At 34.4% G+C, this 218,920-nt stretch carries 174 protein-coding genes, 3 tRNA genes, 1 other RNA gene and 3 pseudogenes; 76 read left to right on the forward strand and 105 right to left on the reverse strand.

The window, feature by feature from the left end; all coding sequences use genetic code 11:
* On the forward strand, positions 1–652 hold a 652-nt coding region (locus tag ACNQGH_RS07780; RefSeq protein WP_417955417.1), incomplete at its 5' end, for an OmpA family protein.
* A 105-nt stretch (positions 653–757) separates the two neighbouring features.
* Here the strand turns inward: ACNQGH_RS07780 and ACNQGH_RS07785 are convergent.
* From ACNQGH_RS07785 to ACNQGH_RS07825, 9 genes are all read right to left on the reverse strand, one after another.
* The gene (locus tag ACNQGH_RS07785; RefSeq protein ID WP_417955418.1) at positions 758–1,264 is read right to left on the reverse strand and encodes a CAP domain-containing protein; all 507 of its coding nucleotides are present in this window, start codon (positions 1,262–1,264) and stop codon (positions 758–760) included.
* Between the two features lie 628 nt (positions 1,265–1,892).
* Positions 1,893–2,396, reverse strand: a complete 504-nt coding sequence (locus tag ACNQGH_RS07790) for a CAP domain-containing protein (RefSeq protein WP_417955419.1) — start codon at positions 2,394–2,396, stop codon at positions 1,893–1,895.
* A 166-nt stretch (positions 2,397–2,562) separates the two neighbouring features.
* Positions 2,563–3,207, reverse strand: coding sequence for a pyridoxamine 5'-phosphate oxidase (pdxH, locus tag ACNQGH_RS07795; RefSeq protein WP_417955420.1), 645 nt, complete (start codon positions 3,205–3,207; stop codon positions 2,563–2,565).
* A 96-nt stretch (positions 3,208–3,303) separates the two neighbouring features.
* Positions 3,304–4,209, reverse strand: a complete 906-nt coding sequence (locus tag ACNQGH_RS07800; protein ID WP_417955421.1) for a ribonuclease Z — start codon at positions 4,207–4,209, stop codon at positions 3,304–3,306.
* Between the two features lie 70 nt (positions 4,210–4,279).
* Positions 4,280–4,612, reverse strand: a complete 333-nt coding sequence (locus tag ACNQGH_RS07805; RefSeq protein WP_417955422.1) for a ribonuclease Z — start codon at positions 4,610–4,612, stop codon at positions 4,280–4,282.
* 75 nt (positions 4,613–4,687) lie between these two features.
* Positions 4,688–5,614, reverse strand: a complete 927-nt coding sequence (locus ACNQGH_RS07810; protein ID WP_417955423.1) for an aspartate carbamoyltransferase catalytic subunit — start codon at positions 5,612–5,614, stop codon at positions 4,688–4,690.
* Between the two features lie 51 nt (positions 5,615–5,665).
* Positions 5,666–6,205 (reverse strand): bifunctional pyr operon transcriptional regulator/uracil phosphoribosyltransferase PyrR, encoded by a 540-nt coding sequence (gene pyrR, locus ACNQGH_RS07815; protein ID WP_282716456.1) that lies wholly within the window; start codon positions 6,203–6,205, stop codon positions 5,666–5,668.
* Between the two features lie 85 nt (positions 6,206–6,290).
* Positions 6,291–7,475, reverse strand: a complete 1,185-nt coding sequence (locus tag ACNQGH_RS07820; RefSeq protein WP_417955424.1) for a DUF418 domain-containing protein — start codon at positions 7,473–7,475, stop codon at positions 6,291–6,293.
* A 526-nt stretch (positions 7,476–8,001) separates the two neighbouring features.
* Positions 8,002–9,618, reverse strand: coding sequence for an ABC-F family ATP-binding cassette domain-containing protein (locus tag ACNQGH_RS07825; RefSeq protein WP_417955425.1), 1,617 nt, complete (start codon positions 9,616–9,618; stop codon positions 8,002–8,004).
* A 344-nt stretch (positions 9,619–9,962) separates the two neighbouring features.
* Here ACNQGH_RS07825 and ACNQGH_RS07830 point away from each other — a divergent pair, with 344 nt between their 5' ends.
* Both ACNQGH_RS07830 and ACNQGH_RS07835 read left to right on the forward strand, forming a co-directional pair.
* Positions 9,963–10,049: a hypothetical protein gene (locus tag ACNQGH_RS07830; protein ID WP_417955581.1), complete on the forward strand. Its 87-nt coding sequence runs from the start codon at positions 9,963–9,965 to the stop codon at positions 10,047–10,049.
* A gap of 241 nt (positions 10,050–10,290) precedes the next feature.
* Entirely contained in the window at positions 10,291–11,727 is a 1,437-nt protein-coding gene (locus tag ACNQGH_RS07835; protein ID WP_417955426.1) for an MFS transporter, read from the forward strand.
* Between the two features lie 121 nt (positions 11,728–11,848).
* On the opposite strand, the gene fsa is transcribed toward ACNQGH_RS07835, so the two are convergent.
* The 3 genes from fsa to ffs form a co-directional block, all read right to left on the reverse strand.
* Positions 11,849–12,505, reverse strand: a complete 657-nt coding sequence (gene fsa, locus ACNQGH_RS07840) for a fructose-6-phosphate aldolase (protein ID WP_035672771.1) — start codon at positions 12,503–12,505, stop codon at positions 11,849–11,851.
* Between the two features lie 378 nt (positions 12,506–12,883).
* Positions 12,884–13,687, reverse strand: a complete 804-nt coding sequence (locus tag ACNQGH_RS07845) for an SDR family oxidoreductase (protein WP_417955427.1) — start codon at positions 13,685–13,687, stop codon at positions 12,884–12,886.
* Between the two features lie 117 nt (positions 13,688–13,804).
* An RNA gene (ffs, locus tag ACNQGH_RS07850) (signal recognition particle sRNA small type) lies at positions 13,805–13,902 on the reverse strand.
* Positions 13,903–13,990: 88 nt separating this feature from the next.
* Between ffs and ACNQGH_RS07855 the strand changes: the two genes are divergently transcribed.
* Together ACNQGH_RS07855 and hutI are read left to right on the forward strand one after the other, a co-directional pair.
* The gene (locus ACNQGH_RS07855; protein ID WP_417955428.1) at positions 13,991–15,040 is read left to right on the forward strand and encodes a glutaminyl-peptide cyclotransferase; all 1,050 of its coding nucleotides are present in this window, start codon (positions 13,991–13,993) and stop codon (positions 15,038–15,040) included.
* 8 nt (positions 15,041–15,048) lie between these two features.
* Positions 15,049–16,287: an imidazolonepropionase gene (hutI, locus tag ACNQGH_RS07860; RefSeq protein WP_417955429.1), complete on the forward strand. Its 1,239-nt coding sequence runs from the start codon at positions 15,049–15,051 to the stop codon at positions 16,285–16,287.
* A 48-nt stretch (positions 16,288–16,335) separates the two neighbouring features.
* Here hutI and ACNQGH_RS07865 read toward each other — a convergent pair whose 3' ends face one another.
* Positions 16,336–17,220 (reverse strand): hypothetical protein, encoded by an 885-nt coding sequence (locus tag ACNQGH_RS07865; protein ID WP_417955430.1) that lies wholly within the window; start codon positions 17,218–17,220, stop codon positions 16,336–16,338.
* 104 nt (positions 17,221–17,324) lie between these two features.
* On the opposite strand from ACNQGH_RS07865, the gene ACNQGH_RS07870 reads away from it, so the two are divergent.
* The 4 genes from ACNQGH_RS07870 (at position 17,325) to ACNQGH_RS07885 (ending at position 20,755) form a co-directional block, all read left to right on the forward strand.
* Positions 17,325–18,356 (forward strand): formimidoylglutamase, encoded by a 1,032-nt coding sequence (locus ACNQGH_RS07870; protein ID WP_417955431.1) that lies wholly within the window; start codon positions 17,325–17,327, stop codon positions 18,354–18,356.
* A 138-nt stretch (positions 18,357–18,494) separates the two neighbouring features.
* Positions 18,495–19,748, forward strand: coding sequence for a DEAD/DEAH box helicase (locus ACNQGH_RS07875; protein ID WP_417955432.1), 1,254 nt, complete (start codon positions 18,495–18,497; stop codon positions 19,746–19,748).
* A gap of 179 nt (positions 19,749–19,927) precedes the next feature.
* The gene (locus ACNQGH_RS07880) at positions 19,928–20,404 is read left to right on the forward strand and encodes an Hsp20/alpha crystallin family protein (protein ID WP_314897792.1); all 477 of its coding nucleotides are present in this window, start codon (positions 19,928–19,930) and stop codon (positions 20,402–20,404) included.
* Between the two features lie 156 nt (positions 20,405–20,560).
* Entirely contained in the window at positions 20,561–20,755 is a 195-nt protein-coding gene (locus tag ACNQGH_RS07885; protein ID WP_417955433.1) for a hypothetical protein, read from the forward strand.
* A 118-nt stretch (positions 20,756–20,873) separates the two neighbouring features.
* Here the strand turns inward: ACNQGH_RS07885 and ACNQGH_RS07890 are convergent, their stop codons facing one another.
* The 3 genes from ACNQGH_RS07890 to aroC form a co-directional block, all read right to left on the reverse strand.
* Complete coding sequence (locus ACNQGH_RS07890; protein WP_417955434.1) at positions 20,874–23,090, reverse strand: response regulator; 2,217 nt, start codon at positions 23,088–23,090, stop codon at positions 20,874–20,876.
* 233 nt (positions 23,091–23,323) lie between these two features.
* Positions 23,324–24,604, reverse strand: a complete 1,281-nt coding sequence (locus ACNQGH_RS07895) for a dicarboxylate/amino acid:cation symporter (protein ID WP_417955435.1) — start codon at positions 24,602–24,604, stop codon at positions 23,324–23,326.
* Between the two features lie 68 nt (positions 24,605–24,672).
* Positions 24,673–25,737: a chorismate synthase gene (aroC, locus tag ACNQGH_RS07900; RefSeq protein WP_417955436.1), complete on the reverse strand. Its 1,065-nt coding sequence runs from the start codon at positions 25,735–25,737 to the stop codon at positions 24,673–24,675.
* A gap of 582 nt (positions 25,738–26,319) precedes the next feature.
* Here aroC and ACNQGH_RS07905 point away from each other — a divergent pair.
* The gene (locus ACNQGH_RS07905) at positions 26,320–26,823 is read left to right on the forward strand and encodes a hypothetical protein (RefSeq protein WP_417955437.1); all 504 of its coding nucleotides are present in this window, start codon (positions 26,320–26,322) and stop codon (positions 26,821–26,823) included.
* A 51-nt stretch (positions 26,824–26,874) separates the two neighbouring features.
* Here ACNQGH_RS07905 and ACNQGH_RS07910 read toward each other — a convergent pair whose 3' ends face one another.
* From ACNQGH_RS07910 to ACNQGH_RS07975, 14 genes and pseudogenes are all read right to left on the reverse strand, one after another.
* Positions 26,875–27,303 carry a protease complex subunit PrcB family protein gene (locus ACNQGH_RS07910; protein WP_417955438.1) on the reverse strand — a complete coding sequence of 143 codons (429 nt, stop codon included), beginning with the start codon at positions 27,301–27,303 and terminating at the stop codon, positions 26,875–26,877.
* A 38-nt stretch (positions 27,304–27,341) separates the two neighbouring features.
* Positions 27,342–28,475 (reverse strand): N-acetyl-alpha-D-glucosaminyl L-malate synthase BshA, encoded by a 1,134-nt coding sequence (bshA, locus tag ACNQGH_RS07915; protein WP_417955439.1) that lies wholly within the window; start codon positions 28,473–28,475, stop codon positions 27,342–27,344.
* A 76-nt stretch (positions 28,476–28,551) separates the two neighbouring features.
* Complete coding sequence (locus tag ACNQGH_RS07920; RefSeq protein ID WP_417955440.1) at positions 28,552–30,576, reverse strand: heavy metal translocating P-type ATPase; 2,025 nt, start codon at positions 30,574–30,576, stop codon at positions 28,552–28,554.
* Positions 30,560–31,759 (reverse strand): MFS transporter, encoded by a 1,200-nt coding sequence (locus ACNQGH_RS07925; protein ID WP_417955441.1) that lies wholly within the window; start codon positions 31,757–31,759, stop codon positions 30,560–30,562. The genes ACNQGH_RS07920 and ACNQGH_RS07925 overlap by 17 nt, the downstream gene beginning before the upstream one ends.
* A 40-nt stretch (positions 31,760–31,799) precedes the next feature.
* On the reverse strand, positions 31,800–32,420 hold the full coding sequence (locus ACNQGH_RS07930) for a phosphatase PAP2 family protein (RefSeq protein ID WP_417955442.1): 621 nt from the start codon (positions 32,418–32,420) through the stop codon (positions 31,800–31,802).
* A gap of 163 nt (positions 32,421–32,583) precedes the next feature.
* Positions 32,584–35,577, reverse strand: coding sequence for a glycoside hydrolase family 3 N-terminal domain-containing protein (locus ACNQGH_RS07935; RefSeq protein WP_417955443.1), 2,994 nt, complete (start codon positions 35,575–35,577; stop codon positions 32,584–32,586).
* A 13-nt stretch (positions 35,578–35,590) separates the two neighbouring features.
* The gene (locus tag ACNQGH_RS07940; RefSeq protein ID WP_417955444.1) at positions 35,591–36,073 is read right to left on the reverse strand and encodes an ABC transporter ATPase; all 483 of its coding nucleotides are present in this window, start codon (positions 36,071–36,073) and stop codon (positions 35,591–35,593) included.
* Positions 36,074–36,107: 34 nt separating this feature from the next.
* Complete coding sequence (locus ACNQGH_RS07945; RefSeq protein WP_417955445.1) at positions 36,108–36,881, reverse strand: phosphatase PAP2 family protein; 774 nt, start codon at positions 36,879–36,881, stop codon at positions 36,108–36,110.
* Positions 36,882–36,914: 33 nt separating this feature from the next.
* Positions 36,915–37,706, reverse strand: a complete 792-nt coding sequence (locus ACNQGH_RS07950; RefSeq protein WP_417955446.1) for a (Fe-S)-binding protein — start codon at positions 37,704–37,706, stop codon at positions 36,915–36,917.
* 46 nt (positions 37,707–37,752) lie between these two features.
* Positions 37,753–38,013 (reverse strand): annotated as a pseudogene (locus tag ACNQGH_RS21885) (phosphoheptose isomerase); the annotation flags it as partial.
* A 26-nt stretch (positions 38,014–38,039) separates the two neighbouring features.
* Complete coding sequence (locus ACNQGH_RS07960; RefSeq protein WP_417955448.1) at positions 38,040–39,371, reverse strand: 4Fe-4S dicluster domain-containing protein; 1,332 nt, start codon at positions 39,369–39,371, stop codon at positions 38,040–38,042.
* Positions 39,372–39,375: 4 nt separating this feature from the next.
* A complete protein-coding gene (locus ACNQGH_RS07965; RefSeq protein WP_417955449.1) occupies positions 39,376–40,341 on the reverse strand; it encodes an MlaD family protein in 966 nt (321 codons plus the stop codon).
* A gap of 49 nt (positions 40,342–40,390) precedes the next feature.
* Entirely contained in the window at positions 40,391–41,503 is a 1,113-nt protein-coding gene (locus ACNQGH_RS07970; protein WP_417955450.1) for an N-acetylmuramoyl-L-alanine amidase family protein, read from the reverse strand.
* Between the two features lie 50 nt (positions 41,504–41,553).
* On the reverse strand, positions 41,554–42,720 hold the full coding sequence (locus ACNQGH_RS07975) for an N-acetylmuramoyl-L-alanine amidase family protein (protein WP_417955451.1): 1,167 nt from the start codon (positions 42,718–42,720) through the stop codon (positions 41,554–41,556).
* Positions 42,721–42,803: 83 nt separating this feature from the next.
* On the opposite strand from ACNQGH_RS07975, the gene ACNQGH_RS07980 reads away from it, so the two are divergent.
* Positions 42,804–45,551, forward strand: coding sequence for a putative LPS assembly protein LptD (locus ACNQGH_RS07980; protein WP_417955452.1), 2,748 nt, complete (start codon positions 42,804–42,806; stop codon positions 45,549–45,551).
* A 131-nt stretch (positions 45,552–45,682) separates the two neighbouring features.
* Positions 45,683–46,063 carry a RidA family protein gene (locus ACNQGH_RS07985; protein WP_417955453.1) on the forward strand — a complete coding sequence of 127 codons (381 nt, stop codon included), beginning with the start codon at positions 45,683–45,685 and terminating at the stop codon, positions 46,061–46,063.
* Here the strand turns inward: ACNQGH_RS07985 and ACNQGH_RS07990 are convergent.
* The 5 genes from ACNQGH_RS07990 to ACNQGH_RS08010 all read right to left on the reverse strand — a co-directional run bounded on the left by ACNQGH_RS07990 (position 46,044) and on the right by ACNQGH_RS08010 (position 54,272).
* Positions 46,044–46,418 carry a methylglyoxal synthase gene (locus tag ACNQGH_RS07990; RefSeq protein WP_417955454.1) on the reverse strand — a complete coding sequence of 125 codons (375 nt, stop codon included), beginning with the start codon at positions 46,416–46,418 and terminating at the stop codon, positions 46,044–46,046. The two genes, ACNQGH_RS07985 and ACNQGH_RS07990, sit on opposite strands and share 20 nt — an antisense overlap.
* Before the next feature lie 4 nt (positions 46,419–46,422).
* Positions 46,423–47,274, reverse strand: a complete 852-nt coding sequence (locus tag ACNQGH_RS07995) for an N-acetylglucosamine kinase (RefSeq protein WP_417955455.1) — start codon at positions 47,272–47,274, stop codon at positions 46,423–46,425.
* Positions 47,275–47,412: 138 nt separating this feature from the next.
* On the reverse strand, positions 47,413–48,417 hold the full coding sequence (gene gap, locus ACNQGH_RS08000; RefSeq protein ID WP_417955456.1) for a type I glyceraldehyde-3-phosphate dehydrogenase: 1,005 nt from the start codon (positions 48,415–48,417) through the stop codon (positions 47,413–47,415).
* 75 nt (positions 48,418–48,492) lie between these two features.
* Positions 48,493–49,479 (reverse strand): 6-phosphofructokinase, encoded by a 987-nt coding sequence (pfkA, locus tag ACNQGH_RS08005; protein ID WP_417955457.1) that lies wholly within the window; start codon positions 49,477–49,479, stop codon positions 48,493–48,495.
* 386 nt (positions 49,480–49,865) lie between these two features.
* Complete coding sequence (locus tag ACNQGH_RS08010; protein ID WP_417955582.1) at positions 49,866–54,272, reverse strand: translocation/assembly module TamB domain-containing protein; 4,407 nt, start codon at positions 54,270–54,272, stop codon at positions 49,866–49,868.
* Positions 54,273–54,503: 231 nt separating this feature from the next.
* Between ACNQGH_RS08010 and tsaD the strand changes: the two genes are divergently transcribed.
* From tsaD to ACNQGH_RS08055, 9 genes are all read left to right on the forward strand, one after another.
* Positions 54,504–55,526, forward strand: a complete 1,023-nt coding sequence (gene tsaD, locus ACNQGH_RS08015; RefSeq protein ID WP_417955458.1) for a tRNA (adenosine(37)-N6)-threonylcarbamoyltransferase complex transferase subunit TsaD — start codon at positions 54,504–54,506, stop codon at positions 55,524–55,526.
* Positions 55,527–55,529: 3 nt separating this feature from the next.
* On the forward strand, positions 55,530–56,237 hold the full coding sequence (locus ACNQGH_RS08020; protein WP_417955459.1) for a 16S rRNA (uracil(1498)-N(3))-methyltransferase: 708 nt from the start codon (positions 55,530–55,532) through the stop codon (positions 56,235–56,237).
* 26 nt (positions 56,238–56,263) lie between these two features.
* A complete protein-coding gene (locus ACNQGH_RS08025; protein WP_417955460.1) occupies positions 56,264–56,902 on the forward strand; it encodes a DUF4159 domain-containing protein in 639 nt (212 codons plus the stop codon).
* An 8-nt stretch (positions 56,903–56,910) separates the two neighbouring features.
* Entirely contained in the window at positions 56,911–57,411 is a 501-nt protein-coding gene (locus ACNQGH_RS08030; RefSeq protein ID WP_417955461.1) for a TrmH family RNA methyltransferase, read from the forward strand.
* Between the two features lie 154 nt (positions 57,412–57,565).
* Positions 57,566–58,510 carry a zinc metalloprotease gene (locus tag ACNQGH_RS08035; RefSeq protein WP_417955462.1) on the forward strand — a complete coding sequence of 315 codons (945 nt, stop codon included), beginning with the start codon at positions 57,566–57,568 and terminating at the stop codon, positions 58,508–58,510.
* Between the two features lie 214 nt (positions 58,511–58,724).
* Positions 58,725–59,675: a zinc metalloprotease gene (locus ACNQGH_RS08040; RefSeq protein WP_417955463.1), complete on the forward strand. Its 951-nt coding sequence runs from the start codon at positions 58,725–58,727 to the stop codon at positions 59,673–59,675.
* A 75-nt stretch (positions 59,676–59,750) separates the two neighbouring features.
* On the forward strand, positions 59,751–60,842 hold the full coding sequence (locus ACNQGH_RS08045; RefSeq protein ID WP_417955464.1) for an AI-2E family transporter: 1,092 nt from the start codon (positions 59,751–59,753) through the stop codon (positions 60,840–60,842).
* An 11-nt stretch (positions 60,843–60,853) separates the two neighbouring features.
* Complete coding sequence (locus ACNQGH_RS08050) at positions 60,854–62,026, forward strand: class I SAM-dependent methyltransferase (protein WP_417955465.1); 1,173 nt, start codon at positions 60,854–60,856, stop codon at positions 62,024–62,026.
* 2 nt (positions 62,027–62,028) lie between these two features.
* A complete protein-coding gene (locus ACNQGH_RS08055) occupies positions 62,029–62,595 on the forward strand; it encodes a hypothetical protein (protein ID WP_417955466.1) in 567 nt (188 codons plus the stop codon).
* 1 nt (position 62,596) lies between these two features.
* Here ACNQGH_RS08055 and ACNQGH_RS08060 read toward each other — a convergent pair whose 3' ends face one another.
* From ACNQGH_RS08060 to ACNQGH_RS08160, 21 genes are all read right to left on the reverse strand, one after another.
* The gene (locus ACNQGH_RS08060) at positions 62,597–63,256 is read right to left on the reverse strand and encodes a M15 family metallopeptidase (protein WP_417955467.1); all 660 of its coding nucleotides are present in this window, start codon (positions 63,254–63,256) and stop codon (positions 62,597–62,599) included.
* A 229-nt stretch (positions 63,257–63,485) separates the two neighbouring features.
* Positions 63,486–64,628, reverse strand: coding sequence for an acyltransferase family protein (locus tag ACNQGH_RS08065; protein WP_417955468.1), 1,143 nt, complete (start codon positions 64,626–64,628; stop codon positions 63,486–63,488).
* Between the two features lie 191 nt (positions 64,629–64,819).
* A complete protein-coding gene (locus tag ACNQGH_RS08070) occupies positions 64,820–66,262 on the reverse strand; it encodes a glycoside hydrolase family 28 protein (protein ID WP_417955469.1) in 1,443 nt (480 codons plus the stop codon).
* A gap of 345 nt (positions 66,263–66,607) precedes the next feature.
* Positions 66,608–68,245 (reverse strand): sodium:solute symporter family transporter, encoded by a 1,638-nt coding sequence (locus ACNQGH_RS08075; RefSeq protein ID WP_417955470.1) that lies wholly within the window; start codon positions 68,243–68,245, stop codon positions 66,608–66,610.
* 497 nt (positions 68,246–68,742) lie between these two features.
* On the reverse strand, positions 68,743–69,615 hold the full coding sequence (locus ACNQGH_RS08080; protein WP_417955471.1) for an inositol oxygenase family protein: 873 nt from the start codon (positions 69,613–69,615) through the stop codon (positions 68,743–68,745).
* Positions 69,616–69,816: 201 nt separating this feature from the next.
* Positions 69,817–73,857: a hybrid sensor histidine kinase/response regulator transcription factor gene (locus tag ACNQGH_RS08085; RefSeq protein ID WP_417955472.1), complete on the reverse strand. Its 4,041-nt coding sequence runs from the start codon at positions 73,855–73,857 to the stop codon at positions 69,817–69,819.
* A 59-nt stretch (positions 73,858–73,916) separates the two neighbouring features.
* Positions 73,917–75,752 carry a metallophosphoesterase family protein gene (locus tag ACNQGH_RS08090; protein WP_417955473.1) on the reverse strand — a complete coding sequence of 612 codons (1,836 nt, stop codon included), beginning with the start codon at positions 75,750–75,752 and terminating at the stop codon, positions 73,917–73,919.
* 15 nt (positions 75,753–75,767) lie between these two features.
* On the reverse strand, positions 75,768–76,838 hold the full coding sequence (locus ACNQGH_RS08095; protein WP_417955474.1) for a phosphatidylinositol-specific phospholipase C1-like protein: 1,071 nt from the start codon (positions 76,836–76,838) through the stop codon (positions 75,768–75,770).
* A gap of 88 nt (positions 76,839–76,926) precedes the next feature.
* Positions 76,927–78,513, reverse strand: a complete 1,587-nt coding sequence (locus ACNQGH_RS08100; protein ID WP_417955475.1) for a glycoside hydrolase family 28 protein — start codon at positions 78,511–78,513, stop codon at positions 76,927–76,929.
* Positions 78,514–78,541: 28 nt separating this feature from the next.
* Positions 78,542–79,210: a DUF4861 family protein gene (locus ACNQGH_RS08105; protein WP_417955476.1), complete on the reverse strand. Its 669-nt coding sequence runs from the start codon at positions 79,208–79,210 to the stop codon at positions 78,542–78,544.
* Positions 79,211–79,474: 264 nt separating this feature from the next.
* Entirely contained in the window at positions 79,475–81,268 is a 1,794-nt protein-coding gene (locus ACNQGH_RS08110; RefSeq protein WP_417955477.1) for a hypothetical protein, read from the reverse strand.
* Positions 81,269–81,296: 28 nt separating this feature from the next.
* On the reverse strand, positions 81,297–81,863 hold the full coding sequence (locus ACNQGH_RS08115) for a hypothetical protein (RefSeq protein ID WP_417955478.1): 567 nt from the start codon (positions 81,861–81,863) through the stop codon (positions 81,297–81,299).
* Between the two features lie 7 nt (positions 81,864–81,870).
* Positions 81,871–84,147, reverse strand: coding sequence for a GH92 family glycosyl hydrolase (locus tag ACNQGH_RS08120; protein ID WP_417955479.1), 2,277 nt, complete (start codon positions 84,145–84,147; stop codon positions 81,871–81,873).
* Between the two features lie 73 nt (positions 84,148–84,220).
* Positions 84,221–86,533 (reverse strand): GH92 family glycosyl hydrolase, encoded by a 2,313-nt coding sequence (locus ACNQGH_RS08125; RefSeq protein WP_417955480.1) that lies wholly within the window; start codon positions 86,531–86,533, stop codon positions 84,221–84,223.
* Between the two features lie 310 nt (positions 86,534–86,843).
* On the reverse strand, positions 86,844–88,457 hold the full coding sequence (locus ACNQGH_RS08130) for a RagB/SusD family nutrient uptake outer membrane protein (RefSeq protein WP_417955481.1): 1,614 nt from the start codon (positions 88,455–88,457) through the stop codon (positions 86,844–86,846).
* A gap of 18 nt (positions 88,458–88,475) precedes the next feature.
* Positions 88,476–91,484 carry a SusC/RagA family TonB-linked outer membrane protein gene (locus tag ACNQGH_RS08135; RefSeq protein ID WP_417955482.1) on the reverse strand — a complete coding sequence of 1,003 codons (3,009 nt, stop codon included), beginning with the start codon at positions 91,482–91,484 and terminating at the stop codon, positions 88,476–88,478.
* A 155-nt stretch (positions 91,485–91,639) separates the two neighbouring features.
* Positions 91,640–93,568, reverse strand: a complete 1,929-nt coding sequence (gene nagB, locus ACNQGH_RS08140) for a glucosamine-6-phosphate deaminase (RefSeq protein WP_417955483.1) — start codon at positions 93,566–93,568, stop codon at positions 91,640–91,642.
* A gap of 112 nt (positions 93,569–93,680) precedes the next feature.
* Positions 93,681–95,861, reverse strand: coding sequence for an alpha-N-acetylglucosaminidase (locus ACNQGH_RS08145; RefSeq protein ID WP_417955484.1), 2,181 nt, complete (start codon positions 95,859–95,861; stop codon positions 93,681–93,683).
* Positions 95,862–96,482: 621 nt separating this feature from the next.
* A complete protein-coding gene (locus ACNQGH_RS08150; protein ID WP_417955485.1) occupies positions 96,483–97,310 on the reverse strand; it encodes a HipA domain-containing protein in 828 nt (275 codons plus the stop codon).
* 122 nt (positions 97,311–97,432) lie between these two features.
* Positions 97,433–97,732, reverse strand: coding sequence for a HipA N-terminal domain-containing protein (locus ACNQGH_RS08155; RefSeq protein WP_417955583.1), 300 nt, complete (start codon positions 97,730–97,732; stop codon positions 97,433–97,435).
* A gap of 29 nt (positions 97,733–97,761) precedes the next feature.
* Positions 97,762–97,989, reverse strand: coding sequence for a helix-turn-helix domain-containing protein (locus ACNQGH_RS08160; protein ID WP_417955486.1), 228 nt, complete (start codon positions 97,987–97,989; stop codon positions 97,762–97,764).
* Between the two features lie 774 nt (positions 97,990–98,763).
* Here ACNQGH_RS08160 and ACNQGH_RS08165 point away from each other — a divergent pair.
* Positions 98,764–99,372 (forward strand): SatD family protein, encoded by a 609-nt coding sequence (locus ACNQGH_RS08165; protein WP_417955487.1) that lies wholly within the window; start codon positions 98,764–98,766, stop codon positions 99,370–99,372.
* Complete coding sequence (locus ACNQGH_RS08170) at positions 99,360–99,662, forward strand: DUF3307 domain-containing protein (RefSeq protein WP_417955488.1); 303 nt, start codon at positions 99,360–99,362, stop codon at positions 99,660–99,662. The genes ACNQGH_RS08165 and ACNQGH_RS08170 overlap by 13 nt, the downstream gene beginning before the upstream one ends.
* A gap of 917 nt (positions 99,663–100,579) precedes the next feature.
* Here ACNQGH_RS08170 and ACNQGH_RS08175 read toward each other — a convergent pair.
* The gene (locus tag ACNQGH_RS08175; RefSeq protein WP_417955489.1) at positions 100,580–102,139 is read right to left on the reverse strand and encodes a Fic family protein; all 1,560 of its coding nucleotides are present in this window, start codon (positions 102,137–102,139) and stop codon (positions 100,580–100,582) included.
* Between the two features lie 814 nt (positions 102,140–102,953).
* Between ACNQGH_RS08175 and ACNQGH_RS08180 the strand changes: the two genes are divergently transcribed.
* A complete protein-coding gene (locus ACNQGH_RS08180; RefSeq protein WP_417955490.1) occupies positions 102,954–103,445 on the forward strand; it encodes a hypothetical protein in 492 nt (163 codons plus the stop codon).
* Here ACNQGH_RS08180 and ACNQGH_RS08185 read toward each other — a convergent pair.
* The 3 genes from ACNQGH_RS08185 to ACNQGH_RS08195 form a co-directional block, all read right to left on the reverse strand.
* Positions 103,408–104,328 (reverse strand): transposase, encoded by a 921-nt coding sequence (locus tag ACNQGH_RS08185; protein ID WP_417955491.1) that lies wholly within the window; start codon positions 104,326–104,328, stop codon positions 103,408–103,410. The genes ACNQGH_RS08180 and ACNQGH_RS08185 overlap by 38 nt on opposite strands.
* A 271-nt stretch (positions 104,329–104,599) precedes the next feature.
* Positions 104,600–104,884: a hypothetical protein gene (locus tag ACNQGH_RS08190; protein WP_417955492.1), complete on the reverse strand. Its 285-nt coding sequence runs from the start codon at positions 104,882–104,884 to the stop codon at positions 104,600–104,602.
* Positions 104,885–104,967: 83 nt separating this feature from the next.
* Complete coding sequence (locus ACNQGH_RS08195; protein WP_417955493.1) at positions 104,968–105,729, reverse strand: reverse transcriptase domain-containing protein; 762 nt, start codon at positions 105,727–105,729, stop codon at positions 104,968–104,970.
* Between the two features lie 845 nt (positions 105,730–106,574).
* Here ACNQGH_RS08195 and ACNQGH_RS08200 point away from each other — a divergent pair.
* Positions 106,575–106,724, forward strand: coding sequence for a hypothetical protein (locus ACNQGH_RS08200; RefSeq protein ID WP_417955584.1), 150 nt, complete (start codon positions 106,575–106,577; stop codon positions 106,722–106,724).
* Positions 106,725–106,949: 225 nt separating this feature from the next.
* Here the strand turns inward: ACNQGH_RS08200 and ACNQGH_RS08205 are convergent, their stop codons facing one another.
* Together ACNQGH_RS08205 and ACNQGH_RS08210 are read right to left on the reverse strand one after the other, a co-directional pair.
* Positions 106,950–109,268, reverse strand: a complete 2,319-nt coding sequence (locus ACNQGH_RS08205; RefSeq protein WP_417955494.1) for a TonB-dependent receptor — start codon at positions 109,266–109,268, stop codon at positions 106,950–106,952.
* A gap of 199 nt (positions 109,269–109,467) precedes the next feature.
* Positions 109,468–109,587, reverse strand: a pseudogene (locus ACNQGH_RS08210) (hypothetical protein); the annotation flags it as partial.
* A 513-nt stretch (positions 109,588–110,100) separates the two neighbouring features.
* Here ACNQGH_RS08210 and ACNQGH_RS08215 point away from each other — a divergent pair.
* The 4 genes and pseudogenes from ACNQGH_RS08215 to ACNQGH_RS08230 all read left to right on the forward strand — a co-directional run bounded on the left by ACNQGH_RS08215 (position 110,101) and on the right by ACNQGH_RS08230 (position 111,393).
* Entirely contained in the window at positions 110,101–110,253 is a 153-nt protein-coding gene (locus tag ACNQGH_RS08215; protein WP_417955495.1) for a hypothetical protein, read from the forward strand.
* Positions 110,254–110,268: 15 nt separating this feature from the next.
* Positions 110,269–110,475: pseudogene (locus tag ACNQGH_RS08220) on the forward strand (recombinase family protein); the annotation flags it as partial.
* Between the two features lie 45 nt (positions 110,476–110,520).
* Positions 110,521–110,958 carry a recombinase zinc ribbon domain-containing protein gene (locus ACNQGH_RS08225; RefSeq protein ID WP_417955585.1) on the forward strand — a complete coding sequence of 146 codons (438 nt, stop codon included), beginning with the start codon at positions 110,521–110,523 and terminating at the stop codon, positions 110,956–110,958.
* 69 nt (positions 110,959–111,027) lie between these two features.
* Entirely contained in the window at positions 111,028–111,393 is a 366-nt protein-coding gene (locus ACNQGH_RS08230; RefSeq protein ID WP_417955496.1) for a hypothetical protein, read from the forward strand.
* Between the two features lie 405 nt (positions 111,394–111,798).
* On the opposite strand, the gene ACNQGH_RS08235 is transcribed toward ACNQGH_RS08230, so the two are convergent.
* The 3 genes from ACNQGH_RS08235 to ACNQGH_RS08245 form a co-directional block, all read right to left on the reverse strand.
* Positions 111,799–112,323, reverse strand: a complete 525-nt coding sequence (locus ACNQGH_RS08235; protein ID WP_417955586.1) for a cysteine hydrolase family protein — start codon at positions 112,321–112,323, stop codon at positions 111,799–111,801.
* A gap of 261 nt (positions 112,324–112,584) precedes the next feature.
* Positions 112,585–112,863 (reverse strand): hypothetical protein, encoded by a 279-nt coding sequence (locus ACNQGH_RS08240; protein WP_417955497.1) that lies wholly within the window; start codon positions 112,861–112,863, stop codon positions 112,585–112,587.
* Positions 112,817–113,734 (reverse strand): alpha/beta hydrolase family protein, encoded by a 918-nt coding sequence (locus ACNQGH_RS08245; protein WP_417955498.1) that lies wholly within the window; start codon positions 113,732–113,734, stop codon positions 112,817–112,819. Before ACNQGH_RS08245 ends, ACNQGH_RS08240 begins: the two co-directional genes overlap by 47 nt.
* 203 nt (positions 113,735–113,937) lie before the next feature.
* Between ACNQGH_RS08245 and ACNQGH_RS08250 the strand changes: the two genes are divergently transcribed.
* The gene (locus ACNQGH_RS08250) at positions 113,938–114,810 is read left to right on the forward strand and encodes a helix-turn-helix domain-containing protein (protein WP_417955499.1); all 873 of its coding nucleotides are present in this window, start codon (positions 113,938–113,940) and stop codon (positions 114,808–114,810) included.
* A 146-nt stretch (positions 114,811–114,956) separates the two neighbouring features.
* Here ACNQGH_RS08250 and ACNQGH_RS08255 read toward each other — a convergent pair whose 3' ends face one another.
* Positions 114,957–115,292 carry a winged helix-turn-helix transcriptional regulator gene (locus tag ACNQGH_RS08255; protein WP_417955500.1) on the reverse strand — a complete coding sequence of 112 codons (336 nt, stop codon included), beginning with the start codon at positions 115,290–115,292 and terminating at the stop codon, positions 114,957–114,959.
* 143 nt (positions 115,293–115,435) lie between these two features.
* Between ACNQGH_RS08255 and ACNQGH_RS08260 the strand changes: the two genes are divergently transcribed.
* From ACNQGH_RS08260 to ACNQGH_RS08290, 7 genes are all read left to right on the forward strand, one after another.
* The gene (locus ACNQGH_RS08260) at positions 115,436–116,191 is read left to right on the forward strand and encodes an NADPH-dependent F420 reductase (protein WP_417955501.1); all 756 of its coding nucleotides are present in this window, start codon (positions 115,436–115,438) and stop codon (positions 116,189–116,191) included.
* Between the two features lie 86 nt (positions 116,192–116,277).
* The gene (locus ACNQGH_RS08265; RefSeq protein WP_417955502.1) at positions 116,278–116,991 is read left to right on the forward strand and encodes a TetR/AcrR family transcriptional regulator; all 714 of its coding nucleotides are present in this window, start codon (positions 116,278–116,280) and stop codon (positions 116,989–116,991) included.
* A 53-nt stretch (positions 116,992–117,044) separates the two neighbouring features.
* Complete coding sequence (locus ACNQGH_RS08270; protein ID WP_417955503.1) at positions 117,045–118,379, forward strand: TolC family protein; 1,335 nt, start codon at positions 117,045–117,047, stop codon at positions 118,377–118,379.
* A 17-nt stretch (positions 118,380–118,396) separates the two neighbouring features.
* On the forward strand, positions 118,397–119,440 hold the full coding sequence (locus ACNQGH_RS08275; RefSeq protein ID WP_417955504.1) for an efflux RND transporter periplasmic adaptor subunit: 1,044 nt from the start codon (positions 118,397–118,399) through the stop codon (positions 119,438–119,440).
* Positions 119,441–119,448: 8 nt separating this feature from the next.
* The gene (locus ACNQGH_RS08280) at positions 119,449–122,508 is read left to right on the forward strand and encodes an efflux RND transporter permease subunit (protein ID WP_417955505.1); all 3,060 of its coding nucleotides are present in this window, start codon (positions 119,449–119,451) and stop codon (positions 122,506–122,508) included.
* A gap of 19 nt (positions 122,509–122,527) precedes the next feature.
* Positions 122,528–123,331, forward strand: coding sequence for an SDR family NAD(P)-dependent oxidoreductase (locus tag ACNQGH_RS08285; RefSeq protein WP_417955506.1), 804 nt, complete (start codon positions 122,528–122,530; stop codon positions 123,329–123,331).
* Between the two features lies 1 nt (position 123,332).
* Entirely contained in the window at positions 123,333–123,776 is a 444-nt protein-coding gene (locus ACNQGH_RS08290) for a PaaI family thioesterase (RefSeq protein WP_417955507.1), read from the forward strand.
* A gap of 855 nt (positions 123,777–124,631) precedes the next feature.
* On the opposite strand, the gene ACNQGH_RS08295 is transcribed toward ACNQGH_RS08290, so the two are convergent.
* Positions 124,632–125,057: a Fic family protein gene (locus ACNQGH_RS08295; protein WP_417955508.1), complete on the reverse strand. Its 426-nt coding sequence runs from the start codon at positions 125,055–125,057 to the stop codon at positions 124,632–124,634.
* Positions 125,058–125,111: 54 nt separating this feature from the next.
* Complete coding sequence (locus ACNQGH_RS08300; protein ID WP_417955509.1) at positions 125,112–125,426, reverse strand: 4Fe-4S dicluster domain-containing protein; 315 nt, start codon at positions 125,424–125,426, stop codon at positions 125,112–125,114.
* Positions 125,427–125,539: 113 nt separating this feature from the next.
* Here ACNQGH_RS08300 and ACNQGH_RS08305 point away from each other — a divergent pair, with 113 nt between their 5' ends.
* Complete coding sequence (locus tag ACNQGH_RS08305) at positions 125,540–126,769, forward strand: ATP-binding protein (RefSeq protein WP_417955510.1); 1,230 nt, start codon at positions 125,540–125,542, stop codon at positions 126,767–126,769.
* Between the two features lie 43 nt (positions 126,770–126,812).
* Here the strand turns inward: ACNQGH_RS08305 and ACNQGH_RS08310 are convergent, their stop codons facing one another.
* The 3 genes from ACNQGH_RS08310 to ACNQGH_RS08320 form a co-directional block, all read right to left on the reverse strand.
* A complete protein-coding gene (locus tag ACNQGH_RS08310; RefSeq protein ID WP_417955587.1) occupies positions 126,813–127,058 on the reverse strand; it encodes a Fic family protein in 246 nt (81 codons plus the stop codon).
* Positions 127,059–127,706: 648 nt separating this feature from the next.
* Entirely contained in the window at positions 127,707–127,868 is a 162-nt protein-coding gene (locus ACNQGH_RS08315) for a hypothetical protein (protein WP_417955511.1), read from the reverse strand.
* Positions 127,869–127,895: 27 nt separating this feature from the next.
* On the reverse strand, positions 127,896–130,289 hold the full coding sequence (locus tag ACNQGH_RS08320; protein WP_417955512.1) for a TonB-dependent receptor: 2,394 nt from the start codon (positions 130,287–130,289) through the stop codon (positions 127,896–127,898).
* Positions 130,290–130,585: 296 nt separating this feature from the next.
* Between ACNQGH_RS08320 and ACNQGH_RS08325 the strand changes: the two genes are divergently transcribed.
* The 4 genes from ACNQGH_RS08325 to ACNQGH_RS08340 all read left to right on the forward strand — a co-directional run bounded on the left by ACNQGH_RS08325 (position 130,586) and on the right by ACNQGH_RS08340 (position 133,398).
* Positions 130,586–131,197 carry a phosphatase PAP2 family protein gene (locus ACNQGH_RS08325; protein WP_417955513.1) on the forward strand — a complete coding sequence of 204 codons (612 nt, stop codon included), beginning with the start codon at positions 130,586–130,588 and terminating at the stop codon, positions 131,195–131,197.
* Between the two features lie 171 nt (positions 131,198–131,368).
* Positions 131,369–132,091, forward strand: a complete 723-nt coding sequence (locus tag ACNQGH_RS08330) for an ABC transporter ATP-binding protein (RefSeq protein ID WP_417955514.1) — start codon at positions 131,369–131,371, stop codon at positions 132,089–132,091.
* A 1-nt stretch (position 132,092) separates the two neighbouring features.
* Positions 132,093–132,863: a hypothetical protein gene (locus tag ACNQGH_RS08335; protein ID WP_417955515.1), complete on the forward strand. Its 771-nt coding sequence runs from the start codon at positions 132,093–132,095 to the stop codon at positions 132,861–132,863.
* Between the two features lies 1 nt (position 132,864).
* Positions 132,865–133,398, forward strand: coding sequence for a COG1361 family protein (locus tag ACNQGH_RS08340; protein ID WP_417955516.1), 534 nt, complete (start codon positions 132,865–132,867; stop codon positions 133,396–133,398).
* Between the two features lie 537 nt (positions 133,399–133,935).
* On the opposite strand, the gene ACNQGH_RS08345 is transcribed toward ACNQGH_RS08340, so the two are convergent.
* Positions 133,936–134,463, reverse strand: coding sequence for a Fic family protein (locus ACNQGH_RS08345; RefSeq protein WP_417955517.1), 528 nt, complete (start codon positions 134,461–134,463; stop codon positions 133,936–133,938).
* A complete protein-coding gene (locus tag ACNQGH_RS08350; RefSeq protein ID WP_417955518.1) occupies positions 134,439–135,434 on the reverse strand; it encodes an AlbA family DNA-binding domain-containing protein in 996 nt (331 codons plus the stop codon). Before ACNQGH_RS08350 ends, ACNQGH_RS08345 begins: the two co-directional genes overlap by 25 nt.
* A gap of 432 nt (positions 135,435–135,866) precedes the next feature.
* Between ACNQGH_RS08350 and ACNQGH_RS08355 the strand changes: the two genes are divergently transcribed.
* From ACNQGH_RS08355 to ACNQGH_RS08400, 10 genes are all read left to right on the forward strand, one after another.
* A complete protein-coding gene (locus tag ACNQGH_RS08355) occupies positions 135,867–136,766 on the forward strand; it encodes an alpha/beta hydrolase family protein (protein ID WP_417955519.1) in 900 nt (299 codons plus the stop codon).
* 174 nt (positions 136,767–136,940) lie between these two features.
* Complete coding sequence (locus ACNQGH_RS08360) at positions 136,941–138,356, forward strand: MBL fold metallo-hydrolase (protein WP_417955520.1); 1,416 nt, start codon at positions 136,941–136,943, stop codon at positions 138,354–138,356.
* A gap of 61 nt (positions 138,357–138,417) precedes the next feature.
* Positions 138,418–138,690 carry a rhodanese-like domain-containing protein gene (locus ACNQGH_RS08365; protein ID WP_417955521.1) on the forward strand — a complete coding sequence of 91 codons (273 nt, stop codon included), beginning with the start codon at positions 138,418–138,420 and terminating at the stop codon, positions 138,688–138,690.
* Between the two features lie 273 nt (positions 138,691–138,963).
* Positions 138,964–139,269: a DUF202 domain-containing protein gene (locus ACNQGH_RS08370; protein WP_417955522.1), complete on the forward strand. Its 306-nt coding sequence runs from the start codon at positions 138,964–138,966 to the stop codon at positions 139,267–139,269.
* Between the two features lie 108 nt (positions 139,270–139,377).
* Complete coding sequence (locus ACNQGH_RS08375) at positions 139,378–140,592, forward strand: MFS transporter (protein WP_417955523.1); 1,215 nt, start codon at positions 139,378–139,380, stop codon at positions 140,590–140,592.
* Positions 140,593–140,645: 53 nt separating this feature from the next.
* A complete protein-coding gene (locus ACNQGH_RS08380) occupies positions 140,646–141,215 on the forward strand; it encodes a TlpA family protein disulfide reductase (protein WP_417955524.1) in 570 nt (189 codons plus the stop codon).
* Positions 141,216–141,316: 101 nt separating this feature from the next.
* Positions 141,317–141,880: a YeeE/YedE family protein gene (locus ACNQGH_RS08385; RefSeq protein ID WP_417955588.1), complete on the forward strand. Its 564-nt coding sequence runs from the start codon at positions 141,317–141,319 to the stop codon at positions 141,878–141,880.
* Between the two features lie 11 nt (positions 141,881–141,891).
* On the forward strand, positions 141,892–142,389 hold the full coding sequence (locus ACNQGH_RS08390) for a DUF6691 family protein (protein ID WP_417955525.1): 498 nt from the start codon (positions 141,892–141,894) through the stop codon (positions 142,387–142,389).
* Positions 142,390–143,023: 634 nt separating this feature from the next.
* Positions 143,024–143,689, forward strand: a complete 666-nt coding sequence (locus tag ACNQGH_RS08395; protein ID WP_417955526.1) for a recombinase family protein — start codon at positions 143,024–143,026, stop codon at positions 143,687–143,689.
* Positions 143,690–144,040: 351 nt separating this feature from the next.
* Entirely contained in the window at positions 144,041–144,229 is a 189-nt protein-coding gene (locus tag ACNQGH_RS08400; RefSeq protein ID WP_417955527.1) for a hypothetical protein, read from the forward strand.
* Between the two features lie 698 nt (positions 144,230–144,927).
* On the opposite strand, the gene ACNQGH_RS08405 is transcribed toward ACNQGH_RS08400, so the two are convergent.
* From ACNQGH_RS08405 to ACNQGH_RS08480, 16 genes are all read right to left on the reverse strand, one after another.
* The gene (locus ACNQGH_RS08405) at positions 144,928–145,845 is read right to left on the reverse strand and encodes a carbohydrate kinase family protein (protein ID WP_417955528.1); all 918 of its coding nucleotides are present in this window, start codon (positions 145,843–145,845) and stop codon (positions 144,928–144,930) included.
* A 78-nt stretch (positions 145,846–145,923) separates the two neighbouring features.
* Positions 145,924–147,033 carry a DUF4960 domain-containing protein gene (locus ACNQGH_RS08410; protein ID WP_417955529.1) on the reverse strand — a complete coding sequence of 370 codons (1,110 nt, stop codon included), beginning with the start codon at positions 147,031–147,033 and terminating at the stop codon, positions 145,924–145,926.
* Positions 147,034–147,098: 65 nt separating this feature from the next.
* Positions 147,099–148,937, reverse strand: a complete 1,839-nt coding sequence (locus ACNQGH_RS08415) for a hypothetical protein (protein ID WP_417955530.1) — start codon at positions 148,935–148,937, stop codon at positions 147,099–147,101.
* A gap of 28 nt (positions 148,938–148,965) precedes the next feature.
* Positions 148,966–150,672: a RagB/SusD family nutrient uptake outer membrane protein gene (locus tag ACNQGH_RS08420; protein ID WP_417955531.1), complete on the reverse strand. Its 1,707-nt coding sequence runs from the start codon at positions 150,670–150,672 to the stop codon at positions 148,966–148,968.
* A 10-nt stretch (positions 150,673–150,682) separates the two neighbouring features.
* A complete protein-coding gene (locus ACNQGH_RS08425) occupies positions 150,683–153,760 on the reverse strand; it encodes a SusC/RagA family TonB-linked outer membrane protein (protein WP_417955532.1) in 3,078 nt (1,025 codons plus the stop codon).
* A gap of 59 nt (positions 153,761–153,819) precedes the next feature.
* Positions 153,820–155,427 (reverse strand): glycoside hydrolase family 32 protein, encoded by a 1,608-nt coding sequence (locus ACNQGH_RS08430; protein ID WP_417955533.1) that lies wholly within the window; start codon positions 155,425–155,427, stop codon positions 153,820–153,822.
* A 5-nt stretch (positions 155,428–155,432) separates the two neighbouring features.
* Positions 155,433–156,752, reverse strand: a complete 1,320-nt coding sequence (locus ACNQGH_RS08435) for a sugar porter family MFS transporter (protein ID WP_417955534.1) — start codon at positions 156,750–156,752, stop codon at positions 155,433–155,435.
* 999 nt (positions 156,753–157,751) lie between these two features.
* Positions 157,752–160,289 (reverse strand): GH32 C-terminal domain-containing protein, encoded by a 2,538-nt coding sequence (locus ACNQGH_RS08440; RefSeq protein ID WP_417955535.1) that lies wholly within the window; start codon positions 160,287–160,289, stop codon positions 157,752–157,754.
* Between the two features lie 197 nt (positions 160,290–160,486).
* Positions 160,487–163,207: a substrate-binding domain-containing protein gene (locus ACNQGH_RS08445; RefSeq protein ID WP_417955536.1), complete on the reverse strand. Its 2,721-nt coding sequence runs from the start codon at positions 163,205–163,207 to the stop codon at positions 160,487–160,489.
* 1,252 nt (positions 163,208–164,459) lie between these two features.
* Positions 164,460–166,073, reverse strand: a complete 1,614-nt coding sequence (locus ACNQGH_RS08450; protein ID WP_417955537.1) for a glycoside hydrolase family 31 protein — start codon at positions 166,071–166,073, stop codon at positions 164,460–164,462.
* A gap of 119 nt (positions 166,074–166,192) precedes the next feature.
* Complete coding sequence (locus ACNQGH_RS08455; RefSeq protein ID WP_417955538.1) at positions 166,193–166,417, reverse strand: RagB/SusD family nutrient uptake outer membrane protein; 225 nt, start codon at positions 166,415–166,417, stop codon at positions 166,193–166,195.
* A 31-nt stretch (positions 166,418–166,448) separates the two neighbouring features.
* The gene (locus tag ACNQGH_RS08460; RefSeq protein ID WP_417955539.1) at positions 166,449–168,296 is read right to left on the reverse strand and encodes a RagB/SusD family nutrient uptake outer membrane protein; all 1,848 of its coding nucleotides are present in this window, start codon (positions 168,294–168,296) and stop codon (positions 166,449–166,451) included.
* An 18-nt stretch (positions 168,297–168,314) separates the two neighbouring features.
* A complete protein-coding gene (locus ACNQGH_RS08465) occupies positions 168,315–171,503 on the reverse strand; it encodes a SusC/RagA family TonB-linked outer membrane protein (protein ID WP_417955540.1) in 3,189 nt (1,062 codons plus the stop codon).
* A gap of 98 nt (positions 171,504–171,601) precedes the next feature.
* Positions 171,602–172,855, reverse strand: coding sequence for a glycoside hydrolase family 27 protein (locus ACNQGH_RS08470; RefSeq protein ID WP_417955541.1), 1,254 nt, complete (start codon positions 172,853–172,855; stop codon positions 171,602–171,604).
* Positions 172,856–173,247: 392 nt separating this feature from the next.
* Positions 173,248–175,311 carry a glycoside hydrolase family 97 protein gene (locus ACNQGH_RS08475; RefSeq protein WP_417955542.1) on the reverse strand — a complete coding sequence of 688 codons (2,064 nt, stop codon included), beginning with the start codon at positions 175,309–175,311 and terminating at the stop codon, positions 173,248–173,250.
* A 153-nt stretch (positions 175,312–175,464) separates the two neighbouring features.
* Complete coding sequence (locus ACNQGH_RS08480) at positions 175,465–177,660, reverse strand: alpha-galactosidase (RefSeq protein WP_417955543.1); 2,196 nt, start codon at positions 177,658–177,660, stop codon at positions 175,465–175,467.
* Between the two features lie 241 nt (positions 177,661–177,901).
* Here ACNQGH_RS08480 and ACNQGH_RS08485 point away from each other — a divergent pair, with 241 nt between their 5' ends.
* Positions 177,902–179,518: a DUF6377 domain-containing protein gene (locus ACNQGH_RS08485; RefSeq protein WP_417955544.1), complete on the forward strand. Its 1,617-nt coding sequence runs from the start codon at positions 177,902–177,904 to the stop codon at positions 179,516–179,518.
* Positions 179,519–180,090: 572 nt separating this feature from the next.
* Here ACNQGH_RS08485 and ACNQGH_RS08490 read toward each other — a convergent pair.
* The 3 genes from ACNQGH_RS08490 to ACNQGH_RS08500 all read right to left on the reverse strand — a co-directional run bounded on the left by ACNQGH_RS08490 (position 180,091) and on the right by ACNQGH_RS08500 (position 180,364).
* Positions 180,091–180,164, reverse strand: a tRNA-Arg gene (locus tag ACNQGH_RS08490).
* A 23-nt stretch (positions 180,165–180,187) separates the two neighbouring features.
* Positions 180,188–180,262 (reverse strand) — tRNA-Pro (locus ACNQGH_RS08495).
* 18 nt (positions 180,263–180,280) lie between these two features.
* A tRNA-Ser gene (locus ACNQGH_RS08500) sits at positions 180,281–180,364 on the reverse strand.
* 229 nt (positions 180,365–180,593) lie between these two features.
* On the opposite strand from ACNQGH_RS08500, the gene ACNQGH_RS08505 reads away from it, so the two are divergent.
* On the forward strand, positions 180,594–181,772 hold the full coding sequence (locus tag ACNQGH_RS08505; RefSeq protein WP_417955545.1) for an acetyl-CoA C-acyltransferase: 1,179 nt from the start codon (positions 180,594–180,596) through the stop codon (positions 181,770–181,772).
* 71 nt (positions 181,773–181,843) lie between these two features.
* Complete coding sequence (locus ACNQGH_RS08510) at positions 181,844–182,605, forward strand: C40 family peptidase (RefSeq protein ID WP_417955546.1); 762 nt, start codon at positions 181,844–181,846, stop codon at positions 182,603–182,605.
* Between the two features lie 45 nt (positions 182,606–182,650).
* On the opposite strand, the gene ACNQGH_RS08515 is transcribed toward ACNQGH_RS08510, so the two are convergent.
* The 3 genes from ACNQGH_RS08515 to gyrA all read right to left on the reverse strand — a co-directional run bounded on the left by ACNQGH_RS08515 (position 182,651) and on the right by gyrA (position 187,989).
* Positions 182,651–183,715, reverse strand: a complete 1,065-nt coding sequence (locus ACNQGH_RS08515; protein ID WP_417955547.1) for a tetratricopeptide repeat protein — start codon at positions 183,713–183,715, stop codon at positions 182,651–182,653.
* A gap of 337 nt (positions 183,716–184,052) precedes the next feature.
* Positions 184,053–185,321, reverse strand: a complete 1,269-nt coding sequence (locus ACNQGH_RS08520; RefSeq protein ID WP_417955548.1) for a tetratricopeptide repeat protein — start codon at positions 185,319–185,321, stop codon at positions 184,053–184,055.
* 46 nt (positions 185,322–185,367) lie between these two features.
* Positions 185,368–187,989: a DNA gyrase subunit A gene (gene gyrA / locus ACNQGH_RS08525; RefSeq protein ID WP_417955549.1), complete on the reverse strand. Its 2,622-nt coding sequence runs from the start codon at positions 187,987–187,989 to the stop codon at positions 185,368–185,370.
* Positions 187,990–188,245: 256 nt separating this feature from the next.
* Between gyrA and ACNQGH_RS08530 the strand changes: the two genes are divergently transcribed.
* From ACNQGH_RS08530 to ACNQGH_RS08565, 8 genes are all read left to right on the forward strand, one after another.
* Positions 188,246–190,792: an ATP-dependent Clp protease ATP-binding subunit gene (locus tag ACNQGH_RS08530; protein WP_417955550.1), complete on the forward strand. Its 2,547-nt coding sequence runs from the start codon at positions 188,246–188,248 to the stop codon at positions 190,790–190,792.
* A gap of 137 nt (positions 190,793–190,929) precedes the next feature.
* On the forward strand, positions 190,930–192,300 hold the full coding sequence (gene rimK, locus ACNQGH_RS08535) for a 30S ribosomal protein S6--L-glutamate ligase (protein WP_417955551.1): 1,371 nt from the start codon (positions 190,930–190,932) through the stop codon (positions 192,298–192,300).
* Between the two features lie 102 nt (positions 192,301–192,402).
* A complete protein-coding gene (locus tag ACNQGH_RS08540) occupies positions 192,403–192,918 on the forward strand; it encodes a DUF421 domain-containing protein (RefSeq protein ID WP_417955552.1) in 516 nt (171 codons plus the stop codon).
* A gap of 76 nt (positions 192,919–192,994) precedes the next feature.
* Positions 192,995–193,585 (forward strand): Crp/Fnr family transcriptional regulator, encoded by a 591-nt coding sequence (locus ACNQGH_RS08545; RefSeq protein WP_417955553.1) that lies wholly within the window; start codon positions 192,995–192,997, stop codon positions 193,583–193,585.
* Between the two features lie 92 nt (positions 193,586–193,677).
* Positions 193,678–194,556 (forward strand): pirin family protein, encoded by an 879-nt coding sequence (locus tag ACNQGH_RS08550; protein WP_417955554.1) that lies wholly within the window; start codon positions 193,678–193,680, stop codon positions 194,554–194,556.
* Positions 194,557–194,588: 32 nt separating this feature from the next.
* Entirely contained in the window at positions 194,589–195,470 is an 882-nt protein-coding gene (locus ACNQGH_RS08555) for a pirin family protein (RefSeq protein WP_417955555.1), read from the forward strand.
* A gap of 5 nt (positions 195,471–195,475) precedes the next feature.
* The gene (locus ACNQGH_RS08560) at positions 195,476–195,868 is read left to right on the forward strand and encodes an OsmC family protein (RefSeq protein ID WP_417955556.1); all 393 of its coding nucleotides are present in this window, start codon (positions 195,476–195,478) and stop codon (positions 195,866–195,868) included.
* Positions 195,869–195,873: 5 nt separating this feature from the next.
* Entirely contained in the window at positions 195,874–196,245 is a 372-nt protein-coding gene (locus ACNQGH_RS08565) for a GNAT family N-acetyltransferase (RefSeq protein WP_417955557.1), read from the forward strand.
* Here the strand turns inward: ACNQGH_RS08565 and ACNQGH_RS08570 are convergent.
* From ACNQGH_RS08570 to hutH, 3 genes are read right to left on the reverse strand one after another with little or no spacing between them, the layout of a single operon-like run.
* Complete coding sequence (locus ACNQGH_RS08570) at positions 196,240–197,523, reverse strand: inorganic phosphate transporter (protein WP_417955558.1); 1,284 nt, start codon at positions 197,521–197,523, stop codon at positions 196,240–196,242. The two genes, ACNQGH_RS08565 and ACNQGH_RS08570, sit on opposite strands and share 6 nt — an antisense overlap.
* 28 nt (positions 197,524–197,551) lie before the next feature.
* The gene (locus ACNQGH_RS08575) at positions 197,552–198,196 is read right to left on the reverse strand and encodes a DUF47 domain-containing protein (RefSeq protein ID WP_417955559.1); all 645 of its coding nucleotides are present in this window, start codon (positions 198,194–198,196) and stop codon (positions 197,552–197,554) included.
* 48 nt (positions 198,197–198,244) lie between these two features.
* Positions 198,245–199,759 (reverse strand): histidine ammonia-lyase, encoded by a 1,515-nt coding sequence (hutH, locus tag ACNQGH_RS08580; RefSeq protein ID WP_417955560.1) that lies wholly within the window; start codon positions 199,757–199,759, stop codon positions 198,245–198,247.
* 652 nt (positions 199,760–200,411) lie between these two features.
* On the opposite strand from hutH, the gene thrA reads away from it, so the two are divergent.
* From thrA to thrC, 3 genes are all read left to right on the forward strand, one after another.
* Positions 200,412–202,859 carry a bifunctional aspartate kinase/homoserine dehydrogenase I gene (thrA, locus tag ACNQGH_RS08585; protein WP_417955561.1) on the forward strand — a complete coding sequence of 816 codons (2,448 nt, stop codon included), beginning with the start codon at positions 200,412–200,414 and terminating at the stop codon, positions 202,857–202,859.
* Between the two features lie 49 nt (positions 202,860–202,908).
* A complete protein-coding gene (locus ACNQGH_RS08590) occupies positions 202,909–203,832 on the forward strand; it encodes a homoserine kinase (protein ID WP_417955562.1) in 924 nt (307 codons plus the stop codon).
* A 69-nt stretch (positions 203,833–203,901) separates the two neighbouring features.
* A complete protein-coding gene (gene thrC, locus ACNQGH_RS08595; RefSeq protein ID WP_417955563.1) occupies positions 203,902–205,191 on the forward strand; it encodes a threonine synthase in 1,290 nt (429 codons plus the stop codon).
* Positions 205,192–205,391: 200 nt separating this feature from the next.
* Here thrC and ACNQGH_RS08600 read toward each other — a convergent pair whose 3' ends face one another.
* Positions 205,392–205,805: a DUF1348 family protein gene (locus ACNQGH_RS08600; RefSeq protein WP_417955564.1), complete on the reverse strand. Its 414-nt coding sequence runs from the start codon at positions 205,803–205,805 to the stop codon at positions 205,392–205,394.
* Between the two features lie 372 nt (positions 205,806–206,177).
* On the opposite strand from ACNQGH_RS08600, the gene cdd reads away from it, so the two are divergent.
* Positions 206,178–207,137 (forward strand): cytidine deaminase, encoded by a 960-nt coding sequence (gene cdd, locus ACNQGH_RS08605; RefSeq protein ID WP_417955565.1) that lies wholly within the window; start codon positions 206,178–206,180, stop codon positions 207,135–207,137.
* A 294-nt stretch (positions 207,138–207,431) separates the two neighbouring features.
* On the opposite strand, the gene ACNQGH_RS08610 is transcribed toward cdd, so the two are convergent.
* Positions 207,432–207,971 carry a lipid-binding SYLF domain-containing protein gene (locus ACNQGH_RS08610; protein WP_417955566.1) on the reverse strand — a complete coding sequence of 180 codons (540 nt, stop codon included), beginning with the start codon at positions 207,969–207,971 and terminating at the stop codon, positions 207,432–207,434.
* Between the two features lie 273 nt (positions 207,972–208,244).
* Here ACNQGH_RS08610 and ACNQGH_RS08615 point away from each other — a divergent pair, with 273 nt between their 5' ends.
* Both ACNQGH_RS08615 and ACNQGH_RS08620 read left to right on the forward strand, forming a co-directional pair.
* Positions 208,245–208,754, forward strand: coding sequence for a GNAT family N-acetyltransferase (locus ACNQGH_RS08615; protein ID WP_417955567.1), 510 nt, complete (start codon positions 208,245–208,247; stop codon positions 208,752–208,754).
* Positions 208,755–208,857: 103 nt separating this feature from the next.
* Entirely contained in the window at positions 208,858–210,048 is a 1,191-nt protein-coding gene (locus ACNQGH_RS08620) for a BaiN/RdsA family NAD(P)/FAD-dependent oxidoreductase (protein ID WP_417955568.1), read from the forward strand.
* Between the two features lie 86 nt (positions 210,049–210,134).
* Here the strand turns inward: ACNQGH_RS08620 and ACNQGH_RS08625 are convergent, their stop codons facing one another.
* The 5 genes from ACNQGH_RS08625 to nadC form a co-directional block, all read right to left on the reverse strand.
* Complete coding sequence (locus ACNQGH_RS08625; RefSeq protein ID WP_417955569.1) at positions 210,135–210,518, reverse strand: DUF3037 domain-containing protein; 384 nt, start codon at positions 210,516–210,518, stop codon at positions 210,135–210,137.
* Entirely contained in the window at positions 210,496–211,290 is a 795-nt protein-coding gene (locus ACNQGH_RS08630) for a HipA family kinase (protein ID WP_417955570.1), read from the reverse strand. Before ACNQGH_RS08630 ends, ACNQGH_RS08625 begins: the two co-directional genes overlap by 23 nt.
* 177 nt (positions 211,291–211,467) lie before the next feature.
* Positions 211,468–212,334 (reverse strand): NAD(P)H-hydrate dehydratase, encoded by an 867-nt coding sequence (locus tag ACNQGH_RS08635; protein WP_417955571.1) that lies wholly within the window; start codon positions 212,332–212,334, stop codon positions 211,468–211,470.
* 164 nt (positions 212,335–212,498) lie between these two features.
* On the reverse strand, positions 212,499–213,410 hold the full coding sequence (locus tag ACNQGH_RS08640) for a YihY/virulence factor BrkB family protein (RefSeq protein WP_417955572.1): 912 nt from the start codon (positions 213,408–213,410) through the stop codon (positions 212,499–212,501).
* On the reverse strand, positions 213,407–214,264 hold the full coding sequence (gene nadC / locus ACNQGH_RS08645; RefSeq protein ID WP_417955573.1) for a carboxylating nicotinate-nucleotide diphosphorylase: 858 nt from the start codon (positions 214,262–214,264) through the stop codon (positions 213,407–213,409). The genes ACNQGH_RS08640 and nadC overlap by 4 nt, the downstream gene beginning before the upstream one ends.
* Before the next feature lie 268 nt (positions 214,265–214,532).
* On the opposite strand from nadC, the gene ACNQGH_RS08650 reads away from it, so the two are divergent.
* The 7 genes from ACNQGH_RS08650 (at position 214,533) to ACNQGH_RS08680 (ending at position 218,672) form a co-directional block, all read left to right on the forward strand.
* Positions 214,533–215,021 (forward strand): hypothetical protein, encoded by a 489-nt coding sequence (locus ACNQGH_RS08650; RefSeq protein ID WP_417955574.1) that lies wholly within the window; start codon positions 214,533–214,535, stop codon positions 215,019–215,021.
* 62 nt (positions 215,022–215,083) lie between these two features.
* The gene (locus ACNQGH_RS08655; protein ID WP_417955575.1) at positions 215,084–215,551 is read left to right on the forward strand and encodes an SRPBCC family protein; all 468 of its coding nucleotides are present in this window, start codon (positions 215,084–215,086) and stop codon (positions 215,549–215,551) included.
* Between the two features lie 278 nt (positions 215,552–215,829).
* Positions 215,830–216,321: a VOC family protein gene (locus ACNQGH_RS08660; RefSeq protein ID WP_417955576.1), complete on the forward strand. Its 492-nt coding sequence runs from the start codon at positions 215,830–215,832 to the stop codon at positions 216,319–216,321.
* 59 nt (positions 216,322–216,380) lie between these two features.
* On the forward strand, positions 216,381–216,824 hold the full coding sequence (locus ACNQGH_RS08665; RefSeq protein ID WP_417955577.1) for a VOC family protein: 444 nt from the start codon (positions 216,381–216,383) through the stop codon (positions 216,822–216,824).
* Between the two features lie 38 nt (positions 216,825–216,862).
* On the forward strand, positions 216,863–217,258 hold the full coding sequence (locus ACNQGH_RS08670) for an SRPBCC family protein (RefSeq protein ID WP_417955578.1): 396 nt from the start codon (positions 216,863–216,865) through the stop codon (positions 217,256–217,258).
* Positions 217,259–217,367: 109 nt separating this feature from the next.
* The gene (gene rlmH, locus ACNQGH_RS08675; RefSeq protein ID WP_417955579.1) at positions 217,368–217,841 is read left to right on the forward strand and encodes a 23S rRNA (pseudouridine(1915)-N(3))-methyltransferase RlmH; all 474 of its coding nucleotides are present in this window, start codon (positions 217,368–217,370) and stop codon (positions 217,839–217,841) included.
* Positions 217,842–218,195: 354 nt separating this feature from the next.
* On the forward strand, positions 218,196–218,672 hold the full coding sequence (locus ACNQGH_RS08680) for a CHRD domain-containing protein (RefSeq protein ID WP_417955580.1): 477 nt from the start codon (positions 218,196–218,198) through the stop codon (positions 218,670–218,672).
* Positions 218,673–218,920: the final 248 nt, after the last annotated feature.

The raw sequence follows: 218,920 nt of genomic DNA on the forward strand, positions 1-218,920 counted from the left end.
TGAACAGGAATTATATGGTGAAATAACAGACATAACTACCAAAGAATTACTTCCAAATACCAAAATCACTTTATACGACAGCCAATTTAATTTGATTAGCACTACCAATTCTGATGACAAAGGCAATTATACTTTTACTGTGGAATGTGGAAAAACCTATAATGTAAGAGCTGAAAAACCAGAATACACCACCAAAGAACAAAAAATCACTATTGCGGCAGAAAAAGGAAAAACGTATTTACCAATAGCATTGGAAAAATCAAAATGCAAAGTTACCGTTGGTGACGATTTGGGTAAATGTTTCGGTATAAAAATGATTTATTTCGACTTTGATAAATCCAATATCAGAGTAGAAGCTGCTATAGATTTGGAAAAAATATTAGATGTCTTAAGCCAATATCCCGATATGAAACTTGATATTCGCTCCCATACAGATAGTCGTGGAACTTTCAAATACAATGAAGCGTTATCAGACAGAAGAGCTAAAGCTACTATAAACTGGCTAATCAAAAACGGAGTTGATTCCAATAGATTAGTTGGTAAAGGTTATGGCGAAACTCAACTGGTAAACAGATGTGCTGACAATGTAAATTGTACAGAGGAAGAGCATCAATTCAACAGACGCAGTGAATTTATAATTACTGCTCTCTAATATACGTTCGAGATTGCAAATCCTGAATTAATCATTAATTACAAACAAGTTAATATAAATAAAGGCTGCCTGAGGCAGCCTTTATTTATAGATTTCAAAACTTACTTATATTTTTGCAAAAATATTGGTATAATATTTTTTACCTGAAGCCGGATCCGCTCTGATTGCAATACCAAAATGGGTAAAATCACCTTCAATATTTTTCTTATGCTCAGGACTGGCCAACCAGGCATTTAAAACAGATTGAGAAGAAGTATAATTATAAGCAATATTCTCACTTACTGATTTGGCACCGAGGACATTCATAATACTTTCGGAACGAACTATAAAATCATAATGATCAACCACATTATTGATGATCATGTAATTATCATGCTCTTCTGACTTCAGAGAGATATAATTAATTTTCGCCAAAGAGTTTAACCCAATACTAACTCTGTAGGTGTTTATCAAATTCATAGTTTCGATTTCAGAACTGTTATAAGTATAATCGACTATCTTTTGCGATAAAGCTGCATTTGATTTCGGTAATTCAGAATTATCAGAAGAACAAGAAGACATTGCATAAAAAGTAAAAACAAGAAATAAAGCGCGAAATGAGACTGCTGTCATGTAGTAATGAAGAGATTAAATTAACAAGTTGTAAACTTAAACAATTAAAATTATTTCAATCGCTATAGTTGATCGTTTGTAAATGTATATATAACACTTCAAAAACCAAACTATTTCAAAAAAATTAACAATATTTTAAAAAAAACGCTGTTTTTATTGCATTTTTCAAAAAAAATGTCCATTTATGATTAAATTTCTTCCCAAAAAAAACAGCTATACCTTTATTATACCTCTTCGAAATTTAAAATTTATTGGAAAGAATTTATTCTAAGTCATCTGACAGCTATAAAATAGAAAAAGACAGCCTTTTGAGGAGCAGGCAATCTTTGAATTCCAAAAAACAACAAAATGGTACCTTCTATTTTTGCAAAGATTATTGGCATACCATTTTTTTTAGGTCAACAGATTCTTTAAGATTGTAATGCTAAAATGAGTAAAACTAGCTTCATAATTTTCTTACGTCAGAAATGGTAAACTGACTATCTAAGTATTTAAAACAACTTGTGAGTTCCTGTAATTTGTAACTACTTTAATCCAAGAACCCTAGGTCATCAATCTACTAAATAGAAAAAGGCCATCTTTTGGGGAGAAGACAGCCTTTTAATACCAAAAACAAACAAAAATTAACTTATATTTTCGCGAAGATATTTGTGTAATATTTTTTACCAGTCTCTGGATTCTCTCTTATTGAAATTCCAAAATGAGTAAAATCACCTTCAATATTTTCTTTGTGTCCAGGACTAGCTAACCAAGCATTTAAAGCAGCTTGAGGCGTACTATAATTATAAGCAATATTTTCGCTTACCGTTTTGGCACCTAAAACTTTGATTATATTTTCAGAACGAGCAACAAAATCATTATGATTAACTACATTATTAGTAATCATATATTTGTCATGCTCCTCTGACTTATAAGAAATATGATTGATTTTTTGTAAAGGATTTAACCCTACACTTACTCTGTAAGTATTTATCAAATTCATAGTTTCTAATTCGGAAGCATTATAAGTATAATCAACTACTTGTTGTGATGCGGCACTTGTTGTTGTTGCTTCAGAAGCATCAGACGAGCAAGAATTCATTGTTAATATAACGGTCACCAGCAATAATGTATGAAGTAATTTTGATTTCATAATAGTAGTAGTTTAAGCTTAAAGTAGATTGTGGGGCAAACTTCTTTAATGTATTTACAAATATGTGCTTTAATTATATTTTAAAACTACACATTTTACCGTTAAACTACCAAATAAAATCGACGAACTACATCATAAATATTTATACATATATATATTTCCTACATTATGGAGACAATCGATCAATCTTCCAAGAGCAGTCCTCCTGACTGGTATACCTAATTCTATCATGCAGTCTGTTAGGCCTTCCTTGCCAAAATTCAACTTCTAAAGGAGTAACCAAAAATCCTCCCCAATGCTTCGGTCTCGGAATCACCATACTATCAAAATCTTTTTCCAATTGTTTTAGATTTTCCTCTAAATATTCTCGAGACGGCACTACTTCACTTTGGTTTGATACTATCGCTCCCAATTTACTTCCATCAGGTCTGGACTCAAAATAATTATCTGAAATGGCTTCAGTAGTTTTCTCGGCAATACCTTTAATAATAACCTGACGTTCCATGGTATGCCAAAAGAACGAAAGACATATTTTAGGGTTCTTGGCAATGGCCCTACCCTTTTCAGAATTATAATTGGTATAAAAAACAAATCCTTCCTCATTGAATTTTTTTAATAAAACAACTCTGGACTTTGGAAAGCCATCCAAACCAATTGTCGCGACAGTCATGGCATTAACTTCTTCGTTAGTACCAAAATCCTCTGTTTCATGAAACCATCTTTTAAATAGGTTTATTGGATCTTCTGGAATATTGGATTCCAGTAACTCACTCTTTTCGTAGGATTTTCTGTAATTGCTTAAATCACTCATTTTTCTTTATTTTAAGATGACTCGATTTTTGGGTTGTTCAATTTAGAATAATCCGAAAATACAGTATCAATTTTATATGCAATAAATTGTCTTTGTTTAAAAGTCAAAACTTTTTCCATCATCAGCTAAAAGCACTTCCGAAAAAATTGTTTCGGCTTCTTCCTGAAATAGCTCGATGCTTTGATATCGAGTAGAATAATGCCCTAAAATTAATTGCTTTACATTAGATTTCAAAGCAATCAGTGCTGCTTCTTTTGCAGTGGAATGCAGTGTTTTTTTTGCCAGGTTTTCTTCTGATTCCAAAAAAGTGGATTCATGGTATAATACATCAGCATTTTCAATAAGTGGAAGGATGGATTCAGTATAAGCAGTATCGGAACAAAAAGCATATTTTTTTGCAGGAACAGGATCGAATGTTAATTTGTCGTTTTCAATAACCCTTCCGTCTTCCAGAGTGATATCTTTCCCATTTTTTATTTTCTGATAGTAACAAGAATCGATCTCATAATTTTGAACGGCATCAAAATTAAGTTTCCGCTCCCCGATTTTTTCTTGGAACAAAAAACCATTGGTATAAATGCGATGTTTTAATGGAATGGTTTTCACCAAAACCTTTTCATCTTCAAAGATTACTTCACTTTCAACAGATTCCAATTCATGAAAAAACAAACCATAATTAGTCCATGAATTAGACAAACGTAATTGCAACCTGATAATTTCCTGAATCCCTTTTGGTCCATAAATATGTAAATCCGTTGTTCTGTTTAGTAAGGTAAAAGTGGAAACTAAGCCTACTAGTCCAAAAAAGTGATCTCCATGCAAATGCGAAATGAAAATATGATTTATTTTGGAAAATCGAATTTTGTTTTTACGCAATTGTACTTGGGTCCCTTCTCCACAATCAATTAAAAAAAGTCTGTTTTTAATTTCTAAAATCTGTGACGTGGGATTGGTAAAAGTTCGAGGTGTTGCTGCATAGCAACCAAGTATTGTTAATTTCAAGTTGAAGGTTTTATTACAAGTTGAATATTAAATATTCAACAACTTTTGATTGCAATTTATTGTATAAATATTAAAAACCCAATTCTCTTTCAATCTCTTCCATTTCTATAATATCATGTGCTTCTAGCAACGAAGGAACAACAGTTAATTTGGCAGGAACTGCATTATAATCAAAATCAGAAGTAACTATAACAAATGATTTTTTACCTTTTTTATGTTGTTTGGATAACGGTAAAAACAACTTTATACTGTCTGTCGGTAAATTTTTATAAAGTAAAAGGTCTATAATCAGGTTATGATTTTCAAACGTTTTGTATTGGTGTGTTACTTTCATTAAAAAAGAAGTAAAATCACCTTGTGTGTCTTTAATTGTAATCGTGTGGCCTTTTTGATCTACTTTCATTTTTTTTGAGTTTCAGAGACTGCATCAGAGCAGACTGGTTACCAAGTAGCTAAGGTACTAAGTTTTTCTTTTAAATTACTGAATTTTTGAAGCCAAAAGATAAATTACTGCCATTCTAATTGCCACACCATTTTCTACCTGATTCAAAATTACGGATTGACTTGAATCGGCAACTTCACTGGTAATTTCGACACCGCGATTGATTGGTCCTGGATGCATGATTATGATTTCTTTATTCAATGAATCTAATAGTGGTTTATCAACTCCATATTGCTGTGCATATTCTCTCGTAGATGGAAAATAATTCACATCCATTCTCTCGTTTTGCACCCGTAGCATATTGGCTACATCACACCATTCCAGTGCCTTTCTCAAATTAGGCTCGACAGTTACTCCCAGTGATTCAATATGTCTTGGAATAAGTGTTTTGGGTCCACAAACTTTGACCTCTGCGCCCTGCATTTGCAAAGCATATATGTTAGACAACGCTACTCTGGAATGCAACACATCACCTACAATGACTACTTTTTTTCCTGCCACTTCGCCTAATTTCTCTCTAATTGAATAACTGTCTAATAAAGCTTGTGTAGGATGCTCATGCGCTCCGTCACCGGCATTTACGATACTCGCTTTTACGTTTTTGGATAGAAAATAAGCCGCGCCAGGATTGGCATGTCTCATCACCACCATATCTACTTTCATCGAAAGTATATTATTTACAGTATCTATGAGTGTCTCTCCTTTTTTGACTGAAGATTGTGCTGCCGAAAAACTAATCACATCAGCAGATAAGCGTTTTTGTGCTAATTCAAAGGAGAGTTTTGTTCGGGTACTGTTTTCAAAGAAAATATTGGCAATCGTAATATCTCGTAGGGAAGGCACTTTCTTAATTGGTCGATTGATGACTTCTTTAAAATGATCGGCAGTTTCAAAAATCAGGTCAATATCACTCTTGTTGATGTATTTTATTCCTAATAAATGATTTACGCTTAATTCTTTCATTTCTTTTTACGATTATTAGTTTTTTTTATAGTTAGATTTCAATGGAATTACCTAACTTGTAATTAAATACACCCCATCTTCACCATCATTTTCTTTCCAACTCACTTTCACTTTTTCGTTATTAATAGCATCGACCTGTCTTCCTCTATAATCCGGTTGAATCGGTAAATTGCGACTGAAACGCCTGTCGATTAAAACCAGTAATTCAATTTCTGAAGGTCTTCCAAAAGATTGAATGGCAGTCAAAGCAGATCGAATGCTTCTTCCGGTAAATAAAACATCATCTATAAAAATGACTTTTTTATTTTCAACAATAAAATTAATCTTGGTTTTATTTGCTTCTAATGGTTTATCAGTTCTGCGAAAATCATCTCTAAAAAATGTAATATCCAGATAACCCAATTGAATTTCAGGAGTTTGATATTCTTTTTCTAATATTTCTTTCAAACGTTCTGCTAAAAAAACGCCTCTTGGTTGGATCCCTACCAAAATAGTGTCTGAAAAATCCAAGTGTTTTTCAATTAACTGACAGGCCAAACGATGCAGTATGATAGTAACTTCTTTTGCAGTAAGTAATACTTTTTGACTCATGTTAAAGTGTGTTGTTTGGTTTTGCAAATATACGAATTCCGATTTATGATTTTATAATTATAACGCGAGAAAATAGTTTCACTTATTATTTACCCCATGAAATCCAGGTTGCTTTGTGCCAGATATATTCTAAAGGTCCTTGGTTATGGGTTTTAAGCCACCAGGTACAGAAAGATAATTGGATAACAAATAATGCAATTCCTATCAATAAACAGTACGTTGCTCCCGTATATTCAAAAAGACCTAAACCATATCTGTAGTAAATAAAGGAACCAATCATGGATTGCATGATATAATTCGTCAAACTCATTTTCCCAAAAGGAATCAGTTTAGAAAGCACTTTCTTAATAGAATCCTTTTGATACAGTAAAACAAAAGTAGCAACAAGCACACCCATAAATGCAAAATTGGACCAGGATGCAAAGATTACCGTAAGGGTATTAGCTAACGTTACTCTGCTTATCAAATCTACCGTATGGGTCTTTAAAAAAAATAATGGAATAAAGAAAATAAGTGCAAAACGCAATACCTTGCTCCAAAACCGGATGTTTTCATCAGTTGTTGTAAAAAGCTGCTTTCTGCCTAATAACATTCCAAACATAAATAAAGCCGGAGCCTGGAAAAACCTTCCATTTTCCCATGACCATAATAAAGAAGCAATTTTTCCCAAGGTTAAGTTTCCAATTACATAATCAACAAAAGAGCCATTTTTCATATAGTATCCTATACTTTCATAATAGGCATTAGACAAATTAGGTGAAGCTATATAATCTGGATCTAAAATATAATAAATGCATTTTGCCCATTCTAATGGTTGCAACATCAGCACGAAAGCCGTAATAAAAACAGCCTTATTACTCCAATTTGCTACCGGAATAAGTAAAAGTCCTAAAAAGGCATATAAGGTAAGAATATCACCTTGATAAAATGCCGTATTAATTATTCCGAAAACCAGCAGTAACATCATCCTCCAAAAAAATCGCAATCTGAAATCATTTCCTTTTTTAGCTTGATTGTCATTTTGAATGTAAAAACTAAACCCAAAAAGAAGCGCAAAAATGGCATAGGATTTGCCTCCAAAAAGAAAAAACAAAGAATTCCAAACCATTTTATCCAAAGTCACAAGCCAACTTGGAAAATTTTCCGGTAAATAATAATATTCAAAATGCTCTACATTGTGAAGCAACATAATAGACATAATTGCAAAGCCACGCAGCGCATCAACTACTTCGATTCGAGGAGCTTTTAAATTGAAAGTAATGTTAGTCATCTTTTAAATTTGGATTTATATGGGAATAGTAAAATTCAAAAATATATTTTTTTTAATAAAATTTAGTTTAAAAAACTGATTAATAATTGTAAACAAACATTTTGTTATTTTTCTTTAATAATTCTAAAATATTACAAGGAACTTCAGAAATTATATAACAAATCATTATTTAGGATTTTGTACCTTTATTGTAATATAAAACTTTAAAAATTAGAAAATCATGCAAAAAAAAATAACACGGTTATTGGTCCTTTTAACAGTACTGATTTCATTTACAAGCTGTTCAGTAATAGAAGGTATATTTAAAGCCGGAATGGGTGTCGGTATTTTTATTGTGATTGTCATAGTTGCCATAGTCATTTTTATTATAAGTAAAATATCCGGTAAAAAGTAAGCTAAAAATTACTTTACTTTGATTCAGTATTTTTCAATTGATTAAATACTAAAAACGAGACATTTCCATAAAAAAAGGGCTATCCGAAAAATTATTTTTCGGATAGCCCTTTTTTTACTGTTTTATTTTTTTTTACGAATACATTTTCGTTCTCAATTCCTGTACTTTTTCATCATCAAGGTAATCATCGAACGTCATGTAACGGTCGATTGCTCCATTTGGTGTCAATTCAATAACCCGATTAGCAACCGTTTGTGAAAACTCATGATCATGAGTAGTAAAAATCACTGATCCCTTGAAGTTTTTCAAGGAATTATTGAAGGCTGTGATGGACTCTAAGTCCAAGTGATTTGTTGGTTCATCTAGCATTAAGACATTCGCTCTTTCCATCATCATTCGAGACAACATACAACGCACTTTTTCTCCTCCAGATAATACTCTACAGGTTTTCAACGCTTCCTCACCTGAGAAAATCATTTTTCCAAGAAAACTACGGATATTTACTTCATCACGTTCTTCTTCGGTTTTTACCCATTGACGCAACCAATCCACAAGTGAATAATCACTTTCAAAAAAAGAATGGTTTTCTACTGGTAAATACGCTTGGTTTGTGGTAACTCCCCAATCGTAAGTTCCTGAATCCGCTTTTTGATTTCCATTCAAAATTTCGTAGAAAGCAGTTGTAGCACGAGAATCTTTTGAGAAAAGAACGATTTTATCGCCTTTGGCCATATTCAAATCTACGCCTTTAAACAAAACTTCCCCATCGATTGAAGCACTCAGATTCTGTACATTCAGAATTTGATCTCCAGCTTCACGTTCCTGGTCAAAAATAATCGCAGGATACCTGCGGCTTGATGGTTTTATCTCAGAAATATTAAGTTTACTAATCATTTTTTTACGAGAGGTGGCTTGTTTCGATTTGGCCACATTCGCACTAAAACGACGAATAAATTCTTCTAGTTCCTGTTTCTTTTCTTCCGCTTTCTTATTTTGTTGTGCGCGTTGTTTTGCCGCTAATTGGCTTGATTCATACCAAAAAGTGTAATTACCTGAATAATGATTTATTTTACTGAAATCAATATCTGAAATATGTGTACAAACTGAATCTAAAAAGTGTCTGTCGTGAGACACTACAATTACTGTATTTTCATAGTTTGCTAAGAAATTCTCCAACCAAGCTATAGTTTCAAAATCCAAATCATTGGTTGGCTCATCCATAATAAGTAAATCCGGATTTCCAAAAAGTGCTTGCGCTAAAAGGACGCGAACTTTTATTTTACCCTCAAGATCCCCCATCAGAGTATAATGATGTTCTTCAGTAATACCAAGATTCGACAACATCGATGCGGCATCAGAATCAGCATTCCAACCATTCATTTCTTCGAATTGCACCTGCAACTCTCCTATTCTGTCTGCATTTTTATCACTGTAATCTAAATACAAAGCATCCATTTCTTTTTTGATGGCATACAATGTTTTATTGCCCATCATAACGGTCTCAAGAACGGTACTCTCATCAAACATATTATGGTTTTGGTTTAAAACCGACATGCGTTTTCCTGGTTCCAAATGAATATGTCCTGATGTAGGATCCATTTCACCAGCAATTATTTTAAGAAAAGTAGATTTCCCAGCACCGTTGGCTCCAATAACTCCGTATATATTACCGTGTGTGAAGGTAGTATTTACTTCGTCGAACAAAATTCGTTTGCCAAATTGAACTGATAAATTATTAACTGTTAACATGAATATTTTTTTATAAAATTTTTGCAAAAATACGAAAAAAATACTGATTTCCTTAATTCAAAAAAAACACATTTTCATGAGTTGTATTTTGTACCATATTAAAAAAATTATCAAAAAAAATTCCGACGAAATAGTATCAGGATTATGATATTAATTCTATAACAACATCGCACCCCGTATTTTTATCAAAGTAGATAAAAAGTGCAAAAATAACAATCGATGAAATCCTATTTATCGAAGGAATGAAAGAATACAGTAAGGTGGTGACCACATGAAAAAACTATATCACGCACTAATCATTAACTTCTTTATCTGAAGAATTACCTTTAGACCGATTTGTAAGAATTCATAAATCCCATACCAGTGCAAAAGACAAGATAAAATCTATAGAGAGGAATCGAATCCAACTACTTTCTTTACTTTGTCCGTAGGAAGAAATTACAACAAAGATCTAAAAAGTAAAATTTTAGAATAAAAATCCATTTCAATATTTTATTTGAAAAAGCCAAAATTTCAAAAAAAAAGCACCTTTTTTTAACAAACAGTGATTATTCTATAATTTTAGTAATATTTATTCTAAATTATTTTTTTTTAATTTACTTAACAAATATATTTACCAGCTTACTGCAAAAAAATAAATAATTAAACTAAAAAACCAATCCATTTACAATTATGAGTTCAGAAAATTTACAAACCAAATGGGGACAATTCATTCCCTTAGCTATTGTCTTCTTCTTTTGGGGATTTGTGGCCGCAAGTAATGATATTTTAATTCCCGTTTTCAAAAAAGCATTTGATTTATCACAAGGAGAAAGCCAGTTGGTTTCTTTAGCGTTCTATATTGCTTATACAGTTGGTTCTCTTATTTATATGGGAATTTCCTATTTGATGAAAGAAGATCTTGTTAATAAAATAGGGTATAAAAATGGTTTAGCCCTAGGACTAGCTATTTCTGCCTTAGGTACATTATTATTTTATCCTGCCGCAAATACAGGTTCATTTCCATTAATGCTGTCTGGTTTATTTATTGTTGCTCTAGGATTTTCCCTGCAACAAACTGTAGCCAATCCATTAGCAATTGCGTTAGGACCAATAGCTACAGGTTCCCAGCGTTTGACTATGGCTGGTGGAATTAACAATCTTGGAACTACCATTGGCCCATTAATTGTGAGTTTTGCCATTTTTGGCTCCAATACAGGTGGCAGTACTGATATGAGTATCGAAAGTGTAAAAATTCCTTACTTGGTATTAGGATTGGCCTTTTTACTTGTAGCCATATTATTGAAATTCTCATCCCTTCCAGAAAGACCAAAAACTATTTTAGAAGTTCCGGATGAAACAAGTTCTACTAAAACTTCTGCTTTGCAATATCCACAGTTAGTTTTAGGAATGATTGCCATTTTTGTATATGTAGGTGTTGAAGTTTCTACTGCCAGTAATTTACCCGCTTACATGGAAAAGAATCTGGGATTTTTGACACAGGATATTGCTCCTTATATTTCATTATATTGGGCGAGTTTAATGATTGGTCGTTGGACTGGAGCTGTTGAAGCTTTCACTAATGATATTAGTCTGCAAAAAATATTACGCTTTTTAGCTCCTTATTTGGCTTTTGGTGTATTCTTAGTAGTAAATGCTGTTGCTAAGCACGATTTAACTCCTTTTTATATTTATGGATTAGTTATCCTGGTGTTGATTGCTGCGGATATTGCAAGCAAAGGAAATCCAGCCAGAATGTTACTTATTTTTTCTGCCTTAGGAATCATTGCACTTTTAATAGGAATGACTACAAACGGAATGGTAAGTGTATATGCTTTCACAAGTGTTGGATTATTCTGTAGTACACTTTGGCCTTGTATCTTTACTTTAGCGGTTAGTGGATTAGGAAAAAATACAAGTCAGGGAAGTAGTTTTTTAATTATGATGATTATGGGTGGTGGAGTGATCAGCTGGCTACAGGGATTTGTTTCAGAGAGTATCGGTATCCACAGCAGTTATATCGTTGGTGTTGTATGCTTTGCTTATTTAGCATTTTATGCTTGGAAAGTAAGTGGAATACTTAAATCACAAGGCATCAGTTTTGACAAAAAATTATCAGGCGGACACTAATTTTAATATATAATACCAACCAAAAAACAAACCAAATAAAAAATCCCATTTTCAAAATGAAAATGGGATTTTTTTATTTTAAGCAATGTCAAAACTGTTGCTTTTGAAACCAAAAACTATTTTATTTATTGCCTTTCTCGAAATCAGCAACAAACTGTGCCAATCCAATATCAGTTAATGGGTGTTTCAATAAACCATAAATGGCAGATAATGGTCCGGTCATAACATCAGCACCAATTTTTGCACAATTTACAATGTGCATCGTGTGACGTACCGAAGCTGCAAGAATTTGAGTTTCGTAACCATAGTTATCATAAATCAATCTAATTTCTTCAATCAAAGCCAAACCGTCTGTAGAAACATCATCCAGACGACCAATAAACGGAGAAACATAAGTAGCTCCTGCTTTTGCAGCCAATAAAGCCTGACCAGCAGAGAATACTAAAGTAACATTCGTTTTAATACCTTTATCCGAAAAATATTTAGCAGCCATAACTCCTTCTTTAGTCATCGGTAATTTCACAACGATTTGATCGTGTAAATCAGCCAATTCCTCACCTTCTTTGATCATTCCGTCATAATCCAGCGCATTAACTTCAGCGCTTACATCACCGTCAACCAGATTACAAATATCAACGTAATGTTTCAAAATGCTATTTTTCCCTGTGATTCCTTCTTTTGCCATCAATGATGGATTGGTAGTAACTCCATCTAAAACGCCTAATGCTTGTGCTTCTTTAATCTGAGCTAAATTAGCTGTGTCAATAAAAAATTTCATATATATTTAATTAAATTGTGTGTTTTAAAATTTGGACGTGCCCCTTTGAAAAAGAGAGTCGCGCTTTTGCTATAAACTTTTCCTTAAAAAAGGAACAGGATTTTCACTACAATCCCCCACGCAAGCGCAAAATCAATAAATTCGGTGCAAAATTACAACTTATAATGGTTCATTAGTATTTTTGTTTTTTGAATTATTCGAAATTTTCAATTCATACCGAATTTCTTCTAAAACAATTATTAAATTTTGCTTATAATCGGCAGCATCGTTACTTCTGTTACTCCACGATTTAACCGCTCTGCGAATAAGATACCAAAAAGAGATACCAATCAAAATTGCAATTACACCCGAAATAATTTCAGTGAATTTTCACATAGTTTATAATTTATAATGATTCATAAGCATTTTTTCATACACTTTATCAGGCAAAATTCGCTTCAGAACAATCGAGAATTTTTGCATAAAAACCCCCACTTTATAATGGATTTTAGGTTGGGGAGTTTGAATGATTTTATAAACTGCTTCCGCCATTTCATTTGGATTACTTCCGCTGTCAACATGCTCATCCATTGTTTTTAATGTATTGCCATAAGGTATTTCGTAAGCCGAACCTTTTATAACCGGAGCATGAAAACGTCCCGAAGCAATATTAGTGGCAAAATCACCTGGGGCTACATTGGTAATATGAACTCCAAAGGACTTCACTTCCATACGTAACGCTTCCGTAATGATTTCAAGAGCTCCTTTTGAAGCTGAATAAACACTGCGGTAGGGCAAACCCATATAAGCAGCTATTGAAGTAATATTGACAATCAATCCCGATTGTTGTGTACGCATTTGTGGCAAAACAGCTTTCATCACTTCAATTGGTCCGAAGAAATTAGTCTCAAAATTATTCTTAATCTCATGCATTGGTATTTCTTCCAACGGCCCTGTGATTCCAACACCGGCATTGTTAATAACAACATCCAGTCTTCCGGATAGGGCAATCACTTTGGCTACAGCCGTGTGAATCGAATCCGTATCGCGAACATCCAAAGCAACCAAAGGAAAAACAGAATTTAAAATTCGTTCCGGATTTCTACTGGTTCCATATACAACGAAACCTTTTTGATGCAAAAACTCTCCGATAGATTTCCCTATTCCTGAGGAACCTCCGGTAATCAGAACTACTTTATTCATTTTTTCAGTTTAAAATTAAAGTTGGAACATCCGTAAAATAGTAATAGACCTACTTTTGGATAGCCCAAAAATAAAAAAATCCTCCCGAAGGAAGACTACTTTTGTATAAAATTTAAAAAATGGCAAGCGACCTACATCGCATCGCTCAACCACGTACCCTTGCTATGTTCCCATCCTGGGGGAGTCTGCAGGAGCAGATCGTGTAGGACTTGCCGCTGCAAATATACAAACTTTTTATATTTTTGCAAGTGCTTTGTAGCTATAAAAATAACGTTGTATATTGGCGCATCAAAAAATCTAACTATGAGAAATTATAACTTCCTATCTTTCATTTTATTAGGAATCACCTTAGCAAGTTGCAACCCCACAAAAAAAGGAGAAAATACTTTATTTACCTTCGATATTTCTAAATTTAAGGAAAAATATCAGCCGCAAGAAGCTATAGCATTAGGTATTTCTAACCCAAATTCAAAAACTATTGACAGTATTATCTATTATGTAAATGAAAAAAAAATAGCTTCAAAAAAAGGACTTGACAAGGTAACGTTTGAATTGAAAGACCAAAAATTAGGCTACCAAAACCTAAAAGCGATAGTATATTATGAGGGTGAAAACTCAGAAGCTACAGCAAGAGTAGAATTGGTTTCGAATGTAAAACCAAAATTATTGAAATACAAAATTGTAAATAAGTATCCGCACGATACCGCTTCTTTTACAGAAGGTTTAGAGTTTTATAAAGACACCTTATATGAAAGTACAGGAACAAAAGGCAATTCATACTTTAGAAAATACGATTATAAAACAGGAAAAGTTTACAAACAAATTAATCTTGATGCAAAATATTTTGGAGAGGGAATTACCTTTCTAAATGGAAAACTGTATCAATTGACTTGGGAAGAAAAAACAGGTTTTATCTATGATGCTACTACGTTAAAACTGGAAAAAACCTTTACTTATGATAAAGATATCGAAGGTTGGGGAATGACAAATGACGGTACTTACATTTACCAGACCGATAAAACGGAAAAAATCTGGAAAATGGACCCAAACACTCAAAAAATGATAGATTACATCAATGTGTATTCTGGAGATTCTAAAATCAAAGCCATCAATGAATTAGAGTGGATCAATGGCAAAATATACGCCAATGTTTGGCAAAAAGATGCTATTGCGGTTGTAAATCCTGTTAGTGGTGCAGTAGAAGGAATTTTAAACTTATCGGGTTTGAAAAAATATGTCAAAAACGCCGATGCAGATGTTTTAAACGGAATTGCTTACAACCCAAAAACCAAAACCATTTTTGTTACCGGAAAAAAGTGGGATACCCTATTTGAAATCACTATTTCAGAATAATTTTCCAGATGACAACACTAATTATCAATATAAAGGAATTACTTCAGGTAAGGGAGACAACTATCGCTAAGGTTTCCGGTGCCGAGATGGCTGTTCTTCCGACCATTAAAAATGCTTTTTTAGTAATTAAAGACAACTTAATTGCTGATTTTGGCCCTATGGATAATTTGCCTGAACTACCTGCTGACACAATTATTGATGGAACCGGAAAGATGGTTTTACCGTGCTGGTGTGATAGTCATACCCATATCGTTTATGCCGGCAATCGGGAGCAGGAATTCGTTGACAGAATAAAGGGGTTGACTTATGAAGAAATTGCCAATCGTGGCGGTGGAATCTTAAATTCGGCAAAAAAACTCAACGCATCCACTGAAGACGAAATCTACGATCAGTCAAAGGCCAGACTGGAAGAAATCATGCGTTTGGGAACAGGGGCTGTAGAAATCAAATCAGGATATGGGCTGACATTCGATGGAGAGCTCAAAATGCTTCGTGTTATACAACGTTTAGCACAAAACTATCCCATAACCATAAAAGCAACTTTTCTGGGCGCCCACGCCTTCCCTTTAGATTACGCAGCAAACCATCAGGGCTATATTGATTTAATCATCAGCAAAATGCTTCCGGAAATTGGCAAAAATAAACTAGCCGACTTCATAGATGTGTTTTGCGAAACCGGTTATTTCACTGTTGCAGAAACAGAACAAATCATGGAAGCCGGAATCCGTTTTGGTTTAAAACCAAAAATTCATGTCAATCAGTTCAACTCCATTGGGGGAATTCAGGCCGGAATAAAATATAATGCGCTTTCTGTAGATCATCTTGAAGTAATGACACCAGCAGACATTATCGCTTTGAAAAATACGCAAACGATGCCAGTTGCTTTACCTTCGTGTTCTTATTTCCTGAGTATTCCTTATACACCTGCACGAGAAATTATCGCTGCCGGACTTCCGTTGGCATTAGCAACGGATTATAATCCGGGGTCTACTCCATCCGGAAATATGAATTTCGTTGTTGCTACAGCTTGTATCAAAATGAAAATGACTCCCGAAGAAGCCATAAATGCTGCCACCATAAACGGTGCCTATGCTATGGGAATTTCAGGAACCCATGGAAGTATAACCATTGGTAAAAAAGCAAACCTTATCATTACAAAACCCATTCCCTCCTACTATCAATTGCCTTATGCATTTGGCAGTACTCTTATCGATGCTGTATTAATAGAAGGTAACCTTTTTGCATAAAAAAAGAGGAACAATGCTCCTCTTTTTTTATTTTGTAATTTCTAACGCTTATTTCAAAACAAAGCTGGTTTTAGAAACTAAAACATCTCTATCAAAAATATTGATAAAATACGTTCCTTTAGCAAAATCTTTTCCTTTTAAATCTTCAGAAACAGTAATAGTTTTGTTTTCATATTTTACATTAGTTGCAAAACTATAGGTTAAAGTATTCTCTCCAAAAGTCTCTGTTTTTTTATCTCCCAAAACATTATTTTTACTATCAATTACTTGAACATAATATGTTTTATCTCCTGATTTAGCAATTTGATTTTCAGCAATTGTAAAACTAACTCTAAGAACATCAGCTCTGCTCGCTTTATCTGTTTCTATCTGTTTACCAGAACTTCTTAATTTAAAAGCAGATCCCCTTGTGTTTAAAACCGTTAATTTTGAACCAATTTCAACTGTTTTTGCCAATTCTTCATTTTGGCCGGTTAATGCTTCAACATTCTTTTTAGTTTCTCCTAATACCACAACCGTACTATCACGTTGTGTAGTTAAAGTTGTATTTTGTTTTTTCAAACCCTCATTCTCAGCCATTAAAACCTTCATATTCCCTTGCAAAGAAAGGAACTGTGTTTTGTACTTAGACATAGAAGCTACATCGCCTTTAGATTTACTAAGATCAGACATTAAGTTTACCACTTTGTCTCTTTCTTGAATTAACTCATCAGACATTGACGTGTTTTCTGCAATCGCAGCATCATAAGTAGATTTTAGTTCCTGTAAATCTTTCATAACGGATTCTTTTTCGGTCAATGTAGTTTTTAATTCTGTTTTAACTACATCAACGTCAGAAGTCATTTTAAAAATATACACTAAACTTCCCACTAATAAAACTGCTAAAACCGCTATAACCGCTTTAAGACTTGAACTGCTTTTTTGATTTTCCATAATTTGATTTTAATTTTTATTTTATACAAATTTAACAATATATAACTAGTTAATAACGTAAGTTAACACAATTATATTATTTTTGAAAAAAAATATTTTTTTTAATGGAAAAAATTATCCCGTTTACCATCAATGATCTTGCAAAAATTACGAACCACAGAAGTGGTGAAATAAAATTTGGAGAGAAAATGATAACAGTTCCAAAAGAAGCTGACCCTATCGCATTTCTAAAAACTTGCGACGCTAAATACGTATTGTTAGGAATACCGGAAGACATAGGCATCAGAGCTAATTTCGGCAGACCTGGCGCAGCATCAGCTTGGGATAGCGCTATAAAAAGCATTGCTAACATTCAGCACAATCGTTTTTGTAAAGGAAACCAACTGGTTGTCTTGGGACAATTGAACGTAACTGAAGAAATGAAAGAAGTGGAGCATTTGGATTTTAATGATATTGACGATCGTTCCAAATTGAGTCAGCTTGTAGAAAAAATTGATAAGGATGTTTCTCACATCATTTTTAATATTATAAAATTAGGAAAAACTCCAATAGTTATCGGCGGAGGACATAATAATGCCTATGGAAACATAAAAGGTGCTGCCCTTGCAAAAGGGAAACCTGTCAATGCGATAAATTTTGATGCACATTCTGATTTTAGGATTTTAGAAGGCCGTCACAGCGGTAATGGTTTTTCCTATGCTTTTGAAGAAGGTTTTCTAAAAAAATATTTTATTTTTGGTTTGCACGAAAATTATACTTCGAAAAGTGTGCTGGACATTATCAAAAAAATTGAAGATCGTGTGCGTTACAATACCTATGACAGTCTAAACATCCGAAAAGAAAAAGATTTCAATCAGGAAATGACGCAAGCCTTAGAATTTATAAACGACGATTTTTTCGGAATCGAGATCGATCTTGATGCAATTCCAAATATTGCATGTAGTGCCATGACATTAAGTGGTTTTTCAGTAGAACAGCTTCGTCAATTTATTTCTTTTTTTGCAAAAAATAAAAACGCAACCTATTTGCATATTTGTGAAGGTGCCCCCGATTTAGGAGAAGACAAAAACAATCATTTAATCGGTAAACTCATAGGCTATCTTATAACCGATTTTATTAAATCCAATATTCAATAGTCCTTTTTATTGCTGAATTTCTTCTTAACAACTTCAGAAATTATTTCGAGAATACCGTAAAACAGCCATCAAAAATATTAATACTATCTTTGCCCCACTATCTCTGTACTTAATACAAAGATATTTAATACCAAAAATATGTTATTCGAAGATTTATCGCTTTCAAAAAGTATACAAAAAGCCGTATTTGAACAAGGCTATACCAGTCCAACTCCTATACAGGAACAATCTATTCCGCTAGTATTAGCAGGTAGGGATTTAATAGGCTGCGCACAAACAGGAACAGGAAAAACAGCCGCATTTGCAATTCCAATCATACACCAATTACACCGGATTGTAGGTTCCTCCAAAAAAGCCAAACAAATTCGTGCTTTAGTGATCACTCCAACCCGCGAATTAGCCGTTCAAATTGGACAAAGCTTTGATACCTATGGTAAATATACCAACTTGACTCAACTGACCATTTTTGGTGGAGTTTCGCAAAATCCTCAAGTGGACACCCTGAGAAATGGTGTGGATATTTTGATAGCAACTCCGGGACGATTACTTGATTTACACAAACAAGGTTTTATCGATTTAGATCACCTGCATACCTTGGTTCTTGATGAAGCGGATCAAATGCTTGATATGGGATTTGTAAATGATGTAAAGAAAATTGTAAAGCTTACGCCAAAGAACAGACAGACCTTATTTTTCTCTGCTACAATGCCAATTGCTATTAGAGAATTAGCAGAAATGTTTCTTACAGATCCGGCGACAGTAACTGTTTCACCGGTATCATCTACGGCCGAAAATGTGGAACAACGCGTTTATTTTGTCGAAAAAACAGAAAAAAGAAATCTGCTATACCATTTGATTAAAAATGAAAATCTATCCGATGTTTTGGTTTTTTCCAGAACGAAACACGGTGCAGATAATGTTGTAAAAGCATTGCGCAAAAATAACATTGCTGCAGAAGCCATACATGGAGACAAATCTCAAAATGCAAGGCAACGTGTTTTGGATGCTTTCAAAAATAAAGAAGTTGGCGTTTTAGTAGCTACTGATATTGCAGCAAGGGGAATTGATATTGACCAATTACCATTTGTTATCAATTTTGATTTACCAAACATTCCTGAAACGTACGTTCATAGAATAGGAAGAACCGGTCGTGCCGGAAATGGGGGAATTGCCATTTCTTTTTGTAGCAAGGACGAGCACGCGTATTGGAAAGACATCCAAAAACTAATAAAAGTGGATGTACAAAAAGTAAATGACCATCCTTACCCTTGGCATTCAGGAAGTCCGGAAACAGCTCCGGCGGCTGCACAAAAAAACTCAAATCGAAGCGGTGCAGCACATAAATCAAGAAAATCGGAAGTTTCAAAACAAAATAAGAAACGCTGGTATTAATACCTTTTTCCAGAACTAAATTATACGATGTAAGAAATGCCTTTTTAACTTTGGTTAAAAAGGCATTTCGACGTTAATAGACTTACCTTCAACGTTTTGTGTGTTAAATGTATTTTTTATGGTAAATAATTTCATTAAATTTGATTTAACTTATTTAAAACATTTAAAATTAAACACCTATGGAAAATTTAGTTAAAAGAAACAGTGCTTTCCCTTCGATTAATACTGGCCTATTTCCGTCAGTGAACACATTTTTTGATGATTTTGTATCCAGAGATCTTTTTGATTGGGCAGATAAAAATTTTACGGCTATTGGCAGTAATTTACCTTCTGTAAACTTGAAAGAAACAGAAGATAAATTAGAAGTGGATTTAGCTGCTCCTGGTTTAAAAAAAGAAGATTTTAAAGTTGAAATTGATAATAACATGCTTATGATTTCTTCAGAAAAAGAAGAAGAGAAAGAAGAAACAAGAAAAAAAGATAATTACATTCGAAAAGAATTTAGTTATCAATCTTTTTTCAGATCTTTCAATCTACCCGAATATATAGATGAAAGCAAAATAGAAGCAAGTTACAAAGATGGAATTCTCCATATTGTTATTGCTAAAAAAGAAGGTGCCAAGAAAAAAGAACATAAAACTATTGCAATCAAATAAAATTTATTTTTAATATATCCTTAATATTAAACAATAGATTAAAATCGTTAGGCCATTGTAAGCATTGGTTTAACGATTTTAATTTTGACTCATTAGTATTTCTACCAAACCAACTTTATCAGTAGGCAATTAAAAATAACATCAAAAAGTGATATTATGAAGACGTCGAAACATTTTTTTAAAAAAAATCAATTTTTTACAGATTACGGAAACGTACAAAATAAAGCGTACGAATTGACTCATCCAAAACTTGAAATAAAAATCACTCTTGATGCTGCGGGAAATAAAAAAACACCACATCCGTTATTGTTGCAAATGTATTCGAAAGAAAACGAAGTACTTTTTATTTAGAACCATGTTATGATAAAAAAAATGGAGCTATAGCTATTTTAGACTCCATTTTTTTATGTTTATAAGTGAATCAACGTTAAAATAAAATTTTGACAGTACCAACTTTCAAATCAAAAAACTAAAAAACTGCTGCGTCACTTCTTTTATTTTTTGTTATCAAAACATTGATGATTTTAAACAACTTAGCCGAATCAAAAGGTTTTACAATAATATCATCTATTCCAGCTGAAATAGCTTCTTCAGTAATTTCTTCCTTATCAAATGCCGTTAATGCAATAATAGGCGTTTCAATACCTTTAAAGCGAATTCTTCTTGAAGTTTCAAAGCCATTAATCAAAGGCATATTGATATCCATTAAAATAATATCAAAATGCTCCTCTTCTAATATTTTAATAGCCTGGTAGCCATCATCGATCACAGTACAAGTATAATTATTCTTTTTGAGGATTTTTTCCGTGACAATTTGGTTGATTCTGTTGTCTTCGACCACTAAAACCTTCAATTGTTTATTTGAGGATAAATCAACAGGAATACTATTGATTATTTCATTGGTTTTCTCCGGATCAAATTCAAATGCAATTGTAAATGTAAATACAGTTCCAACGCCAATGACACTTTCAAGTGCAATATCACTTCCAAAAAGACCTAATAAACGCTTCACGATTGATAAGCCTAAGCCCGTGCCTTGGTAGTCTACTTCTTTTCTTCCAACCTGAACAAATTTTTCAAAAATCTTGTCCTGATCTTCAATGGCAATTCCTACGCCATTGTCCTTTATTTTAAATTCAATAAAATGGGACTTATTTGTTACTTTCACTAAATTCACATCAATAAATACCTCTCCATTTTTGGTAAATTTCAGTGCGTTACTCACTAAATTAATCACTATTTGAGAAAGCCTTAATTTATCTCCAATTAAATATTCTGGAATTGCCGGGTCGATATTAACAATAATAAAATTATTATTATTCTTCGCAATGAATGACAATGCGTTTTTAATCATGTTGATCTCGTCTGAAATATTGAAAGTCAGATTTTCAAGAACGATTCTATTTTCTTCAATTTTATTAATTTGAAGCACATCATTCACTAATGACAATAAATATCTGGCTGAAAACTTGAGAGAACTTAAATGTGGGCTGTTTGCTAACTCTTTATGTTCGTCCAGCAACATATTGGTAATTCCGACCACCCCATATAAAGGAGTTCTTAATTCATGGGTAATAGTAGAAACAAATTGTGATTTAAGTATGGATGCTTCTTCAGCTTTTTCTTTGGCAATAAACAATTTGTCATTCGCAAGAGACAATTCTTTATTTGTTTTTTTCTTAAAGTTATTGTTTTTAAACAGCGTATAAACCAGTATTAATAAAAAACACAATACAACAATAAACAACAGGACAATGATTCTGGATTTCTTCAAACTCTGATATTGTAAATCTTTCTCAATTTCAATTTTATCAATCTCTCTTTTATATTCATCCAATTCAAGATTGATACCGGCCATATTAGCCTTTTTAAGTGTCTCTTTATTATTGAGTTCTTCCGTAATTTTATTATAAATTGCCAGATTTTCGTATGCCTTTTTGTATTCGCCGTTATTTAATAAGTACTTAGAATATTCATGGTGAGTAAATGACAAATCGGATTTCTCCTTTCCTTCATTTCCTAATCGTATAGCATTTAAAAATGATGCGGTCGCTTTTTTATGATCCTCTTTAAAACCGTAGTACATTCCATTGAGCATATTTAAGGCTACAATCGTTGTCTCATCTCCATACTTTTTATGGTATTTATTAATGAATTTTAAATACGGAAAACCTTCATCAAAAAGACCAATATCAAAATAAGCCCATGTGATATTCAGTTTTGTTAAAACAATCTCTGTTGAATCGGAAATTTTTTTACTGTACTCTAATGAATTTTTATAATAATTAATTCCCTTTTTATATTGCTTTTTTTCAAAACTATATATATTACCTAAATTATTATTTATCCACGCTTTTATAGTATCATTACTCGTTTTACCGGCATAGGACAATGCTTTTTTATAAAAAAAGATGGCTTTACTATATTCTGATAATTTTTCATAATTTGCTCCAATTGTATTATACGAAATTGCAACGAGGTTATCATCCTTAGAATTGATAGCTTGATGTAAAGCGAGTCTTGACGTTATTAATGATTTTTCAAAATTAGAATTACGCAAGTATTGAGAAGCTTGTTTTGTTAATTTTGTAATTTCTTTTTTTGTGGGAGTGAGCGATAAAGAATAACAATTAATGTTAAAAATATTTAATACTAAAAGTAATAAAAAGATTCTGATCTGATACATATGTCGCTATTCTTAAACCAAATATACAATATATTAATAAGAAAAGTGCTGTCTTTATTAATATTATACTAAAACTTAAATTTTGATTAAAATTTAAGTTTTATGAAAATAAAACGGCAAAAAAAAAGTAAAAAGTTTATGGTCTATTTAAACCAGAGCAACTAATTTCAAATGAAAAAACCTATCTGAAAAAAATCAAATAGGTTTTTGTTTTTATAAAAAACAAAATTCAGTTATTCTGCTGGTACAATCTCATTTTCGTCTTCAACTTCCCATTGTCCTACAACCGATGTGGCTAATGCATTTCCTAAAACATTGGTTGCACTACGAAACATATCGCAAAAATGATCTATTGGTAAAATTAAAGCAATCCCTTCAATAGGAATTTTAAACATTCCACAAGTTGCCGCAACTACTACTAAACTTGCTCTTGGCACACCTGCAATTCCCTTACTGGTAAGCATCAATACCAAAAGCATTGTCATTTGTGTTCCTAAATCTAAATGGACGCCATAAGCCTGTGCAATAAAAATACTGGCAAATGTCATGTACATCATACTTCCGTCTAAATTAAAGGAATAGCCTAATGGCAACATAAAAGAAACAATCCTGTCTTTTACTCCAAAACGTTCCAATTCCTCCGTAAGTTTAGGAAAAACAGCTTCGCTGCTTGTTGTACCAAAGGCAATGATTAAAGGACCTACAATTCTTTTAAGCAAAATGGTCATTCTGCCTTTAAGGAAAATATACCCTATCAGTATTAATACCATCCATATTGACGAAATGCCAATTAAGAAAGAACCAAAGAATTTGAAATAGGTTACCGCTAATTCCTGAAAATCCCTTACTGCAAACACGCCGGCAATAGCACCAAAAACGCCTATTGGAGCAAACTTCATTACGTAGTTTACCATTTTCAAAACAATATGGGATGTTTTGTCTAATGCATTTATAACCGGTTTTACATAATCTCCTAAAGATGCTGCTGCCAAACCGAAGAAAATGGAAAAAATAACGATTTGCAAAATCTCATTAGTTGCCATTGCCTCAAAAATACTTTTTGGGACGATATGCTCTATAAAGTTTTCGAATGAGATGTTTTGAGTTTTTGCGGTCACTTCTGAAACTGAAGCTAAATCAACATTTGATAAATTAAGTCCAACTCCTGGTTCAAGTAAGTTTACAAAAAACATACCCAACAGCAGAGAGATGAAAGATGCTGAAAAAAACCAACCTAATGCTTTTCCTCCAATTCTTCCTACCGCTTTAATATCTCCTAATTTAGCAATCCCAACTACAAGAGTCGTAAATACCAGAGGCGATATGATCATTTGAACCAATCGAATAAAAACCGTAGCCAGCATTTTAATTTTGCTGCTAAAAGATTGCGCCGCTTCTGCAGCAATTGAATTATGAATAATTATTCCTAAAACAGCTCCTAAAAGCATGGCGATAAGAATTTGGCCGGTTAAGCCCTTAAAAAATGATGGTTTCTTGGTTGTGACTGTATTCATTAAAATTAGCAAATGATTTCAAAGTTATGGCTCAGGATTTAGCTCGTCAAAATACTGAGTAGGCAATTCTATTTTAAATAGGTTTTATTAATCAGATAAAAATCAGCCAGAACTATTGCTGCCATAGCTTCTACAATAGGAACTGCACGAGGAACAACACAAGGATCATGACGCCCTTTACCTGTCATTTCAGTGATATTACCTTTATTATCCAGTGATTCTTGTTTTTGCATAATAGTAGCCACAGGCTTGAAAGCCACACGGAAATAAATATCCATTCCGTTGCTTATTCCTCCTTGAATTCCTCCCGAAAGATTGGTTTTGGTTGTCCCATCAGGATTATATAAATCGTTGTGTTCGCTTCCTTTCATTTTGGCACCACAAAAACCGCTTCCAAATTCAAATCCTTTTACCGCATTTATGGAAAGCATTGCTTTACCCAATTCAGCATGGAGTTTGTCAAAAACAGGCTCTCCTAAACCAATAGGCACATTTTGAATCACGCAGGTTACAGTTCCTCCTACGGTGTCCCCCTGTTTGCGAATATCACGGATGTATTCCTCCATGATTATAGCTGATGCTTCATCAGGACAACGAACAGGATTGCTTTCCGTTTTTGAAAAATCCAGTTCCTGGTATGGTTTTTCCAAAAATATGGGACCAACAGAAGAAACGTAAGCATTAATTTTGATTTCGGGCAACATTTGTTTGGCAACTGCTCCCGCTACTACCCTACTTGCTGTTTCACGGGCAGAACTACGTCCGCCACCGCGATAGTCACGTACTCCGTATTTTTTATCGTATACATAATCAGCATGACTTGGTCTGTAATTATCTTTTATATGAGAGTAATCATCTGATTTTTGATTGGTATTTGGAATTATAAAACCGATAGGTGTTCCAGTGGTTTTGCCTTCAAAAATTCCAGATAGAAATTGCACATCATCCGGTTCTTTTCTTTGTGTAACAATAGCCGATTGACCTGGTTTTCTTCTTGACATTTCAAGTTGAATCGCTTCTAGATCTAATGCTATTCCAGAAGGACAACCATCGATTATTCCGCCTAAAGCTTCACCGTGTGATTCACCAAAAGTTGTTATTCTAAATAGGGTTCCGTAGCTATTTCCTGCCATTATATTAAGTTTTGAACAAAAGTACTATTTTAGTTTAAAGTTTAAAAGTTTAAAGTTTAAAGTTTTAAAAAACAATGCGCATTTATTAATTTCAAATTAACATTTCATCCTACTTCTTAACCTCAAATTTCAAGTTATTTAATAATAATTACATTAATTTGTTGCAGTTCAAATCGCAATACATAAAAAAGAAAAGTCCCGAATTGGTCGTTTATTGGATCTGCATCTTGGATTTATGCGCATTATAAGATTAGGAAGTGAAGAGTTGAATCAGCAAAAAAAAACAGGAGTATGTTATTTGTGGCCCTATTCGAGAGACTAAAAGCATTTGAAAGTAAAACAAAAATGGTTCTACTGCATTTGAATTCAAGAGATTGTGTCTAAAATTTAACAGCATTGAAATACAATGAAATGGATGAAAGTTATTTCTTCCCTATGTTTTGAAAACAAAACATTTTAATTTATTTTTCGTTATTACTATCTTAAAAATTCTAAGAAGTGTGAATTATATAACATTTCGACAAAATTTTATAAACATCATATTCAACTTAATTATACTTTTGTATTAACAAATACTTACTTATGAAAAAAATTATTTTATCGGCAATAATGTTAATGGGATTAGCATTTACAGCACAAGCACAAGACATTTCTAAAAACGCATTGGGATTACGTTTAGGTGACAATGATGGTTTTGGTGGAGAAATTTCTTATCAAAGAGGTTTATCTGCAAACAACAGACTTGAATTGGACTTAGGTATTAGAAACAGAGGTAACTACAACAATGATGGCGATTTAAATGCAGTAAAATTAGCCGCTTTATACCAATGGGTATGGAACATTGATGGAGGTTTCAACTGGTATGCTGGTGTTGGTGGTGGTTTAGGTAGCTACGATTACAAATACAAAGATGGAACTACAAACAATGGAACTTTTGCATTTGCAGCTGGTGATATTGGGTTGGAGTACAACTTCGACATTCCATTGTTGATTTCATTAGATTTCAGACCTGAGTTTGGTGGTAATGGTTATTACAACAACAATTATGGTTCTGATATTGCATTGGGTCTTAGATACCAATTCTAATATTTAGCAACTAAATATATTTAAAAATGCCACTGTAGTGGCATTTTTTTTTTATTTAATAATGATTTCTTTTTTAGAATTTATCTTGACAACACAAAAGGGATTTGTAAAAGCCTGAGTTACTATACTTCCAGGTTCAGGGAGTGTTTCCTTTACAGTTATAATTATGTTTTTATCTGTTTCAACTGCAGTATCAATTCCTATTTTGTATCCTCCAGATGTTTTTTCTCCCATATTCAAAACAATAAAATTAGAATTCTGAACATCATTCGGACTGATTTTATTTTTTAGATTCTCATCATTCTGTAACATTTTAATCTCGTTTGGTTCCGAAAGAATTTCAAAAAAACGAATACTTGCTCCTCCATCACTTTGTTGGGTCAAGACTTCAAATAAAGGCTTTTTATCCGAACTTTTTATCGAAGAAGCTCCACAGGAAACTAATAATAGGGCCACAAATAAGACAGGTATTTTTTTCATTTTTTTGTTGATTTAAATATCAAATTAAGAATTTATTCCTACTTATATTTATTTATTGCCTTCTGATACAATTTTTCATATAAAGGCAAGATATTTTTAATATCAAACTTTGTAGCAATTGAAAGTGCATTCTCTTTAAACTTATTTAGAGTACGATCATCTTTCAGGATTTTCAAGGCATTCTCAGCCATTTCATCTGTATTCCCCACATCACTCAAATAACCTGAAAACGCATCAAAATTCACTTCCGACAGGCCTCCTGAATTACTGGAAATCACCGGAACACCCCAAGCCATTGCTTCAAGAGCGGCAAGGCCAAAACTTTCGGTTTCGGACGGAAGCAAGAATAAATCCGTATAACTCAATATCTTATCGATTTCATTACTATTCCCAAAAAATATCACTTTGTCTATGATACCTAATTCCTGACATAAATATTCTGCTTTTTCTTTTTCCGGACCATCGCCCACCATCATCAATTTAGCTGGGATTTCTTTTTGAATATTATAAAATATTTTAATGACATCCGGAATTCGTTTTACTTTTCTAAAATTACTGATATGTGTTATTATACGTTCATTCTCTTTTGCCATTACGGAGCGATGACAGGCAATACTGGGATCATTTACATTTTTATCCAGTTCAATAAAATTAGGTATTACCTCAATTTCATTTTTTATATTAAATAATTTGAGCGTATCATCTTTCAAACTTTGGGAAACCGAAGTAACATAATCAGATTTATTGATACTGAAAGTTACCGCAGGTTTATAAAACGGATGATTTCCAACTAAAGTAATATCAGTTCCGTGAAGCGTAGTCACCATGGGAATGCGAATTCCTTCATCTTTCAGCATTTGTTTGGCCATATAGCCTGCATAAGCATGAGGTATTGCATAATGTACATGCAATAATTCAATTTTATAGAGCTTCACCATATCGACCAATTTGCTTGACAAAGCCAATTCATAAGGTTGATAATGAAACAACGGATACTCCGGAACATTAACTTCGTGGTAATGCACATTTGCATTTAAAAGTGCCAGACGCACGGGCTGACTGTAGGTTATAAAATGTATTTCGTGACCACGTCGTGCCAATTCAAGACCTAATTCTGTAGCGACAACACCACTACCTCCAAAGGTAGGATAACAAACTATTGCAATTTTCATGTATGTAATTTAATGAAACGAAATTAATAAAAATAGGAATGGGTTTTATGGAAATTTAAGTTAAATACGATCAGACTTAAAATTCAATTCGTTGAATTCTTACCGCATTTAAAATGGCCAATAAAGCCACTCCAACATCAGCAAAAACGGCCTCCCACATCGTGGCCAATCCTCCGGCCCCCATTATTAAAACGATAAGTTTTACAGAAAAAGCGAGGCCAATATTTTGCCAAACAATTTGCTTTGTCTTTTTTCCAATACATATGGCTGTAAAAATCTTAGTGGACTGGTCATTTTGAATAACGACATCTGCCGTTTCAATGGCAGCGTCACTTCCTAAACCACCCATTGCGATTCCCACATCCGCCAAAGCAATTACTGGCGCATCATTTACGCCATCCCCAACAAATGCTATTTTTAAATGCTGCTCCTTTAGTTCGGAGATTTTTTGAACTTTGTTCTCTGGTAACAACTCTCCAAAAGCCTGGTCAATATTAAGCTCTTTGGCGACAAGCGAAACTATTGCCTGGTTATCCCCGGAAAGCATGCTCGTTTTGATATTTAATTGGTGTAAGTGCTGAATTGCTTCTTTTGCATCGTCTTTAATTTCATCTGCAATAATAAAATAGCCTACATATTTTTGATTAAGGGCAACCACTATAATTGTAAATGGGATGGTGTCAATTTCAGCAGTATAACCGATGTTGAATTTTTTCATTAATTTAGTACTTCCTACTAAAATTTCCATCCCGTCTACCACTCCTTGTATTCCATGACCTGCAATTTCTTTTACCTCGGTAACCGTGGTGTCTTTCACAATGTCCTTTGCATATTCAATTATAGCGGAACCAACAGGATGTGTCGATTTTGTTTCAATTGCGGCAGTATATTTTACCAAATCAGCTTCCGAAATTCCAACGGCTACAACTTTTTGAACTTTAAAAACACCTTTAGTTAACGTTCCGGTTTTATCCATAACCACCACTTGAATAGTTGCCAAAATATCCAAAAAAGTAGCCCCCTTAATTAAAATTCCGTTTTTACTGGCAGCACCAATTCCACCGAAGTACCCCAATGGAATAGAAATTACTAAAGCACAAGGACAAGAAATTACTAAGAAAATTAAAGCTCTGTACAACCAATCTTTGAATACATAGTTCTCCACAAATAATAGGGGAAGCAAACAGATTCCGATTGCCAGAAAAACAACTATCGGAGTATAAATTTTAGCAAATTTTCTAATAAATAATTCCGTTGTAGCTTTTTTAGCTGTTGCCTCCTGAACCATTTCTAAAATTCTGGATAACTTACTATCGGTAAAAACAGCTGTAACTTCGACTTGTGCGACAGCATTGAGGTTGATCATTCCGGCAAGAACCATTTCATCTTTTGATTTGGTGTCAGGTTTGCTTTCCCCTGTTAATGCTGCCGTATTAAAAGTAGCATGATCAGAAAGTAGTTTTCCATCCAAAGCTAATTTTTCACCCTGCTTCAACTGAATGATTTCACCGATCGCAATATCGGAAGCTTTTTTAGAAATAGTTTCGGATCCTTCAATAACGTTTGCCGAATCCGGTCTTTGATCTAATAATGATTTGATGCTTGATTTAGCTCTTTTTACGGCTAACATTTGGAATAATTCACCGATAGAGTAAAATAACATTACTGCAACGCCCTCAGCATATTGGCCAATCCCAAAAGCACCAAGTGTAGCAATGCCCATTAGAAAAAATTCTGAAAAAACAGCACCTTTGCGTATGCTTTCAAAAGCTTCTTTTAATACCGGCAAACCTACCGGAATATAAGCAATACAAAACCAGGCAATCCTTACCCACCCTATAAACCAGGATTGAGGAAAATAATTATCAAATGTAATTGCTGTCACCAGTAATAGTAAACTTATTATCGCGGGCAAAAACATTTTAAAAATGCTATCGTTTCCTTTGTAATGATCGTGGTCATGGTCCTCGTCAGAATGATTTTCTCGCTCGCCATCGGAAGAACAACATCCGGCAGCTTCGTTTGTCTTATTAGCTGTTTTTTCTTCTGAAGTGCAACACGATTCCTTGTTGTCACTTTCCTGTTTATGTTGGTGTGTCATTTTTAATGATTTTATCTTTTATAAAAAAAGAGAAGTAAATAATAACCAAAAGCGTTACTGTAGCTGCAGTAAAAAAGGTGGCATCGGCTCCAAATTGATACCATATTAATCCTGCCAAAGAACTAGCCATTAGAGCACCTATACTTTGAAATCCTGAATAGGTACCTATTGCTGTGGCTGTATCTTTTTTATCTGAAATAGTGCTGATCCATGCTTTTGAAATACCTTCCGTTGCAGCCGCATAAACGCCATAAATAAAAAAGAGCAGCGCAATGGCATAAATACCGTTACTGAAGGCCATTCCGAAATAAACTATAGCAAATAAAGATAATCCAAATATAAACATCTTCCTTAAACCTATTTTGTCTGCTAAAATACCTATTGGAAATGCAGAAAGCGCAAAGACTAAATTGTAAAAAATATAAACGCCAATTACGTTTGTATCATCAAGTCCGGCCTGTTTAGCTTTTAATAACAAAAAAACATCAGAACTATTAAATAATGCAAATGCCAATAATCCCAGTACTACTTTTCGATATTGTGCCGGGCTTGTCTTCCAATAATCAAGAAATGAAAAAAAAGATGTGGTTTTTTTTTCGATTGAATGGGTTTTAATTTTGTCTTTAACTAAGAATGAAGCCAATACGGCAAGCAAACCAGGAATAAAAGCGATATAAAAAAGCATTTTGTATTCCTGAGGATAAAAATAAAGATAACTTAAAGCTATAACTGGTCCTAAAACGGCACCTAAAGTATCCATCGATCTATGAAATCCAAAAATTTCCCCTTTGGAATCAGCGGTAGCTTCGTCCGATAAAATAGCATCCCGCGCTCCGGTACGGATTCCCTTTCCCAAACGATCAAGTGCCCTGGCAAAAAATATCCAAAACGGAAAAACAAATACTGCCATCATTGGCTTTGAAACAGCACTTAAACTATAGCCCAGTTGTACAAAGGGAACTCGCTTTCTGGAATTATCGGACAGCTTTCCAAAATATCCTTTACTTAGCCCAGCTAATGCTTCCGCAAATCCTTCTAAAATGCCAATTAATACAATTGAAAAACCAATAGTTTTAAGGTAAATAGGCATTATAGGATACAGCATTTCACTTGCTGTGTCAGTAAAGAGACTAACTAATGACAATACCCAGACTGTTTTTGTTATGTGATTCAGTATTTTCATTTTGTATCGCTTTTAAATAATAATTGCATGCAAATGGTAATTACCTTTTCTTTTTAGACCTTTTCCTGTTAAGCCATTTAGTAGCCTTATGCGTCATATATGCAGAACCACTTCCAATAATTGCTCCAGCCAAAACGTCAGTGGGATAATGGACGCCTAAATGCATTCGTGAATACCCTACAGTGCTTGCCCAAACAAAAGAGGGCACAACAACATACCATTTAGGATAGGCCATACTTAATGATGTTGCTGTTGCAAAAGCTAACGAAGTATGCCCCGAAGGAAATGAGTACCCTGGTGCGGAAGTCTCTTTTTCTATATCGGAATACGTATCAAATGGCCGCTCTCTTTTTACGCTATGTTTTAAAGCGGTCGTAATAAATGCTGAAACCAGAAATGTTTCTCCAATAAAAATTGCCTGTTTTTTGATTGTACTGTCTTTCTTTATCAATCCCATGGAATAAATAATAACAGGAGCTGCAACACTAAACGGAACGGCAGTATTAGTAACGAACTTAAAAGAAGGATCTAAATTTTCATTTCTATTAACATTAATATCCCTTAAAATATTTATATCTATATTTTGGGCATTTAAAAATGTTGTCAAAAAAAGAAATACCGTTAAATAGCTTATTTTAAATACTTTCCTTTTATTTTTCATAGTATTGATTTTCCAATCAAATATACTATAATACGCGGAGTAATTATTAACTAAATGTTCCAAAATAAAATTCTTAAAAGCCATTCTTCAATAGCGTAGGCCAGTAGGAAATTGTTTGATAATTTCCTACTGGCCTACAGACTATTGACGGTTTTTAATTGCGCTATTTTACAATCGCATCATAAATTATTTCTTGAATATCTTCCCGAATATTTTCTTTGGATAATTTGTTTTCAGTAGCCAGTGGAAAAGTTCTATTGGATAAAAACACATAAACGATTTGCGTTTCAGGGTCGGCCCAAGCCATGGTTCCGGTAAAACCCGTATGTCCAAAACTGGTCATTGAAGCGCAGCCACACGTAGGTCCTGCCGTACCTAATTGCGGTTTATCAAAACCAACACCTCTCCTATTCCCTGCGGCACAAAAATAACAGGTATTGAAATCATTGAATGTTTTTTCAGAAAAATACTGATGATTCCCATAATTTCCTTTTTGCAAATAAAGTTCCATCATTTTGGCAACATCCATTGCATTGGAGAAAATACCCGCATGACCTGAAACACCCCCTTCTAAAGCGGCCGACAAATCATTTACATAGCCCTGCAAAATCTGATGACGGAAATAAGTATCCGTTTCCGTCGGCGGAATTCTGTTTTTATCAAACTTATTCAATGGATTAAAAGTCGAATTATTCATCCCCAGCGATTGATAGAAATTCTCCTGAATTAAATCATCTAATTTTTTACCGGTAGTATTTTCTAAATAATCTTTAAGAATCATAAAAGTAAGATCACTGTATTTGTATTCTTTTTTTAATGATAATTTACTTTTAATAATCATTTTCATTATCGTGTCATGAAAATCATTTCTTATAAAAAGACTGTCTCCTAATTTTTTAGAGAACTGCTCTTCAGCAACTTTTCTGAAATATCTTTCAGAAGGAAATTTTGATTTATCCATAGTAGCCTTATAAAAAGGAATCCCCGCTACAAGACCGGCATAGTGTGATAATAATTCCTTAAAATGAATATCCTGTTTATCTGAATTTTTAAACATTGGTAACATCGAACCCAAAGTGGATTCCATATTAATTTTTTGCTGATCGTATTGCAACATTACATTCGGTAAAGTGGCGAGAATTTTGGTTAATGATGCCACATCATACAGATCAGAATCCAACACTTTTAAAGTAGGATCATACGTATGATATCCAAATGACTTTTGATAAATGACTTTTCCCTTTCTCGCTACAAGAACCTGAATTCCAGGAGTCATTTTTGCGTTAATCGCTTTATTTGCAAGAATATCAATTTTTGATAAAATGGTAGAATTCATTCCTACATTTTCTGGAGTAGTAAATCCCAATCGGTTTAATTTTTCAGTTGTTAAGCCATCATTAACTTTGAAATTTGTATTTATGGATACAGGCAATTTCCCTTTAGCTTCAATAGCTCCAAAAATTAATTCCGCAGAGACTATCTGTGCAATATCACTATTTTGATACGAAACCACCAATCCTTTAATACCATCAAAATTAGTAACCGGTAATAAGGAATAGGGTTTAGCAAAAACATCCAGAATAACATTATTATTGTGCGCTAGATAATTGATTTTAAACAATTCATCAGCATTTAAATCTCCGTTTTTAAAAGCGACATCCGACTTGTGATATCCTAGTATTACCGTTGTGAACGGTTTCAATTTCACTTGTAAACTATCCAGATTAGTGTCGGCAACTACAGTTACATCCGCATATTTTTTTAGAGTGGAAATAAAAGAAGTATTGTTATCATCTCCTATTTTTACATAGGCTATTTTTTGTTTCTCTAAATTTTTAATCGGTAAAACTGCAGCTGTATTTTTCAAAACAGTAATTGCATTTTCATACAACTCGTATTGTAAGGCTTCATTTTCAGCTGAATTTAAATCCGTAAACAAAGTAGTCGTTTCAATAGGTTTATAAGAATTCAATCCCGCCTTGTACTTGAATTTTAATATTTTCTTTACAGAAAAAGCCAATCTTTCTTCACTTATTAAATTGGCAGAATAAGCAATTGTAAATTTTTCAATTGCTAACGGAACATCTTCAGGAAATAATAATATATCATTTCCAGCCATAAAAGCTTCAAAATTTATTTCGCTGGGCATATTAGTGTTACTAACGGCTTTCATATTCAAAGCATCAGTAAAAATAAGTCCTTTGAATCCCAATTCTTTTTGAAGAATATTCGTTACCACGTTATAGGAAATTGACGAGGGATAATTAAGTCTTGGTTCTAAACTGGGGACATTTAAATGTGCCACCATAACAGAAGCAAGCCCTTCATGAAACATTTTTTTGTACGGATAAAACGCTACTTGTTCTAAGTTTTCTTTGGAAGCATTAATTGTGGGTAATCCTTTATGGGAATCCGTTTCAGTATCTCCATGACCAGGGAAATGCTTGCCGGTGGAAAACACTCCTTGACTTTGAACCCCTTCCATTAATGCGATTGCTCTTTCAGTAACCTTGTATTTATCCTCTCCAAAAGAACGAAAACCAATAATTGGATTTTTGGGATTGGTATTAATATCAAGTACTGGCGCAAAGTTAAATTGCAAACCCAATCGTTTACTTTGAGCTCCCATTTGCACTCCGACTTTCTCTATCAATTTCATGTCTTGAATGGCTCCAAGAGTCATATTCCACGGGTATCGAGAGGTTGAATCAAGTCGCATGCTCAAACCCCATTCTGCATCATTACCAATAAATAATGGAATTTTTGACTTGGCCTGAAAACGATTACTAAGATTTGCCTGACGAACCGGACCACCTTGAAAGAAGATCAGTCCTCCAATTTTGTTTTCCAGTATGAGTTTATCAATTGCGTTGAAGTGTACACTATCTTTATTGGAATAAGCGGCAACCATAAATAACTGCCCTATTCTTTCCTGTAGATTCATTGCATTATAAATACTATCGACCCATTTATTACCTTCAGGTGATATTTCAAAAAGCGTCGGAATACCTGGACTTTTACTGTCAAGCTTTTCTATTTCGGTCGGGACCTTGGTTAGAATTACTTTAGGCTTATTAATTTTTGTTCCAACACAACCAGCGGCAACAAAAAGAAATAGGACATAAAATAAAACAATTCTGCTGCCTATTTTTTTCATTGAACTATTTTGTTTAAAAAAAGCGACTATGCCAGCTGTCCATGGCTGGAACTTCCCAGGATTCATTATATTCTTCTATATTATTTACCAAATTATTGAAAACGATTGTATTTTCAGTAACGGCTTTATCTTTTACCATTTTCTTAAAATCAATCAGAGGCTTGTGCGCAATGTGTTCCCCTAATTTAAAAGTGACATTCATTTTATCCAATAAATCGACATTGTATTTTTGTTCTAAACTTTGGATAAATTCTACAGAAGAATCGATAGAGCAACCCGTTGCAGCTTGAACCTCTTGATTTACGGCAATAATAATAAATCGATTGTATTTTAATTGATAGGATGATTCTAAACTGGTACCGTGTGCTGCCCAATTTTCTAGAAAGGACTGCAAGGCAGTTTCTATTTCAGAAAACTCCTCATCCGAAAATTTTCTGTTCGATTGATAAATCCAGATCTTAGATTCTTCTGGTAAATTTTCAAATGGAATATACATGTTATTATTTTTATAATTAATGCTATTATTATGATTAAAATGCAGAAACAAAACCAAACCCTACATGCTTTCCATCATAATACGGAACAAATGTTGATTTTTTACTGGCATTTTTTTTAGACGCCAATAATTTATTTACTGTAGGATATAGCCAATAGGCTGCTTTTGTACTTAGTATCCCTAGTCCTGCTCCGGCAACAACATCAGTTAGCCAGTGACGATTATTATACATTCTAAATACTCCAGTTCCTGCAGCGATGACATATCCTGAAATACCATACCAAATAGAAACATCTTTATATTCCTGATATACTAATTCCGCTCCCATAAAGGCTGTTGCAGTATGCCCCGAAGGAAAAGAATTAAAACCGGAACCATCAGGTCGTTCCACTTTGGCAATTCGTTTTAAACTATTCACCGTTAATCCCATAATTAAATAGGACGTTGCAAGAATGATCGTTTTATCTCTGCTATTATTTTTTCCTTTGATCCCAAAAGCGTCCAAAGCATACACAGAAGCGGCAGGAATATATTGCGAGAAATCATCAATCGAAAACTTCCTGTCTATATTTTCTTTTACCTCTTCTCTAATTTCAAAATTAACTTCTTCCAATTGGTCACTCCGAATTCCAATTATTCCATAGCTAATTAAAACCGTCGGAATAATCAATTGTTTTACGTTAAATTTAATTTGCTTCTTAGTTTCAATCTGTAAACTATCTATTGAATAGGTTTTATCCAAGGCCTGAGCCAATGAACCAAAACCCGTAAACATTATTATGAAAAATAGAACATTTTTGTAAATCATAATAAGGGCTATAAAAGTTAAAAGAATAGTATCCTACAAATCGTGCGCATTTGCAATAAGTTCGGCAATGTCCATCACTTTTACATCGCCTTCTCTTTCTTTATTTTTAATACCGTCAGTCATCATAGTATTACAAAAAGGACAACCCGCGGCAATAATTTCCGGCTGTGTTTCCAATGCTTCTTCCGTTCTCTCAATGTTGATTTCCTTGTTTCCAGGTTCAGCATCTTTAAACATTTGAGCACCACCGGCACCACAGCATAATCCATTGGCTTTAGAACGCTTCATTTCCAATAATTCGGCATCTAATTTAAGAATCAGATCTCTTGGCGCTTCGTATACATTATTCGCTCTTCCTAAGTAGCAGGGGTCGTGAAAAGTAATTCGTTTTCCTTTAAATTGTCCACCTTCAATGGTTAATCTTCCCTCATCTAATAAAGACTTCAAAAACTCAGTATGATGAACCACTTCGTACTTCCCTCCTAATTCAGGATACTCATTTTTCAGTGTATTAAAACAATGTGGACAAGCAGTAACAATTTTCTTTGCTTCATAAGCATTGAGAACTTCGATATTCATCATCGCCTGCATTTGAAACAAAAACTCATTCCCTGCTCTTTTGGCAGGATCACCATTGCAACTTTCTTCCGTGCCAAGAACTGCAAAAGAGACATTGGCACGATTTAAAATTCGTACAAATGCCTTTGTTATTTTTTTTGCTCTATCATCAAAACTTCCTGCACAACCTACCCAAAACAAAACTTCTGGTTGTTTACCTTGAGCTAGCATTTCGGCCATCGTTGGCACTATCAAACTTTCTGACATATATTTTTGTTTAAAGTTTAAAGTTCAGAGTTTCAAAATCTGAAATCTAATATCTATAATCTACCAAAAACCTGAATAGTAACTCTTTATCTACTAAATCAGTAAACTTCCCTCTGTAACGGCTAGCTTTTTCCAAGTGATTGTCAATCCAATGGTACTTTCCACCTCTAGGCTTTCCCATTACCATTCCATGTTGTTTGAATCCAATCTATTCAACCCTTCTTCAGGAACGTCTCTGTGTACCTCTGTGTGCCCCTGTTCTTGAAGAAAAAAAGAAAATAAAGGATCTTTCATCATAGAAGTTATTTTTATTTTAAAGGCCCAATAGCATCTTTACTCGTTTTTCCAATTTAATCGGTCTTGTTGGTTGTATTGCCAAGGTGCTCCATTATTTTCTATATTGCTCATCATTGCATTTATGGGCGTTGGTGCCGCACTTTGCTCCATGACCAAATAACGTCTCATATCAATAATAATAGATAGCGGACTTATACTTACCGGACATTCCTCTACACATGCATTACATGAAGTACATGCCCAAAGTTCTTCAGGTGTAATATAATCGTTCAATAATGATTTATTATCCGGAACAAAAACACCTTTATTAGCATCTATATTTCTTCCTACCTCTTCCAGTCTGTCTCTTGTATCCATCATTATTTTACGAGGAGACAATTTTTTTCCTGTTATATTGGCAGGACACGAAGACGTACAACGACCACATTCTGTGCATGTATATGCGTTCAATAATTGTACCCAATTTAAATCTTGAACATCACTAGCCCCAAACTTAGCTGGCAATTCGTTGTCTGCCACTGGCGCTGCCGCGAATGGATCAGCGTTTGGATCCATCATCATTTTCACTTCTTTCGTAACCGATTCTAAATTATCAAATTGACCTTGTGGCTTTAAATTTGCAAAATAGGTATTTGGGAAAGCCAACAATATATGTAAGTGCTTAGAAAAATACAGATAGTTCATAAAAATCAAAATACCGGTAATATGCAACCACCAAAATATTTCTGTGAGCAGCATCACTAACTCATTTGACATTCCATTAAACAATGGTGCAATAAATTGGCTCACAGGAAATGAACCTGCTTTGATAAAATGAGAAAAGCCGCCCGGTATATTTTGCAAGTGCAAATCAGAAGCATTCATTAATAAAAACAATACCATCAAAACAACTTCAAAATAAAGAATATAATTAGCATCCTTTTTCGGAGTACCTTCCAAATCAGTACTTGAAAATCGTTTCAGTTTGATTATATTTCTTCTTATCCAAAAAGCAAAAACAGCAACTAAAACTAAAAGAGCCAATATTTCAAATGAACCAATCAATATATTATAAGCAGTTCCCAAAAAAGCAAAAACTCTATGAGTACCAAAGAGGCCGTCAATAATTATTTCTAATAACTCTATATTGATGATTATAAATCCTACATAGACAACGATATGAAGCGCTCCTGCAACAGGTCTTTTTACCATTTTAGATTGTCCAAGAGCAATCATCGCCATATTTTCCCAACGCACTTTTGCATTGTCTTTACGGTTTATCGCTGCACCAAGATTTATATTCCGAATGATTTTTTTTATATTGATATAAAAATAACCAAAACCGATAGCTAATAAAAGGGCAAATAATATATTGTCTAAATAGCTCATAGTGCTAGTTTTTTTCTTTTAGTATCGTATCATTTTTTGGTGCAACATAGGGCTTATTTTTCTTTCCAAATAATGAAACATTAACATATCTTGTAGGAGCCAGTCTTATGTCCTGCAATAATAATTCCAATTCTTTTGTACTTGCTTTAATATTTTCGTAGAAAGCCTCATCGTGCAATAATTTACCCACAGAACCTTTTCCCGATTCTAAAGTACTCATAATACCGTCAACTCTTGCTAACGTTTTATTTAGATTTTTTACAGTTTTACCTAAATCCGCTTTGTTCAGTGAATCCGATATTTTAGAAAAATCCCCGGAAATTTTATTAAAATTCTTTACCGCTCCTTCTATTTGAACTTTATTATTATCTAATAAAGTATTAACACTTACGGTAGCTTTGTGAAATTGTTCTATAGTTTTACTTAACTCAGCTAAACTAATTTTCAAATTTTCCTGCCCGTCTCCATCCAAAACATTGTTAATTCCTGATATTAATTTATCGGTATTATCCATTATCTTTTCAAATTTTTCCTGAAGGGGGGCCAATTGATCACCAACTTTATCGGTAAGTCCTAATTTGGTATCTCCCACTAATTTTTGACCATCAACAGCCAGCGTTTTATCCTTAAAATTTGGATTGATTGCAATTTGTTTTCCACCAATAAATCCAGGCTCATAAATAGACGCAGTACTGGATCTTGAAATAGGAAAGTCCGTTTTTAGTTGCAGTTCCACCAGTAAATTTCCGGTGTTTTCATTTATTGTAATACTGCTTACCTTACCTATCACCAAACCGTTTAAAGTAACCGGAGCCGATGCAGCTAAACCTTCAACACTTTTATATTCAACATAAAATGTTTTATAATTTGTAAAAAGATCTCTTCCTTTCAAAAAACTATAGCCCCAAATGAATAATAAAATAGATGCAATGACTAGTATGGCAGTTTTAATTTCTCTCGATATTTTCAAAATGTAATTTTTTTGCAAAATTAATATAAAATATTTTAACTTGTACTTATTATTTTAATGCTTCTTGAATACTGATTTTTTCTCCGTTTTTAAATGCAATTAAATACGCTGAGGCATATCCTTTTGATTTTGCAACTTCTAAATTCTGTTTTGCAATTTTATAATCTGACGTTGACCCATATAAATACGTGTACAAAGTTCCGTTAGCTGTTGTTACTGAAACATTATTCAAACCTTTAAAATTAACCTGTTTTAATTTAATATTCTTATTTCCAGCTGCAATTTGAACTTTAAAAACAACTCCTGAGCTTTCCTTTTTTGAGGTGTCTTCTATCCGATTTTTAACTTTTTTCCCTGACAGATACGCTTCATTTTTCTGATTGGTATTAATTCCAAAATATTCTTTTTTGTACGTGATAATAGCATCGGCAATTGCTTCTGCCATATTATCTTGACCCCTTTCTGAATTCAGGTAAAGTCCTTCTTCATTATTGGATAAAAAACCCAATTCAATCAACACACTTGGCATATAAGCTGCATCTAGAACCCATAGGGGTGTTTGCTTGATGCCTCTTGACTTTCGATTCACTTTATTTCTAAAATTATTTTCAATTTTTGATGCCAAATTGATACTTCTGTTCAAATATTCCTCTTGTAAAATTTTTAATCCAATTAGCGTTTCAGGATTTTTGGGATCAAAACCTTTATAGGTTTGTTTATAATCTTTTTCCAATAATATTACAGAATTTTCATTTTTAGCTATTTCCAAATTAGTATTACTGCGTGACAACCCCATTACAAAGGTTTCAGATCCATAAGGATCTTGATTTTTAACAGAATTACAGTGTATGGAAACAAATAAATTAGCATGACTATTATTTGCTATTTTAGGTCTGTCGATCAATTCTATAAAAACATCCTTTTTTCTGGTATAAATAACGTGTATATCTTTATCTTTTTGGAGGTATTTTTCTAACTTTAAGGTAGTTTTAAGTGCAATTTCTTTTTCAACAAAACCATGATAAGAATTCCCCGGGTCTTTACCGCCGTGACCCGCATCTAAAATAATTATAAATTTAGGGTTGGACTGACAAAAAATAGTTGAAGACAAAAAGAGAAGTGTAGTGACTAGTGCATTTTTAATTTTTATTCTTATTTCCAAAATGTAAGTATTTTGACAAATTTAATATAAAATATTTTAACATCTTACGATTATTTAAGCGCTTCTTCAATACTAATTTTTTCTCCATTTTTAAAAGCAATTAAAAATGCAGAATCATATCCTTTATCTTTTGCATCCTGCAATTGTTTTTTTGCTTCTTCATAATTAGAGGTTTCTCCATACATGTATTTGTAGACCCTATTATCATAGTCTACCGATATATTTTTCAATCCTTTAAAATTTCTAGGTGCCAATTCCACTTTTCTTACACTGGCAGAAAGTTGTACCTTGAATAAAGCAGCTGCACTATCCATACTTTTCATTGGTCTTTTAAATTCGCCAGAATTGAAATTTGCTTTTGATTTTACAGCTGAAGCAGTATCTTTTATTGGTTTATCAATAATTTTCTGAGACGGCCTAACATCTATAACTTCCGTTTCCTCATTTCCGTAATAATCTCTTTTATAACTTACAATTGCGTCAGCGATGGCTCTGGCAATTTCATTTTGACCTTCTTCAGAGTCTAACAGATTTCCTTCAGCATAATTAGAAATAAATCCCATTTCAATCAGCACTCTGGGCATATATGCTTTATGAAGAACCATATAAGGCGCCTGTTTAACTCCTCCTCCTCTTATTTTTTTACCCAGTAATTCAAATGCGTCTTCCACTTTACTTGCCAGCGAAATACTATTATCTAAATATTCTTCCTGCATCAGGGTCATACCTATCATTGTTTCAGGAGAGTTAGGATCAAACCCTTCATATTTTTGTTTGTAATCTTTCTCTAAAGTAATAACGGAGTTCTCTTTTTTAGCAGCTTCTAAGTTTGAAGCCACTTTTGTCATACCCATTACATATGTTTCCGTTCCATATCCTTCCGTATTCCTGTTAGCATTACAATGTATAGACACAAAAATATTGGCATCGGCACGGTTTGCAATATTAGCCCTTTCCACTAAATCGATAAAAACATCCGTTTTTCTCGTATAAATTACGTCCATTTTAGGCATCGCTTCCAAAATCCTCCCCACCTTTAGTACAACGGCCAGGGCTATATTTTTCTCTACATGTCCATTATAAACAGCCCCAAAATCATGAGCGCCATGACCGGCATCTAAGGTTACTTTAAATATATTGGATTGACTATAGCTGTCAAAAGAGACTATAGCCAGAAGGAGTATAAATGTTATTTTTATTTTATATGAAATACGCATAAATTCAAAAGTTAATTTTAATTAAAACACAACGGTTATAAATTCTTAATTTGATTATTTTTGCCAAAAAATAATATGTAAGTTTGACATGTCAAAAAACAGGCCATAATTTTACAAAAATAGCATTTAAACCTTTGCATACAAACTTATTTAATATCGTTTTATTATCAATTTTCCTAACAATAGGAACTGGTAAATTATATTCCCAAGAGATACCAAAAAAATCTTCCGTACAACCTGCTAAAAAACCAATAGACAACTCCAAAACCGTTGCTAAAAATACTGGAAACGCGACCGAAATTATAAAAAAAGAGACCGATTCGATAAAAAAAGACAGTATCAAACCAAAAAAAGCATTTCTGGACGGAAAAGTAAAATACAAAGCTGAAAAGTATGCAAAAATAGATCAGAAGAAAAAACTCATCACTTTATATGATAAAGCAGAGCTTTACTATCAAGACATAGAACTGACATCAGGCATTATCGTCATGGATTATGAAAAGAACGAAGTCTACGCTGGCCGAATAAAAGATTCTACAGGAGCCTATACACAATACCCTAATTTCAAACAAGGCGCAAATGTGGTGGAACCTGACTCCATTCGTTTTAATTTTAAAACAAAAAAAGCGTTGATCTGGAATTCCAGATCGGATCAGGGGGAATTTAAAATAAAAGCAGCTGTTACCAAAAAAGAAAATGATTCTGTCTATTTTCTAAAAAAAGCAAAATTCACAACTTCAAAAGACGTTGATAATCCAGAATATTATTTTCAAACCAATAAAGTTAAATTTATTCCTGGTAAAAAAGTGGTGACTGGTTTAACCTATATGGTTGTTGCTAATGTCCCAACTCCAATAGCGTTGCCTTTCGCTTTTTTTCCCATGAGCAAAGAAACCAGCATTTCCGGATTGATTTTACCCAGTTATAATGACTCTAATACACGAGGTTTTTCGTTACAAAACGGAGGTTATTATTTTGCTCTTAGTGACAATTATGATCTGACTGTTTTAGGAGATTATTATACAAATGGCAGTTACGGTCTGCGTTTTGAATCAAGTTACGCTAAACGGTATAAATATCGCGGTAATTTAAACGTACGATTTGAAAATTTAATTAGCAGCGAAAGAGGTTACCCTGACTATTCGAAACAGAAAATATACAACATACAATGGTCTCACTCCAAAGATTCTAAATCGACCCCAAACTCCAGTTTTTCTGCTTCGGTCAACCTTGGAAGCAGTAAATATTTCAGGCAATCCATAAATCAGGCTAATGTAGGTTCTAGTCTTAATAATACATTAAGTTCGTCGATTTCTTATAGCAAAACATTCAATTCCGTACCACAAGTCAGAATGTCATTGACGGCGACCCATTCTCAAAATACTCAAACTGAAGAAATCAATATGACTTTACCAACACTGCAGGTAAGTGTGGATCGCATCTATCCTTTTGTGGGAAAAGACGGTGTCAAAAAAGGTTTCTTTAAAAATATCAATCTGCAATATAATTTAAACGGCAGAAACAGCATTGTTACCAATGACTCTTTATTTTTTAAACCTCAAATGTTCAGAGATGCAAAAAATGGTATTGAACACACTATTCCATTGAGTACCAATTTTAAATTATTCAAATATTTCAGCGCTTCCTCCTCTTTCAATTACAAAGAAGTTTGGTATACCAAAACGATAAAAAGAAGCTATGATGATGAGCAAAGTAAAGTAGTTGACAATACTGTAAATGGATTTGATGCTTACAGAACCTATTCCTTTTCGTCAAGTTTGGGAACGACAATTTATGGTACATTTAATTTTGGAGCAGATAAAAAAATAAAATCGATTCGCCACGTCATGCGCCCTTCTCTTTCGTATGGCTATACACCTAGTTTTGAGAAATATTATGACACCTATGCCTCAGATGCAACCGGAGCGATGATAAAACAATATTCTCGATTTGAATCTGGGATTTTTGGAGCGCCAGGTATATCAAACTCAAATACTTTAGGTTTTGATTTAAGCAATACTTTTGAGGCTAAAGTTACAGATAAAGACACCACTAAAGTGGAACCAAAAAAGATAATGCTGCTCAACAATTTAAACCTTTCAACGAGTTATAATCTAAATGCTGATGGAGTTACTTCCCTTGCTTTTTCACCAGTGAGAGTAAGCGGAGGAACACAACTTTTTGCCAATAAAATGAATGTCAATTTTGGAGCTACCTTAGATCCTTATGCTATCGATAATTCAGGCACCCGAATTAATGTTTTTAATATTAATAATGGAGGAAGTCTCTTTAGGATGACAAGTGCCAATATGACTTTAAATTATGCTATTTCAAGTAAAGAAAAAGATAAAACTAAGAAAGACAAAAACGTTCAAAGTCAAAGAAATGGAGGTCGGGAAGATGATTTATTCGGAACAAATACTGATTTAGCCGATAACCGAAAAAGTCAATTCGATGACACCGAAGAAGATGGTGAAGATAAAATCACTGAATTTTTTAATTCAAAACTACCTTGGGACATGACCTTTGCGTATTCACTGACTTACGGCAACAACAACAGAGAAAAGAAAATCATCGGCAATTCGATCATGATTTCGGCTAATGCAGATATAACTCCTAAATGGAAAGCAGGCGTATCAACCGGTTTTGATTTTGTACAAAAAGGAGTAACATTCACCCAGCTTCGTTTTGAAAGAGATTTATTAAGCTGGAGAATGGATTTCAATTGGACACCTTTTGGAACAAATGCCAATTGGAGTTTCTTCATAGGGATAAAATCAGGCGTATTGAGCGATATAAAATGGGATAAGCGAAGTCGTACCAGCCGATAAGTACCTGGCTACTCTTGCTGAATAAACTAAATACTCAAAACTCATTCTGTGTAATAGATAGTAGCCATTTTAAGAAAATAATTATACTTTTATATTGCCAGTTCAAATACTAAATCAACACTTCCATTTTTATGAAAAAGATAATTTTTACCGAAAATGCTCCTGCGCCAATTGGCCCCTATAATCAAGCTGTTCTTACAGGAAATACGCTTTATACATCTGGTCAAATTGCAATAAATCCAGCTACAGGAGAATTGACTATAGCTACTATTGAAGGCGAAACCCAACAAGTGATGCAAAATATGAAAGCAGTTTTAGAAGCTGCCGGCATGACCTTCGAAAACGTGGTAAAGACCACAATATTCATAATGGACATGAATCATTTCGGAAAAATAAATACCGTTTATGGTTCTTATTTTAACGAAAAAACCGCTCCAGCTCGTGAAACGGTTCAAGTGGCTTGTTTGCCAAAAAATGTAAATGTAGAAATTTCTATGATTGCAATGCTATAGCATTTAGTAGTAATTGTGCCGTTGCTTCATTAGTAGCCAATGGCACATTATGAACATCACAGACACGAATTAACATATTGATATCAGCCTCATGAGGGTGACTTGACAAAGGATCTTTAAAAAAGAAAACCATTTGCGTTTTACCTTCTGCAACCCTGGCTGCAATTTGAGCATCACCTCCCAAAGGACCTGACAGCATTTTTGTCACTTTGAAACCCGAATTTTCAGCTTTACCTCCAGTTGTTCCAGTTGCAATCAACTTTATTTTTTCTTCTTGTAAAAGAACTTTGTTTTTTTCTAAAAACTGAACTAAATCAGCTTTTTTACCATCATGTGCAATAATTGCAATTTCCATAAAATTATTTATTAGCTATATGATACGCAATAAGTCCGTCAATTGGTCTTCTTAGTACATTACCCAGTTTCAATTCATATTTATCAAAAGTCTCTTGCAGCTCCTCTTTCAGGTAAAAGGCAATTGAACCTACGAAGTGAACCGGTACTTCTTTACAATTATCATATTGTTTAATATAATTTTTTACAAACGATTTCATTCCTTTGTAAATTATTTTTTTACAAAATTCAGTTTCTTTATGCTGAATTAAGAACTTGGCAAATGTTGCTAAATAAGCATTGGGATTCGGCTCTTTATATAATTTGCTTTTAACTGAGTCTGGATCCAAATCGTACTCTTTTTCAAATTCTACTGCCAATTCTTTTGGCATTTTATTGAAATAATATTTTCTGATCAATTCTTTTCCAAAAACATTACCGCTACAATCATCCATAACGATATAACCCAATGATTGCACTTTTTGATGCAATTCTTTTCCATCAAAATAGCTACAGTTAGATCCGGTTCCTAAAATACTGACAATAGCTTTTTCACCTTTAGGCGTTGTCGCATAAACTGCAGCATAAGTATCCTCTTCAACTACAATAATTGCATTCGGAAAATAGTTTTGAAAAATTTGTGAAAGGGAAACTTTCATTCTTTCGGTTCCACAACCCGCTCCATAGAAAAACAAATGGGTGGCCTCTTTTTTATTTTGTAAAATATCAAAACGATCATTTAGACGTTCAATAATTTCATCTCCATCAAGAATTTCTGGATTTAACCCTAAGGTTTGTGTTGTGAATAATACTTTTCCGGCATCATCTATTGCAATCCAATCGGCTTTAGTAGAACCACTATCAACTAATAATCTCATTTTTTTTTTGGTTTTTTTGGTTTTGTGTATGTTATACTTATTTAAAATGTGTGCAGTATAAAATTTACATTTAAAAAAAGTGAACAAAAAATAAAATCCCGTTAAATATAATATAACGGGATTTGTAAATATAAAGAATTATTTTAAACCTGCAATGTGTACAGACAAATCAATTAATTTGCTAGAATATCCGTATTCATTATCATACCAAGATATAATTTTGAAAAAAGTCGAATTCAAACCAATTCCTGCATTAGCATCAATGATTGATGTTCTTGAATCAGAAACGAAATCCTGAGAAACAACTAAATCTTCAGTATATCCTAAAATACCTTTCATTGTAGTTTCAGAAGCATTTTTCAATACAGCCATAATTTCATCGTAAGTAGTTTCTTTTTCAACTTTTACAGTTAAATCAACTACAGAAACATCAGTTGTAGGAACACGCATTGACATACCTGTTAATTTTCCGTTCAATGAAGGAATAACTTTCCCTACTGCTTTAGCAGCACCTGTAGAAGATGGGATGATGTTACATGAAGCAGCACGTCCACCTCTCCAGTCTTTTCTAGAAGGACCATCAGTAGTCATTTGAGTTGAAGTTGTTGCGTGAACAGTAGTCATTAAAGCTTCAACAATTCCAAAGTTATCATTAATAACTTTAGCTAATGGGGCCAAACAGTTAGTAGTACAAGATGCATTAGATACAACTGTATCAGTTGCTAAAGCTTTATCATGGTTTACTCCCATTACAAACATTGGTGCGTCAGCAGAAGGTGCAGATATAATAACTTTTTTAGCACCACCTGTAATGTGTGCTTGCGCAGTTTCAATAGTAGTGAAGAAACCGGTACATTCAGCAACTACATCAACATCTACTTCATTCCATTTTAAGTCTGCAGGATTTTTTTCCGCTGTAATACGGATATTTTTTCCGTTCACATAAAGTTTTCCTTCTTTTACTTCAACAGTTCCATTGAAACGACCATGAACTGAATCATATTTTAATAAATAAGCTAAGTGATCTACTTCTAATAAATCGTTGATAGCTACAACTTCTACATTATCTCTGTTGAAAGATTCTCTGAAAACAATTCTTCCAATTCTTCCAAAACCGTTTATTCCTAATTTTACTTTTGACATTTTACTCTAATTTTTGTTTGTATTTATTTTAACTTATATCAAGTCTAATTTTCTCACACTAAACTTTAATCACTTCTATGTTGACATTATATCTGAAACTCTTAATAACTCTCTGTCAATTTCAGTTTTGCCTTTTATCGCTTGTTCCAGCGGTGTCAAGGCAACTTTTTCACTTTGCAGACCAACCATATAACATGATTTACCTTCCAATAGTGATTCAACCGCTTTAACTCCTAATCTACTGGCCAAAACCCTATCGAAACATGATGGTGAACCACCGCGCTGCATATGACCCAGAACAGAAACTCTCACATCATATTCCGGTAAATTAGCTTCAACATAATCTTTTAGTTCGAATACGTTTTTGCCAATTTTGTCACCTTCTGCAATCACTACTATACTGGAAGATTTTCCTGAAGCTTTACTTTTTTGTAATGATTCTAATAATCTTTCCAATCCTAAATCTTCTTCCGGGATCAGAATTTCTTCAGCTCCAGCTCCAATTCCCGCATTCAATGCAATATGACCCGCATCCCTTCCCATTACCTCTACAAAGAATAAACGGTTATGAGAACTTGCTGTATCCCTAATTTTATCGATTACATCCACTACTGTATTTAATGCAGTGTCGTATCCTAAAGTATGGCTTGTTCCAAAAATATCATTATCAATAGTTCCTGGAATCCCCATAACCGGAAAGTCAAACTCATTATTAAATATGAGGCCTCCGGTAAAAGTTCCGTCTCCTCCTATTACAACTAAAGCATCAATTCCTGCTTTTACAAGATGTTCATGGGCTTTTTTCCTGCCTTCAGGGGTTCTGAATTCTGTAGAACGAGCTGATTTTAAAATCGTCCCGCCTTTGTTTACAATGTTGTTTACACTACGAGGTCCCATTTCTTTGAAGTCACCTTCAATCATTCCCTGGTATCCTCTGTATATTCCTATGCATTCTATATTATGATAAGCGCATGTTCGAACAACTGATCGTATTGCTGCATTCATTCCTGGTGAATCTCCACCTGAGGTTAGAACACCAACCTTTTTTATTGTTTTTGGCATTATTTAAGTATTAAAGTGTAAAATTAGCAAACATTCAGCACTTTTAAAGCTGCATTTTTTATAAATTAGTAAAGTACCCCAAATTCAAACGTTTTCGTTAATAAGTTTTTAAAAAACCAAAATAAAACCTATTTTATTTAACAAAATTAAAAAAAAATCAATTATAATTTGATAATTAACAATTAATAAGATTTTTATCCTTCCTTTTAGGATTAGTACTAATTAGATACAAATTATAACTATTGGATCGTACTGTTACTTTTCGTTACGGTACGATCCGAACTCATTCCAGAAAATCACAAAACAATTATTCAGGCACTTCTAAAAGCAGTACGTATCTGATTATGCTTTACTATTCTAATTAAGGCATTGTGATGACAAATGTATTAATCTTCATTCGGAATTATAGCTTCCTGATTCGTTTTTTGTTTTTCTGTAGCCGGCTTTTTGGGTTTTGAAAAATTAATATAATCCGGTGATAAATTAGAATCCTGATCTTCACTGTTTATTATAACTTCCCTCTCCAGATGGTGTTTCTTAAATATTTTATTTACCAGTTCTTTAAAAGTATCAAAATCTACTTCATAAGAAACCCCTAAACCTTGTGTATATCCTACCCCCTGACCGATGTAATTAATATCATTTTCTTTATTAAAGAGACGTAAATTCATAGTGCCATCCTCATTAACTCTATAAAGAACCTCTAAATCGCCCACAATTGCGGACTCATTTATTCCTCCAAAAGGAACTCCTACTTTACCATTAATCGTAATCCTTTCATTGATTTTTGATGAAATAGTCGCAACAAATCTTCCGTCAGTTTCTCTTCCAATTCTTTTATCGGCAGAGACAAAATTGATTCCCACTTTAAATTTTTCATTATCCGTTTGAATTATCCCTCCTAATAAACTGGTTGCCGTTTCAAATAAACTTCCGGAAAAATCAGATTGGTTTACGCCTTCCGGACTTAAAAACCCACCTGACGATAATAAATACAACGCTTGAGTCTGTCTAACGTCCTTATCATTCAACTTGTATTGAATCTCCGACTTCAAAACATTACTGACCGTTGGAAATTCTATATTAAAATCTGGCTCAGGACTCGTTAAATCACCACGAAGACCTATAATCACTTCAACTGGGACCTTAGTATTAAACGACGAATTTTCTAATAATACCGCAGGATTTGCAGTAGTTTTATAAACCGCTTCAAGATTCAGTTGTGCTTTCATAGGATTACCCTCCCAAGTAATTGAACCTCCTTTTTTGACAGCAAACTTTTTATCGATTAATCCACCATATTTAAAGTTATAGGTTCCTTCATAGGCCTGGAAATCTCCCCACATATTGAATTTACCTAAGGTATTTATCTTAAACAATAAAGATCCAAAACCTTTCCCTTTCATTCCGTGTCCTGTATTTCTATCTAAAATAACTTCCACTTCCGCATTTGGCGTAATATCAAAATCAAACTCTAATTCAAGTCCGTTATAATTTCTGGTATTCTCAAAAATCCCCTTTTCTATATTGTACTTTTCTTTAGCGGTCACAAAATGAATAAATTTATTATCACTTACACTTTCCGCATTATTAATCGGTATTTTTATTGCAGTTCCTTTTTCTGATTTGGCATCCACTTTAATAAATAAAGAATTCGTAGGTCCTTTTATTGTTGCGGTACCGTCTATAAAAGCAGTGCCATAATAAGCGGCGTCATCACTGTCTTTTGTATCTAAAGCTAAAAGTCTTTTCGAATTAATACTTAAATCCAATTTCCAGTCAGTAAAATTTTTATGTTCGATACTTCCATTCAAAGTCCCTTTTGTGCCGTATTTTGTATCCGTTAATGTATTATTTCTGAACAAAAACTTTTCATCAGCCAAATCAACGATGGTTTTATCTTTCAATTCATAATCTACATTCAAATACGGAATGGTTACTCCTGCATTATCGACAAAAAGCCGCCCATTGATTTCAGGCTTTTTCAGATTACCCTGAATGATTGAATTCCCGGATACAGATCCTCTTATATTGGATAAAACGTCACCACCCAATGCGCTCAATGTCCCCAAATTGAATTTTTCGAATTTTAGTTTTAAATCCAAAATTGTTTCCTTGTTGACGATTTCAAAATTTCCGTCCGCGTTGAAGGATTCTACATTTTCATTTTCGATAGTAGAATTTATTGTAAACTTTTTAAAACTTTCATCCCCTTCGATATCGAAATTCAAAACACCCAAATCCGTTTTATTCAAATTCAGATGATCGATTACTATGGAAGCTGTTGGCTGATAAACATTTTTATTTTGTTTATAATTTACTTCTCCATTGATATTTCCATTAAAAATAAATTTTTCGTTATCCGGAGTAATTTTATTAAGATCCACATCTTTAAAAGTCAGTTTTAAATCTTTATAAGAAGTATCTTTTAAATCTCCCATCAGTGAAATTTCCTGATCTTCATGAGACAATATGATGTTATCAATAGTGAAGTTTTTAAATGCCTTATCAAAAACAATTTGATTATCAGGCGTATCTTTTGCATTCAAAAACCACAGATAATCCTTAAATTTAATTTCGGATTTACTAATGCCTACTACATTTTTATTGTCCTTATTTATAGTATGATATAAATTTAAATTATAGTAATCCCCCCCAGTTACCCCTCCTTTAAATTCAGAACGAAAGAATAAGGTATCTTTCATGGTTACATTTATCAAACTAAAATCCCTAATTTTATAATATTTAGTTTTTATACTATCTAATTCAATATATGCGTTATAAAGTGGGTTTTTATTATCGACCGAAATTCTGATATTATCAAAAGTATTATCCGAAGCAATGATTTTAGGCGAATTAAAATTGAGCTTGAATTCCTGATTATCTGAATTAATATTTCCTTTAACAATAGTATTGGAACCAATAGAAATTTCGGGATAAAATATTTCAATAATTTTATTATAAATAGTAAAATCAAATTTAAGAAACTGACCCTTTTTTACCCTTGTTGGTTTGTAATTGGTATAAAGACTTCCTAAAGAATTGGTAATCATGTTTTTTAACTGGCTGAATTCATATTTACCAACCAGCTCACCCTGAACAATGTCAGGAGAATTTACCGTTATTGTTCGTACTCTCTTTTGATCAAAAGTCGAACTTATTGCAAAATCATCAAAATTATAAATTCCCTTTACATTTTGATACGAAGTTTTGTTGATATAGAAATTCCCTTCAAGGTTTTCTATAGTATTTCCCGAAGCCTGAACCACAACATCCCCTTTAAAGACAGAAACAGAGTCTTTTACTAAATGTAATTTATGCAAGTCCGCATTCTCCACATTAATATGAAAATCATATCTGCTGTCTTTTTTACTTAAATCCAATAACCCATCAAATGTCATACTTAAATTGGGGTCATTAACAGAAACCTGACCTTTGTAATTGGGCATTTTAAAAGTACCGTTTACAACAACATTAGTATAGGTATAATTCTGAAAGTCAATTTTAGAAACATCTCCTTTTATGGCCGTGTCCAAATATTTTTCTTTAAAACCTTTTCCATCAACATCAATATTCATACTTACTCTCCCAATGTCTTTCCTTTCGAATAAAGTCCCAATGTCAAAATTTTCCAAAATAACTTTCCCAACATAAGATGCTTTATCAATAACATCTATATTTTTCATTTTTAAATTCGATTGCACTTTACCCAATTCTGTAGTCATAGAAAAACGGGCCTCAATTGTGCTAGTTGTAATTTGAGTACTCCCTACCGCTGAGAATTTTCCTAATTTTTTTAATGTAGTTGGTAATTTTTTCCCAAGAATATCCGGAAGTACAACAATCAGATTATCGTAACTGGAGGAAAGCTTATCAAATTTTGCATACATATAAAACTTTTGCTCCTTATTAGCGAAAAGATTCTTGAAATTTATATTCCCTTTAATCTGTGTGTGTCTAGCATCAACTAATTTTAAGTTTGTAACTTTTAAATCATTAAGAGTTCCTTTGATATGTGCTTCTGTATAGAAATGCTGATTCTTACCTAACTCTTTATAAAAATAACGAATATCATTTGAAGCTAATGAAGCTTTATCAAGGGTTACATCAAAGAACACTTTATCTGTAAATTTAGAAAAGTCTTCAATTTTATAACGCATCGAAACAGTACCTTTTAGTACTGATTCTTTAGTCAATAAATCTAAATTCTCTAATTTTATTTGCTTCTTGGTATAACTGAATTTTGAACTCAAATTCACCACATACAACCCACGATGATCTAAAAATGACATTTTATGAATAGTGGTACTTACATCAGGTCCATACATTAGAAAATCAGAAATATTGGCATTTACCTTAGTGAAATCGATATTTTTTGAGATTTCCAGATTCTCATCAGTTAAAATAAAATGCCCTTTGGTAATATAAGCGTCTTTAGCGGACAACAAAAAATGCTTCTTCGACGGCTTCCCCTTACCAAAAGCAGCAATAAACTTATCCAGATTGGTCTGTTTTTCATTTTTATAGGTTTTCAGATTGAATAACAATCCATCTAAACGCACTTCACCAAAAATCAAATCACCATCCAACAATCGTTTCCCGTCTAAAATATTGGTTTTAATTCTATCCGCATAAATAAGGGTATCCTTATGATGATCGACGATTAATACTTTTTTGAATTTTACCCCCCCAAAAACAGATACTGCAACTCCGTCAATAGCAATATTTGTCCCGAAGTCCTTATTTATACTGCGGACAAAATATTGAGCAATTTTTGTTTGAACATAAGGCATTGAAAGTGCTATACCGAGCAGCAATAAAAGTAGGATTAGTCCAAGTAGGGAACGAAATACTATTTTTTTAAATTTTTTGATACCGATTGATTTTTTTATTTTTTATAAAAATTTATTTTGCTTTTGGAAACAACAGCAGCTTAAATAAAAATTCTTTAATTTTGGCTTTTTATGTAAAAAAACACTTTTTACATAGGATTGTCAAATATAATTCAAAATTTGTGCCTTTTTATGCAAAATCCCGAGGTTTTTATTCTTGCTATCGAAAGTTCTTGTGACGATACGGCAGCAGCTGTTTTACAAAAGGACAAAGTTCTGTCAAACATAGTCGCTAATCAATTGATTCACAATCAATATGGCGGTGTTGTTCCTGAACTTGCCTCTCGTGCGCACCAACAAAATATAGTTCCCGTTATTGATGCAGCACTTCAAAAAGCAAATATACAAAAAGAACAGTTGTCAGCAATTGCTTTTACCCAAGGTCCCGGATTGATGGGTTCCCTTCTGGTAGGAAGTTCATTTGCTAAATCATTGTCATTAGCTTTAAAAATCCCTTTGATTGCCGTAAATCACATGCATGCCCATATTTTAGCGCATTTTATTCATGAAGAAGGGTTTGAAAAGCCTACCTTTCCCTTTCTGGCCCTGACCATAAGTGGTGGGCATACGCAAATTGTCAGAGTGAATGATTTCTTTGATATGACAATTATAGGTGAAACTACCGATGATGCCGTAGGAGAAGCTTTTGATAAAAGCGCAAAAATACTCGGACTTCCTTATCCTGGTGGGCCTTTGATTGATAAATACGCTCAATTAGGCAATCCAAGAGCTTTTGCTTTTACAAAACCAAAAGTTCCTGGTTTAGACTTTAGCTTTTCGGGTTTAAAAACCGCTATTTTATATTTTATTCAAAAGAAAAAACTAGAGTATCCAAATTTTATTGATGAAAACCTAAATGACATTTGTGCTTCCATTCAATATACAATCATTGAAATTCTAATGGATAAATTACAGTTAGCTGTAAAGGAAACAGGAATAAAACAAATAGCAATTGGCGGAGGAGTTTCAGCCAATTCAGGAATAAGAAACGCTTTGGCGGAAGCCGAAAATAAATATGGCTGGAAAACATTTGTTCCCAAATTTGAGTACACCACGGATAATGCTGCAATGATTGGAATTGTAGGTTACCAAAAATTTTTAACTGGAAATTTTGAAACTTCATCTGTAGTTTCTAAAGCAAGAATACAATTCTAAATTATGCAATTATTTTATAATCCAACGATCAACGAGACCACTGAGAACTTTTCTTTTGACAAAGAAGAAAGCAAACATATTATTAAAGTATTACGTAAAAAAGATAGTGATATTTTAAATGTAACCAATGGTTTAGGGTATCTATTTAAAACAGAAATTACATTAGCTTCCGACAATAAATGCACGGTAAAAATCATTTCTTTCGAAAAGTCGGCACCTTCAAAATTTCATCTGCATTTAGCGGTTGCACCCACTAAAATGAATGATCGTTTTGAGTGGTTTTTGGAGAAGGCAACTGAAATTGGCATTCATGAAATCACACCTATTATTTGCGATCGTTCCGAAAGGAAAGTAATTAATAACGAAAGATATGATAAAATTATATTGGCAGCTATGAAGCAGTCTAATGAATTGTTTCTTCCAAAATTGAATGAGGCGATCTCATTCAAAGAGTTTGTTAAACAAAAACAGGAAGGTTTTAATTTTATAGCTCATTGTGAGGACACCAATAAAAAAACGTTGAAATCTGCATTAGAACCAAATAAAAATGTCACCTTATTAATAGGACCTGAAGGTGATTTTACAGAAAAAGAAATCGAATTGGCACTGGATAGCAATTACATTCCCGTGTCTTTGGGAAATACCCGACTACGAACTGAAACTGCAGCAATTGTCGCCTGTCATAGCGTAGTTTTTATTAATGAAGCATAAGAAGTAATGATTCTGAATTTATAGTTATGAAAAAAGCATATTATTTATTACTATTAATTTCTGCCGCCTCCTTTTCGCAGGAAATCGCATTATTAAAGTATAGCGGTGGAGGAGATTGGTATGCTAATCCTACTTCATTACCCAATTTAATCAAATACTGCAATACCAATATCAATACCAAAATAAAACCCCGACCAGGAACTGTAGAGCCAGCAAGTCCGGATTTACTTTCCTATCCATTCGTTCACATGACTGGTCACGGAAATGTTGTTTTTAGTGAGGCTGATGTCATCAACCTTAGAAATTATTTACTTGCCGGAGGTTTTCTTCACATTGATGATAATTATGGTATGGATCAATACATTAGAAAAGAAATAAAGAAAATATTTCCAAATAATGATTTAGTCGAAATTCCTGCCAATCATGCTCTCTTTCAAAAACCATATCTTTTCATTAACGGATTACCAAAAATACACGAGCACGATGGAAAAAGACCACAGGCTTTTGGAATATTCATCGCAAATAAATTAGTTCTTCTTTATACTTTCGAATGTGACTTAGGAGATGGTTGGGAAGATCCTGAAGTACATAACGACCCATCAGATGTTCGCGAAAAAGCACTAAAAATGGGCGCTAATATTATCAGTTATATCTTTAATAATTAATTTGAATCGTGCAGCTAGGACATCAGGACATTTCGTTTGACAGAAAAACATTTCCCATTACATTGGTGTGTGATAATATTTATTTTCAACGGAATATTGGTTCACTCTTTAGAATAAGTGAAGCTTTTGGTGTCGAAAAAATAATCTTCTTAGGAAAAAACATCCCTCTTAATCCGAGAAAAATAAATAAAACTTCCCGAAGTACCCATCTGCATATTCCCTACTCTGTAATTGGTGAAACCAAAGAACTGATTGATTATTTGCTCGCAACTAATTATGAAATTATTGCATTAGAGATTACAAACACGAGCAAACCGCTTCAGGAAATAGTCATTCCCACTTCAAAAAAAATAGCTCTAATAGTAGGCAGTGAAATAAATGGTATTTGTAATGAAATTTTAACCATCTCAAATCAGACTGTACACATCAATATGTTTGGAGAAAACAGCAGCATGAATGTCGTCCAAGCTACAAGTATTGCCTTATACGAGCTTATAAATAAAGAATAAAACCCTTAGATAATCGCTTATACCGCACCAACTATATCGTTATAGTTAATTCTTAAATTTTATTTAAAAAAATTTGTTTTACAGGATTATTTGTTATAAAATTGCATTATTATTAACCCAAATCAATTTTTTATAACAAAAAACCAGTATTATTATGAAAAAAATTCTTTTAACTGCAACAGCATTCTTGATGCTATTCTCTTGTCAAAATGACCAAACAGAATCAACAGCAACAAATGCTACTGCACGCCGCTCATGCGCTTCCCAAGATGTGTTAGCGGAACAATTAAAAGCTGATCCTACTTTGGCTTTAAGAATGAACCAGATTGAAGCTTTTACACAAAAATCAATGCTAACCAACAAATTAGTGAATGGTAAAGTTGTAATTCCGGTAGTTGTCAATGTCTTGTACAAAACTGCAGCAGAAAATATCTCTGACGCTCAGATACAATCGCAAATTGATGTACTGAACAAAGATTACACTGCTACAAATCCTGATTTTAGTAGTACTCCTGCAGAGTTTGCCGGTGTTGCTGCAAATGTTGGCATTACTTTCGAATTGGTGCAAATCAATAGAAAATCAACTACTAAAACTTCATGGGGAACCAGAGATGCAATGAAAAAATCAAAACAAGGAGGAATAGACCCGACTTCACCAACAACAACCTTAAATATGTGGGCTTGTACCATTGGTGGCGGGATCTTAGGATATGCACAATTTCCTGGTGGTTCTTTGGCAACGGACGGGGTTGTAATTGATTCTTTCTATTTTGGTTTATCAAGCGCTTCCAGTTATCCTTACAATTTAGGAAGAACGGCATCTCATGAAGTAGGTCACTGGATGAACCTCAGACACATTTGGGGTGATGCATCTTGTGGGGACGATTTGGTTTCTGACACTCCGGTTCACAAAACTTCCAACTTTGGCGTACCTACCTACCCTTACGTAAGTACTTGCTTACCAGCTCATAACGAAATGACCATGAACTACATGGATTATACTGACGATAGAGGAATGTTTATGTTCACCAATGGTCAAAAAGCGAGAATGTCTGCTTTATTCGTTTCTGGCGGAGCAAGAGCAGGTTTCGGTATATAATTTTTTTTTTTAGATTTTAGAATAAAACTCGCTACTTGTTAGCGGGTTTTTTTTTGAATTATTAAAATATCCAACCTGCACCAAACCACCTTGTCACACATCATAATATTGTACTAAAAAATTAGTCTCAATCATTGATACATGACAAATAATAATCGTAAATTGCTACTCATTTACCTGACAAACAATAATTTATAACGTAAACACTACTATTATGAAAAAAATTATTCTATTCGCAGTGGCATTTACAATGCTTTTCTCCTGTCAAAATGACCAGACTGAATTAACTTCCTCCACACCAAATGCTACTGCACGCCGTTCCTGCGCTTCTCAGGATGTATTAATGGAACAATTAAAAGCTGATCCTACCTTGATTCTAAGAATGAATCAAATTGAAGCTTTTACACAAAAAGCAATGCTGACCAATAAATTAGTGAATGGTAAAATTGTAATTCCGGTAGTCGTAAATGTGTTGTCCAGAACTGCTGCTGAAAATATCTCTGATGCCCAGATACAATCTCAAATTGATGTCTTAAATAAAGATTTTACTGCCACTAATTCTGATTTCAGGGACATTCCGACTGAGTTTGCTGGCGTAGCAGCTAGTGTGGGTATCACTTTTCAATTGGTAAATACGGTTAGAAAAGCTACAACTAAGACATCGTGGGGGACTAAAGATGCTATGAAAAATTCAAAAAGGGGCGGAATAGATGCCACCTCACCAGCTACAACTTTAAATATTTGGGCCTGTACTATTGGAGGTGGTATTTTGGGATATGCCCAATTTCCCGGGGGTTCATTAGCAACTGATGGAGTTGTCATTGATTCTTTCTATTTTGGTTTGTCAAGCCCTGCCAGTGCTCCTTACAATTTAGGAAGGACTGCATCTCATGAAGTAGGTCACTGGATGAACCTCAGGCATATTTGGGGAGACGCCTCTTGTGGAAATGATTTGGTTTCAGACACTCCTGTTCACAAAACCGCAAACTTTGGTGTCCCACCCTATCCTTTTGTAAGCCTATGTTTACCAACTCATAATGAAATGACTATGAACTACATGGATTACACGGATGACAAAGGAATGTATATGTTCACCAATGGTCAAAAAGCCAGAATGGCTGCTTTATTCGTTTCCGGCGGAGCAAGAGCGGGTTTTGGCATATAATTTTTTAGATTTTAGAATTCAAAACTCGCTACTTATTAGCGAGTTTTTTTATCTTTATATCCTAAAAGAATATAAATGACTACATCAAAAATTATAGCTAACGGAATAGTAAGGGCATTTACTATAATTGTTTTGGTAGCTGTAGCACTTTATTTTTTATATCAAATTCAGTCGGTTCTGATCTACCTTGTAGTAGCTTTAATTCTTACCTTAATTGGCAATCCAATTTTAGATTTTTTTAAAAGAAGATTAAAATTCAAACATGTATTTGCTACAATTGCAACAGTATTGATTTTTGTCCTTATTATAGCTGGATTTATAATGATGTTTATTCCTTTGATTTTATCTCAGGGGCAAAATTTATCGCTTTTGAATACTGCCGAAATTGAAAAAAACATTCTTCAATTGATTCATCAGATAGCTGCATTCCTGGAAAGTCATCATATTGATTCCTCCAAATTACTTACGGAAACTAATTATGCTTCAAAATTGAATTTTAATTTTATTCCAAATTTTATAAATGCAATTTTGGGTACCATTAGTAGTTTTGGAATGGGATTGGCTTCGGTACTTTTTATTACTTTTTTCTTTTTAAAAGACCAATTGTTATTTAAAAATGGAGCTAAAAAACTAATTCCTGACAGTCATGAAGATCAAATTTTAAATTCCTTAGATAAAATAAATCACCTGTTGTCTCGCTATTTTATTGGATTACTGCTTCAATTATTTATCGTTTTTATTTTATACCTGATTGTATTACTCCTTTTTGGAGCTCCAAATGCAATTGTCATTGCTTTTTTATGTGCCGTTTTAAATATCATCCCTTACGTTGGTCCATTGATAGCATCACTACTAGCAGCGATTTTAACGATGATGAGTAATTTAGGAAGTGATTTTCAATCAGAAATTTTACCAACTACAATTTATGTTTTAATCGGTTTCTGGATCGTTCAGATCCTTGATAATAATATATCCCAGCCCATTATTTTTTCAAAAAGCGTAAGCTCACATCCGTTAGAAATATTTCTTGTGATACTAATAGCTGGTTTCCTTTTTGGTATACTGGGCATGATTATAGCAGTTCCTTTATATACGATAATAAAAGTAATAGGTAAAGAATTCTTCCCAGAGAACAAAATTATTCAACTCTTAACTAAAGATATTTAACTTTGGATTTAATGATTCTAAATATTGAAATTCAAGAATTTATAGAAAAAAATATTGGCCTTCCAATTTCAAAATTAGCCCTTCAAAAAAATCCATTTCCAAATGTGGATTGGATTGTCGTTTTGAACCAAATTGAAGCCAAAACAAAAGCAAAAGATAAATTGCCTAACTGGTTTTCTGCCAAAAACATCATTTATCCAAGTAAACTATCAATAGAGCAAACTTCATCTGAAAAAACAGCTTCCTATAAAGCTTCAATCGTTTCAGGAGAACGCTTAATTGATCTGACAGGAGGTTTTGGAGTTGATGATTATTATTTTGCAAAGAAAATAACTAGTGTTAGTCATTGCGAAATCAATCCAGAACTATCCTATCTTGTCAAACACAATTTTGAGCAATTAAATGTTCCCAACATCACTTGCTATGCGGGAGACAGTTTGGTTACCTTAAAGACTTTAAATAGCAAATGGGACTGGATCTACATTGACCCTTCCAGAAGAAATGATGCCAAAGGAAAAGTATTCATGCTCAAAGATTGCTTGCCTAATGTTCCTGAAAATTTGAACTTTTATTTTAATAATTCGAATGCTATTATGATAAAAACAGCTCCCCTACTGGATCTTTCGGCTGGGCTATTGGAATTACAAAACGTAAAAACAATCCATATCGTAGCGCTTGAAAATGAAGTAAAAGAATTAGTATGGGAATTGCACCGAGGCTATACTGGAAAAATAAATATAAAAACAATTAATCTTTTAAAGGACAGGAGCGAAACATTCGACTTTATTTTGGATTACCAGACTAAATTACCGGTCTTTGGTTTACCTCAAAAATATTTATACGAGCCCAATAGTGCCATAATGAAATCCGGCGGATTTGATCAAGTAGGCACATTTTACAACCTAAATAAACTCCATAAGCATTCGCATTTATATACCTCTGATCATTTAATTTCTTTTCCGGGAAGAGTTTTTGAAATTCAAAATGCCATTCCTTATAGCAAAACAGAAATGAAAATGTATTTAGAAAATACCAAAGCCAATATTACAACCCGAAATTTTCCCGATACCGTAGAAGGCATTCGAAAAAAATGGAAAATAAAAGAGGGTGGAAATGTCTATTGTTTTTTTACAACTGATCAAAATAATCAGAAAATAGTTTTAATTTGCACCAAAATAAAATAAAAATGAAATCTATAATTACCTGCCTACTATTCGCATTCAGTCTTAATTTATTTGCTCAAAAAACATGTGATTACAGCGTAAACGTAACCGATTCCATCGGAACGTATAAAGCAACGAAAGAATACATGATTTGCGAGAAGAATTTTGCCGGGAATTCCAGTTATATTTTCTATTCTTTAGCATTAACCGATGGGATGCCAACACTAAATGTACAGCTAATTCAAAAAAGCAAAGGATTCATTAAAGCGAACTGTTTTGATAAAAATTCAAAATTATTTTTACAATTAAATAACGGAAAAATAATAACCTTACTGCATATTGATCAAGAGAATTGTGGGACTATGATTCGTGATGAGAAAGGGTATGACAATAGGGTAATATCGGGATCGTTTATGTTCCTCAAAAACAGCTTTGAAGAATTAAAAAGCTCTCCCGTTTCGATGATGAGAATTAAATATTTAACGGATACTGAAGATTATGTCCTTAAAAAAGAATTTAAATCGGAGTTAAACAATGAGACCTATCAACCTGAAACCTATTTTATGAATACGATACATTGTATCGAATAAGTTAATCACAATTCCATTTGGCATTAGAAACATTATCTTTCAGAGCGGATTTTAAATTATAATGCCACCATTCCGAATCAAAAGAATTAAAACCTTTTTGAATCATTATTTTTTTTAGCAATTCCCTATTTTTTTTAATTTCTGCAGATACGTTTAAATAATTGTGACTGGCTTCGATTCCAAAAAAATCAAAGGAAGTTCCCATGTCCAGTTCTTTTCCATTTTTGTCAACTAGCGTAATATCTACTGCTCCTCCTCTATTGTGAATAGAACCTTTAGCAGGATTGGCTACATATTCCGGATTCGGAACAATTTTCCACATCCTTTTTTGAATATCTAAAGGGCGGTAGCAATCAAAAATTTTGATTTTATACCCTTTCTTTATAAATTTTTTATTCGCTTCAACCAGTGCATTAACAGTTTTTAACCGTAAAAAGCATTCGGCACAATCATATACTTTTACTTTTAGGAAATTATCTGCAGTTGCATACTTCATATCATAGACAAAATCCTGACTATAATCTCTTAAATTTACAAATGTGCTATCCCTGCTGACTGGACTATTTTTCTCTTCAATAATTGAAATCGCAGCTTGCGATTTACAGGAAACAATCCAGAAAAAACAACAAAGGAGCAGGAAAGGTTTGAAGAAAAAAGTCATGAATCCTATTTTTTTATAAAAATAAGCTAATTGAAAGAATTACAAAGAAATTAAAATAAAAAAAACTGTTTTTCAGTGGTTTTTCAGGACCAGGCACTGTATTTTTTAAATGGGTATTTCACCTGTGCCTTGCAACTGCATCCGCAAAACTCGATAACGCAAATAGCGTCCACATGATGAAGAAATCCTATCCTCTTCTGCGATATTGTGACAAGGAGGACCTCTTCCTTTATATTTTAATATAAATGCGTTTTTTATTGAGCCACCACCCTAATGACCAACACAATAACATAAATACTAATGCCGTAACCAAAGACCCAAATGCCCCAGGGAAAATATTTTGAAAAACCCTTTTACTTACCCATTCAAAAAGATCTAATCCGGAATTGGTTGGAATAAGGCGTAAGACCATGTAGAACAACTCCGAAAAAAGATAAATAAATAAAGGGTTTTTTCCAAAAACATCAAAAAACCCAATACCAAACTTCACTTTTTGTATTTCAACAGCATAAATTAAAATAGCCATTATTGATAAATCTAACCCAATGGTATAGAGTACAAATGAGCTTGTCCAAAGTTTTTTTGAAATTGGAAAAATCAAATCCCACCAAAGTGCCAGAGAACTTAAAACAAATCCTATTACAAGTAACTTGGCGATGCCTTCATACGTCTTTCCTTTTTGCTGCACAAAGACCCCTGCGATGTACCCGGCAAGTACATTGACAATAGATGGTAACGTACTTAAAATACCTTCAGGATCAAAGGGTATACTGTCTTTTTTGTAAATATGCCCTGTACCTAATAACGATACATCTAACCGAGTTACGGCATTTGTAGCCATTCCCAACGCTCCTCCCGATTCTCCAAACAAATACAGAATTATCCAATAGGTCAATAAAATAATGCCTGATAAGATCAAGGCCGTTTTCCTTGAAAAATAGTAAAAAATAACCGAGGCAAAAAAATAACATAAGGCAATGCGCTGCAATACACCCATAATGCGGGTTTCACTGATGGGTTTTAATTTCCATATGCCATCTGGTCCTTGTTGAAAAAAAGGAAACCAATACATTAAATAACCAATCAGAAAAATAAGAAATGTTCGCCTCAAAATTTTTTTCCACACAAAACCCGGAGGGGCTGACTTTAGTTTCCCCATTGAAAAACTCATGGCATTGCCCATAGCAAAGAGAAACGAAGGGAAAACCAAATCAGCGAGAGTAAACCCAAACCAATCGGTATGAACCAAATAAGAATATAAATTTGCACCGGTACCCGGTGTATTTACAACAATCATTAAACAGATCGTCAGCCCTCTGAAAACATCAAGAGATAAAAAACGATTAGACTTCTGAATCAACATTTCCTCCATAGTGCTATTTCAATTTTATTTTAGATCAACTGTTCATTAACAGGAAAACTTTCCTATTACATTTCTTATATTGTTTTTAAATACCTCTATTCTATTATAAAGGACCAAGAAAAAACGTTACCATTTTACTTTTTTTCTGATATTTCTATCATAAATTATTACAGTCATATTATCTCTATTTTAAAAACACCTTATTGTTTTTTCACAGCTTCATATTTATCCGGAAAAGCTGATTCTCCATCTAAATTACTCACTTTCAAAACAGTTACATTTTTGCTTTCAACAGCATATTTGAAATAATCTTGTTTATTCTTTCCCCAACTCACTGAGCAATTCTGAACTTTTATATTTTCTGCAGTATCAAAATAAAATCCTGATGTACTGCCTTTAACAAAACCATCCACTTTTGATGGGCGACGATCATAAATTCCCCCAGGAAAACTAGAAGTTTTATCGATAGAAACAGTAACTCCTTCAAAAACTATATTTTTAATTTTATCCTTAGTTTCCCCGCTAACATAGACACCATTTTCTCCAGCACATTGAATATTGGAAAAATAAATATTACTTATTGTCCCAACTTTCCCTTCCGTAGCTCCTTTTGGAAATCGCCAGTTTGCATCTTTATGGTTTCCGCTTGCGCGACTAAAAGCCGTCACATAAATAGGTTCTGCTTTTCCCCACCATGTATCAGTGGTTAGACGGCCTTCAATAATTATGTTAGAGAAAATGACATCGCTCACCGTTCCTTCATCCCGATTTTGAATGCCTACCCCACGATTACTATTTTTAATAATGCAATTATTAAACACCACCTGTCTGATAGCATCCATATTTTCGGAACCTATCTTAATGGCACAACTGCTGCTGGTCATAGTGCAATTAGTAACTGTTATGTTTTCGCAAGCGCCAAACTCTTCAAACTCTCTCCTGTTTTTTAGGCAAATGCAATCATCCCCACTTTCGATATAACAATCACTAATCCGAACATTCTTTGAATGATCTAAGTCAATACCATCGCTATTCCGTACTTTTAAACTGTTCAGCAGTGTAATTCCGCTAATTACTACGTCGTTACAGCCGATAAGGTGAACAGTCCAATAAGCCGAATTTCCTATATGAATGTCTCGTATTCTGATATTTTTTCCGCCAATGATGGTCAATACGTGAGGTCTTGGATCCAAACCTGTAAAAGGTTTCAAAACATAGGAATCTGCCAATTCCTCTCCCATAAAAGAAATTCCATTTCCATCTATCTGACCCGTGCCACTAATGCTGAAATTCTCTATATTTTCTCCACCAATCCAGATTGTGCCTTCTCCGGGATTAGCACGAAAAGCACTTTTGACGTATAGCTTTTCGTCCGGACTTGCTAATAGTTTAGCTCCCGCTTCGATATGCAGATCAATTCCCGATTTCACGTTAAATGGCCCTGTCAGAAATGTAAACGGAGCTGGTATCAGTACCTGTCCACCTGTTTTACTGCAGGCATCTATTGCTTTTTGAATTGCAACTGCATCATTCGTTTTACCATCTCCTTTGGCTCCATATTTTTTGATATCATATACTTTTTGCGCTACAGTAGTCAATGAAATACAAAAAAAGATCAGGGCAATTATAGGTTTCTTTATCATTTATTTTTATTTATTAAAAGCTCAAAATAGCCCTGATTAAAAGACTCAAAATCATACTTTTATATTTACTGTTTTTTTTTAAAACTATTATACATCGAACGCGCCACAGCACCAAAATCCGTGACCAAAATAATCTTTTCTTTTATTGGCATGCATTTCCACGTTAAAACTTAGTTGAACAAGAAACAAAATAACATAACTCTTTAAAATTCCCTTTGTTATTATTACTCATAATCATTTTATTCTCGTTTATAAATTTTAAAATTATTTAAGACAGTACCTTAAAAACATACGGTTCTACTTGCATTAAACCATCTCAACTTGATAAGAACTGTTAAAAAAAAATTACCAAAAAACAGTATATAACGCTACTAATATCCCGCTAATAATGAATGATCCAATAACAAACTCCGAGGATACTTTAAACATTGATTTATCCACTTCTATCTTGTGTGTTTCATGTTGATGTTCGGATTCATGATTTAAGAGACTAATTACCATCATTATGAATACTATTGAAAAGAAAGCGATGGTCATTCTGTCTAAAAAAGGATAATCAGGAAAAAAACCATTAGTCCACATAGGCAGGAACTTTAATACAACGGCAATAGGCACTGTTAGCAATGCACCGGCCAGCCCTGCTGTGGCAGTTGTCTTCTTCCAAAACATTCCCAATAAAAAAATAGCAAGAACTCCTGGTGAAAAGAAACCAACATACTCTTGTATGAACTGATAGGCTTGGTCTAATGTTTTTAATGCGGGAGCAACAATAGCGGCAATAAACATAGAAATTATTACGCACCATCTTCCGGTAATGACCAATTTTCTTTCCGTTGCGTCTTTGTTAAAATATTTTTTATAAATGTCCAAAGAAAAAATTGTGGAAATACTATTGGCTTTACCTGCCAAAGAGGCAACAATTGCTGCTGTTAAAGCTGCCAAGGCTATTCCTTTTAATCCGGCTGGCAATAAATTCATCAATGTTGGATAAGCATGATCAGGTTTCAAAACCCCTGAAGCATCGACCATTTCTTGTTGAAACATCCCATTTTGGTGCATTACATACATGGCAATACCCGGTAAAACTGCAATAACAGGAACTAATAATTTTAAAAAAGCAGCAAACAAAATACCTTTGCGGGCCGTTTTCAAATCAGCACCCAAAGCTCTTTGAACAATATACTGATTGCAACCCCAATATGCCAAATTATTGATAAGCATACCACCTATGAGCACAGACATCCCAGGTAGTTCAGCATAATGAGGGTTCGATTTATCAAATATCATATGAAAATGACCGGGCGCTTTGTCTCCCAAAATAGAAAGACCTTTAAGAATGTCTTTTCCAAAACCAAACTGCTCCGACAACAAAGTTAGTGACAAGTAAGTAGTAACCAACCCTCCAAGTATCAATACCATAACTTGAAAAATATCAGTATATCCTATTACCTTCATTCCTCCTAAAGTAACTATAATTGAAAACAAACTCAATCCCATGATACAAAATTCAAAACTAATTGGTGCGATAGATGAAATAGCCAAAGCACCTAAGTAGATAATGGAAGTAAGATTTACAAACACATATATCAATAACCAAATTATGGCCATTATGGTACTCACGGTATCATTATATCTTTTTGCCAAAAATTGTGGCATCGTGAATATCTTATTTTTAAGATATACCGGCACAATAAATATGGCTACCAAAATTAATGTTGCAGCAGCCATCCATTCGTAAGAAGCGATGGCCAATCCAAGTGCAAAACCTGAACCACTCATGCCTATAAAATGCTCCGCAGAAATATTAGATGCTATCAATGATGCTCCAATGGCCCACCATGTAAGTGATCCTTCGGCTAAAAAAAAATCTTTGGAAGTAGTAGAAGCCTTTTTCTTTCTTTTATAAATATATATTCCGTAAGCTGAAACTAATACGAAATAAATAAGAAAAACAATATAATCTGCCGTTTGTAATACATTCATAATTGGGTTGGTTAATTTTTGGTTAGTAGCTTAAAAATTTAATTTTAAATGTTTAGTATTAAGCTCTATTCATTGGCTAAACAAGTTTTTAAAGTTTCAAAAAAACTTAATAACAGTTACTTTTTTCATCATCCAAAACACAACACACCCTCGCAGAGGATCCAAAGAAACTGATCTTCCACTTACAGTAGTATTACTCCTATTGTAATTTAAAAGTATGTTTCAACTATTGATTCCCTTTGTGGTCTGTTATAACCGTCACGTTCAACTAAAATGAAAATGACGGTCACTGACAGTGTAAAAATTTAACCGTTAAAAGCAACAACATGGTAAATTATCTACTCTTGATGTAAATTACAAATAGGCATAATAAGGTATTAGTTTTGATTTTCTTCCTTTATTTTTATTCTCGTTTTCTTACTATAATGCAATGCTGCTTAGAAAAGAATCTAAAATTCATTAGAAGCACATAATCAAAATAAATGGTGACTTTTATTTTAAAACTTCATTTTTTCTGGTAAATACTTAGCTACTAACTCTTTATAATAAGGGAGTAACGCTTTAACGTCCGGTTTATCAGGAGCCTTTGTATATAAATCATAAGGATTAAACTTTTTAACCCATTCAAACATTTCTACATCTTTCCCGTTCATTAAATGCGTATAGGCATTCTCTTTATGCTGTGAGTAAAAGGAATGATATCTAATCATATACAAGGCTGGCTCCGGCAAGTAATCTTTCATTATTTGATACAGATATTCATCATGTCCCCAACTCATTTTTACTGTATCAAGCCCACAATTTTCAGAATAAACCCCAAATTTAGTATTGAATCTCTCATCTGTATAATCTGGATTTTCTTTGAAAAACTCTGGATATACGATCTTATCTGAATACGAACAGCCAACTGGAAAGGTGTCTCCAACAACTGCCCATTGCGGTTCTCCAAACAAACATAAAATTTTCCCAAGATCATGTATAAAACCGGTAAGTACAAACCAATCAGGATGACCATCTGCCCTAATTGCTTCAGAAGTTTGCAGAAGATGCTGCGTTTGATCTAAATCAATATCCGGATCGCTATCATCAACAAGGGTGTTTAAAAAATCAACCGCTTCCCAAATTGACATTTCTTTTTTATTAAACTGCAGAAATTCTTCTTCCTTACTGCATACAAAATCATAGGTTTGATACGTATGATTTATTCTGTAAAACTCTTTAACCGTTTCTACTCTTTCGGAATCGACATAATTTCTAAACTCCTCCTTTTCTTTTTTATTTTCAGACGGATCGGGATATCGTATTAATAAATCATCTTCCCATTCATCCAAATTATGCAATGGATTATCAGTGTCTATTGGCTTTTTCATTAGATTTAAAATTAAAAGTTATAAGACAAAAATAGAATTACCAATAGAAAACAAAATGGACTAATACATCAAAAACATGGATAGATTTAATTTTATGTTATTTTTTAATTTGCCACAGATTAAAAAGATTCACACAGATTAATCAATGCTAAGCATTTTTTTTTACTATTTCTGTGACTAATAAAAGACGGATTAATAAAATTAATTAATCAGCTTACTTGGCGGAAAACCAAACTGCTTTTTGAAACATCTGCTGAAATATAAGGGATCATTAAATCCTACTAAATTAGTAACTTCAGAAACGTTATATTTCTTTGTTTTTAAAAGTTCCGCGGATTTTTTTAAACGTATTGTTCTAATAAATTCATTTGGAGCTAAATCGGTTAGTTCTTTAATTTTTCTATATAATTTTGAAGAGCTTACTCCCATTTTATCGCATAGATAGTCCGTTGACAAATCCAGCTCACTCAGGTTATTATTTATTAAACCAGTAATTTTTGCCATAAACTCTTCATCAATTGGAGAATGGGTAAGTAAGCTTATATTACTTTCTACTTCTCCAGAGAATTTTAATTTCAGTTCTAATCTTGATTTAATAATATTTTCAATGACCGTTTTTAGTAACAAAGGCTCAAATGGTTTAACCAAATAACCATCAGCTCCCATGTCATACCCTTTAACTTTATCTACGTTTTCAGCAAGTGCGGTTAATAAAACAATCGGTATATGGCTAATAAACTCATCGTTTTTTAGTTCTTTACAAAATTCGAGTCCACCCATAACCGGCATCATAACGTCGGCAACACATAAGATAGGTTTAATTTGCCTGCAAATTTTCAGACCTTCTTCTCCATTTTCGGCATCGTAAACCTTATAATAATCTGATAAATAATCAACTAAATATTTTCTAAGTTCAATATTGTCTTCAATAACCAGTATTTTTTGTTTTAACTCTGTATTCTGGATTGTTTTTTTAACTGTTTTTTCAGGAATAAGCATGCTTAGATTGTCATTTTTCAAAGCGTATTCAAATACTTCTTTACTTTCATAAGAAATGCGGTCTATTGGAATTTCAACCGTAAATGTACTTCCTTTACCTGGAGTACTTTCTACTGTTATGAATCCCTTGTGAAGCGCTACTAATGATTTTACTAACGACAAACCAATACCTGATCCTGTATTATTTGCTTTACTATTTGTAGCCTGATAAAATCGTTTGAAGATTTTTTCCTGGCTTTTTAAAGGAATCCCTATTCCATTATCACTTACTTCAATAAATAATATTCCTTCAGCCCCCTCTTTTAACCTAATAGTCAAATCTACATTTCCATATTTATTTGTAAATTTTAAGGCATTAGACAAAAGATTATAAAGAATTTTATCATATTTATCATTATCTATCCAACCACTAATTGTTTCACTTTCTGAAATAAAATTCAATTTAATTTTCTTGTTGTAAGCCATTTCTTTAAAAGAATCAAAAATATTTTTAGAATAGGCAAGAATATCTGTTTTTGAAACTTTAAGTTTTAATTCACCTGACTGTGCTTTTCTAAAATCGAGTACTTGATTTACCAAGTTTAACAACCTACTGGCATTTTGATAAATAAGATTGTACCTGCTTTTTTCATAATCGGTTGCATTAATTTTGCTTTCATCCAATAATTGTTTAGCTGGCCCTAAAATAAGCGTTAAAGGAGTCCTTAACTCATGGGAGATGTTTGTGAAAAATCGAAGTTTCTCATTATTCAATTTAACATCATGTTCTCTATTTACTTTTTCCGTCAGTAATTCTTGTTTTAATCGGATTCGGTTTTTAATTTCTCTCCTAATAAAATAAAACATAAAAGACAGCAGTAAAAAAGTTATTAAAAATGAAATTGGTGTTAACCAAAAAGGAGGAAGAATCTTTATTTGATAAGAAACTACCTTGCTCCAATGTCCGTCACTATTACTGGATTTTATTTTAAACACATAATCACCGGGGTAAAGATTTGTATATTGGACAGTTCTTGAATTACTATTAGCAATAATCCAATGCTTATCAAAACCCTCCAGCATATATTGAAACTTGTTAAGCTTTTCGTTTGCAAATGATGGAGTCGAAAACTGAAGCGAAAAATTGCGGTTTTTATAGTTGAGTGTTACCTTTTTACCATAGTTCAAATCATTTAAAAGAGGGACTTGCCCGTTAATCTCCATTCCTGGAAATACCTCTTCATTCTGGATTTTGAATTCTGTAATAATAGGCATCGGTGACCATTTATTTTTCTTCATTGCATGAGGTGAAAAATAAATAATGCCATTTTTACCTCCTAAATAAATGGTGGAATTATTAAAATTAAAAAAACCGCCAGAACTAAAAACATCCAGCCTGTTTCCACTATTTACATGGTATACGTTAATATCTTTTAAATTAGCATTAAGCCTTGCTATACTATTGTTATTTATGTTTAACCATAAATCTCCATTAGCATCTGATAACAGGTCTGTAATCCACTTTCCGGAGAGTTCCTTAGGATCTGTTATGGTTTTAAAATTGTTTTTTAAAGGATCATAAAGACATAATCCAAAACGTGTGGAAGCCCATATCTTTCCTTTTTTGTCTACCATAATATCACTGACATTGTCATCGTGAGGCATACCATTTTCTTTTTTAGAAAGCGACTTATAGGTTTCAATTTTACCCGATTTAATACTATATTTTACGACACCTGTTTCTGTGGCAAACCAAACATTATTTGCAGCATCTTTTTCTAGTGCATTTATTTGAAAACCCGGCAACAATTTACCTTGAGAAACTTGTACCTCTAAAGTTTTAGTATTTAATATTACAGCTCCTTCTCCAAAAGAGCCAACCATTACCGCTTGTTCCCCAATCTTGGTGAAAGCAAATACTGGTGCCGTTTCAAATCCAACATTTATCTCTTTTGATGTATTGGTACTGTAATCATAAACTAATACATTCCCATTCCAGAGACCACAATAAAAAATCTTCCCATCGTCCGAGTAAATACTGGCCATATCCTTCGCATTATTATACAATGGCACAAAACCGTGCGTATTGGAAATAAAAAGCCCGTTATGTCTTGTTTCAACAATCACTTTTCCATCATAAGTTTTAGAAAAACCTCGAATACGAGGGGCTTGATTACCTATGTAACGCGATATATCTTTATTGAGGGTAAACTGATTTTCATAAGGATCATATTTATCCAATCCATCTTCTGTTCCTATCCATAGCACGCCGGAAGCATCAAAATACAATGCTGACACTAAATTATCAACTATAGAGGTATCATCTGACAGGACGGAATAATACCATTTATAATTGCCTTTATTAATATCTTCCAATTGATTACATACTAGTAAGCCTCCTAAAGTACCCACCCAATATTTACCATCCGGTGCTTGGGCCACCGACAAAAAATAAGGACCTAAACTATCTCTGGTTTCTTTATTTTCAATATACAGGTTTATAAATGTATCGCTTGCCTTATCTAATTTGTATAGCCCCTGACGGGTTCCAACAAAAATATCAGACTTAGCGTCTTCATAAATAAAATTAATGTATGGGTTTTTTACATTAGAATTAGGAATGGAGAGCGTATAGTTATTAATTTTTACAATAGCCCCTTTAGCATCTAAGGTAATTTTTGCAACAGATCCCTTCTCATAACTGCCAACCCAGATATTCCCTTTTCTATCTTCAAAAATTTCTTTTACATAATCAAAGCCTTTAATTGGAATCTTTTCAAATCTGTTTTCTTTCAAAAAAAACATATAAATTCCCTGGGTTTTAGTCCCCACCCAAACTCTTTTAAATTTGTCTACATAAACCGATCGGATCTCTTCCTCCGGTAAACTATTTGGGTCATTTTTTTGTGGTAAAAAAGTGGTAAAAACATGCGTATCTATTTTAAAAAGTGTCAGGCCTTTTCTAGTGCCTATCCATAGGTTGTTGGATGTCTCGTCCAGTTCTAATGCCGTTATATCATCATTATATAATTTATTTTCCCCTGGTGAAGAGCTCAGGTATGTTTTAAATTGATAGCCATCAAAACGGTTAAGCCCCGAGAAAGTGCCAAACCATAAAAAGCCTTTCTTGTCTTGAACAATATGCCTCACTGAGTTATGAGACAATCCATTATTGTCAGTATAATGTTCAAATTTTATATTCTGTGCATTAGAATAATAAAAAGTAATTAGGCAAATAAGTATTATAAAAGAATGTCGTTTCATAAAATTAATTATATATGCAATGTAATGTTTTTACAGTACAAAGTCAATCATACCTCTGTTTAAGGATTTATTCGGTCTATCTTATTGGTATTCAGGTTTATTTTAAAATGATTTGAAGGCTGGCCTTTAGTCATTTTTCGAAATATTTTTGACCATAAAACCAACTTCTCATCACTCGATTTTTCCAATTGATTGCATACCATTTGATATTGTTTTAATCTCTTCAGACCTATATCCGGAATCGCCAATTCGTCGGCATTTCTTAATCTGTAAAAATCGAATAGCATATCAAAACCTGTCCAAGCTTCAAATTCATCAATAGTTACATCATTAGATACTAATTGTTTATCAATCGCTACCCTATCATCATTTATCAGCAATAAATCTTTACCGGAAAGTTTTAAGATAGATGCCGAAAATTCCACCGGAAAATCTTCTGGCAAAAGTCGAAGTCGTACTAATTCTTTTAAATGCCACTGTGTGAAATCTTTATATGTTTTAGCTTTAAGGATATCTTTATCCCAAATCTTAGGACTCATTATATTTTGTAAATACGCATACTCCTGTTCATAAAAAGGAAACAAACTATTAAAATTCGGAACTGAATTAACCACTACCGTTTCTACCTCAACGGCTGAAGCAGAATGAATAGTAAGTATCTTATAGGCCGGCATATACGCTGCTAGTGACGGTGTTTGAATATTGAACAGTGTATTGCCTTTTTCTGTGGTTCTGACACCGGTATCATTAATGTGCATGTGTCCTCCAAAATGAATTTGAATACCCGCATCGGCAAATGTTTGAGCTACCTCTTCACTGGGAACTCTTTGCAATTGCATTTTATCGGAACCTAAAAGAAGTTTTAATTCCGGTGATGCATCATCGTTAAAATCAACCATAGGATAGTGGCTAAAGGCAATCAATATTTTTCCTTTTTGTTTGGCTTCGACAGAAACCTTTTTCACCCAATCAATTAAATGACTTTTATAAGAAAGCACATTATTATAACCTATACTGGCTCCTGAAAAATCTTCAGGATTATCTAACAATCCCGATAACTTTTCTTTGGGAACATACGCATTTGCATCTATAGCCAAAAGCCAGACTCCTTTTATGGGTTCAACCAGATAACTGGCATCCGGAAGTGACAAATTGGTATTTTTAATGGCATACGTTCTTTTTTCCAGTATGGATTCTTTCAAAGCTTCATCAAAATTATACCCTTCATAACTATAGTTTGAAAAAGGTGTTTCCCAATACAGGTAGGCTTCTTTTGGAAAAAAACCAAAATCGGACATTTCGCTCAACATCTCTTTGTAACCCCAGTTTTTTATATCGGATGTAATAATGGGTTCTAATTGATTGTCGCGCAGGGGCAAGTTAGTTTTAGAACTGCTAATAATTTGTTCTTTTCCGCCCTTACCCAAAAAATCCGTTTTAGCAGCTTCTTGAGAAAAGGGCTTTACAACGTCATGATTTCCAGTTGTTACGAAGAATGACATACCGTATTTTTTTGAGTACTCGTTAAGTATTTTTTCCAATCCCCTAACATGTATAGGTTGCCCGTCATCGCTAAAATCACCGGGAAGCACTACCTGCTTAATTCCTCTTTTCGAAATATCCTCTAATGCTTGTAAAAATGCAAAATAGTTCTCATTGAAAATTCTGGTAGATTGCAATTGCGAACTCATGGTTCTAATATTGGCATATTCTCCCGTAACCGGGTTTTTAATCCCCTGGTAATTACTGTCTTGAAATTTACCAAAAATATCATTCAAGTGTACATCAGCGACAAAAGCGATGCGTACCTCTTTTATAACTGGTTTTTGTACCGTTTTACAGCAAGCCAGTAGTACTAAAAGCGCTATATATAAAAACTTTTTTTTAAATCTCATGGAAGTGAGGATTAATTATCTTTTTATTCTTTCAAATGTGTTGCCTTCAAAAGAAATCTTGAAATTAGATTTAAATAGTGTGGATGGCAGGTAATAATCAGTTGAGATGATTTGTGCTCCAGATGCTTTGGCTTTTTCAAACGGAGTGTAATCATTAGTTCGCGCTTCCTTAGTCTCTGAATCTGCTCTGGTACGAACCATATACCCTTTAGCCACTAATGCTTTGATATACACAAAATCTTTAATCGGGTCGTTTAGGATTCGAAATGCCGCCTCGGGATTTCCCTCTTTACTGTTTACAAATAAAACACGATTTTTTAACGAGACATGATTTTCCAAATACCGGTTGATTTTATCTTCTTTTTCATCTAATACAAAAAGGAAACGTCCTTTCACCTCTTCCAATGCGGGCCAGCCTTTTTTTAGAACGGCTTCCTCCAAAGTTTTAAATTTTCCTCTTACTAAATCGGGTGTAATTAATTGGTTAGGGGAAAATATACTTTTGATTTCTACATCAATACGATCTAAAGCATCTGCTGTAAATGGTAATGGTTGGAGTAAATTCATGATGACCTGATCTTTTGCATTAATCAAAATAAAAATTGGTGTGTGATCCGGATTTTTATCGGACCATTTTTTTAAAGCAAATAAAGCGTCTTTAAACAGCAGGTAATGACTTCTAAAATCTATATCCTGAATGTGAAACATTTTTAAGCCTGGTTCATTAAGCTTTTGTTCTTTATCAAAACTCAGAGGCTCTTTTCCCATGTTCTTGACAATATCTAATCCTTTTGGGTTAGAAAAATGCCCGCCATTGGGGTCATAAAAGACATCCAGCTCCAAATTTCGCAAACCAAAATTCAATTGATCTACTAATGGTATATGTTTGTATTGCAATGCTTTTGCTCTTGAAGAATCCTGTTTATACAAATAATTAAATAAAGGTTGTTCAATCTCCATTTTGTAGGAGTTATGACTGCCGATAACCTGGATATCATTAAGATGTATCACCTCATTTTTCCAGCTGCAGATCAATACGCATAAAAAGAATAGCACAGGACTAAATTCCCGAATGTTTAAATTCATTACAATTATTTTTATTGGTAGAACCGCTCTAAAGTTATCTTCTGATGAAGCACTTGTATCACTATTAATTTCAGAATTAAATTAAGCACTATTTATTTTTAATTTCTATTTTTTGCTGCAGTAATTCGTCATCTAAAGATGAGGAGACTACGGCTTTGAAGACGAGCTGTTTTTGCTTTTCTTTAGGAAGTTCAATTCCTTTCATTGCCAGGTTCTTAACATCATCAAACACAAATGCGGGTCTAAAGTCGGTAGCATCAAGTGTTAATTTAATGTTTTTCATACTTATTCCATTAACATGTCTAACATAAAAACCGTAGGCTGGCAATTCTCCAAACATAGAAAATTCCGGATACTCCTGAGCGGCTTCCGGTACCTGATTCAATCGACTTAACGGAATATAAGCAATTCCTTTTGAAGCTCTTCCCGGATAATTTATTACAATATTTTCCAGTACTACATTTTCAATAGCATAACCTTCCATACCCACTATTGAAGAAGGAAACGGGTTATGGAAAAAATCCACCTCCGGTCCTCTTAAATCATAATTGCTGTCCGGACGACCAAATGGCACTTGCACTTTTATGTTCTTTATACTCACATTTTTTATACTTCCCGGTTTATCGCCACTTCGCTGTCCTAAGCGTATAAAAATGGCATTCCCGGTATTTACGGCATTTATGTTTGAAACATCAATATTTTCAATAAAACCACCATCAACAGACTCTATGGCAATTGCGGATCGAAAAGTATCATAAACCTTAATATCTTTTATGATAACATTTTTAAATCCTCCAAAGGAAGCTGTTCCAAATTTTATCGCACTAGCACTAGATCTAATGGTACAATTGGCAATATAAACAGCATCATTATAATATCCGGGATAGTACGATTTTAAACAAATACCATCATCAGCAGCGTTAATATCGCAATTGACAACCTTAACATTTTTACAATCTGTGATATCTATTCCGTCGTTGTTCCAATAAGATCGATTCACAATGGTAAGATTATCCAGAATAAGATTTGTGCATAATTCAAAAGACAATCCCCAACAGGAGGCCTCACCTACTTTCAACCCTTCGGCTAAAACAGTATCACATTGAGAAAAGCGAAACAATTTGGGCCTCATGGTTTCATTAGGCCTGTTTCTGTGGAAGCTATACTTCGGATCTATTGAAACACCCGCATGATGAAGACTGTCTATATTCAAAGCCAGCTTTAAGCCCTGACCATCAATCGTTCCTTTTCCCTCAAGCGTAATGTTATATGCTTTATGGGCTAAAATTAAAGCCATCTGGGAATTGTCATCATTTTTTGGCGAAATGGGTCTTCCTTCAAAAGCCATATTCATGTAATCTTTAGGATTTGTACTTCCCAACAACACCGATCCTTCTTGAAAATATAAGGTTACATTACTTTTTAATATAATACTACCCGACAAAAAGATCCCTTTGGGGAAAACCACACGACCTCCTTTATTTTTAAAAGCGGCATCAATTGCTTTTTGAATAGCTATCGTATTGAGCGTTTTTCCATCTGCTTTTGAACCATATTCTGTAATTAAAAATTCCTTTTGAGATTGGGTTGTTTTTTGCGCTTTGCATTTAAAACCAAATAAAAAAAGACTCCCCAATAAGGCTGTAAAAAAAAGTTTAAGTTTTATTTTTGACATTTTATTTTTTTAATTACGGATAGTCATGCTATTTTATGTAAGCTTCTAATTTATCCAAAGTGTTTAGTTCTTGTTCTCTTGCACTTGCAGATATGATTTTTGTTTGTAAATTTTTAGTTGGTTTCGATATTAACAGATACTGTGTTCCATCATCGGTATTTTTTACATAATCTTTTGGATTGTACATTATTGCGGCTCCAATTCCCACAACTTCTGCCGCTACATCTTCAGGATGTTTTCCCCATACAGCGATATAATTAGTTCCTTTTTTAGTTTCGAAATCTTTAAAATAATTTACCCCTGTAACAAATTGTACTTTTTCTCCACCCAAACTAATAGCTTCTACTTTAGCTTCTCTTTTTTCTGAGAATACCGTAACACGAACTAAAATATCTACTTTTTTTCCTCTATAAGGAACTCCTCTGGAAATCATTTCCATGTATGATGTTTTATCTGTTTTTCCTACGCGGGCCAAACGATTTGATACTGGATTCAACGGAACTACTTTTTCTCCGTCCCAAAGGCGTACACCTCCCAAACCTACAGTAGCTCCAACTTTATAATAATCAGCTCCCCATCCTTCTTTTTGTTGCTCCGGAGTTGGATACCAGTGCGCTTTTTTCAACTCTAAACCTGGTTTTGCTTTAGAATAAACATCGATAGCCGCTTTATCGCTAAAATAGATTCGCAATGCCATCCACTCGTTTTCGACTGCAGGCCCGTGATGTCCAATTGTCTGGTATAAATCCCCTGATTCTGAACCTATGTCGGTCAGGTAACTTATTTTTTTCGGCTTTCATATACAAACTTGTGTCTGTGTTATTTTGTCCAAAACAAATACAACAAAACAGCAAAGCAGTCATAAATGATAATTTCATAATTTCAATTATTTATAGATTAAATTTAATTATCGTAAAATTAAAATAACCTTTCAAAAATGCACGAAGAGTTACCTGATTTATCAAGAAATCGTCATTTTGTGATAAAAAGGCGTAAATCCTGTAATGTAAACATGCTCGCCATTGGTTCGCAGACTACCCTGGTGATACGTATATTCTTCACTATCCAGATTTTCTATGTTAAGATGTTCACACTTTCCCGGGCCAAATTGTATAATATCTGCTCCCAAGGAAAGTTCTCCTAATCCGGATTTAAGGAAACAATTCTTTTTTTCATCCAGTATTGCTCCGGTAATATTGCTCCCTTGCTTAAAACACATTTCGATTGTCACTTCAACATTTGGAGGGCCATCCACTTTAAAATCCAAACTCAGCATTCCATTATTTTCTGTGATTTCAATCACCGTAATTTGTTTTTTTACGTTGCTTTTTTTCCGCGAATCAAAGTCCATTTTATTCCAAAATCTTCCATCTGATGATTCAGATAATTTATAATCACCATCAGCTTTGCGAAATTCTTCGGTCAGAGGCTGGTAATAATCCGCTTCTTTGGTCTCCTTTAAGACGTATTTATTTCCTTCTTTCACAATACCATCACTGCTAAAATATCCCATTCTAAAAAATGAAGTAGACAGGCGCATGTATTTTAATATTGCATCCCCTTTTCGATACATTAAAAAATTGGGGTTTGAAGATCTTCCTGAAACAATCATTACCGGTTTGTCATTACCGCCAAATAGTGTTACAGAAGTTTTTCCGCGTCTAATTCTTGCCAGATTTGAAATTGCAAAAAACTTCTCAAAATCATTTACAACCTTGCCTTCAACTGGAATTTGTTTCCGAAGCTCATCGTTTTCCATAAAAAAAGCTAACGAATCCGATAGAATATCACTGGTAAAATCCGGAAGATTTTCAATTGTATTCACCATATAAGCAAACATTCGATTATTGGTACGGATTGCCATATATCGGTACTGCAAATAAAATTTGGTGACTTTTAAATTCATAAACTGATCCTGTCTTTTAGAATCCAGTGTCACCAAATCACCATTTGGTTCTGTATAATAAAAATAAGTCGTTAAGTTTTTATGAACAATATCTAATAACTGCGGCCTGTTTAATAATCTGGCCATCGTAATTAATGCTTTATCAATAACCGCAGAGTAAATTCCGCTTCGTTCTGAATAATGTCCATCTTCATTGATATAAATACCTTCTGCAAGCCATTCATCAATTCTTCGAACATATCTGGCATCGGGATAAAGAGAATTAATATTTGCTAAAGCAGCACAAATAACCCATCTGTGATTTGGAGTATGAACACCTCCTGTAACCATAGCTTCTCCCGCATTCAGAATAAACTTTTTCAATTTCGCTCTCAACAGTGCCAAATCACTTTGTTTATTACTTTTTAATAGAGCAGCTGCCGGACAAATGTATTCTAAAATAAAGGCGGTGTCTGGTGGTGATTGCCTGTTTCCTCCCGCATCTAGTGTACCGTCACTATATTGCTCCTTCAACAAAACATCTATCTCCTGATTCAGTTTTTCAGCCAAAAGTTTGGACTTATAATATTCAGACCCCGAATTGGATATGGAAGCAGTCATCGTTGTTATGGCACCTGCGACACCACGAAAACTACTGAGTTTGATAGTTGGATTAAGCGGCACGCTGTTCAATATACTTTTAACTTTGGTATCATTGTTCAAAATGAGCTTTTTCATTAATTCAACATCCTCTTTCGCAGTGTTGTTGCATGAAAACAGATGATTTGCAAAAACGACATCACTAACTAAAGCTCCCGCTAATGTCAGGCCTGATAATCTAATAAATTCTCCACGGCTGATTTGTTTCATAGTATTTTTTTCCTATTTAACTAATAAATTACTTATCAACTATTTTCACTAAGATGAAATTTATCCCTAATGGGTTTTTAGTTATTTTACAAATTAAAGGAAAATCCGGATTTTTTATTATCCACATTTCGGTTTCATCAATCTGTGCGATGACGTGCGAAGTGCCTATTAATTTTCCGTCTATTACAACACTGTTTTTATCTGCATTTTCATCTAAAACATAAGTTGTATTGTTATATATGAATTTATTTTTTTTTAGTAAATCCTGATAGGCCGACTGCGAAATCATAAAAAAAGTCTCTGTTGGCTTTAAGTTCAAAACGGGTGCGTATTCTCCCTGATTAAAACTTAATGCATTACCATTTTTTAATGCTTCCGGCATAATTACAATACTGCTTTTTACACCTCTTGTATTCAAATCTAAAGCCAGTTTATCATTATCTACTTTGGTGGTCAATGTTAAAGTTCTTGTTTGACCGTGTAACTTACATATATAATGTAATTCTGTATTGTTCTTTATTAATGGAACGTAGTTTTGTGCTATTCCTATCTGATGTATTGCAAACAAAAGAAGGATTAAAATTATATTTTTCATCTTTTGCTTATTTTGTTGGTGGTAAAATAGTAGTTCCCCATGCTGACGGTTGGGAATCCATTTCTAAAATTAATTCGCCTCCCTTAACGATAGCTTCGTGTAAAATCCATGCCTGGTTATAAGGTTTTCCATTTAATAATGCTGATTTTATGTACTTCTTTTTATCACTTAAATTTTTAGCCGTAATCTTAAAACTTTTACCATCCTCTAACTGCAAAGTTGTTCCTTTAATTAAAGGCGTATTCAATAAATAATAAGGCTGACCTGCATTGGGATAAAGTCCCATCATATGAAACGCTAACCAAGAAGACATCGCTCCCGAATCGTCATTCCCCGGCAAACCTTCATGAGAGGTATTAAAATTATTTTTAATGATTGCGCTAATTCTGTCGCTACTTAAATACGGTTTCCCTATCCAATGATACAAGCAAGGGGTTAAAAAAGACGGTTCGTTTGCTACATTATACAATTTAGTGTCAAAAAACGTATCCAATCTGTTTTTAAAAGCCACTGCACCACCCGATTTACGGATAATTTCAGGCACATCATGAGGAATACTTAAAGAATATTCCCAAGAATTTCCTTCGTAAAAAAACACACACCAATGACAAACATACCAAGGGGATTCAATGATAACCGGAGTATACCTAAAGGTTGGTTTTTGAATTTTTGATTCCCCAAAAACAACATCATCTAACCAATTACCTGATGCGTCTTTGGGCATAATAAATCCTGTAGCACCATTATTCAAATAATCTGTACGCCATAAATGCTGCCAATTATCGGCTTGTTTTATGTACTTGTCATAAATATCCAAATGATTCAATCCTTTAGCAACCGTTGCAATATTATAATCGTTATACGAATAATCAATGGTTCTGTTTCCTGCTCTATCTATACCATACGATACATAGCCTAATTGTAAATAATCGGTTAATCCACCTCTGCCCTCTTTTTCCTCATTTCCTCCTGGCGGCACTGTAGCATCTTTAATCATGGCATTTAAAGCCAATTCATAATCGATTCCTTGTAACTGTTTCACAAAAGCATCTGCAATTACAACTGCTGCATTGGAACCACCTTGAGTACGCCCGTTATCATTTCCACTTCTGCCTTCCGGCAAATAACCTTCACGCTTGTATATATTTAATAAAGCGTTAACAATTTCAACTTCACGCTTAGAATCAATTAGCGTAATCAAAGGACTGGAACTTCTAAAAGTATCCCAAATACAATAAAAATCGTCATAATAAGGCTCATCATTGGTCCATAAAGGATTCTCCCCTGTTCTGTTTACCGGCATCAGCATGGTATGATACAAGCCGGTGTAAAACATTTTTTTATACGCTTCAGAGGTATCAGGTGAAAGTTTAATACGGGTTAATAACTGCTCCCATTTATTTTCCAAATCTGATAGAACGGTATTAAAATTCCAATGCGGAATTTCTTCCTGAATATTGTTTTTTGCTTTTAATTCACTTAAAAATGAGATTCCAATTTTTACATTTAGTTCTTGTTTTCCCTCTTTGCCAAAAGAAAGTAAAGCTGCTGTTTTTTTTCCGGAATCAAATTGAGCGGATTGATTTGCATATAACCGTCCCTCTTTCCATGTTACATATTTAGCAATTGGCTGATCAAAAGTAGCCCAAAAATAAACGGTGTAGGCACCACCATTATTCCAACCTCCTCTAATTCTGCTATACCCCCTGACTTCAGTATCTGAAACGATTTCTATTTGAGAGCCTACAAATTGTTGCGCCTCTCTTGCATTAGGCTCCTCTTGTTCTCCTAAAAAAAAACCGGGGTCAATCTTCAAATCTTTAGTGTGGTTTTTAAGGTACGTAATACGATAAAAAGAAACTTTTTCTCCTGTTGTAATTTCTGTCTTTATCTGATTTTCTTTAAAAACAGTCTCATAATACCCCAACCTTACCTGTTCTTCTTCTCTAAATGAGGATTGGTCTAATTTATCCAAAGCTCCCGAAAATGGCATGATTTGGATATTCCCATATTTAGGACCACCCCCTGTTCCACTAACATGAACCTGACTGAATCCTGTTACTACTTTTGGTAAGGGCAACCACCCGCTGTTAGGGTTTGCGGTGCAATCCGGACTTGGTTTTACCATTCCGTAGGGGCACGAAGGACCGATAAAAACTCTCCCGTCACCTCCAGATCCAATCATCGGATCCACCTGATTAACAAGCTGATTTTGAGCAATAACTACACTATTAAAAAATAACGATATCGCTAAAAAAAATATAAATTTACTCTTTAATTCCATGGCCTTCTTTTAATGCTTTTTGTTGGTATTATTTTAGTGCTGGTAGCTGTAAATCTTTAAATTCCTAAAAATATTACTGCTTTGGCGTATCAGCCATTTCTAAAATTAATTCTCCACCCTTAGTAATTTCACTATGAGAAATACTAAACCTTTTTAGCGGTGTCCCATTCCATTTTATTTTATTTATATAAATGTTTTCTGTACTATTATGAAGTGCTTTTATTACAAATTTTTTACCGGAATAATAATCTGAATTCAATTGTATGGATACCTTATTAAATATAGGGCTCCCTATTTGGTATTCAGGATTTTTCTCTGTTCCTCCATTCATTTGAAATAAACCGATCTTAAGCAGTACATTCAGGCTCCCCATTAAACCCTGGTCTTCATCTCCATTATAACCTGTGTTTGGAGCTAATCCGCTAAAGGTTTCTTTTACTACATTCCTTGTCCAATACTGCGTTAAATCAGGTCTTCCCAACAGATTGAAAATAAAGCAGGTTTGTATAGAGGGTTGATTCCCAAAATTTATTGGAATGCGGCTCAACTCCGGATGCAATTCAGCATCATGAGAAGTGCCGGAAGTGAATTTTAACTTTTGAGCCGTTTCAAACTGACCGTTTAATTTTTCCACCGCTTTTTCTTTTCCACCAATCAAAGCAACCAAACCCTCAATATCATGCGGTACAAACCAGGTCGATTGTGCGCTATTAGATTCTATAAACCCATTTTCATATTGATAGGGATCAAAATTTTCGAGCCATTTCCCTTCAACATTTTTAGGACGCATCCATCCTACCGTTTTGTCAAAAACATTTTTATAGTTTTTAGACCTGGCTAAAAAATACTGGTAATCGGCTTCATGATTTAATTTCTTGGCCAATTGTGCCAAAGTCCAATCTTGATAAGCATATTCCATTGTTTGACTGGCACCATCCTGATGTCCTCCAAATTCACCTTCAGGAAGCGGATAGGGAACATACCCTTTTTCTAAATAATATTGTAGTCCTCCGCCACTGTTTGTATTATGTTCATAACCCGCTTTTCCCATAATACCATTAAGCATATGGTTTTTCTTAAGTGCTATATAAATGGATTCTAAATCTTCTTTTACCAGTCCTTTTTGAATCGCACTTACAATAAATGGTGTCGATGATGCCCCGGTCATAACAAAGGTGTAATTACCTCCCGAAGGTCCACGGGGAATCATCCCACCATCTTTGTAATATTGCATTAATGAATGTACAAATTCTTCCATAATTTCAGGATAGACCAGCCCCCAAAGGGTATTAATGGTCCATTGGGCGCCCCAAAACGCATCCGAATTGTAATGATTGAATTTTGGTTTCCCGTTTTCATTCAGCGGCAATTGTCCAATCCTAAACTTTTCTCCCGTATTATCAGGATAGGCACCATTAGCATCATTAATAATTCTTCGTCCTTGCAGGGCATGCCAAAGGTCTGTATAAAATCTTCTTTGATCTGTTTCTGTTCCTCCATCCACTTTAATTCTACCCAACAAATTATTCCATTCGTTTTTTGATTCTGTAATTACACGGTCAAAATCCCAATGGGGTAATTCTTGCTTAATATTACTACTGGCATTTTCAACCGAAGTATAAGAAATACCAACTTTCATCAATACTTTTTTATCTAATTTATTTAGATTAACCAAATAATTACCCGTAGGAGTATCCTTTTCTATTGAAGTAATTGGCACATTAAGAGTAATTTTAAAAAATACGGTTACTGGTTTTGGACGTCTAAAATTTGGACTCATTACCAAGGAACCGGAAAGCTCATAGTCATTATTCTTTTCTAGTGTTCCATTCGTATTCTCACAAGGACCTAAGATGGTATTGAGATTGAAAAGGATGGATTTTTGTGCGTTGTCCGGAAACGTATATCTATGAAACCCTACTCTTTTTGTACTGGTCAATTCCGAGGTTATTTGATACCTGTCAAGTAGTACAGAGTGGTACCCTGGGGTTATTTTTTCTGTTTTATGACTGAATTTAGAATAAAAATCTGTAAAAATATTTTTTTTATTTGCTTCAGAAATTGTCACAGGCATTACGGAAAGACCAGACATTTGCCATTCGTGAATATGACTAAAGCCTTTTACTGTATCTGTATTGTATTTATATCCGCCTCCCCAATCACCATTAATTCCTGTATCAGGTATTACATTCACCATTCCGAATGGACGGCTTGCGGATGAAAAGAAAAACCACCGTGAATTTTCCGTATCAAGCAAAGGATATACTTTATCTGCCAATTGTTCTTTTTCAACAAAAGCTGTTTTTTCGGTTTTACACGATACTAAAGCAATAAGAAAAAAACTTATTCCTATAGTCCCGATTTTAAAAATTCTATTCCGTTTCATTTATTCTATATATATTGATAGCGCTACACCTTTTGGCCCCGTTGATTTTGTACACGATTAAGCATTCTAAAGGGAGCTGTTACGCAGGATCTATTTTGAATTGTTTTCTTTACCCTGTTCGTTATCCTAAACTAATTGTTGCGAACGTAGCAGTAGCTACTACAGGATTTACAAAATCATGTATGTTTTTGAATGGATTCGAAGAAAAAGCGTAATCCTTTTTATAAAAAAGGAGAAGAAATTTTACTCTTCCTCTCCTTTTTACAAAACTTGAATTTATTGGCAATTTGCTTTACAATTATTTTTTGGTCTAATACCCCTCATTTTGGATTAAAGCGGGATTTAAAACCCTGGCATTAGTTGGAATCGGAAAAACACGACGGTACGTATTCCCATTGGTTTTGAATCCCCATTTCCCTTCATATTTACCAAATCGAATCATATCGTTTCTATGCCATCCTTCATGTGCCAGTTCACGACATCTTTCTTTATAGATATCATCTAATGTTACAGCAGTCCATGCAGCTGAAGTAGAACGATTCGAACGAATCATGTTCACCAATAAAAGTGGCGTCTGTCCCAGCGTTGCATTCCCTCCGCGAAGGATTGCTTCGGCTTTCATCAAAAGAACATCTGAATAACGTAAAAAAGGTACATCATTATTCTGATTGCGGCTTGTTGAAGTAGCATCAGGATAAAATTTAATATTTCTGTAACCCATATTCCAGGCAATTTCATCATTTCCGCAGTCGAACAAGGCCGGATTCTGACGAAGGACAATGTCAGGTGTTAAATTTACCTGATAGGTATAGGCAGCACCGCCATCTGTTCCTGTATAGAACTGATCATATCCTTTTTTTGTTGTAGTAACAGTTACGGGAGTAATTCCGTCTTTCAAAAATTGCAAACCAGTCAACCATTGACCGTTACGAATATCATTGGAATCATTGAAATTGGCATAAAATTCCGGTAGGGTACTTCTGGGTGCACTAGGAGTATAAGGAAGACCAAACCTTGCTCGTAAAGAACGGGGAACATCATAACGTGCATGATACATTTGACCATTGTAACCTACAGTGACAGCGGAAGGGTCATACGGCACAGCAAAAATGAATTCTTTCATTTGTGGACCATTATTTGGATAAAACATCTGAAGGTATGAACTTCTTGGTTCAACAGCATACAATCCCGAACCAATCACTTCATCACAAGCGGCAACACAATCATTGTAGCGCTGTGTACCTGTATATTGCTCAGCATTCAAATACATTTTTGCAAGCAAGGCATTCGCCGTTTGTTTATTTGGTCTGCCGTATGTTGTGATGCCGGATGCCGGATTTAAATTAGGTATTGCTTTCTTCAATTCTCTTTCGATAAAATTGAAAACCTCTTTTCTGTCCGATTTAGCATGAGAAGTAAAATCTCCATAAACGGTATCCAGAGGCACACTTCCATAATTATCCATCAGGATGAAATAAGAGATGGCTCGCATGGTTTTTAATTCTGAGATCATCGTTGATTTCTCAGCACCTACCGGCATGGTTTGATCCAAAATTGAAATGGCCTGATTGCTTGTTCCGATCACTTTTGACGACCAGTCCCAAAGACCTGATACCCAACCATTATCTGGTGTCCAATCATGGTAATGTAACATTCTATAGTTCTGATTATCATACCAGTTACCTCCTCTGGCAGGCATAATAGCTTCATCTGTACTTAGGGTCTGTGTAAACCACCATGCAAAAGAAAATTCACCACGGAAGGCAGTATATACAGGACCTGCTGCCTGTATAAACTGTGTTGAATTTTGAGGAAATACATCAGGCGTCAGTTGCGTTGTAATGGGCACATCAATATTTTCACAGGACCATAATAGACCAACAACAAGTATTGGCAGTCCTAAATAATTAAGTATTTTTTTCATAATATTTACAATTAATTCTTAGAATATCACATTAAAACCAAATAAGACGGTTCTAGTTTTTGGATAAAAGTTATTTGAATCTACACCTGGAGCAGTTCCTCCTTGTTCTACTTCCGGATCAATACCACTATACTTGGTAATAACAAACAGATTATTTACCGTACTGTAGACCCTTAATTTTTTAATGAATTTATTCATATTTTTAAAATTATAGCCTAACGTTGCATTGTCCAATCGGATGTAGCTGCCATCTTCTATAAAACGGGAGGAATACTTGTACGCATTAAGATCGTTTGGTGATTCATCTGCGGCATCAACCAGAATATTGGAGGTCATTGCTGTACTCGGTCTGAATAAATCAGCACGGGTGGCATTGAAAATTTTATTACCAAATACCCCACGAATGAAAATATTCAAATCAAGATTTTTGTACTCAAAAGTATTGGCCCAACCCAATAATAATTTAGGCTGTGCACTTCCTGCATAATGGTAATCAACACCAATAGCCGGAGTGGTTGTTAAACTTCCATTTTTGGCAACATACTGAGAAACACCATTCGCATCTTTTCCTGCATATTGCAGTGTAAAGAATTGTCCAAGAGGTTTGCCTTCTTTAAAAATCTGCAAAGTACTACCGGTCTGTCCGCCACCTTCAGGTGATACTCTTCGGATTGAATCTCCACCTATAAAAAATGGATTTGTCAATTTGGTAATCTCGTTTTTGTTGTGCGCTAAATTCAAATTAGTTGACCAGCTAAAATCTTTGGACTTAATCGGAGTGGCCCCCAAACTAACTTCAATTCCACGGTTAGACATACTACCTCCATTGGCTACAATGGTTCCTACCGGTACAAGTACCGGATTTACAGCATAGTTGAAAATCATATCGGTGGTTTTTTTGTCGTATACCTCCACAGAACCTGTTATCTTTCCTTTTAATATCGAAAAATCAAGACCCAAATTGGCAGTAGCTGTTTTTTCCCATTTCAAATCAGGATTAGCTGCCTGATTCGGTCCGTAAGCTCCAGTTTGTTGTCCATTATAATAGAATGTCCCAAGACTTCCTGAAATAAACTGAGCAGTATACGCATTGAATCCGGAAGAGTTACCAGTAACTCCATAACTCGCACGAAGTTTTAAATCGCTAAAAAGCTTTTGGTTTTGCATGAAACCTTCTTTTTCTATTCTCCAGGCACCCCCTACAGAAGGAAAATACCCCCACTGATTATTGGTTCCAAATACAGAACCACCATCTCTTCTGATTGTTCCCTGTAAAAGATACGTATCCTTATAATTATAGTTTAAACGTCCAAATTCAGAAATCAAACGTGTTTTCTGGTACGCTCTACTATCTCCAAAATTCACTGTGTAACCTGAAACTGAGCTATAGTTACTTAAGGCAAGATTGTTATAGCTCACATTATCTACCGGGAAATTAGTGGTTGTGGCCTGAAATCCATCTCCAAAAACATTTTCCTGCCATGAATAACCAATAACAGCCTTGATTTTGTGTTCTCCAAAAGTCTTATCCCAATTCAAATAGCTTTCAATAATATTATTTGTGTTTTGATAGGAATTTCTTAATGCCGATCCGTTGACACCAAAATTCACTAAGGAGTGAACCTGAGGCGGATCTGGGTTATTGTAGAAATTAGCACTGTTGTATTTTTGATAATAACTGTCATAAAATTCACCATGCAATGAAATTAATTTTTGATGCGCAATATTTAAGTTATAGGTAAGTCCAAAAGGAAGTTTCACTTCAGTGGTAAAATTACCAATCAGGTTAGTGGTCTTCGTATCATCATCTCCATGATTGATTAGGGCAACAGGGTTAAAATAACCTGTACTGATGAAATTTTCAAAATAAGATCCATCTGCATTTCTAACCGGAGAAACCGGAAGGTGATTCACCGACTGTAAAAGCACTGTGTTACGTTGGGCTACATTATTATAGGTACTGTTGGAATTGGTTACATTCAAACCGAATTTAACTTTATCATCAAAAGCATATTGCTCGACAGATAAGTGCGCAATGATACGTGAAAATTTACTGCTCAAAATCACTCCATCTTTTTTTATAGATGTTATACTTGCAGAATAATTACCATGTTCGCCACCGCCACTTAATGACAAGTTATGACTGCTTGAAAGCGCTCCCGATCTAAGGATTTCTTCTTGCCAATTCGTATTTGCCCCTTTATCATTTTCAGGAGTAAAATTTAAATTGTTTTTAGTTGTGAATGCTCTCAACTGGGCGGCATCCATCATGTCAAGCTGGTTTGAAACATTCTCGAAACCAAAGTAACTGTTGTAACTAATTTGAGTTTTTTCTTTGCTTCCTCTTTTAGTAGTTACCATAATAACACCATTGGCAGCACGGTTACCATAAATAGCAGTCGCAGCTGCATCTTTTAGGATATCAATCGTAGCAATGTCATCAGGTGAAATAACCGAAATATCAACACCCGGAATACCATCCACCACATAAAATGGTCCTTGAGAACTATTTAATGTTGACACACCACGTAAAACTACTGAAGCACTTCTGGTAGGATCACCACTTGCAGAAATATTTAGTCCCGCTACTTTACCTTGTAACAGTTGTCCAAGATCACTGATGGCTCCTTTATTCAATTCCTCAGCTTTCACCGAAGTAACAGAAGTAGTCAGATTTTTACGAGATCCTTTTCCATAGCCAACTACTACCACTTGCTCTAAACCAGTAGCATTGGCAACTAATTTAATGGTATAGTTCGTTTTTGACCCGTCTAATTTAACCCGTTGGTCCGCAAACCCCACATAAGAAATTACCAACGTAGTATTTTTGTTTAAAACAGTTATTTTGAATTTCCCGTCAAAATCTGTGACAACAACGTTCGTTGTACCACTTACCTGCACATTCGCTCCCGATAATGGTACATTTTGCTCATCTAAAACCACACCCGAAACTTGAGTTGTCTGAGCCCACGAATTAATTGAGAAGCCTATAAAAAAGGCTAATAATAAAAGCTTAAGTTTTTCCATATTCTATTAGTTTGTTTAATTAGTTATGCTAAATTAACGTTAACGGTTTGCTAAGCAATGGACATGTTATTCCGAAACATGGACAATTTGATTAAAATCAATAATAATGCAGTATTTGTAAAATATTTTTGCCTTTAACCTCTAATTATTTTACATTAATACCGCCATCTGACAAAAGCTTCCATAGCTGCATAATGTGATAATCCCAGTTGGTGGTACAAATCAGCTGTTTCTCCATTTCTATCCTCCGCACGTTGCCAAAATTCCCTGCTGTCAGCCCCTTGAAAAACCACACCGTCTTTTTGTGATTGGTGTTTAAAAATGCCTTTTCTCTTTTCCAGTACCTGATCGGGGCCCATCGGTACCGCCATTTCAATCTCATCAATTCCCCATTCCTGCCAGGCACCTCTGTACAACCAAACCCAGCAGTCTTTCATGAAATCTTTTGTTTTCAATCGTTTTACAGCTTCAAAAATAGCATCCAAACATACTTTATGGGTACCATGTGGATCTGCCAAGTCTCCTGCTGCATAAATTTGATGCGGTTTTATTTTGTCAATGAGATCCATTGTTATTTGGATATCTGCTGCTGCTAATGGCTTTTTATCGATCGTGCCTGTTTCATAAAATGGAAGTTCCATAAAATGAATTTGGCTATCAGGTACTCCGACAAAATAACACGTAAATTGGGCTTCCCCTTTTCGTATCAGGCCTTTAATGTATCTCACTTCTGGGATATCAACGACATTGTTTTTTTTATTCTTAAGAAATGCTGCCGCTTTTTTATAAATATTTTCAGCTTCAATACTTTCAATTCCAAATTTGTCATTGTAATCACATACAAAACTGGCAAATCGTAATGCTTCCTCATCTGCTACAGCAATATTTCCTGAGGTTTGATACCCTACATGTACTTCATGACCTTGTTCTTGCAAGCGTTTAAAGGTCCCTCCCATACTAATGATGTCATCATCCGGGTGGGGACTGAAAATAAGAATGCGTTTTTTAGCCGGTTCCGCTCGCTCTGGTCGTTTACTGTCGTCGGCATGGGGTTTGCCTCCCGGCCATCCTGTAATAGTGTTTTGCAGTTTATTGAAAATTTTAATATTGATATCATAGGCTGGACCTAAATCTGCGAGCAAATCACTCATTCCATTCTCAACATAGTCGGCATCGGTTAACATTAAAACAGGTTTCTTTAAGTGCAATGCCAAACCCAAAACCGCTTTTCTTATCAGGGTATCGGTCCAGTTGACTTTTTCAACCAACCATGGTGTATTGATCCGTGTTAATTTTGATGAGGCAGCCTTGTCTAAAACAAAAGTGGCATTATTGTGTTCTTGCAAAAAGGATGCGGGTACCTGATTGGTTACCGGACCTTCTACGGCAGCTTTGATAATATCTGATTTTCCTTCTCCCCAAGCCATCAGAATGACTCTTTTGGCCTCCATAATTTTTTTTACCCCTAAAGTAATCGCTGTTCTGGGAGTATTGTTAAGACCTGAAAAGTCATTACTTGCAGCGACACGTGTAATATGATCCAAGGCAACCAGACGTGTTTTGGAGTTTTGCAAAGAGCCGGATTCATTGAATCCTATATGACCGTTTCCTCCAATTCCTAAAATTTGTAAATCAAGACCTCCTACCGCTTCAATCTTAGCTTCATAAGTACTACAGTATTCCCCTATTACTTCTTTCGATAAAGTACCATCTGGAACATGATAGTTTTCTGGTAACATATCGATATGATTGAACAGCAACTCCTTCATGAATCGCATATAGCTATTTATAGCGTCTGGTTCCATGGGATAATATTCATCTAAATTGAATGACACCACATTTTTAAAACTCAATCCCTCTTCTTTATGAAGACGTACTAACTCCGCATACAAGCCTTTCGGGCTGGATCCTGTAGCTAAACCTAATATACAAGACTGCTTTTGTGCTTGTTTTACCTTGATAAGATCTGCTATTTCTTTAGCGACTGCTTTTGATGCAGCCACTGAATTTTCATACACTACAGTTCCTATATTTTCAAATCGCTTTTCAAAACTTGTTGCTTTATCGATACCGCTCTTTAACATTGTTTTTGTTTTATTTATTGATTTATTGGTTACCTATTCAGACTACTTGCAAATGGATATTATGCAATAAAATGCGATAGTATCAAATCGTAATGCGCTGTCTCACGGCTATCTAATACAGCTGTGCGCTATCACACCATTTTATTTCCCATTCTTTTATTAATTCTCTTTCCTTTACTTCATCAAATGGTTTATTTGTGATCGATGATGCTCTAAGAGCCTGCAAAAACATTTTCCATCTTGGCCAATAAAACTCCTGATACATCCCCTGCCATGATCTGGATGCATAATCATTTAAATGACCCTCACCACCCCAAAGGGTTATTAGCATTTTTGCGTTTTTTAAATAGAGTTTTGATGTTGCTGTAGTGGTGCCGTAATTCCAGGCAGATTTCAGCCAATAATTCAAATTATTTAAAGGTTGCCCTGAAAGCATTGCGTCTATGGCTGCGGACTGTTGTTCTATATTGTTATACAACTTATCTGCCTTTGTTATTTCCTTCAGCTCATAGGCCTTAACGCATTCCATTAGCAGATCATCGATACAAAGTGAGTAATAATGCCTTGAAATATCTAGTAAATCATAAGCGTAAAGATTATTTTTATCGTAGTTTTTAGATTCTTTTTTCAAAAGATCCAAAGCCTGTTTTAGTTTGTCCTTATCGCCAGGATTTCCTTTAAATGCCGTTATTTTTAGTGTAGGTCTTTTAAAAAACAGATAGGCCCCCGCTCGATCATCCCACCAACGGGTTTCCCAATATTTAGTACTATATACTGATTCTATAATTAATTTCCATGCTTGAAAAACAGCATCAGAGGGTACTCCCTTGTACCTGGCATTTAAATATTTCTTTAGCCAGTCATTCACTGGCTCCTTTCCTTGTGTCCAGGGAAGATCATAAATGTATTCGTAAACAATTGAGTTATTGTTTAATCCTTCAGGCATTGCTCCATACCCAACAAGATTCCCTTTATCAGAATGATTTAAAACACTGGTCAGCTCGTTCCTATAGAAATTCAGATCACCATAAACAGGATTAGATCCTCCGTAATTATGTACATAACCATAAGTCCATTGCTTTCCATAAAAGGCTTCCTGGTTTTCCCATACTTTATACCTGTCATTTGCGTAATCCTGAATGATCATCCTATCGTTCGGCACTTTGCTTAAAAAAGATTTTACTGCTTCTTTGTTCCAAAACTCTTTCTTATCGCCAAAAAGCCAGCCTTGCAGCACCCAGACAGCTCCAGGAGCTGCTGCCTCAATGGTTTCATATATTGCGCTCCCATAATCTGACAACTCCTCATATTTGTGTTCTTTAGAAACGGGAGGCGTTATTTCATTAAAAGAATCGGCTAAATAAAAATCTGATGGCCCATATAACTCCGTATAAATTGCTATAAAACGCTTTCCTATTTCTTTAAACAAAGGGTCTTTAGGGTCTAACAGATAAGTACTTTCAAAACCTCCTCCGGACCAGGAGCTTAATTCACTAATTTTTGAGTTAGGATGTTTTTCGGCGAATGCTTTTGGGACATAACCACTAAAGGCCGGCACAACAGGATGCATTCCCAATCCTTTCATTTTTTGCAGCATTTTTTTCTGAATCTTTGCTTTTTTGTCGATCCATTCTTGTGGTAAGGGTCCCTGATGACTGTTTATATTCCCCATCCTTTGCCATGGCAAGAACGCCGGTCCTGCAAAATGTGCTTCCAGTTGACTGGAAGTTAATCCGTACTCTTTCCATAATTGTTGCCAGACGGCCTCCTGCCCTTCCATAGCTGTAGGCATATTAATCCCATGAAGTGCCATCCAGTCAATTTCTTGTGCCCACCGTTCCCAATCCCACCATGGAGTGGTATAGCCATACGTACAGGCATTTAAATATTTTCTATATTTAAATGGTGTAGTTTCTTTTTTAGAATACGTTGGCCATGTCTTAGGTAAATCAATGCTGTTGCCTTCCCAACTTACTAAAACTGCTCCGATGTCTCTAAGAAAATTATAGGCCGCATAACAAATTGCTGTATTGGATGTACCTTTAATTTTTACTGTATTCGCTGTTGCTTCCACTTCAAACCAATCCGCTGTGTTCTGTCGGTTTTCAATGATGCTTAACTCAAACTCATTTGCGCGTTTACCAATAAGCCTTTCTATTACAGCCAATGCACTTTTTGTGCTTTTATCATTTTTACAATACCCATTAGGGCATAAAAAAAATAGCATTATAAAAAATGAAATGGCCCTTTTAAATGAATTGTGGTTGTTACTTTTCAAACACTCTTTTCTCATATGGAAATATTTAAGTTTCAGTTATATATATTAGTTCTGATGAAATCAAATCACCAATGCTATGAACTTTCTAAACCATAGTAAATTAGCTAATTAATTAAAGTTAAAATTAAAAATAAACAATTGTTAAAAGATGGACACATCATTCAAAACCATAGACATATTGCCCGTTCTTATACCCACACTATTTAAAGATTTATAGCTCCGCCATAAAGGTAAGGCGAAGCTATTCTCGTTATAAAAGAGGGAATTAGACGGAGGATTACTGATCTAAAAAATATAAAAAAATCTATTTCTAATGGCGTTCAAAGGAATTTATAAGACGATCAAGGAATTGAGAAAGCATTGTTTTTAGAAGAAACATTCACAAAACAGAAGTTTCATGGTTGCAATAATCTGCCACCCTTTTTCTTTTATAAATGGTTCAGCTAAATAGGGCAGCAGCAATAAAAGTGAAGCTTTTGGAACAGGGATGGCATCATGTATGGAAGATTATGAAATTGATTATTGGCTCTATGGCTATCATCAACTATAATACAGGCGTTCTCATTATCGGAAAAAAAAAAAATTGACATCGATTATTTGGGAATATAAAATACAATGAAAATCAAAACTTCCATTTTATTCTATGTCAAATAATCGATGGTATCTTTCTTCTAAGAGTGCCTTATATTTTTCTTTGAACACATCCGATAGGAATGAATTATCGATCCACTGGATGGCGATGGGTTTATTTTTTTGGAATCGTTTTGCGATGCCCTTTATTTGTTTTTCATTTAATCCAAGGGATATTCCCAGTCTTTTGAAATGTTCCCATTTTAGTTTTTCCTTTTTTCCTTCTAATGTCAGCGCTAATTCCTCTGTATCGTCTGGATTTACTATGGCTATGTTTAATAAATCGTAAGCAGGTGCTAACGTCCAGGTTTCTCCGAAATGTATCATAGAAAAGTTTTTCAGATGCATATCATTATTACCTGTGAGAAAACTAAAAATACCCAGTTCCAAAAAGTACAATTTGTCAAGCAAGGTATTATCTGAAAATTCATCTAAGGCTTTGCCTATTTTTTCCATTGAACTTTTGTACTTGTCAAAAGCTTCTGTGATTTGGAACATATCGAGCATGTGGATTTTTTCTCCAGTTGCTGTTCTATCGATGCGTTTAGTGATATAGGATAATTCTCCGGACTGCAGTCTTATTAAACTAGACTTTACAGTATTGATGCCGAAAGCTTCTGCTATGCGCATGGTCAGGTGTTCATTTTCGGGCATTTCAGCAAATTGGTCAGATGGTGGCTTGAATATATAATTTCCACCCAAAGCCCCAACAATGGTGAGACGCCCTTTATTTCCGTCCTGAATGGTATCGTTTACAATTGATAAAGACAATTTTGGTTGTACTCCTGGTACCGCCACACTTCGTTCCACCACATTTTTTGCTAATGCTACCATTTGCATCAGCGAATGATCGAATGCGGGTTGGTTGTTTGGTGCCGAAAAATTCTAAGCTGCACTGCTGATGAAAATCATCAGCAATTTTAGCATCTAATGTTCGATAACAATACAGACACTTTTTACTCATTTTCTTTTGCTATTGGTTGAACACTTACTGCTCCGATACAATTTTGACAACAAGCCAAAAGTAGTCCCATGCGATCGTTAGTATTGATTTTCCAGTTTTTAGAAGCGATATCCAGTAACCATCCTTCAGGTATTAAACCTTCGAAAAAAGGAAATAATCGCTTATCAGTATATGTTTTTGTGCGCACTGGCATGGTCAAGGTGATGCTTTCTTTTGGATGTTCATTTGCATATTTTTCATCATACTGAAAACTATAATCTCCTTCGTCTGTTTCTGATAGTATTCCTGCCAGAAATTATTCACAATAGATAGATGCTTTTCTCATGACCTCTGATCATCATTTTTGGATAATTCCCTTGCATTTACTGGTGCTAAAGTATGCCCAAACATTTTGAGCACTTGGTTCACTTTTTCCAGATTTAGGTTTTCCTTTCCTTGTTCTATTTTTCGAACAACGGTAAGCGCTACACCTGCACGTTCTGCAAAGGCTTCCTGCGTTAGGTTTACTTCATTTCTTTTCTCTTTTACAAAATCAGCCAGTGTTTTCATAGTGTAGCAATTTATTGATTTTTAAAGATCTATGCAATCGCTAAACTTTGTTATTATATGCTTTTACAACGATTACAAGCAAATATAGCTAATTATATGCAAAAACATATAATTTTATTAAAACAAACAAATCTGTATGCTTTTACATATAAATTCGTTTGGATCAGTCCTAAAAGTTGAGCGATATGCCTTTAGAAAAGTATATCGCTACTACTTGGCACATGCAATGCGCATTATTGCATGGCGCTTCCTTGGTCATACAATAAGGTACATCAATAGATCTTTTGATTTATTTCGAGTACGTACCTGTTGTCTTTTTCATGTATTTTAGAAATCTACATAATATTAACAAATAAGTCGTACAGCTAAATATTACTTCCTATCTCTATTAAGGCAAAATTTTTTTGATTAGAGGGCCAAAATAATCAATATTATGAAAATTATAAATTTATTGAAATATGGATTTTAAAGAATTATTATCACAATACAAAGACCAGCCAATAAGTTACTAATTACTATCGAGCCTGCTAAGACAATACAGTCTCATCCCAATGACAAAATAAAGGGACTAAAAGATGCCGAAGGATTTTTAGAAGAACACGGAAGATTGATGGCGAATAAATTAAAAGTTTATTACGGGCAGTTATAAAAACGATGGTAAAACATACATTCTCATTTATATGAAAAAAACCATATATTTTAATTTATATGATAAAAAGCATATATTTTTATTTATATGATAAAAAGCATTTATTTACATAAAACGTAAGAAATATGGAAGCAGTAATTACCGCCGATGTAATCAATTCAAGAGCAGTATCTCCTGATATTTGGCTCAGTGTATTAAAGGACACTTTGCAGAATGTAGGTGCGGAATACAATACCTGGGAAGTGTATCGTGGCGACAACATTCAATTGATCACGACTCCAATAAATGCATTGAAGTTAGGGATATTATTAAAAGCGGTAACGAAACAAATTCCTAATTTAGATATTAGAATGGCTATAGGGCTAGGAGAAATAACATACCGTTCGGAAAAAGTATCTTCTTCAAATGGCCCAGCATTTATCCATTCCGGAGAAGCATTTGATGCTCTTAATAAAAATACCTTAGCTATCAAAAGCCCTTGGAAAGATTTTGATGAGGTACTGAATATCATGTTAGATTTAGCTACACTAACTATGGATAATTGGAAACCTGCAATGGCTGAGATTTTTAAAAAACAATTGGAAAACCCTAATTTGAAACAGGTAGAAATTGCAGAATCATTAAATAAAAAACAAAGTAACGTAAGTTATAGCTTAAAAAAAGCAGGCTATGATGAAATTATGAACTGTTTAGAATATTATAAACGAGAAATAGAAAAATTATGTTATTCATAAAATTATTGCTAGCCCATTTTTTAGGTGATTTTGTATTGCAATCTAATAAATGGATTAAGCATAAAGAGAAAGATAAGTTTAAATCCATACACCTACATATACATATCTTAATTCATGCGGTTTTATTGCTTGGGGTATTGGGTTTTGAAAAACAATATTATTTACCCATAGCTTTTATAACTTTTACCCATTTCGTGATAGATGGAGTAAAACTATTGAGGCCTATCAATAATGACAGAATATTATTTTTCTTAGATCAATTAGCAGATATTCAGTACGCATTTTTTTGAAGAACAAGAAGATTTAATAAAATTTATGATACAAATTTGAGTTTAAACTAGCCGCAAAAATCAATAAATTGACGACTTGAAAAATTGCGATATAAGTATTTCCGGAAGCTGAAGAAAAATATTTAAAAATTATCGACAGAGCTCTTTTTAATGGTTCGAACAGTAGACACAGAATAGCTTCTGAAATTGTATTTTTTGTAAAAAAGATAGTTTTACTCACTTTTCACACAAAAAAACTTGCTTATTAAATTTTTAAATAATTGATAATAAACTCATTACAAACGGTTCGGATCCAATTAGCTATCATAAAAGGACAGGTCTAACCAAGTGCAATAAAAACGAAAAATAAAATTCACAATATATTAATTAACAAATAGTTAAAACTAAAAAATGAAAAAATAACTGATTTACAGTAATAAAATCATAAATATCGTAAAATATGACATTCTGACAAAAATCACATAAATAGCTACAATTCAACAACATAAAAACAAAAAACCGACCAAACATATTAAATATGTATGATCGGTTTCGTGAACCTTATGGTACAAAATTCGAACCTTTTATTTGAAGATTTGAAACTCTTAGCTGACTCTTTTTAAGTATGTTTTATGATGCATAAGTTACTAAAATTGCAAAAATCAGTAGCATTGACCACTAACTGCCAAAATGAAGTGACCACAATTGTTCGGTTTAAATTAATTATTTAATTCCGTAAACTTTACAATCACTTACAGTGAAAATAAATTTCTAATTATGATGCTCAGTTTAAACCGAACAATTGTGGTCACTTAACTCTGAAACTACTGGTCACTTTATATCGAAAGCACATGTTCTTACTAACTGTTTTTCCACAATAACGAAATATCAACATTTTGCCACGTTTCTAAAATTAATCTTAAAGTACTTTTCTATCTTTAATTAGGTAGTTCTGCCACAGCTTTTCCTCGCATAGTTTCTTTGACAAGATAGCCCAGAAAGGAAGCAAATGGTTCGATATTCTGATCTACGCTTGCACTTTCAAGTGCCTGCATATAATCATCTCTTTTTTCTACAGGTATTACCGTCCACGGATATCCGCCAGAAGCCAGCATGGAATTCATTAAAAAACGTCCCATACGTCCATTTCCATCCATATAGGGATGAATAAATACAAATATAAAATGCCCCAATACACTCCTTACTGAAGCTTCAGGTTCTTCTTCCAATAGTTCAAACAAAACAGGCATGGCATCTCGCATCGCATCTACACTTAAGGGAGTGTGTTTGGAATTGCCTATATATACCAAATGGTTTCTGTATCCAGCCAAATCAGCAGGTTTCAAAATACCCGCCGTCACACTGGGATCAAACAATTCCCTATACCACTTTGCATGATCAGCATCAACTTGTGAACCAGCATTTTTACCTTGAAGAATTACCTTAATGCTTTCCTTTACGGATTGGAAGGCTTGGTAATATCCTCTTGCTGCCATGGCATCGCGTTGTTTACGATCTTCTTCATTTTCCTTGGCATTCCATTCACCTGAACTTACTTTTGCAATCAATTCTGGCGTTACACGGTATCTTTCAATAGATAATGAGTGATACGCATCTGTAACATAAATTTCCTCTATATATTTAAGAAACGATTCTTGTTTTTCCGGAATTCCTGGTGCAGCAGGAAAGTTTGCTATCACAATCTCTCGCATTTGAGTCCACATAAGACGAATACGATTGGCATATGGTGAGCGTTCGCGTCCAGAGAGTTTGAGATCTATTTTGTTTTCAAAAGGATCTTCCTCGCGAATATCATAGTCCGCCTGTTTAAAAGTAGCTATAATCTGGTCAGCAATCTTCTCCCGATCAATATTTCGGAAAGCCCCGGCCAAACGTCCTGCTAAAGTTGTATGTCCATTTTCCAGAAGTATGGGCAAAAGTTCTGATGCATCTCTAATCAAAGATAACGTGGTACGCGCATCAATTGCATTACGTACATAAGTGCTGGCCGAACTGTATATTAATGCTGCCTGTAGATTATACATCCTGATTCCATTTTTTTGTACCGTAAGCTGATCTGCTGGTGGCAAATCTCCACGTAAATTGAAAATAGAAGTATGGTGTGGAAAAGATGTGGAAAGGTTGTTTGCTTTTGGGGAACGAACAAGCAGCTGTTGCGGAACTACTTGATTACCTGCATGAATTAAAAGTGATTGATCAGCAGATAAACACCAGTTCTCACTGTATCTGCGTTCTAGAAATACTGCAACAAAATCCCAATAGGAACTGTACCAGGAAGTAGTTTCACCATCTCTTTCTTCAGGATTAGCTGCAATGTACCAGCCCTTTGTTACTTCTTTGATAAATCCATTTTTGATCAGTATTTCTCTATATTTACGATTAGGGATATCATCTGTATAAATACCAACAACTCCTCTTTCTTGTAATTCCTGCAAGAACTTAAGCGCTTCTATAAATCGTTCACGTGGTGTTGCCATAACTTTTTTAAGATGTTAAATACAAATGGATTTATCTATTAAATATTGATGTGGTAAAGTTAGTAAATAATGTTGTGCAAATTCTATTAAATTATGTCGTGAAAAATTTATTATATTGTGTTGTGCAAAATATATTAAATAATGTTGTGCAAATTCTACTAAATAATGTCGTGAAAAATTCGTTGTATTGTGCTGTGTAAAATCTATTAAACAATGTTGTGCAAGTTCTATTAATCAAAGTAATAAAAATTCTATTAGATGATATATGTGGAAAAACCGGTCAAATTGACCACGACTTCCCAGTGTAAATTGGTTCTTCGTCAATTTTGGTGAAAATATAAATAATATTTACAACTTTATTTTTCAACAAATCCCAACCTTTTAAAAAGGCATACCAATTTTACCGTATAAATTATATACTTGTCTCCTTTAAATGCCATTTTCCACCAATCAGCAATTATTGGATTTGTTCATTTTTGAGCCATGTTAATAGACTTAAGAATATCAAAAAAATAATATCATGAAAGGTCTGGTTTTCAAATATTAAGACGTCACTCATCTCGATTCTAGATCACCAAAATTGACGAAGAACCTGTAAATTGACCAGCCGTTCCGGAGCAAACTGACCACCACTTACCAATTCCAAATGACCATCTAATTCTAGTTTAAATTAGACAGTTAATCTCATTGTCTTGTCCTAAAATTACTTGTCGTTTTAGTAACAAGCTATACTTGGACGAGACACGATTAAAATTTTCAAACTTGAAAATCAGCAGTTAATTAATTTATCTTTAGATTTTCTTACTTACTATCTATGGAAAAACAATCAGAAAATGATGAATTAGATCAACATATTGATTCTTTAATTACTGCTGAATACATAAAATTAATTGAAGGTGATATTGGTCTTTGTACTTGTCAACTTTTCAAACGTGATTTAGCTAAAGGGGCGGTTCCATTTGCATCTGGTGTTTTTGTTTTCCTTGGGGATGAATTTTATCTTCTTACAGCATCACATGTCATTGAAGACTGGTCGGATTCGAATCGTTTATTTGTTAAAATCAAAGATGATTATGTTTCAATAGCTGGAAAAGGTTGTGGGACTGAAATGGAGAAAGAAAAAAAGATAGATGCAGCTTATATAAAACTTAAACCTCAATTAGTATCCCTTTTGATACAATGTTATAAATTTCTTCCATACAATAGATTTCTATTCAATCAAAAAATATTCGATGAGCCTGCCTATTGCGCTTTTGGTTATCCAGTAATTAATGCGAATCAAGGGTTAAAAAAATTAAGTTTATAAAGGCTGCTGCTATCTTTCCAAACAGATGTACTAACAAGCCTTTTGTGGATCTAACTTTGCATGCTCTTTGAATATTGGTTTTTTCAATTAACCAATTGAAAAGGGATTCAATAGGTTGTCTAACCCTTGATACTGCGGTTGAATACAGGTCGTTTGAAGCTTTGTCTCTATTTCTAATTTCTTGACATTCTCCTTTTACTGCTTTAACAGGGGCCATCATTACAGAGTTTTTTTCTTTCTCAAAATCAGAGAAAAATTCTTTGTTTTGATAGATTTTATCGCCAAAAAAGAATCTATCTTCTTTCGTTGACCATACCTCTTTGAATACGGTTAAATCATTGACAGATGCCGGGGTAATTTGTATCTCCTCGGGAAAAGGAATTTTGTTTTCTCGTCTAAAAGCTAATGAATGAAGTTTAACTCCATAGTAATACATGCTTTTTGTAGAACAATATCCTTTATCTGTAATGTCTTTGGCAACTTTTCCGCAACGCTTTCCAGAACAGGTTATAATCGGCATTGAGTCCAACAAGCTCTGATCAAAAAAACAATCCTCAGGATAGTGGTCTGTAATCAAGCTAGTTACCAATTCTTTGAAAGTTTCTGATAATCGGTTCAGTCGATTAGAAAACGCAGAATAAGTACCAAGTTTTGGAAACCAGGAATACAAATATTCGGCAGCGAATCGATGGATTTGCGTTACGGTAATTCGCTGTTCCTCTTCTAATGCAAATAAGTAAATTGTCATAATTTCTTGATCTGTTAAATCTTGCTTGTCGTTATTGCTGAATCGCTGACATGTGTATTTTAAATCTTTTTCAAATTGTTCACAAATTGTTGAATAGATTTGTATTAATTTTACGGCTTTAGTCTGAATAATCATATGTTTAAAAGTGCTTCGAATACACCTTAAACGTACTGATTTTCAGACTTTAAAACAAATATTTTGAAAGATATTTCTTGTTATTTAACTATATTTACCACTGCTTTTCAACCCTTGATTCGCATTAATACTTAAAGAATCAACATAGTCCATAAATCTCGAAGAAATTTTCGTGTAATGTTCGATCGTTACTTTCGAATAATCGGCGTCGGAACAGTATCGCTTAAACTCGCCGATCACTTGAATGAAATATAGATTATGAAGAATATCTTTATGCTTGTAATACCGGCGTAAGATTGATCCATGAAGTTGGAAATCCTAGCATTCGAATAATCCGCAAGTCTTGAACTTCAATCTGCTTAAACTGGCCTGCCATTTCCTTTTCAAAAATATTTAATTTCTTTTCAAGAAAATCAATTCCTAGTCTTTCAGAAAAACAAACCTCCTGCCGCTCATTTGCAAATTTTATCAATAAACTCCATCTCGCTTGATAGGTTCTAAGGGTACCATCACTGTAGCCTAACCTTTCCAATTCTTGCTTGAGTGCAAGAATCAATTCATTTAATGTTTTTTTTCCATTGTATTTTTATTTTATATTATGCAAAGTAAATATAGTAATGCATATTGATTATCAATAACTTAAATTAATTTCTTTGCATAAGGAGGATTATGCAAAGATTTGCATAATCCTCCTTGCGGTGTGCCTTTTATCCGTTGTTCTTGAAGACCTTCACTTAGAATATCCGTCTTTAGAATTTTGTCAATAAGGCGTAAGAGTCGCTTATCTCCTATTCTACTACTCAATATCCACATTAGTCTTTGATGATTGACTTCATCAAAGAATTTTGCTAAATCCAAGTCTACGACCTTGTCTTTGCCTGTTTTCACGAACTGACTTGCTTGGCGTAGTGCTTGGTGGGCATTGCGTTTGGGACGGAATCCATAACTGTGGGGAGAAAATTTAGGATCAAATACCGGTTGTAATACTTGACTGATAGCTTGTTGCACTACACGGTCTTTGATTGTTGGGATTCCCAACTGGCGAAATCCTCCTTTAGGTTTGGGGATCTTGATCCCTCTGACCGCTTGTGGTCGATAGTTTTCCTGTTGTATTTCATCTTGAAGTTCTTGGTAATGTTTGCCAAACCAAGCTCCAAATTCTTCTATACTCATTTGGTCTACTCCACAGCTGCCTCCGTTGCGTCTTACCTGTTTATAGGCTTTTTGCAAATTGCCGAAACTTATAATTCGTTCCAGGAGATTCGTCGTCTGATTGCGTTCTTCTTTGCATATAGAAAGCCACTCAGGGTTTACCTTTCCGCTCTTTTGGTACCATACGGGTATCTCCGTAACGAAAAGGCCATCGCTATAAATACATTCTTCCTGTCCTGCAGGCTTCATCTGATTTTTCGATTGTTTTACACCCTTTATCATTGGCTTTTACTATTCTAAAAAAAAACTCCTCAGCTTTAAGGATTCAGCCCTTCGCTCCATTTCCATTACAGAGACTTCTTCACTACTATGGCCTCGGCTGACTTCTGTATTAGGGCTTTGTTTTACCAGTTCGCTCGGCTTAACCTCTACTCCTGCATACAGACCTCCTACGGTAAACTCATATCTCTTTCCCTGTAACTGACATAATTTACTACCCCTGTTTACGTCCAACTATTGGGCTTTGCGGTATAATGCCCACTAACCCACAGAGTAAGCCTTATATTACGTTTCTGTTCGTTCAGTCACAGTTTTGCCGCCAGCTTCCTTCAGATTCTACCTCACGATAGACACCCTTGCTATTGGCTAACGATTCCCATTGGCAGGCTCGTTCGGGATTTGCACCCTATAGATATATGGTATGCGTAGCGCACATTAAAAACCCCTTAAAATCTTTAAGGGGTTAGCTAACCAACTCATGTAAAATAAAATTAAACAACCTATTTTCAACTTATTTTAGGATACTATGGTTATTTTAATAATCCAATAATATAAATTTATTATAAAATCAAAATTTGACCCTTGTGTTGGTAAAAACTATATTCTTATAATACTGTTAATTATTTTTTTTGTACGCAGCTTTTTTCCACTACCTCTTATATTTGATTAAATCAATTTCATTTTCATTTTAGCTATTATGACTGTTGCAACCGTATTCCCAATAAGGTTTATAATAGCTCTTCCTTCACTCATAAAGCGATCAACTCCTATTAACAGAGCTAAATGAGACTAGTGATCATAGTTATATTAGTAAAATTGAAAAGGGAGAAGCGAATATAACTTTAGAAACAGTATTAGAGTTGCTTATTGCTTTAATGCAAACCCCAAGGATTTATTTGATTTCAAACTTTATAAGCCATAAAACAAAAAAAAGATATCTAGGCATCTTTTTTTGTTTTATGTAGTTATTTAAAATGCTTGGGTTTGAATTTTTTAACTAAAATAAGAGAAACGGTAAAGAATTTAAAAGCTTTAATAGTATTGGAAATTCAAAAATATGCAAATTACGACTTGAGTTGAAATTTATAGATGCGCCATATTAGATTTTAAGAAAAAGATTAAGAACTTAAGTAAAAAAAACAAAGAAATGAAAGAACGATTAATTAATATTGAATTGTCATTTATCATACTTAAAATTTAAAAATCAAATTGCAAAACAATTGTCTTCCATGTTGTAAAAATTGTTTTGGACCACCTAATCTAATGTCGGGTTGATAAAATGTGGAATTAAACAGATTCGTAATTGATAATTGTGTGGTAATTTCTGCATCATACACTTTTATTTTTACATAAGAAAATGTCAAATCAATCTTGGTATAAGGGGGAATGGTAATTACTTGTAAAATCTCTTTATTCCCATGTTTTGCTTGAATTTCAGAATAATAATTGATTCTTGAATTTATTGAAAACTTGTCGGTTGCATTAAAAGTCAAACCTCCGGTTATTCGATGTTTATAAACACCAAGATTTACGGTACTCGCTCCAGCGTAATCGTCAGCATCTTTTTGAACATAAGAATAACCAATTTCAGTTCTAATTTTTCCTATTTTATAAAACAATTGACTTTCAATGCCAAAGACATTGATTACTTTATCTGAATTTCTGAAACTTGTCGTTGCAGCCGGTTCAATAAAATTTGTTGCTGTGTTTTTGTAGGCAACAATATTCATTACTAAATTACTGGTAAACGATTGATTGATTCCAATCTCAAAAGTGTTCATACGTACTGGATCAATTGTAGCAGTCTTATTGTTTATCGATAAATTACCAAGTTCAAAAATAGTAGGTTCACGAAAAGCCTGCCCAAAAAGAAATTTTATTGAAGTTTTTTGAAATGGGGTATAAACCAAACCGCTGCGAAAGGTGAAAATGGATTTGTATATATTGTGATAATCAAATCTTCCGCCCAGTGTGAGATAAAATTTATCAAAAAGTGTTTTTTGCAATTGTAAAAACAGTGAGTTTTTATACTGACGGAAAAAGGGTTTGCGCATGCTATTATCAATAGAACGAGTTTCGTTAAAATCAGGATTTAATCGATTTTTAGAAAGTGCTATGCCCAATAAATCAAACATATCAAAAGTATAGCCACCGATAATAGATAAGGTTTGGCTTGGAACATAATTTAATTGTACATTACCTTTATATCGTTTTGAACCTGAACTCGATTGCTGTGAATAGATATCCATGAAATTTTCTTGAATTTCTTGATCCGTCAGTGGTAAGTCCGGATCATGTCCGTTTTTTACAAGTGTATTATAAGTAGCTTTGTTAAAAGAAGTGTTTAATCCCCAGAATTTTTCTTTATAAAATTGAAGTTCTGCATTAATTTTAAGTTTGCCACTAATTTCTTTGTCCATTCCAGCATAATATAAGGCTAATTGACGGTAATCGTATTGACTTTTATAATCTAACGTTATATTTTCAAGTCCTCTACTGCCTCTAAGTTCGTATCCCTCTATGCCCACATAAAATCCTTTGTAAGAAATTTTCGCAGCATATGGAAGCGACCAACTGCGCTGTTCAAATTGTTGGTTTACGGGAAATGCTTTAGCAGGGAGTCCTTGTCTGAAATTTAGAGTATCTTTTATAAAATCTTTATAATCCCAAAGATTGCTGCGGAAATATCTAAAACTTCCACTAATACGAAAATCATTTAAATTTTTCCCAAAAACGATACTATGAGATTGAGTTTGTTGCGTTCCAATTCCAGCATGATACTCTGTTGCATTAAAATCAGTGGAATCATTCTTTGTGATGATATTAATAACACCAACCAAAGCATTTGCGCCATAAAGAGCAGAAGCCGGGCCTTGCAGAATTTCAACCTGTTTTATGTTATGTGTTGCAAATTGCGTTGCAATAAATGTTTCGGAAGCTATTAAATTTTGCATTTCTCGTCCGTTTACCAACAGTATCGTTTGCGAAAAATTACTTAAAAAACCACGTTGTCCGCCAAAAGTAAAATGGTCCGTTCTTATAGCTACCACACCCGGAACGTTTTCCAATAAACTGGTTAAATCAGTGTAACCGTTTTCAATAATATCTTTTTCAGTGACAACATAAATTGTTGCCGGTGCAATTTTCCGATTTTCTGATTTTTTCGAAGCAGTTATAACTTCAATATTCATTAGTTCATCCAAACTGAGTTCAAACAAGTCAGTATCAGCAATCAATGTCATGTTTAAATCTACCACATCATCGGTAATTTCAACCACCTGGACTTTAAAATTTTCTTTTGCAAATTCAAGTGTTCCATAAGCTGCCGGCACTTCAATTGAATAGGCACCAGTCGCATCTGTAAAAGTTTTTAGGTCTGTATTTTTTACGCTAACTTTTACACTTTCAATAGGTCTGTTTGTTTTGTCGGTTATTACCCCAGTTACTATTCGTTGTGCAAATGCTATATTTGCCGTGAGAATCAATATAATAAATAAAAACTTTTTCATAATTTCTTTTTTCAGTTATGACTAAGTAATCTCAATTAACGCTATAAAATATTTTCTACTGTTACCTTTTAAACAACCACTGGCTTTGTTCCATCTCCATTTTTTGAATCCAACTGGTCTTAAAAATAGTTTATCGTACAATTTGGTTTTGATAGTATGCCGATAATTTTTTTAAGGATGAATTTATTATTAGAAAGTATCACATCCTCAGTTGTTTTGGCAATTGTTTTTCATTGCAAAAAACCAAAAACGATTTTAATGTCTCAGTATAAGTTTTTATCGTGCTGTCACTATAGCGTTTGGATAGTAACCAATGTTTAAACTTTTCTCGATGTCCTTACTTTCTATAGATGGAAGTTTAGTACTTTCTTCTTCTTTCTTGAAAATAATTTTATTATCCAATGTGTTTTGCAAGTACCAAACACTCAAAATTAGACTCCATCTGGCGCCTTCTTTTAAATAAACGGCGAACCGACTTTCATTTCAGTGTTTTTATGGGTTTCGCTGTTGATGCCTTTTTTGGTTTTGGCGTATTAAAGTTAGTGAATTTTTTGTTTGGAATTGTTGTTTTTTGATAAAAATGGATATACTATTCTTAGCTAAAGCTCTAAAACAAGACTTTTTTCAACAGATAGTATGTAGCTTCTCCACAACATAAAGCTTTCAATAGAGGGCTCTCATCTTAAATTTTGGTTTTTACGTTGTCAAATAAAAAAATGAGAGATATAAAAGCAGTGATATATTATGGTAGTACCTCCCCCGGCCAATTTATAGGTGAAAATGAAACTGGTAGCAAAATTTCTAAGTAGGATACTTGTTTGAAATTCTTTTGATGGACGGAGTAAATACATCTGATGGCATGAGAAGAGCGAGAAAAATGGGCAGATGGCCTGGAAAAGCACCTATTGGTTATATGAACAAGGTTGCTTCTGATGGCAAAAAGATTATCGTACCCAAACAACCTGAAGCTGATTATATCCGTTGATCATTTGAAGAATATTCAAAAGGTAAATTTACAATTAGCTATATCAGAAGAATGGCTAACCTAAAAGGACTTATCTGTGGTAGAAATAATTTTTGGAAGGTTCTACACAACCCGCTTTATTGTGGATTAGTCTTTGTACCTGCGAATAAAACGGAGGAAGAATATTTTGTAGAAGGTCTCCATGAGCCACTTATTTCAAAGAAGCTTTTTAAAGAAGTTCAGTGCCTGCTAAACAGCCGTCGCGCAACAACTTCGTTTAAGAAAAAAATGAAACCGGTTTTCCTTTTGAGAGGATTTTTAATTTGTCCATGCTGTGGCAGGCGATTAACTGGAAGTACATCGGCTGGAAGATATGCGAAGTACAAATACTACCATTGTGCAGTTAGTAAGTGCAAAGGACGTATAAGAACTGATATTTTGGACTTTGAATATGAAGAACTATTAAAAAAAATAAACATTAAACCAGAAGTTTATGAATTGCTTGAGCTTGTACTGGAGGATGAAAATATTTTGACTGTGAAAAGGGGATGTATGAATGAGCAAAAAAAGATTCTTAAAGAGATTTCGGATCAAGAGCTTTTAATATCAAAGACAAGGAGACATTTCATTCAGAATAAAATTGATTTTGAAGATTTTAATGATTTAAAAAAGGAATACAAACAGGTGATGGATTTCCTCAATGAGCGGCTTACACTTGTGAACTAAAGTCTAGCTAGCTGCTATGCTGGCAAAAACATCAGAGATCTAAAAGGTGGTGAAAACAATGTTTTAACATTGTATAAGAGTCAAGATGTAGCCGGTAAACGATATATCATCGAGTTATTTAGACCTCTTTCGTTCGACCCAGTAACGAAGAAATTAAATCCTTTACAAATAAATCAGGCTATATCCATGATAATTACCTCTAGTGATCAATATATTACCAACACTAATTTTCTAAACATCGGAACCATTGACCAAATTTCAAATAGTAAACCCAGAGTTTTCTCAGATAGAAGGGTCTCTGTCAATCAGGCAATGAAAATATTGAAAAAGAATGGTATCGATACAAGCGTAGCACAGGTAAAAGAGATACTTAATTTCCTGTATATATTTACTAAAGTATATTCGAATCGAGATGTTCAAATATATATGAGTTGATAGTATCCGCAAGGGGATATCGAACATCAAATCATTGTTTTATTATCTACTTTGGCATTTTTTTTTAAACGATTTTTACGAATCATAAATATCGAACCAGTAAGAATTTTAAAAATAACTCTATAACTAATTGCAAATCAATAAATTAAACCAAATAAAAAAGAGGACAATCATAAATGATCATCCTCTAAAGTGACCTTGCAGGACAAAATTCGAATCTTTTATTAGAAGATTTGAAACTTTTAGCCGACTCTTTTTGAGTATGTTTTATGATGCAAAGGAACTAAAATAAAGCGTTCCTTGTAATTTTATGAAAGAAAAACCAACTAATAAACTCTCTTGTAAATACTAAAATACTCCCTCAAAACATCACTATTGTTGTGTTTACGTATAATAATTTTTTATTTATTTGGTTAATTGTGCTGTAGTAATCACATCGGCCTGCACCGGAAATATCTTTTCCATCAAAACTCTCTGTACTTCGGGGTCGTTATCTGCACAGGCATCAGACACAACAGTGATAAGGTAATCCTTATCAGCAGCTTCACGTACCGTTGAAAGAACCACGCCACTTGTTGAAACGCCGCATAAAATTATATGTTTTATATTTTTGGATCTTAAAATAAGTTCAAGTTCAGATCCTTCAAAGGCTCCAAATCTTCTTTTCTGCATGATAATGTCATTTGGAAGCGGCATTATAGATTCTGGCAACAACATCGATTGTGCAGGATCTGCTTTTTGGAAATAATCTTTGTAGGCCTCAAAAAATTTGTTATTTGAAGAAATTTCCGGTGCATTCTTCCGAAAACCTGCATTGATATAAATTACAGGAATACCTTCTTTTCTCGCTTTTGCAATCAGAATTGCTACTTGAGTCACGACACCTTTAGCGTTATTTCGCTCCAGGACGACTGTTTGCATATCCATCACCAACAGTGCGCTATTTTCTTTAAATGTTGCTACTTGTGCCTTACAAAGTTGACCAGAGATGATAAAAATACCGATAAATATGATTTTTTTTTAACTTATTCATTTTTCTTGATTTAAAATTTTTACTTTCTGAGTTTATGCGGAAATAGAATTTCTTCTTTGACGGTAGTACCTTTTTAAAACTATATTACTGTTGCGATCATCTGATAATTTTTTAGAGTAAATGAACTACAGTGCCGTTTAGAAAACTCCGTCCCATTGTTATTTTATTAATGGAATCGTATATTTTTCTAATACCTTCAGAACAGGTCCCTGATAAGGATTTTTATATCCGTCAAGACCCTTTTCTTTTAAAAATTTTTCAAGCAGATCGGCTATCTGAATATTATTTAAATCTGCAAATGGTGCGTGGGTATTTCCATAAATCCCTATTTCTGGCAATATTATCAATCTCGCATCTCCGCCATGCCTGTTGACTGCATCTACAAATTGCTTAGCGCGCTGGCTTGCCACACGCCATACCTCGCTTGAATATCTCACTTTTTTCTTTTGCTATGTTGTCACCAAAAATGATCAGAATCGGCATTTTTGTAAGTTTCTTGAATTCTTCCATAGATACCAATTGTGGTGCCTGCGTTTCATTGACTAGTTCAACTCCCGTAGCAATTGCATCTGGAATTTCAGTCTCCGGGAAAGCGCACGCTCCAGGTTCATAAGCTACAACAGCTTTAACAAGCTCAGGAGCGGTCATGGCGGTTGACCAACCATATTGACCACTATTGGAGTGTGTGATTAAAATTGCTGGTGTCGTTTCCTCTAACAGCTTAGCCATCGTTTTGCCCATAAAATCTCTGTGCTCTTTTGTTCTTGGTTCTTCACCTGTATCAGGTGTTTGCTGGCGGAAAAACTGATCAACAGCATAAGGTGTGTTTGGAAACTGTGATCTTTTGAACATAAACGGATCCGCAGGGCGCTTCCAAATACCATTACGAAAGGCATCCCAAACTGCACTTTCCTGTAATATAGTAGGAACTGATTTTTGTGTGTCAATTTTTGACATCGTGTAACCCGCTCGTCCTCGGCGCGGCTGATCAATAATGTAAATCGACCAATCTCTGCGAGGCAATATGGACATATAACCCTCACGCCCATCAGGTGTAGATTCATAGGCCTTTCCTGATTGCCCGATGCCGTGCATCATTACAATAGGATAACTCCTTGAATGCTGCGGAATATAATATTGTGCGTAACCGTGATCACCGTGGTATGTTTCCCCACTTTCCGTTTTTGAAACTGTTCCTCCGAAAAACAAACTACCCATAGTTTTCAGAATGATCGGTTTTTCTGCTTTTTGCGCATTCAATAATGTACAAAAGAGAATAAATGCAAATGCTGCAATTATTTTTTTCATGTTAAATTGATTTAAATTACCTGATTTTTACAGATGCAAAATTATAATAGGTATAATGAAATTCTGTTTCAATTATTACTGTACTATTTTCACTTTTTTCGGTTTTTTAGAAATTATGACATTCCATAAATACAGTCAAGTATTTGTAATTCTATTATTTAGTAATAATTTTATTTCTTTACGAATACTTAAAAAAGGTAAAAATGAAAAATGAGATCATCAATAGAAATCAGCTTAATTCAGGGTATACTGCGGTCGAGTCAGATGACCTCACCTTTTCTTATGATTTGAATGATGTGCATGATGAGAAGTTCAGTAACTATGCAATTCATGTGTTGTGCCGGCAAGGAACTTTCAGCTTTCGAATGTCAGATAAAATATTTCATATCAATGAAGGAGACTTTATAATTTGGACCCATGGGAATTTGGTGTCAGATATTAAGATTTCTGATGATTTGGATGTAATTGTATTATACGTTTCATATCAATTTGTCCGCAACAATTCTCCCCATACTGATTATGATATTATAGGTAATCTCGCACTGCTTCAAAACCCCGTTCTGCCGCTTAGTGAAGAAGATAAAAGAGTATGCGAAAACGATCTGAAGCAAATTGAAACCCGATTACGGAACATCTCACATCGGTTTTATCACGAACAGTTGGGCTGTTCAGTGGTAGCCTTTTTTCTTGATCTGTACGATATGCACGTACGCACTTATAATGAAAGCCCCGTTTCAAAACAAAATGCCTTATTGTTACGAAGATTTATTGATCTATTAAGCACTGGCGAGTATATTCAAAGCAGAGAAGTTGCGCATTACGCCTCCAAATTATTTGTTACCCCGAAATACCTTTCAGAAGTATGTAAAAAAGTAAGCGGACGATCTACAACATTTTGGATAGACCGTTTTACAATTACCGTGATCACAAGAAAGTTACGTAATAAAACAATTACTCTTACAGAAATCGCTGATGAAATGAATTTCTCATCCATTTCCTATTTTAGCCGGTATGTTCAGCGGATTTTAGGAGTATCACCAAGTGAGTATCAGAAAAGACACGATATAACAAACTAACGGCTGAGGACTACTGAAAAAAGCATTCACTGCATATTATTTCCGTGGTACGGGAGATATTAGCATTGGAATTAAGAAAAAGCAAAAGCTGAGAATACAATGAATGAGGAATTACAAAATTGGCTATCTTTTAATTCAGAACCTTGCTATTCCCGGTCTGTAACTTTCTTGCGATGGTTCAAACCCCAATCTTTAAGTGCATATATAATAGGTGTTAGCGTATCGGCATAAGCTTCTAATTGATAAGAAATTTTAACCGGATAACTGTCGATTACATACCTCTTGATTAGACAGTTTTGTTCTAGATCTTTAAGTTCTTTAGCCAAAACCTTAGGTGTTATATCGGGAATACTTTCCTGTATATCAGTAAAACGATCATTACCGACACCAATTGAAATGATGATTGGTAACTTCCATTTTCCATTGATTACATCAAGTGCGTCTCTTACTGGTTTTATTGTTTCTATACAGTCACAATGCACTTTTTTTACAGCCATATCACTTCACTTTAGAGATTAATCCACTTTCCTTTGGGAAAGTACTATACAAAGGTAAGCAAAAAGGACTTAATTTTGCAATTACACTTACGACACCTATAATAATCAATTACTAAAAACTAAGACAAATGAAAATAGGAATAATAGGTACTGGAGCAATCGGTGGTACCATCGCAAAAAAATTAGCACAAGTCGGCCACGAAATAAAAGTATTCAGTAGCGGAAAACACCTTTTATTAGAAAAAAGAGCTGCCGAATTGGGAGTGAAACCTGCTGGAGTCGATGATATTACAAAAGATGTTGACGTTGTAATCTTATCAGTTCCAACAATAGCAATCCCCCAACTAGACGAAAAATTGTTCACGAATATTTCTGAAAAAGTAATAATAGTAGATACTTCTAACTATTATCCGTTTCGTGACAGCGAAATTGAAGAGCTTAAAAACGGTAAAGTAGAGAGTGTTTGGGTATCGGAACAAATTGGACGTCCTGTAATCAAAGCTTTTAATAATTTATTAGCAGAAAGCTTGGCCAATGGTGGAAAAGAAACCAGTGCTGATGATAGAATTGCGATGGCTATATCTGGCGATGATGAAAACTCAAAAAAAGTAGTTTCAGATTTAATCAGTGATGTGGGTTTTGATGCTGTCGATGCAGGAACACTGTCTGAATCATGGAGACATCAACCGGGTACACCAGCTTATTGTACAGAATTGAATGTAGCAGAACTTAAACAAGCTCTCATTGCAGGTATAAGAGAAGATGCTGCTTATCTAAGAGATTTGACTATTACAAAATTAATGGAACGTACTTCACCTCCATCTCATGAAGAGATAGTCGCATTTAACCGTTCCTTATTTCCAAAAAATCCAAAAATAGCATAAGAACATGCTTTAAACACAGCAATCTTAATAGTTTGTTACTCAGTCCAAACTGTTAAGAACTGCTGTTTTTCAGTGTTTTACATTGTATGATTTTTAAAATATATAGGCTTGAGAAAAATAATTTTAAAAAAATGAACGTTGTTCAAAAAATATACATACATTTGCAAAAGAATATTATTTTTATGAGTACAGCAGAAAGAAAAGCACGTGAAAAAGAAGCCTTAAAATCACTCATTTTAAAAGGAGCAAAAAAACTCTTTTTAGAAAGAGGAATTGAACAGACAACTATTCGAAATATTGCTGATGAAATAGATTATAGCGTGGGAACTGTATATGTCTATTTTAAAGATAAAAACGCTATTTTACATGATTTGCACTCTATTGGATTTCAGGAATTAGGAGGGTATTTTAAAGATTTATTCGCGATTGAAGATCCAATGGAACGCCTAATAAAAATGGGATTTACCTATATAAAGTTTGCTATGGAAAATTCAGAGATGTATGATTTGATGTTCAATGTTAAAGCACCAATGGAATTTATTGAAAACTCTGAAAAAGAAGGATGGAATGAAGGCGCTGATACCTTTGGAGCTTTAAAAACTACTGTGGAAGATTGTATGAGCAAAGGTCATTTTGAAGGACATTTGTCAGAACCTCTTTCATTTATGATTTGGAGTTTGGTACACGGAATGTGCTGTCTTGAAATACGCCAGAGAACAAAAGGTGTAAAATTTTCTAATCCCGATACAATCCTGTTTGATGGATACAACGAATATTTAAAAATAATAAGAAAACTCTAAAATTTTTTTGACTTAAAAAATGAACAGCGTTCAATTAAAAAACAATGTATAATATGATAAGAAAAACACTGACTCTGACACTAATCTTTTTTGGATATCTGGGATATTCACAGAGTAAGCTTGACAGCTATATTGAAGTCGGGCTAAAAAATAACGAAGTAATAAAGCAACACAATTTTGATATTAACAAAAGTATGTATGCTTTAAAAGAAGCGCGATCTTTGTTCTACCCTACCGTTTCCTTAAATGGAAGTTATACCAAGGCCGAAGGAGGAAGAACAATTGATATTCCTATAGGTGATATGCTGAATCCGGTATACAACACTTTGAATCAAATTACAAATTCGAATGCTTTTCCGACTCTGGATAATCAGTCTGTTCTAATTAATCCGGATAATTTCTATGATGCTAAAATTCATACCACAATGCCTTTGCTGAATTTTGAAATTATCTACAACAAAAGAATCAAAAACCAGCAGACTTCATTACAAAAAATTGAGCTGGAAATATATCAAAGGGAATTAGTCAAGGAAATAAAAATAGCCTACTACAAATACCTCCAATCGGTTGAAGGAATTAAAATTTATCAGGATGCTTTAGCATTGGTTAAGGAAAATCAAAGAGTAAACAAATCCTTATTTAAAAAAGAAAAGATAAACCGTACAGCTGTCTTACGAAGTAATAATGAGGTAATACGTATACAGGCAAATCTGGAAACGGCAAAGCAGAACAGTAATAATGCCCAATCTTATTTTAACTTTTTGCTTAATGAAAAGCTGGATACCGCAATTGAAGTCGATGAAAATGAAGTTCCACCAATTGACGCTGTTTCAGAGAATACTCAAAACAGGGAAGAATTACAAAAACTTACTCAAGCAAAAGAAATAAACGATAATGTAAGTAAACTTACGCAGTCATATTGGTTTCCAAAGGTAAACGGCTTTGCTGATTTTGGAATTCAGGATTTTGATTTTGAAGTAAATAAGCAGTCACGCTACTATTTTGCAGGAGTAGGTTTAGAATGGAATATTTTTTCAGGTAACAAAAATAAATTCAAACTCAAACAAACAGAAGAGGACAGTAAAAAAATCAGTTCGCAGATCGATAATGTAAAACAGCAGTTATTGCTTCAGTTTCAGGTTTCACAGAATAATTTGAAATCCGCTTTGGAACAATTCTACGCTGATAAAAATCAAAAAGAATCCGCCAAAAAATACAATGAGGATATAACCAAATTGTACAAAGAAGGTCAAGCGATCTATATTGAACTTCTGGATGCACAAAATCAATGGGTAAACGCTCAGCTCAATACCAATATAGCCCTTTATAATTCCTGGATCGCTTTTGCAGAATTAGAAAGAGCCAATGCAACTTTTACTTTTAATTAATCCAAAAAATAATAATTATGAAAAAATCAATAGTAATATGCCTTCTTGCCTTTCCTCTTTTTTATGCGTGCAAAGAAGAAAAAAAAGAACATACACCATTCGAAACTGCTGATATTATTCCAATTAAAACAGCAACAGTTCAATCTTTGGCACTCACAAATAATATAAGTGCATCAGGATTGGTAACAACAGAAAATCAAGCCAATTATGGTTTTAAAATAGGCGGTGTAGTGAGTCGAATTTATGTAGAGGAAGGTCAGTTTTTTAAAAAAGGTCAACTTTTGGGTGCATTGGATGCAACCGAAATTAATGCCGGTTTAAATCAAACGGATTTGAATGTAAAAAAATACGAACGTGATTACAACCGTGCCAATAATTTATACAAAGACAGTGTGTACACCTTAGAACAGCTTCAAAATACAAAAACAGGTCTGGACATTGCCAGAAAGCAGAAAGATGCCGTTGCTTTTAATGCACGCTACGCTAAAATATATGCTTCTGCCGATGGTTTTGTAGCCAGTAAGATAGCAAACGAAGGGGAAGTAGTTGGTGCCGGATCTCCAATTTTGGCAATAAATGAAACAAACCAAAATAACAACTATTTATTAAAAATCGGTTTAACAGATAAAGAATGGGCATCAGCAAAAATTGGTCAGAAAGCAGTTGTTACTCTTGATGGTTATCCCGAAGAGCACTTTGATGCTTTTGTATTTCGAAAGTCACAATCTGCAGATGCAGCACTGGGTTCTTTTCAGGTAGAATTGAAACTGAATATGAAAAATAGTAAACCGGCAGTTGGTATGTTTGGGAAAGCAGAAATCAAAGCAGAGAATGCAGAAGATTTTATCATCATCCCATATAATTCGCTTATTGAAGCCGATGGTAACAAAGCTTTTGTATTTATAGTAGCCAATAACAAAGTAAAACGTCAGCCAGTTACGATTAATAAATTTGAAAATAACAAGGTATTCATAAAAGACGGACTTCAGAAAACAGATCAGATAGTGATATCCAACAGTGCTTATCTAAACGAACAATCAACAATCAAGATCATTAAATAATTAGCATTATGAAGATTACAAACTTTGCCGTTAAAAATTATCAGTTTACGCTGATCATATTTCTTCTGGTGGCCGTTGTGGGTTATCTTACCCTATTTTCGATGCCGAGATCAGAAGACCCTTCCACTCACCCACCCCAATATCTTATTACTGTAATTTATCCGGGAACCAGCCCGAAAGATATGGAGGAACAAGTCGTAAAACCTATCGAAAATAAAATTTACGGACTTGAAAACATTGATAAAATATTAACTACAGTAGAAGATGGTGTCGCCGCTTTTCAGGTAAAATTTAAATATGGCGTAGACGTTGATAATAAATATCAGGAGATTTCTACTGAAATGAATGCGCTGAAAAGCAGTGAACTTCCAAAAGATATTTATCAGATCAAAACAGAGAAAATTGCATCATCAGATGTAAAAATTCTTCAGGTCGCTTTAGTCTCAGAAAATGCTTCTGACAAAAAATTGCGTGATGAGGCTGATAAGCTGAAGACAAAATTAGAGAAAATCACCAATCTTAAGGATGTCAAATACTTTGGAATTCCTGAACAGGAAATTCGTATTGATTTGCAATTGGATAAACTGGCACAATTAAAAATTCCTTTAAATCTCGTGATGGGAAGTTTACAAAGTGAAGCTGCCGATATTCCGGGAGGAAGCATCAATCTTGACAGCAAGGTATTTAATGTTAAAACAAGCGGTAAATTTAAGAATGCAGAAGATGTTGCCAATACGGTCATTTATAACGCAAACGGAAAAATAATCTATATGAAAGATGTTGCCGAAGTAGGCTACAAATCTCAAACAGTAGATCATATTACCCGTATAAATGGACACCGATGCGTTTTGGTTACTGCCGGAATGAAGGACAATGTAAATATTACCGATGTTCAGAAAGAATTTTCACCAATCGTAGAAGAATTTTCGAAAGACTTACCACAAAACATCAAGCTGGTTAAAAGCTTTGATCAAGCCAATATGGTATCACAGCGTTTAGGGCATTTAGGCTTTGATTTTGCACTTGCCATCGTTTTGGTTATTATCACACTATTGCCATTAGGATCAAGAGCATCTCTGATAGTTATGATATCTATACCATTATCATTGGCTTTAGGGCTGATCGCAATGAATGCTTTAGGTTATTCCTTAAACCAGTTAAGTATTGTTGGTTTGGTGGTAGCTTTAGGATTATTGGTGGATGATAGCATTGTGGTAGTAGAAAACATCGAGCGTTGGCTTCGGGAAGGTCATACTAAAATGGAGGCAGTTTTAAAAGGTACCAAACAAATAGGAATTGCTGTAGTAGGTTGTACGGCAACACTTGTCATTGCTTTTTTACCACTGGTTTTTCTTCCTGATGTTTCGGGTGAATTTATTAGAAGTCTTCCAATGGCAGTTATTACAAGTGTATTAGCTTCTATGATTGTAGCCTTAACATTAGTTCCATTTTTGGGAAGCCGATTTCTAAAAACACATGAGCATGCCGGTGGAAACATTTTTCTTCAATATTTGCAAAAATTCCTTACCAGAAGTTACAGAGACATAATGCCTAAAGCATTAAAATTCCCAAAAACAACTATTGCTATATCTCTATTTTTAAGCATTACCGCTTTTGGATTATTTAAGGCAACCGGATTTAAATTATTTCCAACTTCTGAAAAACCAATGTTTCTAATTAATATAAAAATGCCGCTGCAGGCAAATCTATTAGAGAGTGACAGGGTTACAAAATTGGTAGAATCTGAATTAAAAAACCATAAAGAAATTGTATTTTATACTGCCAACGTTGGTAAAGGGAATCCGCAAATTTATTACAATGTACATCCACAAGACAGAAAACCCGACTTTGCACAGATTTTTGTTCAATTAGAAGATGAATCAAAACCTACTGAAAAAACAGCTTTGATTGAAAAACTTCGGGAAAAATTTAAAACAATGCCCTATGCCAAAGTTGAAGTAAAAGACTTTGAGCAGGGAACGCCTTTAGAAGCAAATATTGTAGTCAGACTGTTCGGAGAAGATCAGGAAGTTCTACGCAAACTTTCATCACAAGTAGAAAATATTTTACGAAATCAAGAAGGTACTGTTTACATCAATAACGAATTGAATACTTATAAAACAGATGTCAAAGTAAAAATTAATAAAGAAAAAGCAAGAACACTTGGTGTATTAACAAGTGAGGCTGATAAAGTAATTCGTCTTGCCGTGGCAGGATTAACCGTTGGAGATTACATAGATGACCGTGGCGATGCACGAAATGTTACACTTACACTGCCAAGAGATAAGTTTTCTAATCTCGATGCACTTAAAAATTTATATGTAAATAATATTCAGGGCACTCCAATTGCACTGAACCAAATTGCAACAATATCCTTTGAAACTTCACCAACAGCAATTAATCATTTCAATAAATCGCGATTTTCAAAAGTTACTGCATTATCAGGAAAGGGTTATTATGCTAATGATCTGCTGGTAGATATTATACCTAAATTGGATAAACTAAAAATGCCAAAAGGATATTATTATAAATTGTCTGGAGAAAAAGAATCTGAAGGTGATGCTTTGGGAGGTAATTTTCTTGCGGTAATTATTTTGAGTACCTTTCTATTCATTGGAGTTTTATTGCTGCAGTTTAAAACATTCAAAGGAATAATAATTGTACTTTCTATTATCCCGTTAGGAGTTTTAGGAGGTGTTATATTGCTGCTTATTAATGGAAGTCCTATGTCACTGGTGGCGATTATTGGTTTCATTGGTCTTTCCGGTATTCAGGTCAAAAATTCACTCCTTTTGGTAGATTTTACTAATCAATTACGACAAGAAGGCTATTCAATAGATGAAGCGATTGCTATTGCCGGAGAAACCCGCTTTTTACCAGTGGTATTAACTTCTATCACAGCAATCAGTGGTCTGATTCCTCTTGCGTTAAACTCCAATCCCTTAATTGCACCACTGGCAATTGTATTAATTGGTGGACTTATAAGTTCTACCATTCTTTCAAGAATTGTAACACCCGTGATGTATAAACTAATGCCTCCAAGTATCGAAAATGATAATAAAATATAAACATTTAATAAAATTCAAGATGAAACAAACGATCTTAATAACAGGAGCATCAACCGGTTTTGGACTCCTGCTGGCCACTAAACTTTTTGAGAATGGGTTTACTGTAATTGGCACCAGCCGTGAGCCGGAAAAATACAGGAATAAGGTTTCTTTCAAATTATTGCGCCTGGATATTTCCGATGATGATTCGATTAACTCTTTTACTAAAGAACTTTTTACTCAAATAGAAAAGCTGGATGTTTTAGTAAATAATGCTGGCTATGCTGTTACAGGTCTTGCTGAAGAAACACCAACAAAAATAGGATTACAACAATTTGAAACTAATTTCTGGGGTACAGTTAAGCTAACTAACGCACTACTCCCAAATATGAGAAATCTAAAACAGGGTAAAATTATTACTGTAGGTTCATTCTTAGGGTTAATTGGGCATCCCAACTTTAGTTACTATTCAGCTTCTAAACACGCTTTAGAAGGATATTTTAAATCATTAAGATTTGAAGTGAATCAATTTAATATAAGAATTAGTATGGTTGAGCCTATGGTCCATAAAACTAATTTTTTTAATAACGCGGTTGCAACTTATGGCAATATTGAGGATTATAATATTTTCAGGCAAAAAATCCATTCTTATTACAATAATGAACTCAAAAAGGCGCCAGGACCAAACGCTGTTGCTGATGCTATAATTAAAATCATTAATTCCAAAAAGCCAAAATTTAGTTATCCGGTTGGAAAAAGTACATCAATGATCCTTACCCTACAGCAATTTTTATACAATGCCTTTGAAAGTATCATTTTAAAAGAAGTTAATAAAGCAATATAAGATGAAAAATAAAAGATTTCAATTACTTCAAAGTTTTATTGGTAAACCATTTACAGGGAGTCCGTCTCCTTTTGCTCAATGGCTAAATGGAACAGTAGTCTCCGTAAATGATAAAGCAGTGGAATTTCAATTTATAGTTAGAAAAGAAATGACCAACCCTGTTGGGATACTTCATGGAGGTGTTACTTCAAGTATGATTGATGACTGCATTGGTGTTAATTTTATGATACTTGGCTTAGAAAACTTCTATCCTACTATTAATTTAAATATCGATTTTTTTAATCCTGCTTTTGAAAATGACACCGTTTTGGTTAAAACAGAATTAATCAAGTTAGGAAAAACGATCATTCATTTCAATGCGGTAGTCATAAATCAAAATAATAGTAAACTTGTTGCTAAAGCAAGTTCTAATTTAGCAATTAGTTCTACTAAAATCCCTTTTTAAATTCCTATCAAATTTTATCGGTTTATAAATTGACAATTAAATTACAAAAAGCCACCTCAAATGAAGTGGTTTCTTTTTGAAAGTATTTTGATTAAGCCAACTACTTCACGAATCTATATTTATAAGTATTCCGGAGGCTGAAGAAAAATATTTAAAAATTATTATGGGTAGACTCTTTTTGATGGTTCGAACATAACTCTCCGAATAGCTTCTGAAGTTGTCTTTTTTTGTAAAAAAGATAGTTTTACTCCCTTTTCATACAAAAACTCGCTTATTAAAACTCAACTTGTTCATAACAAGCACATTACACAGGTTCGAATCCTATTACCTATCATGCCAGTACATGTCGAACCAAATATAAGAAACGAAACAAATAAACTATTAAAACATTGGTTATAAATCATTTAATCACTAACACATAAGTTATAGTAATTTAACTTAGAAATGTAATCCAAAATATTAACAAAATCCCTTTTTTTCTATAAATAGCTAAAAATCAATCGTTTTAAAAATAAAAAACCGATAAAATATACAAAAGTATATTTTATCGGTTAAGTGAACCTTATGGTACAAAATTCGAACCTTTTACTCGAAGATTTGAAACTCTTAGCCGACTGTTTTTACTAACACTAACAGTCTTCAAAAACAAATCTTTTTTGTATAGGATTATTTTAATACCACGAACAGGAAATTCACTGTAGTTGAGAGATTATAATTCCACAATATCAAATACCATTTCTCTATACCTTTTTTTATCATAAGCACATAATATTTTTCTATAATTTGTAACATTAAAGCATTACGGTACTCTATTTAACTACAGTACTAAAGAAAAATAAGATGATACGGTGGGCTTCATATTAATTTCTTTTTTAGTAAAATGCCCTTTTCCGTAAGTATATATCGCTGTTGTGGATGATTAGGACTGTCAGGGAATTTCATTGTAATATAGTCCTTCTCTAATGCTGGAATTATGTATTGGGTTCTGAAATAGTCATCGTGTTTTAAGTTCAAAAGTGACTGGATTTCAGATCGTTTCATCTCGCCGTTTAACGCCAAGACAATTTTTTGAATTTCAATGGCAACTTCCCCAGTAGCTTCCCCAGCAGCTTCCCCAGCAGCTTGTTCCGGGGCTTCATTATTATCATTGGCAGCAAAATAGAAACTAGTTATTACGGAGTCAAATTCCAATTTGTAGACCGGTGCTGTTTTGTTGTATTCAAACCAATTTGATTCTATTTCATCAAAGCCAAAACCAGCATTTTCAGCCAGTTTGACCATTCTGAAAAGTTTTGAGATAATTGGATTTCTGGGAATGGAAAGGTCTTTTTTCTTTCAATTCTTCGATAGGTTTGGGCAAACCTGAAGATTGAAAAATTCAATTTTATTGGTGAAAATTCGAATACGGGAATGAGCCGGAGAAAAATAGTCATCGTGCATCAGCAAATTCACCAAGGCTTCTCTAATAGCGGTTAGTCCAGTTGAAAGTTCTTCGCCAAAACCTTCGGCAGAAAGTTTGAAAGTCACATCTGTTTTTTGTTTCAGCCTTGCAAAACACTCAAAATAGTATTCCCATAAATTTTCCTGTTCGTCCAAACGGAAGGTATAACGCGATTTGGCATCCGTATATGAATTGCCTGGGATTTCCAATAAATCAATTCGGAAGTCAGGGAAATATTTTTCAATTACTTTTCTCTTACCCGTAAATTATCAAAACTTGCATTTTTTACTACTTTTGATAATTTATTTTTTATCTTTGTCCTATGAGCAATTACACAAACCGTAAAGAATACATAGAAAAACTTCTGGCTTACAAAGACAAAGACCTTATAAAAGTAGTAAGCGGTTTACGTAGGTCAGGCAAAAGTACACTACTGGAACTTTATCGAGAACTATTACTAAAACAAGGTGTTGGCAAACGGCAAATTCAGTTCTACAACTTTGAGTTGCCTGAAAATTACTTAAACAAAACGTGGGACGACATTTACTTTGAAATAAAAAAGAAACTGCAAGCCGATAAGACCAACTATGTTTTTTTGGACGAAGTGCAAAATATTCCGCTTTTTGAAAAATTAGTGGATGGACTTTTTGCTACTGAAAACACAGACGTTTACATAACAGGCTCAAATGCATTTTTATTGAGTAGTGAGTTGGCAACTTTATTGAGCGGTCGCTACATCGAAATTTCTATTTTACCTTTTTCGTTTAAAGAATACTTAACGGCACGGGGCATTGACACGAGCAACAAATACCTTAATTACGAAGCCTTGTTTTTTGATTATGTAAACGAAACATCATTGCCCAAAGGCGTAGAATTACGTGAAGAAGGTTTTGATAAAATCTACGAATATTTGGAAGCCATCTACACAACAATAATCGAAAAAGACATTACGCAACGCCACCAAATAAATGACAAACGGGCTTTTGGCAACATTGTAAAATTTATAGCCTCAAACATCGGCAATTCACTTTCGCCAAACAATATTTCAAATACCTTAAAGCAAGACAAACAAAGTATCCATCACGCCACTGTAGAAAAATATTTAGAATATTTAGTGGAAAGTTTTGTGTTTTATAAAGTAAATCGATTCGATTTAAAAGGTAAAAAGCAACTCGCAACACAAGAAAAATATTATTTAGTGGACACAGGTTTGTTGAATATTTTGGCCGGTAAAGAACGAACCACTGACAGAGGACACATATTGGAAAACGTTGTTTACCTCGAACTGCTACGCAGAGGCAACAAAATTTGGACAGGTACAACACGTAATACTGAAGTAGATTTTGTTTGCAAATCCCCAACAGGCGACATCGAGTACTATCAAGTTGCTTGGCAAATGACAAACGAAAGCACCGTTGAACGTGAGTTTGGCGCATTAGAAAAAATTAACGACAACTACCCAAAATATTTACTAACGACAGATTCTTTTACCCAAAACAGAAGCGGAGTAAAACACCTAAATGTTTTTAACTGGTTGCTTGGAACAAACTAAAAGCAAGAATAACCACTGGCCATAATCGAGTAGACGGCTCCTCTCACACCACCATACGGACGGTTCTCGTATACGGCGGTTCGCAAAGTGATGGGTTGAGTTCCATGTAAACATCCAACATAGATTGATAGCCTTTCTTCTTCAGCCTTTGCAGGGTAATTGTAGTGGTTAGAATCGGGCTTTGTGCTACAACGCCCATAATTATTCTGCAAACCCTGCCATTGCCATCAGTAAAAGGATGAATTGCATTTAAAAAAGTATTATAAAAAAAGGATAGTGCAGTTAGTATTAAGAAAGAGAAAAGGCAACGGAAATGGCAACTAAATTAAAAAACCCTTATAAATCAGATGTTTATAAGGGTTTTAGTGAACCTTATGGTACAAAATTCGAACCTTTTACTAGAAGATTTAAAACTTTTAGCCGACTCTTTTGAAGGCCAAAGGTAATAAACTAAAGCTTTTCTAATACTTTACATAATAAAAACTCTAAAAGTTATTTTTTTAAAATTTTGTTTTTAGCCGAAATTCAAACTAAATTTAATGAAGAAAAAAATCCGTGTCTGAAAATGCATATTATCATTTGGTAACTGTTTTGTCCATAAACCAAAAGTGAGGCTTTAGTTTCATTAAAGACAATGATCAAGTATTTCCGATTAAAAAAATTTGCAAAGTTCTACAAGGGAGCAGCGGAAGTTATTACCGATGGAAAAAACAAAGAATTACTATCTATGCTCATGTGATAAGACAGAGTGTTATGGATATATTTTCCGATTCTGCTATGTCCGTTGATAAGCTCTTCTTCATTGTATTGTATTGTATTGTATTGTATTGTATTGTATTGTTTATTTATCTGACTTTTGTACAATTACTTCTAATTCTATCAGGCATAAATCTTTCGTTGCACTAATATTTTGTGCCATTTTTATACGTTTTTTAGTTTAAAGGCTCCATCTGTAGGCTCCGGCTATTGGAATAATTGGGATCGTAGTATAAGCTGCTGCAACATATAAATCACAAGCTGCTAAATCATGGTCTGGAAAATTATAAAAAGCTATTGAAAGCAATTCCCAATAAGAGAACATTTGGGAATTCATAGCCATTTACATATCGTTTTCCGTGTTTTCTATTTAAAATTTATAACTGTAACCCAATCTAATTACTTGGGTTTCGCAATACTCGGTACTCTTGTATTTGAATTCTTGCCCTTGAATTTCTTTTTGGATTACTAATGTATTAAAAAGATCGGCTGCATTTAAGAAGAACTCTCCTTTACCGTTTTGCACTGATTTTTTAATTCCTAAATCTATAGAAAATCGGGAAGCAATTTTACCTTGCGGAATAATATCCGGTGCCAAATATATTGCAGTTACTTGCGCATTCACTTTTTTGGATAAGTGTAGGGTATTGTTCCATTTAATATTTACAGAGAAAATGTTTTGCTTCTCTGCCGAAAAAGTATTGGGAACCGGATACTTATTTTCAACCGTAAAAGCATTAATTTGATTGTGATATGCATTCAAATTTAAGTTGAATGAGTACCATTTTGCAATATCTTGCGAAAGAACCATTTCGATACCTGTATTATAGCTTTTATTTGCATTTTGAAAAATAGCGTAAATTAAATTGCTATCTGGAACTTTTGATGCAATTCGGGTAATGGTAGCATTTGCAAAACGGTGATAGGCTGCCGAATAAAAATATCCTTTTTTTAAGTTCGTTTTATAACCCAGTTCAAATAAATTGGTGAACTGCGGACGAAGAGCGGGATTCCCAACCTTGACGATTTCTGCATCATCGTATTTTGGAAATATTCTAATATCGACTTCATTTGGCCTGTCTACTCTACGATTGTAAAATAATGATATTTTGTTGCTGTCATCGATTTTGTATGCCAATCGCATATTTGGGAAAGGCTGGGTATAGCTGTAACCGTCACTTTTATACGTATTATGATCCGGATTGACATTGTATTGTAAATCTACATATTCAACACGCAAACCCACTTCGGCTTCAATTTTATTGTTTTCAAAAATATAATTTCCGTAAATAGCCGGAATAATTTCTTTATAAGTTGCTTGACCGCCGGCACCGCTATCTAGTGGAGAATTTGCTCCAGGAAAGAATTGCATATTGGTTGGAATATCCCTTTTTCGGAATTTAAACCCCGTTTCAATTCTTCCGTATTTTAGGGGTTTGATGTAATCGATATTGAAGTCGGCTACTTTTTCATCGGATAACAATTTGAAAGCCTCTTTTCCGGTATAAGTTGGCAAAATATTATCAAAAAAATACTGTTCATCCTCTCTGTGAAAAGTATAATTGAATCCTATATTTAACAAACGCCCTGCTTCTTTAAACTTGTGCTGGTATGCAACAGTAGCCATAGCAGTAGTTTTTAATTCGTCTTCCAAAAATTGCCAAAGTCGTAATCGTTCCGAATAATTTTCATTAAAAAAGGGCTGGTCTCCGTTGTCAATTATTTTTTCGGTTCCAAATAAACCGGAGATTGTTAATGAATTTTGTTCGTTAATATTCCAATCAATTCCTGTTTTTAAAGTAGTGAAATGAGTATTCCGATTTCTTTTTGATTGTTGATTAATAATAGTTCCATCAGTGTAGGTTCTCGTTACAAATTCATTCTTATTGAGCGTTTCTGTATATAGGTAATCTCCCTGAAAAAAAGCGTTAATTTTGTTTTTACGATAATTGAGTGAAAGTGTCGGATTGATTTTTGGAGTTAACGAGTATTGCGGTCGAATCGTTGCCAAATTTTCTTTTCTTTCCCATAGAGCACCCAATCCAGAGGTAAAACCCACTTTACCGTTGAATCCTTCTTTTGTGTTTTTCTTGTAAATAATATTTATAATTCCAGCGTTTCCGTTAGCATCATATTTTGCAGAAGGATTGTTGATGATTTCAATTTTTTCTATAGCAGACGCGGGTATATTGTCTAAGCCCGATTGATTTCCAAATCCTGTTAATGCGGTTTGCTTTCCATCAATTAATACTGTGACTTTGTTATTGCCTCTGATTTGCACTTTCCCATCTTGAACTGAAACGCCCGGCAAGTTTTGCATTGTTTGCAAAACAGAACCACCACTCTGGCTGATGTTATCTGCCACAGAAAAGGTTTTCTTATCCATTTTCTGATTGATCGACTCTTTTTTGGAAACAACTACGACTTCATTTAAAACGGTAGCATCTTTTTCCAATTCAATGGTTCCTTCATCTAGAAATACAGAAAGTGAACCTACATAAATAGGTTGACTTTTTGTTTTGTATCCAACAAATGTAAACTCCAGATAGTAATTTCCTGTCACTACATTAGAGAATGAAAACCTACCCTCTTCGTTGGTAAAAGTTCCTGTAATTAAAACATTGTCCTTTGTTGTTTTCAAGAGTACATTTACAAACGGCAAGGTCTCTTTTGAAGCTTTATCTTTTGTAATTCCTGATATCGTAATAGCTTTGCTTTGTCCAAATGAATTTGAAATTGATAGTATTAGAAATGAAATATGCAAATAAGTAAATTGTCATAATTTCTTGATCTGTTAAATCTTGCTTGTCGTTATTGCTGAATCGCTGACATGTGTATTTTAAATCTTTTTCAAATTGTTCACAAATTGTTGAATAAATTTGTATTAATTTTACGGCTTTAGTCTGAATAATCATATGTTTAAAAGTGCTTCGAATACACCTTAAATGTACTGATTTTCAGACTTTAAAATAAATATTTTGAAAGATATTTCTTGTTATTTAACTATATTTACCACTGCTTTTTAACCCTTGATTCGCATGATCTATTAAAAAACATAAAATGTATAAAAAGCCATGTTTAATCGTATTGTTTTTTTTCGTCTTAACTATTGTAAATGCACAAAATGTTGATATTAATCTTCTGAGGGACATTAATCTTAATAGAGATAGATTATTGAACCCCTTTTTTATATTTATAACTAATAGTGTAACTCCTATTTGCATTGCAGCGCCTGTCATTTTGTTCTTATGGAGTTTGTTAAAAAAAGAAGCAATTCTTCAAAAAAAATCTATATACATTGGATTTTCTGTAATCATCTCATTGCTCCTTTCAGCCCTTTTAAAATTAAGTATTAACAGAATAAGACCATTTTCTGCATATTCCTTTATAGAAAAAGTAACAAATGTTACCAGTGCATCTTTTCCGTCACGACATACTTCAACGGCATTTGTGATAGCCACTTCTTTAAGTATTGCTTTTCCAAAATGGTACATAATTGTATTTTCTTTTTTATGGGCTTTAGCCATTGGTTACTCTCGTATAGTTTTGGGAGTACACTATCCAAGCGATGTATTTGCGGGCGCAATTGTAGGCAGCGGTTCAGCACTGATTACTTATAAAGTAAACCAATATGGAAGTAAAAGGTCCAAACAAACAAGTCATAAAAATTGATTTTCAATCGGAAATATCCTATCTTTAACATATAAAATTACTCGTTGTGATTTTTTCAATGTTAACAAGTGGCCTAAAATCGGTTTTTAGAAGTCCCATAATGCCATTCATAAATGATTATTGTTTTTTTAATTCAAAGAATTATATTTTTAAAAACGTAATAACAAAATAATGAGCGATCTAATTTCTATAACAAATCTCAGCAAATCGTTTGGCTTATATAAAGCGGTCGATAATTTGAATTTATCAATAAAAAAAGGGGATTTTTTTGGTTTTTTGGGACCAAACGGTGCAGGTAAGACAACCGCTATAAGACTGATAACAGGAATATATCGACCTGACTCTGGAAGTATTTTTATTGACGGACTACCTCAAACTGAAAAAACAAAAATTGCCCACAAACTTGGAACAGTTCCCGAAAGTCGTGGGTTTTATGACTGGATGAATGCCATAGAGTATTTGTCATTTTTTGCTACTATTTATGGTGTGCCCAAAAATAAAATTATTGAAAAAATAAATCAATTGTTATCGCAGGTTGTTTTAATCGAGTACAAACACCAAAAGATTGGTACATACTCTCGTGGGATGAAACAGCGATTGAGTCTTGCACGTGCTTTAGTGAATGATCCGCAGATACTTATTCTTGATGAACCAACCATAGGACTTGATCCAAAAGGGCAAGAGGATATTGAAAATTTGCTTAAAGAATTAAACAAACAAGGGGTCACGATTATCTATTCATCACATATTCTTCCAGAGGTTTCTAATCTTTGCTCACGGCTCGCTATTATTAATCACGGGCATTTAGTAGCACAAGGAACTGTGAATGAGATAATAAAGAGCGCAGGCAGCAAAGATTTAACGGAAGCATTTTTAAATTTAACCAATTTCTAAAATGATAACACAAATTTGGCTTAAAGAAATAAGAGCAGAACTTTATACTTGGAAAAGTTTAGCGTGGCTTGTTATATCTTCTTTACTGTTCAGCATAACCTGTTACCTATTGCTTACTGATAGTGAACTGAGTTTACTCGATCAAACTGAATTGTTATTGTTGCTCGGAAAAGTAATTATTGGCATTGCAATACTGATGGTTACTATAGATGCTTCGTCAGTCATAACTTCTGAATTTGAAAATGAAACGGCAGAGAGTCTTTTTTTGTCACCTATTTCTTTAAAAAATCTAGTTATTGGAAAACTCTTGGCATCGCTTACACAGTGGTTCTTAATTTACATTGTTGCAGTACCGTATATTGTTGTGGCTTCCAGCGGTAGTAATTTAGCATTGGCTTTTCTCATTTATACTGCTTTGCTCGGAACAATTGGTGTTACAGGTTTAATCTTAATTGTTTTTGCTGTCTCTTTGATGTATCGTTCCGCTAAAAACACACTCACTACTTCACTTATCATTGTTCTGATTTGCACGCTTCCTGCATTATTTCCTGCAACTGCAACGGGGAATACTTTCATCAGTTTCTTTAAGTCGATAAATCCAATGGATAACATTTTCGCAACATTGGATAATGTGCTGGTAGATTACCAAACCTCATTAGCGCAGAATCTAAAATACTTATTGCCCTTGTTTGGATTTCTTATTCTCGGTTTTTTGATACTTTTGCTTTCAATGAAAAAATTTAATCATGATGGAGTTATTAAAACCAACTGATATGAAATATTTTTTTAAATATTTATTCGCTTCATTCTTTCTCCTGACTTTTGTCAGCTCTCTGCATGCGGAGACCCCCCCACCTTTGGTTTTAAATATTAAATCATCACAAAACTTAAATGGCATTGCCGGTGATTATGTAACGGTTAAATGTGAAATTACAAATTCAGGAGCCCAACTTGTTACTAATGTCATAACCTATCTTTCTTTGGTTGATAATGAAAATAAATTGCCTGTTGATCTGGAAGATTGGAATGCCGAAAAAGGAGTTTACATTCCTACAATTAAACCTGGAAAAACAATGCCTCTCAACTTTAAAATTCACTTTGTAAAAGCAGGGGATTATTCTTTAATAGTAATTGCATCCGCAAAAAAAACAGAAACACCTGTTGTAAGCAGGATGATACATTTTCATGTAAGTCCTAAAATAAATTTGAATCCTGGAAAAATATTACCTGTAGCTATTGGGATGCCATTACTATTAATGCTTATTTTAGGCTCAATTAATTTCATCCGCAAAAGACGACAGCAATAATGCACTCGACTTGGACTTGGCTAGATAAAAACCCTTGTAGTAGATATGAAGGTAAAATTATAGAAGTAGTAAGAGACTTTTTGACAGAAAAAGAAATATTCATTCATTTTCATTGAAAACTGTTCATACATTTTCATTCCAGATAATTCGATAGCTTCTATTGTTTCTCCATATCTTATTGCTGCTTCTATTCTATGATGCCCGTCCAGAATAAATCTTTCCCCTTTGTAAAGAAAGTAGAATCATCTGCCTGTAAAAATTGGTTAAAAAACAAAAAAAGCGCACTATACTTGGTCTTACGACCATTATGTGCACTTTTGTTTTTAGCTAACTATAGCCATTTGTGAACCTTGAAGGACAAAATTCGAACCTTTTACTGGAAGATTTGCAACTCTTAGCCGACTGTTTTGACTAACACTAACGGTCTTCAAAAACAAACCTTTTATGTATAGGATTATTTAATACCACGAACCGGAAATTCACCGTAGTTGAGGGATTAATATGTTTCCAAAGAAAAATAAGATGATTCGGTGGGCTTCATATTAATTCCTTTTTTAGTAAAATTCCCTTTCTCGTAAGTATGTATCGTTGTTGCGGATGATTAGGACTGTCAGGGAATTTCATTGTAATATAGTCCTTCTCTAATGCTGGGATTATGTATTGGGTTCTGAAATAGTCATTGTGTTTTAAGTTCAAAAGTGACTGGATTTCAGATCGTTTCATCTCGCCGTTTATCGCCACGACAATTCTTTGGATTTCAATGGCAACTTCCCCAGTAGCTTCCTCAGTAGCTTCCTCAGTAGCTTCCTCAGTAGCTTCCCCAGTAACTTGTTCCGGGGTTTCATTATTATCATTGGCTGCAAAATAGAAACTAGTTGTAACGGAGTCGAATTCCAATTTGTAGACTGGTGCTGTTTTGTTGTATTCAAACCAATTTGATTCTATTTTATCAAAGCCAAAACCAGCATTTTCAGCCAGTTTGACCATTCTGAAAAGTTTTGAGATAATTGGATTTCTGGGAATGGAAAGGTCTTTTTCTTTCAATTCTTCGATAGGTTTGGGCAAACCTCCGGGATTGAAAAATTCAATTTTATTGGTAAAAATTCGGATACGGGAATGAGCTGGCGAAAATAGTCGGCGTGCATCAGCAAATTCACCAAGGCTTCTCTGATAGCGGTTAGTCCAGTTGAGAGTTCTTCGCCAAAACCTTCGGCAGAAAGTTTGAAAGTCACATCTACTTTTTGTTTCAGCCTTGCAAAACACTCAAAATAGTATTCCCATAAATTTTCCTGTTCGTCCAAACGGAAAGTATAACGCGATTTGGCATCCGTATATGAATTACCTGGGATTTCCAATAAATCAATTCGGAAGTCAGGGAAATATTTTTCGATTACTTCTCTTTTACCCAATAGTAACAAACCGCCATAAGTACAGCTACCCTCATCGATAATTCGCAGTTTTTGCAAAAACTCCTCCTCACCAAAACGGTTATAACTTACATTGGGATTAAATCGCGCCATGTAATCCCGGTAGCGCAACAAAGAGGTTTCATTTAGACTGCTCCTAGTCGTTCCGACTGCAATTTCGGAAGATTTAGTCCCGAAAGTTTGGTCCCGGTACATCGCATCGATTTCTTCTTTGGTCGCTTTATTATCGGCACTACCCCTGCGGATATAGGTATTTGCCTGCAAGTTGAAGTAAACCGGCTTTTTGTTTGAAGCCGGAATATAAAAAGCAATAACAGTCACGCCATCGAAATTATATTTTACTGATTTAGGGGCTAAGTTGACATTGAACTTGTCTCCTCTGATTGTATTCAAGAAATCCTGTTCGATTTTTTCAGGATTTGTAACACCTTGAATTTCGAATGATTTTCCGGATTGTTTGACACCAAAAACGAGCCAACCACCGGAAGAATTGGCAAAAGCACTAACGGTTTCCCAAGATGATTTTGGGACTTCCGCTTTTGCTTCTTTCACTTCAAAGTCTTCCCATTCGAGATCAGCAAGTTTGTCGATAAATTCGGATTTGTTCATTTCTTAAATTTGGTAATTTGACACAATAATACGAAAATGTTAATGAAGATTCAAAGTTAGTGCGTTTGCAGCAACAAATGCAAACTCTAGAAGCGCATTTTTTATATAAACGCCTATTTACCAAAATATTGAACGGGAACGATGCCCATCCGAGGACAATATCATTAAGATTAAGAGATCTTAGATTGAAGATTAACGATTAAGACGACCGAGATTTACACGCACATAAGTACGAAAAGCCAACAACAAATAAAAAGCTCGTTCGCAGATTTGTAATAAAAATATTATTTATACATTTGACAATAATCCACTACTGAATAGCGACTATCTACCTGATTTAGGGTGTATACTCGCTATTTTGTAGCGAGTATAAACGAGTTGTAGGCAATGCTAACGATGACCATTTAAAACAATTTTTTATATTAAACTAAAATGAATATTAACTTTTTTTCTAACTTACTTATTTGGTTATTATTAATAACTTTACCAGAAATGGTATTTTCTCAAACGACCGACTTTACCATTCAAGATGTAAAGTTTGAAAGTCAGGGCGTCACTCTTGCAGGCTCAATTTTAAAGCCTAAAAAAACATTTGCAGCAGTTGTAATTGTTCATGGGTCTGATCCTGTAAAAAGAGAAATGGAGTTCGCTAAACGTCTTGCCAAAGAAGGTATTGCTGTATTGACATATGATAAACGTGGAGTTGGAGAATCTGGTGGTGTATATGTAGGACCATCTGTTGGCACGAATAATATTGACACTACTAATCTTAATTTATTATCTCACGATGCAAGTGAAGCAGTAAATACATTTCGAACCTATTTGAAAGATAAAAAAACACCTATTGGATTAGTTGGCTTCAGTCAAGCAGGATGGATTATCCCAATTGCTGCAAGCAAAAATCCACAAATAGAATTTATGGTTTTATTTAGTTGCCCTACAATTACAACCCTAGAACAACTTCGATTTCAGTTTTATACTAATGGAAACAATAATTTTTGGGAAAATCATACAGAACCAGATGCTCGTGAACATATCAAAAATGATTCTGATAGGTATCAATTTACAGCTACTGACCCAAAAATTTCCTTGAATACTCTTTCAATTCCAGGGCTTTGGCTTTTTGGTGAGAAAGATATCCAAATTCCCGTAAAATTGTGTATAGAGCAATTAAATACATTTAAAGTTCAAGGCAAACCTTTCGAATATACCTTGTTTCCAACATTAGGGCACAATACTGCTTCTGGAAATATTACAGCACCTGTTGATATTTCAATTCAATGGATAAAACAGAAAGCTTTGAACATTAAGAAGCCTAAAGTATCAAAATAAAGCACTGCCTACAACAGAGGCCACTGCACTGCAAACCCCAGAAAATACAAATTTTATATTTTAAAAAATTTACAATTACAGCAACTTTTTTTGTTGTGTAACATTTGTCACTATCTTCCTTAAATTCATGCTATATCTTTGTATTATAATTTAATAAAGAAAAAATTTAAGAATATGAAAATAGAACAAATATATACTGGATGTTTAGCACAAGGTGCTTACTATATCACTTCAAATGGTGAAGCAGCCATTATTGATCCGCTTCGTGAAACAGAACCTTATATGGAAAGGCTGGAAAAAGACGGTGTGAAACTAAAATACATTTTCGAAACCCATTTTCATGCTGATTTTGTTTCCGGACATTTAGATTTGAGTAAAAAAACAGGTGCAGCAATTGTATATGGCCCCAATGCCAATCCTGAATTTGAATTTATTTCTGCCAAAGACAACCAGGAATTTGCACTTGGCAACATCAAAATAAAAGTGTTGCACACGCCTGGTCACACTATGGAAAGTACCTCATACTTATTAATAGATGAAAACGGAAAAGACCACGCCATTTTCTCTGGAGATACTTTATTCATTGGTGATGTTGGTCGCCCAGATTTAGCTCAAAAAGCTGCCCACATGACTCAAGACGAATTAGCAGCCATATTATTCCATTCGTTAAGAGACAAAGTAATGACTCTGGCTGATGATGTAATCGTATATCCGGCTCACGGTGCGGGTTCTGCTTGTGGAAAAAACATGAGTAAAGAAACTGTTTCAACCATTGGCGAGCAAAAAGCTACAAATTATGCTTTGCGCGCCAATATGACTGAGGCCGAATTTGTGCAAGAAGTTACAGAAGGTTTATTGCCTCCTCCAGCCTATTTTGGGATGAACGTTGCTATGAATAAAAAAGGGATTGAAAGCTTTGAAAATGTTTTCAATAACGGAATGAGACCAATTAATGCAAGTGAATTTGAAGCTGTAACGCAAGAAACGGGTGCTTTAATTCTAGACACCAGAGATAATGGTGATTTTGCAAAAGGATATGTGCCACAATCCATAAACATTGGCATCAATGGCGATTTTGCTCCTTGGGTTGGTGCTTTGATTGCTGATGTGAAACAACCAATCATTTTAGTCACTGAACCAGGATTTGAAGAAGAAACTGTAACGCGCTTAACCCGAGTTGGGTTTGATAATTTAATAGGACATTTACAAGGTGGCTTTGAAGCTTGGAAAAAAGCCGGTTTTGAAATCGATACTATAAATCGCATCACTGCAGAGCAATTTGCAAAAGAAGTGAAAATTGGCGAATGCAAAATAATCGATGTTCGTAAAGAAAGTGAGTATGAAGCGGAACATGTCGATGAAGCCTACAGCCGACCATTAGCGTACATCAATGAATGGGTAAAAGACATCAATCCAGAGGAACATTTTTACATCCATTGTGCCGGAGGATACCGCAGTATGATGACTGCTTCTATTTTGCAAGCACGAGGATATAGAAACTTTACAGAAATTGAAGGTGGTTTTGGAGCAATAGCTAAAACGACTGTTCCAAAGACCGATTTCGTTTGTCAAAGCAAAGTATTAAAATAATAAAACAACTAATTATGTTCGGAATTTTAAAAATATGTTTTCAAAAAAAGACACAACACAAATGGAAAAATTAATAAAAGAAGGCGCGTTCCTTGTAGATGTTCGCACGCCTGCAGAATTTGCAGAAGGTCACGTAAAAGGATCAACAAATATTCCTTTGGATCAAGTACCAAATCAGTTGGTTAAATTTAAAGGAAAAGAACACGTTATTGTTTTCTGCCGAAGCGGGAATCGCAGCGGTCAAGCCAAATTGATTTTGGAACAAAATGGGTTTAAAAATGTCACTAATGGTGGTACTTGGATGGATGTAAACGACGTGATAAATAAATTTTAGGCAATAAATATTTAAAGTAATGTGCAGTTTAAAACAAGAAAGCATTGTTTTAAACTGCACAATTATTTATTTGAAAATCGAAAGTTGAAAAGAATAAGAGAGGATTTAATTTTTAATTTGTTCGTAAACCCTCCTAAAAATATTTGATTTTCAAACTGATATAAATAAAGAAGTAAATTTGATAGTGTTTTACGAGATCCTAATGAATTTATTGCTTTGAATTTAACAAAGACTATTGAACTACCTTTTAAAATTAATTCAAAAAAAAACGACATGAAAGATACAAAGACAATAAACAAAGACTTAATTTTAAGAGAAAGATTAGCGCTACAACGAACAGTGCTCGCGAATCAATCTACATTTCTTGCCTTCCTGAGAACGGCAATGTACTTTTTAATTGCAGGATTGAGTTTGCAAAATTTATTAAAAGTTGAAAATAGTTTCCTGATTGAAATAGCGCTGCTAGTCATTTCATTCGTGATACTCTTACTTGGAACTCTAAACTATTTCAAGAATAAAAAATCCATTTCCGAAAACAAAAAGCACATTGGTGATTATCAATTAGAATACTATGAGTAATTCTAGTCCAAATATTTTTAATGTCTCACCTCCTATTCTTACCTCCAGAATAAATTGAAAAATAGTAGTTCTTTTTTGGATTAAAAATAAACCATTCAACACTTGAATATGAATACCACGAAACTTGGACTAAAGGAAAATTGGAAACAATTTACCATTTTGGTAATCGTCAATGCCTTTGTTGGTGGGATGATAGGAATGGAAAGAACCATTATTCCAAAATTTGCCGAAATTGAATTTGGCATTGCTTCAAAAACGGCTATTCTTTCATTTATAACTGCCTTTGGAATCACTAAAGCCATTACCAATTATTTTACAGGAAAGTTAGCGAACCGTTTCGGGAGAAAAAATTTACTTTTATTTGGATGGATTCTGGCAATACCTATTCCTTTTATTTTAATATATGCTGAATCATGGAATTGGGTGATTTTTGCCAATATTCTGTTGGGAATTAGTCAAGGACTTACTTGGAGCAGTACTGTGGTGATGAAAATTGATTTGGTTGGAGAAAAGGATCGCGGACTGGCGATGGGACTCAACGAGTTTGCCGGTTATTTTGCCGTTGGTTTAGTCGCTTTCCTGTCGGGCTATATCACCCAAAAATATGGCATTACGCCCTACCCTTTTTATCTGGGAATTGGAATTTCGATAATTGGTTTTTTGTTGACTTTGCTTTTTGTGAAAGATACCCGAGTATTTGTACACCAAGAAAACACAACCAATCAAACCAAAAAATTAGATAATATTTTTCTGGAAACCACTTTCAAAAACAAAACGTTAAGTACTGTGACCCAAGCAGGATTAGTCAATAACTTGAATGATGGTATGATTTGGGGACTTTTACCTATCGTCTTACTTTCCTTGAACTACGATTCTCAGAATATTGGGGTCATAACTGCCATTTATCCTACCGTTTGGGGTTTTGGACAATTGATAACCGGAAAAATGTCTGATGTTTATTCGAAAAAAAAGATGCTGTTTTGGGGAATGTTACTACAGGGAATTGCGATTCTTTTTATTCCTTTTAGTACCGCGATGTATCAATTAGCGACTATTTCCGCGTTATTGGGATTTGGAACAGCCTTGGTTTATCCTACTTTTTTATCAGCCATTGCACAAGCCACAAATCCAACTCAAAGAGCCGAAAGTATTGGTACATTTAGACTTTGGAGGGATTTAGGTTATGCGATAGGCGCGATTATTTCAGGGATAACCGCTGATTTATTTGGAGTGAATTATGCTATTATATTGATAGGCATGATAACAATCGTATCATCCGTAATAATTAAAGTTCGTATGCCAAAAGACCATTTGAAAAAATAATAAATCCTAAAAAGCATATCTTTTAAGATAGCAATGATTCAAAAAAATAAAAAATGAACTGGAAAACATCAAAAAAAGCTACTATTCAAAATATTGCTTTTATCATATTTATAGTACTGCTTCTGTTTAGTCCTTTGGGCACTTTTGTAAAAATACAAGTAAACCGCTTAATTGCTTTTTCGCCAAAAACAATTGCTGTAACAGATCAAAAAATGCTTTCCACGTACCAATGGCAATTAGTCGATGCTACTGGTAAAAGTGTGACATTAGAAGAATATAAAGGAAAAATAATATTCATTAATTTTTGGGCCACATGGTGTCCGCCCTGTATTGCCGAAATGCCAAGTATGCAAAAATTATATGCTGACTATCAGGATAAAATTGTGTTTTTATTTGTGACAACTGATTCTTTTGAAAAAGCAAAGGCATTTTTAATCAAAGAAAATTTAACACTTCCTATCTATCAATCGATTACAAATCCTCCTTTAGAAATGGATTCGTCTACAATTCCAGTCACTTATCTTATTGACAAACAAGGGAATGTGACTGTTACCAAAATTGGAACAGCAAATTGGAACAGTGATTCGTTCAGAGAAAAGTTAGATCATTACATTAGAAAATAAAATCAATGTAATTTTTTTAATTTTTTTGTTGTGTGACAAAAGTAACACAACTACTCATTTATAAATATAATCTTTGCAGTACTAAATCAACAAATATGGAAATTTTAGAATTCATCAAACAACCTTGGCCTTGGTATATTGCAGGCCCATTAGTTGGACTTACAGTTCCGGCTTTATTAATTATTGGAAACAAATCTTTTGGAATCAGTGCTTCATTGAGACACACTTGTGCGATATGTTTACCGGCAAATATTACCTTTTTTAAGTACGATTGGAAAAAAGAAATCTGGAATATGTTTTTCGTATTAGGCATATTCGTAGGTGGTGTTTTGGCATTTAATTTTTTGTCCAATCCAGATCCAATTATCATAAACGATACTCTAAGAACAGAATTAGCATCGTATGGAGTTACAAATATCAACGGAATGTTACCCGAACAACTCTTCTCATGGGAAAATTTAATCACACTCAAAGGATTTTTCATGATGGTTATTGGTGGATTTTTCATTGGTTTCGGTTCTCGTTATGCGGGAGGTTGTACCAGTGGCCACTCTATTTCCGGTTTGTCTAATTTACAATTGTCTTCACTGATTGCAACCTGTTGTTTCTTCGTAGGCGGATTGATTATGGCAAATATCATTTTACCTTTAATCCTTTCTATTTAACACTATCTAACATGCAAAATAAAGATCAAAACACAGATTTCGAAACTCGTTCCTTGGACACCGTTTGTGTCAACGAGAGTCAATTAGAACACAAGTGGTATCATAATTTAAAATACTTAGTCATCGGTTTATTGTTTGGAATTGTTTTCATCAAAGCCGAAGTAATCAGCTGGTATCGCATTCAGGAAATGTTTCGTTTTCAATCCTTTCATATGTATGGCATCATAGGAAGTGCCGTTGTGGTAGGAATGCTATCTGTTTTCCTGATAAAAAAATTCAATATTAAAACCATTTATGGAGAAAAAATTGAATTCCACGACAAAACTTTCAACAAAGGACAAATTTACGGCGGGCTTCTCTTTGGACTGGGTTGGGCCATAACAGGAGCTTGTCCAGGCCCATTATTTGCACAAATTGGAACTGGCGCTACCGTTATGATTGTTACCTTATTATCTGCTGTAGCGGGAACTTGGGTATATGGCTATTTTAGAGATAAACTGCCTCATTAAAAAAGTATGAATTCAGAAAAACAAAACATAGTCCAATTAAAATTGCTTGCAAATAGATTAATCTATCTGTTTACGACTATTCTTTTCTTGGTAATAACAGTGTTCTTTTTTTTGTTTTTCAATTCAACGGTTACTTCTTGGGTTTCAAAATAGTGATATAAAACTCGATTTTTATATCGATGCCGAGAAAAAAGTGTTTTTGCAAAATGAAATGGAAAATTCTGGAAACCAGCAGAACTCAATCTGATTACAGATACAGCTTTAAAACAAGAAGTGGAATATAGCAAAGATTTAATTGCACATACTGCAAAATTTGGGTCCAAATGGTAGTATAAAGCAAATCAGCAATGGTATGAATGAATCATTGGAAAAAACGGTCAAATTTACCACCACTTTCCAATTTAAAGTGATCAGCAGTTTCGGAGTAAACTGACTACCAAATTTTGGGGAAAATTAGATACTAAAACTATTCATTATTTCATGTTGTTAGAATCATACATTGTTAAAAAAATACTGATTATGGCAAAAAAATAGCTGACATCAGTAAAATTAGAAAAGTAATTAAATTCTATTGTAATGGCATGAAATAGCTACTTCTAGCTTTCTAGAATTACGGCTAAATACATCTGATGGTATGAGAAGAGCGAGAAAAATGGGCAGATGGCCTGGAAAAGCACCTATTGGTTATATGAACAAGGTTGCTGCTGATGGCAAAAAGATTATCGTGACCAAACAACCTGAAGCCGATTATATCCGTTGGTCATTTGAAGAATATTCAAAAGGTAAATTTACAATTAGCTATATCAGAAGAATGGCTAACCTCAAAGGACTTATCTGTGGCAGGAATAATTTTTGGAAGGTTCTGCACAACCCATTCTATTGTGGATTAGTCTTTGTGCCTGCGTACAAAACGGAAGAAAAATATTTTGTAGAAGGCCTCCATGAGCCACTTATTTCAAAGAAGCTTTTTAAAGAAGTTCAGTGCCTGCTAAACAGCCGTCGCACAACAAATTCGTTTAAGCAAAAAATGAAACCGGTTTTCCTTTTGAGAGGATTTTTAATCTGTCCATACTGTGGCAGGCGATTAACTGCAAGTACATCGGCTGGAAGATATGCGAAGTACCAATACTACCATTGTACAGTTAGTAAGTGCAAAGGACGGGTCAGAACCGATATTTTGGACTTTGAATATGAAGAACTATTAAAAAAAATAGACATTAAATCAGAAGTTTATGAATTGCTTGAACTTATACTGGAGGATGAAAATATTTTGACTGTGAAACGGGAATGTATGAAATGAGCAAAAAAAGATTCTTAAAGAGATTTCGGATCAAGAGCTTTTAATATCAAAGACAAGGAGACATTTCATTCAGAATAAAATTGATTTTGAAGATTTTAATGATTTAAAAAAGGAATACAAACAGGTGATGGATTTCCTCAATGAGCGGCTTACACTTGTGAACGAAAGTCTAACTAGCTGCTATGCTGGCAAAAACATCAGAAATCTAAAAGGTGGTGAAAACAATGTTTTAACATGGTATAAGAGTCAAGATGTTGCCGGTAAACGATATATCGTCGAGTTATTTACACCTCTTTCGTTCGACCCCGTAACGAAGAAATTAAATCCCTTACAAATAAATCAGGCTATATCATGATAATTACCTCTAGTGATCAATATATTACCAGCACTAATTTTCTAAACTCCAGAACCATTGATCAAATTTCAAATAGTAAACCCAGAGTTTTCTCAGATAGAAGGGTCTCTGTCAATCAGGCAATGAAAATATTGAAAAAGAATGGTATCGAGACAAGCTTAGCACAGGTAAAAAGAGATACTTGATTTCCTGTATATATTTACTAAAGTATACTCGAATCGAGATGTTCAAATATATATGAGTTGATAGTATCCGCAAGGGGATATCGAACATCAAATCATTGTTTTATTATCTACTTTGGCAATTTTTTTAAAACGATTTTTACGAATCATAAATATCGAACCAGTAAAAATTTTAAAAATTACAATATAACTAATTACAAATCAGCTAATTAAATAAAATAAAAAAGAGGACAATCATAAATGATCATCCTCTAAAGTGACCTTATGGTACAAAATTCGAACCTTTTATTGGAAGATTTAAAGCTTTTGAACGAATTATCAGAAATTTAAAAGTAATTTCATAATTATTGTATGTTTAAAGATTCCAGTCCAAACTGGGCCACCCATTCCAGTGAAAGTGGCTCTTCGCAATTTTGGTGAAAATATAAGCAATAATTACCCATTTATTTTTCAATAAATTCCTTTCCTTTTACAAAGAACACTCCAGTTTTTTTATCGGATAGATTATAAACTTAAGCCTCTTTATATTCGAAACGGTGTTCCAAATTATTATTTGTTTAAAGCTAACCCCATGTGCTAATTTTATGTTGGAAATGCCGATTCTAAATCACCAAAATTGACGAAGAATCAATATCACTTTAATTTGCACACACTAAAATTGATGTTTTTAATAATTGCATCCAACAGGCTAATATTTTAAACTATTTTTTTATACTTTTTTTCTCAATTTTCATATAGTCACTAATTACCTTTTCAGAAATCTTGGGATTAGCTCCTTCTTGTCCAGCTACTAAAGCACCTATTGCACAAGCATAATTCAATGATTTTTGAGGTGATTTTCCTCTTAATAACCGTACTATTAATGAAGCTAAAAAGGAATCACCAGCACCAACGGTGTCTACTACTTTTATAAAATAACCACTATTGTAATAAAATTTATCATTATAGTACAAAACAGCTCCAAATTCCCCCTTGGTAACGCAAACCTGTTTTGTATTTGTCTTTTCCGCAATAAATTTAATATTTTGTTCAAATGAATTATATGGCGACCCTAATTCGCTACTTATGTCCCGTAACTCTTCATCATTCAACTTAATAAAATCCGCTTTTAACATAAGTTCATTTAATACATCGGTAGTATAATAAGGGGCTCTTAGATTTACATCGAAAATTTTATACTTTGCTTTCCCTAAAAGTTTGTTCAAAGTGGTCCGAGTAACCTCATCTCTACATGCTAAGCTTCCAAATACAAAAACATCCGCTTCAGCAGTTACTTTTTCCATCATTTCTGTTTCTATGATCTTGTCCCAAGCTGACGGATATAAAATATCGTAGGAAGCATTTCCTTTTTCATTAATCATTACATGAACCGCTCCTGTTTTATATTCTTCCGTAATTTGAATTAAATCGGTAGTAAGCTCTTGATCGTTTAAAAAAGATAGTATGTTTTTTCCATTTTCATCATCCCCAACACGACTTATCATAGTCGTTTCTACTCCCATAGAATTCATTCTTAAAGCTACATTCAATGGTGCTCCCCCAATTTTTTTATGCGCAGGAAAAATATCCCATAAAACCTCCCCAAAACAAACCGCAGTTAAAGTATATTTTTTTTCCATTTTTTAATAAATTAAATAAATTAAATAAATTAAAGGGCAGGAAAACCTGCCCAATAAAACCACAAGCTAAACAAATTATTATTTTGTACCTAAATAATCAATCGAATTTCTATATATCCCTTGTATATTAGATGCATATACATTGGTTCTTCCGTCATTCATGGCCCATTCCATGCCGCCTATGCCTATTGCTATAATAGTTCCTGCATAAACGGAATTCGACTTAAACTCAATAATACCCGGACAACATTCATCACTGACACCACTCCAAACTGCAAGCACTTTACCACCATAAAGGTTTTCAAATTCGGCGAACTGCCCTTTTTGATGCCCTGGCCCTAACAATGATCCTAAATCCCATAGATTATTATGATCTTCTTTATATCCACCATTAATTACTGGGAAATACCCATTAGAATCTGTAGAAATTACTTGAGTAAAGTTATAAATAGGACTGTTTCTTTGATCATTTTGAAAATTCACACCACCATCAATACTCCAAGTTCCACCGTCAACAAAGCCAATACCATTTCCTTTTATTGTTAAAAGACCACTTTTATCACGTCCTATTACTTCTGCATAACTTGTAGCCATACCTCCTAAAAGCATTTTACCCCCTTCAACAAGATATTGAGTTAATATATTCTTTTTATCTAAACTTACTTGTGGCAAAGCAGATGTTCCCTGTGTATCATAGAAAAAGAAAACTACATTAACGGTTTTTAAAGAATTTATAGTTAAATTAGAAAAAGGGATAAATACAAATCTACTACCATAAGTAGTTTTAGCCCATTGTGCAGCCGCTTTTACATCATCATCAACAATGTTGTCTATCGAGCTTGCGTCACTAACAAAAGCTATTTGATTTGGTAGAACTCGAGCATTAATAATATAATGTCTCGTTTTATCACCTGATTTAGCGGTTAGTTCAAGAGGACTTGTTAAATTAACAGCCGTTCCAGATGCTGGAGAAATAATTACACCATCAGGGCTTTTTATCTCTAATACAACTGAAGCTAAATTGGTATTTGAAGGCAAAACAAAATTAACAACTCCCGACAAATTATCTATCGTAGCACTTGTTTGACCTATTTTAACGGATTCAATTATATTCAACGTACTTGGTAATTGGTCGTCATAATTCAGACGTTCGTCACAAGAGTATGTGATTGTTGCTATTACTAGCAACAATACATACTTAAGCTGAAATGTTTTTATAAATATATTTTTCATATTACAATTTTTGAAATTAATTAATCGTTGTTAATGCTATATAAGTAATCAATAATATTTTTTGTAAAAACTTTTATATTATTTTGATAAGCATTTGCTGTACCATTAGAATTCCATTCATAACCTACAATCGTATTTGAAATGGTAAAAATATGTCCTTTAAAATCTTTAGGGATTTGAGAATCAAATGCTGCATTATTAGTCAAATCCGTTCTTTTAAATTCGACTGCACCATAACCAAAAGCATCTCCTATATGTCTTAATGTTCCATATTTTGTTGCTGTTAACGTTTTTTCAAACTGTGAAGCAGCATCAGAACCACAACAGCTTGGATTAAGAATTCCGTCAAAGTGTTGCCACCAGATTAATCTAACTTCTCTATTGGCACTATTTTGCAAGGGTAAATATTCATTCCCGGCTCCTCCTTCAAAAGTTAAACCATTAAAGATGGCATCATTACGTCTGTTTCCAGAATTGTTAGAGTCTCTCATTCCCAATCCCCAAATATCGTCCGCAGGTTTGCCTGTGTCATAACATCCTGATGCACCGGCACAACCAAATTCGGAGAATACATAATTTCCAGGGGCTCTTGCTGCTCCAAAGTTAGCAGAAACTCTGCCCAAAGAAAATATAAATGGACTTGGATCACCCGCTATAAGCATATCTCCACCACCTTTAACCCAAGATTTAAGAACATTTGCTTGAGAAGCTCCAGCTCTTAAAGCCGCAGGCAACATTGTTGACACATCTGTTGGTGATGCTGAAAATCCTTGGTTTTCATTAGGAGTTAAATAATATAACATTGCCACTTTCACATCACCTATACTTTGTGCTGAAATATCCGCAATTTTAATGTATTTAAAATTCGCTCCGTATGTGCTTTGCATCCAAGTTGCAGCTGCTTTTGCATCGTCGTCAACCAAAGAACTAATATCATTTTCCAATCCTAAAAAAGCATATTTAGTAGGGGTTATCGACTCGACAGTTACATTATATGCTTTAGTTAGATTTTCTTTATTTTTAACCGTATAGGTAACTTTTCCAGTACTAAAATTTTGTGATACTCCAGAAGCAGGTGTTACTGTTTGATCTGCGGGTGTTGTAATTACCGGTGCTAAACTGGATAGGTTAGTCCCCGGCGGTAAAATAACCACAATTGAATTGGCAGTATTATCAATAATACCAACGGTTCCATTAATTACAAATGAGTCAATTCTCGGCGCTTGTATTTGTGTAACTGTCACGGTGTATTGTTTGGCTGTGTATCCATTATTTGATAAAACAGTATACACTTTTGCAGAAGTAAAATCTCTGGCAACTCCAGAAGCAAAATCTACAGTAGTTCCTCCAGCAATTACAAATGAAGGTGCTAAATTATTTAAATTACCATCTTGACTTCCGATTTCAACTGAAATAGTATTATTAGCTTCATTAATAACACCCATTTTACCTGCAATAGAGAAGGATAATATTTTTGGATCTCCATAAGCTGCGATACTAGCCGTATAGGTTCTATGAGCTCCATTTGTAGAAACCACTTCAAAAGTTACCGGACCAGCACTAAAATCAATGGTTGATCCTGAAGCTGGTGTTACTGAAGCGGATTCTGGAAGTCTTATTTCAGGCTTAACATTTTTTAAATCAGTTCCCGAGGGCAATGTCATTGTAATAGTTCCGATTGTATGATTTATATCGGCATACTTAGTCCCTACTTTGAAAGATTGAATTATAGATTGCGTATAATCAGGAACATTATCCGAAAAATTATCCTCTTTATCACAAGAGATTACAGCAAAAATAAGTATCAAAAAGGCTGATGCCATTTTATAAATAGACCGTTTGTTTTGGATTGTTTTCATATTTTTTAATATTTGGTTAGTTTTTTAATTAGTATCCAGCTCTTTGTTTATACACACCTGAACTTGCATCAATTTCAATTTGAGGGATTGGTAAATATTGTTCGTGAGATTGTAATGAAGCACTTTGTAAATAAGTACGACGTGTTTTTTCAACTTGAATGTAGTTGTTGCAATATTGTTCCGCAATGCCCCATCTTACTAGGTCATAAAAACCGTGTCCTTCATTAGCCAACTCTAATCTGCGTTCCATTCTAAGTGCTTTTCTTGCGGCATCTTGAGACAAACTCAAAGGATAAAGATTTATTAAATAATTGGCTGCATTTAGAGATGGATTATTGAAATCTTTCACATACGGCGAATTTTTTGCTCTATTTCTAATTTCATTAATTATAGAAACCCCGCCAGAAACATTTGTTCCAGATTCAATTAGCGCTTCTGCTTTCCATAACAATAAATCACTGTATTTGATAATTGGAAAGTCTAAATTACCTAGTGCCCAAGGAAACCCTGTAGGATTTGAAGCTAAACCGTTTGAATTTGGAGAAATTACATTTTTCTTACCTTCAAAATAACCATAAGTTGCGGGATCTCTGCTCCAATCAGGTTGTTGCGGCCTAGCTGCCCAATCTTTCCAAGTAATACCTGGTCTTCCTATTTCATGATCTAGTCTTGGATCTACTAAGTCTGTTGGAGTTACATTAGCATTATTATAACTGTCAAATAACGGAAGTCCATCTGCACCAACTTTAAAAGCATTTACAAGATTTTGTGAAGGTTTATCAAAATCATCTCCATTTAAATACGGGTTTTTAATATCATCTCCAGGACTATCAGGTGCATTTAATAAACTTCCAAAATTTAGATTTCCAAATTGAGAACCATCATTTATAGAATATTGAACTGCAAATATGTTTTCATGATTTCCGTAACCTGGAATCGAATATAATTTTTCGACATCAGTTACTAATCCATATTTCCCAGAATTAATAACATAGTTTGCACTTACAATTGCTTCTGTCCATTTTTTTTGAAAGACTTGCGCTTTACATAAGTAAGAATAAGCTACCACTTTGTTTACTCTACCTAATTCTGTTTGTGTATCTGGCAAAATAGCAATTGCATCATTTAAATCTCCTTCCACTTTAGACCACATAAGGCTAGTATCAAAAGTATTAGAAATCTTATTAATATCTGCAACTGGTGTGTTTTCATCATACCAAACTATAGACCCAAAATTTTTAATGGCTTCAAAATAAAAATGAGCTCTTAAAACTTTTAGTTCTCCTATTCTGGCTTTCTTATTAGGAAATTTAGCTTCATCTATTGTATTAATTGTTCGTAAAGCAGAATCTACCCTTTTAATTCCAAAATAAATGGCTCTCCAAACATTATAAGCATTTTCACTTGAAGGGAATAAATCGTGTGTTTCAAGCTGATGCATCCCTCCTCCAGGATTATCACCAGTTCCACCACCCCCTTTATAGGCGTCGCCACAACGAATATCACTTGTTGCCCAATTGGATGGGGCGTGGTCAAAAGGCCATAAATCTCTAAATTCTCCTGTATTATAACGATAATCAAGGGCGCTATATGCTGCTATTACTAATTGTTCAGGATCAATATTATCTGCTGATAAAACATAGTTCTCCTTTACATTTAAATCGCTGTCATTTACACAAGAAAGCAATTGTATGCTTATCATTAAAGTAAATACTATTTTAAATTTTGTTTTCATATTTAAGATTTTAAAAATTTGCATTTATACCAAAAGTCATCGATTTTGTATGAGGAATTCCATAACCTGCCACACCAATTCCTCCAGCACTTAATCCAGAAACCTCGTAGTCAAAGCCAGTAAAAGAAGTTAGAGAAAACAAATTTTGACCTACTAGATAAAATCTCATTTTATTCATTCCTAACCTTTTTGATAAATCTTTATCAAAATTATATCCTAGTGTTATTGTTTTCAGTCTGATATAAGATCCGTCTTCTACATAATAACTGGATGCTTGTAATTCATTATTACTATTTAATGTTGACAAAGCAGGAATATTAGAATTTGCTTTACTTGGTGTCCAAGCGTCTAGAGTATTTGTATTATGATTAAAACTAAAATAATCAAAATCGCCAATTGCACGCTGTGCATTATACAAATCATTTCCTTGTTTTCCGTCAAAAAACAGTGTTATATCAAACCCCTTATAAGAAGAATTTAAGTTGATTCCATATATGAAATCGGGATGTGGGTTTCCAATGATTGTTCTGTCAAATTGGTCAATTTTACCATCAAAATTAATATCTCTATATCTAATTCTACCCAATGCTTTTCCAGGTTGATCAGCATGAACGGCAACTTCTTCAGGAGTTCTAAAAAGACCATCAGCAATTAATCCGTAAAAAGAAGCTATTGGTGATCCTTTTTTAGTTATTGACACTCCATTAAGTAAAAAATTTGACTCTGTATCTAAACTTTCTACGTTATTTTTATAAGTTGAAAAATTCAAATCAATCCCATATTTAAAATCATTTGCAGGATTACTTTTGTAGCTCAGCACAGCTTCAAAGCCCTTATTACTAACCGAACCTGCATTAATTAATGGAGGTTGACTTTCTCCATTTACAGATAAAGCAATTGGTCTTAGAATTAGGTCATTGGTTGTTTTTATATAAAAATCCGATTGTAGCGAGATTCTTTCGTTTAAAAATCCTAAATCAAACCCTACGTTGTACTGTTCTGTTGACTCCCATTTAAGATCAGGATTAGCCTGACGAGATTGCAAGACACCACTTGCAGTTCCTAAACCTGTTCCACTAATGTTGTAATCTGAAAACTCGACTACATTACCAATAGTGTTATCTACATAACTTGAAAGATAGGAGTAGTCTGCTATTTGATCATTTCCATTTACACCCCAAGAAGCTCTTAGTTTAAGATTAGAAATGTACTTATTGTTCGTTAAAAAATTCTCGTTTTTTGCATTCCAAGCCAAGGAAGCTGAAGGAAAAATACCGTATTTATTGTTTTCTCCAAAACGTGAGGATCCATCTCTTCTCACAGTACCCGATACAATATATCGATCATCAAAGACATATTTAAGAGACCCAAATTGTGAAATCTTGAATGTTTCCACCTTTCCGACCAATGTTTTATATTGTGCATTATCATTTATCACATAACCGGCAGGATCAGTAATGTTTACCCCATTAATTTGGTTATTATGAAAATTTTCTTCTCTTGCTGAATTCTCGATACCTCCCAATAATGACATCCTATGTTTTCCAAAGCTTTTATCATATTTTAAAGTATTAGTAAAAATGGTAGCCAAATAATCATTATCCACATCATCAGTAGTAATTTTCTGAAAGACAGAAGGAATTGTCCCATTTGTAGAAAAAGCTTGAGTTGCAGTGTTAAATTTATAAGTTCCTTTATCAAAATTTAAAGTCGTATTGAATACCAATCCATCAATAATTTGAAAATCCAAATAAGCATTTCCTAAAAACCTTTGATTCTTTTGCTTATTATTTCTATTACTCCATAAATTTGCTACAGAGTTTGGTTTATCTTGCATACCCCCAGTTATAATAGTGGCATAATCTCCTAGATTAGAATAGACCGGGAGCATTGGATTTTGAAGAATGGCATTTTCAAACTCGTTTGCTTTTACCTCATTAAATTTAGAATACAAAAAATTTTCACCAATAGTCAATCTACCCTTAAATAATTTATACGAAGCATTTATTCTAGAATTAAATCGGTCATAACTGGTATATCTCTGTATACCTTTATCTTCCGAATAACTCAATTGGGTGTATAAACTTAAATTTTCAGTTCCTTTTCTATATCCAAAATCAGTGTTGTTTGAAAATGTATCGTTTGTAACTTCATTTACCCAATTCGTATTAGCCGCTGTTTGCAAACCATTTGGATCTAAATATTGAGGGATGGTAAAACCCGAACCATTATTAATTAAAACCGGATGAGTTGGAGAAGCAATTCCAGCACCTTGTTGTGCTTGGTATTCCACATCCGCCCATTGTTGCGAATTAAGCAAGCTGATTTTATCTCTTAACTTATTGACAGTTACTTCGGATTTGAAACTAAATTCAGAAACTCCTTTTTTACCTTTCTTAGTAGTAACTACAATTACTCCATTTGCAGCGGAAGTTCCATAAATAGCTGCTGAGGCTCCATCTTTTAATACCTGAATGGATTCGATTTCTTCAGGATTTAACGAGGATGAACTTGTGGTTTGTACCCCGTCAATTACCCATAGAGGAGCAGAACCACTTGTCACAGTAGTTAATCCTCTAATAATAATTTGAGAATCATTCCCTCCAGGTGTACCTCCAGAATTAATTTGTAAACCCGCAACTCTACCTTGTAAAGCTGTTAAAATATTTGGAGAAGCCTCTTGAGAAATATCCGCAACTTTAACAACAGAAATAGCACCAGCTATATCTGATTTTTTTTCCTTAGAATAGCCTGTAACAATTACTTCTGAAAGATTATTTAAACTAGATTGTAATTTGATACTGTATGCGTTTTTTGATGTAACTTTAATTTTAGCATCTTCATAACCAATATAAGAAACTAATAAAAATGTCCCTTCTATTGCATAAATTTTAAAATTACCATCAAAATCTGAAGTGGCTCCATTTTTAGAACCCTCTACAAGAATACTAGCCCCTGGCAAAGGCTGTCCATCTTCTGATAAAACAGACCCATTAATTTGTCTTTGTTGCCCTGAGGCAATAAATACTAAGAAAAACAAACATATCGACAATATGTTTTTCTTATTTTTAAAATACTTAATTTTCATACATTTAGTTATTTTGGTTGTTAGCTAATTAATTTGAATTTATTTTTAAAATTATTAATCTATTTTGCAGGTCTAATATTTAGTTGGTTAATCAAGATATTTTCAAGTTCAAAATCAGAATTTGCTTTAGTTATTGAAAAAGATTCCATTGGTTTATCTGAAAAATAAATTTCAGTCATCACCGTTTTTCCATTATCATAAAATATTTCGATTGAGGTCTTATCAATAATCAATCTCACTTCGATCGAATTAAAATCTGCTGTAATGGGTGCTTTTGATATTTTATTGGAAAATTCATCGGAGAAAGAGGTATGCCTTACATTTTTTCTGTCAATATAGAAACACTTCTCCTTTTTATTAATTCCAAAATGGATTGCATTATTTCCTTTATTGGAAAGGATAAAATCATAGTTGCCATCCTTTAAACCATTCATAGTAAAATGAATATCTAATCTTGACATATCTACAGTAGATTGGTCAACAATTACAGTTGTTTTATCAATAGTAAGAAGATCCTTTTTAATAGTCTTTGAAATATACTTTTCCAATTCCTTTACTGGCTGAGAAACAATTCTATAATGACCCCCACTGTTTATAAGTTTCAATTCTCTTGGAATGGTCATAGCACTTCTCCATTTTTCAGTAGGAACTTTATCAGCATATTGCCAATTGGACATCCAACCTATAAATAATTTACGACCATCAGAATCTGGAATATTAGACCAAGTAACTCCTGCGTAATTATCCTTTCCGTAGTCAAACCACAAAGCTCCAAATTGGTTTAAATCTTCTGTAAATGAATCACCTATTGAAAACGTTTTTCCATCGAAATCACCGACAAAATATTGAGTAGCCGATCCTCCATTTGGACCTCCAGGATTAATACTTTGTAAAAGCACCCATTTCATTTCCTTTGAACCTTCAACTTTAATAGGAAAAAAATCGGGGCATTCCCAAGGGGCACCGTGAACACCAAGATTCTTGCCAAATCCAGAAGCCAATTCCCAGTCAATTAAATTTGAAGAACGGTATATTTTAGTTTCAACATCGGCAGCCAAAACCATTATCCATTGATTATGAATGGCATCCCACGTCATTTTTGGATCTCTGAAATCTTTAATATTTGGGTTTTTAATTACCGAATTATTCTTGTATTTTGTCCAAGTCATTCCTTCGTCTAAAGAATAAGCAATAGCCTGTGATTGATAATCTATTGCTCCTGCTTTTGCTTTTACAGCATCGTGATACGTAAACATTGCTACAATTGGTGGATTTTTTAAACTTCCAAATCCAGAAGTATTATTTACATCCACAACCGCACTTCCTGAAAATATATACCCCATCTCATCCGGATAAAGCGCAATTTTTTCTTCTTTCCAAGTAATCATATCTTTACTTGTTGCGTGTCCCCAATGCATCGGTCCCCAAACAGTAGCATCTGGATAATGCTGAAAATACAAATGATACAACCCTTTGTAAAAAAACATTCCGTTTGGATCATTCATCCATCCACTTTTAGGTGTGAAATGAAAATTGGGTCTGTATAATTCTTCATTGGTTACTATTTTTTCATTACTTGTTTTAGTAGAACTACAACTATTCATTACAACTAATATTAGGATGAAAAACATTCTTTTAAGAATTCCAAATTTTACTATATTCATCATAATTCTTATTTATTAATTAATCCTTTACTTACCTCTTCCAAAGAAATTCCTTTGGTTTCCGGCATCATAAAAATGACAAACAGCAATTGAAAAACCATCATAAAAGCAAAAAAGGCAAATACATTCCCAACACCAAAACTTGTAAAAAGGATGGGTACCATCGAAGGGATAATAGCTGCTAAAACCCAGTGTACAGAACTGCCAAAAGACTGTCCGGAAGCTCTCAAATGATTGGGGAATATTTCAGAAATAAATACCCAAATAACAGCTCCTTGTCCAATGGCGTGAGATGCAATGAAGAGAAATAAAAACCCAGGCACTGCCAGCCCAGTCCAGTTTAAGTAAAAAGAAGTTGCCACCATTGAAAGGGAAAAAATATAACCAATAGATCCGAAAATCATTAATTTACGTCTTCCTAATCTGTCAATTAGATAAACTCCAATTAGTGTGAAAATCAAATTTATAAAACCAATACCGATACTACTCAATAAGGCTGTTTTTGCCCCTAATCCTGCTTCTTCAAAAATTCTCGGAGCATAATATAGAAACGCATTAATTCCTGATAATTGATTAAAAGCGGCAATCAAGAAAACCAATATTAGTTGAAAACGGTATTTTTTCATAAAAATATTTTCATTCAAAGGTGTACCATTACTATTATTACTTAGATCATCCATAATACTTTGAACGTCTTCTTTTGAACCAATTTTATCGAAAATAAGTTTGGCTTCATCAATTCTTAGCATTGAATACAACCATCTTGGACTTTCAGGAATACTAAATGCCATTAGAGTGTAAATTATAGACGGAAAAACCTGAATACCTAGCATCCATCTCCAAGCATTTGGACCTACATCACTTAAAAGATAGTTGGATAAAAATGCAATTAGAATTCCCAATACAATATTAAATTGATACAATCCCACTAAACGCCCTCTATCCTTGGCAGGTGCGATTTCAGAAATATAAGCTGGAGCCGCAATTGTCGAAGCCCCGATTCCTAAACCTCCCAGAAACCTAAAAAAAGCAAATACAAACGGATCATTTGAAAGTGCAGAACCAACAGCAGAAATAGAAAATAAAACACCTATAATTAATAAGGTCTTTTTTCTGCCTAACTTATTTGTTGGAATTCCTCCAAAAATTGCCCCAATAACGGTGCCCCAAAGTGCCATTGCCATTACTACAGAACCGTGAAAAACATCACTTGAATTCCATAACAATTGTAAGATTTTATCTGCTCCTGAAATCACTACTGTATCAAAGCCAAATAGAAATCCTGCGAAAGACGCAATGATTGACCATCTAAAAATTTTATTATTCATAAACCATGTTTTTAATTATTATCAAACTTATTATTAAACAGTAAGACAACGTTTTCGTAATGTATCCATTTACTTCAAATTTGTTACATAAATCACAACTATCTGATTTTAAATACATTAAATTACACACAAGACATGATTGTATAATATTGTAACATGGAATTATGATTTCGAAACAAAAAATAAATTAAAAAAAAAGTTTTAAATAATTTAAGTAGCTTGAAAATACATATAGTGTTTTTTTATTTTAAATTATTTACACTTATATCAATAGCAACACGCTAAAAAAATAGTGATCGTTTAAATTTTGGGGATTACCACTCTAAAAAAGTAATTTATCTATAGTACTAAAACAGCCTAATTTTAGAATTAACAAATACAAAACCTTTAGAATAACATAATGTATAACCTGTTGGGTATAATTAGTTTTTGATAATTATTTCACGTCAATTCGAGGCTTAATTTTTTAAAAAAAAGCAATATAAATGACGTTACCCCTATCTCGTCAGTTCGAGTAAATTTTCAGAAAATGCGAACAGCTTTTTCAGTAAATTTGTATCGAGAACCATTTTTAAGAAAAACGTCAATGGTAGTGATTTTCGAAAAAAATTGTATCGAGAATAAGTGAAATAAGTATCTTTTTAAGGATTTGCAATTTTCATAATAGAATTTAATAATCTTTACTATGCCTTAACGAGGAAGTTCACCAAAGCTATATAGTACGGAATCAAATGCAAGAAAAAAACAGATAAAATTAAAAAAAATAGATTAGACAATAATATTTAAAATATCATTATCTAATCTATTCAATATGAGAGATGGTATTCACCACCATAGAAGAATATTTCAATTGGTCATTTATCCAATTTTTTCTAATGTAGAATGCAGTTTTAGTCTAAAAATTTTAGTTTCATTAAGTTAATAATTGCTGCGACGGTACTTAATTAATAAACGAAAAAAGACAAGCAATAATGAACTACTAATTTTAATTTCTCATCATTATTCTACGATTATTTTAGCATCAAACAATTCATTTTTCAATAGACCTTTTATTATATAAACACCTCTGATGGCTTTATTTCCATTATCCATAATACCATCCCAATGAATTATTTGATCATTGGCATCTACTATTTTTTCAATCTTTTTAACAGGAAATCCGGTTATATCAAAGATATAAGCATAAACAGGAGTCGCCTCAGTTATAGCACTAAATTTAACGTTGAAATTTTCACTTGATGGATTCGGAAAAACAATCGGATGAATTATTTCATTTTTTTTTTCGATATACTTTGATGTAGATGCAGTTCCGCCTCCTTGAATATTATATATTTTTAAGTCAGTTGCTGTTGCTGTACCGCCCTGAGCATATAAATCAATTAAATTATTCCCGGCTGAAGGGAAAGATCGTGTTGCAAAAGCTAATTCTTCATTAACAAAAACCTCTATTACAGACGCATCGACAAAAATTCTCCAATTAATGTTTCCTGCCGATAATACATAATTAGTAGATTGATTAGACAGCGGAACACCCGTTAGAATGGAAGATTTACTTCTATCAACAACAAAACTACTTGTTGCAAAATCATAGTAAATTAATGTTTGTTCCCCTGTTGCGGTATTTTTATTTAGAGAAAAACCAACTTTTGAAGCAGTTCCCGGATTAATAGTAGCAACGATTTCATATTGAGATCCTGTTGAATTATTTAATACATTTGAGCTATTTTGGTCAAAAACTACATTAGTGAAATTTTTAGAAGCTCCTCTAAGACTTAATACATTTGGATGTGGAACTTGTTTTATTTTGCCATTAACAAGTGTCCAAACTCTAGGTAAACTAAATACGTGCGCCCAGCCTTGCTCTTTTTGTTTTGCAGAAGTAACACCATCTGGTATAATTCCTATTGCCGTTAAATTTCCATTAGCATCTGGATGAATAGAGGGCGATAATAATTGGTTGATTACATCTAATCGTTGAGGAACGGGATTATCCCTAACGAATTGCGATCCATTAAAATTACCAGTCCAATACAGTGAGTTTGCATTAGGAAGCTTATTAATTAGTACGATTGATTTCGCGCCAAAATTATAATAAATAGGCATTTCCCAAAAATCCCCAGTTCCATCTACTGAAGGATTTCCCTCTAACATTGTTCCTTGAGGGGACCATTGTTTGAAATCGGATGAAGTAGATTTATACAAATACAATGCTCCTCTTGGGGTTCCACTTCTTAAACCTGTACCAATCATCATATACCATTCTGAATTGTGTTGAAATACAAAAGGATCTCTAAAATCAGCGTTTGCAGAAGAAGTTGGCGCATTTGGTATAATTGCAGAAGAATTTTTTGTCCAAGTATCGTAAGGAGCAGTTGAAGTCGCAAGTCCTATTGCAGCTTTAGCTTTATTTACACCAGTATAAAAAATAAAGGGTTGACCGTTACTTATTATGGCGTGTCCTGACCAAATCCCTACTTCGTCAAATCCAGGTTGAGGCCATAAAATTTGTGTTTTTTCTTCCCAGCTTACTAAATCGCTACTAACATAATGTCCCCAATTTATATGCTCTAAATAGGGCCCATTGAAATTTCTTTGACTAAAAATGTGGTATTTATTGTCAATATATAGCAATCCGTGCGATTCGTTAGTCCAACCCGCAGATGGAAGTAAATGGTATTTTGGTCGATGAATATCATTGGCAAATCGAACCGCAGTAGGGATTTTAAGATCCGGATCGGATGGTATAAATTTATTGTACTCAGTTAGTATCTCGGCAGCTGTTAAGTCTTTATTCCAAAGTGCTACTTGATCTATTGCTCCAGTTAAACCATTAGTATCAAATCCAGCGATTGTTTTAGACTTTGATTCTTTTCCAATATAAATAGTAGCATTATTATCCCATAAAAGTATCCCAATATCAAACGTAGCACTTTTAATTTGAACACCATTCAAATACAATGAAGCCGTTCCGCTTGAAGCATTTATATTTAATGCAATATAACTCCACTTTTTTAGCACTACTTCTTGATCAGATAAAACTTGAATCACATTTGTCCCAACTTTAAATTGTCCAATAACTCTTCCGTGCTGATTGATCCCTAAGGCAACGCCAGAACTATTGGATGTGTTTACATTTGAAAAAATAGCAGCGTTTGTATTTTCGGTAATTGGATCTAAATCTTTTCTTTGTACAGGAAAAGCTGCAGGTGCAATCCAGCCAGAGACACATACTTTTGATGTAGGATAAGTTACACTTGCATTTCCGGTAGCCCAACCATAAAAACCATTAACTCTTAATGAATTTCCTTCAACGCCGACAATTCTTTCAGATGAACCGGAAGGTCCATTTATATTAAAACTGGCATTCGTTTTAGTTTCTACTAGTGTTTGCCCAGAAGTTTCATTAAAGTTAAATTTCAAAAGCTCGGTAGCCACATTAGGGTTTGGATTCGGATTTGGGCTCGGACTCGGATCATTCTTGGATTTACATCCAATAAGTATAAGTCCTGACAGGATAATTGTTATGTACTTTTTCATTTTATAATATTTTTTTATAAAATTACTAGAATACTATAATGAACTAATTAAGTATTGTTACACCTGCCTAGTAATTTTTAAAAAAAACTTAACCCCAATAAAACAAGGAGTTAAGAAAAAAATAATGCTACAAAATCAATGTAAAAAGACGCTGAAAATCACTATATCTATAAAAATGTTACATTGTTTTAGCACAATTAATTATTTCTAAAGTCTTTTGGGGGTATTCCGTACTTAGTTTTAAAAGTAGTTGAGAAATAATTAGGAGAAGCAAAACCGCAAGAATAGGCAATCTCAGAGATATTCATTGTTGTGGTCATTAATAACTCTTTTGCTTTCTCTAATCTAAAATTATTAATATAATCTCCAACACCAATACCTAAAACTGATTTTACTTTTCTATAGAGTTGCACTCGTGAAATATTTAATTTACTGGCAAGATCTTCAACAGAAAAAGAGGAATCATCAATGTTTTTTTCTAAAATCAAATTAATCTTATTCAAAAATTCTCTTTCAATTAAGTTGAGTCCATCAGTCTCAATTTTATTTATATTGTTAGTATAATAATAACGTAATTTTTCTCTATTAAACAGTACTCCTTTTATAGATTGCTTTAAGACTTTTAGATTAAAAGGTTTTGTTAAAAATAAATCTGCTCCAACTTCTAATGACTTTATATAAGTATTATTATCATCCATTGCTGTTAAAATGATTACTGGAATATGGGAAGTAATCATATTCGTTTTTAAAGCTTCGCAAATTTCAAAACCATTCTTCTCCGGTAAATTTAAATCACAAACAACAATATCTGGCATTAACTCCAAGGCCATTTCTATTGCTTTGGTTCCGTTGCACCTGCTAACTATGTAATCTCCTTTTAATTTTGAAGCAATAAAATCCAGTAAATCAGCATTATCCTCAATAATTAAAAGAGAAGGTTTGTTTTCCGTAATTAGGGATTCCGTACTAGGTGTTAATTCAGTTTCCAAATACTCATATCCATTTTCACTATCTGAAAAATAAGTACTTTCATTTATAATTTTTGATTTATCGATATGGCCATCTCCTAATTTTAAATAAACAGAAAATTCGGTACCATTAATAGATCTTACTTCGATAGATCCTTCGTGCAAATCAACAAAGTTTTTAGATAAATTCAATCCAATACCCGAACCGTTTCTATAGTTATTAGAACCTTGGAAAAAGGGACTGAAAATTTGATTTATTTCCTTTTCGGGAATGCCAATACCGGAATCTTTAAAATTAATTTTAACAAGCTCTTTGCCTTTTTCTTGACTTATTTTAAGTTCAATTTTACCTCCATCCGGAGTGAATTTAAAACAATTAGATAACAGATTATAGTAAACCTTATCTATCAAATTGGCATCAAAATAAACTTCTAAACCCTCATTATCCGTTTCAATTGTATAATTTATTTTTCTTTTTTTGGCCTCTCTTTTAAATTCCTTAAACATATTCACCGAAAATTTCCAAAGATTGTTTTTGGATAGTTTCAGAGTAAATTTTTTATCCTCAACCTTTCTAAAATCCAATAATTGATTAATTAATCGAAGTAATCTCAAAGAATTATTATACATTATGTCTAAATCTTTTTTAACAGAATGACTTTTATTTTGAAATTCATCATGTAAAGATTCAACTGAACTTAATATTAGGGTTAAAGGGGTTTTAAATTCATGAGATATACCGGTAAAAAAATTAATTTTGGATTCATTACTTTCTTTAAGTTTCTCTACAAATTTTTCAATTTCATTCCTTTGATGAATGATTTTTGTATTTGTTTCCTCTAATAACTTTTTTTTCTTTTTTATAGAAAATACTGAATAAATACTAAAAAGTCCTAAACAGAAAATTACTACCAGAAGAAAGCTTAGTAATTTAATTAAATTATATAATGTTAGGTATTTCTTTTCCTGTTCTTTAATTACATTCTGTTGTGTTTCAATATTAGATTGTTGTTGAGTCACTTTATCAAATTGATTGCTCATTATATCAGCATTTAAGGAGTCAATCAAAATAGTGTTAAGTATATTATTCTTAGAGACTATTTCTTTATTTGCTAACTTAATTGCAAGCTTAATCGCTTCGCTACCGCCAGTTGGATATAATATAGTTGCAGTCAACTTACCATCTTTAACCGCTTGTATTCCTCCATTTGGATCATTCAATCCGTCAATCCCTATAAATTTTATATTTTTTTCTCTACCTTTTCGTTTGGCTGCCTCCCATGCTTGAAGTGCAATAATATCATTAAAAGCAAAAACATAATCTATTTTTGGCATACTGTCCAAGACCTTACTAAAATTAGTATTTAATGATGCCAAATTCGGAGCAGTTATACTTATCTTTTTAATGTTTGGATATTGGTCGATAATTTGTTTAAATCCTGAACTTCTCTCTACGCCAGGTGAGATATCCGTCGTTGCCTTAATTTCCAGAATAGTTGCATGAGCCTTAGACATCGAAACAACATATTTTCCAGCAATATGACCTACTTCAATATTATCAGCTCCTAAAAATGAAGTATAATTTGATGTATTAACTTTTCTATCAACTATAATTACAGGTATTCCTTTTTTATTAGCTTTTTCTATTACCGGTACTATAGAATCTGATCCATAAGGTGCCACTATGATAACATCCAATTGGTTATCAATCATTTTGTCTATATCTTCAATCTGCTTTTTTGTACTGCTATTCGCATTGTAAATAGTTAAGTCAATTTCTGGATGAAGTGAAGCTTCAATTTTGACAGTATTATCCATTGATTTCCTCCAGCTATCATCCTCCGATATACTTTGAGAAAATCCAATTGAAATAGTTTTTTTACTATTATCATTTGAATTACAGGAAAACAGTGTAATTAGTAGCAATAATATATATATTCTTCTTGACATAAAATTTGAGGTATTCATAAAATTTATATTGAGCACGCTAAGAATTCAATTTCACTAAGCAAGACTTACTTTTCTTAGAAATTATTTAAAAATAATTCACTCTGTAAAAGTGGTCAATAATATTGAGAAATTATTTTTAATTAGGTGATTTAATAAGCTAAATCAAAAGTTAAGCAAAAGTAATTATTTTTAGAATAAATTAAGAATATCATATTTATTTCTTTAAATATAATTGCGAAAAACATTTATTTTAGAATTACTAAATACTTACAATGCAAATTGAAATGGTACAATATGTTATGTCTTTGCATTAACGACTGGGTTAATGTGTTCTTAAAAAAGATATTTTACAAATCGACGAAATTCTGTCTTCCAATTTCAATAATGGGTAAAAGTTTGTTTGTCATTGTTTCGTTTTGTTCAGATTACTACCATAGTTGTATCTCGAAATCTGTTAACTTAAGTAAATACGGGGCTGTTAATTTCTGCATCGAAAAACAGTAGCAACATTATAAATTAACAGAAATTTCTACAAGTTTTCAAAGGCTAAAGAAAAATATTTGTAAATTATTAGTCATTACCAATCAGATGATTCGACTATCTCATCGAAAATTGCAAAGGAAATAATTTTATTTGGAATTTAAATTTCATTAAAAATTTGAAAATCCAAAAAAAGTTAGGCATAAGAAAATAAACTAATTAACTATTTTTTCCTTACTCTTTACTGGTTCTAATTTTAGATGCAAAAATGCTTTTGAAATTATTTTTTTTATAAAACACAGCTTTATTCGCTCTCTTTTTACTATTTATCGCATCTTATTAAAAAACATAACACTGTAAATCAATTATTTAAAAATGGTTTAAATCCTGTTACCTACCCTAAAAGGACATTCGAACCAATTGCAATAAAAAAGAAAAAAAATAATTCGTAACAATTTGATTTATAGCAATTTAATTCATAATAAACAAATGATTCATCGGTCTACAGCAAAAAGATAAAAAAATTTAACAATAGCACAAAAAAGAGTTAAATAGCTAAAAATCAATAACATAAAAACAAAAAACCGACCAAATATATTAAATATATTTGATCGGTTGTGTGAACCTTGCAGGACAAAATTCGAATCTTTTATTAGAAGATTTGAAACTTTTAGCCGACTGTTTTGAAAGATAAAACATCACGCTTTATTCGACTAAAAATTTGTTTTTAATTTTTATAAAGAGACTTTTATTTTAGTAATTTTAATCGCCGCTATTTTTTAATAAGCACGGGCAATTCATTCAATGCTACTTTTACAGTATACATTTTTCCGCCTTGCCATTTTTTGTTTTGGTAAAACCAATTCCCTTTTGGTAGAACAATCGATCTTTCATCTTCTTCTGTTACAACGGGTGCCACTAAAATATTTGTTCCCAGCATAAACTCGTCTTTTATATTTTCGAAACCTTGATTCGGATAATTATATTCTAAAGGTCTTAAAACGGGCTCACCAGTTACAGCACCATTTTTTAAAATAGCCATTAGTTCTGGCATCATTTTTTGGCGTAAAGCCAGGACTTCTTTTGTTGCGTTAAGATGCTCCGTGTCTAAAATTCGCCATGGCGCTACGGAAAACTGCATCATTGGCATCAAAGCGTGCACCTGGGCAGAACGGACAATTAATTTTTGATTGATTTTTGCCCCCGGTAAAAAAGAGCTAAAAAGACCACCGCCAATCATATCGGGACAGGTAAAAGTATAGCCCAATAATTGCTGTGCAATCGTATTAGGAACAAGCATTTGTAGGTCATTCCAGCTATGACTTTTATCTGCCAAGCGTTGCACTAAGGGTTGTCCACCCATTTTCCACATAGCACGGTATTCATTTAATGGGAATGACAATCCAATTTTTGCCCATTCCTCTGAATGTTCATTGGGTGTTGCTTTTCTAAAAGAAACTAATTTTGTACTGTTATAAAAATAAGCATCTCCAGCATCAAATTTAAAACCGTCTACACCGTATTCTTTTTGAAGAAATTGCAGTTTTTCTGTTAGCCATTTTTTAGCCTCTGGATTTGTTAGATCCAAACAAGCCGAATAGCCGTTCCACCATTCGATCAACAATGGCTTTTGGGTGGTATTCCAATCCTTTTTAGCATTACCGTCATTGTCTAAAAGTATTAGTTTTTTCTCTTGAAGTTCTCTAAAACTCTCACTGTCTGGAGAAATAAAAGGACTGATCCACAACATTACTTTAAACCCTTGCTCGTGTAATTTGGCAATGGCTTGTTTGGCATCAGGAAATCTTTTTCTGTTAAAATCGAATTCGCCATAATAATTGCTCCAGTTATCATCGATCATTAAAACCCCAGCAGGAAGTCCTTGTTTCAACACAGCAGTCGCATATTGCAACACATCCTTTTGATTGGGATTGTATTGCAACTCGATCCACAAATTATATTGCGGTGCAGTTATTAATAGTGGATCAGGCCAGTTGCCCGAGGCAGGAAAATAATGTTGCGAGGCGTAGACATAGGCTGTCGCCAAATTTTTACCCGCTACACCACTTTGAATTTCCGCAGAATCAGAATGAAGCGTCAAGGAATTATTCTTGAAAGCATACCTAAATGGGGCATCGCACCAAATCCATCTTCCTTTATTTGAAAGCAATAAAGAAACGCTTTGATTTTGAGAGGAATCCCCTAAAAGATTAAATTTAAAATCACTTTTTTCATTGAAAGGCATTGTGTATCCAAACTGACCTGCTCCTCCCCACCATTGCTCGCCAGCTAATAATGGCAACGAGACTGAGGATTGCGCATTCATTTTTGTGCCAAAAGTGCTTGTTATAAAAAAAACAATTAGAATAATTTTTATTTTCATCATAGTGTTGATTATAGTTTAGTTGATTAAAAATAGTATGGAAATTTACGATGTAATTCTTAAAAAAAGCACCATCAGAAATAAATCCGATGGTACTTTTTAACAAACCAAAACAAAAAAGTTTAATACCCTGGATTTTGTATTATTTTACCGTTGCTCTCATCCACCGCTTTTCTAGGTAATGGATATAATTCTTTGTTAGGAGTAGCAAATGGAGAACCATCGTCAATCCCTCTTTGAATGTATTTGCCCCAACGAATTAAATCGTCTCTACGACTCCCTTCACACCAACGTTCAAATAATCTTTCATCCATAATTTTATTTACGAAATTGGGTCTTTCAAACAAAACTCAAACTTAGGTAAACCAAATACTTAACTTATTCATAACCTGGATTCTGTTTCAAATTGGTATCCGAATTCAGTTCATTAATACGGATAGGCAAGAAGTAGCTTTTATCAAGCCAAAGTCTATTTTCAAAACCAGGATCTACGGTTGTAGGTATGTAGGTATACGTGTAATTATTGGTGTCATATTTATACTTTGTAACAGTTGCTCCAGGTTTTAATTTAGCAGTAATTTGAATAATTTTTGCCGGGGCTCCCAGTGTTGACGGAGCAATCATCCAACGTCTTGCATCATGATATCTGTGCTCTTCAAAGGCAAGTTCTAATAAACGCTCATTTCTATATACATCTACAAGTGCAGTACCAGATACTGTTACTGCAGGCAAACCTGCTCTAAATCTAATTTGATTCAGCCATATTTTTGCTTCACCCTCATTTTCGGTTTCTAAAAGAGCTTCTACGTAATCCAATGCAACTTCAGTATAGCGTATAAAAGGCCAGGGGATCGTTTGGGTCATATTCTGATCAGAAAATGCTGGATCCGGATTAGTGAATTTTCTAAAATAGTATCCTGTTCTGCTGCCATTCCAATCTTCTACAGGTCCTTGTCTTGTATCGAGTCCAAAGATTTTTATTATAGAACCTAATCCGTTTACTATTTCGTACTGTCCTGATTGAATCTGATTTGCCGGATCTCTATCTGCAACATCTGAAGGTCTTGGCTTCCAATCAGCTCCATCGTATAAAACTGTAGCGTAAAAACGAGGCTCTCGATCTTTGTAAGGAGCACTGCTCTGGACAGAATTGCTCCAGTCAAATTTCGAACCGTCTTTCATATTGTAGTGATCCACAAAGTTTTGCAGCGGTGTGTTTCCTGCCCAGTTATGATACCCGTTCGGGCCGTTAAATAAACCTACGTTCTGACCTGATGTTGAGATATATTGCCTTTGGAAAATAACATCTCTTTCTCCTCCATTTCTTGATAAAGCTATATTCATGTAATTTTGTTTTGCCTCGTCAAATGTCGCCGGAGCGGATAAACCAAATTTATACCCTCCATTAATATAATCAAGAGCGGCCTTAGAAGCATTAAGGGCAGCTGTCCATCTTTGTTTTTGATCGCCGCCGATATATCCTAATAATTCAGGACTGGCATAAGATCCAATTAACGGAGAATTAGCCTTTGCTGTCGGAATATCATGCAGATCACTTGCCGCATACGTTAGAACACGTGCTTTTAAAGCTAAAGCTGCAGCGGCATTTGTCCTTCCGTCGTCCATCCTTTTTCCGTTCAATAATGTAAAAGCTGCATCACAATCTTTTGTAATAAAATTGACACAGTCTTCATATGAATTTCTTGGTGCCTGAAAATCTGAGTCTAATTCAAATGGCTTGTCAACAATTGGAACACCTCCATAAAATCTAATTAATTGATGATAATAGTAAGCTCTTAAAAACAAGGCTTCCCCTAATAGTCGATCTCTTAATTTAGTATTTTCTAATGTTCCTTCGTTTAATTTTAAGATCGCGATATTGGCTGATCTAATATATTTAAACATGTTATTCCATTCATGTGTACTATCAATCCAGCCCGTATCATTTGAATTTGTACGTGATTCATTCACTGTATTAATCCCTCTTCCTGTGTGAGTAAACAAAGATTCATCAGACAATGACGATAACATTTGTTCGCCTAAGCCCCCAACCCCAAGACCTTTATAAATGTCTGTAACTGCTGCCGTAGACAAACCATCATCTTTCCAAACGCTCTCCCCGGAAACCTCACTCGAGGGAATAATATTCTGGAAATCATCACTGCAGCTGATCATAAAACTAGATGCAGTTATAGCTAATAGATATATATAATTAATTTTTTTCATAATATTAACTTTCTATAATTAAAATGTTAAAGTAAATCCTGTATTTATTATCATTGAATTTGGATAATCTCTTCCGCTGTCATTTACACCCTCTGGGTCAAATAGAGAATTAGTCATTGTAATAAGATTTGATCCGCTTACATAAAGCCTGAAATTTTCCAAACCAATTTTACTGATCATATTCTTAGGTATTGTAAAACCAAGTTCAAGATTTTTCAATCTTATGTAATCAGTATTTTGTCTCCAATAGGTATTTCCTCTGCTGTAGTACTGATCCCCTCTATCTGTAATTCTAGGGTATTTATCGCTTGGATTATCAGAACTCCATCTTTTTTCGTAAATATCCAATGGATAGTTACCCACTGTTCCTGTTTCTCCAAAATTCAGGAAAACTTCTCCACCTGCAGCACCTTGAAACATTACACCAAGATCAAAATTTTTGTAAGTTAGGCTTAAGTTTAAACCAGCCTGAAATCTAGGATCAGAATTTTTCCCTGTTCTGTATCTGTCATCAGGTGTAATTTTTCCATCGCCATTATAATCCTTAAATTTCATATCACCAGGTCGCAATACATTAACAAGAGCAGAATAGTCAAGTGTTTCTGCATCAATATCAGCCTGAGTAGCAAAAACACCATCATAACCATACACTAAATTTGAGCGAATTGGCTGTCCCGTTTCTTTTTGCCATTGCGGAGCGCCCTGTGCCTCATCATTAAAAATAATTTTGTTTTTCGCATAGCCTCCGTTAACACTTACGTTATAACCAAAATCACCTTTACGGTCTGCATAACCAAGAATGAAATCAAAACCTTTATTTTCTACCTCGCCAAAATTCTGTCTAGGAGGCGTAATTCCTGATAATCCCGGAAGTGAGGCTGACGGGGTTGTCAAAATATCTGTCCTCTTATTAACAAATACATCAAATTCGAAATTAATTTTGCTGTCCAGAAATTTGGCTTCAATTCCAATGTTTGTATTTGTTGCAACTTCCCATGTAATGTCGGTATTTGGAACCTTAGTTTCATTAATTGTAGTAACTTTTGTATTATTGATGATGTAGTTGCCAAAACCATAAGTTGCCAAATATTGATTTGACGGATAATCATCGTCATTGAATTTATCATTCCCCAACTGCCCCCAAGATCCTTTAAACTTTAAGAAGTTTACAAAAGGAACATTTTCCGAGAAAAATTTCTCTTTTGAAATTACCCAGCCAGCTGAAACACCTGGAAAAAATCCATATCTGGTTTCTTCCGGGAACAGGTACGAACCATCATATCGGAATAAAAATTCAACTATATACTTTTCTTTATAGCTATAATTGGCACGCCCATAATAATTTAACCTTGCTGATTCGTTAGAAGAACCGCTATTATCCTTATCAAGATCTCCTCCTGCAAATAAATCATCTAATGTCGGTGAAATAAAATATCTTCTATAAGCATTGAATCCTTCGTATTTTGCCGTTTCTTTATTGACCCCTGCTAAAAGCATGAAGTTATGGTCGCCAAAATTACGTTTATACGTGGCGTTGGCCCCTAATAAAATATTTAGTGTATTATTTGTGCCTTGGTTTAAATTTGGTTCCGCTGGCCCTCTTTGGCCTTTCAATAAACTTGGCAGTCCGTCTGCTCCCACAGTTGTTCCATCCCAGCTATAAAGAAACCAAGGGGTTCTCCATGTCTTAACATTTCTAAAATTTTTGTCAATAGCTGCGGTAGTTTGAAAACCTAAACCTTTTACCCCCGGAATTGTAAAATCCAATGTTGCATTAGATTGGAAGTAATCACGTGTATCTCTGTCATATCCAGTCTGATTGGTTGTAATTACAACTGGATTTTGTCCAAATTCTATATCTGGTCCTGGTAATCCATTTGGCCAGTATGCCTGTTCAGTAGGACGTCCTCTGGTTAACATTCTAAAAATATCCCCTGAACCCTGAGTAGGGAAAAACCTAAACTCTTCTCTTGCCACCATTCCTAAAGACAGTTTAACAAAAGGTGTAATTTTAGCATCTAAATTTACACGAAAATCATATTGTTTATATCCAGTAGCCGAATTTTTATAATATGCATCCTGATTCAGGTAACCTAAAGAAGTAAAGTAACTGAAATTATCACTTCCACCGGTTAGCTGCAGATTATGCTTTGCTTGCGGAGTTACTTTTTTAAAAGTTGCATCATACCAGTCCGTGTTTGGATGCCCCCATGGATCTTGTCCATTTTTATACAAAGTTATGTCTTCTTGCGTAAATGGAGCATTTCTAATGCTGCCGTCAGGTCTTGTATAAGTACCTGTCGTTTTAAAACCTGTATTAGCACCCTGCCATTCGCCTACAGGCAAGTTATAAATTTCAAGCTCATTTCTTAATTCAGCATATTGTGCAGCATCTGCCAATTCCGGAAGTGAAGTAGGTTTTCCTAATCCGTAATTATACGAGTAACTTAATTGAGGCTTTCCCGTTTTTCCCTTTTTTGTGGTAACTAAAATTACTCCATTTGCAGCTCTGGCACCATAAATTGCTGCAGAAGCATCTTTAAGAACTGATATATCCTTTATATCTGATGGATTAAGCCTGCTAAGTCCTCCTGCTCTGTCAGGAATACCATCAATTACAACTAATGGAGCAGAATTATTATATGTATTTGTTCCACGAATTCTAATATTGGCATTATCATACCCTGGCTCAGAACCTGATTGAGAAACAAATAGCCCTGGAACTCTACCTGCTAAAGAGCTTGTCAAGTTAACAGCATGTTGTTTAGCCAATTCATCTCCCTTAACAGCCGATACAGCTCCTGTTACAGTTGCTTTCTTTTGTGTACCATATCCTACGACAACGACAGCATCTAAACTTGATACATTTAAATCCATAGAAGCATTTACAATACTCTTATTGTTCACTTTTACCTCAACTGATTTAAAACCAACCATGGTAAAACGTAAAGTTGTATTGCCGTTGTTTATTGCAATAGTATATTTACCATCGAAATCAGCAACAACACCATTTTTTGGATCGCTTACATCCACAATTGAAACTCCCGGGAGCGGAAGTTTGTCTGACAGCGAAGTAACAACTCCCGAGACTTGAACTTTTTGATTTTGAGCCGTAGAATACATGTAGCCCCCAAAAAGGAAAATAATTGTAAGAAAAGAACGCTTTAGCAGCCAACTTTTCTTTTTGCAATTTGCTTGTTTCATCATAAAAAATTTTGGTTAGTTAGTTAATGAGAATTTCCATTTGAAATTCTTTTGAAGTCTCTTATTAATACAAGAGAACTTTTCTTTTAGCACACATGCTATTATATTTTCTTTAATCGAAACATCTTTGTTTCATGACGCTGTACTTTTCCATTCCATTCTTTGCCTTTACCAATCACTTTGTGTTCCCATAAATCTTTGATTTCGTAGGCTTCATTCAATCCTAATTCAGCAAAATTTATTTTTGATTTCTGGGTCGTTTCTGAACGGTTTACAATTGCTATCGCAGAATCACCATTGGCTAATGGCTTTACAAATACACTCCAAGTAGTATTCTTGATTTTACAAACTGCCTGTTTACCTAAAGCATCCTGATTAATGGCAATCACCTCATCATTTAATAAAATACGTTTAGTTTCGGCATTCATTTTCCGAACATCGTTAGATGCTGTCAATGGAGAATTCATCATAGACCAAAGACTCATCTGGCTTTGATATTCGGTATCGACACACCCAACTCCTCCAGTCTCACTCGAAGGTCCTTTTGCACCATAAAGCCCAGCCACAAGCATATCCATATCATTCCAATGTCCAGGTCCAGCGTAGGATGCACAATCTTGGGAAAAATCCACAATATCTAATATTCCAGCTCCCAAAGCATGAAATTCTTTAGCTGTTTTAACTGGCGTAAGACTTTTCCATTTATCCCTGACATCAGGAGTTGTACGCCATAACTGACCACCAACCTGCCCTGCCCAAAGCCAAGGTTTGCGGTCACCCCATTCGCAAATACCCAAAGCAATATCACGTCCGCTACTACGCAAAGCATCTGCCATTTTTTTGTAACGTGTTTTGGCAGTTTCCACATCATCGGGAGCACCACAATAATCGTATTTCAAATAATCAATCCCCCAAGAAGCAAAAGTTTTCGCATCCTGTTCTTCAAAATTCAAACTGGCAGTATAGAGCCCGCAGGTTAGTGGCGCTGCATCCGAATAGATTCCTAATTTCAATCCTTTGCTATGCACATAATCCGCAAGTGCTTTTATACCTGAAGGGAATTTTTCTGGATCGGCAATAATGTTATTTCTGTTATCTCTTCCGCCCTGCCATCCATCATCGATAAACAAATGATCATAACCAGCTTTCACCATACCACTGCTTACCATGGCATCTGTCATTTCACGTAAGTCTTTTTCATTAAAATTATAACCAAAATAGTTCCAAGTCATCCAACCCATAGGCGGTGTTGACATCAATAAAGAAGCATTAACTGATTTGGTTTGTGCCTCTACAATTCCATTACTCAAGAAGAGCGACATTGCGATAAGGCTAAAAAATTGTTTTCTCATCATTTATTATTTAATTTATTATTGTTTTTTTTTATTTAACAGACTGGAAACCTAACTATTGCACAGACATCCCTATCTTAAAAAACGATCAATTATCGAACTCTCGAAAGTTTTTAGAGTAACATTTATAATAGTTAAACATTGCGTTTTGACTAACCTTCTGATCAAATTTTCACAAGGAAAACACTTAACAAGGAATTTCTATGACCATACCTACCCCTATTTTCTATCAAAAATCAAATTTAAAATACTGACAAAGGATACTTTAAAGAAAAACTTGTAACTATTTTTGATTTCATAAAAACGTCTTAATCAATTTTAACCACATTTCTCCTTATCAATACTTTTAAATCATTTCCCCAAAATGGAAAAAATGTTAAACTGTTTATATTACCTTATTTTATTACATTCAAACGAATAGCAAATCCACCGCCCGAAGCAAGATGTAAATTTATTTTTTGCGTTTTGTCAACAGTAATTATTTCTTTTTTATAATCAGTAGCATCCTTACCCGCATTTATACCATCTTTAAAGATTTCGGCAGTATAATTTCCCGCTCCCAAAAAAGAAAAATCAACCGTCACATCTTTGTCATTCCAATTAGTCATCCCCCCTACATACCAAACGTTATCTTTTTTTCTTGCTATAATTGCGTATTCTCCAAATTGCCCGTCCAATGCTACCGTTTCATTAAACACAGTAGGCACTCCTGCTATAAAATCAGTACATTCTTGCTCTTTCATGTATGCGGTTGGGCTATCAGAAAGCATCTGTAATGGAGCCTCATATAATACATACATTGCCATCTGGTGGCAACGTGTACCCATACTCATGGGCGACGAATAATTAATTTGCGCTTTACCCCTAGTCGCATTACGCATGGCACCCGGAGTGTAATCCATCGGGCCTGCCATCATACGTAAATACGGAATACTTAAATCGTATTCGAGTGCACGATCATCATTACTCCCCTTCATATTTTCCAATCCCCTAACCCCTTCAAAATTTATTGCATTAGGCCATGTACGTTGTAATCCTTGCGGTGGAAATACTCCGTGAAAGTCTATTAGCAAATGATGCTTTGCCGCTACAGATGCTATCTCATAACAAAAGCTAGTCATCTTCTGATCATTGCGGTCCAGGAAGTCAATTTTAAAACCTTTAATACCCATTGCTGAATATTTCGCACAGAAACCTTCAGGATCCAATGAAAGGGCATATTTAATACACCATAGAATCAAATCCACATTTTTTTGTTTACCGTACGCTATCAATTCTTTTAAATCAACATTAGGTTTTACTTTGTTCATATCCCATATATCGCTCCATCCTTCATCAAGAATTACATATTCAAGATGATTAGCCGCCGCAAAATCTATATAGTGCTTATACGTTTGTGTATTGACACCTGCTTTAAAATCTACATGTGAAATATTCCAGTCATTCCAATAATCCCAGGCTACTTTACCGGGTTTTATCCATGAAGTATTGCTAATTTTGTTTGGTTCAGAAAGACACTGCACAATATCATTATTGAGTAAATCTTTATCCTTTTCGCTAACCGCAACTATTCGCCACGGAAAACTCCTTGTTCCCTTCACTTTAGCAATGTAATCCCCTCTTTTGATTACCATATCATTCCAATTATTAAGGCCTCCCAATTTTTCTTCAGTAGGATAAGGCGCAAATGTTGCTTTAATTCCATATTCTGCATTTTTATTATACTGAATAAACATGCCTGGATAGTCCTGTACATCTGCTTCAAGCACAACAACTTTTTTATTATTATTTAACTTAACCATCATAGGAAGAGTACCCAATGTGTCTTTATTAAATTTTGAAAGTGGTGTTTCAGTATAAAATTCTTCAAATCCAGTGGAATATTTTTCACCACCACGCAGACCGCTAATGTGAGAGATAAAAGCGGTATAATCTTTGTCAAAATTAAACTCTGCCTGTTCCGATTGAATAATCAAATTATCTTTGCGTCCTGTTATAAAAAACCTGTAAGCCACGCCATGATTATAAGCCCTGAATACAATACCATAACCACCTTTACATTTAAGCGTAAGCTGTTTACACCAATTTTGTACTTTATCTTTTTTATAAGCAACTGTACTAAAGGTTTCATTTATGGTTACCTCCTTTGCAGAAATAACTTCTACACTTTTACCTAATACCTCTCCGGTATTTAGAGCAATTTTAGCGACAGATGGCGCAACAACAGCTTGCCCATCATGTGCTACCGACCAGCTAAGATTTAGACCTGTTTTAATATTTACGCTTAACTTATTATCCGGTGAGGTCAGCAAGTAGTTCTTTTGCTTCTGTGCTGTTCCTGTAATAGCATTTTGGGCCTGCATACTAATGCCGGAGAACAAAATAAAAATCGACAGTGCGAGTTTTGATTGAATGAAAGATTCTAAATTTTTCATTCGATTAACATTCTTTTTTTTCATAAATTCATAGTTTTAAAAATTGGTTAGTTAGTATTTAATTTACTTCACTCTTAAGAAGAAAGAAAAAAGTAGTAGACCTGACTTAAATTTGAATTAAAAAAAGGAAGCGTCTATTTGACAAGTCGCTTCCACAACATTTCGCAGGACAGCTTCTTATTGTGCTGTAATCTCTATCACTTTGCTGCTCATACGGTCACTAGTAAATGCGTCGAGTCCAAATTTCATCAGGTAATCTCCAGAATACACCTTGTCGTTTTCTTTAAGTGTAGATGCCTGACCGGGTAAAAGATTAATTTCCTTAACTTGATATTGCTTTAAAGCGTCCAATCCCTGAAGCTTAACTTTTAGGAGTTTCTCTTTAAACCTTGGAAATATATCATAAGCATATAATACTGCTTTTGACTGGGCATCGTCTACGTACATTACCGATGTATGGTTACTCTCATAAGGAGATACCAGACGGTATAGGTTACCATCGAAAATGACTTTTTTAAGGCGTTTGAAATTGGCAACAGCAAGTTTTACAAAGTCAATTTCATCCTTTTGGAGTTCTTCCAGCGAAATGTCAAATCCCAATTTTTCCATCATGGCCACTTCAATCCTGAACTTGATACTTGCCGCCTTATTCCAGCTTGTTACGTGCGCCGCCATAGCTTTTGATGGAAAGAATTGCGAGAAGCCCCATTGTATATAAAGCCTTTCTACCGGATCAGTATTATCACTTGGCCAAAATTCAGAGAAATATTTCAGAGCTTCGTAATCACAACGGGCACCGCCTCCTGAACACAACATCAGTTCAATATTCGGATACTTGTCTTTCACTCTTTTGAACACATTGTAGATTCCGTGGATGTGGTCTATATACAACTGCTCCTGGTTTGCTTTCAGGTAAGGAGAATAGACATTGGTGATCGGACTATTACAGTCCCATTTGAAAAAAGCGAGATCTGGGTTCTCTTTCATCAGATTATCGACCACGCCAAAGACATAATCCTGAACCTTAGGGTTGCTCAAATCCAGTACCAATTGATTGCGGTAATAGTAAGTTTCTCTATTAGGGAGGGCAATAGCCCATTCTGGATGTTTTTGGAACAGTTCACTCTTCGGGTTCACCATTTCCGGTTCTATCCATATACCGAATTTAACATCGGCCTCTTTGGATAATTTTACCAATCCGGGAACTCCGTTGGGTAGTTTACTCTTCATAGCTTGCCAATCCCCTAATCCTGCGTGGTCATCCACTCGGGGATATTTGTTGCCAAACCATCCGTCATCCAACAGGAACATATCAACACCAAGTTCTTTGGCTTCGCCCATCAGTTTAGCTAGCTTTGCCTCATCAAAATCAAATTGGGTGGCTTCCCAGTTGTTCAGTAAGGTCAAACGGTCTCCTTTTCCATCCTTTAACTGATAATTTCTTGCCCATGAATGAAGGTTCCTGCTGGCTTTTCCGGTTCCTTCATTGCTTAGCGTGAAGATAAACTCGGGAGTTTTAAAAACAGTGTTTGGCTTCAGTTCATAGTTGGAAGCATAGGGATTAATACCCGTGATGACCCGAAGGTTACCGGCGTTATCGACCTCAAAAGTAAACTGGAAGTTTCCTGTCCAACCAATGGTGCCAAGTAGAACATTTCCTTGGGTTTCGGAAACAGGCTGCCCCAGGCCTAACTGGAAGAACGGATAGGAATGCATGGCTGCCCTTGAGCCAAGCTTTGTTTCCAAAACTTTTTTGCCAGACTGCAACTGTTGTGAGGACATTTGTACTTCTTTCGCCCAGTCACCGCTGAATTCGGTCAGGAAATATTTGCTGTCCTCGAAATATAGCATATTGGATGCATAACGGCTTATCCTTACAGGTTTTTTCTCATTATGTGTAATCTCTGTCCAGGATTTAATAACATTTTCCTTTTTATAAGCTACATAGTGCATTTTTATATTTAATGGATATACCTTGTCCCTAAGCTCGATGACCGTCTCTGTAATGTTGGCATCCAGGGCCTTTTGTTGATGTGAAACATAGGTCAGGACAGAAGTCAGGTTTCCGTCGTTATGCTGTATGGCAAATGCCGGTTCAAAGAAATCTTCGCCACCCGAAGCTGGATATGCTTCAAATCCCCTTATTTTGACTGCTGCATCAGAAGCTGGGCGCGCAATATAATAAGGGAGTTCCTTGATATCCGATTCCGAAAGTAGCCTGTCTCCAAGATAGGTTTGGTACAACCTGCCGTTTGGTGCGGTTTTTAGAATCAGGTCCGTTTCTTTAGTAGAAACCCTGATAGTAGTCTGTGCTTGCGTCTCTATAAACATGGTCGTAAGCAGTAATGTAATGAGCAAATTTGTTCGGATCATATCTATTCTTTATCGATTGAATTTTCGTTTTTTGCATGAGAGGCTAAATTATAAGGAGTGATTCGTTTAAGGAAAAAAAGTAGATGAGAGGTAGATTTATTTTTAAAGAAAACAACATAAATCGCTGTTAATCAATTATTTGCTTTATTTATAAGATTAGCATCAATAAAGTTAAAGTAGATTTATTTTTAGTATTTTTGCTAAAAATTTATCGTTGAATATTGTAAAATGCTATCTTTTTATGAATAAAATTATGCACTTGCTAATTATAGCAATATTATTTCAATCTTGTCAGAAAGCTGATGTCAATGAAACGTCTCTGAAGACTCTGGATAAGGTACTCGCAGATACGTCTTTCATAACTGCAAAAGAGAAAAAACTGGACAGCTTGAAACGTCTCGTAAATAACACCACAGATCCGTTTATTAAATATGAAACCTTTAATAAGATCATTGATGGTTATCTTTGGTATAGGTCGGACTCTACATATGCTTATATTGAAAAAAACATGAAAATTGCGGAGGTATTGCACAACAGTAAAATGTCCGACCAGATTACTTTAACCTATTCAATTATGTTATCCACATCTGGTCTGTTAAATGAATCATCACAAATCTTGAAGAAAATCAATAGGCAGAGACTGGACAAGTCTTTACTCCGCGATTATTATTACGCTCAGGAAAGGTTTAACTACGTGTCTTCGGAAATTAGTCATGATAATTATTACACCCCGCTTTACAAAAAGCAGGGAGAGATTTATCAGGATTCCGTACGCTCCACTTATCATGAAAATTCTATTGAATATAATAAGTACACGGCTAGCCAAATGGTAATTGCTGGTGAACATCTTAAAGCCCGAGATTTGCTTGAGAAAACAATCCCCAGCCTGAACAAACCAACGAGATTTGCTGCAATGATCTATTTCGATCTTGCCGAAATCTATAAGAGATTAAAAAATGACAAGCTATATGAATATTATCTCATCCAGGCGTCCATTGTAGACAGGCAAATCCCTGTTAAAGAAAATGCTGCTATCAAGGAACTGGCCTTTTATCTCTATAAGAATAAGCGCCAGGATATTGATAGAGCCAATTTATACATTCAGTCGGCTCTGGACGATGCACGCTTTTATAATAACAGACAACGAATCTTACAGATAGCTGAAAAGTTACCCTTGATCGTAAATGCCTTTCAGGAAAAAAGGAGGAGGGAAAATATACATTTAAAATATTCCATTATTGTAATCAGTATTTTATCAATTTTCATTACATTCTCCCTAATCTTTATTTACAGACAGGTTGGGCAACTGCGACAGGCTAGATTGGCGGTGGATGGGCTTAACAATGAACTGCAGTTCTCCAACAACGAGCTGCAACAGCTCAATAGCAAACTTCATCATGCAAACGAAACACGTGAGGAGAATGTAGGCCTTTTTATGGATCTTTGTTCTTCATACATCAGTAAACTTGATAATTACAAACAGATTGTCAAGAGTAAGATTATCAATAACAAAATCAATGATTTATTGAAGAATATTGATTCGCAGCAATTCGCCAAATCAGATAAGAATGATTTTTTCGCAAGTTTTGACCGGTCTGTACTTAGCCTCTTTCCCAATTTCGTGGAGAATGTGAATAAACTTTTGAAAGAAGATAGTCAGTTACAGCTCAAAAAGGGTGAAATATTAAATACTGAGCTGCGTGTTCTCGCCCTGATACGATTAGGAATAGATAGCAGTAATAAGATAGCTTCCTTTCTGTACTATTCTCCCCAAACGATCTACAATTATCGTGTCAAAATGAAAAATAGTTCGCGGTTTGTACGAGAAGATTTCGAGCAACAGATCAAAAATATGTAAGAGATTCAGCAAATCATTAACTAAACATTTAAATCGGAATTTTTACAGGAACTTTAAATGGTTCGTCGCATCTGTTATTCAAACAGGATTAAGTTGGTAGTCATGGTCGGAAGATTTTTCTTGTTTATTTTGTTGAATTTTTGTATACTTATTATTGTAAATCAGTAATTTATTACGAATTTTAAAGACCACAAAGTATCCGTAAGTGAGCTGCTGGGTTTTATTCCTGAAGCGCTCTTATCACATCTCTCCAGTAGAACTAAAGTGGATCACTATCATAATCCGTGTACAATCACAATAAGAACACTGTAAATCAATTACTTAAAAAAGGTTCGAACCCTGTTACCTATCCTAAAAGGACATTTTCGAACCAATTACAATAAAAAAAGCACAAACAGCTGGATTTCCAATAAGTAGACCACTTAGTGATAAATTAATTGGTCATTAACCAATTAATTTTAAAAAACATTAAAATGCTATTTTAGTACGAAAACAAGATAAATACTGAGAAATCAATACTATATAAACAAAAAAACCGATCAAATATATAAAAATATACTTGATCGGTTAAGTGAAGGCAGAAGGATTCGAACCTTCGACCGCCTGCTTAGAAGGCAGGTGCTCTATCCAGCTGAGCTATGCCTCCATTGCTCATGTAAAAAAATCTAGTCGGGGTGGCAGGATTCGAACCTGCGGCCTCCTGCTCCCAAAGCAGGCGCGATAACCGAGCTACGCTACACCCCGAAGTGCAAAAAAATTAAGCGGAGGGACAGGGACTCGAACCCTGGCACCGATTGCTCGATGACAGTTTAGCAAACTGCTCCATTACCACTCTGGCACCCCTCCAAGCTCAAAGAAACGTGTCCTGTTTTGCGGTTGCAAATTTAAGACATCTTTAGACTTCTCACAACTATTTCTGGTCTTTTTTTTAATATTTTTTGTCATTTTTACAAAAGCACTTCACAATCAAACATATAGAATGAAAATAAATTTAAAAAAAGATAATGCCATAATCTAAATTTGAAATTGTGTAAAAAAGATTAAATTTGCTTCATAAACCAACATTTTATAAGTTATGAACAAAAGAGTTGTTATCGTATCTGCCGTTAGGACACCTATCGGAAGTTTTATGGGGGGATTATCTACAGTTGCTGCTCCAAAATTAGGTGCAGTGGCTATTAAAGGTGCTTTAGACAAAATAAATTTAGACCCAAATTTAGTCGACGAAGTATTTATGGGCAACGTAGTTCAGGCTGGTGTAGGACAAGCTCCTGCTCGTCAGGCAGCTCTATTTGCCGGCTTACCAAATACCGTTACCTGCACTACAATAAATAAAGTTTGCGCTTCTGGAATGAAAGCTGTTATGTTGGGTGCGCAAGCAATCCAATGTGGTGATGCCGAAATTGTAGTTGCCGGTGGAATGGAGAACATGAGTTTAATTCCACATTATATGCATTTGAGAAACGGAACTAAATTTGGTCCTTCAACTATGATTGACGGGATGCAGAAAGATGGATTGACTGACGCCTACGACAACAGCGCTATGGGAGTGTGTGCTGACTTATGTGCTGCAGAATACAAATTAACCCGTGAAGATCAAGATAACTTTGCTATTCAATCGTATGAGCGTAGTGCAAAAGCATGGGATTCCGGAAAATTTGACAATGAAGTTGTTCCGGTTTCGGTTCCACAAAGAAAAGGAGATGCTATTATCGTTTCTAAAGATGAAGAATTCACCAACGTAAAACTAGACAAAATACCGTCATTAAATCCTGTTTTCACAAAAGACGGAACTGTAACCGCAGCAAATGCATCCACTATAAACGATGGTGCAGCAGCAGTAATATTAATGAGCGAAGAAAAAGCGATTGCTTTGGGCCTAAAACCACTGGCCTACATTAACGGTTATGCCGATGCAGCACAGGAGCCAAAATGGTTCACCACTACTCCATCCAAAGCAATTCCAAAAGCATTAGAAAAAGCAGGAATAGCAATTAGCGATGTTGATTATTTCGAATTCAATGAAGCTTTTGCCGTTGTAGGTCTTGCCAATACTAAAATTCTGGGATTAGACGACAGCAAAGTAAATATAAATGGTGGCGCGGTATCTTTAGGACATCCATTAGGTTGTTCAGGAGTTCGAATCATTGTTACCTTAATAAATGTTTTAGAACAAAATAACGGTAAAATTGGAGCTGCTGCAATTTGTAATGGCGGTGGGGGTGCTTCTGCCATTGTTATCGAAAGAGCCTAAATAACTACAAGTTATGAGCTATGAGTTTTAAAACTTATAGCTCATAATTCTTAACCTATAAACCAACCTAAATGTTCGGAATTTGTAATCTAGCCATAATCCCACTTCGCTGTGAACCCAGCGATAGAAGCGAAATCATTTCTCAAGTTTTATTTGGTGAACATTTTGAAATTTTGGAACAATTGAAACAATGGTCCCGAATCAAAATGCAATATGATGATTATGAAGGCTGGGTAGATTCTAAGCAATACCAATTGATTTCCGAATCCAGTTTTAATCAATTGTCTGAAGATGCAATCATTCTGAATGCTGATTTAATAGAATACATTACTGCACCAAATAATATATTGATACCAATTCCTTTAGGTTCATCAATATCCTTCTTAAATTATAATGAAATCAATACTTCAAATTTTGATTTTGAAGGAACTAAAATTAGTGGTATCAAACCCAAAGAAGGTCTGATTAATACTTCTTTTCTATATCTTAACGCTCCTTATCTATGGGGTGGAAAAACACCTTTTGGAATTGACTGTTCCGGCTTTACACAAATGGTTTATAAACTTAATGGATATAAATTATTACGCGATGCGTCACAACAGGCAACCCAAGGAACACCTTTGAGTTTTATTGAAGAAAGTGAACCCGGTGATTTAGCTTTTTTTGACAATGAAGAAGGTACTATCATCCATGTAGGGATCATCATGGAAGACAATTATATCATTCACGCCAGCGGGAAAGTACGAATCGACCGATTAGATCATTTAGGAATCTATAATCCGGAAACAAACAAGCATACACACAAACTTCGGGTAATCAAAAAAATTATATAAAAAAAACCTATCTCGAATTAATTCCTGATAGGTTTTTTTTAAAAATTAGATTCTCGCTTTTAACGCATTGTATTCTGTAGTTAAATCTAAAGCCCGATACAAGTTTAACAGCAGGCTTTTAACCTCAGCATCTTTAGGACTAATGCGATTTCCTTTTTCGAGATAAGCAATGGCATTTTTCAAGACCTGATCCTTTTTTATCTTTATTTCATCATAAATTTTCATATCCTTTGGAGACGTACCGAGCATACTCATTTCATCAACTAATTTCTTTTTCTCATCAAGGTACAAATAAGCTAAATTAGTGTAAGCATCAACATATTGGGGATCAAAATCAATGATCATTTTATAATAATCTTCTCCGGTTTTCAAATCTCCTTTTTCAGAATAAATAAAAGCTATGTTTTTATAGATCTCTGTTTTTTTTGAAAGAGAAACAGAATTCCTTGGTTTCTCATGCAAACCTGCCATTACACTCAAATCCCTTTCTTTTAGCGAAGCAAATTCTTCTTCAATTTTACTTTTTTTATTTAGTGCATAATAACACATTCCCTTTCCTGAATAATTTAGCGCCTTGAGCTCTTTATAACTTTTTAATGCTAAATCGTATTCTTTGACAACCATAAAGTAAGATGCCGATTTAAACAAATTCAAAGTGTCCTTCTTATCCATTAAATATAAATAATACATTTTGTTGGCGCCATCCAAATGTTTGTTGTTTACGACATCTTCATAAGCACTGTTGGATAATTTACTTTTAATATCTTTTATGGATGCTTTTGCCTGAACTGTATATTTTAAATTACCGGAAGCTGCTTCTTCAGTCAGCAACTCCTGATAGGCAGCGACGGCGAGGGAAAAATTTTTGCCTGTTTCTATATTTTTGTCTGCCAAATTAGTCAGCACTTTAGCTTTTAAATTATAGAATTCCGATTTGTCATCCTCTTTTGCATTCACAATTAAATATTCAGAAGCTTTCAAACTGGTTAGAGCTTCTTGTAAATTACCATTATTAAACTGACTCTGGGCATACTTAATTTCATTTTTTTGAGCTAGTCCGGCAATTGAAACAAATAAAGAGAAAGTAGGTATTAAAAATTTATTCTTCATAACATGTAGGTTTGGGGTGGGTTAATGATTTAGGGGATTGTTAGTGTTTTTTCATTTAGGGTATCATTTATTGATTCTTTTAATTGCCAAAATAAATCATTATTTTTATTTATCAAATTAATTTAAAAGAAAATTTCATTTTATATCACTATTTATTAAGAATTAAATAATGACTAAGCAAAAAAGAATAATTTAACTCGGTATTTTAACAATTTGTAATTATTTTTAATCTGTCAAAATGTTTTGCAAAAAAAATCCTGATTACCATAGGGCAATCAGGATTGTAATTAGTATTCCTAAATTTAATTTCAGAAAAGCTAAAAAATAGAATTCAATTTTACATTTTAGCTTTCAATGCTTTTTTCTTTTCAGTCATTTCTAATGCTCCGTAAACATTCAACAAAGTAGCTTTAACTTCTTTATTTGACGGATCTAATTCACTCGCTTTTTCCAAAAATGGTAAAGCATCCATAAATACCGCTTCTCTTTGTTTTTTAAGAACCAAATAACGCTTATTGTCTTTTTCTGAGTTTCCTAGTTTACTGATTTCTTCAAAAAGTTTTTTGTCAGCATCCAGTTTTAGAATCGCTAAATTAAGGTAAGCATTTACATAATCTGGTTTTATTTCAATTGCTCTCTTGTAATATTTCTCCGCTTCAGCTGTATTATTAGCAGTAGCACTAATTACTCCTAAATTAAAAATTAAATCAGCATCATTAGGATTTTTTTCCAATACTTCAGAAATTAATTTTTTATAAGTGACATAGTCTTTACTATCTAAATATAAATTAGCTTCTGTCAAAATCAATGAAGTATCGTCCGGATTGGTAACTCTAGCCTCAGCAATGGCTTTTTTAGCTTCTTCAGTTTTTCCGTTTTGAACTAAAATTAAAGCCATATTTTTATATATTTCTCCTCTTTTTGAAGGAACAGCTTCAGTTCTTGGTTTTTCATGAGTTCCTAGTTTCACCATTCTATCCCTATCTTGGGCTGTAGCATAAACATCTTCTTCTCCAGTCAACTTATTCACTGCAAAATAACTCGTTCCTTTTCCGGAATAGTTTATGTTTTTCAACTCCTCATACAACTTAAGCGCTGTATCATATTCCTTAGCATTCACATAAGTAGAAGCTGCATAGTATAAATTAATGGTGTCTTTTTTGTCTAACAAATAAGCATCATATAATTTTTTAGCACTATCTGCGTGTTTATCTATTTTTGAATCTGCTATAGCAGCATTGATTAACTTAAATTTTATTTCTGTAATTGAAGCTGCTGCCTGAGTAGAATACTTAATTTTCCCAGAAGCCTTTTCAACAGCAATTAAATCCTGATATGCTTTTGCAGCAAGAGAAAGATTCGTGCTGGTTTCTACATTTTTATTGGCCAAATCTAACAAAGCATTTCCTTTTATAAAGAAAAACTGTGCTTTTTCAGCATCTGTAGCATTTGCAATCAAAGATTCCGTTCCTTGTAAAATAGTTGCCGCTTCTTGAGAATTCCCGCCTTTTAAGGCTTTCTCAGCAGCTTTAATTTGATCTTTTTGAGCAAAAGTAGCTACTGATATCAATAATGCTGATGCAAGTATTACATATTTACTTTTCATAATATTCTTGTTTTTGTTTAATAATTATTCTTTTTTATTCTTCTTTTTAAGCTTCGTCATCAGCTTCTTCGTCTTCACCTTCTTCTTCAGCTTGGTCGTCTTCAGCCTCATCCTCGTCATCGTCGTCATCGGCACCTTCGTCTTCAAGTACTTCTAAAACCGGCTTCACCCTTTCGATTGTCTCCGTTTCTATGATATTACCATCTTCATCAACAAGAACTTCTGCTACATCGTCTTTCATTACTTTTGTAACCGCTGCAATCGAATCGTTTCCTTTGATGTTGATTAACTTAACTCCTTGCGTAGCACGTCCCATAACTCTTAAATCCTCAACAGCCATTCTGATAGTCAATCCCGATTTGTTGATAATCATTAAATCATCGGCATCCGTAACTGCATTTATCGAAATAAGCTTACCGGTCTTCTCGGTAATATTTAAGGTTTTAACTCCTTTTCCGCCACGGTTGGTAATTCTGTATTCGTCAAGGCTTGAACGTTTTCCGTATCCATTTTCGGCAACAACTAAAATTTCGCTGCTCATATCATTTACAGTAACCATGCCAATAACTTCATCGGTATCATCTTTAAGGGTAATACCACGAACTCCAGAAGCCGTTCTTCCCATTGGACGGGTTTTAGTTTCTTCAAAACGAACTAATTTACCAGATTTTACAGCCAAAATAATTTGACTTTCCCCATTAGTTAATTTTGCTTCCAACAGCTCATCGCCTTCCTTAATCGTAATTGCTGCAACACCATTAACCCTTGGCTTAGAATATTTCTCTAAAGATGTTTTCTTAACCTGACCTTTTTTAGTCACCATAATAAGATTATGGCTGTTGATGTACTCTTTGTCTTTTAAATCCTGGGTGCAAATAAATGCTTTTACCTTATCATCGCTCTCAATATTCACCAAATTCTGAATCGCTCTACCTTTTGCAGTTTTACTTCCTTCTGGTATTTCATAAACACGCATCCAGAAACATTTTCCTTTTTGGGTAAAAAACATCATATATTGGTGATTTGTTGCCACAAACATGTGTTCCAAGAAATCCTGATCTCTTGTTCCTGCACTTTTTTGTCCAACTCCTCCTCTATTCTGAGTTTTGTATTCCGTAAGATTGGTACGTTTAATATAACCCGCATGAGAAATCGTAATGACCACATTTTCATCGGCAATTAAATCCTCTATACTTACATCACCCCCTGAATACTCGATTATAGAACGACGGGCATCACCATATTTCTCACGAATTTCTTCTAATTCTTCTTTTATCAAAGCAGTTCTTAAATTCACATCGGCTAATAAAGCTCTTAAATGCTCAATTAACTTCATAATTTCATCGTATTCCGCTCTTAACTTGTCCTGCTCAAGACCTGTTAATTGACGCAAACGCATTTCTACAATGGCACGGGATTGAATGTCGGATAATTTGAATCTTTCGATTAATTTTCCTCTTGCTTCTTCAGTGTTTTTCGAAGCTTTAATTAACGCAATTACTTCATCAATATTATCCGAAGCAATAATTAATCCTTCTAAAATGTGCGCTCTTTCTTCCGCTTTACGCAAATCAAACTGCGTTCTGCGAATCACGACATCGTGACGGTGCTCTACAAAATAGTGAATCATATCTTTCAGATTCAACATTTGTGGACGTCCTTTCACTAATGCAATATTATTTACACTAAACGACGATTGTAATTGTGTATACTTGTAAAGTGTATTTAAAACTACATTGGGCGTTGCATCGCGTTTCAGGATATAAACGATACGCATACCATTTCTATCCGATTCATCTCGAATATTAGCAATCCCGTCTATTTTTTTATCATTTACCAAATCCGCAGTACGTTTAATCATATCTGCTTTATTGACCTGATAAGGGATTTCAGTAACAATAATACATTCTCTTCCGTCCACTTCTTCAAAACCGACTTTGGCACGCATTACAATACGCCCTCTACCCGTTTTAAATGCTTCACGAACTCCCTCGTAACCATATATGATACCACCAGTAGGGAAATCCGGAGCTTTAATATGGTTCATCAATTCATCTATCTCAATCTCATTATTGTCAATGTACGCTAATGTCCCGTTGATTACTTCAGTAAGATTGTGAGGCGGCATGTTAGTGGCCATACCTACAGCAATTCCCGTAGCACCATTAATTAATAAGGTGGGAACACGGGTTGGCATTACTTTAGGCTCATACAAAGTATCATCAAAATTCAATTGAAAGTCAACGGTTTCTTTTTCGATATCAGCCATAATTTCTTCCGAAATCTTGCGCATTCTGGCTTCCGTATAACGCATCGCTGCAGGACTATCCCCATCCACAGAACCAAAATTACCCTGACCATCTACTAATAAATAACGTAAACTCCATTCTTGAGCCATACGAACCATGGCATCATAAACCGATGTATCACCATGCGGGTGGTACTTACCTAATACTTCTCCGACAATTCTGGCGGATTTTTTATGGGCTTTATTTGAAAAAACTCCTAAATCATACATTCCGTAAAGAACTCTTCGATGTACTGGTTTCAAACCATCTCTAACATCTGGAAGCGCTCTTGATACAATTACTGACATCGAATAATCGATGTAAGCTGATTTCATTTCATCTTCTATGTTAATAGGAATTAACTTTTCTCCTTCAGACATAAGTTGTTATATTAAAAAATTATATTAGTTTCAAAACGTGCCAATATACAGCTTTTTGAAATTTTTAAGCCTATTTTAACCCACTTATTTTGATGATTTATTAACAAATTTCACTTTGGTTTTAGTTAATAAAATAAGTGGCTTTTTGGCTGCATTCCCCTTATTTTTTTGTCTATTAGCTGACAATAGTTGTTAAGGGAATGATTTTTGTTTTTCAATTAGTAATTCACTAAATTTACGATATCAAATATATATTATGGATGATAATTTTTCACCAAGAGTAAAAGATGTTATTACCTATAGCAAGGAAGAAGCCTTGCGATTGGGTCATGACTTTATAGGAACTGAACACTTGATGCTTGGTATATTAAGAGATGGAAATGGAAAAGCAATACAAATATTGAATAACCTATCTGTCGATTTAGATCATTTACGCAGAAAAGTAGAAATCCTAAGCCCAGCAAGTCCAAGCACAGACGTTAATGTTGAAAAGAAAAACTTACACTTAACGCGACAGGCAGAACGAGCGTTGAAAACCACTTTTCTTGAAGCAAAAGTATTTCATAGCTCGTCCATTAGCACAGCACATTTACTGTTATGCATTTTAAGAAACGAAAATGATCCAACAACCAAGCTACTGAATAAACTTAAAATTGATTATGATGTAGCTAAAGAACAATATTTAAATATGACTCCAAGCGAAGAAGAATTTTTAGAAAACTTGCCAAGAAACGAATCGTATAATGACGATTCCGGACAAGATGACAGTCTTAAAGAAGGTACTTTTAACAATCCTGCCAATAAATCAAACAAAAAATCCAAAACACCTGTTCTGGATAATTTCGGTAGGGATTTAACAGAAATGGCCGAAGAAGGAAAACTAGATCCTGTTGTAGGACGCGAAAAAGAAATCGAACGAGTTTCTCAAATTTTGAGCCGTCGCAAAAAGAATAATCCACTACTTATAGGTGAGCCTGGAGTAGGAAAATCAGCTATTGCCGAAGGATTAGCCTTGCGAATAATTCAAAAGAAAGTATCCCGAATCCTTTTCAACAAACGTGTTGTAACATTAGATTTGGCAAGCCTTGTGGCCGGAACAAAATACCGTGGTCAGTTCGAAGAGCGCATGAAAGCGGTAATGAACGAATTAGAAAAGAATGATGACATTATTCTTTTCATAGATGAAATTCATACTATCGTTGGAGCTGGTGGTGCAACGGGTTCTCTAGATGCATCCAATATGTTTAAACCTGCATTAGCAAGAGGCGAAATTCAATGTATTGGCGCTACAACACTAGATGAATACCGTCAATATATTGAGAAAGACGGCGCATTGGAAAGACGTTTTCAAAAGATAATTGTGGAACCGACATCTGTTGCGGAAACGATCACGATTTTGAACAACATCAAAAACAAATACGAAGACCATCACAATGTTACCTATACGCAAGAAGCAATTGAAGCTTGCGTAAAACTAACAGACAGGTATATGTCGGAGCGTTTCTTGCCAGACAAGGCTATTGACGCTTTAGACGAAGCAGGTTCCCGAGTTCACATCACCAATATTGAAGTTCCTAAACAAATTTTAGATTTAGAACGTCAATTGGAAGATGTCCGAGAATTGAAAAATGTCGTTGTTAAGAAACAAAAATACGAAGAGGCTGCTAAGCTTCGTGATGACGAAAAAAAGATCGAAAAAGATTTAGCGATTGCTCAGGAACAATGGGAAGAAGATGCTAAGAATAATCGTATCGAAGTTACCGAAGATAATGTTGCTGATGTAGTTTCAATGATGACAGGTATTCCGGTAAATCGTATTGCACAAACTGAAAGTAATAAATTAGCTAAGTTACCGGAACTTATTGAAGGAAAAGTTATTGGACAAAGAGAAGCGGTGATGAAAATCGCTCGTTCCATCCAAAGAAATCGTGCTGGATTAAAAGATCCAAACCGACCAATTGGTTCTTTTATCTTCTTAGGACAAACTGGTGTTGGTAAAACACAGTTAGCAAAAGTATTGGCAAAAGAATTATTCGATTCGGAAGATGCATTGATTCGTATTGACATGAGTGAATACATGGAGAAATTTGCAATCTCCCGTTTAGTTGGTGCGCCTCCTGGATATGTTGGTTATGAAGAAGGTGGTCAATTAACTGAAAAAGTAAGAAGAAAACCCTATTGTGTCGTATTATTGGATGAGATAGAAAAAGCACATCCCGATGTTTTCAATATGTTATTGCAAGTTCTTGACGATGGTTATTTAACGGATAGTTTAGGCCGAAAAATTGACTTCAAAAACACTATAATTATCATGACTTCAAACGTTGGAGCCAGACAATTAAAAGATTTTGGTCAAGGTGTTGGTTTTGGTACTGCCGCTAAAGTAGCGCAAGCCGATGACAATTCGAAAAGTATCATTGAAAATGCGTTGAAAAAAACTTTTGCACCGGAATTCCTTAATAGAATTGACGATGTAATTGTGTTCAATGCTTTAGAAAAACACGATATTGATTTGATTATCGAAATCGAATTGAAAAAATTATATGCTCGTGTTGCAGAATTGGGCTATCAATTAAACCTTTCTGATAAAGCCAAAGCTTTTATCGCTGAAAAAGGATTTGACAGACAATTTGGCGCAAGACCATTAAAAAGAGCGATCCAGAAATATGTTGAAGATGCACTTGCTGAAGAAATTATCACTTCAAAAATTGCTTCCGGAGACGAAATTTTCATGGATATTGAAGACGGAGCACAAGAACTGACCGTTCAGGTTCACAAAGCTGGCGAACCTACGAATCCATAAATTTTCCTGGAATTGCACAAAATAAACCCGTTACGTTTTTATAACATAACGGGTTTATTCTTTATACAAATCTAACTTTTTTTGAAAACAAATATTTACATTTGATATTTAAAAAATAGGTTAAATAAAATCAATTTATGTCTCAAAACAAAGTTATCCTGGGTAGCGAAGAATGGTGTTCATTTCCTGAATTGGGAATTCCAACAATTAAAGCACGCGTTGATTCAGGTGCAAAAACATCTGCGCTGCACGCTATAAACATTGCCCCTTTTATCAAGAATGAAGCAAACTGGGTAAAGTTTGATATCAATCCGATTCAAAACAATCTAAAAACGGTAATTCATTGTGAAGCCCCTTTAGTTGATAAACGTTTTGTAAAAAGTTCCAGCGGCTTTAGAGAACAACGTTATGTTATCCAGACCAACTTAAAAATTGGAGATTCAATATGGCCCATCGAAATGACTTTGACCAATAGGGATTCCATGGGTTTTAGAATGCTTTTAGGACGCGAAGCGATGAGCGGAAGAGTTCTGGTTGATCCGGAACAAAAATATCTTTTAGGGCAACCTACCTCAGATAGCCTGAAAGAACTCTATAAAAATGCTGAAAAAGCCAGCTCAGGTCTGCGCATAGGTCTTTTAGCCAGTAATCCTGAATTATACAGCAACAAACGCATTATGGAAGCGGGTGAAATGCGGGGTCATGAAATGCATTTTTTGAATATCAAAGAATGTTATATGAAGCTGGATGCAAAAACACCGGAAATTCATTACCGTGGAGGAAAAATATTAAATCAATTTGATGCCATTATTCCAAGAATTCGGCCAAGTATAACTTTCTACGGCTGTGCTTTAACGAGACAATTTGAAGCATTAAAAGTATTTTGTTTAAATTCTTCCAATGCCATCACACAATCCCGTGACAAGCTCTATTCATTACAATTACTTTTGAATCATGGTGTGGAAATTCCTACTACCGGATTTGCAAATTCACCTTTAGATACCGATGATTTAATAAAAATGGTTGGAGGCTCTCCTTTAATTGTTAAATTACTTGAAGGAACCCAAGGAAAAGGGGTTGTATTAGCCGAAACTAAAAAAGCTGCAGAAAGCGTCATAAACGCATTTAAAAGCTTAAATGCCAACATATTAGTTCAAGAATTTATTAAAGAAGCCAATGGTAAAGACATTCGTTGCTTTGTAATTGACGGAAAAGTAGTAGCTGCCATTCAAAGGGAAGCAATGCCAGGCGAATTTAGAGCAAACATCCACCTTGGAGGAACAGCTTCAGTCATAAAAGTGACCGCTGAAGAAAAACGTATCGCTATAAAAGCTGCAAAAGCAATGGATTTGAAAGTAGCCGGTGTTGATATCATTCGCTCTTCAAAGGGGCCTTTGTTACTGGAAGTAAATTCATCGCCGGGATTGGAAGGTATCGAGGGAGCCACCAATAAAGACATAGCCGGAGAAATGATAAAAGCCATTGAGAAGAACTTTAAGTTAAAATAGTGTACTGATTTTAGAAGGCAGCACTCAACGGGAAAATCTATTGTGATTAAATGCTGCCAGTTATCGATTTTAAATACAATTTCAAACCTGAAACTACAAAACATGAATTCCTATCTCGACATTATCGTTCGCAGCGCCGCCGTTTATTTTTTCATGGGTATTGCTTTGCGGTTTTTTGGAAAAAAAGAATTATCCCAACTCAATACTGCCGATGTAATTTTAATATTATTGATAAGCAATTCCGTCCAAAATGCAATGGTCGGTAACAACACAAGCCTTTTAGGAGGTTTGGCAGCAGCAACTGTACTTTTTACCATCAACTTTGTTTTAAAGAAATTAATGTTTAAGTATCAGAAATTTAATGACTTCATGCAGCAAAAGCCAGAGATTCTGATTCACGACGGTAATTTGGATTTTAAGTCTTTAAGCAAATTAAATATCACTTCTGACGAATTAAAAGAAGCAATGCGGGAACATGGAATCGAGTTTTTTAAAGATGTAAAATTAGCAATGCTTGAGATTGATGGCAACATCAGTATTATATCCGGTAACAAAAATTTAAAACAAACCCATTACAAACGAAGACGTATTCATAAAAATTTAAGCGGAATAAACTAGATCTGACAACAATTTTCGTAAGAATTACAAAGAAGATTCAAATACAATAGAAGCAGTACTGAACACTCTAATAATTATGCTTGATTCATTCAAAACATACTTCCAGTCCAAAACCAATCTAACGGAGGAGCAATTTCTTTCCATTACCGCTACGCTGCAATCCAAAAAAGTAGAAAAAGGTACTGTCCTACTTCATCAGGGGGACATTTGTCATCACTCCTTCTTTGTTTCTAAAGGATTATTGCGTTCGTATACCCTTGACGAAACCGGAAAAGAACATATCATTCAATTTGCACCGGAACATTGGATTATTTCGGACAGAAGCAGTTCTTATTTCAATGAGCCATCTGAATTATTTATTGATGCCATTGAAGAAACGGAACTTGTTTTTATCGATAAAAATTTCATCGACGTCGTGGCTGAAATGAGTGTTTCTTTTCGGCAACAGGACAATATTGCATTACACAATCACATTCGCCAACTTCAAAAACGAGTAAATCTCTTACTGGGCGCAACAGCAGAAGAACGTTATTTGGATTTTATAACCCTTTACCCAAGTCTTACCTTACGCATTCCGCAATGGATGATTGCTTCCTATTTAGGCATTACACCTGAAACCTTAAGTAGGGTTCGTAAGGAATTAGCAAAAAGAAATTTCAAGCGGTAGTAATGAATTGCAAATTCATTACTTATCCTACATCAATGCATTCGATTGTAATCCATAGTAAATTTGTACTATAATTTAAATAGGATAACGAAATGAAAACAAAAAATATTGAATTAGTATTGGCGCCACCAGCGCCACACATGGTTGGTGACGGATTTAGAGTACATAACTTTATCCCGGGTGGTCATCATTTGGATATGAAAAGAATGAGTCCATTTATTATGATGGATTATAACTCTAAATTTTATTTTCCGCCAACAGATCGACCCAGAGGTGTTAGTGTACATCCGCATAGGGGTTTTGAAACGGTTACGATTGCCTATCACGGAAAAGTAGCACACCATGACAGTGCCGGAAATAGCGGTATTATTGGCGAAGGTGATGTACAATGGATGACTGCAGCTTCGGGGATTTTACATAAAGAATACCACGAAGCAGAATTTAGCAAAAATGGCGGTGATTTTCAAATGGTACAACTTTGGGTCAATCTTCCTGCAAAAGATAAAATGTCAACGCCGAAATACCAGGGAATTACCAATGACCAAATCAACAAATTCAAACTTCCCGAAAATGGTGGCGTGATTGAAGTTATAGCAGGACAATACGAAAATATCAAAGGAACTGCTTCCACTTTCACCCCTGTGCATTTACAAAATGCCAAATTAAATAAGGGAGCAAAAGCAGCCTTCAATTTTCCTGCAAATTACAACACCGGATTATTGGTAATTGAAGGAAGCATAAAAATCAACGATACAGAAAATGTTCCAGCGGACCATTTTGTATTATTTAAAAATGACGGAGAAGAATTTACCATTGAAGCCACTGAAAATGCAATCGTTTTAATTTTAAGTGGTGAACCCATCAATGAACCTATTGCGGCACACGGTCCATTTGTAATGAATACTGAAGCTGAAATCATGCAGGCATTTAATGATATGAATATGGGGAAATTCGGTTATTTGGAAGAATAATTTCCTTATTTTTATAGTTTAAAAGATAAAACATGTCAAATATAAAACTGATAATAGAAGAACGCCCGAGCAATATTGGCAACTTTATGGTTGGGCGATTGCTTCCCTTTCGAGAAAAAAGAATGGTTGGACCGTTCGCATTCATCGATCATATGGGACCTACCTCCATGAGTGATTACGAAAATTTTGATGTCCCTCCACATCCGCATATTGGACTTTCGACTCTGACCTATTTATTTGAAGGGAGCATCATGCACAAAGACAGTTTGGGAACAGCAATGGAAATCAAACCCGGGCAAATTAACTGGATGACCGCAGGAAAAGGAATTGTCCATTCAGAACGAACACCTGAGTATTTGCGTCATTCTAATAAAATGTTACATGGACTTCAAATTTGGGTAGCTTTACCCAAGGAACTGGAGGAAATGGAACCTTTTTTTTTCCATGTGCCGGAAGATCAAATTCCACAATGGAAAACAGACACCATCACATTCAAACTTATAGCCGGAGAAGTGCTTGGCAAAAAATCACCTGTTCCTGTTTACAGCCCTCTCTATCTGCTGGAATTAAAAAGTACCACACGCCAAACGGTTACTATCGGCAAAGACTTATTTGGCGAAAGTGCCTTATATATTTTAGAAGGCAGTATCGAAAGCGAAGGTAACGTTTTTGGACCAAAGCAAATTTTGATAGCCAAAGACAGTAGACTCTGCACCTTTGAGATGGCAGACAACACCACCATCTATATTTTTGGAGGAGACCCGTTTCCTGAAGAAAGAATTATCTATTGGAATTTTGTCGCTTCAACCAAAGAACTGATTGAAAAGGCAAAAGAAAAATGGCTGGCGCAAACTTTTGATAAAGTTCCGGGCGAAAGTGAATTTGTTCCCCTTCCGGAGCAAAATAAAAAATAGCAATTATGATCAAAATAAAAGCGCAAATTGGCGAAGAAAGCTATAAAACAGAAATAAAATCAGCTAACAATACTATTATTTCAGATGAACCTGAAAGTTCCGGAGGAAAGGATTTGGGCTTTGCACCAAAAGAATTACTAGCTTCCGCTTTGGCAGCTTGCACCTGCATCACTTTACGCATGTATGCTAACCGAAAAGGATGGGATTTAACAGATATAAAAGTTGAAGTTACTTTTGAAAGAGACCTAACGGAAAATAAATCCAAAATGATGCGCAACATTCTATTCTTTGGAAATTTAGACCAGGCGCAAAAAACAAGATTAGTAAACATTGCCGACAAATGCCCCATGCATCAAATTTTAACTAATCCTATCGAAATTACAACCGAATTAAATTAAAAATCATGATAATCGAACAAATAAACGAAATTAAAAAAGGCTGTTTTAGAGCTTCTGATAACGCAATAGAGGCAGGAAGAATAACCTACACCTGGGCAGGAACTGATAAATTTATCATCGATCATACCGAAGTAAATGATGCATTTGCCGGCCAAAGCGTGGGCAAAAAACTGGTAATGGAAGCAGTACAATTCGCAAGGGAAAATAACCTTAAAATCTTGCCGTTATGTCCTTTTGCAAAAAGCGTATTTGACAAAATGGAAGAAATTCAGGATCTTTTATTTAAAAAAAACGAAAAATTTAAAGAGATAAAAAAAACCATTCGCAGTCTAGCTTCGAATGGTTTTTTTTATATGAATTTTAATCTGAAATTATAAAAACAAACTAAGCACGCAGTACACTAATGCAGCCAAAATTGCTGAAATAGGAATAGTTAACACCCACGCCCAAACTAAGCTCACCGTCACACCCCAACGAACCGCTGAAATACGTTTCGTTAAACCAACACCAATGATGGACCCCGTAATGGTATGAGTTGTACTTACCGGAATTTTTAAATGTTCTGTAAAATACAATGTTAAAGCTCCTGCAGTTTCAGCAGCAACACCTTCAAAAGAAGTTACTTTTGTTATTTTAGAACCCATTGTTTTTACGATTTTCCAACCGCCGCTCAAGGTTCCTGCTGCAATAGCAGAATAACAAGCTAAAGGAATCCAGGCAGGCATTTTAAATGATCCGTCCTCTTTTGGAAGCACAACATCCAGCCAACTTGGTAAACTTTCCTGTGCTACTCCACTAGTATGAATATAAACAGCTACGGCTGCAGCTATAATACCCATAACTTTTTGAGAATCATTTCCACCATGTCCTAAACTAAAGGCCGCGGAAGATAATAACTGCATCTTTTTCAACCAGGCAGTTGCCTGAGTTAGATTTAAACTACTAAAAATCAAACAGAAAAAACTAACGGACAAAACAATGAATCCTACTAAAAACCATTTGATATTATGTGCCTCCAGAGCGATACTCCAAAAATGAGAATCGAAACGAGGCTTTTCAATCTGATCATAATAGACCATTTGGCTTTCAACAAACCAGATGGACAATGCCATAAGACATACTGTAAATAGTTTTGGATAAATACTTTTTCTGGAAGCATTTAAAAGCCATATGGATATCAAATAAGAAATCAGGGCACCTAATAATGGCGCTAATATAATAAAAGCAATAATTATCAAAACACCAGAAGGCATTCCTCCATCTTTTCCTTCCTTATACCAGGAGACCACCCCAAAACCAGCATGAGCAATGGCTGCACCAGCAAATCCTCCAATTAAAGTATGAGACGAACTGGAAGGTATTCCAAGCCACCAGGTCAATAAGTTCCAACAAATAGCGGCAATTACTCCGGCGAGAATTACAACTAAATTGATGTCCATCGTACTAGCTGTTTTTGCTACTGTATCAGCAACTCCAAAACCGAAAACCCAGTACGCCAAAAAGTTAAAAAAAGCAGCCCAAAGCACTGCTTGAAACGGAGTTAAGACTTTTGTCGCTACAACTGTAGCAATAGCATTGGCAGCATCATGAAAACCATTGATGTAATCAAAAATTAAAGCCAGAACTATAATAACTATTAGTAGAGTAAATTCCATAAATATATTTCAGTCTAAACTGATTGAATTAAGAGTGTTTTACAGAGATTGATTCAAGAACACTTGCTACACTCTTACATTTATCAGTTGCAGATTCCAAAACGGACAGAACCTCTTTATATTTAATAATATTTTTGGCATCCGTTTCATTTTCAAATATTTCAAATACCGCTTTATTATAAACAGTATCCGATTTATTCTCCAACTTACTGATTCGGGCACAGGCATCTGTAATATTCTTGATTTTTTTAAAACTTCTCAATTCTTTTACCGCCACATCAATATTTTGACACGCTTCAAGATTTATTTCTGTCAATTTTCTGATAGACTTCGTAATCTTATCAACCTGATACAATCGCATTCTGCTCGCAGCCCCGTGAAGATTATCAGCTACATTGTCAATTGAAGTAATCAGGGAGTGAATATCTTCTCTATCAAAAGGAGTGATGAAATTTCTGCTTAATTCCAAATTTGTCTGACGGGTAATGTCTTCTCCTTTTTGCTCTAAGGCATCAATTTTTTGAAAAAGAACTTCTCTTTCCTTCAACGGAAGATTTACCGCTTCGTGTAAGTTTGAAGCTAATTCAATTAGATTACTGGATGCTTCTTCAAAAAGAGGAAAGAATTTTTTGTCTTTTGGAACTAAAAATTGGAAAATACTATTTATTGACATTTTATATATTTTAGAACTGCAAAATTAGTTCATTATTTTAAGCTAATGTTAAATTATTGTCAACAAATCATCTTCAATTTGAAAACTATTCAGAAAAGCAACCGTTTTTTCAATATCATAATGCAAAATCCGGTCTTCTTTCACCAAAGGGACTTCCGCTCTGTAAGCACTTAAAAACATTTCGATAAAATCACTTGATTGCAGCGGTTTCCTATATTCTATGGCTTGCGAAGCATTCATCAATTCTATCGCTAAAATTCGTTCCACATTATCCATGACACGCAACGCTTTTGTGGCACCATTTGCCCCCATACTTACGTGATCTTCTTGTCCATTGCTGGATACAATGCTATCAACGCTGGAAGGTGTTGCCAGTTGCTTGTTCTGACTTGCAATACTGGCTGCGGTATATTGCGGAATCATCAAACCCGAATTCAAACCAGGATTATCGACCAAAAAAGCCGGAAGATTACGCAAACCTGATATCAGCTGATACGTTCTCCGTTCCGAAATGCTGCCTAATTCTGCCAAAGCAATTGCCATGAAATCCAATGCGAGTGCCAACGGCTGCCCATGAAAATTACCTCCTGAAATAATTTGGTCACTTTCGATAAATATATTCGGATTATCCGTTACTGAATTAATTTCCGTTTTAAATACTTTTTTCACATAATCAAAAGCATCTTTTGAAGCACCGTGAACTTGTGGCATACACCTAAAAGAATACGGATCCTGAACATGTGTTTTTTCCTGTTCAATAATTTCACTTCCCTCAAGAAATCCTTTTATGCGTTTTGCCGTTACAATTTGCCCTTTGTGAGGACGAATAAAATGAATCAATTCATGAAAAGGCTCAATTCTGCCATCAAATCCCTCAAGAGAAATAGTTCCTATTAGATCTGCTAAATAAGAAAACTTATTTGCTTTCATCAAGATATGAACGCCATAGGCACTCATGAACTGGGTACCGTTCAACAAAGCCAAGCCCTCTTTGGATTGCAGAGCGATTGGTTCCCAGTCAAAACGCTTTAAAACTGCACTGGAATGCACTTTTTTACCTTCAAAATACACATCACCTTCTCCTAATAAAGGCAAAGACAAATGGGCCAGCGGAGCCAAATCACCCGATGCACCAAGAGAACCCTGGGTATAAATTACAGGTAAAATATCATTATTATAAAATGCGATTAATCGCTCCACTGTTTGCAATTGAATTCCGGAATGACCATAACTCAAGGATTGAATTTTGAGTAATAGCATCAATTTAACCACTGCATTCGGAACTTCTTCACCCGTTCCGCAAGCATGGGATTTCACTAGATTTTCTTGAAGTTTCGATAAATTTTCATTTGAAATTTTCACATTACAAAGCGAACCAAAACCAGTATTAATTCCATAAATAGGCGCGTTATGGGTAGCCATTTTTTTATCTAAATAATCCCTGCATTTCTGGATATTTATTTTTGCTTCATCAGATAACGCTATTGTTTTATGATGCGCAATAATCTCGTTTAAAACTTCTAATGAAAGTACTGCGGTGCTTATATAATGTGTGTTTTCCATTCTATTTGTATTTAAGTGCCCAAAATTGAATAAATCAATATTAAAAAGCAACATTTTTTAATAATAATTTAAAATTACCATACAAAAAAAACCAAAAAATAGGTTTCATGCAAATTATCTATAGTTAAGGTTCAATTAAATTAACAGTGCAGCATACTGTTACATTTCCAATATTAAAATAATTTATCCGCATAAAATTAAAGAAATTCAGAGCGTATCGGATACAATCACTACTAAATTTGCTGTTTAAATTTATTCAAAATGGTGCAACAACGACTCAACGGCGTTGCAAAATCCAGACAATTATAAGAATTACATCAATCAAAAGGATATTTACTGAAAAATATTTATTTTTAATCAAAATGCGATTGGTTTTTTAAAATATTCGCAAAAACCGAATTTAATGTTTTGGTTTTTACAAAAAACTGTACTTTTGGGAAATCAAAATGGTAAACAACAGATCAACATATCAATCTTCGATAACAACTCAATACTGGGTTGCAATTGCTGTTACATTTACTACTACAACAAGTACAACTACCCCTTAGGGGTATTCATTTTACATATAATCCTGTTAGTATACTTTTTCCTTGAAAGGAGAAAGATTTTGGATGTATAAAAAACATTGCATTTTTAAAATAAAACATATACAATGAAAGTATTAAAATTTGGCGGAACTTCGGTTGCCAATGCACAAAATATAAAACTGGTTCTGGATATCGTCATCAATAAAGCAAAAGAAGAAAAATTAGTAGTAGTGATTTCTGCTTTTAGCAAAGTTACTGACATGCTACAACTCGCTTCCCAAAAAGCCGCTGCCGGAGATGAAAGTTTCAAAGACATTCTTGCTGAAATAGAAAAAAAACACTTAGATGCCTTAAAAGAATTTATTCCTGTAAGTGAACAAAGCAGCCTGTTAAGTCATATAAAAAGAATTGTAAATCATCTTGAAACCCTACTGGACGGTTGTTTTCTTTTGGGGGAATTATCTGCCAGAACTTCTGATACTATTTTAAGTTTTGGTGAATTATTGTCTTCTTATATCATTGCTGAAGCATTAAAACAAAATCTAAAAAATAGCGGTTATAAAGACAGCCGTGAATTAATAAAAACCGATAATCATTTTGGAAAAGCAACAGTAAATTTTGAAGTTTCAAATCAATTAATTGCTGATTTTTTTGCCTCGAATGAGAATCAAGTGGTGATAATGCCTGGATTTATTGCCGCATCAGTTGATGGCATAAATACTACGTTAGGTCGCGGTGGTTCGGACTATACTGCAGCAATCCTCGCGGGAGCACTAAATGCTTCCGACTTAGAAATTTGGACTGATGTAAACGGAATGTTTACCGCTAATCCAAAGATTGTAAAACAAGCACAGCCTATCGCCTTCATTTCCTATCAGGAAGCTATGGAGTTATCGCATTTTGGTGCCAAAGTTTTATATCCGCCAACAATCCAACCGGTATTAAGAAAGAATATTCCAATTCACATCAAAAATACTTTTGAACCGGAAGCTGCAGGAACTTATATATCAAATCAGGAAATGGCCCATACTAATCCGGTAAAAGGAATCAGCCATATTGACAATATTACCTTGATTACCCTTGAAGGACCTGGAATGATTGGGGTTACAGGTTCATCCAAAAGGCTTTTTGAAGTACTATCGCATGAAAATATTAATGTTATTTTTATTACTCAAGCTTCGTCGGAGCATTCTATTTGTATCGGAATTCTAAATTCGGATGCTGATGTGGCCGAAGATGCTATCAACAAAGCTTTTGAAATAGAGATTTTGCAAAATAAAATTGATCCCTGCATCGTTGAAAAAAACCTTTGCATCATTGCTTTGGTTGGTGAAAATATGAAAAACCATCAAGGTTTAAGTGGACGAATGTTTAGCACTTTAGGAAAAAATAACGTTAACATCCGAGCGATTGCGCAAGGTGCTTCCGAAAGAAATATCTCGGCTGTCATCAATGAAAGAGATGTAAAAAAAGCATTAAACACTTTACACGAAAACTTTTTTGAAGAAAACACCAAACAGTTAAACCTATTTGTAATGGGTGTTGGAAATGTAGGTGAAAAATTCATAGAGCAAATCCACCAACAAAAGAAATTCTTAAAAGACAATCTAAAAATAAACCTAAGGGTTATTGCTTTATCTAATTCCCGAAAAATGTATTTTGATGAAGATGGAATCTCTTTAAAAGAATGGCAATTCGCATTGGAAACCGGAGAACCTGCTGACAAAGAAAAGTTTATTTCAAATGTAAAAGCACTCAATTTACGCAACAGCATTTTTGTTGATATTACTGCAAATGAAAGTGTATCTAAAACATACGAAGAATACCTTAGACAAAATGTTGCTGTAGTAACCTGTAATAAAATTGCTTGTGCCTCCGAATATGATAATTATAAAAAACTAAAAAAACTGTCCAGACAGTTCAACGCTCCATTTCTATTTGAAACCAATGTTGGAGCTGGATTACCGATCATAGATACCGTAAAAAACCTGATTGCCTCAGGGGATAAAGTGAATAAGATCCAAGCCGTTTTATCGGGAAGTCTGAACTTTATCTTTAATAATTTTGATGAAAATCATACTTTTCATGATGTTGTTAAAGAAGCTGGTGTACAAGGCTTTACAGAGCCGGATCCTAAAATTGATTTAAGCGGAATTGACGTTGCCAGAAAGATATTAATTCTGATTAGAGAAAGTGGTTACAAAATGGAAATCGACGAAATTACAAACGAATCCTTTATGCCTGCTGAATGTTTGGATACAACATCAAATGAAGGCTTTTTTGAATCTTTAGTAGAACATGCTGCTCATTTTGAAGCCATTTATAAAGAAGCATTGAGTAAAGATTCCCGTTTGAAATATGTAGCGCAGTTCGAAAATGGAAAAGCAAATGTTGGTTTACGATTTATTCCTAAAGACCATCCTTTTTACAATTTAGAAGGGAAAGACAACATTGTATTATTCTTTACGGATCGTTACGTTGACCAGCCTTTATTGATAAAAGGAGCTGGTGCAGGAGCCGCTGTTACCGCTTCTGGAATTTTTGCTGATGTAATTAGAATCGGAAACGTGTAGTGCAGTCACGCAATCTATTGCAGCTGTGTCACCCAAAAAATAAAAAAATATGAATGAAATAAAAATATTTTGCCCTGCCACAATCGCCAATCTTTCCTGTGGATTTGATGTCCTTGGATTGTGTTTAGAAACGGCCGGTGACGAAATGATTATTCGAAAATCAGATATAAAAGGCATTCGTATCACTAAAATAGTTGGTGCTGACCTGCCTTTAGAAACCGAAAAAAACGTAGCGGGTGTTGCTGCTTTGGCAATGCTTGACGCAGTTGAAACTGATTTTGGGTTTGATATTGAAATTTACAAACACATCAAAGCAGGTAGTGGAATCGGGAGCAGTGCAGCGAGTTCAGCTGGTGCCGTTTTTGGAATCAACGAGTTACTCGGAAAGCCATTTACAAGAAAAGAGCTGGTTCAATTTGCGATGCAGGGTGAAAAACTAGCCAGTGGAAATGCACACGCTGATAACGTCGCTCCTGCCCTTTTGGGTGGATTTACTTTGGTAAGAAGTTACAATCCTTTGGACATTATCAAAATTGAAAGCCCTTCCGAATTGTATGCGACGGTGGTTCATCCTCAAATTGAGTTAAAAACTTCGGATGCGCGTTCGGTACTCAAGCAAACCGTTTCCCTGAAAAGTGCTATTATGCAATGGGGAAATGTAGGTGGATTAATCGCTGGACTATACACTAAAGATTACGATTTAATCGGACGTTCATTACATGATGAAATTGTGGAACCATTACGAAGTGTATTGATTCCTGGTTTTGATCTAATCAAGCAAACTGCTTTAGAAAACGGCGCATTGGGTTCCGGAATATCAGGTTCAGGCCCTTCTATTTTTGCTTTAAGCAAAGGAAAGGAAACCGCTGATAAAATCGCCAAAGCCATGAGCGCTGTGTACGATGCTATGAATTTACCGTATGAAATTCACGTTTCAAAAGTAAATGACGAAGGAATGAAAATAATTATATAAGCAATACGCTTCCCGCATTAGGCAAAAGCTTACTGCAGAAAGTGTACCGCATAAAGCAACTATTACAAAATGAAATATTACAGTTTAAACCATAATGCACCCAAAGTTTCTTTCCAAGAAGCCGTAATACAAGGATTAGCAACAGATAAAGGATTGTATTTCCCTGAAACCATTACCTCTTTAGCTCCTGCTTTTTTTGATACTATCGAAAATTTAAGCAATGCCGAAATTGCTTTTGAAGCCATCAAACAATTTGTCGGTGACGAAATTCCTGAAGCAACTTTAAAACAAATCATTGCCGAAACCTTGTGTTTTGATTTCCCTGTGGTTGAAGTGGAAAAAGGTATTTATTCGCTGGAATTATTTCATGGTCCAACAATGGCCTTTAAGGACGTAGGCGCCCGTTTTATGTCGCGTTGCCTGGGTTATTTCAATAAAGACAAAAAAGACAATAAAAATACGGTTCTTGTAGCGACTTCAGGTGATACTGGTGGCGCTGTAGCCAGTGGTTTCCTTGGTGTAAAGGGTGTTGAAGTAATTATCCTGTATCCATCCGGAAAAGTGAGTGATATTCAGGAAAGACAATTGACTACTTTAGGCCAAAACATTACTGCTCTTGAAGTAGATGGTGTATTTGATGATTGTCAGGATATGGTCAAAAAAGCATTCCTGGATGACAGCTTAAAACATAAAAACCTGACTTCAGCGAATTCGATAAATATTGCACGCTGGTTGCCACAAATGTTTTATTTCTTCTTTGCGTATAAAGCATTAAAAAAACAGAACAAGCCGTTAGTTTTCTCTTGCCCAAGTGGGAATTTTGGAAATATTTGCGCGGGTATCATTGCTAAAAAAATGGGCTTGCCTATCGAACATTTTGTAGCTTCCACAAATGTTAACGATACCGTTCCACGATTTTTAGAAAATGGAATTTACGATCCAAAACCTTCGATGGCAACGATTTCTAATGCGATGGATGTTGGAAATCCAAGTAATTTCATCCGTATTCAGGAAATGTACCAAAATGATTTGGAGCAGTTCAAAAAGGATTTTTCATCGTATACTTTCTCTGATTCAGCAACTATCGAAGCAATGAAAACCATTTATAACACAGACGGTTATATTGCAGAACCACACGGAGCAGTTGGTTATTTGGGATTGAAAAAAGAATTACAAAACCACCCAAATGCAATTGGTATTTTCTTAGAAACCGCCCATCCCATTAAATTTTTGGATACCGTAGAACCAACATTAAACGTAAAATTAACTATTCCAACACAAATTGAAAGTGTTTTAGGAAAGGAAAAAATAAGCGTAAAAATTAAAACGTACGAGGAATTAAAATCGTTTTTGGCGTAGCATTTGCCTATACCTAAAAAAATACAAAACGACTGATAAATTATTTTTCAGTCGTTTTTTTTTTATGGAAATTAGTACCCAATAATTCACATTGGAGATACTCAAAATGATTTTATTTTCAAAAGCAACTAGTTGAAAGCCGACTTTATTTTTTGGAATGATTAAAGTCTGTACCCTTCATCGATCACAAATAGCTGGCATTATCTAAACTTTCTGTCTTTTTCTTCAATAGCCAAATCATTGATGCTGGCAAACCGTTTTTCCATTAAACCGTTTTCATCAAATTCCCAGTTTTCGTTACCGTAAGCTCTAAACCATTGTCCTTCATTATTGTGGTATTCGTACTCAAAACGAACCGCTATACGGTTTTCACTAAAGGCCCAAAGCTCTTTCTTGAGTGTATAATTCAACTCTTTTTCCCATTTGCGCTTAAGGAATTCCTTAACCGCTTCCCGACTGTTTATAAACTCGCTTCGGTTACGCCATTCGGTATTCAGGGTATACGCCAACGCAATTCGCTGTGGGTCTTTACTATTCCAGGCATCTTCTGCTACTTGTACTTTCTGTAAAGCGGTTTCCATGCTAAATGGCGGAAGGGGAAATTTCTGCTCCATAAATTCAATTTTAGTAGTTACTATTATTTCTGATTTCTAAAATAACAAAGTTATGTTATAGTAGCATTAAATGATGGAGAATATGCTCATAGGTAAAGACAATTTTACCAGCAGTTTATTATTGTATTCAAGGAAGCCATTTCTCCATTTTTTTTAGTACAAAATTAGTTTTTTGTAAGTAAAATCATTAGATTTGATCATAACATACTGGATTTGCGCCATTAACCCCGCAAAATTTTACTGGATTGGTGCAGGTTTACATAGAGATTATCCATTAATTCATACAAAAAAAATAGAGGAGTCTAGAACCCTCTCAAAAAAACAGGGAGTATTCGAAAAGCCAAAAGAGTAGAGACAAAAAATAAAAAAGATATGAAAGTACAAGGTAAAAAAGTTGACTTATCGGATATATACTTATCTGAAACCAATGAAAAACAGAAAAAGATTTTGGACTACATGAATGACTCTGTTGATGGGGGATATCTGCCACCGCAACAAGTTCAGTATTTAATGCAAAGTTTAAACATGAACTTGCAGCAATTGATGAACTATCTCGTACCTTATGCTACCAAGTTTGCCTTACCACCCATTTCCGGATTTCAGGTTGGAGCGGTGGTACATGGCATTTCCGGAGCCATCTATTTTGGTGCTAATATTGAGTTTATCGATGAGGCATTAAGTTTTACGGTACATGCTGAGCAGGCCTCTATTGCTCATGCCGTAAGCTATGGAGAAACAGGGGTAGATTACCTTGCTATTTCTGCAGCTCCCTGCGGTTACTGTCGTCAATTTTTGTATGAAATAATAAATTGCCCTTCAACAGAAGATATTACTGTTTTAATAAACGATGGAAGCAGTAACTTGACTGCTTTACTGCCACAAGCATTTGGCCCACAGGATTTAGGTGTAACTACCCGATTAATGTTGTCACAAAACAATAATTTGCAAATGACTCCTCCTCCTGTCGATCCATTTGTGATTAGGGCATTTAATGCTGCCAATACTTCATATTCGCCATATACGGCAGATTATTCAGGTGTATGTTTGGCTACGAACTTAGGTTCTTATGTGGGCGCTTACGCTGAAAATGCAGCTTACAATCCCAGTATGTCGCCATTAGAGGCAGCCTTGGTATTACTAATTATGAGTGGGGATTCATACAATAATATAAACCGCGCTATTTTGGTTGAAGCAAACAATAATAAATGCAGCCAACTGTCAGCTACTACGGATGTGTTGGCTGCAGTTGCTGAGAATATCACCCTGGAGTACTACCAAGCAGTATCCAGTAAACAGAAAGACCTCCTGCCCAACAAAAAAACATTTGTTTAATGGAATAAAATTAACCCAATCGCTCAGCTGTAATAAATTCTAGCGATTTGACAGAATGGAAATACTGCGCGCGCTTACCCTAATGATACAAAAACAAAAACTACAACGAAATCTCATTTTGTTGTAGTTTTTTTTATCTTTGAAAAAACGGGTAGCGTGTTTTTTAATCACAGTGATTTAATTTCGTGACGAAGTTATTTCAGGGTAATGCAACCGTTAAATAGCTGCGAAAAAAACAGAACCATTGCCGGTAAGCAATGTCCTATTTCAATATCGAATGGATTAGCAAGCTTACTACAATTTATTAAACTTAAACTTCTGTCCACCAATCGATGCCTCGTACATGAGTCCACCTTTCTGCATGGTGAACACCATAACGCCATCAGTATACTTTACATTCGCTGAAGCGCCAGCTGTTACGGCTACTGCTGAAGCTTGAGCAGAAAACTCGAATCGACTGCCTTTAAAGCGTTCCAATTCCTTTTTTGACTCAAAAAATATTACCTCCCGGTAGGCTTGTCCACCTGCCTGGAATCCGATGCTCAGTTGCGTCAACTTGGCCATACCAATGATCTTGTTGTTTTGATAGACCACCCCGTTTCCAACTGCTCCTCCAACACCGATTCCTCCCTTGCCAACATTGGGAAAGATGACATAGCCCGATGCTTTTTCAAAAAGCCCTTTCATAAGAGGGTCACTTTTAACGAACTCAGCCTTAGCGGTATGGCTGTCAGCAATAATTTTATTCTTTCTGGCGGTCGATTGCCCGAATATAGGTGTTATGTTTATTACACAAACCATTACCATCACCCAAATAATATTTAAATTTCTCATAATTATAGGTATTAAATTGTTAAAAAAAATATTTATTCAAAGGTAACACAAATTCCTTATTTAACAACAAACAAACCTGACTATCAATAACATAACTGTTTTCTTTATTGATTTACAACCCAATTATATCGCCAAAAAGAAGCCCCCGACAAACATTGAATACTGCCTGTGCGCTAAACTATAATACACGAACAAGAACTGGAACGGTATGCCTTTTTGTTAATCTTTTTTCTACCTTTGAAAAACAAAAATCCATAACGGGGAATAGCACCTATGATTACAAAAGCAACATTAAAAGACGTATCCTCATTAAATAAATTAATCAATTCGGCCTATCGGGGAGCATCTTCTAAAAAAGGATGGACCACCGAAGCGAACCTGTTGGAAGGGCTCCGAACAACTGAAGAAGAACTAACTGAAACCATTCAGCATACTAAAAATACCTTTCTAAAATTTACGGAGAACAACCAGATTATAGGTTGTGTACTATTAGTTGCTAAACAACATCAATTGTATTTAGGAATGCTGACGGTTGCTCCAGAGTTACAAAATAGCGGTATTGGAAAAAAATTATTGCAACAAGCTGAAATTCATGCCTCGGCATTAGGTTTGTCTAAAATTGTAATGACAGTGATATCCATTCGGGAGGAATTGATTGCCTGGTACAAGCGTTGCGGTTATTTAGAAACGGGAGCAAGAGAACCCTTCCCGGCAAGCGACGTTCATATTACAATCTCAAATCAACTTTTAGAATTCATTGTATTAGAAAAAAGAATACAATAGTTCAGACAGACAGCAGCGGGACATACTGCGCTGCTGAAAAACAATACCTGATAAAAAAAACGATAATAGGTTTAATCGGTGAAACAAAGTCTATTTTTGTACCGTGAAGAAATCAGTTTCAATTATTGGAGGAGGACCTGCAGCACTTTTACTCGCTGCATTACTCGATTGCGAGAAGTTTAAGGTTACCATCTACGAGAAAAACAAAACACTGGGACGGAAATTTCTGGTGGCCGGAAAAGGAGGATTTAACCTCACCCATTCGGAACCTGTTGCTGAACTCATCGCGCGGTATACACCTTCCCATTTTTTACAAGAAGCATTACTTGATTTTGATAATCAAGATTTCCGAAAATGGATTAACACCATCGGTATTCCAACATTCATCGGCAGTAGCAAACGCGTCTATCCTGAAAGTGGCATTAAACCTATAGGAGTGCTCAACGCAATCCTAAAGGTTCTCCATAAACAGGGTGTTCACATACAATATAACTACACTTGGACGGGCTGGATCAGCAATGATGATCCTGTTTTCAATACTGATACAGCAATAAAATCTGATTATACTATTTTTGCCTTGGGCGGCGGCAGCTGGAAGGTAACCGGATCTGATGGCTCATGGCTTGATTTATTCAAAACAAAAGACATAGCTATCGTTCCTTTTCAATCTTCGAATTGTGCTTACCGTGTTAATTGGCCCAAAGATTTCATCGTTGAACACGAAGGCAGTCCACTTAAAAACATAGCCATTAGCTGTTTGAATAAAAGCCAAAAAGGCGAAGCGGTAATCACCCGTTTTGGTTTAGAAGGCAATGCCATTTATGCGCTTAGTCCCCAAATTCGGAAAGAGCTTGATCGCCAACAAAAGGCCACTATTTATCTGGACCTAAAACCCGCGTTAAGTTATGATGATTTGCACCAAAAGATCAAAAAATCAAGCTTAAAAAAGACGAGTGAAAAATTACAAAAAGAGATTAAATTAAGTACTGCGCAGATTGGGCTTTTGAAAAAATACCTTTCAAAAGAAACCTACCTAAATCCGGAACTATTGGCACAAAACATTAAAAAACTAAGTATAGAAATAACAGGTTGCGCCCTATTAAACGATGCTATTTCTACAACTGGAGGTGTTCAACTGGATGCCGTGGATAAAAACTTCCAATTGAAAAAGATGAAACATCACTATTGTATTGGCGAAATGCTGGACTGGGATGCACCCACTGGAGGATACCTGCTTCAAGCCTGCTTTAGCATGGGCATGCATCTTGCTCGTCACCTGAACAGCATCTCATAATTTTTTAAGATTATAGTGATCAATTCAAAAAGAATATTCTTATCAGTACGTCATAACTTCACGATAGTCTTTCCATCCCAATTCATCTATAATACCATCTCCTCAAACAATCGTTTTGCTGTTTGTTCCAAATCGTCACACATTCCAGGATGTGGTCTTGAGGTTTGAATAGCCGAACTGCGAATAGCGGTCAACCAACGGAAACGCGATGGAATATCAAATTGCGCTATTGGCCCACCTGATTGTACACCATTTCCAATTTTTCCGAAAGCTTCCAGATTTAAATACAGTTGTTCCAAGTCCAATTCGCCTAAAAACGGTCGGAGCTTGGCTTCATTAATAGAACAGAGTACTTTTATAAATTTGGCTTTTTTACAAAAAAGAATAATACCCACATTGAGGAATTCTTCGCGTTCTACCCTTGGTACAACACGGATTACAGCATACTCATATAAGTGTTTCTCTTGCATTTTGGGCTTCATTTATAAATATTTCGGAATGGTTCAAACGTATGGATAAAAACTGAAAATAGACTTCTCGAAGTGCTTCGGGTGTTTCCTGGCTATCCTCCCACTGCAGCCATTCGTCAGGAATCAGATTGACAATAGATCGAAGCACCTCATTGGTTACCATTTTTTTGAATAGTACATCCGTTTCTTTCAAGAGTGAAGCTTGTGGCAATAGTACGTGGTCTTTTATTAGTGCAAAGGGACTTTGTGCATGCGTTCTCCAATTGGTCCAGGAATGATGAAAATAAAGACTTGCACCATGATCAATAAGCCATAATTCCTTGTGCCAAATCAGCATATTAGTATTTCTGAACGTTCTGTCTACATTGGTAATAAAAGCATCCAGCCACACAATTTGGGAAGCTAATTTTGCATCAACCACAGTAACTACCGGATCAAAAGTGATGGCTCCCGATAAAAAATGCATAGCCAAATTAAGTCCCTGACTTCCTTGAAGCAAGTCCTGGATTTCTTCATCCCCTTCTGAGCGTCCGAACGCTTCGTCGAGATTAGCGTAGACGAGTTCCGGCATTTTAAGGTTTAAAAAACGGGCTATCTCGCCCCCAATTAATTCAGCAATTAAGGCTTTAACGCCATGGCCGGCACCTTTGAATTTCAATACATATTTAAAATCATCATCGGCTTCAGCGAGCGCAGGTAAAGAACCTCCTTCCCGCAACGGAGTGACGTACCGCGTAACATTTACGGTTCTAAGATGGGGTGTTTTTTCCATAATCGAATTGGATAAAGCTATTTTGCTTAAGTACAAACTTACAAATAACTGAGCTAAATTTAAGGTCAATTTTGTAGAATGATGGTTTCGGTTTAACGAAACTTCGCTACTTTTTATCGGATGAGATTCCTGTTGCGTCGAATGACAGATAAAAACGGAATGAGAATGCAGATTGAATCACAGGAAGTTGTAATCCTTATGCTCTAAACTCAAAAAGGCCTTCCCGATATTCGAAATAACATCGGAAGCAATAAAGGACTGAAAACCTGTTTCGGGTAGTGCAATATCAGCAGTTAGACCGTGAAGGTAAACGCCAAGTATGGCAGCGCTTATTGGTTTATACGATTGTGCTAATAAGCTGGTTATTATGCCTGTCAAAACATCTCCTGTTCCTGCGGTAGCCAAAGCCGCATTTCCAGTAGTATTTTCATAGATTATTTCTCCATCAATAATATGTGTAGGCGCTCCTTTCATGACTATTATAAGTTGATACTGTTTAGAAAAGGCGATCGCTTTTTCGATTTTTTCAGCATCCGAATTCCATTTGCCTACCAGCCGTTCCAATTCTTTTGGATGTGGCGTAATGATGGTTTTGGGCTGTAATAAAGGAAGCCATTCTCTATTTTTGGATAAAATATTCAACGCATCCGCATCGATTACCAAAGGTGTTTTATTAGTTTTTAGCAATTTATAGACGGCTTGCTGCGTTTCGATTTCCAGACCTAAACCCGGCCCAATACCAACAGCCTGAGGTTCGATATCGAAAGTAATATTGGAAATAAATTTTTCCTGATTATCCGTAAGAACCATAACTTCGGGAATGGCAATTTGAAGGATATCGTACCCGCATTCGGGTATAAAAACAGTAACCAATCCGCAACCGGTTTTTATACAGGCTTTGGATGAAAGACAAACGGCTCCCATTTTCCCATAACTTCCGCCAATGATAATGGCGTGTCCCTGAATTCCTTTGTGGGTATGCTGGTCGGGTTGTCGATACCGTTTGAGAATTTCTTTTTGGTCGATGTAAATTGGATTCATCATTGCATTTGTTTGTCTAAAATTACAAATTTAAAATGAAACGGATCGTTAATTTCAACCAAAATCCTCAAGTCTTGATGACTGAGGAAATTCTTTTTGTTTCTCCCCTATCCCCGAACTAAAAACAAAAAAAATTGAAGCGAGCAGCGGGTCATATCACTTAAAAACTAGGCTTCTTTTTTTATTTTTAGTTTGTTTACTGTTCCGTTTAATTCGAAACCAAGCAGTAATATCATGCAGTTGATCCAGATGTAAAACATCATAATTAACAGGGTTCCTATAGAGCCATATAATTCGTTGTATTTTGAAAATCGTATCACCCAAATTCCAAAACCATAGGAATCCAAAAGAACCAAAATAGTAGTAAATACTGATCCTATCGAAATAAATGCCCTTTTTTTATCATGCATTGTACCAAACTTGAAAAGTATGGAAGTTGTGATTAAAATCATTACAATGATGAACGCATAGCGCCATAAAATAATCAATTCAACTTGGTCACTCAGTATCGTTTTTTGAATAAATACCTCGAAAACAACGATGGCTGATACAGTTACTATCAATAGTATTGATAACAATAATGACATGCCCAGAGCCACAATGTATTGGTGTATAAATCCTCTTTTGATAAGGACGTGACGCGACGATTCAAAGCCCCCCAAAATTCCGTTTAATCCATTTGCCATCAGAAAAATAGACAATATAAACCCTGAGGAAAGTAATCCTGAATGGCTATTATGGAGAATGTCATTAATAATTTTATAAATGGCATCATACGTATTTGGCGGGACTCCCTGTCTAACAAATTGAAGAAAATCCTCCTGAAAACCTTCGATTGGGATGTAGGGAATTAGATTTAAAATAAACAACGCAAAGGGAAATAATGCCATGAAGAAGCTAAATGCAATCGCACTGGCGTGATAGGTTAAGGCACTTTCGACAATTCCCAATCCGTACAATTCCAATAAGTCATACAACGATAGTCCCTGCAGCCATGGGAGTTTTATCGTTTTTAACCCACGAGCAAGATTCCGTATTACGGGAACTTTTTCTATTCTTTCTTCAATTTCGGCACTCATATTGCTTTTAAACTCAAATCCATATTATAAACAGAATGCGTTAAGGCACCGGACGAAATATAATCGACGCCACATTCCGCATACTGACGAATAGTTTCTTCATCAATATTTCCGGAAGATTCCGTTTGACACTGGTCTCCTATTAAAGCCACTGCTTTTCGGGTATCTTCATAATTGAAATTGTCTATCAAAATTCGATAAATACCTTCACTTTCTAATATTTCTTTTATTTCATCCAGGTTTCTGGCTTCAACAATGATTTTTAGATCCAGATTATTTTCCTTGAGATACGCTTTGGTTTTGGCTATGGCCAAAGTAATTCCACCAGCAAAATCGTTGTGATTATCCTTGAGCATAACCATGTCATACAAAGCAAAACGATGATTTTCACCTCCGCCAATTTTGACCGCCCATTTCTCACAAGCTCTGAAACCAGGAGTCGTTTTGCGTGTGTCAAGTATTCTAGTTTTAGTTCCTTCCAAAAGAACCGCATACTCTTTGGTTTTGGTTGCAATTGCAGACATTCTTTGCATCGAATTCAAAACTACCCGTTCCGATTTCAAGATCGATTGTGAACTTCCTGAAACATGGAAAACAACATCTCCTTTTTTTACCGGAGTTCCGTCCTCGATGAATGTTTCTATTTGCAAATTAGAATCGACGTACTCGAAAACCATCTTGGCAAAAGCCACACCAGCAATAATACCATCTTCTTTTACAAGCAACTTCGCTTTACCGGTCGCCGTTACAGGAATACATGCCAAAGAACTATAATCTCCAGGGCCAACATCTTCCCGAATGGCATTTTTAATTAATATATGTAACTCATCCTTGAGCTGTGCTTTGCTAATCATTTTATAGTAAATTTATGGAATGCTAAAGTAAGGTATATTTTGTGGATTTTAAAATATGTCCGCTTGGTTCTTAAGAAAAGAAGCAAATTAATTTATTTTTTAACAAAGCATTGTCCAGCGGCAAAGATGACGTTATAATGAGATACTATGTTAGTATTTTGATCCATAGCATTCAACGATCCGAAAATTAAATTTAAATCGGATTTATTATTTCGGGCTATACTATTAAAATCTTATATTTGAGCTTAGTAACAACAAAAAACTGTCTATGAAATCTTTTTTATACCTTCTTTTTGTCTCCACAATACTATTGACTTCCTGCAAAAAAGAAGTCGCACCGCAAAATAGCACTACTCCAACAAACATAATTCCATTTACTGAGATTGGTAAACAAATGCGCAGTCAAGCTTCGACAGCGTCTCAGGTATCGCAAAATGCTACTGTTGCCAATCAAACTCAGACTTTAGCAACTCCAGTTCCTGTTGGCAAAGGAATGAATCCAGCACACGGTCAACCATTGCATCGTTGTGATATTCCTGTTGGCGCTCCATTAAATTCTCCGGTGACCCCTGCTAAAAATGTACCAACACAGCAAATAATAACTTCCCAACAAAACAAATCAGTTTCAACGGACCCGGTAAATACTGCTACAGCTCCTGCAGTAACAACGCCTACTCCAGAGGGAATGAACCCACCGCACGGTCAGACAAATCACAGATGCGATATTGCTGTTGGCGCGCCGCTGCCAAAATCGTAATTTTAAAAAAATGTACCCTAGCCAAAAGATAGCTTTACCAAATAAAAAAATAAGCCTGAAAGATGACTGAAGAAACTAAACAGTACGCAAAAGCTGAAATGCTAATTAGAAAACCCATTGAACACGTTTTTCAGGCATTTATAAATCCTGAAATCACCACTAAATTTTGGTTTACTAAAAGTTCAGGAAAACTTGAAGAAGGAAAAGAAGCGCAATGGACCTGGGAAATGTACCATCACTCCATTTTGGTTAAGCCTAAAATAATAGAACCGGATAAAAAAATTGTAATTGAATGGGGAAACCATGATGAAATTTCAACTGTGGAATGGACGTTTAAAAATTTAGGGGCCACCGGAACTTTTGTAAGTATTGTTAACAGTGGATTTAAAGGCGATGCGGCAAAAATTATTTCACAAATACGGGATTCAACAGAAGGATTTACGCTGGTTTTAGCAGGTCTAAAAGCCTATTTGGAACATGACATTGAGCTAAATTTAATTTTAGACCGATTTCCAAAAGAAGGTAAATAGTAAATAATGCATAAAGCGCGAAGAACCGTTACTGCTAACTGCGGCGTATAAAAAAATATTAAAAAAGCACTTCAAACATTTCCGATAAACCACAAGTCAACATCGAAGTACAAATATTTGATTTACAGTTAATTAATAAAAATATATTTAGATAAACTTTTTATTTTCAACTAATTTTGTACTTTTAACATCCCTAAATAATTGCTTCGTTTCGAACGAGGCAATCCTCTGTTCATCTCCAAATTATTATTTAATTTCAATACGTAAAAAACTGTTTTATGGAAAATAAAAAAATAATTACCCAAAAGATCACCCCTTGTTTATGGTTTAATGAGAATGCCGAGGAAGCAGTGACTTTTTACGCTTCTGTTTTTAAAAATTCAAAAATTGGGAAAGCAACCCATTATGGCAAAAATGCACCTTTACCTGAAGGAACAGTTTTGACCATTTCTTTTCAATTAGACGGAGAAGATTTTTTGGCTTTAAATGGCGGGCCGCTATTTACCTTTTCGGAAGCTGTTTCATTCATCGTTAATTGTGAAGACCAACAGGAGATTGATACGTTTTGGTCAAAACTTTCAGAAGGCGGACAAATTCAACAATGCGGATGGCTGAAAGATAAGTTTGATCTTTCCTGGCAAATTGTGCCGGTAATATTAGGCGAAATGATGCAAAGCGACGATAGTGAAAAATCAAACCGTGTTTTGCAAGCAATAATGCAAATGGTAAAAATTGATATTGAAAAGCTGGAAACGGCCTATAGTGGCTAGAATATTAGAAGGAAACCTTTATAAAGAATAAAACGAAGAAATTATTAAAAATAGATACAATGGCAAGAGTAACCACCTATCTCAACTTTCCTCGCAATACTGAGGAAGCATTTAATTTTTATAAATCTGTATTTGGAGGAGAATTTAGCGGCCACGGAATAATGCGATTCAAAGACATTCCACCAGCGGAAGGAATGCCTCCAATTGATGAAAATGATAAAAATCTAATCATGCACATCGAATTACCAATTCTGGGCGGACATGCTTTGATGGGAACTGATGCACCCGAATCAATGGGTTTTAAAGTCAATTTTGGCAATAATGTTCATATCAATTTGGAACCAGACACCCGAGTCGAAACAAAAAAATTATTCGATGCATTGGCTGATGGAGGTACAATAACAATGAAACTTCAAGTTATGTTTTGGGGAGCCTATTATGGAAGTTGCACGGATAAATTCGGTATTCAATGGATGTTTAACTGTGTTGAAAAAACCGCATAATTTAAGATATGGACAAAAATGCTAAAACATTGATTACAGTGGAAACTATAATTAATGCGCCAATCGGAACAGTTTGGGAAAAATGGACAAACCCGGAAGATATTGTTAATTGGAACAATGCCTCTGATGACTGGCATACAACCAGAGCCGAAAATGATTTGAAAGCAGGCGGTAAATTTCTTTCAAGAATGGAAGCAAAAGACGGCAGTGTCGGATTTGACTTTAGTGGCACTTATGATACTGTAAAATCGAATGAACTTATTGAATATACAGCGGATGACAATAGAAAAGTAAAAATTCAATTTTGTAATGACAATGACAAGACCAAAATTATTGAAATTTTTGAAGCCGAAAATGAAAATCCGATAGCTATGCAACAATCGGGCTGGCAATCTATATTGGATAACTTCAAAAAATATACAGAATCTAAATAAAGTATAAAAAAAATAAGAACTAACGCTAGAAAGTCCATGTTATGTGGGCTCTTTTTATTAATCAAATACAATATCAATTTTCTATCTTTGCCCTCTGAAATTTCACAAAATGAACATCAAACTTATTGCTATCGGTAAAACTGATAACAAAGCTTTACAATCTTTGATAAACGATTACACCAAACGTTTGTCTTTTTACATCAAATTTGATCTGGATATTATCCCTGATATCAAGAACGTAAAAAACTTATCGGAAAGCCAGCAGAAAGAAAAAGAAGGCGAGCTGATTTTGGCAAAAATAACGCCAACAGACCAACTCATTTTGTTGGACGAAAATGGAAAAAATTTTTCCAGTGTTGGTTTTTCAGAAGAATTACAAAAGAAAATGAACTCAGGTGTAAAAACTTTAGTCTTCGTTATCGGTGGTCCTTATGGTTTTTCAGAAACGGTATACGCCAAAGCGCAAGGAAAAATTTCACTTTCGCTTATGACGTTCTCCCACCAAATGGTGCGTTTGTTTTTTATCGAACAATTGTATCGCGGATTTACAATATTGAGAAATGAGCCCTATCATCATCAATGATTTTACATCCGATTAAATGGTACTATTTTTCTATATTTTTTAAAGCAAAGCATAGTTATAGATTTATAAAAAAATCTCTTTAATCATTTCCATCAACAACACAGCCGATTAAAAAAAAGTATCAGCCCTCTTAAATTATTTCCTGATCATTGATTCCTGTATCGGATAAGGGATTCATAATTTAACCGCTAAAATACTTTTAATTCCAAAAAAATATCGTATATTTAACCTTCATGAAATCAACAATTTACACAAAAAAAAAAATAGACCTTAAAAATTAGACAGTATAAACTAATTACAATATTTACTAATATGGGTGGTATTTCCATTTTTTAACCTTTTAAATTTTTTATCATGAAACGTATATTTAGATTTTTTGCAATTACATTTTTTTTATTGGGCATAGCGTCTTGTGGTGGTGATGGCTACAATAGTCCAGGTCCTAATCCGAACCCAACCACGGTAACTTATAAAGCAACATTGAATGGCTCAAATGAATTTCCTGCGGTTACTTCAAGCGCAATGGGAAATGCCACACTTACGTTCAATAATACTACAAAAGCATTCACCATTAACGTAACTCATAATGTGGTAAATCCTACAATGGCTCATATCCATAGAGGATTAGCTGGTTCATCTCCAGCAAATAATATCGTTTTTGAATTGACCAGCACATCCGCAACAACCTATACTTTATCCGGTACTTTAAATGCAGCTCAGGAAGCAGATCTTAAAGCCGTACCGGAACTATATTATGTAAACATACATAGTACCGCACATTCAACTGGAGAAATAAGAGGACAACTCGTTGAATACGTTGCACCCTATTAATACTGTAGAAGGTAGGGCGCATCTCGAATTAAACAACAACTTATTTTTGTAGGGCCACTTCAGCAAAAGTCTTTCTTAAATAGAGAGACTTTTTTTATGCGTAGTACCCAGTAGTCGCAACTGAATAAAATAAAAGCCCCAAAGTGTTGATAAATCAAGCTTTAGGGCAGTTATAGTCTCACCAAAAAGGTGTAAATTGTATTTGCGAAAATTCAAAATGCGACTATGGACAAAGTTATAACATCTTC

This window comes from Flavobacterium kochi (genome assembly GCF_048286715.1).
GTDB lineage: Bacteria > Bacteroidota > Bacteroidia > Flavobacteriales > Flavobacteriaceae > Flavobacterium.

What these genes read in the sequence shown, in the direction of transcription:
- ACNQGH_RS08615 (WP_417955567.1), top strand. Translation starts at nt 208,245, where the DNA reads ATGATTACAAAAGCAACATTAAAAGACGTATCCTCATTAAATAAATTA.
- ACNQGH_RS08100 (WP_417955475.1), bottom strand. Translation starts at nt 78,513, where the DNA reads ATGTCAAAAATAAAACTTAAACTTTTTTTTACAGCCTTATTGGGGAGT.
- ACNQGH_RS07945 (WP_417955445.1), bottom strand. Translation starts at nt 36,881, where the DNA reads ATGATTTACAAAAATGTTCTATTTTTCATAATAATGTTTACGGGTTTT.
- ACNQGH_RS08460 (WP_417955539.1), bottom strand. Translation starts at nt 168,296, where the DNA reads ATGAAAAAAATTAATTATATATATCTATTAGCTATAACTGCATCTAGT.
- ACNQGH_RS07880 (WP_314897792.1), top strand. Translation starts at nt 19,928, where the DNA reads ATGGAAAATTTAGTTAAAAGAAACAGTGCTTTCCCTTCGATTAATACT.
- ACNQGH_RS08530 (WP_417955550.1), top strand. Translation starts at nt 188,246, where the DNA reads ATGGATGATAATTTTTCACCAAGAGTAAAAGATGTTATTACCTATAGC.
- ACNQGH_RS08515 (WP_417955547.1), bottom strand. Translation starts at nt 183,715, where the DNA reads ATGAAGAATAAATTTTTAATACCTACTTTCTCTTTATTTGTTTCAATT.
- ACNQGH_RS07960 (WP_417955448.1), bottom strand. Translation starts at nt 39,371, where the DNA reads ATGAGCTATTTAGACAATATATTATTTGCCCTTTTATTAGCTATCGGT.
- ACNQGH_RS08440 (WP_417955535.1), bottom strand. Translation starts at nt 160,289, where the DNA reads ATGAAAAAGTACATAACAATTATCCTGTCAGGACTTATACTTATTGGA.
- ACNQGH_RS08095 (WP_417955474.1), bottom strand. Translation starts at nt 76,838, where the DNA reads ATGAATTTAAACATTCGGGAATTTAGTCCTGTGCTATTCTTTTTATGC.
- ACNQGH_RS07935 (WP_417955443.1), bottom strand. Translation starts at nt 35,577, where the DNA reads ATGAAAAAAATAGGCAGCAGAATTGTTTTATTTTATGTCCTATTTCTT.
- ACNQGH_RS07865 (WP_417955430.1), bottom strand. Translation starts at nt 17,220, where the DNA reads ATGGAAAATCAAAAAAGCAGTTCAAGTCTTAAAGCGGTTATAGCGGTT.
- ACNQGH_RS07785 (WP_417955418.1), bottom strand. Translation starts at nt 1,264, where the DNA reads ATGACAGCAGTCTCATTTCGCGCTTTATTTCTTGTTTTTACTTTTTAT.
- ACNQGH_RS08165 (WP_417955487.1), top strand. Translation starts at nt 98,764, where the DNA reads ATGGAAGCAGTAATTACCGCCGATGTAATCAATTCAAGAGCAGTATCT.
- ACNQGH_RS08445 (WP_417955536.1), bottom strand. Translation starts at nt 163,207, where the DNA reads ATGTCAAGAAGAATATATATATTATTGCTACTAATTACACTGTTTTCC.
- gyrA (WP_417955549.1), bottom strand. Translation starts at nt 187,989, where the DNA reads ATGTCTGAAGGAGAAAAGTTAATTCCTATTAACATAGAAGATGAAATG.
- ACNQGH_RS08070 (WP_417955469.1), bottom strand. Translation starts at nt 66,262, where the DNA reads ATGATAAAGAAACCTATAATTGCCCTGATCTTTTTTTGTATTTCATTG.
- ACNQGH_RS07805 (WP_417955422.1), bottom strand. Translation starts at nt 4,612, where the DNA reads ATGAAAGTAGATCAAAAAGGCCACACGATTACAATTAAAGACACACAA.
- ACNQGH_RS08145 (WP_417955484.1), bottom strand. Translation starts at nt 95,861, where the DNA reads ATGAGAAAAGAGTGTTTGAAAAGTAACAACCACAATTCATTTAAAAGG.
- ACNQGH_RS08065 (WP_417955468.1), bottom strand. Translation starts at nt 64,628, where the DNA reads ATGGAGGAAATGTTGATTCAGAAGTCTAATCGTTTTTTATCTCTTGAT.
- ACNQGH_RS07895 (WP_417955435.1), bottom strand. Translation starts at nt 24,604, where the DNA reads ATGAATACAGTCACAACCAAGAAACCATCATTTTTTAAGGGCTTAACC.
- ACNQGH_RS08470 (WP_417955541.1), bottom strand. Translation starts at nt 172,855, where the DNA reads ATGATGAGAAAACAATTTTTTAGCCTTATCGCAATGTCGCTCTTCTTG.
- ACNQGH_RS08260 (WP_417955501.1), top strand. Translation starts at nt 115,436, where the DNA reads ATGAAAATAGGAATAATAGGTACTGGAGCAATCGGTGGTACCATCGCA.
- ACNQGH_RS08105 (WP_417955476.1), bottom strand. Translation starts at nt 79,210, where the DNA reads ATGGCATTGCGAATCTATTTTAGCGATAAAGCGGCTATCGATGTTTAT.
- fsa (WP_035672771.1), bottom strand. Translation starts at nt 12,505, where the DNA reads ATGAAATTTTTTATTGACACAGCTAATTTAGCTCAGATTAAAGAAGCA.
- ACNQGH_RS08450 (WP_417955537.1), bottom strand. Translation starts at nt 166,073, where the DNA reads ATGATGAAAATAAAAATTATTCTAATTGTTTTTTTTATAACAAGCACT.
- ACNQGH_RS08090 (WP_417955473.1), bottom strand. Translation starts at nt 75,752, where the DNA reads ATGAGATTTAAAAAAAAGTTTTTATATATAGCGCTTTTAGTACTACTG.
- ACNQGH_RS08045 (WP_417955464.1), top strand. Translation starts at nt 59,751, where the DNA reads ATGACTACATCAAAAATTATAGCTAACGGAATAGTAAGGGCATTTACT.
- ACNQGH_RS08185 (WP_417955491.1), bottom strand. Translation starts at nt 104,328, where the DNA reads ATGATTATTCAGACTAAAGCCGTAAAATTAATACAAATCTATTCAACA.
- ACNQGH_RS08665 (WP_417955577.1), top strand. Translation starts at nt 216,381, where the DNA reads ATGGCAAGAGTAACCACCTATCTCAACTTTCCTCGCAATACTGAGGAA.
- ACNQGH_RS08050 (WP_417955465.1), top strand. Translation starts at nt 60,854, where the DNA reads ATGATTCTAAATATTGAAATTCAAGAATTTATAGAAAAAAATATTGGC.
- ACNQGH_RS08355 (WP_417955519.1), top strand. Translation starts at nt 135,867, where the DNA reads ATGAATATTAACTTTTTTTCTAACTTACTTATTTGGTTATTATTAATA.
- ACNQGH_RS08365 (WP_417955521.1), top strand. Translation starts at nt 138,418, where the DNA reads ATGGAAAAATTAATAAAAGAAGGCGCGTTCCTTGTAGATGTTCGCACG.
- ACNQGH_RS07940 (WP_417955444.1), bottom strand. Translation starts at nt 36,073, where the DNA reads ATGTATATTCCATTTGAAAATTTACCAGAAGAATCTAAGATCTGGATT.
- cdd (WP_417955565.1), top strand. Translation starts at nt 206,178, where the DNA reads ATGAAAGTACAAGGTAAAAAAGTTGACTTATCGGATATATACTTATCT.
- ACNQGH_RS08555 (WP_417955555.1), top strand. Translation starts at nt 194,589, where the DNA reads ATGTCAAATATAAAACTGATAATAGAAGAACGCCCGAGCAATATTGGC.
- pdxH (WP_417955420.1), bottom strand. Translation starts at nt 3,207, where the DNA reads ATGAGTGATTTAAGCAATTACAGAAAATCCTACGAAAAGAGTGAGTTA.
- ACNQGH_RS08265 (WP_417955502.1), top strand. Translation starts at nt 116,278, where the DNA reads ATGATTTTTAAAATATATAGGCTTGAGAAAAATAATTTTAAAAAAATG.
- ACNQGH_RS07790 (WP_417955419.1), bottom strand. Translation starts at nt 2,396, where the DNA reads ATGAAATCAAAATTACTTCATACATTATTGCTGGTGACCGTTATATTA.
- rlmH (WP_417955579.1), top strand. Translation starts at nt 217,368, where the DNA reads ATGAACATCAAACTTATTGCTATCGGTAAAACTGATAACAAAGCTTTA.
- pyrR (WP_282716456.1), bottom strand. Translation starts at nt 6,205, where the DNA reads ATGAGTCAAAAAGTATTACTTACTGCAAAAGAAGTTACTATCATACTG.
- ACNQGH_RS08575 (WP_417955559.1), bottom strand. Translation starts at nt 198,196, where the DNA reads ATGTCAATAAATAGTATTTTCCAATTTTTAGTTCCAAAAGACAAAAAA.
- ACNQGH_RS08680 (WP_417955580.1), top strand. Translation starts at nt 218,196, where the DNA reads ATGAAACGTATATTTAGATTTTTTGCAATTACATTTTTTTTATTGGGC.
- ACNQGH_RS08660 (WP_417955576.1), top strand. Translation starts at nt 215,830, where the DNA reads ATGGAAAATAAAAAAATAATTACCCAAAAGATCACCCCTTGTTTATGG.
- ACNQGH_RS08390 (WP_417955525.1), top strand. Translation starts at nt 141,892, where the DNA reads ATGCAAAATAAAGATCAAAACACAGATTTCGAAACTCGTTCCTTGGAC.
- ACNQGH_RS08035 (WP_417955462.1), top strand. Translation starts at nt 57,566, where the DNA reads ATGAAAAAAATTCTTTTAACTGCAACAGCATTCTTGATGCTATTCTCT.
- ACNQGH_RS08545 (WP_417955553.1), top strand. Translation starts at nt 192,995, where the DNA reads ATGCTTGATTCATTCAAAACATACTTCCAGTCCAAAACCAATCTAACG.
- ACNQGH_RS07855 (WP_417955428.1), top strand. Translation starts at nt 13,991, where the DNA reads ATGAGAAATTATAACTTCCTATCTTTCATTTTATTAGGAATCACCTTA.
- ACNQGH_RS08335 (WP_417955515.1), top strand. Translation starts at nt 132,093, where the DNA reads ATGATAACACAAATTTGGCTTAAAGAAATAAGAGCAGAACTTTATACT.
- ACNQGH_RS08650 (WP_417955574.1), top strand. Translation starts at nt 214,533, where the DNA reads ATGAAATCTTTTTTATACCTTCTTTTTGTCTCCACAATACTATTGACT.
- ACNQGH_RS08380 (WP_417955524.1), top strand. Translation starts at nt 140,646, where the DNA reads ATGAACTGGAAAACATCAAAAAAAGCTACTATTCAAAATATTGCTTTT.
- ACNQGH_RS07985 (WP_417955453.1), top strand. Translation starts at nt 45,683, where the DNA reads ATGAAAAAGATAATTTTTACCGAAAATGCTCCTGCGCCAATTGGCCCC.
- nadC (WP_417955573.1), bottom strand. Translation starts at nt 214,264, where the DNA reads ATGATTAGCAAAGCACAGCTCAAGGATGAGTTACATATATTAATTAAA.
- ACNQGH_RS08325 (WP_417955513.1), top strand. Translation starts at nt 130,586, where the DNA reads ATGTATAAAAAGCCATGTTTAATCGTATTGTTTTTTTTCGTCTTAACT.
- ACNQGH_RS08400 (WP_417955527.1), top strand. Translation starts at nt 144,041, where the DNA reads ATGATAATTACCTCTAGTGATCAATATATTACCAGCACTAATTTTCTA.
- ACNQGH_RS08505 (WP_417955545.1), top strand. Translation starts at nt 180,594, where the DNA reads ATGAACAAAAGAGTTGTTATCGTATCTGCCGTTAGGACACCTATCGGA.
- ACNQGH_RS07905 (WP_417955437.1), top strand. Translation starts at nt 26,320, where the DNA reads ATGAAAAAAATTATTTTATCGGCAATAATGTTAATGGGATTAGCATTT.
- aroC (WP_417955436.1), bottom strand. Translation starts at nt 25,737, where the DNA reads ATGGCAGGAAATAGCTACGGAACCCTATTTAGAATAACAACTTTTGGT.
- ACNQGH_RS08640 (WP_417955572.1), bottom strand. Translation starts at nt 213,410, where the DNA reads ATGAGTGCCGAAATTGAAGAAAGAATAGAAAAAGTTCCCGTAATACGG.
- ACNQGH_RS07975 (WP_417955451.1), bottom strand. Translation starts at nt 42,720, where the DNA reads ATGCGTATTTCATATAAAATAAAAATAACATTTATACTCCTTCTGGCT.
- gap (WP_417955456.1), bottom strand. Translation starts at nt 48,417, where the DNA reads ATGTCAAAAGTAAAATTAGGAATAAACGGTTTTGGAAGAATTGGAAGA.
- ACNQGH_RS08370 (WP_417955522.1), top strand. Translation starts at nt 138,964, where the DNA reads ATGAAAGATACAAAGACAATAAACAAAGACTTAATTTTAAGAGAAAGA.
- ACNQGH_RS08250 (WP_417955499.1), top strand. Translation starts at nt 113,938, where the DNA reads ATGAAAAATGAGATCATCAATAGAAATCAGCTTAATTCAGGGTATACT.
- ACNQGH_RS07910 (WP_417955438.1), bottom strand. Translation starts at nt 27,303, where the DNA reads ATGAAAAAAATACCTGTCTTATTTGTGGCCCTATTATTAGTTTCCTGT.
- ACNQGH_RS08280 (WP_417955505.1), top strand. Translation starts at nt 119,449, where the DNA reads ATGAAGATTACAAACTTTGCCGTTAAAAATTATCAGTTTACGCTGATC.
- ACNQGH_RS07820 (WP_417955424.1), bottom strand. Translation starts at nt 7,475, where the DNA reads ATGACTAACATTACTTTCAATTTAAAAGCTCCTCGAATCGAAGTAGTT.
- ACNQGH_RS07885 (WP_417955433.1), top strand. Translation starts at nt 20,561, where the DNA reads ATGAAGACGTCGAAACATTTTTTTAAAAAAAATCAATTTTTTACAGAT.
- rimK (WP_417955551.1), top strand. Translation starts at nt 190,930, where the DNA reads ATGTCTCAAAACAAAGTTATCCTGGGTAGCGAAGAATGGTGTTCATTT.
- ACNQGH_RS08205 (WP_417955494.1), bottom strand. Translation starts at nt 109,268, where the DNA reads ATGAAAAAGTTTTTATTTATTATATTGATTCTCACGGCAAATATAGCA.
- ACNQGH_RS08295 (WP_417955508.1), bottom strand. Translation starts at nt 125,057, where the DNA reads ATGGTCAAACTGGCTGAAAATGCTGGTTTTGGCTTTGATGAAATAGAA.
- ACNQGH_RS08475 (WP_417955542.1), bottom strand. Translation starts at nt 175,311, where the DNA reads ATGAAAAAAAAGAATGTTAATCGAATGAAAAATTTAGAATCTTTCATT.
- ACNQGH_RS08540 (WP_417955552.1), top strand. Translation starts at nt 192,403, where the DNA reads ATGAATTCCTATCTCGACATTATCGTTCGCAGCGCCGCCGTTTATTTT.
- ACNQGH_RS08430 (WP_417955533.1), bottom strand. Translation starts at nt 155,427, where the DNA reads ATGATGAATATAGTAAAATTTGGAATTCTTAAAAGAATGTTTTTCATC.
- ACNQGH_RS08130 (WP_417955481.1), bottom strand. Translation starts at nt 88,457, where the DNA reads ATGAAAAAAATACTTAATTATTTAGGACTGCCAATACTTGTTGTTGGT.
- pfkA (WP_417955457.1), bottom strand. Translation starts at nt 49,479, where the DNA reads ATGCCAAAAACAATAAAAAAGGTTGGTGTTCTAACCTCAGGTGGAGAT.
- ACNQGH_RS07990 (WP_417955454.1), bottom strand. Translation starts at nt 46,418, where the DNA reads ATGGAAATTGCAATTATTGCACATGATGGTAAAAAAGCTGATTTAGTT.
- ACNQGH_RS08075 (WP_417955470.1), bottom strand. Translation starts at nt 68,245, where the DNA reads ATGAATGTATTACAAACGGCAGATTATATTGTTTTTCTTATTTATTTC.
- ACNQGH_RS08565 (WP_417955557.1), top strand. Translation starts at nt 195,874, where the DNA reads ATGATAATCGAACAAATAAACGAAATTAAAAAAGGCTGTTTTAGAGCT.
- ACNQGH_RS08055 (WP_417955466.1), top strand. Translation starts at nt 62,029, where the DNA reads ATGAAATCTATAATTACCTGCCTACTATTCGCATTCAGTCTTAATTTA.
- ACNQGH_RS08480 (WP_417955543.1), bottom strand. Translation starts at nt 177,660, where the DNA reads ATGATCCGAACAAATTTGCTCATTACATTACTGCTTACGACCATGTTT.
- ACNQGH_RS08125 (WP_417955480.1), bottom strand. Translation starts at nt 86,533, where the DNA reads ATGAAACGGAATAGAATTTTTAAAATCGGGACTATAGGAATAAGTTTT.
- ACNQGH_RS07845 (WP_417955427.1), bottom strand. Translation starts at nt 13,687, where the DNA reads ATGAATAAAGTAGTTCTGATTACCGGAGGTTCCTCAGGAATAGGGAAA.
- ACNQGH_RS08010 (WP_417955582.1), bottom strand. Translation starts at nt 54,272, where the DNA reads ATGCCTTATGTTCAAACAAAAATTGCTCAATATTTTGTCCGCAGTATA.
- ACNQGH_RS08160 (WP_417955486.1), bottom strand. Translation starts at nt 97,989, where the DNA reads ATGAAAACACTGGCTGATTTTGTAAAAGAGAAAAGAAATGAAGTAAAC.
- hutI (WP_417955429.1), top strand. Translation starts at nt 15,049, where the DNA reads ATGACAACACTAATTATCAATATAAAGGAATTACTTCAGGTAAGGGAG.
- ACNQGH_RS07920 (WP_417955440.1), bottom strand. Translation starts at nt 30,576, where the DNA reads ATGACACACCAACATAAACAGGAAAGTGACAACAAGGAATCGTGTTGC.
- ACNQGH_RS07870 (WP_417955431.1), top strand. Translation starts at nt 17,325, where the DNA reads ATGGAAAAAATTATCCCGTTTACCATCAATGATCTTGCAAAAATTACG.
- ACNQGH_RS07810 (WP_417955423.1), bottom strand. Translation starts at nt 5,614, where the DNA reads ATGAAAGAATTAAGCGTAAATCATTTATTAGGAATAAAATACATCAAC.
- ACNQGH_RS08630 (WP_417955570.1), bottom strand. Translation starts at nt 211,290, where the DNA reads ATGGAAAAAACACCCCATCTTAGAACCGTAAATGTTACGCGGTACGTC.
- bshA (WP_417955439.1), bottom strand. Translation starts at nt 28,475, where the DNA reads ATGAAAATTGCAATAGTTTGTTATCCTACCTTTGGAGGTAGTGGTGTT.
- ACNQGH_RS08020 (WP_417955459.1), top strand. Translation starts at nt 55,530, where the DNA reads ATGCAATTATTTTATAATCCAACGATCAACGAGACCACTGAGAACTTT.
- ACNQGH_RS08510 (WP_417955546.1), top strand. Translation starts at nt 181,844, where the DNA reads ATGTTCGGAATTTGTAATCTAGCCATAATCCCACTTCGCTGTGAACCC.
- tsaD (WP_417955458.1), top strand. Translation starts at nt 54,504, where the DNA reads ATGCAAAATCCCGAGGTTTTTATTCTTGCTATCGAAAGTTCTTGTGAC.
- ACNQGH_RS08330 (WP_417955514.1), top strand. Translation starts at nt 131,369, where the DNA reads ATGAGCGATCTAATTTCTATAACAAATCTCAGCAAATCGTTTGGCTTA.
- ACNQGH_RS08570 (WP_417955558.1), bottom strand. Translation starts at nt 197,523, where the DNA reads ATGGAATTTACTCTACTAATAGTTATTATAGTTCTGGCTTTAATTTTT.
- ACNQGH_RS07875 (WP_417955432.1), top strand. Translation starts at nt 18,495, where the DNA reads ATGTTATTCGAAGATTTATCGCTTTCAAAAAGTATACAAAAAGCCGTA.
- ACNQGH_RS08080 (WP_417955471.1), bottom strand. Translation starts at nt 69,615, where the DNA reads ATGAAAAAGCCAATAGACACTGATAATCCATTGCATAATTTGGATGAA.
- ACNQGH_RS08150 (WP_417955485.1), bottom strand. Translation starts at nt 97,310, where the DNA reads ATGGTAGCATTAGCAAAAAATGTGGTGGAACGAAGTGTGGCGGTACCA.
- ACNQGH_RS08405 (WP_417955528.1), bottom strand. Translation starts at nt 145,845, where the DNA reads ATGGAAAAAAAATATACTTTAACTGCGGTTTGTTTTGGGGAGGTTTTA.
- ACNQGH_RS08415 (WP_417955530.1), bottom strand. Translation starts at nt 148,937, where the DNA reads ATGAAAACAATCCAAAACAAACGGTCTATTTATAAAATGGCATCAGCC.
- ACNQGH_RS08395 (WP_417955526.1), top strand. Translation starts at nt 143,024, where the DNA reads ATGAGAAGAGCGAGAAAAATGGGCAGATGGCCTGGAAAAGCACCTATT.
- ACNQGH_RS08425 (WP_417955532.1), bottom strand. Translation starts at nt 153,760, where the DNA reads ATGAAAATTAAGTATTTTAAAAATAAGAAAAACATATTGTCGATATGT.
- ACNQGH_RS08060 (WP_417955467.1), bottom strand. Translation starts at nt 63,256, where the DNA reads ATGACTTTTTTCTTCAAACCTTTCCTGCTCCTTTGTTGTTTTTTCTGG.
- ACNQGH_RS08590 (WP_417955562.1), top strand. Translation starts at nt 202,909, where the DNA reads ATGAATGAAATAAAAATATTTTGCCCTGCCACAATCGCCAATCTTTCC.
- ACNQGH_RS08110 (WP_417955477.1), bottom strand. Translation starts at nt 81,268, where the DNA reads ATGAAACAAATCAGCCGTGGAGAATTTATTAGATTATCAGGCCTGACA.
- ACNQGH_RS08040 (WP_417955463.1), top strand. Translation starts at nt 58,725, where the DNA reads ATGAAAAAAATTATTCTATTCGCAGTGGCATTTACAATGCTTTTCTCC.
- ACNQGH_RS08360 (WP_417955520.1), top strand. Translation starts at nt 136,941, where the DNA reads ATGAAAATAGAACAAATATATACTGGATGTTTAGCACAAGGTGCTTAC.
- ACNQGH_RS07930 (WP_417955442.1), bottom strand. Translation starts at nt 32,420, where the DNA reads ATGAAAAATAAAAGGAAAGTATTTAAAATAAGCTATTTAACGGTATTT.
- ACNQGH_RS08520 (WP_417955548.1), bottom strand. Translation starts at nt 185,321, where the DNA reads ATGAAAAGTAAATATGTAATACTTGCATCAGCATTATTGATATCAGTA.
- ACNQGH_RS07835 (WP_417955426.1), top strand. Translation starts at nt 10,291, where the DNA reads ATGAGTTCAGAAAATTTACAAACCAAATGGGGACAATTCATTCCCTTA.
- ACNQGH_RS07825 (WP_417955425.1), bottom strand. Translation starts at nt 9,618, where the DNA reads ATGTTAACAGTTAATAATTTATCAGTTCAATTTGGCAAACGAATTTTG.
- ACNQGH_RS08225 (WP_417955585.1), top strand. Translation starts at nt 110,521, where the DNA reads ATGAAACCGGTTTTCCTTTTGAGAGGATTTTTAATTTGTCCATGCTGT.
- ACNQGH_RS08120 (WP_417955479.1), bottom strand. Translation starts at nt 84,147, where the DNA reads ATGGAATTAAAGAGTAAATTTATATTTTTTTTAGCGATATCGTTATTT.
- ACNQGH_RS08600 (WP_417955564.1), bottom strand. Translation starts at nt 205,805, where the DNA reads ATGGAGCAGAAATTTCCCCTTCCGCCATTTAGCATGGAAACCGCTTTA.
- ACNQGH_RS07995 (WP_417955455.1), bottom strand. Translation starts at nt 47,274, where the DNA reads ATGAGATTATTAGTTGATAGTGGTTCTACTAAAGCCGATTGGATTGCA.
- ACNQGH_RS08350 (WP_417955518.1), bottom strand. Translation starts at nt 135,434, where the DNA reads ATGAACAAATCCGAATTTATCGACAAACTTGCTGATCTCGAATGGGAA.
- ACNQGH_RS08655 (WP_417955575.1), top strand. Translation starts at nt 215,084, where the DNA reads ATGACTGAAGAAACTAAACAGTACGCAAAAGCTGAAATGCTAATTAGA.
- hutH (WP_417955560.1), bottom strand. Translation starts at nt 199,759, where the DNA reads ATGGAAAACACACATTATATAAGCACCGCAGTACTTTCATTAGAAGTT.
- ACNQGH_RS08135 (WP_417955482.1), bottom strand. Translation starts at nt 91,484, where the DNA reads ATGGAAAAACTTAAGCTTTTATTATTAGCCTTTTTTATAGGCTTCTCA.
- ACNQGH_RS08375 (WP_417955523.1), top strand. Translation starts at nt 139,378, where the DNA reads ATGAATACCACGAAACTTGGACTAAAGGAAAATTGGAAACAATTTACC.
- ACNQGH_RS08635 (WP_417955571.1), bottom strand. Translation starts at nt 212,334, where the DNA reads ATGATGAATCCAATTTACATCGACCAAAAAGAAATTCTCAAACGGTAT.
- ACNQGH_RS08085 (WP_417955472.1), bottom strand. Translation starts at nt 73,857, where the DNA reads ATGAAACGACATTCTTTTATAATACTTATTTGCCTAATTACTTTTTAT.
- ACNQGH_RS08180 (WP_417955490.1), top strand. Translation starts at nt 102,954, where the DNA reads ATGGAAAAACAATCAGAAAATGATGAATTAGATCAACATATTGATTCT.
- ACNQGH_RS08340 (WP_417955516.1), top strand. Translation starts at nt 132,865, where the DNA reads ATGAAATATTTTTTTAAATATTTATTCGCTTCATTCTTTCTCCTGACT.
- thrA (WP_417955561.1), top strand. Translation starts at nt 200,412, where the DNA reads ATGAAAGTATTAAAATTTGGCGGAACTTCGGTTGCCAATGCACAAAAT.
- ACNQGH_RS08275 (WP_417955504.1), top strand. Translation starts at nt 118,397, where the DNA reads ATGAAAAAATCAATAGTAATATGCCTTCTTGCCTTTCCTCTTTTTTAT.
- ACNQGH_RS07950 (WP_417955446.1), bottom strand. Translation starts at nt 37,706, where the DNA reads ATGTCAGAAAGTTTGATAGTGCCAACGATGGCCGAAATGCTAGCTCAA.
- ACNQGH_RS08465 (WP_417955540.1), bottom strand. Translation starts at nt 171,503, where the DNA reads ATGATGAAACAAGCAAATTGCAAAAAGAAAAGTTGGCTGCTAAAGCGT.
- ACNQGH_RS08170 (WP_417955488.1), top strand. Translation starts at nt 99,360, where the DNA reads ATGTTATTCATAAAATTATTGCTAGCCCATTTTTTAGGTGATTTTGTA.
- ACNQGH_RS08285 (WP_417955506.1), top strand. Translation starts at nt 122,528, where the DNA reads ATGAAACAAACGATCTTAATAACAGGAGCATCAACCGGTTTTGGACTC.
- ACNQGH_RS08625 (WP_417955569.1), bottom strand. Translation starts at nt 210,518, where the DNA reads ATGCAAGAGAAACACTTATATGAGTATGCTGTAATCCGTGTTGTACCA.
- ACNQGH_RS07925 (WP_417955441.1), bottom strand. Translation starts at nt 31,759, where the DNA reads ATGAAAATACTGAATCACATAACAAAAACAGTCTGGGTATTGTCATTA.
- ACNQGH_RS08025 (WP_417955460.1), top strand. Translation starts at nt 56,264, where the DNA reads ATGAAAAAAGCATATTATTTATTACTATTAATTTCTGCCGCCTCCTTT.
- ACNQGH_RS08115 (WP_417955478.1), bottom strand. Translation starts at nt 81,863, where the DNA reads ATGAAAAATATAATTTTAATCCTTCTTTTGTTTGCAATACATCAGATA.
- ACNQGH_RS08315 (WP_417955511.1), bottom strand. Translation starts at nt 127,868, where the DNA reads ATGGCTATGAATTCCCAAATGTTCTCTTATTGGGAATTGCTTTCAATA.
- ACNQGH_RS08215 (WP_417955495.1), top strand. Translation starts at nt 110,101, where the DNA reads ATGGACGGAGTAAATACATCTGATGGCATGAGAAGAGCGAGAAAAATG.
- nagB (WP_417955483.1), bottom strand. Translation starts at nt 93,568, where the DNA reads ATGTTAAAGAGCGGTATCGATAAAGCAACAAGTTTTGAAAAGCGATTT.
- ACNQGH_RS08195 (WP_417955493.1), bottom strand. Translation starts at nt 105,729, where the DNA reads ATGAAGCCTGCAGGACAGGAAGAATGTATTTATAGCGATGGCCTTTTC.
- ACNQGH_RS08560 (WP_417955556.1), top strand. Translation starts at nt 195,476, where the DNA reads ATGATCAAAATAAAAGCGCAAATTGGCGAAGAAAGCTATAAAACAGAA.
- ACNQGH_RS08175 (WP_417955489.1), bottom strand. Translation starts at nt 102,139, where the DNA reads ATGGCAACACCACGTGAACGATTTATAGAAGCGCTTAAGTTCTTGCAG.
- ACNQGH_RS08485 (WP_417955544.1), top strand. Translation starts at nt 177,902, where the DNA reads ATGAATAAAATTATGCACTTGCTAATTATAGCAATATTATTTCAATCT.
- ACNQGH_RS08305 (WP_417955510.1), top strand. Translation starts at nt 125,540, where the DNA reads ATGAGCAATTACACAAACCGTAAAGAATACATAGAAAAACTTCTGGCT.
- ACNQGH_RS08290 (WP_417955507.1), top strand. Translation starts at nt 123,333, where the DNA reads ATGAAAAATAAAAGATTTCAATTACTTCAAAGTTTTATTGGTAAACCA.
- ACNQGH_RS08435 (WP_417955534.1), bottom strand. Translation starts at nt 156,752, where the DNA reads ATGAATAATAAAATTTTTAGATGGTCAATCATTGCGTCTTTCGCAGGA.
- thrC (WP_417955563.1), top strand. Translation starts at nt 203,902, where the DNA reads ATGAAATATTACAGTTTAAACCATAATGCACCCAAAGTTTCTTTCCAA.
- ACNQGH_RS08550 (WP_417955554.1), top strand. Translation starts at nt 193,678, where the DNA reads ATGAAAACAAAAAATATTGAATTAGTATTGGCGCCACCAGCGCCACAC.
- ACNQGH_RS08245 (WP_417955498.1), bottom strand. Translation starts at nt 113,734, where the DNA reads ATGAAAAAAATAATTGCAGCATTTGCATTTATTCTCTTTTGTACATTA.
- ACNQGH_RS08610 (WP_417955566.1), bottom strand. Translation starts at nt 207,971, where the DNA reads ATGAGAAATTTAAATATTATTTGGGTGATGGTAATGGTTTGTGTAATA.
- ACNQGH_RS07890 (WP_417955434.1), bottom strand. Translation starts at nt 23,090, where the DNA reads ATGTATCAGATCAGAATCTTTTTATTACTTTTAGTATTAAATATTTTT.
- ACNQGH_RS08270 (WP_417955503.1), top strand. Translation starts at nt 117,045, where the DNA reads ATGATAAGAAAAACACTGACTCTGACACTAATCTTTTTTGGATATCTG.
- ACNQGH_RS08420 (WP_417955531.1), bottom strand. Translation starts at nt 150,672, where the DNA reads ATGAAAACAAAATTTAAAATAGTATTTACTTTAATGATAAGCATACAA.